The 230,686-nt window shown below is 52.3% G+C and carries 220 protein-coding genes, 5 tRNA genes, 1 other RNA gene and 1 riboswitch (2 of these 227 only partly in view); of the genes, 143 read left to right on the forward strand and 83 right to left on the reverse strand.

Going from position 1 to position 230,686, the window contains the following annotated elements; translation table 11 throughout:
• Window positions 1-1,733, reverse strand: partial view of a transglycosylase domain-containing protein gene (locus tag AUMI_RS00330; protein WP_096380068.1) — the 5' portion only. 853 nt of this gene lie to the left of the window's left edge; the window shows 1,733 of its 2,586 coding nt (coding positions 1-1,733); it begins with the start codon at window positions 1,731-1,733; the stop codon falls past the left edge of the window.
• Window positions 1,734-1,781: 48 nt separating this feature from the next.
• Here AUMI_RS00330 and sp36 point away from each other — a divergent pair, with 48 nt between their 5' ends.
• On the forward strand, window positions 1,782-1,943 hold the full coding sequence (sp36, locus tag AUMI_RS08130) for a Sp36 family protein (protein WP_172418207.1): 162 nt from the start codon (window positions 1,782-1,784) through the stop codon (window positions 1,941-1,943).
• Between the two features lie 32 nt (window positions 1,944-1,975).
• Entirely contained in the window at window positions 1,976-2,446 is a 471-nt protein-coding gene (locus tag AUMI_RS00335) for a RidA family protein (protein WP_096380070.1), read from the forward strand.
• 63 nt (window positions 2,447-2,509) lie between these two features.
• Here AUMI_RS00335 and acs read toward each other — a convergent pair whose 3' ends face one another.
• On the reverse strand, window positions 2,510-4,465 hold the full coding sequence (acs, locus tag AUMI_RS00340) for an acetate--CoA ligase (RefSeq protein WP_096380072.1): 1,956 nt from the start codon (window positions 4,463-4,465) through the stop codon (window positions 2,510-2,512).
• 359 nt (window positions 4,466-4,824) lie between these two features.
• Between acs and AUMI_RS00345 the strand changes: the two genes are divergently transcribed.
• The 9 genes from AUMI_RS00345 (at window position 4,825) to AUMI_RS00385 (ending at window position 13,718) form a co-directional block, all read left to right on the forward strand.
• A complete protein-coding gene (locus AUMI_RS00345; RefSeq protein WP_096380073.1) occupies window positions 4,825-5,748 on the forward strand; it encodes an ATPase, T2SS/T4P/T4SS family in 924 nt (307 codons plus the stop codon).
• A gap of 40 nt (window positions 5,749-5,788) precedes the next feature.
• Window positions 5,789-6,571, forward strand: a complete 783-nt coding sequence (locus AUMI_RS00350; RefSeq protein ID WP_096380076.1) for a type II secretion system F family protein — start codon at window positions 5,789-5,791, stop codon at window positions 6,569-6,571.
• A gap of 81 nt (window positions 6,572-6,652) precedes the next feature.
• Window positions 6,653-6,841: a DUF4244 domain-containing protein gene (locus AUMI_RS00355; RefSeq protein ID WP_096380077.1), complete on the forward strand. Its 189-nt coding sequence runs from the start codon at window positions 6,653-6,655 to the stop codon at window positions 6,839-6,841.
• Window positions 6,819-7,157, forward strand: a complete 339-nt coding sequence (locus AUMI_RS00360) for a TadE/TadG family type IV pilus assembly protein (RefSeq protein WP_172418209.1) — start codon at window positions 6,819-6,821, stop codon at window positions 7,155-7,157. Before AUMI_RS00355 ends, AUMI_RS00360 begins: the two co-directional genes overlap by 23 nt.
• Window positions 7,147-7,488 (forward strand): Rv3654c family TadE-like protein, encoded by a 342-nt coding sequence (locus AUMI_RS00365; RefSeq protein WP_096380083.1) that lies wholly within the window; start codon window positions 7,147-7,149, stop codon window positions 7,486-7,488. The genes AUMI_RS00360 and AUMI_RS00365 overlap by 11 nt, the downstream gene beginning before the upstream one ends.
• A gap of 62 nt (window positions 7,489-7,550) precedes the next feature.
• The gene (gene topA, locus AUMI_RS00370) at window positions 7,551-10,373 is read left to right on the forward strand and encodes a type I DNA topoisomerase (protein WP_096380085.1); all 2,823 of its coding nucleotides are present in this window, start codon (window positions 7,551-7,553) and stop codon (window positions 10,371-10,373) included.
• Window positions 10,374-10,377: 4 nt separating this feature from the next.
• Window positions 10,378-10,998, forward strand: a complete 621-nt coding sequence (gene tmk / locus AUMI_RS00375) for a dTMP kinase (protein ID WP_096380087.1) — start codon at window positions 10,378-10,380, stop codon at window positions 10,996-10,998.
• Between the two features lie 39 nt (window positions 10,999-11,037).
• Window positions 11,038-12,207 (forward strand): DNA polymerase III subunit delta', encoded by a 1,170-nt coding sequence (locus AUMI_RS00380; protein WP_096380089.1) that lies wholly within the window; start codon window positions 11,038-11,040, stop codon window positions 12,205-12,207.
• Window positions 12,204-13,718, forward strand: coding sequence for an alpha/beta hydrolase (locus AUMI_RS00385; RefSeq protein WP_096380091.1), 1,515 nt, complete (start codon window positions 12,204-12,206; stop codon window positions 13,716-13,718). The genes AUMI_RS00380 and AUMI_RS00385 overlap by 4 nt, the downstream gene beginning before the upstream one ends.
• On the opposite strand, the gene AUMI_RS00390 is transcribed toward AUMI_RS00385, so the two are convergent.
• Together AUMI_RS00390 and AUMI_RS00395 are read right to left on the reverse strand one after the other, a co-directional pair.
• Window positions 13,715-14,482, reverse strand: a complete 768-nt coding sequence (locus AUMI_RS00390; protein WP_096380094.1) for a M48 family metalloprotease — start codon at window positions 14,480-14,482, stop codon at window positions 13,715-13,717. The two genes, AUMI_RS00385 and AUMI_RS00390, sit on opposite strands and share 4 nt — an antisense overlap.
• Before the next feature lie 6 nt (window positions 14,483-14,488).
• The gene (locus AUMI_RS00395) at window positions 14,489-14,848 is read right to left on the reverse strand and encodes a BlaI/MecI/CopY family transcriptional regulator (protein WP_096380095.1); all 360 of its coding nucleotides are present in this window, start codon (window positions 14,846-14,848) and stop codon (window positions 14,489-14,491) included.
• Window positions 14,849-14,937: 89 nt separating this feature from the next.
• Here AUMI_RS00395 and AUMI_RS00400 point away from each other — a divergent pair, with 89 nt between their 5' ends.
• The 5 genes from AUMI_RS00400 (at window position 14,938) to AUMI_RS00420 (ending at window position 19,093) form a co-directional block, all read left to right on the forward strand.
• The gene (locus AUMI_RS00400) at window positions 14,938-15,492 is read left to right on the forward strand and encodes a copper chaperone PCu(A)C (RefSeq protein WP_172418213.1); all 555 of its coding nucleotides are present in this window, start codon (window positions 14,938-14,940) and stop codon (window positions 15,490-15,492) included.
• A gap of 29 nt (window positions 15,493-15,521) precedes the next feature.
• Window positions 15,522-16,760, forward strand: coding sequence for a Dyp-type peroxidase (locus AUMI_RS00405; protein WP_096380099.1), 1,239 nt, complete (start codon window positions 15,522-15,524; stop codon window positions 16,758-16,760).
• The gene (locus AUMI_RS00410; protein ID WP_172418215.1) at window positions 16,757-17,347 is read left to right on the forward strand and encodes a copper resistance CopC family protein; all 591 of its coding nucleotides are present in this window, start codon (window positions 16,757-16,759) and stop codon (window positions 17,345-17,347) included. The genes AUMI_RS00405 and AUMI_RS00410 overlap by 4 nt, the downstream gene beginning before the upstream one ends.
• A 44-nt stretch (window positions 17,348-17,391) precedes the next feature.
• Window positions 17,392-17,467, forward strand: a tRNA-Thr gene (locus AUMI_RS00415).
• Between the two features lie 153 nt (window positions 17,468-17,620).
• Window positions 17,621-19,093, forward strand: a complete 1,473-nt coding sequence (locus tag AUMI_RS00420) for an NAD-dependent succinate-semialdehyde dehydrogenase (RefSeq protein ID WP_096380103.1) — start codon at window positions 17,621-17,623, stop codon at window positions 19,091-19,093.
• 58 nt (window positions 19,094-19,151) lie between these two features.
• On the opposite strand, the gene AUMI_RS00425 is transcribed toward AUMI_RS00420, so the two are convergent.
• The 15 genes from AUMI_RS00425 to AUMI_RS00495 all read right to left on the reverse strand — a co-directional run bounded on the left by AUMI_RS00425 (window position 19,152) and on the right by AUMI_RS00495 (window position 32,162).
• Entirely contained in the window at window positions 19,152-21,092 is a 1,941-nt protein-coding gene (locus AUMI_RS00425; RefSeq protein WP_096380105.1) for an ABC transporter ATP-binding protein, read from the reverse strand.
• Between the two features lie 10 nt (window positions 21,093-21,102).
• Window positions 21,103-21,462, reverse strand: a complete 360-nt coding sequence (locus AUMI_RS00430) for a hypothetical protein (protein WP_096380107.1) — start codon at window positions 21,460-21,462, stop codon at window positions 21,103-21,105.
• Window positions 21,463-21,475: 13 nt separating this feature from the next.
• On the reverse strand, window positions 21,476-21,949 hold the full coding sequence (gene ribH / locus AUMI_RS00435; protein WP_096380109.1) for a 6,7-dimethyl-8-ribityllumazine synthase: 474 nt from the start codon (window positions 21,947-21,949) through the stop codon (window positions 21,476-21,478).
• Window positions 21,946-23,229: a GTP cyclohydrolase II gene (ribA, locus tag AUMI_RS00440; RefSeq protein ID WP_096380111.1), complete on the reverse strand. Its 1,284-nt coding sequence runs from the start codon at window positions 23,227-23,229 to the stop codon at window positions 21,946-21,948. Before ribA ends, ribH begins: the two co-directional genes overlap by 4 nt.
• 1 nt (window position 23,230) lies before the next feature.
• Complete coding sequence (locus tag AUMI_RS00445; protein WP_096380114.1) at window positions 23,231-23,857, reverse strand: riboflavin synthase; 627 nt, start codon at window positions 23,855-23,857, stop codon at window positions 23,231-23,233.
• A 3-nt stretch (window positions 23,858-23,860) separates the two neighbouring features.
• Window positions 23,861-24,898, reverse strand: a complete 1,038-nt coding sequence (ribD, locus tag AUMI_RS00450; RefSeq protein WP_231951756.1) for a bifunctional diaminohydroxyphosphoribosylaminopyrimidine deaminase/5-amino-6-(5-phosphoribosylamino)uracil reductase RibD — start codon at window positions 24,896-24,898, stop codon at window positions 23,861-23,863.
• Window positions 24,899-24,991: 93 nt separating this feature from the next.
• Window positions 24,992-25,133, reverse strand: a riboswitch (FMN riboswitch).
• A 14-nt stretch (window positions 25,134-25,147) separates the two neighbouring features.
• Window positions 25,148-26,221 (reverse strand): tryptophan--tRNA ligase, encoded by a 1,074-nt coding sequence (gene trpS / locus AUMI_RS00455; RefSeq protein WP_096380115.1) that lies wholly within the window; start codon window positions 26,219-26,221, stop codon window positions 25,148-25,150.
• Window positions 26,222-26,227: 6 nt separating this feature from the next.
• Entirely contained in the window at window positions 26,228-27,067 is an 840-nt protein-coding gene (locus AUMI_RS00460) for an exodeoxyribonuclease III (RefSeq protein ID WP_096380118.1), read from the reverse strand.
• A gap of 16 nt (window positions 27,068-27,083) precedes the next feature.
• On the reverse strand, window positions 27,084-27,989 hold the full coding sequence (locus AUMI_RS00465) for a YihY/virulence factor BrkB family protein (RefSeq protein ID WP_096380120.1): 906 nt from the start codon (window positions 27,987-27,989) through the stop codon (window positions 27,084-27,086).
• A 72-nt stretch (window positions 27,990-28,061) separates the two neighbouring features.
• Entirely contained in the window at window positions 28,062-28,337 is a 276-nt protein-coding gene (locus AUMI_RS00470; RefSeq protein WP_096380122.1) for an HPr family phosphocarrier protein, read from the reverse strand.
• Window positions 28,330-29,448 (reverse strand): PTS fructose transporter subunit IIC, encoded by a 1,119-nt coding sequence (locus AUMI_RS00475; protein WP_342411617.1) that lies wholly within the window; start codon window positions 29,446-29,448, stop codon window positions 28,330-28,332. The genes AUMI_RS00470 and AUMI_RS00475 overlap by 8 nt, the downstream gene beginning before the upstream one ends.
• An 80-nt stretch (window positions 29,449-29,528) precedes the next feature.
• The gene (locus AUMI_RS00480; protein ID WP_096380126.1) at window positions 29,529-29,960 is read right to left on the reverse strand and encodes a PTS fructose transporter subunit IIB; all 432 of its coding nucleotides are present in this window, start codon (window positions 29,958-29,960) and stop codon (window positions 29,529-29,531) included.
• Window positions 29,960-30,421: a PTS sugar transporter subunit IIA gene (locus AUMI_RS00485; protein ID WP_096380127.1), complete on the reverse strand. Its 462-nt coding sequence runs from the start codon at window positions 30,419-30,421 to the stop codon at window positions 29,960-29,962. The genes AUMI_RS00480 and AUMI_RS00485 overlap by 1 nt, the downstream gene beginning before the upstream one ends.
• A complete protein-coding gene (locus AUMI_RS00490) occupies window positions 30,418-31,404 on the reverse strand; it encodes a 1-phosphofructokinase family hexose kinase (protein ID WP_096380130.1) in 987 nt (328 codons plus the stop codon). The genes AUMI_RS00485 and AUMI_RS00490 overlap by 4 nt, the downstream gene beginning before the upstream one ends.
• Entirely contained in the window at window positions 31,401-32,162 is a 762-nt protein-coding gene (locus tag AUMI_RS00495; RefSeq protein WP_096380131.1) for a DeoR/GlpR family DNA-binding transcription regulator, read from the reverse strand. The genes AUMI_RS00490 and AUMI_RS00495 overlap by 4 nt, the downstream gene beginning before the upstream one ends.
• 227 nt (window positions 32,163-32,389) lie before the next feature.
• Between AUMI_RS00495 and ptsP the strand changes: the two genes are divergently transcribed.
• Window positions 32,390-34,033, forward strand: a complete 1,644-nt coding sequence (ptsP, locus tag AUMI_RS00500; protein WP_096380134.1) for a phosphoenolpyruvate--protein phosphotransferase — start codon at window positions 32,390-32,392, stop codon at window positions 34,031-34,033.
• A gap of 86 nt (window positions 34,034-34,119) precedes the next feature.
• Here the strand turns inward: ptsP and AUMI_RS00505 are convergent, their stop codons facing one another.
• The 7 genes from AUMI_RS00505 to sdhC all read right to left on the reverse strand — a co-directional run bounded on the left by AUMI_RS00505 (window position 34,120) and on the right by sdhC (window position 41,212).
• Window positions 34,120-35,526: a hypothetical protein gene (locus AUMI_RS00505; RefSeq protein WP_096380137.1), complete on the reverse strand. Its 1,407-nt coding sequence runs from the start codon at window positions 35,524-35,526 to the stop codon at window positions 34,120-34,122.
• Between the two features lie 11 nt (window positions 35,527-35,537).
• The gene (locus tag AUMI_RS00510; RefSeq protein WP_096380139.1) at window positions 35,538-37,061 is read right to left on the reverse strand and encodes a YncE family protein; all 1,524 of its coding nucleotides are present in this window, start codon (window positions 37,059-37,061) and stop codon (window positions 35,538-35,540) included.
• A gap of 76 nt (window positions 37,062-37,137) precedes the next feature.
• Window positions 37,138-37,734, reverse strand: coding sequence for a TetR/AcrR family transcriptional regulator (locus AUMI_RS00515; RefSeq protein ID WP_096380142.1), 597 nt, complete (start codon window positions 37,732-37,734; stop codon window positions 37,138-37,140).
• A 34-nt stretch (window positions 37,735-37,768) separates the two neighbouring features.
• A complete protein-coding gene (locus AUMI_RS00520; RefSeq protein WP_096380144.1) occupies window positions 37,769-38,524 on the reverse strand; it encodes a succinate dehydrogenase iron-sulfur subunit in 756 nt (251 codons plus the stop codon).
• A gap of 2 nt (window positions 38,525-38,526) precedes the next feature.
• Window positions 38,527-40,341, reverse strand: coding sequence for a succinate dehydrogenase flavoprotein subunit (sdhA, locus tag AUMI_RS00525; protein WP_096380147.1), 1,815 nt, complete (start codon window positions 40,339-40,341; stop codon window positions 38,527-38,529).
• Between the two features lie 35 nt (window positions 40,342-40,376).
• Window positions 40,377-40,829, reverse strand: coding sequence for a succinate dehydrogenase hydrophobic membrane anchor subunit (locus tag AUMI_RS00530; RefSeq protein WP_096380149.1), 453 nt, complete (start codon window positions 40,827-40,829; stop codon window positions 40,377-40,379).
• 2 nt (window positions 40,830-40,831) lie between these two features.
• The gene (gene sdhC / locus AUMI_RS00535; RefSeq protein WP_096383347.1) at window positions 40,832-41,212 is read right to left on the reverse strand and encodes a succinate dehydrogenase, cytochrome b556 subunit; all 381 of its coding nucleotides are present in this window, start codon (window positions 41,210-41,212) and stop codon (window positions 40,832-40,834) included.
• 96 nt (window positions 41,213-41,308) lie between these two features.
• On the opposite strand from sdhC, the gene AUMI_RS00540 reads away from it, so the two are divergent.
• Genes AUMI_RS00540 through AUMI_RS00555 form a run of 4 tightly spaced genes read left to right on the forward strand, consistent with a single transcriptional unit; the run spans window position 41,309 to window position 45,205 of the window.
• Window positions 41,309-42,433 carry a mannose-1-phosphate guanylyltransferase gene (locus AUMI_RS00540; RefSeq protein WP_096380151.1) on the forward strand — a complete coding sequence of 375 codons (1,125 nt, stop codon included), beginning with the start codon at window positions 41,309-41,311 and terminating at the stop codon, window positions 42,431-42,433.
• An 8-nt stretch (window positions 42,434-42,441) separates the two neighbouring features.
• Window positions 42,442-42,840: a cytidine deaminase gene (locus tag AUMI_RS00545; protein ID WP_096380153.1), complete on the forward strand. Its 399-nt coding sequence runs from the start codon at window positions 42,442-42,444 to the stop codon at window positions 42,838-42,840.
• The gene (locus tag AUMI_RS00550; protein ID WP_096380155.1) at window positions 42,840-44,087 is read left to right on the forward strand and encodes a thymidine phosphorylase; all 1,248 of its coding nucleotides are present in this window, start codon (window positions 42,840-42,842) and stop codon (window positions 44,085-44,087) included. The genes AUMI_RS00545 and AUMI_RS00550 overlap by 1 nt, the downstream gene beginning before the upstream one ends.
• Window positions 44,084-45,205 carry an adenosine deaminase gene (locus AUMI_RS00555; protein ID WP_096380157.1) on the forward strand — a complete coding sequence of 374 codons (1,122 nt, stop codon included), beginning with the start codon at window positions 44,084-44,086 and terminating at the stop codon, window positions 45,203-45,205. Before AUMI_RS00550 ends, AUMI_RS00555 begins: the two co-directional genes overlap by 4 nt.
• Here the strand turns inward: AUMI_RS00555 and AUMI_RS00560 are convergent.
• Window positions 45,202-46,056, reverse strand: coding sequence for a purine-nucleoside phosphorylase (locus tag AUMI_RS00560; RefSeq protein WP_096380159.1), 855 nt, complete (start codon window positions 46,054-46,056; stop codon window positions 45,202-45,204). The two genes, AUMI_RS00555 and AUMI_RS00560, sit on opposite strands and share 4 nt — an antisense overlap.
• A gap of 39 nt (window positions 46,057-46,095) precedes the next feature.
• Here AUMI_RS00560 and AUMI_RS00565 point away from each other — a divergent pair, with 39 nt between their 5' ends.
• Entirely contained in the window at window positions 46,096-47,532 is a 1,437-nt protein-coding gene (locus tag AUMI_RS00565) for an NAD(P)H-quinone dehydrogenase (RefSeq protein WP_096380162.1), read from the forward strand.
• 66 nt (window positions 47,533-47,598) lie between these two features.
• Here AUMI_RS00565 and AUMI_RS00570 read toward each other — a convergent pair whose 3' ends face one another.
• Both AUMI_RS00570 and AUMI_RS00575 read right to left on the reverse strand, forming a co-directional pair.
• The gene (locus AUMI_RS00570; RefSeq protein ID WP_096380163.1) at window positions 47,599-49,374 is read right to left on the reverse strand and encodes an acetyl/propionyl/methylcrotonyl-CoA carboxylase subunit alpha; all 1,776 of its coding nucleotides are present in this window, start codon (window positions 49,372-49,374) and stop codon (window positions 47,599-47,601) included.
• Between the two features lie 87 nt (window positions 49,375-49,461).
• Window positions 49,462-50,088 (reverse strand): Maf family protein, encoded by a 627-nt coding sequence (locus tag AUMI_RS00575; RefSeq protein ID WP_096380166.1) that lies wholly within the window; start codon window positions 50,086-50,088, stop codon window positions 49,462-49,464.
• Between the two features lie 34 nt (window positions 50,089-50,122).
• Here AUMI_RS00575 and AUMI_RS00580 point away from each other — a divergent pair, with 34 nt between their 5' ends.
• Complete coding sequence (locus AUMI_RS00580) at window positions 50,123-51,424, forward strand: class I SAM-dependent RNA methyltransferase (protein ID WP_096383350.1); 1,302 nt, start codon at window positions 50,123-50,125, stop codon at window positions 51,422-51,424.
• Here AUMI_RS00580 and AUMI_RS00585 read toward each other — a convergent pair whose 3' ends face one another.
• The gene (locus AUMI_RS00585; protein ID WP_096380167.1) at window positions 51,425-51,640 is read right to left on the reverse strand and encodes a hypothetical protein; all 216 of its coding nucleotides are present in this window, start codon (window positions 51,638-51,640) and stop codon (window positions 51,425-51,427) included.
• The gene (locus AUMI_RS00590) at window positions 51,637-53,235 is read right to left on the reverse strand and encodes an acyl-CoA carboxylase subunit beta (protein ID WP_371412353.1); all 1,599 of its coding nucleotides are present in this window, start codon (window positions 53,233-53,235) and stop codon (window positions 51,637-51,639) included. Before AUMI_RS00590 ends, AUMI_RS00585 begins: the two co-directional genes overlap by 4 nt.
• A 56-nt stretch (window positions 53,236-53,291) precedes the next feature.
• Here AUMI_RS00590 and AUMI_RS00595 point away from each other — a divergent pair, with 56 nt between their 5' ends.
• Window positions 53,292-54,122 carry a biotin--[acetyl-CoA-carboxylase] ligase gene (locus tag AUMI_RS00595; RefSeq protein WP_231951760.1) on the forward strand — a complete coding sequence of 277 codons (831 nt, stop codon included), beginning with the start codon at window positions 53,292-53,294 and terminating at the stop codon, window positions 54,120-54,122.
• 18 nt (window positions 54,123-54,140) lie between these two features.
• Window positions 54,141-54,680, forward strand: a complete 540-nt coding sequence (locus tag AUMI_RS00600; protein WP_096380171.1) for a PH domain-containing protein — start codon at window positions 54,141-54,143, stop codon at window positions 54,678-54,680.
• Here AUMI_RS00600 and AUMI_RS00605 read toward each other — a convergent pair.
• Window positions 54,677-55,429, reverse strand: coding sequence for a polyprenol monophosphomannose synthase (locus tag AUMI_RS00605; protein WP_096380174.1), 753 nt, complete (start codon window positions 55,427-55,429; stop codon window positions 54,677-54,679). The genes AUMI_RS00600 and AUMI_RS00605 overlap by 4 nt on opposite strands.
• Window positions 55,426-55,902, reverse strand: coding sequence for a GtrA family protein (locus AUMI_RS00610; protein ID WP_096380176.1), 477 nt, complete (start codon window positions 55,900-55,902; stop codon window positions 55,426-55,428). The genes AUMI_RS00605 and AUMI_RS00610 overlap by 4 nt, the downstream gene beginning before the upstream one ends.
• Before the next feature lie 57 nt (window positions 55,903-55,959).
• Here AUMI_RS00610 and AUMI_RS00615 point away from each other — a divergent pair, with 57 nt between their 5' ends.
• From AUMI_RS00615 to AUMI_RS00625, 3 genes are read left to right on the forward strand one after another with little or no spacing between them, the layout of a single operon-like run.
• Window positions 55,960-57,087, forward strand: a complete 1,128-nt coding sequence (locus AUMI_RS00615; protein ID WP_231951762.1) for a 5-(carboxyamino)imidazole ribonucleotide synthase — start codon at window positions 55,960-55,962, stop codon at window positions 57,085-57,087.
• 16 nt (window positions 57,088-57,103) lie between these two features.
• Window positions 57,104-57,604 (forward strand): 5-(carboxyamino)imidazole ribonucleotide mutase, encoded by a 501-nt coding sequence (purE, locus tag AUMI_RS00620; protein ID WP_096380180.1) that lies wholly within the window; start codon window positions 57,104-57,106, stop codon window positions 57,602-57,604.
• A complete protein-coding gene (locus AUMI_RS00625; RefSeq protein ID WP_096380182.1) occupies window positions 57,601-58,983 on the forward strand; it encodes an LCP family protein in 1,383 nt (460 codons plus the stop codon). Before purE ends, AUMI_RS00625 begins: the two co-directional genes overlap by 4 nt.
• Before the next feature lie 6 nt (window positions 58,984-58,989).
• Here the strand turns inward: AUMI_RS00625 and AUMI_RS00630 are convergent, their stop codons facing one another.
• Both AUMI_RS00630 and AUMI_RS00635 read right to left on the reverse strand, forming a co-directional pair.
• On the reverse strand, window positions 58,990-60,237 hold the full coding sequence (locus AUMI_RS00630; RefSeq protein ID WP_148664029.1) for an O-antigen ligase family protein: 1,248 nt from the start codon (window positions 60,235-60,237) through the stop codon (window positions 58,990-58,992).
• Between the two features lie 31 nt (window positions 60,238-60,268).
• On the reverse strand, window positions 60,269-61,573 hold the full coding sequence (locus tag AUMI_RS00635; protein ID WP_096380186.1) for an O-antigen ligase family protein: 1,305 nt from the start codon (window positions 61,571-61,573) through the stop codon (window positions 60,269-60,271).
• A 123-nt stretch (window positions 61,574-61,696) separates the two neighbouring features.
• On the opposite strand from AUMI_RS00635, the gene manA reads away from it, so the two are divergent.
• The 4 genes from manA (at window position 61,697) to AUMI_RS00655 (ending at window position 67,755) form a co-directional block, all read left to right on the forward strand.
• Entirely contained in the window at window positions 61,697-62,857 is a 1,161-nt protein-coding gene (manA, locus tag AUMI_RS00640) for a mannose-6-phosphate isomerase, class I (RefSeq protein ID WP_231951843.1), read from the forward strand.
• A gap of 145 nt (window positions 62,858-63,002) precedes the next feature.
• Window positions 63,003-63,326: a WhiB family transcriptional regulator gene (locus tag AUMI_RS00645; protein WP_096380190.1), complete on the forward strand. Its 324-nt coding sequence runs from the start codon at window positions 63,003-63,005 to the stop codon at window positions 63,324-63,326.
• A gap of 111 nt (window positions 63,327-63,437) precedes the next feature.
• A complete protein-coding gene (locus AUMI_RS00650; protein ID WP_231951763.1) occupies window positions 63,438-66,308 on the forward strand; it encodes a glycosyltransferase in 2,871 nt (956 codons plus the stop codon).
• Window positions 66,292-67,755, forward strand: a complete 1,464-nt coding sequence (locus tag AUMI_RS00655) for a DUF5719 family protein (RefSeq protein ID WP_096380195.1) — start codon at window positions 66,292-66,294, stop codon at window positions 67,753-67,755. Before AUMI_RS00650 ends, AUMI_RS00655 begins: the two co-directional genes overlap by 17 nt.
• A 10-nt stretch (window positions 67,756-67,765) precedes the next feature.
• Here AUMI_RS00655 and AUMI_RS00660 read toward each other — a convergent pair whose 3' ends face one another.
• Window positions 67,766-68,200, reverse strand: a complete 435-nt coding sequence (locus AUMI_RS00660) for a metallopeptidase family protein (protein ID WP_096380198.1) — start codon at window positions 68,198-68,200, stop codon at window positions 67,766-67,768.
• A gap of 33 nt (window positions 68,201-68,233) precedes the next feature.
• Here AUMI_RS00660 and AUMI_RS00665 point away from each other — a divergent pair, with 33 nt between their 5' ends.
• The 10 genes from AUMI_RS00665 (at window position 68,234) to AUMI_RS00710 (ending at window position 80,245) form a co-directional block, all read left to right on the forward strand.
• On the forward strand, window positions 68,234-68,440 hold the full coding sequence (locus AUMI_RS00665) for a DUF3499 family protein (RefSeq protein ID WP_096380199.1): 207 nt from the start codon (window positions 68,234-68,236) through the stop codon (window positions 68,438-68,440).
• Entirely contained in the window at window positions 68,433-69,857 is a 1,425-nt protein-coding gene (locus AUMI_RS00670) for a phosphomannomutase/phosphoglucomutase (RefSeq protein ID WP_096380202.1), read from the forward strand. The genes AUMI_RS00665 and AUMI_RS00670 overlap by 8 nt, the downstream gene beginning before the upstream one ends.
• A gap of 24 nt (window positions 69,858-69,881) precedes the next feature.
• Window positions 69,882-71,378, forward strand: coding sequence for an adenosylhomocysteinase (gene ahcY / locus AUMI_RS00675; protein ID WP_172418216.1), 1,497 nt, complete (start codon window positions 69,882-69,884; stop codon window positions 71,376-71,378).
• Window positions 71,379-71,402: 24 nt separating this feature from the next.
• Window positions 71,403-72,089, forward strand: coding sequence for an MtrAB system response regulator MtrA (mtrA, locus tag AUMI_RS00680; RefSeq protein ID WP_096380204.1), 687 nt, complete (start codon window positions 71,403-71,405; stop codon window positions 72,087-72,089).
• A 7-nt stretch (window positions 72,090-72,096) separates the two neighbouring features.
• Window positions 72,097-73,689, forward strand: coding sequence for an MtrAB system histidine kinase MtrB (gene mtrB / locus AUMI_RS00685; RefSeq protein WP_096380206.1), 1,593 nt, complete (start codon window positions 72,097-72,099; stop codon window positions 73,687-73,689).
• Window positions 73,686-75,383, forward strand: coding sequence for an LpqB family beta-propeller domain-containing protein (locus AUMI_RS00690; RefSeq protein ID WP_096380209.1), 1,698 nt, complete (start codon window positions 73,686-73,688; stop codon window positions 75,381-75,383). Before mtrB ends, AUMI_RS00690 begins: the two co-directional genes overlap by 4 nt.
• A 68-nt stretch (window positions 75,384-75,451) precedes the next feature.
• Complete coding sequence (locus AUMI_RS00695; protein ID WP_096380211.1) at window positions 75,452-76,168, forward strand: ComF family protein; 717 nt, start codon at window positions 75,452-75,454, stop codon at window positions 76,166-76,168.
• The gene (gene hpf / locus AUMI_RS00700; protein ID WP_231951765.1) at window positions 76,165-76,713 is read left to right on the forward strand and encodes a ribosome hibernation-promoting factor, HPF/YfiA family; all 549 of its coding nucleotides are present in this window, start codon (window positions 76,165-76,167) and stop codon (window positions 76,711-76,713) included. Before AUMI_RS00695 ends, hpf begins: the two co-directional genes overlap by 4 nt.
• 147 nt (window positions 76,714-76,860) lie before the next feature.
• Window positions 76,861-79,680, forward strand: a complete 2,820-nt coding sequence (gene secA / locus AUMI_RS00705) for a preprotein translocase subunit SecA (protein ID WP_096380215.1) — start codon at window positions 76,861-76,863, stop codon at window positions 79,678-79,680.
• A gap of 49 nt (window positions 79,681-79,729) precedes the next feature.
• The gene (locus AUMI_RS00710) at window positions 79,730-80,245 is read left to right on the forward strand and encodes a hypothetical protein (RefSeq protein ID WP_096380218.1); all 516 of its coding nucleotides are present in this window, start codon (window positions 79,730-79,732) and stop codon (window positions 80,243-80,245) included.
• Here the strand turns inward: AUMI_RS00710 and AUMI_RS00715 are convergent.
• Window positions 80,242-80,667, reverse strand: a complete 426-nt coding sequence (locus AUMI_RS00715) for an Rv3235 family protein (protein ID WP_096380219.1) — start codon at window positions 80,665-80,667, stop codon at window positions 80,242-80,244. The two genes, AUMI_RS00710 and AUMI_RS00715, sit on opposite strands and share 4 nt — an antisense overlap.
• Before the next feature lie 50 nt (window positions 80,668-80,717).
• Between AUMI_RS00715 and AUMI_RS00720 the strand changes: the two genes are divergently transcribed.
• Window positions 80,718-81,359 (forward strand): hypothetical protein, encoded by a 642-nt coding sequence (locus AUMI_RS00720; protein WP_148664030.1) that lies wholly within the window; start codon window positions 80,718-80,720, stop codon window positions 81,357-81,359.
• Between the two features lie 74 nt (window positions 81,360-81,433).
• Here AUMI_RS00720 and AUMI_RS00725 read toward each other — a convergent pair whose 3' ends face one another.
• Window positions 81,434-81,703, reverse strand: a complete 270-nt coding sequence (locus AUMI_RS00725; protein ID WP_096380223.1) for a helix-turn-helix domain-containing protein — start codon at window positions 81,701-81,703, stop codon at window positions 81,434-81,436.
• A 99-nt stretch (window positions 81,704-81,802) separates the two neighbouring features.
• Here AUMI_RS00725 and AUMI_RS00730 point away from each other — a divergent pair, with 99 nt between their 5' ends.
• Both AUMI_RS00730 and AUMI_RS00735 read left to right on the forward strand, forming a co-directional pair.
• Complete coding sequence (locus AUMI_RS00730; protein WP_172418218.1) at window positions 81,803-82,414, forward strand: SAF domain-containing protein; 612 nt, start codon at window positions 81,803-81,805, stop codon at window positions 82,412-82,414.
• Window positions 82,411-83,304 carry a CpaE/TadZ family protein gene (locus tag AUMI_RS00735; protein WP_096380227.1) on the forward strand — a complete coding sequence of 298 codons (894 nt, stop codon included), beginning with the start codon at window positions 82,411-82,413 and terminating at the stop codon, window positions 83,302-83,304. Before AUMI_RS00730 ends, AUMI_RS00735 begins: the two co-directional genes overlap by 4 nt.
• Here AUMI_RS00735 and AUMI_RS00740 read toward each other — a convergent pair.
• Window positions 83,216-84,256 carry an alpha/beta hydrolase gene (locus AUMI_RS00740; RefSeq protein ID WP_096380230.1) on the reverse strand — a complete coding sequence of 347 codons (1,041 nt, stop codon included), beginning with the start codon at window positions 84,254-84,256 and terminating at the stop codon, window positions 83,216-83,218. The two genes, AUMI_RS00735 and AUMI_RS00740, sit on opposite strands and share 89 nt — an antisense overlap.
• Before the next feature lie 17 nt (window positions 84,257-84,273).
• Here AUMI_RS00740 and AUMI_RS00745 point away from each other — a divergent pair, with 17 nt between their 5' ends.
• The 6 genes from AUMI_RS00745 to galU all read left to right on the forward strand — a co-directional run bounded on the left by AUMI_RS00745 (window position 84,274) and on the right by galU (window position 91,258).
• Window positions 84,274-85,770: a sensor histidine kinase gene (locus AUMI_RS00745; protein ID WP_096380231.1), complete on the forward strand. Its 1,497-nt coding sequence runs from the start codon at window positions 84,274-84,276 to the stop codon at window positions 85,768-85,770.
• A gap of 111 nt (window positions 85,771-85,881) precedes the next feature.
• Entirely contained in the window at window positions 85,882-87,213 is a 1,332-nt protein-coding gene (locus tag AUMI_RS00750; RefSeq protein ID WP_425338941.1) for a hemolysin family protein, read from the forward strand.
• Complete coding sequence (locus AUMI_RS00755) at window positions 87,206-88,258, forward strand: hemolysin family protein (protein WP_096380234.1); 1,053 nt, start codon at window positions 87,206-87,208, stop codon at window positions 88,256-88,258. Before AUMI_RS00750 ends, AUMI_RS00755 begins: the two co-directional genes overlap by 8 nt.
• Before the next feature lie 29 nt (window positions 88,259-88,287).
• Complete coding sequence (locus AUMI_RS00760; protein ID WP_096380236.1) at window positions 88,288-89,124, forward strand: ADP-dependent NAD(P)H-hydrate dehydratase; 837 nt, start codon at window positions 88,288-88,290, stop codon at window positions 89,122-89,124.
• Between the two features lie 32 nt (window positions 89,125-89,156).
• On the forward strand, window positions 89,157-90,377 hold the full coding sequence (locus AUMI_RS00765) for a glycosyltransferase 87 family protein (RefSeq protein ID WP_231951767.1): 1,221 nt from the start codon (window positions 89,157-89,159) through the stop codon (window positions 90,375-90,377).
• The gene (gene galU, locus AUMI_RS00770; protein ID WP_096380240.1) at window positions 90,371-91,258 is read left to right on the forward strand and encodes a UTP--glucose-1-phosphate uridylyltransferase GalU; all 888 of its coding nucleotides are present in this window, start codon (window positions 90,371-90,373) and stop codon (window positions 91,256-91,258) included. The genes AUMI_RS00765 and galU overlap by 7 nt, the downstream gene beginning before the upstream one ends.
• Before the next feature lie 8 nt (window positions 91,259-91,266).
• Here galU and metX read toward each other — a convergent pair whose 3' ends face one another.
• The 4 genes from metX to AUMI_RS00790 all read right to left on the reverse strand — a co-directional run bounded on the left by metX (window position 91,267) and on the right by AUMI_RS00790 (window position 95,746).
• Window positions 91,267-92,472, reverse strand: coding sequence for a homoserine O-acetyltransferase MetX (gene metX, locus AUMI_RS00775; protein WP_096380242.1), 1,206 nt, complete (start codon window positions 92,470-92,472; stop codon window positions 91,267-91,269).
• A 12-nt stretch (window positions 92,473-92,484) separates the two neighbouring features.
• Complete coding sequence (locus AUMI_RS00780; protein WP_096380244.1) at window positions 92,485-93,270, reverse strand: crotonase/enoyl-CoA hydratase family protein; 786 nt, start codon at window positions 93,268-93,270, stop codon at window positions 92,485-92,487.
• 70 nt (window positions 93,271-93,340) lie between these two features.
• Window positions 93,341-94,648, reverse strand: a complete 1,308-nt coding sequence (locus tag AUMI_RS00785; RefSeq protein WP_096380246.1) for a bifunctional o-acetylhomoserine/o-acetylserine sulfhydrylase — start codon at window positions 94,646-94,648, stop codon at window positions 93,341-93,343.
• A gap of 63 nt (window positions 94,649-94,711) precedes the next feature.
• On the reverse strand, window positions 94,712-95,746 hold the full coding sequence (locus tag AUMI_RS00790) for an acyltransferase family protein (protein ID WP_096380248.1): 1,035 nt from the start codon (window positions 95,744-95,746) through the stop codon (window positions 94,712-94,714).
• A gap of 18 nt (window positions 95,747-95,764) precedes the next feature.
• Between AUMI_RS00790 and AUMI_RS00795 the strand changes: the two genes are divergently transcribed.
• The 4 genes from AUMI_RS00795 to AUMI_RS00810 are packed head-to-tail and all read left to right on the forward strand — an operon-like array spanning window position 95,765 to window position 98,285.
• Entirely contained in the window at window positions 95,765-96,541 is a 777-nt protein-coding gene (locus AUMI_RS00795; protein WP_096380250.1) for a potassium channel family protein, read from the forward strand.
• Window positions 96,519-97,235: a uracil-DNA glycosylase gene (locus AUMI_RS00800; protein ID WP_096380252.1), complete on the forward strand. Its 717-nt coding sequence runs from the start codon at window positions 96,519-96,521 to the stop codon at window positions 97,233-97,235. The genes AUMI_RS00795 and AUMI_RS00800 overlap by 23 nt, the downstream gene beginning before the upstream one ends.
• 17 nt (window positions 97,236-97,252) lie before the next feature.
• A complete protein-coding gene (locus tag AUMI_RS00805) occupies window positions 97,253-97,831 on the forward strand; it encodes a GNAT family N-acetyltransferase (RefSeq protein ID WP_096380254.1) in 579 nt (192 codons plus the stop codon).
• Between the two features lie 55 nt (window positions 97,832-97,886).
• Window positions 97,887-98,285 carry an LptM family lipoprotein gene (locus AUMI_RS00810; RefSeq protein WP_148664032.1) on the forward strand — a complete coding sequence of 133 codons (399 nt, stop codon included), beginning with the start codon at window positions 97,887-97,889 and terminating at the stop codon, window positions 98,283-98,285.
• A gap of 55 nt (window positions 98,286-98,340) precedes the next feature.
• Here the strand turns inward: AUMI_RS00810 and AUMI_RS00815 are convergent, their stop codons facing one another.
• A complete protein-coding gene (locus AUMI_RS00815) occupies window positions 98,341-98,589 on the reverse strand; it encodes a WhiB family transcriptional regulator (protein WP_096380259.1) in 249 nt (82 codons plus the stop codon).
• A 207-nt stretch (window positions 98,590-98,796) separates the two neighbouring features.
• Here AUMI_RS00815 and AUMI_RS00820 point away from each other — a divergent pair, with 207 nt between their 5' ends.
• Window positions 98,797-99,237: a hypothetical protein gene (locus AUMI_RS00820; protein WP_096380261.1), complete on the forward strand. Its 441-nt coding sequence runs from the start codon at window positions 98,797-98,799 to the stop codon at window positions 99,235-99,237.
• Between the two features lie 391 nt (window positions 99,238-99,628).
• Here the strand turns inward: AUMI_RS00820 and AUMI_RS00830 are convergent, their stop codons facing one another.
• A complete protein-coding gene (locus AUMI_RS00830) occupies window positions 99,629-99,859 on the reverse strand; it encodes a helix-turn-helix transcriptional regulator (RefSeq protein WP_096380266.1) in 231 nt (76 codons plus the stop codon).
• Between the two features lie 57 nt (window positions 99,860-99,916).
• Window positions 99,917-100,384 (reverse strand): thioredoxin-dependent thiol peroxidase, encoded by a 468-nt coding sequence (gene bcp, locus AUMI_RS00835; RefSeq protein WP_096380268.1) that lies wholly within the window; start codon window positions 100,382-100,384, stop codon window positions 99,917-99,919.
• Window positions 100,385-100,478: 94 nt separating this feature from the next.
• On the opposite strand from bcp, the gene rfbB reads away from it, so the two are divergent.
• Window positions 100,479-101,477 carry a dTDP-glucose 4,6-dehydratase gene (gene rfbB / locus AUMI_RS00840; RefSeq protein WP_096380270.1) on the forward strand — a complete coding sequence of 333 codons (999 nt, stop codon included), beginning with the start codon at window positions 100,479-100,481 and terminating at the stop codon, window positions 101,475-101,477.
• On the forward strand, window positions 101,478-102,872 hold the full coding sequence (locus tag AUMI_RS00845; protein ID WP_096380272.1) for a sugar nucleotide-binding protein: 1,395 nt from the start codon (window positions 101,478-101,480) through the stop codon (window positions 102,870-102,872).
• Here AUMI_RS00845 and galE read toward each other — a convergent pair.
• From galE to aroA, 3 genes are read right to left on the reverse strand one after another with little or no spacing between them, the layout of a single operon-like run.
• Window positions 102,869-103,894 (reverse strand): UDP-glucose 4-epimerase GalE, encoded by a 1,026-nt coding sequence (gene galE, locus AUMI_RS00850; RefSeq protein ID WP_096380275.1) that lies wholly within the window; start codon window positions 103,892-103,894, stop codon window positions 102,869-102,871. The two genes, AUMI_RS00845 and galE, sit on opposite strands and share 4 nt — an antisense overlap.
• 13 nt (window positions 103,895-103,907) lie before the next feature.
• Window positions 103,908-104,942 (reverse strand): ribosome small subunit-dependent GTPase A, encoded by a 1,035-nt coding sequence (rsgA, locus tag AUMI_RS00855; RefSeq protein WP_096380276.1) that lies wholly within the window; start codon window positions 104,940-104,942, stop codon window positions 103,908-103,910.
• Window positions 104,939-106,318, reverse strand: coding sequence for a 3-phosphoshikimate 1-carboxyvinyltransferase (gene aroA, locus AUMI_RS00860; RefSeq protein ID WP_096380279.1), 1,380 nt, complete (start codon window positions 106,316-106,318; stop codon window positions 104,939-104,941). The genes rsgA and aroA overlap by 4 nt, the downstream gene beginning before the upstream one ends.
• Window positions 106,319-106,405: 87 nt before the next feature.
• Between aroA and AUMI_RS00865 the strand changes: the two genes are divergently transcribed.
• Entirely contained in the window at window positions 106,406-106,981 is a 576-nt protein-coding gene (locus AUMI_RS00865) for a sigma-70 family RNA polymerase sigma factor (RefSeq protein WP_231951845.1), read from the forward strand.
• Window positions 106,981-107,223: a zf-HC2 domain-containing protein gene (locus tag AUMI_RS00870; RefSeq protein ID WP_096380284.1), complete on the forward strand. Its 243-nt coding sequence runs from the start codon at window positions 106,981-106,983 to the stop codon at window positions 107,221-107,223. Before AUMI_RS00865 ends, AUMI_RS00870 begins: the two co-directional genes overlap by 1 nt.
• A gap of 32 nt (window positions 107,224-107,255) precedes the next feature.
• Here the strand turns inward: AUMI_RS00870 and AUMI_RS00875 are convergent, their stop codons facing one another.
• The 4 genes from AUMI_RS00875 to AUMI_RS00890 all read right to left on the reverse strand — a co-directional run bounded on the left by AUMI_RS00875 (window position 107,256) and on the right by AUMI_RS00890 (window position 114,052).
• Window positions 107,256-108,206 carry an acyltransferase family protein gene (locus tag AUMI_RS00875; RefSeq protein ID WP_231951769.1) on the reverse strand — a complete coding sequence of 317 codons (951 nt, stop codon included), beginning with the start codon at window positions 108,204-108,206 and terminating at the stop codon, window positions 107,256-107,258.
• A 112-nt stretch (window positions 108,207-108,318) separates the two neighbouring features.
• Window positions 108,319-112,011: a multifunctional oxoglutarate decarboxylase/oxoglutarate dehydrogenase thiamine pyrophosphate-binding subunit/dihydrolipoyllysine-residue succinyltransferase subunit gene (locus AUMI_RS00880; RefSeq protein WP_096380288.1), complete on the reverse strand. Its 3,693-nt coding sequence runs from the start codon at window positions 112,009-112,011 to the stop codon at window positions 108,319-108,321.
• Window positions 112,012-112,105: 94 nt separating this feature from the next.
• On the reverse strand, window positions 112,106-113,062 hold the full coding sequence (locus AUMI_RS00885; RefSeq protein ID WP_148664033.1) for a GDP-mannose 4,6-dehydratase: 957 nt from the start codon (window positions 113,060-113,062) through the stop codon (window positions 112,106-112,108).
• A gap of 6 nt (window positions 113,063-113,068) precedes the next feature.
• Window positions 113,069-114,052, reverse strand: coding sequence for a GDP-mannose 4,6-dehydratase (locus AUMI_RS00890; protein ID WP_096380292.1), 984 nt, complete (start codon window positions 114,050-114,052; stop codon window positions 113,069-113,071).
• Window positions 114,053-114,252: 200 nt separating this feature from the next.
• Here AUMI_RS00890 and AUMI_RS00895 point away from each other — a divergent pair, with 200 nt between their 5' ends.
• A complete protein-coding gene (locus tag AUMI_RS00895; protein ID WP_231951771.1) occupies window positions 114,253-115,092 on the forward strand; it encodes an ABC transporter permease in 840 nt (279 codons plus the stop codon).
• Window positions 115,092-115,823: an ABC transporter ATP-binding protein gene (locus AUMI_RS00900; RefSeq protein WP_231951773.1), complete on the forward strand. Its 732-nt coding sequence runs from the start codon at window positions 115,092-115,094 to the stop codon at window positions 115,821-115,823. The genes AUMI_RS00895 and AUMI_RS00900 overlap by 1 nt, the downstream gene beginning before the upstream one ends.
• A 22-nt stretch (window positions 115,824-115,845) precedes the next feature.
• Here AUMI_RS00900 and AUMI_RS00905 read toward each other — a convergent pair whose 3' ends face one another.
• The gene (locus tag AUMI_RS00905; RefSeq protein ID WP_096380294.1) at window positions 115,846-117,855 is read right to left on the reverse strand and encodes a hypothetical protein; all 2,010 of its coding nucleotides are present in this window, start codon (window positions 117,853-117,855) and stop codon (window positions 115,846-115,848) included.
• Window positions 117,856-117,980: 125 nt separating this feature from the next.
• On the opposite strand from AUMI_RS00905, the gene AUMI_RS00910 reads away from it, so the two are divergent.
• A tRNA-Arg gene (locus AUMI_RS00910) sits at window positions 117,981-118,053 on the forward strand.
• A 16-nt stretch (window positions 118,054-118,069) separates the two neighbouring features.
• On the opposite strand, the gene AUMI_RS00915 is transcribed toward AUMI_RS00910, so the two are convergent.
• Genes AUMI_RS00915 through AUMI_RS00930 form a run of 4 tightly spaced genes read right to left on the reverse strand, consistent with a single transcriptional unit; the run spans window position 118,070 to window position 122,881 of the window.
• Window positions 118,070-119,194: a glycosyltransferase gene (locus tag AUMI_RS00915; RefSeq protein WP_172418222.1), complete on the reverse strand. Its 1,125-nt coding sequence runs from the start codon at window positions 119,192-119,194 to the stop codon at window positions 118,070-118,072.
• 8 nt (window positions 119,195-119,202) lie between these two features.
• Window positions 119,203-120,063 carry a glycosyltransferase family 2 protein gene (locus AUMI_RS00920; protein WP_096380298.1) on the reverse strand — a complete coding sequence of 287 codons (861 nt, stop codon included), beginning with the start codon at window positions 120,061-120,063 and terminating at the stop codon, window positions 119,203-119,205.
• Window positions 120,053-121,381 (reverse strand): class I SAM-dependent methyltransferase, encoded by a 1,329-nt coding sequence (locus AUMI_RS00925; protein ID WP_096380300.1) that lies wholly within the window; start codon window positions 121,379-121,381, stop codon window positions 120,053-120,055. The genes AUMI_RS00920 and AUMI_RS00925 overlap by 11 nt, the downstream gene beginning before the upstream one ends.
• A 48-nt stretch (window positions 121,382-121,429) precedes the next feature.
• Window positions 121,430-122,881 carry a glycosyltransferase family 2 protein gene (locus AUMI_RS00930; RefSeq protein WP_096380302.1) on the reverse strand — a complete coding sequence of 484 codons (1,452 nt, stop codon included), beginning with the start codon at window positions 122,879-122,881 and terminating at the stop codon, window positions 121,430-121,432.
• A gap of 282 nt (window positions 122,882-123,163) precedes the next feature.
• Here AUMI_RS00930 and AUMI_RS00940 point away from each other — a divergent pair, with 282 nt between their 5' ends.
• Genes AUMI_RS00940 through AUMI_RS00960 form a run of 5 tightly spaced genes read left to right on the forward strand, consistent with a single transcriptional unit; the run spans window position 123,164 to window position 127,429 of the window.
• A complete protein-coding gene (locus tag AUMI_RS00940) occupies window positions 123,164-123,850 on the forward strand; it encodes a glycosyltransferase family 2 protein (protein ID WP_096380306.1) in 687 nt (228 codons plus the stop codon).
• A gap of 2 nt (window positions 123,851-123,852) precedes the next feature.
• On the forward strand, window positions 123,853-124,218 hold the full coding sequence (locus tag AUMI_RS08275; protein ID WP_096380308.1) for a DUF2304 domain-containing protein: 366 nt from the start codon (window positions 123,853-123,855) through the stop codon (window positions 124,216-124,218).
• 42 nt (window positions 124,219-124,260) lie between these two features.
• Window positions 124,261-125,199 carry a glycosyltransferase family 2 protein gene (locus tag AUMI_RS00950; protein WP_096380310.1) on the forward strand — a complete coding sequence of 313 codons (939 nt, stop codon included), beginning with the start codon at window positions 124,261-124,263 and terminating at the stop codon, window positions 125,197-125,199.
• Window positions 125,196-126,296, forward strand: coding sequence for a hypothetical protein (locus tag AUMI_RS00955; RefSeq protein WP_096380311.1), 1,101 nt, complete (start codon window positions 125,196-125,198; stop codon window positions 126,294-126,296). The genes AUMI_RS00950 and AUMI_RS00955 overlap by 4 nt, the downstream gene beginning before the upstream one ends.
• 47 nt (window positions 126,297-126,343) lie before the next feature.
• Window positions 126,344-127,429 (forward strand): glycosyltransferase family 4 protein, encoded by a 1,086-nt coding sequence (locus AUMI_RS00960; protein ID WP_096380314.1) that lies wholly within the window; start codon window positions 126,344-126,346, stop codon window positions 127,427-127,429.
• Here AUMI_RS00960 and AUMI_RS00965 read toward each other — a convergent pair.
• Window positions 127,365-128,531 (reverse strand): glycosyltransferase family 4 protein, encoded by a 1,167-nt coding sequence (locus tag AUMI_RS00965; RefSeq protein WP_172418223.1) that lies wholly within the window; start codon window positions 128,529-128,531, stop codon window positions 127,365-127,367. The genes AUMI_RS00960 and AUMI_RS00965 overlap by 65 nt on opposite strands.
• 72 nt (window positions 128,532-128,603) lie before the next feature.
• Here AUMI_RS00965 and AUMI_RS00970 point away from each other — a divergent pair, with 72 nt between their 5' ends.
• Window positions 128,604-130,082 carry a DUF2142 domain-containing protein gene (locus AUMI_RS00970; RefSeq protein WP_096380318.1) on the forward strand — a complete coding sequence of 493 codons (1,479 nt, stop codon included), beginning with the start codon at window positions 128,604-128,606 and terminating at the stop codon, window positions 130,080-130,082.
• Here AUMI_RS00970 and AUMI_RS00975 read toward each other — a convergent pair.
• Complete coding sequence (locus tag AUMI_RS00975) at window positions 130,079-131,461, reverse strand: glycosyltransferase family 4 protein (RefSeq protein WP_148664034.1); 1,383 nt, start codon at window positions 131,459-131,461, stop codon at window positions 130,079-130,081. The two genes, AUMI_RS00970 and AUMI_RS00975, sit on opposite strands and share 4 nt — an antisense overlap.
• A gap of 44 nt (window positions 131,462-131,505) precedes the next feature.
• Here AUMI_RS00975 and rfbA point away from each other — a divergent pair, with 44 nt between their 5' ends.
• The 6 genes from rfbA (at window position 131,506) to thrB (ending at window position 138,987) form a co-directional block, all read left to right on the forward strand.
• Window positions 131,506-132,366 (forward strand): glucose-1-phosphate thymidylyltransferase RfbA, encoded by an 861-nt coding sequence (gene rfbA / locus AUMI_RS00980; protein WP_096383363.1) that lies wholly within the window; start codon window positions 131,506-131,508, stop codon window positions 132,364-132,366.
• Between the two features lie 45 nt (window positions 132,367-132,411).
• Window positions 132,412-134,076: an arginine--tRNA ligase gene (argS, locus tag AUMI_RS00985; RefSeq protein ID WP_096380322.1), complete on the forward strand. Its 1,665-nt coding sequence runs from the start codon at window positions 132,412-132,414 to the stop codon at window positions 134,074-134,076.
• A gap of 118 nt (window positions 134,077-134,194) precedes the next feature.
• On the forward strand, window positions 134,195-135,625 hold the full coding sequence (gene lysA, locus AUMI_RS00990) for a diaminopimelate decarboxylase (RefSeq protein WP_096380325.1): 1,431 nt from the start codon (window positions 134,195-134,197) through the stop codon (window positions 135,623-135,625).
• Window positions 135,622-136,950, forward strand: a complete 1,329-nt coding sequence (locus tag AUMI_RS00995) for a homoserine dehydrogenase (RefSeq protein WP_096380326.1) — start codon at window positions 135,622-135,624, stop codon at window positions 136,948-136,950. Before lysA ends, AUMI_RS00995 begins: the two co-directional genes overlap by 4 nt.
• A gap of 1 nt (window position 136,951) precedes the next feature.
• Window positions 136,952-138,037, forward strand: coding sequence for a threonine synthase (gene thrC / locus AUMI_RS01000; RefSeq protein ID WP_096380329.1), 1,086 nt, complete (start codon window positions 136,952-136,954; stop codon window positions 138,035-138,037).
• Window positions 138,037-138,987, forward strand: a complete 951-nt coding sequence (thrB, locus tag AUMI_RS01005; RefSeq protein WP_096380332.1) for a homoserine kinase — start codon at window positions 138,037-138,039, stop codon at window positions 138,985-138,987. Before thrC ends, thrB begins: the two co-directional genes overlap by 1 nt.
• 3 nt (window positions 138,988-138,990) lie before the next feature.
• On the opposite strand, the gene AUMI_RS01010 is transcribed toward thrB, so the two are convergent.
• Window positions 138,991-139,863: a glycosyltransferase family 2 protein gene (locus tag AUMI_RS01010; RefSeq protein ID WP_096380333.1), complete on the reverse strand. Its 873-nt coding sequence runs from the start codon at window positions 139,861-139,863 to the stop codon at window positions 138,991-138,993.
• 244 nt (window positions 139,864-140,107) lie between these two features.
• Between AUMI_RS01010 and rho the strand changes: the two genes are divergently transcribed.
• The 5 genes from rho to AUMI_RS01035 all read left to right on the forward strand — a co-directional run bounded on the left by rho (window position 140,108) and on the right by AUMI_RS01035 (window position 146,436).
• Window positions 140,108-141,886, forward strand: a complete 1,779-nt coding sequence (rho, locus tag AUMI_RS01015; RefSeq protein ID WP_231951775.1) for a transcription termination factor Rho — start codon at window positions 140,108-140,110, stop codon at window positions 141,884-141,886.
• A gap of 3 nt (window positions 141,887-141,889) precedes the next feature.
• Complete coding sequence (gene prfA / locus AUMI_RS01020; protein ID WP_096380337.1) at window positions 141,890-142,969, forward strand: peptide chain release factor 1; 1,080 nt, start codon at window positions 141,890-141,892, stop codon at window positions 142,967-142,969.
• 73 nt (window positions 142,970-143,042) lie between these two features.
• The gene (gene rffA, locus AUMI_RS01025; RefSeq protein ID WP_096380340.1) at window positions 143,043-144,182 is read left to right on the forward strand and encodes a dTDP-4-amino-4,6-dideoxygalactose transaminase; all 1,140 of its coding nucleotides are present in this window, start codon (window positions 143,043-143,045) and stop codon (window positions 144,180-144,182) included.
• A gap of 8 nt (window positions 144,183-144,190) precedes the next feature.
• On the forward strand, window positions 144,191-145,444 hold the full coding sequence (locus tag AUMI_RS01030) for a rhamnosyltransferase WsaF family glycosyltransferase (RefSeq protein WP_096380341.1): 1,254 nt from the start codon (window positions 144,191-144,193) through the stop codon (window positions 145,442-145,444).
• Window positions 145,444-146,436, forward strand: coding sequence for a glycosyltransferase family 2 protein (locus tag AUMI_RS01035; RefSeq protein ID WP_096380344.1), 993 nt, complete (start codon window positions 145,444-145,446; stop codon window positions 146,434-146,436). Before AUMI_RS01030 ends, AUMI_RS01035 begins: the two co-directional genes overlap by 1 nt.
• Before the next feature lie 11 nt (window positions 146,437-146,447).
• Here AUMI_RS01035 and epsC read toward each other — a convergent pair whose 3' ends face one another.
• Window positions 146,448-147,032: a serine O-acetyltransferase EpsC gene (epsC, locus tag AUMI_RS01040; RefSeq protein ID WP_096380346.1), complete on the reverse strand. Its 585-nt coding sequence runs from the start codon at window positions 147,030-147,032 to the stop codon at window positions 146,448-146,450.
• 99 nt (window positions 147,033-147,131) lie between these two features.
• The gene (gene cysK, locus AUMI_RS01045) at window positions 147,132-148,067 is read right to left on the reverse strand and encodes a cysteine synthase A (protein ID WP_096380348.1); all 936 of its coding nucleotides are present in this window, start codon (window positions 148,065-148,067) and stop codon (window positions 147,132-147,134) included.
• Between the two features lie 98 nt (window positions 148,068-148,165).
• Between cysK and prmC the strand changes: the two genes are divergently transcribed.
• The 21 genes from prmC to AUMI_RS01150 all read left to right on the forward strand — a co-directional run bounded on the left by prmC (window position 148,166) and on the right by AUMI_RS01150 (window position 165,445).
• The gene (gene prmC / locus AUMI_RS01050) at window positions 148,166-149,065 is read left to right on the forward strand and encodes a peptide chain release factor N(5)-glutamine methyltransferase (protein ID WP_096380350.1); all 900 of its coding nucleotides are present in this window, start codon (window positions 148,166-148,168) and stop codon (window positions 149,063-149,065) included.
• Between the two features lie 40 nt (window positions 149,066-149,105).
• Window positions 149,106-150,092, forward strand: coding sequence for a glycosyltransferase family 2 protein (locus AUMI_RS01055; RefSeq protein ID WP_148664035.1), 987 nt, complete (start codon window positions 149,106-149,108; stop codon window positions 150,090-150,092).
• 38 nt (window positions 150,093-150,130) lie between these two features.
• Complete coding sequence (locus tag AUMI_RS01060; protein WP_096380355.1) at window positions 150,131-150,808, forward strand: L-threonylcarbamoyladenylate synthase; 678 nt, start codon at window positions 150,131-150,133, stop codon at window positions 150,806-150,808.
• A gap of 5 nt (window positions 150,809-150,813) precedes the next feature.
• Window positions 150,814-152,136, forward strand: a complete 1,323-nt coding sequence (locus AUMI_RS01065) for an MraY family glycosyltransferase (RefSeq protein ID WP_096380356.1) — start codon at window positions 150,814-150,816, stop codon at window positions 152,134-152,136.
• A 4-nt stretch (window positions 152,137-152,140) separates the two neighbouring features.
• A complete protein-coding gene (locus tag AUMI_RS01070; RefSeq protein ID WP_096380359.1) occupies window positions 152,141-152,596 on the forward strand; it encodes a Cg1360 family ATP-synthase-associated protein in 456 nt (151 codons plus the stop codon).
• A gap of 292 nt (window positions 152,597-152,888) precedes the next feature.
• Window positions 152,889-153,707 carry a F0F1 ATP synthase subunit A gene (gene atpB / locus AUMI_RS01075; protein WP_231951851.1) on the forward strand — a complete coding sequence of 273 codons (819 nt, stop codon included), beginning with the start codon at window positions 152,889-152,891 and terminating at the stop codon, window positions 153,705-153,707.
• 45 nt (window positions 153,708-153,752) lie between these two features.
• The gene (atpE, locus tag AUMI_RS01080) at window positions 153,753-153,989 is read left to right on the forward strand and encodes an ATP synthase F0 subunit C (protein WP_096380363.1); all 237 of its coding nucleotides are present in this window, start codon (window positions 153,753-153,755) and stop codon (window positions 153,987-153,989) included.
• A 31-nt stretch (window positions 153,990-154,020) separates the two neighbouring features.
• Window positions 154,021-154,566 (forward strand): F0F1 ATP synthase subunit B, encoded by a 546-nt coding sequence (locus tag AUMI_RS01085; RefSeq protein WP_096380365.1) that lies wholly within the window; start codon window positions 154,021-154,023, stop codon window positions 154,564-154,566.
• Entirely contained in the window at window positions 154,566-155,363 is a 798-nt protein-coding gene (locus tag AUMI_RS01090; RefSeq protein ID WP_096380367.1) for a F0F1 ATP synthase subunit delta, read from the forward strand. The genes AUMI_RS01085 and AUMI_RS01090 overlap by 1 nt, the downstream gene beginning before the upstream one ends.
• 61 nt (window positions 155,364-155,424) lie before the next feature.
• The gene (atpA, locus tag AUMI_RS01095) at window positions 155,425-157,065 is read left to right on the forward strand and encodes a F0F1 ATP synthase subunit alpha (protein ID WP_096380369.1); all 1,641 of its coding nucleotides are present in this window, start codon (window positions 155,425-155,427) and stop codon (window positions 157,063-157,065) included.
• A 48-nt stretch (window positions 157,066-157,113) separates the two neighbouring features.
• The gene (locus AUMI_RS01100) at window positions 157,114-158,013 is read left to right on the forward strand and encodes a F0F1 ATP synthase subunit gamma (protein WP_096380372.1); all 900 of its coding nucleotides are present in this window, start codon (window positions 157,114-157,116) and stop codon (window positions 158,011-158,013) included.
• A gap of 38 nt (window positions 158,014-158,051) precedes the next feature.
• Window positions 158,052-159,560, forward strand: coding sequence for a F0F1 ATP synthase subunit beta (gene atpD / locus AUMI_RS01105; RefSeq protein WP_172418224.1), 1,509 nt, complete (start codon window positions 158,052-158,054; stop codon window positions 159,558-159,560).
• Window positions 159,561-159,562: 2 nt separating this feature from the next.
• On the forward strand, window positions 159,563-159,835 hold the full coding sequence (locus AUMI_RS01110) for a F0F1 ATP synthase subunit epsilon (RefSeq protein ID WP_096380374.1): 273 nt from the start codon (window positions 159,563-159,565) through the stop codon (window positions 159,833-159,835).
• A gap of 77 nt (window positions 159,836-159,912) precedes the next feature.
• Entirely contained in the window at window positions 159,913-160,740 is an 828-nt protein-coding gene (locus tag AUMI_RS01115) for a YaaA family protein (RefSeq protein WP_096380377.1), read from the forward strand.
• A 163-nt stretch (window positions 160,741-160,903) separates the two neighbouring features.
• Entirely contained in the window at window positions 160,904-162,118 is a 1,215-nt protein-coding gene (locus AUMI_RS01120) for a TadA family conjugal transfer-associated ATPase (RefSeq protein ID WP_096380378.1), read from the forward strand.
• The gene (locus AUMI_RS01125; protein WP_096380381.1) at window positions 162,115-162,999 is read left to right on the forward strand and encodes a type II secretion system F family protein; all 885 of its coding nucleotides are present in this window, start codon (window positions 162,115-162,117) and stop codon (window positions 162,997-162,999) included. The genes AUMI_RS01120 and AUMI_RS01125 overlap by 4 nt, the downstream gene beginning before the upstream one ends.
• Complete coding sequence (locus tag AUMI_RS01130) at window positions 162,996-163,934, forward strand: type II secretion system F family protein (protein ID WP_096380383.1); 939 nt, start codon at window positions 162,996-162,998, stop codon at window positions 163,932-163,934. The genes AUMI_RS01125 and AUMI_RS01130 overlap by 4 nt, the downstream gene beginning before the upstream one ends.
• 27 nt (window positions 163,935-163,961) lie before the next feature.
• On the forward strand, window positions 163,962-164,150 hold the full coding sequence (locus AUMI_RS01135) for a hypothetical protein (protein ID WP_096380386.1): 189 nt from the start codon (window positions 163,962-163,964) through the stop codon (window positions 164,148-164,150).
• Window positions 164,151-164,158: 8 nt separating this feature from the next.
• Window positions 164,159-164,560 (forward strand): TadE/TadG family type IV pilus assembly protein, encoded by a 402-nt coding sequence (locus AUMI_RS01140; protein ID WP_096380388.1) that lies wholly within the window; start codon window positions 164,159-164,161, stop codon window positions 164,558-164,560.
• Window positions 164,535-164,996, forward strand: coding sequence for a hypothetical protein (locus AUMI_RS01145; RefSeq protein ID WP_096380391.1), 462 nt, complete (start codon window positions 164,535-164,537; stop codon window positions 164,994-164,996). Before AUMI_RS01140 ends, AUMI_RS01145 begins: the two co-directional genes overlap by 26 nt.
• A complete protein-coding gene (locus AUMI_RS01150) occupies window positions 164,993-165,445 on the forward strand; it encodes a pilus assembly protein TadG-related protein (RefSeq protein WP_096380394.1) in 453 nt (150 codons plus the stop codon). Before AUMI_RS01145 ends, AUMI_RS01150 begins: the two co-directional genes overlap by 4 nt.
• Here AUMI_RS01150 and AUMI_RS01155 read toward each other — a convergent pair whose 3' ends face one another.
• The 4 genes from AUMI_RS01155 to AUMI_RS01170 form a co-directional block, all read right to left on the reverse strand.
• Window positions 165,446-166,300: a PhzF family phenazine biosynthesis protein gene (locus tag AUMI_RS01155; protein ID WP_096380396.1), complete on the reverse strand. Its 855-nt coding sequence runs from the start codon at window positions 166,298-166,300 to the stop codon at window positions 165,446-165,448.
• Window positions 166,301-166,302: 2 nt separating this feature from the next.
• Entirely contained in the window at window positions 166,303-167,085 is a 783-nt protein-coding gene (locus AUMI_RS01160; RefSeq protein WP_096380398.1) for a DedA family protein, read from the reverse strand.
• 42 nt (window positions 167,086-167,127) lie between these two features.
• Complete coding sequence (locus tag AUMI_RS01165) at window positions 167,128-167,775, reverse strand: DedA family protein (RefSeq protein WP_096380400.1); 648 nt, start codon at window positions 167,773-167,775, stop codon at window positions 167,128-167,130.
• Window positions 167,776-167,815: 40 nt separating this feature from the next.
• Window positions 167,816-167,897, reverse strand: a tRNA-Leu gene (locus tag AUMI_RS01170).
• A 103-nt stretch (window positions 167,898-168,000) separates the two neighbouring features.
• On the opposite strand from AUMI_RS01170, the gene AUMI_RS01175 reads away from it, so the two are divergent.
• The 16 genes from AUMI_RS01175 (at window position 168,001) to AUMI_RS01250 (ending at window position 192,154) form a co-directional block, all read left to right on the forward strand.
• The gene (locus AUMI_RS01175; protein ID WP_231951777.1) at window positions 168,001-168,555 is read left to right on the forward strand and encodes a YceD family protein; all 555 of its coding nucleotides are present in this window, start codon (window positions 168,001-168,003) and stop codon (window positions 168,553-168,555) included.
• Between the two features lie 21 nt (window positions 168,556-168,576).
• Entirely contained in the window at window positions 168,577-168,783 is a 207-nt protein-coding gene (gene rpmF, locus AUMI_RS01180) for a 50S ribosomal protein L32 (RefSeq protein WP_096380403.1), read from the forward strand.
• Between the two features lie 23 nt (window positions 168,784-168,806).
• Window positions 168,807-169,517 (forward strand): ribonuclease III, encoded by a 711-nt coding sequence (gene rnc / locus AUMI_RS01185; protein WP_096380404.1) that lies wholly within the window; start codon window positions 168,807-168,809, stop codon window positions 169,515-169,517.
• A gap of 4 nt (window positions 169,518-169,521) precedes the next feature.
• Window positions 169,522-170,379 (forward strand): bifunctional DNA-formamidopyrimidine glycosylase/DNA-(apurinic or apyrimidinic site) lyase, encoded by an 858-nt coding sequence (gene mutM, locus AUMI_RS01190; protein ID WP_096380407.1) that lies wholly within the window; start codon window positions 169,522-169,524, stop codon window positions 170,377-170,379.
• A gap of 9 nt (window positions 170,380-170,388) precedes the next feature.
• The gene (locus AUMI_RS01195; RefSeq protein ID WP_096380409.1) at window positions 170,389-171,465 is read left to right on the forward strand and encodes an alanine racemase; all 1,077 of its coding nucleotides are present in this window, start codon (window positions 170,389-170,391) and stop codon (window positions 171,463-171,465) included.
• 93 nt (window positions 171,466-171,558) lie between these two features.
• Entirely contained in the window at window positions 171,559-172,323 is a 765-nt protein-coding gene (locus tag AUMI_RS01200) for an IclR family transcriptional regulator (RefSeq protein WP_096380411.1), read from the forward strand.
• A gap of 82 nt (window positions 172,324-172,405) precedes the next feature.
• A complete protein-coding gene (gene smc / locus AUMI_RS01205; protein ID WP_096380413.1) occupies window positions 172,406-175,951 on the forward strand; it encodes a chromosome segregation protein SMC in 3,546 nt (1,181 codons plus the stop codon).
• 24 nt (window positions 175,952-175,975) lie between these two features.
• Window positions 175,976-176,683, forward strand: coding sequence for an FHA domain-containing protein (locus AUMI_RS01210; protein ID WP_096380416.1), 708 nt, complete (start codon window positions 175,976-175,978; stop codon window positions 176,681-176,683).
• 43 nt (window positions 176,684-176,726) lie between these two features.
• On the forward strand, window positions 176,727-177,542 hold the full coding sequence (locus tag AUMI_RS01215; RefSeq protein WP_096380419.1) for a PP2C family protein-serine/threonine phosphatase: 816 nt from the start codon (window positions 176,727-176,729) through the stop codon (window positions 177,540-177,542).
• A 78-nt stretch (window positions 177,543-177,620) separates the two neighbouring features.
• Window positions 177,621-178,727: a serine/threonine-protein kinase gene (locus tag AUMI_RS01220; RefSeq protein ID WP_096380422.1), complete on the forward strand. Its 1,107-nt coding sequence runs from the start codon at window positions 177,621-177,623 to the stop codon at window positions 178,725-178,727.
• A 56-nt stretch (window positions 178,728-178,783) separates the two neighbouring features.
• Entirely contained in the window at window positions 178,784-184,456 is a 5,673-nt protein-coding gene (locus AUMI_RS01225) for an Ig-like domain-containing protein (RefSeq protein ID WP_096380424.1), read from the forward strand.
• A 29-nt stretch (window positions 184,457-184,485) separates the two neighbouring features.
• A complete protein-coding gene (locus AUMI_RS01230; protein ID WP_096380426.1) occupies window positions 184,486-185,448 on the forward strand; it encodes an AAA family ATPase in 963 nt (320 codons plus the stop codon).
• Entirely contained in the window at window positions 185,448-186,707 is a 1,260-nt protein-coding gene (locus AUMI_RS01235) for a DUF58 domain-containing protein (protein ID WP_096380428.1), read from the forward strand. The genes AUMI_RS01230 and AUMI_RS01235 overlap by 1 nt, the downstream gene beginning before the upstream one ends.
• Complete coding sequence (locus AUMI_RS01240; protein WP_096380431.1) at window positions 186,704-188,902, forward strand: transglutaminase-like domain-containing protein; 2,199 nt, start codon at window positions 186,704-186,706, stop codon at window positions 188,900-188,902. Before AUMI_RS01235 ends, AUMI_RS01240 begins: the two co-directional genes overlap by 4 nt.
• A 102-nt stretch (window positions 188,903-189,004) precedes the next feature.
• A complete protein-coding gene (locus AUMI_RS01245) occupies window positions 189,005-189,529 on the forward strand; it encodes an FHA domain-containing protein (RefSeq protein ID WP_096380433.1) in 525 nt (174 codons plus the stop codon).
• A 66-nt stretch (window positions 189,530-189,595) separates the two neighbouring features.
• Entirely contained in the window at window positions 189,596-192,154 is a 2,559-nt protein-coding gene (locus AUMI_RS01250; protein WP_096380435.1) for an FtsK/SpoIIIE domain-containing protein, read from the forward strand.
• Here the strand turns inward: AUMI_RS01250 and ald are convergent.
• Window positions 192,151-193,266, reverse strand: a complete 1,116-nt coding sequence (ald, locus tag AUMI_RS01255; RefSeq protein ID WP_096380437.1) for an alanine dehydrogenase — start codon at window positions 193,264-193,266, stop codon at window positions 192,151-192,153. The genes AUMI_RS01250 and ald overlap by 4 nt on opposite strands.
• A gap of 264 nt (window positions 193,267-193,530) precedes the next feature.
• On the opposite strand from ald, the gene AUMI_RS01260 reads away from it, so the two are divergent.
• Window positions 193,531-193,603: transfer RNA gene (locus tag AUMI_RS01260), tRNA-Lys, on the forward strand.
• 70 nt (window positions 193,604-193,673) lie between these two features.
• On the opposite strand, the gene AUMI_RS01265 is transcribed toward AUMI_RS01260, so the two are convergent.
• Window positions 193,674-194,408 carry an intradiol ring-cleavage dioxygenase gene (locus tag AUMI_RS01265; RefSeq protein ID WP_148664036.1) on the reverse strand — a complete coding sequence of 245 codons (735 nt, stop codon included), beginning with the start codon at window positions 194,406-194,408 and terminating at the stop codon, window positions 193,674-193,676.
• A 159-nt stretch (window positions 194,409-194,567) separates the two neighbouring features.
• Here AUMI_RS01265 and AUMI_RS08135 point away from each other — a divergent pair, with 159 nt between their 5' ends.
• Window positions 194,568-195,413, forward strand: a complete 846-nt coding sequence (locus AUMI_RS08135) for a hypothetical protein (protein WP_172418227.1) — start codon at window positions 194,568-194,570, stop codon at window positions 195,411-195,413.
• Here the strand turns inward: AUMI_RS08135 and AUMI_RS01280 are convergent.
• Both AUMI_RS01280 and AUMI_RS01285 read right to left on the reverse strand, forming a co-directional pair.
• Window positions 195,393-196,118: a VIT1/CCC1 transporter family protein gene (locus tag AUMI_RS01280; RefSeq protein WP_096380447.1), complete on the reverse strand. Its 726-nt coding sequence runs from the start codon at window positions 196,116-196,118 to the stop codon at window positions 195,393-195,395. The genes AUMI_RS08135 and AUMI_RS01280 overlap by 21 nt on opposite strands.
• A gap of 2 nt (window positions 196,119-196,120) precedes the next feature.
• Window positions 196,121-196,324: a hypothetical protein gene (locus tag AUMI_RS01285; RefSeq protein ID WP_096380449.1), complete on the reverse strand. Its 204-nt coding sequence runs from the start codon at window positions 196,322-196,324 to the stop codon at window positions 196,121-196,123.
• Window positions 196,325-196,403: 79 nt separating this feature from the next.
• On the opposite strand from AUMI_RS01285, the gene ftsE reads away from it, so the two are divergent.
• From ftsE to AUMI_RS01310, 5 genes are all read left to right on the forward strand, one after another.
• Complete coding sequence (ftsE, locus tag AUMI_RS01290; RefSeq protein ID WP_096380451.1) at window positions 196,404-197,558, forward strand: cell division ATP-binding protein FtsE; 1,155 nt, start codon at window positions 196,404-196,406, stop codon at window positions 197,556-197,558.
• Window positions 197,555-198,469: a permease-like cell division protein FtsX gene (gene ftsX, locus AUMI_RS01295; RefSeq protein ID WP_096380453.1), complete on the forward strand. Its 915-nt coding sequence runs from the start codon at window positions 197,555-197,557 to the stop codon at window positions 198,467-198,469. The genes ftsE and ftsX overlap by 4 nt, the downstream gene beginning before the upstream one ends.
• A 58-nt stretch (window positions 198,470-198,527) precedes the next feature.
• Entirely contained in the window at window positions 198,528-199,004 is a 477-nt protein-coding gene (smpB, locus tag AUMI_RS01300) for an SsrA-binding protein SmpB (RefSeq protein ID WP_096380455.1), read from the forward strand.
• A gap of 131 nt (window positions 199,005-199,135) precedes the next feature.
• Window positions 199,136-199,505, forward strand: a transfer-messenger RNA (tmRNA) gene (ssrA, locus tag AUMI_RS01305).
• A gap of 77 nt (window positions 199,506-199,582) precedes the next feature.
• Window positions 199,583-200,113, forward strand: coding sequence for a GNAT family N-acetyltransferase (locus AUMI_RS01310; protein ID WP_096380457.1), 531 nt, complete (start codon window positions 199,583-199,585; stop codon window positions 200,111-200,113).
• On the opposite strand, the gene AUMI_RS01315 is transcribed toward AUMI_RS01310, so the two are convergent.
• The 4 genes from AUMI_RS01315 to AUMI_RS01330 form a co-directional block, all read right to left on the reverse strand.
• Window positions 200,110-200,739 (reverse strand): YitT family protein, encoded by a 630-nt coding sequence (locus AUMI_RS01315; protein ID WP_096380459.1) that lies wholly within the window; start codon window positions 200,737-200,739, stop codon window positions 200,110-200,112. The genes AUMI_RS01310 and AUMI_RS01315 overlap by 4 nt on opposite strands.
• 79 nt (window positions 200,740-200,818) lie before the next feature.
• Window positions 200,819-202,351, reverse strand: a complete 1,533-nt coding sequence (locus AUMI_RS01320) for an ArnT family glycosyltransferase (RefSeq protein WP_096380462.1) — start codon at window positions 202,349-202,351, stop codon at window positions 200,819-200,821.
• A 30-nt stretch (window positions 202,352-202,381) separates the two neighbouring features.
• Window positions 202,382-202,786 carry a GtrA family protein gene (locus tag AUMI_RS01325; protein WP_096380463.1) on the reverse strand — a complete coding sequence of 135 codons (405 nt, stop codon included), beginning with the start codon at window positions 202,784-202,786 and terminating at the stop codon, window positions 202,382-202,384.
• Window positions 202,783-203,757: a glycosyltransferase family 2 protein gene (locus AUMI_RS01330; protein WP_096380466.1), complete on the reverse strand. Its 975-nt coding sequence runs from the start codon at window positions 203,755-203,757 to the stop codon at window positions 202,783-202,785. Before AUMI_RS01330 ends, AUMI_RS01325 begins: the two co-directional genes overlap by 4 nt.
• Before the next feature lie 165 nt (window positions 203,758-203,922).
• Here AUMI_RS01330 and AUMI_RS01335 point away from each other — a divergent pair, with 165 nt between their 5' ends.
• On the forward strand, window positions 203,923-204,708 hold the full coding sequence (locus AUMI_RS01335) for a cupin domain-containing protein (protein WP_096380468.1): 786 nt from the start codon (window positions 203,923-203,925) through the stop codon (window positions 204,706-204,708).
• Between the two features lie 70 nt (window positions 204,709-204,778).
• Here AUMI_RS01335 and AUMI_RS01340 read toward each other — a convergent pair whose 3' ends face one another.
• Window positions 204,779-205,261: a glutathione peroxidase gene (locus AUMI_RS01340; RefSeq protein ID WP_096380471.1), complete on the reverse strand. Its 483-nt coding sequence runs from the start codon at window positions 205,259-205,261 to the stop codon at window positions 204,779-204,781.
• 45 nt (window positions 205,262-205,306) lie between these two features.
• On the opposite strand from AUMI_RS01340, the gene AUMI_RS01345 reads away from it, so the two are divergent.
• Both AUMI_RS01345 and AUMI_RS01350 read left to right on the forward strand, forming a co-directional pair.
• A complete protein-coding gene (locus AUMI_RS01345) occupies window positions 205,307-205,903 on the forward strand; it encodes a flavin reductase family protein (protein ID WP_231951779.1) in 597 nt (198 codons plus the stop codon).
• A complete protein-coding gene (locus AUMI_RS01350; protein WP_096380473.1) occupies window positions 205,900-206,808 on the forward strand; it encodes an oxygenase MpaB family protein in 909 nt (302 codons plus the stop codon). Before AUMI_RS01345 ends, AUMI_RS01350 begins: the two co-directional genes overlap by 4 nt.
• Here the strand turns inward: AUMI_RS01350 and AUMI_RS01355 are convergent.
• Both AUMI_RS01355 and AUMI_RS01360 read right to left on the reverse strand, forming a co-directional pair.
• Window positions 206,797-207,696, reverse strand: a complete 900-nt coding sequence (locus AUMI_RS01355) for an inositol monophosphatase family protein (RefSeq protein WP_096380475.1) — start codon at window positions 207,694-207,696, stop codon at window positions 206,797-206,799. The genes AUMI_RS01350 and AUMI_RS01355 overlap by 12 nt on opposite strands.
• Before the next feature lie 67 nt (window positions 207,697-207,763).
• Window positions 207,764-207,837, reverse strand: a tRNA-Met gene (locus AUMI_RS01360).
• Between the two features lie 74 nt (window positions 207,838-207,911).
• On the opposite strand from AUMI_RS01360, the gene AUMI_RS01365 reads away from it, so the two are divergent.
• Genes AUMI_RS01365 through AUMI_RS01375 form a run of 3 tightly spaced genes read left to right on the forward strand, consistent with a single transcriptional unit; the run spans window position 207,912 to window position 210,623 of the window.
• On the forward strand, window positions 207,912-209,294 hold the full coding sequence (locus AUMI_RS01365; RefSeq protein ID WP_096380477.1) for an MBL fold metallo-hydrolase: 1,383 nt from the start codon (window positions 207,912-207,914) through the stop codon (window positions 209,292-209,294).
• 26 nt (window positions 209,295-209,320) lie between these two features.
• Complete coding sequence (locus AUMI_RS01370) at window positions 209,321-209,674, forward strand: SdpI family protein (protein WP_096380480.1); 354 nt, start codon at window positions 209,321-209,323, stop codon at window positions 209,672-209,674.
• Window positions 209,667-210,623 carry an arginase family protein gene (locus tag AUMI_RS01375; RefSeq protein ID WP_096380483.1) on the forward strand — a complete coding sequence of 319 codons (957 nt, stop codon included), beginning with the start codon at window positions 209,667-209,669 and terminating at the stop codon, window positions 210,621-210,623. Before AUMI_RS01370 ends, AUMI_RS01375 begins: the two co-directional genes overlap by 8 nt.
• On the opposite strand, the gene hutI is transcribed toward AUMI_RS01375, so the two are convergent.
• The 3 genes from hutI to hutH are packed head-to-tail and all read right to left on the reverse strand — an operon-like array spanning window position 210,610 to window position 215,069.
• Window positions 210,610-211,815 carry an imidazolonepropionase gene (gene hutI, locus AUMI_RS01380; protein WP_096380485.1) on the reverse strand — a complete coding sequence of 402 codons (1,206 nt, stop codon included), beginning with the start codon at window positions 211,813-211,815 and terminating at the stop codon, window positions 210,610-210,612. The two genes, AUMI_RS01375 and hutI, sit on opposite strands and share 14 nt — an antisense overlap.
• Before the next feature lie 21 nt (window positions 211,816-211,836).
• Complete coding sequence (gene hutU, locus AUMI_RS01385) at window positions 211,837-213,495, reverse strand: urocanate hydratase (RefSeq protein ID WP_096380487.1); 1,659 nt, start codon at window positions 213,493-213,495, stop codon at window positions 211,837-211,839.
• A 29-nt stretch (window positions 213,496-213,524) separates the two neighbouring features.
• On the reverse strand, window positions 213,525-215,069 hold the full coding sequence (gene hutH, locus AUMI_RS01390; RefSeq protein ID WP_096380489.1) for a histidine ammonia-lyase: 1,545 nt from the start codon (window positions 215,067-215,069) through the stop codon (window positions 213,525-213,527).
• Between the two features lie 86 nt (window positions 215,070-215,155).
• On the opposite strand from hutH, the gene AUMI_RS01395 reads away from it, so the two are divergent.
• Both AUMI_RS01395 and AUMI_RS01400 read left to right on the forward strand, forming a co-directional pair.
• On the forward strand, window positions 215,156-215,941 hold the full coding sequence (locus tag AUMI_RS01395) for an IclR family transcriptional regulator (protein WP_096380491.1): 786 nt from the start codon (window positions 215,156-215,158) through the stop codon (window positions 215,939-215,941).
• Window positions 215,942-215,950: 9 nt separating this feature from the next.
• On the forward strand, window positions 215,951-216,283 hold the full coding sequence (locus tag AUMI_RS01400) for a DMT family transporter (RefSeq protein WP_096380493.1): 333 nt from the start codon (window positions 215,951-215,953) through the stop codon (window positions 216,281-216,283).
• Window positions 216,284-216,563: 280 nt separating this feature from the next.
• Here the strand turns inward: AUMI_RS01400 and AUMI_RS01405 are convergent, their stop codons facing one another.
• Window positions 216,564-217,553 carry an excalibur calcium-binding domain-containing protein gene (locus tag AUMI_RS01405; protein ID WP_096380496.1) on the reverse strand — a complete coding sequence of 330 codons (990 nt, stop codon included), beginning with the start codon at window positions 217,551-217,553 and terminating at the stop codon, window positions 216,564-216,566.
• 52 nt (window positions 217,554-217,605) lie between these two features.
• On the opposite strand from AUMI_RS01405, the gene AUMI_RS01410 reads away from it, so the two are divergent.
• From AUMI_RS01410 to AUMI_RS01440, 7 genes are all read left to right on the forward strand, one after another.
• Complete coding sequence (locus AUMI_RS01410; protein WP_096380498.1) at window positions 217,606-219,093, forward strand: SDR family oxidoreductase; 1,488 nt, start codon at window positions 217,606-217,608, stop codon at window positions 219,091-219,093.
• Window positions 219,094-219,227: 134 nt separating this feature from the next.
• Window positions 219,228-219,731: a hypothetical protein gene (locus AUMI_RS01415; RefSeq protein ID WP_148664038.1), complete on the forward strand. Its 504-nt coding sequence runs from the start codon at window positions 219,228-219,230 to the stop codon at window positions 219,729-219,731.
• Between the two features lie 103 nt (window positions 219,732-219,834).
• Window positions 219,835-222,057 carry a heavy metal translocating P-type ATPase gene (locus AUMI_RS01420; RefSeq protein ID WP_096380502.1) on the forward strand — a complete coding sequence of 741 codons (2,223 nt, stop codon included), beginning with the start codon at window positions 219,835-219,837 and terminating at the stop codon, window positions 222,055-222,057.
• A gap of 68 nt (window positions 222,058-222,125) precedes the next feature.
• Window positions 222,126-223,220 carry a fatty acid desaturase family protein gene (locus tag AUMI_RS01425; protein ID WP_096380504.1) on the forward strand — a complete coding sequence of 365 codons (1,095 nt, stop codon included), beginning with the start codon at window positions 222,126-222,128 and terminating at the stop codon, window positions 223,218-223,220.
• A 10-nt stretch (window positions 223,221-223,230) separates the two neighbouring features.
• Window positions 223,231-223,587 (forward strand): DUF6804 family protein, encoded by a 357-nt coding sequence (locus AUMI_RS01430; protein ID WP_096380506.1) that lies wholly within the window; start codon window positions 223,231-223,233, stop codon window positions 223,585-223,587.
• 145 nt (window positions 223,588-223,732) lie between these two features.
• Window positions 223,733-225,850, forward strand: coding sequence for a DEAD/DEAH box helicase (locus AUMI_RS01435; RefSeq protein ID WP_231951781.1), 2,118 nt, complete (start codon window positions 223,733-223,735; stop codon window positions 225,848-225,850).
• Window positions 225,851-225,859: 9 nt separating this feature from the next.
• Window positions 225,860-226,591 carry a ZIP family metal transporter gene (locus AUMI_RS01440; protein WP_096380510.1) on the forward strand — a complete coding sequence of 244 codons (732 nt, stop codon included), beginning with the start codon at window positions 225,860-225,862 and terminating at the stop codon, window positions 226,589-226,591.
• 3 nt (window positions 226,592-226,594) lie between these two features.
• Here the strand turns inward: AUMI_RS01440 and AUMI_RS01445 are convergent, their stop codons facing one another.
• On the reverse strand, window positions 226,595-227,488 hold the full coding sequence (locus AUMI_RS01445) for an alpha/beta fold hydrolase (protein ID WP_096380512.1): 894 nt from the start codon (window positions 227,486-227,488) through the stop codon (window positions 226,595-226,597).
• Between the two features lie 169 nt (window positions 227,489-227,657).
• Between AUMI_RS01445 and AUMI_RS01450 the strand changes: the two genes are divergently transcribed.
• From AUMI_RS01450 to AUMI_RS01465, 4 genes are all read left to right on the forward strand, one after another.
• On the forward strand, window positions 227,658-229,154 hold the full coding sequence (locus AUMI_RS01450; protein WP_096380515.1) for an NCS2 family permease: 1,497 nt from the start codon (window positions 227,658-227,660) through the stop codon (window positions 229,152-229,154).
• A gap of 108 nt (window positions 229,155-229,262) precedes the next feature.
• Window positions 229,263-229,796: a hypothetical protein gene (locus AUMI_RS01455; protein ID WP_096380517.1), complete on the forward strand. Its 534-nt coding sequence runs from the start codon at window positions 229,263-229,265 to the stop codon at window positions 229,794-229,796.
• A 254-nt stretch (window positions 229,797-230,050) separates the two neighbouring features.
• Window positions 230,051-230,611, forward strand: coding sequence for a hypothetical protein (locus AUMI_RS01460; RefSeq protein ID WP_148664039.1), 561 nt, complete (start codon window positions 230,051-230,053; stop codon window positions 230,609-230,611).
• A gap of 22 nt (window positions 230,612-230,633) precedes the next feature.
• Window positions 230,634-230,686, forward strand: partial view of a DNA alkylation repair protein gene (locus AUMI_RS01465; RefSeq protein ID WP_096380522.1) — the 5' end (the start) only. Its footprint extends 688 nt past the window's final position; 53 of the gene's 741 nt are visible here — the first part of the coding sequence; it begins with the start codon at window positions 230,634-230,636; the stop codon falls past the right edge of the window.

The raw sequence follows: 230,686 nt of genomic DNA on the forward strand, positions 1-230,686 counted from the left end.
TTCTTACCATTGCGGTCAGTGATTTCATCAATCGCAATTGCTGAACACACCTTGCCCTGGTTTGCGAAGCCGGCAGCTGCCACAGCCATGGTCAGCGGCGCGATTTCATTTGAACCCAGCACAGCCATGGGGTTGCTGGTAAGAGTCTTCAGGTCAGCGCGGTGAACACCGAAGCTTTCTGCAGTTTTACGGATCTTGCAGAGGTCCAGCTTGGACGCCATCATCATGAAGTTGGTGTTCCACGAGTTGATCAGCGATTGCAGAGCAGACCAGACTCGACCAGTTCCACGACCGTCGAAGTTTTGCAGGTTCCAGTTGTTGAGGTCTCCAACACCTTCACAGCTGTTGGTGAATTCCCTACCGGTCCAAATACGGTTCTTACCGTCAACCATTTCGTTAAGGCCGTGACCGTTCTTAAGCCATTCAGTGAGAGTGAAGACCTTGTAGGTCGAACCCACAGGGAAACCGGTCGAGCTTCCGTAACGGGAATCTGTGCTGTAGTTCACGGAGGTGTAGTTGGCTCCGGTTGCAACCACCTCAGGATCAGCGGAGTAATCCTTGCTTTGGCCCATCGCCAAAATACGTCCGGTGCCCACCTCTACCGAGACAGAAGCTGCGGCGATGTTTCCTTCATCAACAACTTTGGCAACGCGCTCGTCAATAGCAGCGTTGGTTGCTGCCTGAACATCCAGGTTGAGGGTGGTCATGATTTTGTAACCACCACGTTGGAAGTTGTTCCAACGCTCATCCTCGGTTGCTCCGAAGGCTTTGTCGTTTTTGATGACCCAGGTGACGTAGTCACAGAAGAATGCGGCTCCACCAGCAGTCTGGCAACCAGTGCTGGGAGGGGTGATGACAGGTGTCACAGGTTCTGCAACAGCTGCCTTGTATTCCTTCTGAGTGATCTTGCCTTCAGCAAGCATGCGCTCAAGGACGTAGTTTCGACGGTCAGTGTTTGCTTGAATGTTTTCTTCGTAGTCAATACGGAGGTTGTTTGGGTTATTGACCGTGGCAATCAAGCTTGCTGCTTGGGCAAGTGTGAGGTCTTTCGCTTTCACGCCGAAGTAGTACTGAGCTGCAGCTTCGATTCCGTAGGTTCGACCACCGAAGGAAGCAATGTTCAGATAACCATTGAGAATTTCATCTTTCGAGTACTTCGACTCAATGCTGATGGCCAGCTTCATTTCTTTGAGCTTTCGCTCAATGCTTGTCTGGGTAGCAGCGATGTAGGCAGCCTTACGGGCATCAGGGTCTGCGAGCTCTTCAGCACGCTGAACGAGAATGTTCTTCACATACTGCTGGCTGATGGATGAACCACCCTGTACATCTCCACCGGACGCGTTCGACAGGATTGCGCGAGCGGTACCAATCAGGTCAACACCACCGTGCTCATAAAAGCGAGGATCCTCGGTAGCAATAGCTGCGTCAATGACGTAGGGAGAAATTTCGTCCAAAGGAACCGTGACACGGTTCTGAGCGTAGAAGGAGGCAAGAAGTACCTCAGTGCCATCTGATGCTTTGGCATAGATGCTGGTCTTTTCCGCGAGCTGGTTGATTTTCAGATATTCAGGCAACTCGTCAAAGACGCCCAAAGCGCTATTGGTGGTGAGGCCGGTAACCGCGATAGCGGGGGTCACAGCGGCTGCAATAAGTACTGACGCAACGGCGCTCATGCCGACAAATGCGAGCAGTCCTCCGACCAGTCCTGACTTCGAGGGCTTCTTGGCAAACATAGACTCTAATTTATCCCGGATTTCTGAGAAACTACCGAACGGAGAGCCATGAGCGCCACAAAATGGGAGTACACCACCACTCCACTACTGATTCACAACACCACTGCCATCCTCAACACCTGGGGAACTGAGGGCTGGGAACTGGTCCAAATCGTGACTGGGCCCGAAGGCGGACTTGTTGCCTATCTCAAACGACCACTGGCTGAATAGACTCAACTCGAGCCACGAACAAAGGACTAAACATGGCAAACATTGACGCTCGCCTTGCTGAACTCGGCATCGATATCCCTGACCTCGTCCCCCCTGTTGCCGCCTACACTCCAGCGGTTATTCACGGTGACCTGGTGTTCACGTCAGGTCAGTTGCCTATGGTCTCTGGTGCACTTCCTGCCACAGGCAAGGTCGGTGAAGGCCATGGACTCATTCCAGCCTCCGACGCTAAAGAGTATGCACGCACCTGTGCGCTCAATGCGCTCGCCGCTGTGAAATCAGTACTTGGCGACCTCAACCGTGTGACCCGTGTGGTCAAGGTAGTGGGCTTCGTTGCCAGCGACCCTGCTTTCACGGGACAGCCCGGTGTCATTAACGGGGCTTCCGAGGTTCTCGGAGAGATCTTCGGTGACGCAGGCGTTCACGCTCGCTCGGCAGTTGGTGTCGCTGTTTTGCCGCTTGATGCTCCGGTTGAAGTAGAAATCATCATTTCATTCAAGTAGCCCTCGACTAACAACACTGAACCCCAGGCCACAGGCCTGGGGTTCAGTGCGTTCGTGCTTCGTTTAGTGAACTTGAGCACTGATGATGCTGAGCACACCAGTGTCGGTCAGCGTGGTGGTGTCACCAATCTCGCGACCTTCAGCGACGTCCTGGAGGAGACGGCGCATGATCTTGCCAGAACGAGTCTTGGGAAGCTCTTCAACGATGTACACCTTTGAAGGGCGAGCAATCGCACCAATTTGGTCCGCAACGTGCTTGCGCAGGATGGCGCTTGCTTCCTCGGGAGTCTGGTCGTCAACGTGGCTCTTCTTCAGGATGACGAAGGCGACAACGGCCTGACCTGTTGTCTCGTCTGCGGCACCTACCACTGCTGCTTCAGCCACAATCTGGTTACCAACCAGCGCAGATTCAATCTCTGCTGTGGAGAGACGGTGACCTGAGACGTTCATCACGTCATCGACGCGGCCCAAGAGCCAGATGTCACCATCTGAGTCGTAACGAGCGCCATCGCCTGCGAAGTACTTATCTCCGAACTTCTCCCAGTAGGTCTCTTGGAAACGGGCTGGGTCTCCCCAAATGCCGCGAAGCATGGAGGGCCAAGGTTCGGAGATGACCAACAAACCACCGGAGTTCTTTTCCTGAGGAACACCTTGCTCGTCGAGAATGTCGATGACTACACCGGGGATGGGTACCTGTGCTGAACCTGGCTTCAGGGTGGTTACACCAGGGAGTGCCGCAATCATGATTGCGCCGGTCTCGGTCTGCCACCAGGTGTCTACAATCGGCGCGGTTCCGCCACCGATGATGTCGTGGTACCAAATCCATGCTTCGGGGTTGATGGGTTCACCCACGGATCCGAGTACACGGATGCTGGAGAGGTCAAACTTGGCAGGGATTTCGCGTCCGAGCTTCATGAAGGAACGAATTGCCGTGGGCGCGGTGTAGAGAATCGAGACCTTGTACTTCTCGATTATTTCCCACCAACGACCGGGGTGAGGCGCGTCTGGAGTTCCTTCATAGACCACCTGGGTTGCCCCGTTAGCGAGTGGACCATAAACAACGTAGGAGTGTCCGGTAATCCAGCCCACATCTGCGGTGCACCAGTAGACATCTTTTTCTTCGTGAAGATCGAAGATGTTTTTGTGGGTAAATGCTGCCTGGGTGAGGTAGCCACCTGTGGTGTGCAGAATTCCCTTGGGCTTACCGGTTGTTCCGGATGTATACAGAATGAACAGTGGGTGCTCTGCGGGGAATCCCTGAGCTTCGTGTTCTGCGTCAACACCGGCCATAGCCTCATGCAGCCAGATGTCGCGACCTGCAGTCCACGCAACCTCGTTCTCGCCACGCTTGACCACGAGAACATTTGTGACGGTGCTGCCGCCACCGTGTGCCTCGAGTGCTGCATCAACTGTGGGCTTGAGGGGGAATACTTTGCCCTTGCGCCATCCGCCATCGGCTGTCACCACAAGCTTTGCTTGGGCGTCATCGATACGGCTACGAAGGCTGTCGGAGCTAAATCCCCCGAAAACGACGGTGTGGACTGCGCCAATGCGGGCAGAAGCGAGCATGGCAATCACGGCTTCAGGAATCATCGGCATGTAAATCGCGATGCGGTCGCCAGCGGTGATACCCAGCGAGAGATACACATTTGCAACTCGCTTAACCTCTGCGGTTAATTCGCTGTATGTGTATACACGCTGATCGCCAGGCTCACCTTCGGCATAGAGTGCAACGCGGTCACCATTACCGGCGAGAACGTGTCGATCAAGACAGTTGTAAGCCACATTTAGTTCACCATCGTCGAACCATTTGGCCACAGGAGCGTCGCTCCAGTCGAGCACGCGAGTGTATGGTTTGTGCCAGTGAAGCAGTTCTTTGGCTTGCTTGTCCCAGAAACCAAGGCGATCTTTCTTCGCTGAGTCGTAAAGGTCAGCTTTTCCTACTGCCTGGGCAGCAAATTCTGCGCTGGGTGGAAAGCGACGTTCCTCGTGCATCAGGTTGTCAATGTTGTTGCTCATTTGAGCACCTCACTTCATTGGGTGGTGACAAAGTTCTATCAAAGTCTGATACGAGATTACCCCCAAAATCACACTTTGTATACAAAGTTACTTTTTGTACTCGGGGTACAGATAATTTTCAGAAATATGCCTTACACTCGTAATGTTCAGAGCTTCGTATCTGACTGGTGGCGCCGCCGATTCCCCCAATCTGGCGTCACGAAGGCGACACCGTTCCCCCCAACTGGTGTCGCCTTCCTCTGTGTGTGAGGTCTTTCGGGTACACATGACCTGTCCTCCACAGGGGCAAAAGGGGTACAAATACCCCCAATTTGGTCCAAAAATTCTCATCTGATGAATTTTTTCTCTAATTTGAGGCCATGTTCGCCCTGCTGGATACCCAGATTCGGAATCCCCTCGTCACTGACATTCTCATCTCGAGCAATGCCGGAATGTGGGTCGATCAAGGCTCGGGCCTCATTCCAGTACCTCGCTGGGAGGCAACAGAGAAAGAGGTCCGAGCGCTAGCTGTTGAACTGATAGACCGCGGTGGGCGTCATTTAGATATCGCCCACCCCTGTGTTGATGTCCGACTCGAGGGCGGTATTCGTGTGCATGCTGCACTAGCCCCGGTAGCAGCCCACGGGACAGCAATCTCCATCCGCATACCCCGTCACCACGACCTGACGTGGGAGAAACTTCAGGAGCAGGGCTATCTCAGCCCTCAGCAGCATGAGTACCTCCATGCAGCAGTGGCCTCTCAGCAGACAATTCTGGTGACGGGTGCAGCAGGAGCAGGGAAGACCTCATTATTGGCCCTTCTTTTATCTGATGCTGATCCACATCAACGAATTCTCGTGTTGGAAGATGTGGCTGAATTGCAGATACGGCACCCACACGTCATTACTTTGGAGGCGCGGCAAGCAAATAATGAAGGCGCGGGTGGACTTACTCTCGAACAGCTAGTGCCACAGGCCTTGCGAATGCGGGCAGACCGGCTCGTCCTTGGTGAATGTCGCGGGAGTGAACTCGGTGCCGTGCTCAGCGCCTTGAACACAGGCCACACCGGCGGCGGGATGACGTTACACGCCAACACATTGAGTGACGTACCTGCACGATTGCGAGCACTCGGATTCCTGTCTGGTTTGAGTGAAGCTTTGCTCACCACATTGGTTCACGGGGCAGTTGACCTTGTTGTTCATGTGGAGCGAGGTGAACATGGTCGACGTATTGCACAAATGGGGAAATTTGCTCAGAATTTTCGTTCGCTCGAGATTCATCCGCTCCGCTTCGGTAGCTCATGACGATTTAGGTGAGGTCTCTGCACTCTCACAACTGTTGGCCATGTTGCTCGCAGCGGGACTGAGCCCCCAACAAGCACTCATGCATGCTCGAGTGGAACGTGATGCCTTCTTTGACAACAAACCGCCCACACCTCTGGCTCTCCTGGCACAGGTGTGGCGCCTGGGCCTTGAACTGGGGGCCTCGATGAAAGATCTACTTGTGTCACTGTCTCATGCGCTTGCTCACGCATCCCAAAATTCTCGCGAAGCACGAAGCCAACTAGCAGGGCCTCAAGCTGCGACCAGGCTCGTCATGATATTGCCGGGCATTGCGATTCTGGGCGCGATGGCGGCCGGCTATAACCCGCTCGCATTTTTATTGCTTCAACCTGTGGGCTGGTTTTTGCTTGTTGTGGCTGCCGGCTTGATGTGGCTGGCTCATACCTGGTCCGCTTCGCTGGTTGCTGCAGCTGAACCCACCACGTGGGCTATTGGAATGCCGACTGAAGTGATGGCGATGTCTTTACGCTCTGGGGCCTCGTTGAGACACGCACGACATTGTGCTCAGGAGATAGCCGATAACTATCTCACTGACCACTCCGAGCTTGAACAGTGTGATGTGTTTATGGAGCTCTCCACGCGAACAGGGGTTGCATTGAGTGACTTGCTCCATGCTCATGCAGAACTGTTGCGCGATCGTGCGCGCAACAGTTCACGCGAATCTATAGAGCGTTTAGGTGTCAAACTCATGATCCCCCTCGGGGTGTGCGTTCTGCCCGCATTTATTGCTGTGGGAGTGCTTCCGTTGGTGGCAAGTGTGATCTCCTCCACAACGTTGAAATAGGGAGATTTTCCACCTCTTATATAGAGGTGTATTTCTTCAGCAACCCAGTGGGCTCTACTTGCTGTCGAAAGGAGAAATCTCATGAAGAAACAACTCAAGAAAATCTGGGCCAACCTCACGCTGGAAGAAGGTGCAGCAACAGCCGAATACGCCATCGCCACCATGGCTGCAGTGGGGTTTGCAGGTTTACTCGTGGCCATCCTTCGCGGGGATGAAGTCAAGGCCATATTGACTGACATGGTTCGACGTGCACTCACGTTCGGATGGTAGTGTCACCGCGGAGTTGGCCATGGTGCTCCCGGTCATCATTTTGATACTGGGAATCTGCTTGCAGGCAGTCTCAGCTCTGGGCACTCAGCTCAGTAATGCTTCGTTAGCCCGGCAAGCAGCTCAAGAACTCGCTCGCGGTGTTGACAGTGCTCTCGTGACGAGAGCACTGCATGCCGCAAATAGCAAAGTACTTTTTCGCCAGAGCGTTGAAAGCGATGTGATTTGTGTCACGCTGCAACAAAACGTTGGGCCAGGTCCACTGGAATGGATAGTTCCAGAGATACGTGTTCGAGAGTGTATTCTTGATGCGCACTGATCATGGCTCGAGCACTTCGGCCACCCTCATTTTGGTCAGCGGAGTGATTTCGGTGACAAGTTTTTTATTTTTATGCGGAAGTGCCCTCGCTACATTCGAAAGAGCACAGGCCGTTACCGACCGGGCAGCATTGGAAGCAGCAGATGCTGCCTCCGGGCGCATCCCCGGATATCCCTGTGATCGCGCGGAAAGACTGGCCGAGAAGCATCAACTCAATTTTGAAACCTGCAGCGTCGATAAGCTCATTGCGCGAGTGACCATGAAGGTCACTGTGTTGGGGTTTTTGATCGACACTCGGGCAAAAGCAGGACCTAAAAATATGCTTCGATGATTGACGAACCCGATTTGCCGTGTATCTTGACCTTTTGGAACGCCATAATTTCGGAGGAATGTTTGTCCAGCACCAAAAAGCTCGTCATCGTAGAGTCACCAGCTAAAGCCAAGACCATTGGTAAGTACCTGGGCGACGACTACGAAGTGCTCGCATCCGTCGGCCACATCCGTGACCTGCCCAAGCCCAGCGAGCTACCTGCGGACATGAAAAAGGGCCCCTTCGGCAAGTTTGCTGTCAACGTGGAAGATGGCTTCCAGCCTTATTACGTCGTGAGTGAAAACAGTAAGAAGACTGTTGCCGAGCTCAAGAAAGCACTCAAGAGCGCTGATGAGTTATATCTGGCAACAGATGAAGACCGTGAGGGTGAAGCCATCTCGTGGCACCTACTTGAAGTACTTAAGCCAAAGGTTCCTGTGCACCGCATGGTGTTCCACGAAATCACCAAGGAAGCCATTCAGGCTGCACAAGAAAACACTCGTGAGCTCGACACAGCACTCGTAGATGCCCAAGAAACCCGTCGAATCCTGGACCGTCTCTACGGCTGGGAAATGTCCGATGTGATGCGCCGCCGCGTGGGGCCCGGAACTTCTGCTGGTCGTGTACAAACAGTTGCACTGCGTTTGGTCGTAGACCGTGAACGTGAACGCATGGCGTTCACCTCAGCCAATTACTGGGACCTTCTGGCAACACTGGGAACCTCGACCGAGGCCAGCACGCAGTTTGAAGCCAAACTTGTGCGTATCGGTGGCAACACCATTGCCTCGGGTAAAGACTTCAACGACAACGGTGAACTCACCACCAAAGCCTCGCTGCTGAGTGAAGAAGCTGCTGTTGCACTTGCTGCTGCGTTGCGAGAGTCCACCACGGAAATCGTTGTCGCAGGCTTGGAAACTAAGCCATACACCCGTCGGCCCTCAGCACCGTTCACTACTTCGACGCTGCAGCAGGAAGCCTCGCGCAAACTGAAGTTCTCATCAAAGCAGACGATGAGCATTGCTCAGGGACTATATGAGAACGGGTACATCACGTACATGCGTACCGACTCTCCTTCACTCTCTGGGCAGGCTATTGCAGCTGCTCGCACCCAGGCAACCACCCTCTATGGCGCTGATCAGGTAGCAGATGCTCCTCGTCAGTACTCAGGCAAGAGCAAGAACGCTCAAGAAGCTCACGAAGCTATTCGTCCTGCTGGTGAAACCTTCAAAACCCCGGCAGAACTTGAAAACGTGTTGCGCGGTAACGAGTGGAAACTCTACGACCTGATCTGGAAGCGCACCGTGGCATCCCAAATGGCCGATGCCAAGGGGCAGACTGCAACCGTAACCGTGAAAGCAACACCCGCCTCCGGCGAGAGTGTTGAATTCACTGCCAGCGGAACCGTCATCACCTTCCGTGGATTCCTCAATGCGTATGAGGAAAGCACAGACGAAGAACGCAATGCTCAAGATGCTCAAGCAGAAGCCAAGCTTCCTGTCATGACCGAAGGGCAGAAGCTCATCCTCGCGGAGGTTGAAGCCAAAGGCCACGACACCACTCCGCCACCTCGCTACACCGAAGCAACCCTGGTCAAGAAGCTCGAAGAGCTGGGCATTGGCCGCCCTTCTACTTATGCTTCGATTTTGGGCCTGATCGTTGACCGTGGTTATGTCACTCCTAAGGGCTCCGCATTCGTTCCCGCCTGGGTTGCCTTCTCCATCGTTCGACTGATGCAAGAGCACTACACCGATCTAGTGGACTATGCATTCACAGCAGAAATGGAAGAGGACCTCGACAAGATCGCCGGCGGCGAAGGCACCGGATCACAGTGGTTGAAGAAGTTCTACTTTGGTGAGCCTGGCCACCACGGTCTTCGTGAAATTCTCGACAACATCGGAGATATTGATCCTCGCGAACTCAACACCTTCCCTGTGGGGGACACCGGTGCCGCAATTCGAGTGGGTAAATATGGTCCCTACATCGAAGTAACGAACCCTGATGCGGCAGAGGATGAAAAGCCTCGCATCGTCAACATTCCTCTGGACTTGGCACCCGATGAACTCACTCCTGAAAAGGTGCAAGAGCTCATTGATGCCCCCATCGTTACTGACCGAGTACTGGGAATCAACCCCGAAAATGGTAAAACTATTGTTTCCAAGGACGGTCGATTCGGCCCCTATGTCACCGAGCTTGAACCTGAACCAGAGGTCGCCCTCGATGAGGCAGAAATTGATCCTGCCACCGGTGAGGTTGTTGAGGTTAAGAAAAAGAAGCGCGTTGCTAAGGCCGAGGTAATCAAGCCTCGCACAGCGTCCCTGTTCAAGAGCATGGACCCTGCAACGGTTGATCTCGAGACTGCGCTGAAGTTGCTGAACCTTCCTCGCGAGGTTGGAGTTGATCCTGAATCTGGTGAGGTCATCACCTCACAAAATGGTCGTTACGGTGCGTACCTCAAGAAGGGTACCGATACCCGTTCTCTCGAAAACGAAGACCAAATCTTTGCCATCGATTTAGCTGGAGCACTCGAACTGTTTGCTCAGCCAAAGTACGGTGCCCGCAAGGCAGCTAGTGCCATAAAAGAATTTGATGCAGACCCTGAAAGTGGCAAACCCATCAAAATCAAAGACGGGCGTTTCGGCCCCTATGTCACTGATGGCACCACCAACGCCACCATTCCTCGTGGTGAGGTTCCCGAAGAAATTGACTTCGACCGAGCAGTCGAACTTCTAGCTATCAAGCGCGCCAAGGGGCCCGTTGTGCGCAAGAAGGCTGCTGCAAAGAAGCCTGCCGCCAAGAAAAAAGCCACAAAGAAGGTCGGCGACACCATCGTGGTGAAGAAGGCTGGAGCCAAGAAGGCCGCGACTACTTTGGGCAAATCAGGAATTTCCTCTAAGGCCAGCGAGTAGCTTCATGGCCGGGTTGTTCATCACCTTCGAAGGTGGAGACGGTTCGGGCAAGTCCACTCAGGCTGGCCTGTTAGCGCAGTGGTTGACCGAGCAAGGTCGCACTGTTGTTCGCACCCGTGAGCCAGGCGGCTCCGAGGTTGGTGTGGAGATTCGCAACCTCGTGTTGCACCACCGTGGACACATAGATCCTCGGGCTGAAGCCTTGCTCTATGCGGCAGATCGTGCCCAACACATTGCAACAGTGGTGCGGCCAGCGCTTGAGCGCGGTGACGTTGTGATCCAGGATCGCTATTTTGACTCCTCTGTTGCTTATCAGGGCGCCGGACGAGTCTTGGATGCCAAAGAGATTCGGGACCTCTCCTTGTGGGCAACAGAAAGTTTGCTTCCTGACGTGACTGTGCTTTTGGATCTGGACGAGAATGTTGCACGAACCCGCCTCGATGCTGCAGATAAGCCTTTTGATCGTTTGGAAAATGAGAAAGCAGAGTTTCACTCCCGAGTTCGAACGGGCTTCCTTGCTTTAGCCAAAGCTGAACCGAAGCGATTCCTCGTCCTCGATGCAACGCAGCCTATTGATGAGTTAGCGCAAGCTATTCGTTCTCGCGTCAGCCACGAGCTCAGCTAGCGCACAGGTGCTGACAGCTACTGCCGGTAGCCTTGAACTATGACGGTGTGGGATGACCTCGTTGGCCAGCAAGAGGCCATTGATGTTTTCCGTGCTGCATCACTTGCTGAACTTGCCAGTTCTACGTCACATGATTCTGCGATGACACACTCGTGGCTCGTGACGGGTCCGCCGGGTTCTGGGCGCTCCAATCTTGCCTATGCATTTGCTGCGTCTTTGCTGTGCCGTGAGGGCGGATGCGGAAATTGTTCTGATTGCACTCAAGTCGCTGCCCGCACCCACCCTGATCTTTCGTCTCTCACCACCGAACGTGTGATCATCTCCATTGATGAGGTTCGAGCACTGGTGCAAAGCTCACAGTATTCCCCCGCGGTCTCCAGGTATCGCGTCATCGTGATCGAGGATGCTGATCGAATGGCTGAGCGCACGTCAAATGTCCTGCTCAAGGCTTTGGAAGAGCCTCCTGAGCGCACAGTGTGGATTTTGTGCGCACCCAGTGAAGCTGACCTGATTCCCACCATTCGTTCTCGGGTTCGCTCCGTTCGTTTGCGTGTGCCCAGCGTCGAAGACGTGGCTGCACTTATTGCTTCACGTGATGGTGTTGATGCACACACTGCAGAGCGAGCTGCACGGCATGCACAATCTCACATTGGGATGGCTCACCGCCTTGCCACCAATCCTGAAGCTGCTGCCCGACGCGAAGAAACAGTCCGTCTGGCGTTGAATGTGATGACCGTTCGTGAAGCAGTGTTAGCTGCAGCGCGCATGATTGAGATCGCGACAGATGACGCTAAAGCAATCACCGAAGAACGTGATGCTCAGGAACTCGAACACTTGCGTAAATCTATGGGTATTGCCGAAGGCGATGCTGTTCCCGCGAATCTGCGCAGTCAAGTCAAAGGTTTAGAAGAGCAGCAAAAGCGCCGCGCTACACGAAGCTTGCGTGATGGATTGGATCGGATCCTGGTTGACCTGCTCTCGGTCTACCGGGATGTGTTGCGGATTCAACTAGGTGTCAACGAAGATCTCATCAATGTTGAGTTTGAAACTGAACTCCGCGCAGCGGCCGCAGCACGGCCCTCCGAGGACACCCTGGCAACTATGGAAGCAATTGCCCAAGCACGAGAACGCATTGACTCAAACGTTGCACCCGCGCTTGCTATGGAGGCGTTACTGATTCGTGCTTCACGATCTGAAGTATCGGCATGAGAGCCTTACTGCGACTAACAGCACTTGTTGCCACGCTGGCATTGACGTTGAGCGCGTGCTCAGCGCCGGTGGTTCCTGAACCTTCGTTACCTCCAGAGAGTATTCCTTCAGAATTAGCCCCGTTCTACAACCAGGACATCTCCTGGCAGGACTGCTACGAAGCGATGGAGTGTGCGGTCGCCAAGGCGCCTATTGACTGGAGTAACCCTCAAGGACAAACGCTTGAACTGGCTATGGTGCGGCATGTTGCCTCCAGCTCTGACCGCCTCGGTTCTCTGTTTGTGAACCCTGGGGGACCGGGCGCTTCCGGCGTTGATTTCATTGCAAATTCGTTGGACTATGCGGTGAGTAAAGACGTTCAAAAGAATTACGACGTCATTGGTTTTGATCCTCGAGGTGTCGGTCAATCAACCCCCGTGACGTGTGTTGATTCTGATGCTGAAATGGATGAATATCTTTACGGCTTCTTCGATGCTCCACGTGAATCTCCTGAATGGTTTGCAGAGCGGGCGGCAGCAACACAAGCTTTTGCTCAGGATTGTGCGGAAAAATCTGGGGCATTGTTAGAGCATGTGGACACCATCAGTGCTGCACGTGATCTCGACATGCTGAGGTATCTCGTTGGTGATCGTCAGCTGAACTATCTGGGATATTCCTACGGAACCCTTCTTGGCGCGATCTATGCAGAAACTTTTCCAGCTAATGCGGGGCGCATGGTTCTCGACGGTGCACTTAACCCGGCATCTTCCAGTTTTGATGTCACTGTGACACAGGCTCAAGGTTTTGAGAAGGCTTTACGGGCGTATCTTGCCGATTGTTTATCGCAATCATCCTGCCCTTTCCGTGGCAGCGTCGATCAGGCAATGCAGAGTATCTCTGAACTACTCTCACAGCTGGATAAAGACCCATTAGCAGCTTCTGATGGTCGGCTCTTAGGTGCTGATGCCATGGTCACTGCCATCATTGCTCCGCTGTATGACAAAGAAGCCTGGGGGTATCTCTCCGATATTTTCACCGCGGTCTTCGAAGGAGATGCAGACCCTGCATTTGCGGCTGCGGACTGGTACTACAACCGCTCTGAGGCGGGTGTTTATGGAGATAATTCCACGGAAGCATTCATCGCGATCAACTGTCTTGATTACCCCACAGAAACCGATCAAACACAGTGGGCACTGCACGCTGAAAAGTTGAAATCAGCTGCTCCAGTGATTGGCCCCTATTTGGCGTGGGGCGAGCAGTCGTGTGCCACCTGGCCGGCACCTGCGGTGCTGAGCCCCGGTGAAGTTTCTGCTTCAGGTTCTGGGGACATTCTTGTTATTGGGACAACAGGTGATCCAGCAACTCCGTATCGTTGGGCACAGGAGCTTGCTGCTCAGCTCGACCACGGTCACCTCATTACCTATGTGGGTGAGGGACACACGGCTTATAACAAGTCCAACTCGTGCGTGAAAGATGCCGTGGACACTTTCCTGCTCAGAGGAACAGTTCCTGCAAAAGACTTACGCTGCTAATTGCGTAGTCGGGCCACTCGTTCTTCAATAAGGGGTGATGTACCAAACGCTGCTTCGAGTGCGTATGCAACAACTTCAGGACCGTACAGCTTCACTGCTTCATCGTCGGCAATTAGCTCCGTTGCGATTCGAGTTGCCTGAGCCATTCGAGCGCTTGCTGAGAAACCAGGAGCAACTGCGACCGCTAAGACCCCTGCTTCACGGATGGCCCCATGATGTTCATTGATGTGTGTTTGTTCGTGAACGAGCGCAGCTCCTAATTCACTCGAAGATAGGGCCTGAATTAATCCCGTGCTCGCAACGATAGTGTGCGCTGAAGGGATAGCCATCAAAATATTTTCTGGTAAATCAATGACGTGAACGCTATGACCGTCGATTGTGTGATGTTGTGAACTTGTGGAAATCATCTGCCACTGTGACAACAGTTCTGCTCGAGAAGTACGTAAATCACCCACCGCAGCAATGAGCCGGAAGGCCAAGATACCGAGAGCAGCTAACGCAATCCATCCAAAGACCTGATCCAGGATGGGGAAAATGATTCGGGCATAGTCAGGATCTTCGACGTGTTGTTCGAGGGCGCGACTAACTAACCCGCTGAGAGCGAGGATGAGGGAAATACCTGCAATTCCCAGCGAAGCGAGCCAGGTAAACAGTACAAACCGGGGATGCTTGTTCATTAGCTGGGGTGCAACGAGAACTCTCGGAGCAACGAGCGTGACAATGGCGTATACGCCAAAGAGAATCACGATTGCCTGAAGTGACATCTTCAGTTATGAATTATCGATTGCTTTACGCAGGAACGCTCGATCATCCTCAGAGAGGGTCCCGGCGAAATGGAGTAATGCCGCCGCGTGGTCATCTGCACTGAGTAGAGCATTGTTCATCAGATCAGTGACGTGATCGACTTTGTTGGTTGTTGCAGAGAACACGAAACTGCGACCACCCGAAGCAGATTTGGTGACCTGACCTTTGGCGCACATTCTGTCGAGCACGGTTATCAATGTTGTAATTGCGGGAACATTCTCAGTAAATGTCGCCTGTACTTCTTTAGCAGTGAGTCCTGTTTCAGACGCCCAGAGGATGTCCATGATGGCTGCCTCAAGCTCTCCTCGATTGCGAGAAGGGGTCATTCTCTCTCCCACCTTGCTTGTTCTACGTTTTGTAGAATAATATGAATATTCTACGTTACGTAGAATACACCCATCACAAAGGAACTCGAGTGAGCACAACAACTTTCCCCATCAAGCGTGGTCTTTCTCTGACCAGCATTGTCGTTGCGGCTTTGGCTTTGGTGGGCTGCGCCCCAGCAACGCCTCAACCTGTCGCCCCAATGGCGACTGATGCATGGGTCAAAGCAGTACCTGAACTCATGGACGGTATGGCTATGACAGGTGTCTTTATGACCCTAGAAAACTCATCCGATGAAGACATCACGCTCCTAGGTGCCACAAACACCACCGATGGTCTAACACAGTCTCCACTTGAAATTCATGAAGTAGTCAAGAACGATGCCGGTGACATGGTGATGCAAGAGGCCAATGGTGGAATTGTTATTCCGGCAAAGGGCTCCGTTACCCTCAAGCCAGGTGGATATCACGTGATGTACTGGGATCTTCTCAAGCCAATTCCTGCTGGAAGCACCATCACTTTGACGTTGGAATTTTCCAACGGAACTTCTCTTCCTATCGAGGCAATAGCTCGTGAAATTGCAAACGCAAATGAAACCTACGACCCAGAGGCTGACGCCGAGGGTTCGATGGAAATGAGTCACTAACTCTTAGATAGTCCTGATAGGCAAATTACATGTCAGAGTTTTCTCAATCAGAAACACAGGAACCTCGCCCTGCCGTATCGCGGCGAGGTTTCCTCGTTTCTGCTGGGCTTGCCACCGGAGTTGCTGCAGTTGGGGTGGGAACGGGGTATGCCGTAGCTCAAGCTGAGGCTGCGCAGAAAGCCGCATCCGGGGATTTAGGCCAACAAAAAGTTCCGTTTTACGGAAAACACCAAGCTGGAATTGAGACACCCTCACAGGCGTATGGAACATTTCTGGGTTGGAAACTAAAGCCTTCGACGGATCGTGAAGGCGCTATTCGGATGATGCGTTTGCTCACCGATGACGCCGCGCGCCTGACGCAAGGCGTTCCGGCATTGCCAGATAACGATCCCTATCTCGCACTCAATCCAGCTCGCCTCACAGCAACTTTTGGTTTTGGCCCGAGCTTCTTTACCAAGCTGGGCTTGGAGTCCAAGATTCCTACTGGCTTTGCTGAACTTCCAACTTTCTCCATTGACAAGCTGAAGCCCGAATTCTCAGGCGGAGACCTGGTGATTCAGGTGGGGTCAGATGATCCTCTCTCGCTCTCACACGCTGTGCGTCAGCTCACGAGAACTGCGCGTAGTTTTGCCACGATCCTCTGGTCACAAAGTGGTTTTACCTCCACACCTGGGGCAAAACCAGAGGGTCAAACAGGACGAAATCTCTTCGGCCAAGTTGATGGCACTGTCAATCCCCGAACTGCTGAAGAATTTGACGCACAGGTTTGGGCACAGGGGTCACCTCGATGGTTTGACGGTGGAACATCTCTGGTGCTTCGACGGATCGCGATGAACTTGGATACCTGGGACAAGCTGGATGAGGGAAGTAAGGAACTCTCAGTGGGGCGAAAGCTGTCAAATGGTGCTCCGCTCACAGGAGTCAATGAATTCGACCCCCCAAACCTTGCCGCAAAATCAGACAATGGTTTGCCGGTCATTCCCTCTTTCGCACATATGCGCCGTGCTCGAACCGATGATGTAACTCAGAAGTTCCTTCGCCGACCACTGAACTATGACGAAGGAATCAACTCCGATGGCTCCCCAAATGTGGGGTTACTCTTTGCGGCGTATATGGCAAACGTCAGTCACCAATTTGTGCCGGTACAACAACGGCTTGCTGATTTAGACTTACTAAACACATGGACTACCCCCATTGGCTCAGCAGTGTTTGCATTACCTCCTGGCTGTCAGCCTGGTGGATTTATTGGAGAAGGATTACTGTCATGATTCGTCGTTTTCGCGCAGTGTTAGCAGCCATGCTGTTGAGTGTTGCTGCTGTTCTCGGTTTCTCAAGTGTGGCCAATGCACACAGCGATGAATTTCTCTCTGTCCCCGCAAACGGGGCCGTTGTGTCGGATGTCAGCGAATTACAGTTCACCTTTGTCGAGCCTGTGGAGCAAAGTTTTCCACCTGAGGTTGTGTTGACTGCATCAGACGGAACAGGCTTTGAACTCGGCGCTCCAACCTTTGACGCATCGGGTGCAACGATGACAGTTCCGATTGTTCAAGGTGCACTGCCCAACGGAAGCTATACCGCGGTCTATCGCATTGTTTCTATCGATGGCCACCCCGCCACGGGCCAGGTTGATTTCACGGTTGAGGGTTCTGCTGTTGAACCTGCACCGGTTGAAACCCCTATGCCCATTGAGGAGCCTGTGGTCACTGAAGACATGTTGCGCACTACTTCGGTTCACGATCCTGCCGTGCCTCAAATGCAACTCTTCCTTGGCATCTCCGCGGCAGTAGCCGGCTTGCTTGCTCTTGTCATTGTGATTATTGCGCTGCGCGGTCGACGCAACTCGCAGAGCAAATAAACAAGCTACTAAGCTAGGTACTTGTTCCGCCTGTGGCGGTTCACGCCGCCTTAGCTCAGTTGGTAGAGCGATTCCCTCGTAAAGAATAGGTCGCGGGTTCAATTCCCGCAGGCGGCCCCACCTAAAGTCAGATCTTCTCGTGCACTGCGTCTTTTTGTGGTTTGCGGGGGACAAAATCCGGTCGATTCTTGTATTATCGTTTGAGTCCTAACGACCTCTTTATTTCGTACCCAATTTGGGAATAGAATAAGGAATTCGTAGAAAAGGTGAAGAATGTCAACGATTTCCGAATCAGAACTGCTTGCACAGGTACCAACTCAGTTGTACATCAACGGTCAGTGGGTTGATGCTGAAGGAGGCAAGACGGTTGCCGTGCATGACCCTGCAACAGGTGCTGTGCTGAAAAACATTGCCGATGCATCTCCCGCAGACGGAATGAAAGCTCTGGATGCAGCCGTTGCTGCACAGGATGCATGGGCAGCAACTCCTCCACGTGTTCGCAGTGACATTCTCCGCAAAGCTTTTGATCGCGTTCAGGAACTTAAGAACGAGTTTGCACTTCTCATGACCCTCGAGATGGGCAAGCCCCTCGCTGAGGCGATCGGTGAAGTCAACTATGGCTCCGAGTTTCTTCGTTGGTTCAGTGAAGAAGCCGTCCGCATTACCGGTCGCTATGGAACTAACCCCGAAGGCACTGGTCGCACCATCGTGACCCACATGCCCGTTGGCCCGAGCTACCTCATCACGCCCTGGAATTTCCCACTGGCAATGGCTACGCGTAAGATTGCTCCAGCGTTAGCTGCCGGTTGCACGGTCGTCGTGAAGCCAGCAACTCTGACGCCACTGACCACGTTGTATTTCGTGAAAATCTTGGAAGAAGTCGGTGTTCCCGCAGGTGTGGTGAACGTCTTCACCACCTCCACCACCGCAGCTGTATCTGATCCCATTGTGACCGATAAGCGTCTGCGTAAGCTTTCCTTCACCGGTTCCACCGGTGTGGGCCAATCATTGATGAAGCTTGCAACTGAAAACATGCTGCGCACCTCCATGGAACTGGGCGGAAATGCACCATTCCTGGTCTTTGAAGATGCAGATCTTGATAAGGCCGTCGATGGCGTCATGATTGCAAAGTTCCGCAACATCGGTCAGGCCTGCACCGCAGCCAACCGCGTTATTGTTCACGAGGCAGTTGCCGAAGAATTTGCCAAGAAGGTTACCGAGCGCGTGAAGGCAATGAAGATTGGCCGCGGCACTGAAGAGGGCGTCAGCATTGGTCCCCTTATCGATGAAAAGGCTGTGGCGAAAGCAAACGAACTCGTTCAAGACGCTGTCGCTAAGGGCGCAACGGTGCTCACCGGTGGCAAAGCCATCGACGGTGCAGGAACCTTCTATGAGCCCACCGTTCTCACTGGTGTCAAGCCTGGCGCAGACATCATGACGGAAGAAATCTTTGGACCGGTTCTCTCGATTACTACTTTCTCCACCGAGGAAGAAGGCATCAAGATTGCTAACGACACCGAATACGGTCTGATTGGTTACGTCTACACCGAAGATTTCCAGCGCGGTCAGCGTCTGATTGAGAAACTTCAGACCGGCATGATGGGTCTCAACGCTGGAGTAATCTCCAACGCTTCAGCACCATTCGGTGGAGTCAAGATGTCCGGTTTGGGCCGTGAAGGCGGTTTCGAAGGCATCAATGAGTACCTGTCGGTGAAGTACACCATGACACCCAACCCCTTCGCCTAAGCTTCCCAACACAAGAAGAATCCCCCTCCGCTAGGAGGGGGATTCTGTGTTTGCGGGCTTAGACCAACAGCTGGTGTTTGGCCAAGTTTTTGTAAAGAGGCGTTGTCTTCACAAGTTCAGAATGTGTTCCCGTTCCCACAACAGCTCCGTTTTCCAGAACAATAATCTGATCACTATCAACGACGGTGGAGAGGCGGTGCGCGATGATGATGAGCGTGCGATCTTGTGCAACACGGTCAATTGCCTCACGCATGAGTTGCTCGTTCGCACCATCCAAACTCGAGGTGGATTCATCCAGCAACAAAATGGGTGGCGCAGCCAACAGCGCACGAGCGATAGCCAAACGTTGACGTTCACCACCGGAGAGCATGACACCCTCTTCACCAACGGGAGCATCCAAACCAAGCGGGCTGCGCTCAAGGACAGAAGTGAGGTTAACATCTGCCAATACGGCAATGCACTCCTCATCAGTTGAGTTGGGTGAACCCAGCAGGAGGTTATCTCGCAAGGAACCAGCAAGCACTGGAGCGTCTTGCTCGACGTAACCAATCTGCGCACGCAAATCTTCACGCTCGAGTGCCTTGATGTCAATACCGCCGACACGAATCTCGCCCGAGCTGGGGTCATAGAATCTTTCGATCAAGCCCAGGATGGTTGATTTACCAGCACCGGAAGGCCCTACGAGTGCGGCACGTGTTCCGTGCGCAACGCTAAATGACACTCCCTTGAGGATTTCTGGAGCTTCGGTCAGGGGCTGTGCTTCCTCAGCGAGAGCTTCACCTGCGGCGCCACCAGCCTTGATGCGTGCTTTCTCAGCACGAGACATTTTGGCAGTGGGATCGGTCGTACTCTCATCTTCCTCAACCGGAAGAACAAGCACTGGATAAGAGAAGCGAACGTCCACGAACTCCACAGCTACTGGGGAATTCTTTACAGCACCGCGGGCGCCGTTATCCAGCGTTGCCAGTGGGGCAAGTTCACGGTCGAACTCTCCTTCGCTGGGCAGGGCAATAATTTCTTGAATACGTCCAAGAGCACCGAGCGCTGAGTTCACCGAGGTAATCGCACCAAAGGCTTGTCCCAGCGGCATGATCATCATGAACAGGAACAAGATGAACGTCACCAAGTTAGCTACCGTGATGGCACCAGAGGCAACACGGAAACCACCCACACCTAAAACGGTGAGGAAGGCTACTTGCATGGCGATGCCAGCAACAGGGACAACCAAAGCAGAAATCTTGGCAACCTTGATGCCCATGCGCCAGGCGCCCTCGGCCTCGTCATCAACGACTTTGATTTCTCTATCTGTCGCATTAGCGGCACGCACGGTGCGCACGGCAGAAATGGCACGCTCAACTGAGGCAGCGAGCTCACCGACCTTGGCTTGAGCTTTCCTGCTTGCTACACGAATGCGGCGAGAGAGAACGGTAACGATGATGATGGCGCTAAAGACCACCAAGACAGTGAGTCCGAGCAGGACTGGGTCAATGATTGCCATCGCGATAATGGCACCAATGAAAGTCAGCGAACCACCGATGGCTTCAACCAAACCCTGCGTCAAGACGGCACGAAGCAAGGTCGTGTCACTGCCCACGCGGGAGACGAGGTCACCGGTCCGCCTGGTATCAAATTCGCTGATTGGCAGACGCAGAATTCGCGCCACGAGTCGACGCCTGGAGGAAAGAACTACACCTTCACCGGTGCGCTGGAGCAAGTAGTGCTGGTAGCCATTAATCAGCGCAGATGCCACCACGAGTCCGATAAGCAACCACACGAGGTTGCCCATGAGCTCACCAGCACTGACACGGTTGATGACCTGTCCAACCAGCAGTGGTTGAGCCAATGACGCGGCTGCGCCCAACACGCTGAGCACAATGACGAAGGAGAGAACCTTCTTGTGTTCAAGCAGGTAGGGCATCAACTGCCCAAAACTTGCCTTGGGCGCAGTTGAGGAATTTTCAGGGGCCGATGAACGACGACCCATACGGGGTGAGCTCATCAGATCCTAGTTACCAGGCGACAGCGAGAATAACGTTGAGCAAAGTTAGTCCACCAATGGACCACAGTGCCCACGAAGGTGCAACCTCGCGCTTGCGGAATACGAGGGCCAAGACAATAATCACGATGAGCACAGACAGCTTCACTGCAATCTTGGTGTTGTTGACCTCTTCGCCTTCAATAAGGCCGGCAGAGTAGATACCAGTCAGTGCGACACCGGTAACTAACTGAGTGTAAGCACCATCGAGCATGCCGCGAACAACGCGACCCTTACCCTTTGAAATGTCCTTGATTTGGAGCAGGAATGCACCCAAAAGATAAGACAGACCAATGAAGTGAAGGATGACGAGGATTGTGACTAAAAGTTCCATATCCTCAGCCTAGCTACTTGTTACGAATCTTTCGAAGGGTAACAGCTGTTTCTAAGGCAGCGAGTGCTGCTTCTTCACCCTTATCTTCTTTGGAATCGGGCAGTCCAGCACGGTCGAGACCCTGCTGTTCGTCATCTAGGGTGAGCACTCCAAAGCCAACAGGCTTTCCGGTGTCGAGCGCAACGCGGGTCAATCCTGAGGTGGCTGCATCTGAGACAAACTCAAAGTGTGGTGTGCCACCACGGATGATGACGCCGAGAGCAACAACGGCATCTGCGCCTGCTTCCAGGACAGCTTTGCACACCACCGGAAGTTCGAAACTTCCTGCCACGCGCACGAGTGAATGAGTTGCACCGCTGGCGTCGATGGTGCGCTGAGCGGAAGCAATCATCGCATCAGTGATGACATCGTGCCATTGCCCGGCAACAATAACGATGTTCAGTCCTGTTGCATCAACAGTGATTGTGGGAGAGCCTGCTCCACTCATGCGGTGACCTCCTTGGCCGTTACTGCGGGTTCAATTGCGGGGAGGATTCCAGGTAACTGGTGTCCCATGCGGTCACGCTTCACGTTGAGGTAACCGGTGTTGTATTCACCCAAGCCCACGACGAGGGGAACGAGATCATTGATTTTGATGCCATATTGCTCAAGCTGGCGCTTCTTTTCAGGGTTGTTGCTGAGCAATCGCACCGAGCGAATACCCATTTCATCAAGCATGCGGGCTGCTGCGGTGTAATCACGAGCATCGGCAGGGAAGCCCAGAGCGAGGTTGGCGTCGAGAGTGTCAAAGCCTTGCTCTTGCAGCTTGTAGGCCTTGAACTTGTTGACCAGGCCAATGCCACGACCCTCCTGACCGCGCAGGTAGAGAACAACACCCCCGTTGGGGTCAGCCTCAATCATGCGCAAAGCTTCATCGAGCTGGGGGCCACACTCACACTTGAGTGAGTGCAGAGCTTCACCGGTGAGACATTCGGAGTGCACGCGCACGAGGACATCTTCTCCGTCTGGGTTTCCGGCGATGATTGCCACGTGGTCGGTGCCTGTTGCGTGGTCACGGTAACCGCGCATACGGAACATTCCGAGATCTGTGGGAACAGTAGTCTCGACCTCGAATGCAACACGATGCTGATCGAGTTCACCTTCAATGCGAGCTGGCAGAGGGTGTGCTTCGAGGTAATCAACCAGCGCAGCAACTGTAGTCAACGGTAGGTTATCGCGTTCAGCTAGCTCTTCCAGGCCAGGCATGCGCATCATGTCACCGTCTTCAGCAACAATCTCAGCGATGACGCCGACAGGGTTCAACCCAGCCAAGCGGAGAAGATCTACTGTTGCTTCCGTGTGACCGGCGCGCTCAAGAACACCACCGTCGACAGCACGCAACGGCAGGATGTGTCCGGGACGAATCAAGTCCATGGGGCCTGCTGTGGGGTCAGCTAAAACCTTGACGGTGCGAGCACGGTCACTGGCGCTGATGCCGGTGGTCACACCAGAAGCTGCGTCTACCGAGATTGTGTAGGCCGTGGTACGGGTGTCTTGGCTGCGCTCAACCATGATGGGCAGGTTGAGACGGTCAGCCACATCACGAGGCATCGGAGCACACACCAGACCGGAGGAGTGCTTCACAATCCAGGCCATGGTTTCTTTGGTCGCGAACTCTGCCGCCATGATGGCGTCGCCCTCGTTCTCGCGACCTTCGTCATCGGCCACGAGCACGATGCGTCCAGCCTTGAGAGCTTCAAGAACTTCGGGGATAGGGGTGAGAGCCATGTTAGGCACCTGCATTCTGTTGGGGGAGGAAGGCCAGCATGCGTGCGACCTGTCGGGCAATAATGTCTGTTTCGAGGTTGACCTTGTCACCAACGACACGAAGGCCGAGCGTGGTCACCGTGAGTGTTTCTGGAATGAGAGAAACCTCAAACCACTGGGCAGATTCCGAAGGGTCACTGATGTTGCTCACGGTGAGCGAAACACCATCAACAGTGATGGAGCCCTTATCAACAAGAAGAGGGGCTAGTTCTCTACCTAGGCCAAAGCGAATGACTGTCCAGTCTTCACTGGGCGTAATCGACAAAACCTCGGCGGTCCCATCAACGTGACCTTGCACGATGTGTCCGCCTAGGCGGCTACCCAGCTCTGCTGCGCGTTCAAGATTTACCGCCAACCCGACCCGCGCATCGCTGAGGGTGGACATGTCTAAGGTTTGCTGCATCACATCTGCGGTGAATGAGGTGGCATCGTGTTCGATCACTGTCAGACACACTCCGCTGACGGCAATGGAATCACCTTGTTGTGCTCCGGAGAGTGCTTTGTGTCCGGAGACTGTCAGCCTCACGGCATCAGGCAAAGATTCAATTGCGGTGATTGTTCCGCGTTCTTCAATTAGGCCAGTGAACATGGATTAGGCCCCTTTCCTGATTGGTTTAGCGGTGATCAATATGTCGTCACCCAGGTTCTCGACTGAGCTCACCTCGAGATCAATACGTTCAGACAGGGTGGAAACACCAAGGTCTCCCAGGGCAAGTTTGTCTCCGCCTAACAAAACCGGAGCTTGGAAGATGTAGAGGCGGTCAGCCAAACCTTGAGCGATGAACGCACTGGCTAGGGTGGGACCACCTTCGACATACACAGTTCTAATTCCCCGATCAAACATCTCGCTCAGAGCCGCATGCAGGTCATTGTGACCAATCACGAGTGGCTCGAATGGGTGCTGATGAATCTGGGCATCACCAGGAATCTGACGTTTTCCAATGATGACGGGGATGGGCTGGTGATCGTGAAGATCGCCAGATGTGGTGCGCGCAGTCAGGGAAGGGTTATCTGCCAAAACAGTTCCTGTTCCCACGACGATGGCATCTGCTGCTGAACGCTGCACATGAACACGCTCACGCGATTGAGGGCCAGAAATCCACTGGCTTGTTCCGTCTGTTGCCGCAGCACGGCCATCAAAACTCGAGGCCCACTTCACGGTGACGTGGGGACGGTGTAGGCGGGCGGCAAGCATCCACTCTTCAAGGAGCTCTTCCGCCTCATCTTCGAGCAGGCCGCCAACAACCTCGATACCGGCATCGCGCAGACGCTGTGCTCCACCAGAGGAGGCGTGACCAGGGTCAGTAGCGGCGTAGACAACACGGCCAACCCCAGCCTCGATAAGAGCTTGTGCACAAGGACCCGTGCGGCCGGTGTGGTTACAGGGCTCCAAGGTGACCACAAAGGTTGAGCCTTGAGCTTGTTCAGGTGTGAGCTGAGACAACGCATCAACTTCAGCATGCGCTGTGCCTGCACCACGGTGCCAGCCTTCAGCGATAGTCGTTCCTTCTGCATTCAAAACGACACAACCCACCTGGGGGTTGACGCCATAGTGTGGGCCGTTACCGGCAAGCACGATGGCACGACGCATAGCGGCCTGTTCGGCCTGCGTGGTGTCTAACTCGTTCATCTACCGGTGCTCTCTGTTGTGGAGGCATGCTTCGGGTAGACGGGTGCCAAAAATGACAACCGAACTCGGCAGGCGTCACTAACTACACCTGCCGCGCGCGTTCTCCCATCCGGACTTTAACCGTCGGTTTCGGAATTTCACCGAATCAACCTCATCCTCCAGCCGGGTGGCTTTTGTATGAGGGTCGCGGACTTTCACCGCCGGCTCAGATTTTCACTGACCCCGAAGCGCGTTGCTCTAGATAACAGTCTACTGCCAGGAGTTATTCCCACCTAAGACCGGGGTGTGAATTCGCTGAGAGCGTGCGAGCTTAGCCGGGTGGCGGGGAAGCAGTCCTATGGCGTCATAAACCTTGGCCAGGGTCTTATCTGCCACTTCAGAGGCACGATCAGCCCCCTGACCCAGCAGCCGATCCAGCTCTGCTGGATCAGCCAAGAGTTCGTTCGTGCGCTCCCGGATGGGAGTAAAGCTTGCCGTCACCTGCTCGGCAAGGTCTTTCTTGAGAGCTCCGTAGCCACCGCCTGCATACTCATTGACAAGGTCATCAATACTGCGGCCGGAAAGCACAGAGAAAATGGTGAGCAGGTTTGCAACACCGGGCTTATTCTCCCGGTCGAAGAGGATCTCACCATCAGCATCGGTGACAGCACGCATGACCTTCTTTGCCGTGACAGCGGGATCATCCATGATCTTCAGAAGCCCCGCCTCTGTTTCAGCTGACTTGGACATCTTGGCTGTGGGGTTTTGCAGGTCAAAGATTTTCGCGGATTCTTTGAGGATGTAGCCTTCAGGAATCGTGAAGGTCTCACCAAAACGTCCATTGAAACGGGTAGCGAGGTCGCGGGTGAGTTCCAAATGTTGTCGCTGGTCTTCACCTACGGGAACGACATTTGCTTGGTAGGCGAGGATGTCGGCTGCCATCAGGATGGGGTACGTGAATAGACCAACCGAAGCTGCATCAGCCCCCTGCTTAGCGGACTTGTCCTTGAACTGCGTCATGCGGCTTGCTTCACCAAAACCGGTGATGGTGTTGAGCACCCAAGCGATTTGAGTGTGTGCCTGCACATGGGACTGAATGAACAGGGTTGATTTATCGGTGTCGATACCTGCAGCTATGTATTGCGCAGCGGTGGAGCGGGTGCGCTCGCGAAGTTCTGCAGGGTCCTGAGGAACCGTGATGGCGTGGAGGTCGACAACGCAGTAGAAGGCATCAAATTCATCCTGCATGGTGACCCAGTTACCCAACGCACCGATGTAGTTTCCCAAGTGCAATGAATCGCTCGAGGGCTGCATGCCAGAGAGAATGACGGGTTTGTTACTCATGATGTCCTAGAGGTTGTAGTCGACAACAACGGGGGTGTGATCTGACCAGCGAGTGTCGTAGGAGTCTGCGCGGTCAACACTGTAGTTCGAGGCAAGCGAAGCCAACGCTGGGGTTGCCAGGTGGTAATCAATACGCCAACCAGCATCGTTATCGAATGCTTGACCACGCCACGACCACCAGGTGTAGGGGCCAGGAACATCCCCAGCTGCCTGGCGTCCCACATCAACCCAACCTAGGCCAGTCCCGGTGGAACCGTCAGGTCCGGTGACGGGTTCGCCTTTGGCGCCCATAAAACGATAGAAGTAGGCGCGCTCTTCGGGCAGGAACCCTGCGCGCTTGACGTTGCCCTTCCAGTTCTTGATATCAAGCTCGGTGTGACCGACGTTGAGATCTCCCACGACCAGTGCGTAGGGAGTGTGTGCTTCGAGCTCAGGAAGTCGTTCTTGCATTGCTTTTAGGAACTTGAATTTCTCCACCTGCTTGGGGGTGTCTACTTCACCCGAGTGAACATAGGTGCTTACCACTGTAAGAATCTTGTCGCCAATTTTGTAGTCCGCTTCAAGCCAGCGACCTGCCGTATCAAAATCATCAGCACCGAGGCTAACGCGGTGAATCTCCGCACTGCTACGACTAGCCAAGGCAACTCCTGCACGACCCTTCGCCGTGGCAGCATCGTGCAGAATGTTCCACTCGGGACCCAGAAGCTCTTCCAAGTCTTCGGTGGATGCGCGGACTTCCTGCAGGGCAAGAATGTCAACGTTGCGCTGTGAAAGCCACTGGTCCATTCCCTTACGGAAGGCGGCACGAACGCCATTGACATTGACGGTGGCGATGCGAACGGACATGCCTTCAAGTCTAGGGCTAGTCATTGGGGTGACGGTGGGGAACAATCCAGCCCAAGTCACGAACTTCGACCTGGTCATCCTGCATGCTCAATGCAACCCAGCTGGTAGCAAACAAATAGATTCGTGAAGCGAAGTTGAAGTAGATCAGCAATCCGATAAAGACAGTAAAACTGGCTAAGAGGGGATTGCTTTCTGTGCGGGTCAGAATGTAGGACCCTGCAATTTTCAACAATGTCAAGGCGAGTGCTCCCAAAAGCACACCATCTCTGAGGTTCCGAAGTGGAATGGGAACACCGCTGAGAACATTCATCACCAGGGCAAGCATGATGGCGTCAAAAATGAAGACGATAACTAACCCAGCAATCTCAAAACCGATCTTGCCCCACCCACTCCTATCAATAATTCCTAAAGCAGGGACGATCACATTTGCCAGGTTTGTTGCCACAACCGTGAGTGCTGAGGTGAGGATGACGAACAGACCGTATCCCAACGCCAGAACCAGGTCATAGAGCTTGAGGAGAACAAAATTCAACCGAGATGGTGGCAGGGTGAAGATGGTGCGTACTGCAGTGCGGATGTAGTTCAGCCAATTAATTGCTGTGTACAGAACAACAACAACCGCGATCCCACCAGTCCACCCCAAGCTGGTGGTTGTGTCCAAAATTCCTGGATCAATCACACCACCCTTTTGGATGAGATCAGGAATCTGGGTATTGATGAAATCAATAATGGCATTTTTGAGTTCTGGACGTTCGCGAAGGTAGATGCCACTGAGGCTGAAGCCAAGCCACACTGCTGCGAAAGTGGCAAAGAGTGCTTGGAATGACATCCCTGCGGCCAGCAGGTTTCCACCTGCGGCACTGTAAATCTTGTAGACCCGATATGGGCGACGTTCTTGCGCCCACACCAATGCCTTTTTCATACCTGTCAGCTTAAAGGGAAAGGCCCGTGGATTCCGTAATGGAACCCACGGGCCAAAGAGCCCTGCTAACGATTAGTCAGCATCGAGGTCAGACGTGAGCAGGCTAGCCAACTCGTCTGCAATAGCCTCTGCGTTGTCACCTTCGACATCGAGCACGATTTCTTCACCGTGTCCGACAGCGAGAGCGAGTACCGAGAGGATACTTGCACCGTCTGCGTCGTCACCGTTTGTTTTGGTAATCGTTACGTTGTGACCTGTTGCTGCCACTGCCTGCACAAAGGTGCTGGCAGGGCGAGCGTGCAGTCCAACACGCGAACCAACGGTGACTGTTCTCTGAGCTTTAGGCAACTGCTTCCTCCAGCTCCTCGTCAGATACACCAGGCTTGATGTTCTTTGCGACGAGAACGAGGAGAGCGGTAACGACGGTACCGATAGCGATTGCTACCAAGTACAGAGGCCAGTTACCTACGAGGCCGAATACCCACAGACCACCGTGAGGTGCGCGGAGGGTGCAGCCAAATGCTCCAACGAGAGCACCTGCAGTTGCAGAACCGATCATGATCGAAGGAATCACACGGATGGGGTCAGCAGCAGCGAAGGGGATAGCACCTTCGGTGATGAAGGATGCACCAAGAACCCATGCAGCCTTACCGTTCTGACGCTCAGCGTTCGAGAATGCGCTCTTACGGAGAACAGTCGCGAGTGCGAGACCCAGAGGAGGTGTCATACCTGCAGCCATAACGATAGCCATGACGACGAAGCGTACGTCGTCGTCTGCAGCGGTTGCACCAGCCTCAGTAAGACCAGCTGCTGCGAAGGTGTATGCCACCTTGTTGACGGGACCACCCATGTCGAATGCCATCATGAGACCGAGAACGATACCCAGGAGGATAACGCTTCCACCGGAAAGACCGGTCAGCCATGCGTTCAGTGCGTCCATGAGAGCCTTCAGTGGACCACCGAGGATCACGAGCATCAGACCACCGGTGACGAAGGTTGCAATCAAAGGAATCACAACAACAGGCATCATGGGGCGGAACCAGCCAGCAACCTTGAGGCGGCTGAGCCAGAGTGCTACGAAACCTGCGAGGAAACCGGTGATCAAACCACCGAGGAATCCGGCGCCAACGGTACCAGCGATGGCACCACCAACGAAACCGGGAGCAAGACCTGGACGGTCAGCAATTGCGTACGCAATAAAACCTGACAGTACGGGTACGAGGAAGCCGAAGGTTGCTGCACCAACGGCGAACATTACGTAGGCCCAGTCGTGAGCCGACAGTGGGTTGAAGCCCGCTGCCAGGAACTCGCCCTGGTCCTGGTAAACGATGTCATAACCACCGATTGCGAACGACAGAGCGATAAGGATACCGCCGGCCGCCACGAAGGGGATCATGTAGGAAACACCGGTCATCAGCCATTGGCGGATGCGTGTTCCTGTTCCTGAATTACTAGACAATTGTGGCCTCCAATGCCTCATTGCATTTTTATTGGTGTTACTGAACCTGCCGTCTCAGCAGGAACTCTGTGGGGAATCTACTACTTGCTTCCAAAGAGGCGACCGAAGAACCCAGGCTTGTCGCCGGAGTCCTTTTTGGGTGCTTTTTCCGCTGCAGGAGCAGCTTTCGGTGCTGCGGGTGCAGCTCCGCCATCCTTGGGGAGGGTGGCGATGGATGACACAGCCTGAGCAACGACGTTGTCTGCGTCTGCAAGAGCCTTGCTCACGCCAATCTGAAGGAAAGGCTTGCCGTTGAAACGTGAACGGTCCTTGACCTCAAGATCGGTGGCGAAGATGACAACGTCAGCTTCGTCGATTGTGGACTGCTTCATGGGGGATGAACCTGCGGAACCCTGGGTCTCTACAGTGATCTCGTAGCCAGCCTTCTTGGCTGCCTGCTCGAGAGCCTCAGCTGCCATATAGGTGTGGGCAATACCGGTGATGCAGGATGTTACTGCGACAATTTTGGTCATTATTGCTGTACCTCTCGGGTGATAATCGCTGCGATCTCGGCGCCGGTGTTAGCGTCGCGCAATGATTGACGGAAGTCTTCGTGCACAAGCTTGCGAGCCAGTGCAGCGAGGATGTGGAGATGCTTGTCATCTGCACCATCTGGTGCAGCGATCAAGAAAATGAGGTGGGCGGGACCATCCGCTGCGCCGAAGTTCACACCTTCAACGCTGGTAGCTACAGCAACCGAAGGAACCGTGACGTGAGCTGAACGTGCGTGAGGAATACCAATGCCGCCAGGAAGACCGGTCGCCATCTGTTCTTCGCGTGCACGAACGTCGGCGAGGAAACCATCGAGGTCAGTAACACGACCGTCGTTAGCAAGCTTGACGGCGAGCTGACGGGTTGCGTCTTCCTTGGTCTCGGCTACTAGACCAACGATGACAATGTCTTCGGTGGTTAGTGCGACGGTTGCGTCAGTCATACGTGGAGCTCCTTAATTGCGGTGGTGTGGCTTGGGTTAACAACAGTGTGAACTGCCGTAATAGTAATGTCTTTTGGACCCGGAACAGTGGTGGCAGGCAATTGCACGGCGGCCGAGCCCCAGGCCACTGCTGTTGAGATGCGTGCAATATCGCCAGATTCTGAATCAGATTCTTCTTCCGAAAGTGAGACATCAGCACTGAGATATCCGGCGAGGGTGCTGTCTCCAGCACCGACTGTGCTCTCTGGAGTGACAGGTTCGTGACCTGCCCAGATGCTTCCTCGGCTGTTGACCAGAAGTGCTCCGTTCTCCCCGAGGCTCACCACAATGGCGGCACTGGGGTTACCGAGCATGGTCTGAGCAAAGTCAACAACATCCCCAACGGTGGGAAGTTCCCGGCCAGCTAATTCTTCTAACTCTTCGTGGTTAGGTTTCATCACATCAGCTACACCCGCGTGTGCAATTTCTTTGAATGCAGGGCCGGAACTGTCGACGGCGAAACGAACGCCGTGCTCGTGAGCGAGCTTGCCGAGAGCAACATAGAAGGATCCATCGAGACCCGGAGGCAAACTTCCTGCAGCAACGAGCCACTCGGGTTCAGTCTCGAGCAGGCCAGCTATTTGGGCTAGGAGTGAAGAGACTTCGTCTGCGCTCAGTGACGGGCCTGTCTCATTGATCTTGGTGGTGTCGCCCTGGGCATCAACGATGGTGATGTTCTGGCGAACCTCATCATTGATGCGAGTCGTGATGGTCTGGATTCCTGATTGCGTCAGGGCCTTTTCAATCCAGACACCCACAGAGGCATCTGCAGGGAAAACGGCGGCAGTGTCGACGCCGTTTTTGTGCAGCGCACGAGAAACGTTAATTCCCTTGCCTGCAGGGTCTTTGTGCTTGCTGGTTGATCGGTTGACTTCACCCTGCTCGAACTTCTCTACCTCGAGGGTGAGATCCAGACTGGGGTTAGCGGTCACAGTGATGATCATGCCACCACCACATCAGGGCCAGACATCTCAATTTCAAGCAAGTGCTCGTGGTCGATGTCGCTATCGGTGATGACCGTATCAATACGACTCATTGGTGCAACATGACCAAAGTCTTCACGACCAAACTTGGTGTGGTCAGCAAGCACGACGGTGCGTCGCGCTGCATCGACGAATGCACTCTTGATACGGGCTTCTTCCAAATCAGGAGTGGTGAGTCCGCGTTCTGGGGTGAGGCCATTGATGCCTAAGAAAGCAACATCAACGGAGAGGGACTTCAAAGCGTCTTCAGGCCAGGAGCCCACCATGGCCAACGTGATGGGGCGAACGTGTCCGCCAAGGAGATGAAGCTGAATGTTGGGGCGAGTGGCCAATACAGCAGCAATGGGGATGGAGTTGGTGACAACCGTGAGTTCAATGTCTTGGGGAAGTAGCGCAGCAAGGCGTGCTGTAGTTGTTCCGGCGTCCAAGATGATGGATCCGCCTGCGGGAACCTCGGAGAGCGCCATCCGAGCAATGCGTTCTTTCTCTGCGGAGAGAACACCTTCGCGATAGGTGACGTCAGGTTCGACACTGAGGCGATCGACGGGGATAGCTCCACCGTGTGCACGGTGCAAGAGGCCACGTCGTTCTAAAACGGTGAGATCACGACGAATAGTTTCGGGAGTGACATCGAGTTCTTCCGCGAGAGTGCGGACTTCCACACGACCTTCGTGACGCGCCTTGGCCAAAATGGCCTGGTGGCGTTCAGGTGCGTACATGGGACTCCGTCGTCGAATTATTTCTGTCAGAAAACCAACAGAAATGTTTGTTTATCTTTTTTTACTCCCGATTCCACTTGTTTGTCAACCCAAAACGGGGGTATCGTTGTGTTTGTGCCCGTTTTTGTGTGGGCCGGACAAATACTTAGGCACGAAGTGCCTCGTTATCCTTGATGCTTGAGGGTGACAACTAAGGTCTTTATCCCTCTTGATTAGTAGGAGCAGCAATGGAGCTCACCGGAATTGGCGTCGGACGCGGCATCGCCGCAGGCCCTATCAAACGGATGCCCGAGCCTCTGGCAGAGCCAGCTGATATCCAGCGCACAGCGGATGCTGAAACAGAAATTGCTGCCGCACAACACTCTCTTTCTGAAGTAGGCCAGTGGTTGCGTGAGCGCGGCGTCAAAGCCGGTGGCGAAGCCAAGGACGTTCTTGACGCACAAGCATTGATGGCTGGTGACCCAGCATTGGCAAAAGATATTGCCAAGCGGATCGAATCCGGCAAAACCGCAGAACGTGCCGTTTTCGATGCGTTCTCTTCTTTCCAGAAAATGCTCGAAAGCATGGGCGGCTACATGGGAGAACGTGCTGCCGATCTAGCTGATGTGGCTCAGCGAGTTATTGCTTCTTTGCGTGGAGTTCCAGCACCAGGTGTTCCCGAATCCGATGAGCCTTTCATTCTTGTCGCTCATGACCTCGCCCCTGCTGACACGGCACTGCTCGATTTCACCAAAGTGTATGCCCTCGTCACTCGTGATGGTGGCCCCACCTCACACACCGCCATTCTTGCGCGAGCAAAATCTATTCCCGCCATCGTGGGTGTGGGCGCCGGTGCTGAAGAACTTTCTGACGACACTCTCGTTGTCGTCAATGCGGGAACCTCCACCATCAGTGCGGGCGTGAGCCAGGCAGAGGTAGATGCTGCTCTGATCAAGCGTGCCGAATGGCTGGAGGCATCCAACGCTCCCATTACTGATGGAGCACTCAAGGATGGTCACAAAGTTCCCCTGCTGGCTAACTTGGGCTCACCTAAGGAAGCAGCTGGAGCAATTGCTCTGGGTGCTGAGGGTGTTGGTCTGTTTCGCACCGAGTTCCTCTTCCTTGATTCTCAAACAGCGCCCACCGTTGCAGAACAGGAAGCCCAATACACTGAACTTCTTGCAGCATTCCCAGGCAAGAAGGTCGTTGTTCGTGCACTGGATGCTGGAGCAGATAAGCCCTTGGCATTCCTCAACGCCGACAAAGAAGAAAACCCAGCACTGGGACTTCGTGGTCTTCGTGCCCTGCGTGTGAAAGAGAACATTCTTCGCGATCAACTCACTGCACTGGTCAACGCACAAAACAAAACAGAAGCAGATCTGTGGGTCATGGCACCCATGGTTGCCGATGCGGAAGAGACTGACTACTTCGTTGGGCTGTGCCGTGAACTGGGACTACGTGTTCCAGGTGTGATGGCTGAGGTTCCTTCCTTGGCCTTGGTCGCTGAACAGGTCTTGGAGTCTGCAGACTTCGTCAGCATTGGTACCAACGACCTCACGCAATACACCATGGCCGCTGATCGCATGCTCGGCACCGTCGGCTCCTACCAAGACCCATGGCACCCAGCAGTGTTGCGCCTGATCAAGGAGCTCGGTGTTGCTGGCAAGGCAACGGGCAAGCCCGTGGGTGTCTGTGGTGAAGCAGCAGCTGATCCCAACCTGGCCATCGTGCTCGTTGGTTTGGGTGTCACCACCTTAAGCATGACTCCAGCTGCACTTGCTGATGTTCGTGCAGCGCTGTTGACGGTGACCCTTGAAGAGGCACAGGCCCGTGCAGCAAGAGCACTCAATGGCCGGACAGCAGCACAGGCACGCAAGCTCGGCAGCGAATAAAGCTTCTGCAGGGGAGACGACCTGCAGAAATACAAAAGACCCGGCCTTCCTCGAAGGGCCGGGTCTTTTTAATGTGATTGTTCTAGCTATCGGGTTTTGAAGAATCTCTTCATCAACGATGCCCCAATGCCAAATAGGAATGCACCAATTGCCAAGCCGAGTGGACTCTTAAAATCAGTACCGGTTTGAGCCAGGGATGCAGAAGTTGAAGAGCTTGAACCTGTTTGCGTTGAATTGGTGGAATTGGAATTTCCTCCATTGTTTCCGTTGGGAGTCACTGCTGAACTCTCCACTACCGTCTGACCGGAACGTTGACCAATGACATAACGACCAGGAACGGTTGTGTTGAGCGACTGGCTAACGAGTGCGTTTGGTTGTCCATTTACTAACGTTGATAGGTCTACGTTTCGCTGAATCTCAGTCCAATCGATGACTCGGGTAGTCGAATTGAAAGTTCCCCAGCCTATTGCTGCACTACGAACTGCTTGTCCAAGGTCAGGCATAAGTTCTACATATGCAGCGCTGTCTTGCGAAACATCCTGCAGAGTTGTAACCGTCAGGGGTGAGGAACATGCGGAATCAGTCCAAAGCGATACCGTCGAATTCGATTCTTTCTTGAGATAGGCGATTGGGTCGTTGTTCGTGTCAAACGGATCCTGTACACCGCTGGTCAAATTTCCAAGCCACAAGCTGTTATTTGAGGCGCTGAGACATCCAGAGTTTAGGTACTTTGCGTCTAGGGACTGGGCGATATTGCTTCCTACCTCCACCCCATTAGCAAGATTGATGAATAACGCGGGGCCGGGATAACCCGAGTTTGCCGCTATTCCCGTGATCTGGTCGAAGTTAAAGTAAGCATTGAAATCACCACTGCCAAGGTCAATGAGGACAAGCTGGAAGCTCACGTTGCTTGAACTGTTGTTGGCATCTAAAAGATGTTCCCAAGCAAAAATAATTGCAGCATGGCTATCGATAACGGTTTGCGCTGTCCAGAAATTTGATATCGATGGGTCGAACTCTAAATCAGTTCCAAAGGGGAACATTGCTGATGAATTTGAACTTGAAATCAAGTTTGGCATCGTCTTCCCAGCCCAATTGTCAGGATTGGCAAAAAAGATTCCACCGTCTATTGATGGCCACGCAGACGAATAATTCTGACCAAAAAAGTTCACTGAGAAGCCGAAAGGGACAGCACTTGTACGAGAAGACCCATCTGGAGGTGTACCAGCTGAACATGTGAATGTCCCATCGTCGTAGCTTCGTTTGAGGAAAGGGCCATGTGCTGTAATGCCATGGTATGTACAGGTGGTGCCGGTAGGAACATAAAGCAAAGAAGAATCTCCGCCCATGTCCCCGAAAGTCTCGAGATAGGTCTTGTTAGGCGCGTCAACCCAAGAGGTGCCCTGAGGGGTGAACGAATTTACTGGGGTATTTGCCTGTGCGATTGTTGGGGTCGAAACCAACAACGCAGTGGCAAAAACCGCAGCCCACACGTGGGTTCTTTTCATTTCTTGCGTGCCAGACGTCGAGCACCAAAAGCTGCCAGAGCACCAATAATGAGCAAGGAAGCCGCGGAGAGAGTCAGAGGTGCCCCATGAATACCAGTGTTTGCGAGTGCTGCTGAGGAACAATCAGAACCGGTGACGGTCAAGCTGACCGTCGCCACAGCAGTAGATGTGCCGTCGCTACCGGAAATTGTGTATGACGAGGTCGGCAAGGCACATGTAACTGTTCCTGAAATGACCCCTGTCGCGGAGTTGAATGAAAGACCAGAAGGCAACCCAGGAGAAATCGAATATGTGACTGTGCCACTCAGACCAGATGCAGTAAGCGCCGCACTTGAGAAGGCAGTACCTGTGGTCTCATTGAGAACCTGGTTATTGGGTCCAAGATACTCACCTACGAGGTAGAAATTAGTAATGGTTGGTGAAGAGAACCACAGTGCTCCACCAGCGCCAACATATGCAAAGTGTGAACTCGTCTGTTTTGATGGAGCAATCATCGTCTCCCATTGGACGCCCGGGAGTGTCAGTACTGTCGGCGAACTCATCGTGCTAGTTGGGTAGACCATAAATTTGCTCCCAGCTGCTCGTGTGGTCACGAACAGTTGGGAGTTATCTGCCGATAGGGCGATATCTGCAGGGGTATTCGGCACATTCGCAGTCGTCGCCACAGAACCAAAAGAGCCATTGGGGTTGATTGCTATTTTCTTAATCCATGAGTTTGCAGTCGCACCTGACACGGTGCTGGAAACATAAAGAAACTGGCCGTCGCTCGTGATAGCGAGACCATAAGGTTGCGCTCCTGGAGAAGGATATAAACCAAATTCAGTTTGAGATACAACGGTATTGTCAGAAACTTTGAGGCTTGCATAGCCTGAGTAACCAGGGGCGAGGCCTGCATATGCACTGAACGCCACGAAATAGTATTGGCCGTTCGGTGAGACGGTGACTCGCCAAGGGCTCATGAGTTTCTTGGAGGGATCGGTTGTGGAAGTCACTTCGACGGTAGCCGTGACGGTGTTTGTAACGGTGTTAATAACGCTGATTGTGCCGCTTTTCTCGTTGGCTGCGTAAAGTGTTTGTCCATTTGGCGTAATCGCGAGGCCTGCGACTTGGCGCCCTGTTGTGATTGTCGACCTGATAACAGGGGTGCTTCCGGAAATGTCGATGACATAAATTGTCGAAGGTTGAGTTGTGTCAGTCGGCTCACCTGCGGCATATAGTTTTGTACCGTCAGGAGACAACACGATATATGTGATTCGCCTATCGGTAATACTCGAAAGAGTGTAAGTGGCAGTAACCGTGTTTGTTGAGGTATCGAAGTATTGAAGTTGCTTCGAGCTTTCGGACATCACGTAAAGCCTCGAACCATCACTAGACAGCGCAACGTTTGTTGGGTTATCGCCCGCGGGAATGGTCGAGACAAGCACAGGTGTAGCGGACGCCGAGATTGCGACGCCCGCGATAAGACCTAGTGTTGCAATGAGAACGGCGGTGACCTTGGACAGCCCGGACAGACGGCGCATTTTTACTCCAAAACATAAATAACTTATTTATGTATTTAGAATACATTACAGATTAAGTTCCAAGTAGCCAAAAGGATTATTTCTCAACGAGCATGAACTCAGTGACCATAGAAAAGATGAGTTCATACCATTTGCTGCCATCCATTTGTTTCCCAGCAAGATCATCGACAATCCTGCCTAACGCATAAGCCTGGATGAAGACGGCAAGGGCATAGGGATCACGCTGAGTATTTATAAGACCCTTTTGCTGCCCCGAAAGAATTACATCCGCAATTTTTTCTGTCATCTCAAGCTGGGCAGGACCAAGCTTTTGTTGCAAAGAAGGTTGAAAGGTTGCCTGCGCTGCAATCCATGCAACCGCTGCCCTAATTTTCGATTGGCTATCACTGTGCCTCACTTGAATAAGAGTCGCTAAAGCAACTTTGGCTTCTTCGACACTCGATGAGTTTGCGATGATTTCTGCTAAACCTGAAATTCCCGAGGTCGTATATGAGGAGTAGATATCGATTAAGGCGTGATCGATAAGGTCCGGGAAATCCTCAAAGTGGTAGTACAGCGCGCCGCTCGTCAACCCTGAGGTCGTGAGCACGTCCTGAAGAGTTACTGGAGTTGAAGGAATGCCGTCCATGAGCTGGAGGACGGTATCAATCAGGGCCCGCTTTGTTTTGTGCACAGAACAATTGTGCCCGTGACTCAGAGGAGAAGAGTTATGGCTTGCCGCGCAATACAGCCTGCTTCACATCGGCAATCGCCTGTGTGACCTGAATGCCACGAGGACATGCGTCGGTGCAGTTGAAGGTGGTGCGGCAACGCCACACGCCCTCTTTGTCGTTGAGGATGTCGAGACGAACTTCTGCAGCATCATCACGAGAGTCAAAGATGAAGCGGTGTGCATTTACGATGGCGGCAGGACCAAAGTACTGACCATCAGTCCAGAACACGGGGCAGCTTGTGGTGCAGGCTGCGCACAAGATGCACTTGGTGGTGTCATCGAAGCGCTCGCGGTCCTCAATACTCTGGCGACGTTCCTTACCAGCCTCAGGGGTGGTGTTAGAGATGAGGAAGGGCTTGACTTCGCGGTAGGCAGCGAAGAAAGGCTCCATGTCAACGATGAGGTCCTTCTCCAAGGGCAGACCCTTGATGGCCTCAACATAGATGGGCTGCGAAATGTCGAGATCCTTGATCAGGGTCTTGCAAGCCAGACGGTTGCGTCCGTTGATACGCATTGCATCAGAGCCACAAATACCGTGAGCGCAGGAACGACGGAACGAGAGTGAACCATCCTGATCCCACTTGATCTTGTGAAGAGCATCAAGAATACGGTCAGTTGAGTAGACCTCTACGTCGAATGATTCCCAACGAGCCTCTTCATCAACTTCGGGAAGGAAGCGACGAATGATCAAGGTGATGTTGAAGGCCTGTACCTCGGGTACTGCTGCCTGTGTTGCGACTGCGGTAGCCATTCTTAGTACTTCCTTTCCATGGGCTGGTAGTTGGTGATAACAACAGGCTTCCAATCAAGCTTGATGTGATCGCCAGCGTCATCACTGGTGGCGTCACCGGTGAGGTACGCCATGGTGTGCTTCATGAACTTCTTGTCGTCGCGGTTCGGGAAGTCGTCGCGCATGTGACCACCGCGGCTTTCCTTACGGTTACGAGCAGAGTAGACAACGACCTCGGCCAGATCGAGCAGGAAGCCCAGCTCAACAGCTTCGAGCAAGTCAGTGTTGTAACGCTTGCCCTTGTCGTGGATGGAGATGTTCTTGTATTCCTCGCGTAGCTTCTCAATGGTCTTGGTGACCGACTTGAGAGAGTCTTCGGTGCGGAATACCTGAGCGTTCTTGTCCATCTCTTCCTGCAGCTCTTTACGCAGTGCAGGAACACGCTGAGTGCCATTGGCGTTGCGGATGCTTTCGATCATCTCGCGCACAGGACCTGCAGGGTCCTTAGGAAGTGGAACAAAGTCTGCCTTCTTGGCGTATTCGACGGCGTACTTTCCAGCGCGCTTTCCGAAAACGTTGATATCCAGCAGAGAGTTGGTTCCCAAACGGTTTGATCCGTGCACAGAGACACACGCACATTCACCAGCAGCGTAGAGGCCAGGAATGACAGTGTCGTTGTCGGAGAGTACCTCTGCCTTGATGTTGGTGGGGATACCACCCATGGCGTAGTGAGCAGTTGGCATCACGGGCACGGGCTCAACAACGGGGTCAACACCGAGGTAGGTGCGAGCGAACTCGGTGATGTCAGGAAGCTTGGTTTCGAGAACCTCAGCACCCAGGTGGGTGCAGTCCAGGAGAACATAGTCCTTGTTGGGGCCAGCGCCGCGTCCTTCAGCCACTTCCTGAACCATGCACCGCGAGACGATGTCACGAGGAGCGAGGTCTTTGATGGTGGGAGCGTAACGCTCCATGAAGCGCTCACCAGATGCGTTGCGCAAGATCGCACCTTCGCCACGAGCACCCTCAGTTAGCAGGATGCCCAGGCCAGCAAGGCCGGTGGGATGGAACTGGAAGAACTCCATGTCCTCGAGAGGAATACCCTTGCGCCAAATGATGCCGACGCCATCACCGGTGAGGGTGTGAGCGTTGGAGGTGGTCTTGTAAATCTTTCCGAAACCACCGGTAGCAAAGACGATGGACTTGCCTTGGAACACGTGCAGGTCACCAGTTGCCAGTTCATAGGCAACGACACCGGCAGGAACCTGCTTGCCCTTCACCTTGGTCATGACCAGGTCGAGAACATAGAACTCGTTGAAGAATTCGATGCCGAGCTTGACGCAGTTCTGGAACAGGGTCTGCAAAATCATGTGACCGGTGCGGTCTGCTGCGTAGCAGGAGCGACGCACAGGAGCCTTACCGTGGTCACGAGTGTGGCCACCGAAACGACGTTGGTCGATCTTGCCATCTGGAGTTCTGTTAAATGGAAGCCCCATGTTTTCCAGGTCGATAACCGCATCAATAGCTTCTTTGGCAAGAATCTCTGCCGCATCCTGGTCAACCAAGTAGTCGCCACCCTTGACGGTGTCGAAGGTGTGCCATTCCCAGCTGTCCTCTTCCACGTTCGCCAGCGCAGCAGCCATACCGCCCTGTGCAGCACCGGTGTGCGAACGGGTGGGGTAGAGCTTACTGATCACTGCGGTGCGAGCGTTGGGGCCTGCCTCAATCGCTGCACGCATACCGGCTCCACCAGCGCCCACGATGACAACATCGTGCTGGTGGTAGTAGACGCCATCGATGAGTTTGGTTTCTTCGTATGTGTCGTTGCTCTTAGTTGCCACGAGTGAAACTCCGTATGTAGGTGTGATCTAAAGAATTACTGGGGTGGGCAGAACGAGGGCAGCAAGTCGAGCTGATCTGGACTGACCGAAGGGCAAGGATCGAAGGTGAAGATCACCAGCGTGCCCAAAACAATGAGAATGACGGCTGAGGCATAGATTGCTCCGCGGAGAATCTTGCCCAAGCGCACCGAGCTTGAGTAGTCATTGACGATGGTGCGCATACCGTTTGCGCCGTGGATCAGTGCCAGCCACAGCATGGCTAGGTCCCACCACTGCCAGAAGGGGGTGGCCCACTTTCCGGCAACGAAGGCAAAGTCAATGGCTTTGACACCTTCACCAACCATGAGGTTGACGAACAGGTGACCGAAGATGAGGACAACAAGAATCACGCCCGAGGCGCGCATGTAGACCCAGCCCCATTTTTCCCAGTTGGTGCCAGAGCGGGAAGAGCGTGCGTAAGGAGAACGAGGTTCAGCAATAGTCGTCATGATTAGTGCCCTTCGCTAAAGACGTTCATGAGGTGGCGGGGCAGGAACCCAGCCATGAGAACCACCCACACACCAATGACTCCCCAGAACATGTAGCGCTGGTACTTAACGCCCTTGCTCCAGAAGTCCACCAAGATGATGCGCAAACCGTTGAGAGCGTGGAAGACGATAGCTCCCACGAGAACTGCTTCGCCTAGACCCATGAGGGGATTCTTGTAGGTGCTCATCACAGCGTTGTAAGCCTCAGGGCTCACGCGGACAAGTGCAGTGTCCAGGATGTGGACGAGCAAGAAGAAGAAGATGGCAACACCGGTAATACGGTGCAAAACCCAAGACCACATGCCGGTGTAGCCGCGGTACAGCGTGCCACCTGGGCGGGGCATTTTTTCAGAGCGTGGTGCCGAGATCGTAGACACGAACAACCCTCCTTGGTTGTGGGCAATAACTGCTCATAACTTTACGCCCGATAGTCTGGTCTTATGGCACGACTATCGACCCCACTAAGCGACTTCTACGCGGTTATTCCGGCCGGTGGAATAGGTTCGCGCCTGTGGCCACTGTCTCGAGCAGATGCCCCCAAGTTCCTCCACGACCTCACCGGGTCAGGAAGCTCCCTCCTGAAAGACACATGGGACCGTTTGGCGCCGCTTGCGGGAGAACAGCGCGTCATGGTTGTTACTGGCCGTGCCCACCGTGCAGCTGTCGAAGAACAGCTCCCAGAACTAGCCGATCACAACGTGGTGCTCGAAAGTGAGCCCCGTGACTCCTCTGCCGCTATCGGTTTGGCAGCAGCCATATTGGAAAAGCGTGAGCCCGGCGTCATCATCGGATCGTTCGCTGCCGACCACGTCATCAAGGGAACACGATTTTTCAACATGGCCGTTGCCGAGGCTGTTGAAGCAGCCCGTGCCGGCTACATCGCCACGATCGGCATCGTTCCTACCGAGCCCGCCATTGGTTTTGGCTATATCCACGCAACGGAAGAAACTGAGCTCGAGGGTGCTCCGTCAGCGCTGAAAGTGGATTCCTTTGTAGAAAAGCCCAACGCCCACACCGCTGAGGAATACGTCAACAGTGGCGACTATCTGTGGAACGCAGGCATGTTCATTACCAAAGCCTCTGTGCTCTTGGAAGAACTCGCTAAGACCCAGCCCGAGCTTCACGCAGGCATCATTGCACTTGCCGAGGTGTGGGACGACCACGCCAAGCGTGGACCAGCCGTAGACAAGATTTGGCCCACGCTCAAAAAGATTGCCATCGATTACGCAGTTGCCGAACCAGCTGCTGCTGCCGGCAAGCTCGTCGTTATTCCCGGAGAGTTTGATTGGGATGACGTGGGAGACTTTGCCTCCATCGCCAAGCTCCACTCCAGTGGATACAAAAAAGACCTTGCCATCTTGGGTGAAGGAGCTCGTGTGCTCTCGGATGCTTCCTCGGGAATCCTGATCACAGACACAGGACGTACCATCGCGCTGGTGGGAGTCAAGGACATCGTGGTCGTGGACACCCCAGATGCTCTATTGGTCACCACCACAGCAAATGCTCAAAAAGTGAAGTCGGTCGTTGACGCGCTGCGCATCTCCGGTCGAGACGACGTCCTGTAGGCCAACTGATGAGTGCGCAGATTGACTGGCATGAGCTTCAACTCGAAGCTATCCGTGCCAGAGCATCTGCCTATGCCCCCTATTCAGAATTCCCTGTGGGAGCAGCAGCTGTGACAACCAGTGGTCGCGTCATTCGTGGTTGCAATGTTGAAAACGCCTCCTACGGCCATGCACTGTGTGCAGAGTGTGGAGTGGTGTCCGCCCTTCATGCTGAGGATGCAGGAGCAATCGTTGCGCTTGTAGTCGTGGATAAAGATGACCATCTGATTCCTCCCTGCGGCAGATGCCGGCAAATCTTGTTAGAGAACGCCACCAGCGATGCGGTGATCAAACTCCCCGCAGGTGAGGTGGCCCTGTCGAATTTGATGCCTTACCCATTCACCAGAGATAACCTGACGAACTCCTAGTGAAACCTCACACCCTCGCAGATGCAGTTGGCGCTTATGCTGCTGGAGATCTCAGCGACGAAGATGTGTTGCCTCTGCTTCGAGGCGTCTATGAAAAGGGACTCTCCCGGGAAGAAATCCGTGAACTCACCCACGCCATGATTGCCACAGGTTCCACCTTGAACTTTGACCAGGTGGGCAAACCTTTGGTGGACAAACATTCCACCGGTGGCGTGGGAGACAAAATAACTCTGATCCTCACACCCCTGATTGCCTCGTATGGGGTTGCGGTGCCACAGATTGCCGGCCGAGGCCTCGGGTTCACCGGCGGCACTATCGACAAACTCGAATCCATTCCAGGTTGGTCCGCAAAGCTTTCGCAAGCTCAGATGACATCACAGCTGGAAACAGTCGGGGCATTTATTGCCCGGGCTTCTTCAGACCTCGTCCCCGCTGATAAGAAGCTCTATGCGCTACGGGATGTTTCAGGGATGGTGGACTCTATTCCCCTGATTGCCTCCAGCATCATGAGCAAGAAAATTGCCTCGGGAGCACGCAACCTCGTCCTGGATGTGAAGTGGGGTCGTGGTGCGTTTATGCCAACTGTGGAGAAAGCTCGTGAACTGGCCGAGGTCATGGTTGCACTCGGGGAAGATGAGGGAGTTCACACAAGAGCACTCGTGACCAATATGAATGTTCCACTCGGGAATGCTGTGGGAAATTCGGTGGAGGTTCAAGAAGCCATTGGCGTACTTCGAGGTGGTGGCCCTGCTGAAGTCAGAGAGCTCACGGTTGTGCTCGCTCGAGAAATGTTGAGCATGGTTAACATCACGGATATTGATCCATCGCAGAATTTAGACAATGGCCTGGCTTGGGAAAAGTTTGAGCAACTCATAGCGGCACAGGGCGGAGATCTCCAAGCACACCTTCCCCAGGCACGTCATCAGCTCGAGATCGCAGCAGAACATGATGCTTACGTCACTGACATCAATGCTCGCACCGTGGCAGAAGCATCATGGATGCTCGGCTCAGGACGTAGCGCGGTGGGACAACAGATTGATTACGCCTCAGGAGTAGTGCTGCATGCCAAGCCTGGAGAACAGGTCCTGCCCGGTCAACCTCTGTTCACACTGCTCAGCAGTGATGAATCACGACTAAACCCCGCACGTGACAAACTTGTCACAGGTATTACCCTCGGCAACCACTCGGAAATAGTTGACTGGGGAAACCTCGTAACTTGCCGGATAACCTCAGAAGGAACCTCATGACTGACTCCTATTTCGTTGATGGAGTCGACGTGAGGATGCTTCCCAAAGTTTCGCTCCACGATCACCTCGATGGTTCGCTTCGACCAGAAACCATCATTGAACTGGCAGAAGCAGAAGGCATTGAGCTTCCCGTGCTCGATGCTGATGGACTCGGTTTGTGGTTTGCGGAGCAATCCAACTCTGGTTCCCTCGTGGAGTATTTGACGACCTTTGATCTGACCTGTGCTGTGATGCAAACTCGCGAAGGGCTTACACGCGTGGCACGAGAGTCTGTCATTGACCTGGCACGAGATGGTGTGATCTATGGAGAGCTCCGCTGGGCTCCTGAACAACACCTCACCGCTGGCCTCACGCTTGATCAGGTCGTCGAGTATGTCCAAGAGGGTATTGAGCAGGGCATCGTTGATGCCGCCGCTCAAGGCCAGATGATTCGCATTGGACAGTTGGTGACTGCCATGCGTCACGCAGATCGTTCGCTCGAGATTGCACAGTTAGCCGTGCGTCACCGCAACAACGGAGTTGTTGGTTTCGATATTGCTGGCGCAGAACTGGGATTCCCTGCATCTAAGCACAAAGCCGCCTTTGACTTTCTTGCTCAGGAACACTTCCCCGTCACCATCCACGCTGGCGAAGCAGATGGTCTGCCCAGTATTGAAAGCGCACTCTATGACGGTCGTGCACTGCGTCTTGGGCACGGCGTGCGCCTGGCAGAGGACATCACCATTGACGGATCGGATGCTGAGGCCACTTTCGTCACCCTGGGCACCCTGTCTCAATGGGTCAAAGATCGCGGCATCACACTAGAGCTCAGCCCCAGCTCAAACTTGCAAACCGGTGCTATCGCTGCCTGGGGAACAGACATTCTTGATCACCCCTTTGATCTTCTTTATCAGCTGGGTATGACCGTCACTGTCAACACCGACAACCGTCTCCAAAGTGGAACAACCTTGTCTAAAGAACTCTGGCTCGTTGCCGACGCGTTCTCTTATGGGCTCAGTGACCTGGAAGCATTCCAGCAGAATGCTGCTGCTTCTGCCTTCTTGCCGCTCGAGGACCGTGAGGCGCTCGCCGATGCCATAACTGAGGGTTTTATCGAAGCGGTGCAGAACTCTCGCTAGATTTTCTGCATAATCTGCGAAAGAAGCTTGCCAATGACGGGTTCTGCTGCCGCGCCGGTCTCGAGAACTTCCTTGTGAGACAGAGGGTGGTCGGAAATGCCGGCCGCAAGGTTTGTCACGAGAGAGAGCCCCAGGACATCCATTCCTGTTTGCCGTGCTGCGATTGCTTCTAAGGCAATAGACATTCCGACAAGGTCTGCGCCTAAACCACGCAGCATCTGCACCTCGGCGGGAGTCTCATATTGAGGTCCTGGAACCTGTGCAAGCACACCCTGGCCCAATGACGGGTCGACGCTGAGAGCAATATCGCGCAGGCGAGAACTGTAGACCTCAGTGAGGTCCAGATACTCGGCTCCCTCAACTGGGGTGGTTCCCGTCAGGTTGAGATGGTCTTTGATGAGCACTGGCGTTCCAGGTTTCCAGGCAGGGCGTATTCCACCCACACCACTGGTGAGAATCATGGTGGTGGCGCCTGTTGCTGCTGCGGTGCGAACGCTGTGCACAACACGGCGGACAAAACCGTGACGGCCTGTGCCCTCATACAAATGAGTTCTAGCGCCAATGACCAGCGCACGCTTGTTGTTCGGAAGGAGAACGCTGCGAATTGTTCCCAAGTGTCCAGGAATCCCTGAAGCACTGAAGCCGGTGATTTCTTCGGCGGGGATCTCCTCGGTTGTTTTGCCGATGAGGTCGACTACTGCGCCCCAACCAGAACCAAGTGTCAACGCGATATCGTGATGGCCAATACCGGTAGCGACCGCAATTTCGAACGCAGCCTGTTTCGCAATATCCGAAGGATTTTGCGTGGGATCTTCCAGTGGGTTGAAACCCCACTCACCAGAGCTGAGCATAACCAAAGCCTATTGCCCCTCTACTGGCAGAATGAGCGTATGTCTTTTGAGTTTGAACGTAAGCAGCGTATTGCGATTTTGGGTGGCGGCCCCGGAGGCTATGAGGCAGCGCTCGCTGCAGCTCAGCTGGGTGCTGAAGTCACCCTGATTGAACGCTCCGGTATTGGTGGCGCCGCCGTGCTCACCGATGTTGTTCCCTCGAAGACTCTCATCGCCACAGCTGAGTTCACCTCAACGCTGGAGCGCTCCTCTGAACTGGGTGTGACCTACTTCGTCACAGGTGAAGATAAGAAAGCTCAAAAGCCTGAGATTGCTATCAACCTCGCCACCGTCAACAAGCGTTTACTCAGCTTGGCTCACGACACTTCAGAAGACATGAAGCTAGCTCTCAAAGAAGCTGGAGTGAACGTTATTCCAGGCCATGGCCGTCTAGATGGCACCCATGCGGTTATTGCGTCAACCGGACCTGGCGGAACAGATTTTGATCGCGTTGAAGCAGACACCATCATCGTGTCGGTGGGGGCAAGCCCTCGCGTGCTGGAAACTGCGAAACCAGACGGTGAGCGCATTCTCACCTGGACGCAGCTCTACAACCTCACCGAACTTCCCGAACACATGATCGTGGTGGGTTCCGGTGTCACCGGTGCAGAGTTTGCTTCTGCCTACAGCTCATTGGGTTCTAAAGTCACCCTGGTCTCCAGCCGCGACACAGTGCTTCCTGGTGAAGACGCTGATGCAGCTGCGGTTTTGGAAGATGTGTTCGTCCGCCGCGGCATGACGCTGATGTCCAAGGCGCGCATGCAGAGTGTGGAGCGCACCGACACGGGCGTAATCGTGACTTTGGCTGATGGCAGAACAGTTGAAGGAAGCCACTGTTTGATTGCAGTGGGTTCCATTCCCAACACCGCAAACTTAGGGCTGGAAGATGCCGGGGTTGAACTCGATGACGCTGGGCGTATCGTGGTCAACCGTGTTGCTCGCTCGAGCGTGCCAAACATTTATGGCGTGGGGGACTGCTCTGCAGCACTGCCGCTAGCGTCTGTGGCCATGATGCAAGGACGCACCGCTGCCTTCCATGCTCTCGGAGATGCTGTCACCCCCTTTGACGAGCGCAACGTTGCCGCCAACATCTTTACTCAGCCTGAGGTTGCCTCGGTGGGGTGGAGCCAGGCAGAGATTGAACAGGGCATCATTCGAGGCACGATATATAAGCTTCCATTGACGGCCAACCCCCGCGCCAAGATGCAGGGTATTCGTGATGGTTTCGTCAAGCTCATCACCACCACAACTTCCCGCACGGTGATTGGTGGTGTGGTTGTTGCGCCCCGCGCATCAGAGCTGATCTTCCCTATCGCCCTGGCGGTAGAGCATCGCCTCACGGTCGACGATGTGGCGAAGTCCTTTGCTATCTATCCTTCGATCTCGGGAAGCATCGTTGATGCGGCTCGGGCACTCCACCAAGTGGAGCGCAAGTAGTAGCGACGAAAACATTAAACGTGTGAGGGCCCGCCAGATGGCGGGCCCTCACACGTTGTATGAAAGTTACTCGACGTCGTCGATGTTGAGCAGAAGGTGACCGCTGGAGACGGTCTGGCCCACTTCGGCGTTGACGCCAGAAATGATGCCGTCCTTGTGTGCTTCAACGGGCTGTTCCATCTTCATGGCCTCAAGAACCAAAATCAGATCACCCTTGACAACTTTCTGTCCTTCTTCGACGGCGATCTTCACAACAGTTGCCTGCATGGGGGCTTTCACGGCGGAACCGCTGGCGCCACCGACTGCGTGAGACGCAACCTTGCGCACGGGGGCAGGACCCTGTGTCGCCAAATCTGCTGCATTCGCGCGCAACAGTTTGGCAGGAAGGGAAACCTCGATACGACGGTCATCTACCTCGATGGTGACGTGTTGGCGCTTTGCCTGCGAGGGGGTTTCTTCCGCCTCACCACTCCACGGTTCGATGTCGTTGACGAATTCAGTTTCAATCCAGCGGGTGTACACCTGGAATGGCTTGTCACCCTCTGGAGCAAAAGCGGGATCACGCACAATCTTGCGGTGGAACGGAAGCACGGTGGGAAGACCGGCAACCTCGAACTCATCGAGTGCGCGACGTGAACGCTCGAGTGCTTCCTCGCGGGTGGCGCCGGTGACAATGAGCTTGGCCAGCAGAGAGTCGAAAGATCCAGAGATGACATCGCCTGCAGTAACACCAGAGTCAACGCGAACACCAGGACCGCCAGGGGCGCGGAAAACGTGCACAGGACCTGGTGCTGGAAGGAAGTTGCGCCCACCATCTTCACCGTTGATGCGGAATTCAAAGGAGTGGCCGGTCACTACGGGGTCTGGGTAATCCAGAACGCCACCTTCGGCGATACGGAACTGTTCACGAACGAGGTCAATTCCGGTGACCTCTTCAGAGACAGGGTGCTCAACCTGGAGTCGGGTGTTGACCTCGAGGAAGGAGACAGTGCCATCCTTACCAATCAAGAATTCACAGGTGCCGGCTCCGAGGTAGCCAACCTCTTTCAAGATGGCTTTGGATGCTCGGTATAGCTCATCGGTTTGTTCTTGAGTGAGGAATGGCGCGGGTGCTTCTTCCACGAGCTTTTGGTGGCGACGCTGGAGCGAGCAGTCTCGTGTGGAGACAACGACGACGTTGCCGTGAGCATCTGCAAGACACTGGGTTTCTACGTGACGTGGCTCATCGAGATATTTCTCCACGAAACATTCACCGCGGCCAAAGGCGGCGATGGCTTCACGGGTGGCGGAATCAAAGAGCTCCGCAACTTCTTCGCGGTTGCGTGCCACCTTGAGGCCGCGACCACCGCCACCAAAGGCAGCTTTGATGGCCACAGGGAGTCCATGGATGTCAACGAACTCGAGAACTTCTTCCGCGCCAGAAACGGGGTTGATAGTTCCTGGGGCAAGAGGAGCGCCCACTTTCTCTGCAACGTGACGAGCAGAAACTTTATCTCCCAATTGCTCAATAGCTTCGGGGCTGGGACCGATCCAGATCAGACCTGCATCCTGAACGCGGCGAGCAAAGTCTGCGTTTTCGGCAAGGAATCCATATCCGGGGTGAACAGCGTTAGCACCAGACTTGCGTGCAACGGCAAGCAGCTTGTCAATGACCAGGTAGGTTTCAGCGCTGGTGGTTCCATTGAGGGCGTATGCCTCGTCGGCAAGCTTGGCGTGTAACGCATCGCGATCCTGATCAGCGTAAACAGCGACGGAACCGATTCCATAGTCTCTGGCTGCTCGGATGATACGAACGGCAATTTCTCCACGGTTCGCAATGAGGACCTTTGTAATGCGCGACATAGCCTCCAGCCTAGTAAGGCATGGTGCAGTTCAGTTGGGCATCTTCAACAAAAAAGTGCGCGAGTCGTAGACGATGCCTACAACGACCTAGTTATTCCATAACTGGGGCCAGAACACTCCCAGTTGGTTTGCCATCCTGCGAACTGCAGGAACGGAGACACCGACCACGGTCGAGGGGTCTCCCTCAATGCGTTCAATGAAGGCAGCACCGAGGGAATCAATTGTGAATGCCCCCGCAACTTTCAGCGGTTCCCCCGAGGAAATATAGGCCTCAAGCTCCTGATCAGAAATATCTGCAGAGAATGTGACATCAGCAACGGTGACTTCGCCAATAGCTGAGCGTGTGCTGCCGCCGGTGTGGTCGATGAGCCAATGTCCGGAATACAACTTGCCAGTGCGACCACGTTGAAGCTGCCAGCGTTGCCAGGCAACATCGGGAGTGTGTGGCTTGCCATAGGTCACACCATCGAGAACAAAAGCAGAATCTCCGCCAAGAACCAGGCCATCCATTTCTGGTGTCAGAACAGCTTCAGCTTTAGCCCTCGCAAGTAAAAGCACCATGTCTTCGGGGGAGAGGGGGCCGCCGGCTTCTGCTTCCGCTGCAGCCACAGCGGCATCCTCGTCGACCTCGCTGGGGACAACCACCGGCTCAATACCCGAACTTCGCAAGGTGGCTAAGCGTGCCGGTGAGGTAGAAGCGAGGTACAAGCGCACGCGGAAGACCCTTCAGGTATGGAATGCTCGAATGATGGCACAGAGAACAACACCCAGAAATTCTTCCCCCCAGCGAGGTTCCGAGTTCGTGGGCACACTCTGTGAGCTCGACATTACCAACGTTGCTCATGGCGGTGTGTGTGTTGCCCGCCACGAGGGTCGTGTCATTTTTGTCGCAGATACGATTCCTGGCGAACGAGTTCTGGCACGCATCACGGATGCTTCGCAGAAAAGTTTCTGGCGTGCCGACACCGTCGAGGTACTCGAGGCTTCAGAACACCGCCAAGAACACATCTGGTCTGCTGCCAGTGTGCAGCGCGATCCTGCCCAGCGTGCCGGCGGTGCAGAGTTTGGCCACATGAACCTTGCGTTCCAACGCGAACTCAAAGCTTTTGTGCTGAAAGATTCACTCTCACGCATGGCCAAAATAGATCGTGATGTCGAAGTTGAGTCATTGCCTGGCGATAACGAATCACGGGGAACACAGTGGAGAACCCGCGTTCGGCTGCACGTCGATGCCGAGGGAAAAGTTGGACCCTATTCAGCTCGCAGCCACAACGTTATCGAAGTCGAAGATCTCCCTCTAGCAGCTCCACGCATTGCAGAGCTCGCTCCCTTCGGACAACGTGTTCAGGGCATTGACTTTATCGACCTCGTTGGGCCCACTGGTGATTCCGCGAGGGCAATTGCAGGCAATGTCGACACAGCAAAAAATAAGAAGCGTCCGGCGGCAGAACCCATCACCGAGATTGTGGGCACGCGCAGTTTTCAGGTAGACGTGCGCGGCTTTTGGCAAGTACACCGCCATGCTGCCTCCACACTCTCGGATGCTGTGAGCTCAATGGTTGACGAAGCACTCTTTGATCCTCGTGCAGCAAACCTTGATCTCTATGGCGGCGTGGGACTTTTTGCTGCCGCTGTAGGAGATCGTTTCGGGTCAACTACCCGCATCATCTCGGTTGAGTCTGATGAGATGGCAACCGAGTATGCCCTAGAAAATCTTGTCGATTGGGTTGGCGCACGAGCTGTTACCGCTCGCGTAGACCGTTATCTCCAGTCGGTACTACGAGATCTCAACGCAATCGAGAAGGCACGCTTCGAAGCAGCCACGATCATTCTGGATCCTCCGCGTGCAGGAGCAGGCAAGGATGTTGTGAACTCCTTAGCCGAACTCTCGCCTGCGCAGCTTGTCTATGTTGCGTGTGACCCCGTTGCGTTGGCTCGAGATGTATCTTTGCTGGCAGAACGCGGCTACCAACTCAAGGAACTGCGTGCCTTTGATTTGTTCCCGAACACGCACCACGTGGAAGCAATCGCCCACTTCATCAAGGGCTAATTAGCGACCGAAGTCCCAGCCAAAGCGACGGGAGCCACCCTTGATGTCTTCGCGGATTCCGCGTTGAGACTTTTGCCACGCGTTCATACCAGCGCCTTGAATCTCGTGCTCGATAGCGGACTCTTCTTCGATGTGTGCATCGAGAACAGCGAGCACGGCGGCTTTCTCCTCGGGGGTAACACCCCGAGTGAGGAAACGAACGTTGTCCAAGGTCATAGTGGGATGTTTCCGTGCTTCTTTGGAGGCAGTGAGGCACGCTTGCCGCGCAAAGCACGAAGAGCCTTGACCACAGCAACACGAGTTTGTGCCGGTTCAATCACACCATCGAGTTCACCGCGTTCAGCAGCCAAGAAGGGGCTAGCCACGTTGTAGGTGTATTCATTGGCCAGCTTGGTGCGCACGGCGTTGACATCCTGACCGGCTTCTTCAGCCTTCTTGATTTCACCGCGGTAAAGAATGTTCACAGCACCTTGACCACCCATGACAGCGATCTCAGCGGTGGGCCAGGCGAGGTTGATATCTGCACCCAGCTGCTTCGAGCCCATCACGATGTAGGCGCCACCGTAAGCCTTACGGGTAATCACCGTGACCAGAGGAACGGTTGCTTCGGAGTAAGCGTAAAGCAGCTTGGCTCCACGACGAATCACACCAGCCCACTCTTGGTCGGTTCCGGGAAGGTAACCAGGAACGTCAACCAACGTCAGGATGGGGATGGAGAACGCGTCACAGAAGCGAACGAAACGTGAAGCTTTTTCACCGGCCTCAATGTTGAGAGTTCCGGCCATCTGTGACGGCTGGTTTGCAACGACACCGACAGTGCGGCCTTCTACTCGAGCAAAACCGATAACGATATTGGGGGCAAAGAGTGCTTGAACTTCCAGGAAGTCTCCATTGTCAGCAATGCCACGAATCACTTCGTGAACGTCGTAAGGCTGGTTGGGGCTATCTGGGATCAGAGTGTTGAGCTTCTTGTCTTCGTCGGTGATCTCGAGTTCAACCTCGGACTCGTACACAGGAAGCTCGGCCATGTTGTTATCGGGCAGGAAGCCAACCAAGGTGCGGGCGTAGTCAAGAGCATCACTCTCGTCTGCTGCTAGGTAGTGAGAAACACCCGAGACAGTGTTGTGGGTCAGCGCACCACCGAGCTCCTCAAAGCCCACCTCTTCACCGGTGACCGTCTTGATCACGTCCGGGCCGGTCACGAACATGTGGCTGGTCTTGTCCACCATGATGACGAAGTCAGTTAGGGCTGGGGAGTACACAGCCCCGCCAGCAGCAGGGCCCATGATGATGGAGATCTGAGGAATCACACCCGATGCAGCGGTGTTGCGACGGAAGATTTCTCCGTACTTACCCAAGGCGACAACACCCTCTTGGATACGAGCTCCACCGGAGTCCAAGATGCCCAAGATAGGAACACCTGTCTTGATTGCCAGGTCCATCACCTTGATGATTTTTTCACCGGCTACTTCACCAAGAGATCCACCAAAAACGGTGAAGTCCTGCGAGTAGACCGCAACCTGACGGCCGTGGATAGTTCCGGTACCGGTCACAACAGCGTCACCGTATGGACGGTTCTTATCCATGCCGAAGGCGGTGGTGCGGTGACGCACGTATTCATCCAGCTCAACAAAGGAGCCGGGATCTAAAAGTTCTTCAATGCGTTCACGAGCAGTCATCTTGCCTTTGGCATGCTGCTTCTCTGCCGCTTTAGCACCGCTGTCAATAACCGCTTCGGTGTAGCGGGCCTTCAGATCGGCGAGCTTTCCAGCGGTAGTGAACGGGTCAATTGATTTCGCGTTTTCAGTCACGCTTTTCACTCTACTTGCCATAGGTATCGAAAAAGGGTTGGAGCTTCTCTACAAAAATGAAGTGGCAAACTGTTCTTATGGACCTTTCTTTGAGCACTCCTCTGACTTCACGCCTGATGTGGCTGGATGAAGTGGGCTCGACCAACTCTGATCTTGTTGCTCGAGTCAGTAGCGAGGAGGGCAGTTCGTGGCCGGACTTTTCCGTCATCGCCACCGATAACCAAGTTGCCGGCAAAGGACGCTTAGGTCGTGACTGGTCTGCACCTGCAGGAGCCTCACTCGCCGTGTCTGTGTTGTTGCGCCCACAAACTCCTGCAGGCAGACCACTGCCTCCAGAATCGTTGGGCTGGTTTGGCTTATTGGCTGGCTTGGCCCTGACCAGAGCGTGTAATTCTGTCCTTCCGACAGGGAAAAAGGCCATGATCAAGTGGCCCAACGATGTTTTGATTTCCGGCAGAAAAGTTTGTGGAGTTCTTAGTGAACTCGTCACTACGCCTGATGGCATGGCATTGGTTGTGGGTACCGGTGTCAACATTGCGCTCGCCGAAGACCAGCTGCCTGTCCCCACGGCAACCTCCCTGGCGATTGAAGGAGCCCACACATCCCTGGATGAACTTCTTGCCGCCTATCTCACCGAGTTTTCTCGCATCACCAAAGTCTTTGTTTCTGCTGCGGGTAATGTGCGCAATTCAGGATTGTTGGACCAGATTCGTGATGAATGCGACACGATAGGTCGCTCAGTTCGGGTGGAACTGCCCAGTGGCGAGAACCCGGTAGGCACCGCGATCGGCATCAACGAGGAAGGGTCACTGGTGGTGGAGATGGCCAACTGTGCCGAACCACTTGTGGTTTCTGCCGGCGATGTGACCCACCTGAGGGTGATCTAGCCTCCATAATTGCAAGTGATGTCCCAACCCACTGTTGCTTTTGACCCTGCCCCCACTGAGGCTGCCGAGCCTGTCGTCGTGCGCTTGCGCCGACACGGACGTGTTCTGTTCATGCCCACCATGGCATTGATTGGTATTGCCACCGCCTGGGGTTATTTCTCGATGGGGTTCCCCGAGTTTTGGATGACACTCACCTTCTGGCTTTTGAGTGCCCTCTTGCTCATTCTGTTGTGGGTTTTCCCACTGGTGACCTGGCTAGGTAACCGTGTCATCATCACCACCCGTCGCGTGATCATTTATCGAGGAATCTTCACCCGAACCCGCCAAGAAGTTCTCTTCGGTCGTATCCACGACGTGACGGTGAGACAAAACGCGGTGCAAGCAGTCTTCGGTGCCGGAGATTTACTGCTGAACACCGGAGCAGAAAAGCCCATTCGCCTCTACGATTTGCCCAAGGCAAACCTGGTGCTCTCAGCACTGACAGAGCTGGTTGATAAGCAATCCCCGCTGTCTGCGCAGCTGCGCCGTGATGATCAGCGCTTCACGCAGGACTACTAAACCGTCGAGGTTTTCTTCGCGCCAAAGCGGCGCTGCCAGCCCCAGCTGGTCACTCTGCGCATCGCCTCGAAAACGATGTGCTTGCTCATTTTCGACTGACCTACGGTGCGCTCGGTGAACTCAATTGGTAATTCCACCACGGTGTACCCGGCATCAAGCACCCGCAGCGTCAAATCAATTTGGAAGCAATATCCGTGAGAGTTCACTTCTTCCAGATGAATCCCTCGCAACACTTCTGCACGGAAAGCGCGAAAGCCTGCTGTGGAATCTTTGATCGAGATTCCTAAAGCCAGGCGGGCATAGGCGTTTGCTCCGCGGCTGAGAAGAAGCCGGTGAGCTGGCCAATTCACTACGGAACCACCTGTGACCCAGCGAGAGCCGATAGCAAGACCTGGGAAATGTGCACCCGGAACAGTCGGAGCAGACACCGCACCCAGTAAAGCTGGCAGGCGGTGTGCAGGGTGGGAACCGTCTGCATCCATTTCGACCAAAATCTCGAAACCACGCTCGAGCCCCCAGTCAAAACCAGCCAGGTAGGCATCACCTAAACCGGTTTTTTCACTGCGATGAAGCACGTGAACAAAAGGGTCAGCGCCGGCTAGAGCGTCAGCTTTGTGGCCCGTCCCGTCCGGAGAGTTATCGTCCACGATGAGAATGTTGGCCTCAGGGACTTCATGGCGAACAGCAGCAACGACCGTGGGCAGATTTTCAATCTCGTTGTAGGTGGGAATGATGACTAAGGCGCTCATCGCTTCACACTCCACACCCACCAACGATAAAGCGCAAAGCGCACAAGAGTGCCCAAGCCGAGGCCGATAATGTTGGCCGAAATATTGTCGGCTAGCAGCGAGTCAAAGCCGAGAACATAGTGCGTGAACCACAGCGTGGCCAGGGTGACCAACATCCCTGCGACGGAGGCTACGACGAATTCAACGAATTCCTTGGCAACATCTGAACGCTTATCACGGCGGAAGGTCCAGTAGCGGTTGCCCAGCCAGTTGACCACAATGGCGACCGAGGTGCTGATGAACTTTGCCACCAGGGGTTCCGACCACCAACCAGCACCGGAGAGGGAGAGTAGATTAAAGAGAGAAACGTCGACAACTAAGCCGACTAAACCGACCAGTCCGAACTTGACGAAGTAGCCCACCAGGCCCAGACGCAAGCGAGTAAACAGGCTCGGGGAAGCAGCGGGTGCAGATATCTGCTCCGATGTTGTCATGTTTCTCCCGGTGTATTGCACTTCACTAACCCGTTCAACCACGCGAAAGATGAGCTGTTGACAACTGTAGTTGGCGTTATAGGCGGCGGCCAATTGGCACGCATGATGGTGCCCCCAGCAATCAATCTTGGACTAGATATCCGGGTACTCGCTGAGAATGAGGGTTCTTCTGCGCAGATTGCTGCCACGCAGGTAGGCGACTACACCGATGTCGATACCGTCGTCTCTTTTGCCACTGACTGCGATGTCATCACCTTCGATCACGAACACGTTCCAGCTCACGTGTTGGCTGAGTTGATCTCGCGGGGAATAGCTGTACACCCCGGACCTCACGCGCTGCAATTTGCTCAAGACAAACTCCGCATGCGTGAACGGTTAGCAGAATTAGGCATCCCCGTTCCTGGCTGGATGCGTGCCTCGGAGGAAGCTCATGTGGATGCTTTCCTTCAGGAATGGGGCGGTAAAGCGGTGGCCAAAACTGCTCGCGGCGGATATGACGGCAAAGGTGTTCGCGTCATTACCTCTGCTGCCGATGTAAGCGATTGGCTAGAGAAACTCGGGCCGGGTGAATCCATCCTGCTGGAAGAGTTGGTTGATTTCCGTCGCGAACTTTCCCAGCTGATTGCCCGTCGCCCCAGCGGCGAGATGGCGTTGTGGCCTGTGGTGGAAAGCATCCAAACAGATGGTGTGTGCAGTGAAGTGATCGCTCCGGCGCCCCTGTCTCAGGGCAAGATTGCCGATATGGCCGGATCTATCGCTAGTCAGATTGCGGCAGAACTGGATGTCACCGGCGTCATGGCCGTGGAGCTGTTCGAAACAACCGACGATCGCATTCTGGTGAACGAACTTGCCATGCGACCGCATAATTCTGGGCACTGGACACAAGATGGCAGCACCACCAGTCAGTTTGAACAGCACTTGCGTGCAGTGTTGGATCTGCCTTTGGGTGCGACGGGTTTGACAGCACCTCATACGGTCATGGTCAACATTCTGGGGGGACCCTCCTCGGGAGATATGCTCGCTCCCTACCCTCGCGCTATGGCAGATCACCCCACCGTCAAAATCCACACCTATGGCAAGGAACCTCGGCCAGGACGCAAAGTTGGCCACGTGAACGCTAGTGGTGATGATTTGCCTGAGGTTGTGTATCAGGCGCGTGGCGCAGCAGGGTTCTTTCAGGTCTGAGCTCTACCCTTGAACAATGGCCGAAAAGCACGCACTAGTCGCCGTTGTAATGGGTTCTGACTCTGACTGGACAGTCATGAGTTCGGCCGCCAACGTTCTCAACGACTTTGGCATCCCCTTCGAAGTTGAGGTGCTTTCTGCGCACCGCACCCCCGAGAAGATGATTGCCTTCGGTAAGGCGGCAGCTGGTCGCGGTCTCAAAGTGATTATTGCTGGTGCCGGCGGTGCTGCCCACCTGCCTGGCATGCTCGCCAGTGTGACACCACTTCCTGTCGTGGGCGTTCCTGTCCCTCTGGCCAAACTTGATGGCATGGATTCACTGCTGTCTATCGTTCAGATGCCCGCTGGTGTCCCTGTTGCCACGGTGTCTATTGGCGGCGCAACGAATGCGGCACTTCTGGCCGTCAAGATTTTGGCAACCAGTAACCCAGAGCTCCTTAAGGCTGTTGAAGCATATGCTGCAGGCCTCGCTGATCTGGTCGAAGAAAAGAACGCGGCGCTCCAGTCTCAGCTATGAGTCAAACCAGTCCTCTGCGTTATCCCGACACCAGTTCGCAAAAGGTGATGACCACGCGTGCGTGGTGGTTAGTCATACTCAATTTCCTGATCCCCGGATCTGTTCAAGCTCTGGCAGGAAATAAGCGTCTAGGAAAGATTGGTCTGGGCGCCACCCTCACGCTAGTTGTTTTTGCCGCGCTGGTTCTTGTGTTGGGATTGCTCTGGCCAACGGCTGTGTTCTTTATCTTCACCTGGGGGCCGACCCTTTTTGTGGGACAGATTGCTCTGTTCTTTTATGCCATTTTGTGGCTGGTACTTACTTTGGACACCCTGCGGCTAATTCGCATCGTCAAAACGGGACCTCGTGCAAGATGGTGGGTTGCCAGTGTGACGGTCGTCATGATGGTTCTCGTTTCTGGTGGCGCTGCATATGCTGCTTCTCTGACTGGAAGCCTCAACAGTGCACTGGGCAAGATTTTCGTGGCGGGTCCAAGTGTCCCTCCCGTTGATGGTCAATACAACTTCCTCCTCCTCGGTGGCGACGCTGGTGAAGATCGTGACGGCTTGAGAACAGACACCGCACAAGTTGTCAGCATTAATGCTGAAACAGGGCAAGCAACCATCATCGGTATGCCACGTGATCTGCAGAACGTCCCCTTCAATCAAGACTCACCCATGTATTCGCTCTACCCTGGTGGCTACAGCCAGGAAACTGGCGAGTACTGCACCCGCTGGGCATGTTTGAACACGGTCTATGTTGCCGGTGAGCTCAATCACCCTGACCTATATCCCGACGCAGCTGCAAACGGTAGCTCACCCGGAATTGAAGCCATGCGTGATGCAGCGGAGGCCATCACTGGTCTAGATATTCAGTACTACGTCCTCATTGATATGCAAGGGTTGCAAAACCTCATTGACTCACTCGGTGGTGTCACTATCACCGTTGAGGAGCGCATCGCTATTGCTGAACCAGGAACACCTGAGGATCAGGTTCCTGAGTGGATTGAAATCGGTGAGCAACACATGGATGGCTACCACGCCATGATGTACATGCGTTCTCGCTGGTCTGGCACCGGTGACTATGACCGTATGAAGCGTCAGCAGCAGGTTCAAGAAGCATTGCTTCGCCAGATGAACCCCGCCAACGTGTTGGCAAAGTTCCAGGAGATTGCTGCCGCAGGAACGCAGGTTGTGAAAACGGATATTCCACAGTCCATGCTCGGTTACTTCGTTGATCTTGGTTTGAAGACCAAGGAACTTCCCGTGACACACATTGAACTCACTCCGTATTACGAGCCATTCCCTGTGGACACCGAATACCCTGACTACCCCGGTATCAGAACATACATTGACTCGGTAATCCACCCACCAACGCCAACAGCTACCCCGACTCCTTAGCTGGTGTTACTCAGTACGTCGCCAGCTCAGTTCCGCTGAGCTGCGGGCGACAATCAGTACAACAAGGAACCAACCCCACTCGGTGATTCCTGCACTTTCTGCCAGGCCGGACACCAGCAGTGCCGAGAGCACCAGTGGCGCCCAAATATAGAGTTCACTCTTCTTGGTCACAGCGAGCGTCCAACTGCGCACAAAAGCAAAGCCAATAAGAATGAGGAATAAGGCCAGGCCAACAATTCCTAGTTGGAGCCAAACGTCCAGGTAAATGTTCAAACCTGAATCATGAATGTCACCACTGCTGGAATTCATCACGGTGAACGGCTGTGTTTTGCGAGGCCATAACCCAACCCAACCCCAGCCTTCCAAGAGTTTCATCTTGGCCAGGCGTAATTCTTCAGACCAGAGCGAGAGGCGATATTGCAGCACGGGGGAGCCACTAAGCCACTCCAGTACTGAGTTCCGGATAGTCCACACCACAAGCATGAACACACCTAGAGCACTGACAGCAGCTATCTCGGTACCCCGGCGCAGGCCAGGTTCCATCTTGCGCAATAGGGAAATAAAACCTGCGAGCAGCACAACAATCAATGCTGTGACAAAACCAACAGGAGATGCCCCCAACACCACACACACTGCAGATCCTGCCAACGACCACAACGCAAGCTGTCGTGACACAGATTGGGTGCGCCACTCAATAAAGAACGTGATGGCGGCGATGAGCGAAATCATGATGAACGCATTGCGTGAACCAAAGATTCCTTGAATACCCGAACCTGAAACGAGGTTGCCTTTGATGCCTAAGAATGTGATGGGGCTATCAATGAGCACTCCGGCAATAATCTCTAAGACCAGCGAGGTCGCCAAAAATACTCTCAGCACATCCCCAACTGCACGAATGAGTTGGATCGTGTCACGGGAAGCAGAGATTCCTAATGCAAGGGCCGTGAAACTAATCTGAGATGCCAACCCAATTGCGCTGGCACGCGGATAGTAGGACCAGAACCAGCTGGCGATTGTCCAGGCAAGGAACACAGCCAAGGTGATCGGGACAAACACATTCCACCGCACCACTCGACGGCGTGCAATCAACATGAACGTCAGCAACACAAGCTCAGCTGCAATGAGAGCCGTCAGCCCAGCAGTTCCTAAAAGTGCCCGCAGTGCATGCGTGCCGAAGGCTGTTCCGATGAGGATCAGGCTGAGCGCTTGAGCAAAACGGGCGTGAGAAAAGAAAGCGTAGGCTGCTTCAGCCACAGGGGAGTGAGTTTCTTTCACAGTCCAGGCCTTAGCGCAAAGCTTTCGTGATGCGTGTGGGAACCATCACCGTCAGCGACAACGCCACCACTAGTGCCCAACCGGATTGAACAATGAGTTGGCTCTCAGCAAAGCTCTGCGTGAGCAAGGCGGCCGTGATCAATACGGGAACAAGAGAGTTAGCACTGTACGGGCGTTCTTCAACCAAATCCCAGCGGGGGCGGTCTACGGCAATAAACCAGGACCGCCACAACAGTCCAATCATGGCAAACGCCAGAGCAATCACACCGATATAGCCAACCTGAAGCCACACGTCTAACCACGTGTTGTGTGCTTGCAGGTAGTGAACTCCGTTGTGCACGGCCAAGTTGTTGAAGGGTTCAAGCCAGGGAACCCAGGGGCTAAGCCAACCCCAACCAAAGATGGGTCGTTGCTGAGCTAGCTCGGCCACCGCTGCCCAGGTGTCACTGCGGCCGGTCAGATCTTCACTCTTGCCCAGCAGGCTCAGAAGGAATCCTTGGGCGAAGGTGATGAAGGCCGCAGCGACGATCACTAATCCTGCGGCAGTGAAATACACGGGGCGACGTTTACTTTGCGGAACCGCTCGTGCCCACAGCGCAAACAAAGCGACAACCATCACCACAACGAGTGCAATGAGGTCCGTTGCTGATCGGGTGAATGCGATTGTGAACAGGGAGAGCCCAACCCAGATGAAACCCCAGCTTCGCCACACAGTTTTGTCTGCCAATTGGACAAAGAAGATGATGAGAGCGATAACTGCAATGAAACCGAGCTGGTTACGGTTTCCCACTATCCCTTGGATGGGCCCACCTTCAAACAGCAGGTTCCGACTCCATTGGTAGACAGCAGGGATTTTTCCTTCGCTGATATCTACCCACACCGGATAAATCGCGTGACCGACAAAAACGGCAACCCACAGCTCAAAGACCAGTGATAGACCGAGTATCCAACGCAGGGTTGTTCCTAGGGCACGGACAAAATCACCCCAGGGCAAGGTCAGGGCAATACCCACACCAGCAATCGTGACCTCAACAAAGGGCCACAACGTGAGAGCAGTGTTGGGTGGTGAATACGCCCACAGCATGGATGCCACCGCCCACAATGAGAAGAATGCCAGCCAGAACGGGATGCTTCTCCAGTGAATAAGGTGACGAGCACGGAAGATGACCACGATATAAATCAGCGTCAAAACGACGCTGAGGCCCATGAAGATATCCCAACCAACCAGGTTGCGAATAGCTTCCCCGGCAAAGAGCATGAACAGCGCAACGACGGCAAGGCCAGTCTTAGCTTTTCTATATTCTTTGGCGGGCATGTATCAAGGCTAGACGAAGTAACGAACGGATGCGCAGTGCTGTTCTAGGCAGGGACTCGCTTTGAGAATTGTCAGGAAGTCTCCAGCCCGAAATTCGGGCCAGAAACTAGGCTCACTTATGTGATGATTCGAGTCGATAACACTCCACGCGACTATGCCTGGGGCTCGTTGACCGATATTGCTGAGCTCAGGGGAGTAGAGCCCACCGGAAAGCCAGAAGCAGAATTGTGGCTGGGCACACATCCAGGCTCACCCACCCAGATTGTTGACATGGCAGAGGCCGATGGCGCAAGAACCATTGCAGATTTTCTTACCCAAAGAGGTGACGCACCGCTGCCATATCTGCTGAAGATACTGGCTGCAGCGCACCCACTGTCTATTCAGGCACACCCTTCACCAGATCAAGCACGTGAGGGATTTGCCCGCGAAAACACGGCAGGTATTGCCCTGAATTCACCGGTACGAAACTACAAAGACGACGCCCACAAACCTGAGTTAATCTTTGCCTTGAGCGAGAGATTTGAAGCTTTGTGCGGGTTCAGATCAATAAGTGACACTGTTGCTGAGCTGGAGCGTCTCGCTGCAGCGAATGCGCAAGCCTGTTCTCCCACCTCGGCACTGACCGATTTTTCACAGCAGCTACTTGATCGAGGTGATCAAGCACTTGCCTGGGCTATTGAGTGGGCATTGAGCGGGGAGAACGCACGCGCCCTGGTGTCCGAGATTTCTACCGCCGGTGCACTGACCAAAGACGAGCTGCTCATCGAGCTTGCTCGTGACTACCCCGGAGACCCCGGCATCGTGGTTGCTTTGCTTCTTAATCGTGTGACACTGCGCCGAGGCCAAGCACTGTATTTGCCCGCTGGAAATATGCACGCTTACATTCGAGGCCTGGGTATCGAGATCATGGCTGCCAGTGACAATGTCCTTCGTGGAGGTCTCACCTCAAAGCATGTTGATGTTCCGGAGTTGCTCTCTGTCGCCAAGACTGATGTGCTTCCTGTGCCCTTGCTTGAAGCAGTTCAGGTGAGCCCTGGTGTTGACATCTTTGAACCAGATGTTCCTGATTTTTCTCTGGCACACGTCCATCTCGAAGGCGACATCTCGCAGACGCAAGCCATTGTGTTACTCCGTCACGCAATTGTTACGTGCACCTCAGGAAAGCTCATCATCACCGGACATGAGTCCGATATTGAATTGTCTCAAGGGCAACATGCCTTTATTTCTGCGGAAGAACAGGCAATTACGGTCCGTGGCGTCGGCGAACTCTTCATCGCGCTTTAGGGGATATCCCCCGATTTTCACGCAAACTCTCCAGCGCGTCTTCAAAGTTTCAATATCTGGACTTGACGTTTACGAATGACAACGGTGTAATTACATAGACACGCCATGGTGGCGTGCGGAAGAGACACCGGGGTGGGAGTTCTTTATGGCACCGGAATATCGCGCAAGCGTTCCAGAGAATTGGTTTGTTGATCCAGTTCGTTTGGGAGTTCCAGGAACCCCTTCTTCTCGCAACATCGACCTCGATGACAACCCTCTCGCGTGGCAGGCTGACGCACTGTGTGCACAGACTGACCCAGAATCTTTCTTCCCTGAAAAGGGTGGTTCGACCCGGGATGCAAAGAAGATTTGCACCTCGTGCGAAGTTCGCAGTGAATGCCTCGAATATGCGCTGTCTAACGATGAGCGATTCGGCATTTGGGGCGGCCTGAGTGAGCGTGAGCGTCGCAAGCTGCGTCGCCGCGCATAACGCGTTCGAAGAAGTAGTTCTTTCCAAGCCACGCCCACCCATTTGGGTGGGTTTTTGGCATCCCCTGCCTAGGCTGTGGGGAGGATGAAAACGAGAGTTACAGCGGTAATCGTGGCGCGCCAAGGAGGCGAGCATCTTGCGCGAACCCTCGATGCACTCTCGAAGCAAACTCGTCAGCCAGATGTCATTCTTGCGGTGGATAATTCCCCCAAACAAAATGCGTCAGCACAGTTTCAAGCCTTCGGGGTAAGCCAAGTTCTTGCGGGTAAAGGACGCCTGAGTTTTGGGGAAGCACTCGATGTTGCTGCCCGAGCATTTCCAGCTGTAACTGGGCCAGATGATCTGCTGTGGTTCTTAGCCCAAGACAGCGCTCCAGAGCCCACAGCCCTGGCTGAACTGATTGGTGCTCTTGAAGTAGCCCCCTCGGTAGCTGTTGTTGGTCCGAAGCAAATGGATTGGGATCGTCCCGACTACATCCGTGAATACGGTTTGACGTTGGCTCAAGGCGGCCGAACCATTTCTTTAGTCACCGATGAACTTGACCAGGCACAACATGACCAGATGAGTGATGTCATGGGTGTTGGGGGCAACGGCATGCTCGTTCGTCAGCAGGTCTGGAGTGAACTGGGCGGATTCGATCACCAGCTGCGCGTTGTTGATGACGCCCTCGATTTTTGTGTTCGCGCCCGTCTAGCAGGACACCGCGTTTCGGTCGTCCCCACAGCACGCGTGCTCAACGCCGGAGATGGCGTTATTGGTGCTGTGGGAACTGACAGCTACCGCGCTCGCAAAAAGCGTGCACGTCAGTACCGCTCCGCAGAGCTTTATCGTCGCCTGGTTTACTCCGGTTCTGGAATGTTGATGTGGCACTGGCTGGCGTTGATGCCGGCTGCAGTAATTCGCTCCCTCGGTCAACTATTGGCAAAGCGTCCTGGTGCTGTTTCCGGCGAATTCCGCGCCGCTCTCTTTGCTGCATTCTCGGGAGGAGCAGTCGGTCGGGCACGCAAGAACATCAAGCGCATCCGACAAGCGCCCTGGTCTGCTTTAGCACCCTTACGCATTTCCCGCGCTGATGTTCGTCGCCGGGAATCTCTTGCGCGAGAAGCAATACAGATCCGCATGCACGGTGAAAAGAAGCCACTGCATTTCTTCTCTGGGGGTGGAGCCTGGGTCACCCTCATCTTGACGATTGTGTCCATTGGTGCTTTCTCCACCCTGGTGGGGGCCAACGCTATTTCAGGTGGCGCACTTCTTCCTTTGGGTGCGCAGGTCTCAGATCTCTGGGCACAAACACTATGGGGTTGGCGCGAAGGCGCATTTAGTATCGTCGGTCCAGCTGACGGCTTCTCGGTTGTGGTTGCCCTTCTCGGAACTCTTACCTTCTGGCAGCCTTCGTTCTCGTTAGTGTTGCTGTGGTTCTTAGCCATGCCCCTGGCAGGTCTCGGTGCTTGGCTTCTTGCCGCAAGACTCACACAGCGGGCAGGCATTCGCGCTTTTATCGCTGTCGGTTATGGGCTGAGCCCCGCACTTTTGGGAGCACTTCATGATGGCCGCCCTGCCGCCGTGATGACGCACATTCTGCTGCCCTTCCTCTTTTTTGCTGGTATTCGTGCCGCCCGCTCGTGGTCTGCTTCTGCAACAACGGCACTGTTGTTTGCCGCAGTGGTGGCATGCTCACCCTCCTTGGCTCCAGCTCTGCTGGTGGTCTGGATCGGAACTTTGTTATTGACCGGTAGGTATGTGCCACGGTTCTTGGCCCTCCCCATTCCTGCAGCAGCGCTAGTTGCACCCATCGTGGTGATTCAAGTTTTTGGCCTGAATCTCTTTGGGCTTGCTGCAGATCCAGGACCAGCTGCAGCCAGTGCTGTTGCGCCCCACTGGCAGCTCGCTCTCGGCTTCCCCACCGAAGGCCTTGGAGGTTGGTTGCAAGCTGCCAGTTTCCTTCCTTGGGCTAATCCGGTTGCCAGCGTCTGGGTCGCCATCTTGGTGGGCGTCCTTGTCGCGTTGGCTTTCGTGGGCCTGTTCTCGCAGTACCCCATCCGGGCGCAGCTTGCTGTTGCTGTGATGGTGCTGGGTATTGTCACTGCTGTATTCGCTTCAGGCTTGCAGGTGTCTTTCAACGGGTCAGTGCCGGTCAATGTGTGGCCAGGCAGTGGTTTGAGCCTGGCGTGGCTGGGATTGATTGTGGCAGCAGGTACAGGCGCCTCTATCCTTCGGCGCTTCTCCTACTTCCCTGCCCTGGCCGGTATCGCTGCCGTGTCCCTTTTGGCTCTGCCCGCGTTGGCTGCATCGAGCCTGGGTAACTCTCGTGTGGCCCCCAGCAACGGACAAACACTTCCTGCCTATGTTGTTGCCCAAGCAGCCATATCTCCTCAGGTGGGAACCCTCGTCCTCACGCCACAACCTGACGGTGGTCTGGGCTCGGTGTTGGTGCGCGGGACCGGCATGACCTTGGAAGCTACTTCCACCTTTGTCACCACGGGTGCCGGTTTTGCTGCCCAGGAGAAGCTTCTTGCCGAGACCGTGAGCAACCTCGCATCGGTCAGCGGCAATGATTCAGCCAAAGAACTCACTGCGCTGGGTGTGGGCTTTGTTGTTCTCACTGATCCTCTTGCCGAACTAGGGGAACAGCCCACACCTCAGTCCCAAGCGATGTCTGCTCGAGTGAAAGCAACCTTGGATGCCAATGCGGGTATTGAGATTGTGGGAAATACAGATGCAGGTTTGCTCTGGCGTTACCCCGGTTATTCCCCCGACGCAGTTGCTCCTCTGCAATCGGTTCTCCCGGTTGAACCATGGCGCATCATCATCGGTTCCGTTCAGGGCCTCATTATTCTTTTGACGCTCCTGCTCGCCATTCCCACCGGAAGCGTCATGCTCGATGCACGCCCCAAGCGCTATCTGCCCGGCTTGATTGAAAGCGAAGAGGAACTTGCCTCGATAGACCCGTTGGCAGGTGATCAAGATGACGAACAAAACTAAACTCGTCCGCGCTGGTGTAACCGGTGTCACCGGAATTGTGAGCGCTGGGGCTGTAGCTCTGGGAATTGTTGCCCTCGTGACGGTGCCGATTCCAGGCTTTGTGGGAACACCACCAGCGTTGAGCATTGCCCCTGTTCCTGCTGTGCAGCAGAGAGTGTGTCCTGGTCCTCTCGTAGATGTTCTCTCGCGAGGAACTGCAGCCATTACGTTCATTTCAAATGGTCAGCCTGAATATGCACAAGCCTCGAGTGTAGACAATTTTGATAATTCGTGGCTAAACGCACCAGATAACCAAAGCGGTGTTGTTTATGGCGCACCACAGGTTATCTCTGTGCCGCCTGCCGCTAGCGCAGAGCAGGCGCCTCTGCTTGCAGGAAACCAGGAACAACTCCTGGTAACAGAATCTCTTTCTGGTTTGGCTGCTGCGGCGTGTACAGAGCCAGCTAATGATTTGTGGCTTGTGGGTGGTTCGACGGAGGTTGGTCGCACAACACTGGTGATGTTAGCTAACCCCACGGATGTCACAGCCACTGTCACTCTGGAAGTGTTTACCGAGAATGGCTATGTTGAGGCGGCCAACTCTGACGGAATCATAGTTGAACCTGGGGAGCAACGTATCGTCTCACTTGCAGGGTATGCGCCCGATGTGTATTCACCTGTTGTGCGGGTGATGAGTAATGGAGGCCAAGTCCTCGCCAGCTTGCAGCAATCGGTTACACGCACCCTCGTTCCTTCCGGTGTTGAATGGGTTGTTCCCGGAGCTGGACTTGCAACACAGCAAATCATCACGGGAGTGTTTGTCACCGGTCAGGCTGATCACGAACGATCAGAGATTGGTGACGTGATCAGCGACCTTGATCCGGGTATCCGCGTTGTTGCTCCCGGTGACAAAGACAGCAAAGTCACGGTCACTCTGCTTTCTAGCACAGGAGAAAAAACAGAATACTCAGCCCAGCTCAAAGCAAAGAAAGCAGTCCAGCTGCCTCTCACCGGCATTGAAGATGGCACCTACACCGTGATTGTCACCAGTGAGCAGCCCATCGCAGCTGGTGTTCGAACAGTCCAGGATTCCCTCACGGATGCCACTGCTGCCCCAGGCACCCCCATTACTGGCGGTGACTTCGCGTGGATGAGTTCCAGTTCTTTCCTCACTGATGAAATCTTGATTCCTATCCCACAAGGAACCGCTCCGACGGTGACCTTCTACAACCCAGGACGCGACACAGCTGAGGTAACCCTGTCTACTCAAGGTCAAAAAGACATCGTGCTGAGCGTGAAAAAAGGTCAGATGGTGACTACTCCTTTGATGGCAGCCACCAACTACACCGTGACCGGCGCCACAGGCTTGCTGGGTGGACTCAGCTTCAGTGGTCCTGGCCTTGGTTCAGCCATCGCATTGAACCCAGCTAACGTGCTCGGTTCTCCCATCACGGTTTATCCTCGCTAATAAGATCTGCTTAGGGGCGTAAGCGTTCTGGGCCTAAATCCCAGGGGTCTTTGCCTAACAACTCGGCCACGGCCCGAAAGACAACACTTTCGACCATCATCTGGCGGTGGAGTGCATCGTCTTTGTGCAGTTTGCTCATGCGTTGAATCGGCACGCGATAGAGCACTATTCGCCGGCGCTCGTGATCAACCTTCCAGCGCTCCACGACACCGTTAACGGATACACGAGGGGGTGTGGGCGCCACATCGAAATGTACATCTGCTAATTCTTCCGCCCACATACTGCGTAAATAATCAACCGTGTGTGCCACGGTCATCATGAATGTTTCATACCGCCCCCGCAGTTGGGGAAGGTGGGGGCCCGTCACCGGGCCGCGCATTCCGCGGCCATGACGGTCACGACTAAGTCCCCTGTTGGGCACTGAGGTCGCAAACGGGCTATCCATGCGCCCATGTTAGCTCTTCGGTAACCTGAACGCATGGAACGTCTGTGTACGAAGGGTCGCTGCAAGCAGCCAGCAGAGTATTCACTCACCTATGACTACGAAGACAAACTGGCCGTCTTGGGACCACTCTCGCCCCAGCCAGAGTCCCTCGCGCATGATTTATGCCGTAAACATGCAGTGGGCTTTGTCTCGCCTCAAGGGTGGCAGCAACTGCGTCACATAGACTTAACCAATGACTAAAAACGCAGTGGAGAGCCTCCGTTCTATCGTGAAGGCCTATGACGTTCGAGGCCTTGTGGGGGAGCAGCTCACCGAAGAAATGGTGGAAGCGCTCGCCGCTGGTTTTGTTGATGAGATTAACGGTGCAGGGGCAGATATTGTCGTCGGTCACGACATGCGTGACTCTTCGCCCGGTTTTGCTCAGGCTTTTGCTCGTGGTGCCCAGGCCCGTGGCGCAAACGTAGTGAATCTTGGTTTGTGCTCTACAGACGAGACGTATTTTGCATCTGGTTCGTGGAATGCTCCAGCTGCGATGTTTACTGCCAGCCACAACCCAGCTGCTTATAACGGTATTAAGTTCTCTCGTGCAGGTGCTCAAGGAATCAGCTTGGATACTGGCTTGGCCGCCATTCGCGACCGAGCCTGTGACTACCTCGAAAACGGAATTCCTAGCGTTGCAACTCCAGGAACCTATCGTGAGGTTGATGTCCTGGCGGAATACGCCGGATACCTGCGTTCCCTCGTTGCTCTTTCAGGTATTCGCCCCATCCGTGTAGTTGTTGACGCAGGTAATGGAATGGGCGGAATGACAGTTCCTGCAGTATTGGGAACTGCAGCAGGTTTATCTGCTTTGCCTATTGAGATCATTCCGATGTATTTCGAACTGGATGGGAACTTCCCCAACCACGAAGCCAACCCGCTGGAGCCTAAGAATTTGGTTGACCTACAAAAAGCAGTTGTTGAGCATGGTGCAGATCTAGGTCTCGCATTTGATGGGGATGCTGACCGGTGCTTCGTCGTGGATGAAAAGGGTGCCCCTGTCACTCCTTCTGCTGTTTCTGCCATCGTTGCCCTGCGAGAAATTGCACGAGCTAAAGCCGCAACCCCCGATGAAGAAATCTTTGTCATTCACAATCTCATCTCCTCGAACATTGTGAAAGAAACAATTATTGGTGCTGGAGCAACTCCAGTTCGCACCCGAGTTGGCCACTCCTTGATCAAGGATCAAATGGCAGCCACCGGTGCCGTCTTTGGTGGTGAACACTCGGCTCACTATTACTTCAGTAACTTCTGGGGTGCAGACAACGGCATGCTGGCAGCAATGCATGTCCTGGCAGAGTTTGGCCACCAGGACAAGCCACTATCTGAGTTCGCAGCTAAGTTCATGCCCTATGCCATCAGTGGAGAAATTAATTCCACTGTGAGCGACGTGGCAGAGGCAACTCAGCGCGTTCGCAATGCGTTTGCAGCACGTGGCACCGAAGACTCCTTGGATGGCATGACCATCACTGGTACCACTGCCGAAGGCGAAACGTTCTGGTGGTTCTCTGTGCGTCCCTCCAACACGGAGCCCTTATTGCGCTTGAACGTTGAGGCAGGGGATGAGGCAACCATGGTTGCGATCCGTGATGAAGTTCTTGCGCTGATTCGCGCCTAGCATTCCACGCCTAAACTGTTAGGCATGAGCTCATCAACTTCTTCTGCCATTTCTGCTGCCATGAATCTTGAATTCAAAGTCGCAGACATCTCCCTTGCTGAAGCAGGACGTCACCAGATTCGTCTGGCAGAAAATGAGATGCCCGGTTTGATGGCACTGCGTGAAGAGTTTGGGCCCACCCAGCCCCTCAAGGGTGCTCGCATTGCAGGAAGCCTGCACATGACCGTGCAGACAGCTGTGTTGATTGAAACGCTGGTGTCCTTGGGTGCACAGGTTCGTTGGGCTAGCTGCAACATTTTCTCCACCCAGGATGAAGCCGCTGCAGCAATTGCTGTGGGTCCCACCGGAACGCCCCAATCTCCAGCAGGTGTCCCTGTGTTTGCCTGGAAGGGCGAGACCCTCGAGGAATACTGGTGGTGCACCGAGCGCATCTTTGACTGGTCGGCAGAAGCCCAGGCCGCGGGAGAATCTTGGATTGGCCCGAACCTCATCCTGGATGACGGCGGGGATGCAACCCTTCTCGTTCACAAAGGTCGCCAATTCGAACTAGCAGGGGCAGTCCCCGCAACCTCCTCCCAGGACAGCGCTGAATACGCTGTGATTCTTGACCTCCTGCGTAAGACACTGAGCGAAACCCCAACCAGGTGGCAAACCACTGCAGCTGAGATTATTGGCGTCACTGAAGAAACCACTACCGGTGTTCACCGTCTCTATGAGCTCTTCGCACAGCAAGAACTTCTGTTCCCCGCCATCAACGTCAACGACTCGGTCACCAAGAGTAAGTTCGATAACAAGTACGGCATCCGCCACTCATTGCCTGACGGTTTGAACCGTGCCACCGATGTTCTCATCGGCGGCAAGGTTGCCTTCGTCGCCGGTTATGGCGATGTGGGCAAGGGATCTGCTGAAGCATTACGTGGTCAAGGTGCCCGCGTGATTGTCAGCGAGATTGACCCCATTTGTGCCCTGCAGGCAGCCATGGATGGCTACCAGGTGGACACGTTGGAGAACGTCGTTGACCAGGTAGATATCTTCGTCACCACCACCGGAAACAAAGATGTCATTCGTCTTGAACACCTGCTCGAGATGAAGCACCAAGCCATTGTGGCCAATGTTGGTCACTTCGATAACGAAATCGACATGGTTGCCCTGGAAAATCTTCCGGGGGCCGAGAAGGTCGAAATCAAACCCCAGGTGCACGAATGGCGCATGCCTTCCGGGCGAAGCATTCTTGTTCTGTCTGAAGGTCGCCTGATGAACCTCGGCAATGCCACAGGCCACCCCTCATTTGTCATGAGCAACTCTTTTGCCAACCAGGTGCTGGCGCAAATGGAACTCTATGTTCGCCGCGAAAACTATCCCGTAGGAGTTTTTGTTCTGCCCAAGCATCTTGATGAAAAGGTGGCACGACTTCACTTGGACGCACTCGGGGTCACGCTCACCTCCCTCACTCCAGAGCAGGCTGCCTATATTGGTGTGCCAGTAGAGGGTCCCTACAAAGTTGACCATTACCGCTACTAAGCAACGAAGACTAGGCTCTAACCCATGAGTGCACGCATTCTGGTAGTCGATGACGACGCCGCACTAGCTGAAATGGTCGGCATCGTGTTAGAAGGTGAAGGTTTCACGCCCACCTTCTGTGCAGATGGTGCTGAAGCGCTCGCCGCTTTCCGGGAAAGTAAGCCCGACCTCGTGCTACTGGATTTGATGCTCCCAGGCTTTGACGGGATTGAAGTCTGTGGTCAGATTCGTCAAGAATCGGGCATTCCCATCATCATGCTCACCGCTAAGGGGGACGCTACGGACGTGGTTGCTGGTTTAGAAGCCGGCGCAGATGACTACATGGTCAAGCCTTTCAACCCGGGTGAACTAGTGGCACGTATTCGCACGCGTCTTCGCTCCATGGCGCCTGCAGCTGCCACAGCGCAGACTTTGCGTATTGGTGATCTCACCATTGATGTCGATGGTCACGAGGTCAAGCGTGAGGGCAAAGCCATCAACCTCACGCCTTTGGAGTTTGACTTGTTGGTAGCTTTGGCGTCCAAGCCACAGCAGGTTTTCACTCGCGAGATGCTCTTAGAAAAAGTGTGGGGATACCAATACAAGGCAGATACACGTTTGGTGAATGTTCACGTGCAGCGCCTGCGCAGCAAAGTGGAATTTGATGCAGATAACCCCACCATCGTCACGACCGTGCGCGGCATTGGTTACCGTGCCGGAGCTGTGATCTAACGGTGCGATGAAGGTTCGACGTTTCGACTTCTTTGGACTGCCTTCGCGAATAGCGCGATTGTGGCGACGTTCACTGCAGCTACGAACCGTCGTGGTTTCGATGGCTCTCTCCGGTCTTGCCATTGTTTTGGTGGGAATTTACATGTCCTTCTCCATCAGCAACGACCTTTTTGCCTCCCGCCTCGACCAGGTGCTTTCAGAGTCTCAACGTGCACAAGTTGCAGCTCAACGCATCTTTGACTCAGCTGATGCAACCGATCAGGCCTCGATGCAATCGGTCATGAATGCGGCCAGAACCGCCATTCGTGATGCATCATCGAGTGGTTTGGTGGCGGTTTATCGAGTTCCCGACCAAGAACCTAACCCGCTTGCTCCGCAGAACTTTTCCAGCACGGAACTCACCGGTGGTGTGATCAGTCAGGAACTGCAGGAGAAAGTGATCTCCAATGCGGACCAACAGTTTTGGCAGTCTGTCGAATTACCTGTGGCGGGAACGAAAGTTCCCGGCGTTGTCGTTGGCTCGCAGCTCGATATTCCTGGTGCTGGCCTCTATGAACTCTTTATCGGCTATGACTTTGCCCAGTCTGAACAAACCCTTCAATTCATCCAGCAGGTTCTGTGGTTTTCTGGACTAGGTCTGTTGATCATGGTCGGTGCTATCGCCTGGGTGGTCTCGCGCATGGTGGTTACACCCTTGCAAAACGCTGCTGAGACCAGTCAGAGACTTGCTGCCGGTGATTTGGAAGTGCGCATTCCTGTTCAGGGCGAAGATGTTGTGGCAACGTTGGCAACTTCCTTCAATGACATGGCTAGCAGTATGCAACGTCAGCTCACAGAGCTCGCTGACCTGTCGGTTATGCAACAGCGGTTCGTCTCTGATGTTTCTCACGAACTTCGCACCCCGCTGACCACCATAAAACTTGCAGGCGATGTTCTCTTCCAGGAGCGAGAGAACTTCGACGATAAAACTCGGCGCAGTACTGAACTTCTCAATGCGCAGGTGAACCGCTTCGAGAAGTTGCTGTCGGACCTGCTTGAAATCAGCCGTTACGACGCAGGAAGTGTCAACCTCGAGCCAGAACCCACCAACGTTGCAGGTCTTGTTCAAGATGTGGTGGGAACGATGACCACTCTCGCTGAGCAGCACGGCTGCGATCTGTCGCTGATGGCACCCGGTGGTCACTTCGATGCCGACATTGATCCTCGTCGTGTTCGTCGCATCCTGATGAACCTCATTGGTAATGCCATTGAGCATGGTGAGAGCAAACCTATTGAAGTTGCCGTGGACAGCAATGCCACCGCGGTTGCAATTAGCGTGCGCGATCACGGTGTGGGTATGACCACCGAGCAGTTAGAGAATGTGTTCAGTCGCTTCTGGCGCGCAGATCCGTCCCGCCAAAGAACACTAGGTGGAACAGGCCTTGGATTAGCAATCTCACTCGAGGACACTCGCATTCACAACGGTCAACTGGATGTGTGGGCAGCCCCTGGCGAGGGTGCAATCTTCCGCCTAACGCTGCCTCGAGATGTTGATGTGCCCATTGCGGTCTCGCCACTGCCTTTGAACCCCGATGAGCGCCACGACGGGGAGGAGCAATGATGTCTTCCTCGCTCAAGCGTTCATTAGCGGCGCTGTTGTCGTTGTTGTGTGTTGTTGTACTCGCTGCCTGTTCGGGCATTCCTCGCTCGAGTGGAGTCAATCAAGGCTCTGCTGTGGTTCCTGTCGAAAACGACGCCATCGAATTCCTTCCAGCAGGTCCCATCCAGAACGGCAGCATTGAGCAAATTCTGCGCGGATTCATTGAGGCATCCTCGTCACCAGTGAGTGACTACGCGATTGCTCGACAATTCCTTACCCCGGAGTTTGCATCAGCCTGGGATGCCACCACCGCGGTGAATGTTGACTCAGGGCTGCGCACCGTTTCACAAACCGGAGAAAACACAGGTCGACTGGTCTTCGCCCTGACAGCACAAGTTGGTGCTCAAGGTAACTACGCCGAAATCAATCCTGCTGTTTCCACCACCTTTGAGTACACCTTCCAGCAGGTTGATGGTCAATGGCGTATTAGTGCAGCTCCCAACGGAGTGGTCATTGACCGTTTCACTTTTGATCAGGTGTACCAATCACACCCGCTCTACTTCTTTGATTCCACCAACACCATGCTGGTGCCAGATGTGCGATTCTTCCCTGCCGGTGCTTCGGCCAGCACGCGCATCACGAAAGCTCTGCTTGCGGGGCCCTCACAGTGGTTAGCGGCCAATGGTGCCGTGCAGACTTCCTTTCCTGAAGGAACGGCCCTCGTTGCCGACACAGTTCCGGTCACACGCGGCGTGGCCAAGGTTGATTTGAATGCTGCTGCATTGTCAGCGGATCCTGCGGTGATTCGCCGGATGAAGCAGCAAACCTCAGCAAGCCTGCAATCAGTTGCCACCATCAACTCGGTTGATCTACTTGTTGATGGAGCGGTATTGAATAACTCCATCAGTGACTCTGCTAGTGATGTCATGCCACCACCTATTGATTCACGGCCATTGGTACTGACAGCCAAAGATTTTGGATACTGGGATGGTACAAAGATTGACACCTATGGCGCTTTCGCGAACGTCATGATACAGAGCCAACCCAGTGCCATTTCCATTGGCACAATGACAAACATTGCGGCCACGCTAACTTCCCAAGGTGTTTCCCTCGTTCGCAACGGAACTGCTCAACTCGTGGATTCTCGCCCCGGCTTGATTGCCCCCACCGTTGATAACTTCGGTTACGTCTGGTCTGTTCCTGCCGATCAACCCAGCAAACTGCAAGCCATCAGTACTGATGGAAAGATTCAACAGGTCGACACATCCTGGGCATCCGCTGACCGAATTCTGTCATTATCTCTTTCCCATGACGGAACTCAGGTTGTTGCTCTCTTGGAGACCAATGGCAGTTATCAACTAGTTGCTAGCGCCCTAGTCAGGGGTGAAAGATCAATACCTGTGGCCCTAGGTCCACTCTTTACACAAACCCTTTCAGATGGGACTCCTGTTAGCGTGGCTTGGGTGGATGCCACCACCATTGCGACGGTCACCGTCAACTCTGCCGGGATAGGACTTGTCCGTGCCCAAGAAATTGGTGGTCAGAGTAAAGAGCTCAGCTCCATCACTGAAGGGACCCCACAGTCCATGGCTGGGGCCAACACAATTTCTGGTTTACGCGTTCTCACCTCAAGCGGAATACTGCTTTCATTGCGTGGTGGAACCCAGTGGCAAACCGCTGTGAGCGGTGTCACTACCCTCGCTGTTCAGCAGTAGCCACAACTTATCCACCGGCCTGTGTCCTCGGCGCTGTGGTGCATCGCCACAATCTCATACTCGAGGGTATGAGCAGTGAAACAATCCGTGAATGGGTAGCTAACGCGTGCAGAGAGGCACTCTCGTTAGTTCTGCCGGTAAGTTGCGCGGGATGCGGTGAACTCGATTACAACTTGTGCCCTGCGTGCCAAGCTGTGTTGGTTCCTGAACTTCAATACCGTGAACTCTTTGACCCAGTTGCGAAGCTCAGGCTTCCTCTGTGGTATTCCATGGAGCTTACGCAAGTGTCCAGTTCTGTCCTGCATGAATTCAAAGAGCAAGGCAGAACCTCTGTGGCTAAACACCTAGCTAGGCCTTTCGTGTCAGCACTGCAGGCTGCCTATGCAGCTGGCAGTGCTGAAAGTTCAAGCACTTCTGTGCACATCACCTGGGTGGTTCCGCCCAGCAGCAGGGCAAACTTCAGGCAACGTGGGTATGTCCCCATCACGGTCTTGGCGCAGGCAGCTGGTGTGAGACCTCAGCGTTTGCTGGTGAACACTCGACGACGCGTCGATCAATCCGTCTTGGGCAGGATGGAACGTTTTGAGAATATGCGTGGTTCATTTCGAACAAACAAGAACCTTGACGGACGCTCCGTCATCATCCTCGATGATGTTTTGACCACGGGGGCAACCTTGCAGGAATGTGCACGGGCTCTGCGTGCCGAGGGCGCCAACGTCATTGGTGCAGCGGTGTTGGCTTACACGCCAAAAAACTTTCAGGACACTCGCAGAAAAAATGCGTGACATTTTTATCTAAACAGGACTACATTTCAAACAACATCGATTGGCGTGAAAGGACTCGCCCAAAAGTTGGGCGTAAACGCCAACTACGGGAGGTCATCATGGAACTGAACTTCATCGCTCGTCACACCGAAATCACCGACCGATTCCGTAACTACGTCACCGAGAAGGTCGACAAGATTGAGAAGCTGGCAGATCGCCCCCTCGAACTCGATGTAACCGTCAGTAAACATCACGGCGGAAAAGGCCTGGTAGGTGGTGATCATGTGGAGCTCACCCTCGTAGAAGCCGGACCAGTCGTTCGTGCTGCTTCAGACGGCGAGGACAAATATGCCGCCTTTGATCTGGCCATGGGCCGCATGATGGAACAGCTGCGCCGTGCCAGGGATAAGAAGAAGGTCCACCACAACGGCCACCAAAAGCCACTGTCGATTCATGAAGCAAGCGCTGACGCCTTTGCTCAGGTCGATGTCGTTCCTGCCACTCCAGAAGATATTGAGCGGATAGCCAAAGAAGTGCAGGCCACGAAGCCGTCTGCAGCTGCTTAACAGCTGATTCTTGCCCCGCCTCCAGCATCTGTACAGGCGGGGCAAGCTCATTCCCGGTAGCATTGAGGGCGGTCTGCACTTCATGTGCGACCGCCCTTATGCGCATGTCGTTCGTAAGCAGTGCGCACCAGTATTTGGAGAGTTTCAGTGGCAAACATTCTTGACAAGGTCCTTCGCGTTGGTGAAGGCCGAACCCTACGCAAACTAGAAAACCTTGCGAAGGCAGTCAACGAACTCGAAGAGGGATTCATCAACCTCACCGATGAAGAGCTTCGTGCCGAAACCACAGATTTCCGTAAGCGCTATATCGAGGGTGAATCTCTCGACCACATGCTGCCTGAAGCCTTTGCTGCTGTTCGTGAAGCAGCACGACGCACCATTGGTCTGCGCCACTTCGATGTTCAGCTCATGGGTGGTGCTGCACTGCACATGGGCAACATTGCTGAAATGAAGACCGGTGAAGGTAAGACGCTTGTTGCAACCCTTCCTGCCTACCTCAACGCGATTGCTGGTCGCGGTGTTCACGTTGTTACCGTGAACGACTACCTAGCTAGCTACCAGTCTGAACTCATGGGTCGCGTATTCCGTGCCCTGGGCATGACCACCGGTGTGATCACCGCAGGTCAGCAGCCAGCTGTTCGTCGTGAACAGTACCTGTGCGACATTACGTATGGCACCAACAACGAGTTTGGTTTTGATTACCTGCGCGACAACATGGCCTGGAGTGCTGCTGACAAGGTTCAGCGCGGACATTTCTTTGCCATCGTCGATGAGGTGGACTCCATCCTCATCGATGAGGCTCGTACACCTCTGATTATTTCTGGACCTGCCTCTGGTGAAGCCAACCGCTGGTTCACCGAGTTTGCCAAGATTGCCACCACACTCGAGCCCGGTGTTGACTACGAAGTTGACGAAAAGAAGCGCACCGTTGGTGTTCTTGAGCCAGGTATTGAAAAGGTTGAGGACTACCTCGGAATTGACAACCTCTACGAGTCTGCAAACACCCCACTTATTTCGTTCTTGAACAACTCCATCAAGGCGGTTGCCCTGTTCAAGCGGGACAAAGACTATGTCGTCATGAACGGTGAAGTTCTCATCGTTGATGAGCACACCGGTCGTATTCTTGCTGGTCGCCGATACAACGAAGGTATTCACCAGGCCATCGAAGCCAAGGAAGGCGTCGAGGTCAAGGCAGAAAACCAGACCTTGGCTACAGTGACCTTGCAGAACTACTTCCGTATGTACGAGAAGATCTCCGGTATGACCGGTACGGCTGAAACTGAAGCCGGCGAATTCATGAGCACCTACAAGATTGGTGTGGTTCCTATCCCCACCAACAAGCCCATGCAGCGCATTGACCAGCCTGACCTGGTTTACAAAAACGAAGTCATCAAGTTTGAACAGGTCGCTAACGACATCGCTGAGCGTCACGCCAAAGGCCAGCCAGTCCTGGTTGGAACCACCTCGGTTGAAAAGAGCGAATACCTCTCTAAGCTTCTAGCCAAGAAGGGCATTCGTCACGAGGTCCTCAACGCCAAGAACCACGCCCGTGAAGCAGCAATCGTTGCTCAGGCAGGTCGTTTGGGTGCAGTCACCGTGGCAACCAACATGGCTGGTCGTGGTACCGACATCATGCTCGGTGGTAACGCTGAGCACCTCACCGTATCGGAACTGGCATCTCAGGGACTGAACCCTTTAGAAACACCAGAAGAATACGAAGCCGCCTGGGAAGCAGCCTTCTCCAAGGTCAAAGCACGTGTTCAGGAAGAAGCTGACAAGGTTGTTGCCGTTGGTGGCCTCTACGTTCTTGGAACCGAACGCCACGAATCTCGTCGAATCGACAACCAGCTTCGTGGACGTTCAGGTCGTCAGGGTGACCCTGGTGAAAGCCGCTTCTATCTCTCCCTGACTGATGACCTGATGCGCATGTTCAATTCGGGTGCTGCAGAAGCCATCATGACCCGTAGCAACATCCCAGATGACACCGCCATTGAGTCCTCGATTGTGAGTCGTGCTATTCGCTCTGCTCAGTCTCAGGTGGAAGCTCGTAATGCTGAAATGCGTAAGAACGTTCTCAAATACGATGACGTTCTCAACCGCCAGCGTGAAGCAATCTATGCTGACCGTGCTCACATCCTCGAAGGCGATGACCTCCAGGATCGTGTTCACAAGTTCCTTGAAGATGTCATCGACGAGGTTCTGGCTGCTCACACCAGCGAAGGTAACGGTGATGACTGGGACTTCGACGCTCTCTGGGCAGAGCTGAAGACCATCTACCCTGTCTCGATCACGATCGACGAAGTAATCCAGGAAGCTGGCAACAAGGGTCGTGTGAACAAGGAGTTCATGCGTCGCGAAATCCAGTCAGATGCTCTCCTGGCATACAAGCGCCGTGAAGAATCTCTCGGCTCCACCGCAATGCGTGAACTGGAGCGCCGTGTTGTTCTTTCCGTGGTGGACCGCCGTTGGCGTGACCACCTCTACGAGATGGACTACCTCAAGGACGGTATTGGTCTTCGCGCCATGGCTCAGCGTGACCCACTGGTCGAGTACCAGCGTGAAGGCTTTGCCCTTTACCAGGGAATGATGGCGTCCATCAAGGCTGAATCTGTCGGCTTCTTGTTCAATCTCGAAGTTCAGGTCAACGCTGCTGAAGGCGATCCAGAACACCCCAGCATTGCCGCTAAGGGCCTGGGCCAAGCTGACGACGCAAACACTCAGCTGAGCTACACCGCACCGTCAGAAGACGGTCACGTGGAGGTTCGTGACGAGCGTGGACGTGTTGAGCAGGCAGAAACTGCTCGTGCCCAGCAGGCAGCTGACAACGGACGCCAGATTGTTCCCGAAAATAATCGTCCAACCGGTCCAACCGGTCCAACCGTCGGATCTCGTGGTGCGTTCGGTCAGCAGACCGGTGGAGCGCCAGCCGGTAACCGGGCTGAACGTCGCAAGAAGAAGAAAAAGTAACACCTTTTTCTTTCTCCTTGGCAAGTAACTCCAGGGCTAAGCTTCTGCCATGGAGAATGATTGGCTGTTGCTTCTGTGGTTGTCGCCACTGATAGTCGTGATGATCATTTTCGATCTCAAAGCTCGCAATTATGGCAAGAAGGTTCTCCACCTTCCCAAACGTGAATATGTCAGTCTTCTCTGGCTGGCCATTTTTGACCCTGTTTTTGAAGTGCTCTTTATTGGAATCGTGCTCTGGGATGACCTCACCAAAGACCCGCTTCACTGGGCTGCTGGAGGAATCGGTGTTGTTTGTGGCTACATCTTTGCTCGCTATCGAACACGAATTATGTGGGTTCGCCCACTCCCAGAGAAAAAAGCTGTGGTCGTGCGAAACAGCGGAGCCGAGTACCTGGCCTTAGTTTTCCTTGTTGTCGTAAAAACGGTGTCGGAGAACAGCACCTTTTCCAACTATGCGGTGAGCCTCTTAATCACGGCTGGTCTGTTGTTGATCGTGAGCGAATCAGCATTTCGCGTTGGCATGCTCTTTGTTCGATACAACAAAGAAAAACCCGTACTGGTTTAGAGAACGTGGATTGCGGTCGCACGCCACCTTCCATCAATACCTTCGAGCCTGATCGCTATTGAACGTGTGCGGGCTTTGCCATGGACAATTACAACTGATTCCACCACACCATCGGTGGGGTTAGTAATCATGGTGCGGCCAAGACCAAAGGTCGGGCGCACCGCAGGCATCTTCTTTACGGCTCGCGCACGGCGGGAAATATGCACCCGCTTGAGAAGGGTGCGATACACCTCATCGCTGACCCAGCGAGCTATCTGGTCCAGCTCGCGGCAGCCGGCGAGAATTTCCATGACGGAGCGTGCAAGGTTTTCAACCATGGGCTGCGGGTCGGGAAGTGCGCACGTAGCGGTCGGCTGGTACCCAAAGTAGTCATCCTGGTCGAAGAGGGAACTGCGTGTGTTGAGAGCTTGTGCTGGAGTCATGGAAACACTTTGTCACAGTAAATAGACCAAAAGTCTATTTCTCAGGAAAGATGTGGATAACTCCAGCAGATTCTCAGCTTCGGTTCCTACCTTCGCTCACTATGACCTTAGATAACCTCTTTCATGATTTAGAAAGTCAGCTCGAGCGAGAACTGGATGCAGAAGTGCTCAACCGCCTCGAAGATGAGGAGCGCGAGAGACGTTCTAAGCTGACGCTTCGAGACCGCCTGATCGCACTCCAAGGCACTCAAGAGAAAATTACGATTTCACTCAATATGAAGGACGGTCGTGAAATATCTGGCTCAATCAAGAACGTGGGCAAAGACTGGACCGCGCTCGAGGTTGAATACCCACAGGAACTCCAGGGAGCACTCATCATTGCCTTGCAGGCAGTGAGATCACTTCGAATTCCTAACGAACTTGAAAGATTCAGCCTAGGTAATCAGGTTGGCGAGGTCACAGATAGCGCTTTGGAAGCTCTTTCCTCACGCCCCCGACTTGCTCAGAAAGTCAACCTGGCATTCGTAATGCGAGACATTGGCCGCAGACGCAAGCCTGTTTATCTCTACACAGTTGCAGAAACATTCCGAGGAACAATCGATCATGTGGGGCATGACCACCTTGATCTGCGCACATCACAGGGAATGATCATCTGCGCCATGAATGAGGTTCTCTACGTCCGTATCGAATGAGCACTATGAACTTCAGGAAAAAAAGAAGAAGGGCTTCCCGACAAATTCGGGAAGCCTTTCTTGAACGGGAAGCTTTAGAAATCAGTGATGTTGTTAGCTGAGGCCAAAGATGAGTTGTTCCACATCGCGCTGCGACGAGAATTCTCGTATTGCTCAGCAATAAACAGCTCAAGTATGTCGTGTTCTATTCGCCAAGGACCGCGGCTCCCCACTTGGAAAGCTTGAAGCTCACCAGAGTTGATGAGTTCATGCACATCGGTAAGAGAAACTCTCAAGAGTTCTGCTGCTTCGGTCGCGGTAAGAAAACGGTCAGTATTCAAGTCAGTAGAGCCATAATCATTCATGTTCCCAGACTAGGAAAATACGACGCTCAAAAACCTGGCAGAGAACAATCTGTGGATAACTTTCTCGAGCACTTGAACGCTTTCGAGAAGATTCTTCTCATGACTCACACAAAGACACGTCGCCTCGACATGCGACTCTTCATCGGATTAGCGCTCGTTGTGGGCGCAGCACTGGGGGGCTTTGCTCTCGTCACGGCAACAGAGAGCACCACTGCAGTCTATGTTGCCTCAAAAACGCTCACACCAGGCCACGTCCTCGACAAGAACGACCTCGTTCTCACAGATGTAAAGCTTGGTAGCTCTGGAACCTCCTACCTCACCGCAAACGCCTTCACCCCTGGATCTGTGGTCACCAAAGCCGTTGGTGCTGGGGAGCTTGTTCCGGTCAGCGCAGTGGGAACAGCCAAGCATGTTGCCACCACGAATGTGGTGGTCCAGCTTGACGTTCCACTTGCGTCAGAAGCAGTGGTTGGCTCTTCAGTGGATGTCTGGGCATCGATGGCTGTAGGGCAGGGCGTCTTTGGCCCACCATCTGTCATCATCTCTGGTGCTCAGATTGCACACATCACCGAGGCAACCGGTTTGGCAGCATCTAACGGGGGAGTGCGGGTCGAACTCGTGGTCCCACAAAACAAGGTTGCTGCTCTCCTAGAGTCTCAAGCCAATGGTGATGCTCTTTCCCTCGTCCCAACCCGCGGGAAGAGCTCATGAGCCTGCTCATTGCTGTGTGGGGGCCAACGGGAGCACCAGGTCGAACCACCGTTGCCATCAATCTGGCAGCTGAGCTAGCTGAATTGCGGCAATCAGTGCTACTGATTGATGCTGATACCTATGGCGGAGCCATTGCTCCCACACTCGGCATCATCGATGAAGCTGCAGGTTTTGCTGCAGCATGCCGCTTGGCAGAGTCAGGGACACTCACAGCACAGGACATAGAAAACCTCACTCACCCCGTGTCAACCTCAGTAGGAGACTTACGTGTTCTCTCTGGGATAACCAGAACAGACAGGTGGCCTGAGCTCACAGCAGAGCGGGTGAAGCTGGTGTTGACCTGCGCTACAGAAACTTTTGATGCGGTGGTTGTTGATGTGGGGTTCAATCTGGAAACAGATGAAGAGATCACAAGTGATCTCTTTGCGCCCCGGCGCAACGCGGCAACACTCACAGTGTTGAAACACGCTGATTGCATTGTGGAGGTTGCAAGTGCTGATGCACTGGGTATTGCCAGGTTTATCCGTGCCCACGATGTCCTCGTTGACTTGTTTCCGCAGTCACTGCGTTTGATTGTGGTCAATAAGGTCAGACCTGGATTAGATCCCAGAGGTAGTTCTCACGCGGCAGAAACACTGAGCCGTTTTGCTGGTCTGCATGACGTTTACGAGCTCCCTCTGGATGAGAAAGCACTAAATGCGAGTTATGCAAGTGGAAAACTGTTGAGTATGTCGGCTCACACGAGCAAGCTACGCAAGAGGTTTGTTGAGATTGCTGGCGTGCTTTCACACAGCGCGCCTGTTACTGGGCAGAAGAAGAACCGATTCTCTCGTCCAAGAAAGCAAGCGTTTGCGTCAATGCCGTTTGAGCAGCATCAAGATTCAGCCTGAATTGATATTCATGCGGAAGTGGCGGTGTGTAGTCATCCGGCCAGAACAGCTCCGTGACGTTCACGCCTAGTGACTGTAGCTTTGCAGCGAAAGGCTTAGAGTTATCCGCCGTGAGTGGATCAGCATTACCGCCAGAGATATAGGTTGCCGGGAACTTTCCATCCACGTGGTGAATGGTGGACATTTCAGCAACAGCTGCGGAGTTAGCCAGATCTCGGTCTCCTGTGTAGGCCCACAGCGATGCGTCATCACCCCAGCCCAAGATTCCCTTTTGTCCCAGAAGTGACGTCACTTCATATACGCCACAGTTAAGAACAACACCTTGGAGTTGCTCCGGTGAGAGAGCAGGAGTGATCTTCATTCCAGCGGCATAGGAAGCTTTAGTGATGATTGTGGCCAGTTGGCTGGTGAGCTGTGCACCGGCAGAGTCACCAGCGAGCACAATTGCATCAGGATTGATGTGGAATTTGTCTGCGTTCTCCAGCAAAAACTTGTGTGCTTGGTTGAGTTCAAAAACTGCAGTGGGATACTGCGCTTCAGGCCCATAGGTGTAGTTGAGCCCGACAACTGTGTAACCCTTAGAAGCCAATATTTCAAAGTAACTGCGGTCATTGGACTTGTTACCTGAAATCCATGCGCCACCGTGAGTCCAAATCACGGTTCCGAGCGGTTCCGTTGTCCCAGTGGGATAAAACACGTCTAGTTGCGTAAAGCTCGATGGTGTGACGTAAGGCTCAGTTGAGCCTTCGGCATATTGCACATCAAGCACTGAATCAACACCGCTGGTGGGCGCATAGGGTTCCATGATGGCCGCTACTTTTTTCGCGCCATCTTGGAACACCTGGCGAATAATCAAAGCACTGGGCCAAGGGCTTACCGTAAATGCCACAACAGTCACCACCACAATCCCGGCGAGAACAGCTAGTGTCCGCCACAACCACTTCTTACGCATGACTCTAGGCTAGAGGTATGTCGACTCTCAGCAACATCATGGAAGCCCAAGGAATTGGCTCAGCCGCCGATATTGAATGGCTTCACATGCTTATTGGTGACTGGCAGCTCATCGCTGACCTCGCCTTTGCCGACATTGTGTTGTGGGCACCAACCTCTGACGGATCTTTCGTTGCAGTCTCACATGCCCGCCCCTCTAGCTCGGCAACACTGTTTTATCGCGACTTTGTGGGCCAAAAAATTAAAGCGGAGTGGCGTGCTCAGGTCAGTGAAGCCTATGAAACTTCTGCCATTATCGAATCTTCTTCACCTGCGTGGTACGAAGAAACCCCGACACGAGTTCGTGCCGTTCCGGTCGTGCGACGTGTCCGCCAGGGATCAAGCGACCCGGCACCAACAAGCCCTATTGCTGTCATCTCCCTTCACACAAATCTGTCCGAGAGTCGCTCTCCCAGTAGGCAGGAATTGACTTTCAATTCCTGCGCCAATGATCTCTTCGACATGATTGCCACAGGTGATTTCCCAGACTTAGATGCAGCACCCTCACCGAGGCGTGGTGCACCGCGTGCCACAGATGGTTTGATCCGTCTGGATGTCGACGGTGTGGTCACCTTCGCCAGCCCCAACGCACTTTCTGCTTTCAACCGCATCGGCTTTAATGATGAGCTCGAGGGTGAAACCCTCGCAGAGGTCACTACTCGTGTTTTGACCGGAAAAATCAACGTCGATGAGTCATTACCCGTCGTTGTCACCGGTCGTGCACCGTGGCGGGCAGATATTGAAGCCAGGGGAGTAACCATCTCTCTTCGCACAATCCCTATTCGCCACCTCGGTGAGCGAACCGGAGCGATTGTGCTCTGCCGTGATGTCACGGAGCTTCGAAATCAAGAGATGGAACTCATCACCAAAGATGCAACCATCCGCGAGATTCACCATCGTGTGAAGAACAACCTACAAACGGTGGCATCGCTGTTGCGTATCCAAGCACGCAGAACACAGTCTGACGAAGCACGTGAAGCACTTACCCAGGCAATGCGACGCGTTGCCTCGATCGCAGTGGTCCACGACACGTTGTCTGAGGGCCTGAGTCAAAATGTGGACTTCGATGATGTCTTCAACCGAGTGCTGATGCTCAGCGCTGAAGTTGCCGCCATTCATGGCACCACCGTTCACCCCAGACTTTCTGGAAGCTTCGGTGTTCTGCCAAGTGAATATGCCACCCCGCTGGCACTTGCTCTTACAGAGCTAGTGACCAATGCAGTTGAGCACGGCCTTGCAGGCCGTGAGGGAACAGTCATCATTGAAGCCAACCGCACTGATGAAGCTCTCAGCGTTCACATCGTTGATAACGGAACGGGCCTACCAGAAGGTGAAATCGGTGATGGCCTGGGTACACAGATTGTGAAAACACTCATCCAAGGCGAGCTCAGTGGCAGTATCGAATGGGGCCCAGCTCCTGAGGGTGGTACTGATGTGTCTATTGAAGTTCCTCTGAGGTTTGTAAACCTGTCTTAGCAACGTTGAGAGGCTTTACTCAGCATCTTCGCTAAACTACAAGTGCAATGGATGACCCCCCGCGAGCCCGAAACCACGACATAATTCTGTCTCACTCACGCCGAGAGCGTGGTGGTCTTGGTGGCTAGCGAATGGATTGCATTCGGTTTTGGTCTTTTGCTGACAGTGGGAACCGGTTTCTTTGTTGCAGCAGAGTTTGCCCTGGTCAATCTCGATCGTCCTGAACTTGAGGCGCAGAGGGAGCGAGGCGTCAAAGGTCTCAGCATGACGATCAAGGCGCTGACAATCACGTCAACGCATCTTTCCAGTGCTCAACTAGGTATCACCCTCACCACGCTGCTCACTGGTTTCTTGATGGAACCAGCACTCTCTGCATTGTTGTTCCAGCCACTTTCAGCACTGGGCTGGAATGAGGCAGTCATTAGAACCGTTGCAGGTGTGAGTGCTGTGGTTATTGCCACAGTGCTCTCCATGATTATTGGTGAACTCGTCCCGAAGAACTTTGCCTTGGCAATTCCTCAAGCAACTGCCAAAGTAGTTATCCCTTTTCAAACCGCGTTCACGTTTCTATTCAAACCTGTTATTGCTTTCCTCAACGGATTATCCAATTCGGTATTGCGAGGATTCGGTTTAGAACCCAAGGAGGAGCTCTCCGGGGCTCGTTCTGCTGAGGAACTCTCTTCACTTCTGCGACGGTCAGCTAGTGAGGGTGCTCTGGAAGCTGATACGGCAACCCTGCTGGGCAAGACTCTTGCATTCAGCGAGCTCTCCGCCAGTGACGTCATGACCCCGCGCTTGCGCATTGAATCTTTAGAACCAGGAGATTCAGCTCGAGCAGTTCTTGAGTTGGCCCGGAAAACGGGATTCTCCCGTTTTCCCGTGGCCGAAGACAGTCTCGATGATGTCGTTGGCGTTGTTCACGTCAAGAACGCTATCTCAGTGCCCCGAGAACGACGCAGCGAGGTTCCCGTCTCCGCACTCATGAGTGAGCCATTACGTGTTCCAGACACGATGTCTCTTGATGCACTCTTGGCCGAATTACGTGGCAAGGGCCTTCAAATGGCCATGGTTGTCGATGAATACGGTGGCACGGCAGGAATTGCCACACTCGAAGACCTCGTTGAAGAGCTCGTGGGAGAAGTCGCCGATGAGCACGACCGTTCTCGTGCAGGAGTAGTCTCCACCGCTGAATATCTCTCTTTCCCAGGATCACTGAGACCAGATGAACTCGAAGAGCGCGCTGGGATTACCGTTCCTGAAAACGATAATTACGAAACCGTAGCCGGTTTCGTCATGAGTGAATTAGGTCGTATCCCCGAACAAGGAGACACGGTCCAAGTTCCCGAAGGAGAGTTCAAGGTTGTTCGCATGGACGGACGCCGCATTGATCGTCTTCGTTTCACACCACTACCTCCCAAGGAGGGCGGTGAGAGCGATGAGTGATTGGGCTGGACTGATTTGGCTAGTTGTTCTTCTAGCCGTCAATGCCTTCTTCGTTGCTGCAGAGTTTGCAGTGATCTCTGCGAGGCGCTCTCAAATTGAACCACTTGCTCAAAAGGGCAAAGCTTCGGCAAAGACAGCTCTTTATGCTATGGAGCACGTCAGCCTGATGTTGGCAACCAGCCAATTGGGTATCACGGTTGCTTCGCTGCTTATTTTGAACGTGTCAGAACCTGCTATTCACCACCTCATGGAGTTGGCACTTTCTGGAACTGGTATGGCGCCAGGCTGGATTTCCGCCATTAGCTTCACTATCGCCCTGGTGTTGGTGACGTTCCTGCACGTGATCTTCGGTGAAATGGTTCCCAAGAACGCCTCGTTCTCAGTTCCAGACAAAGCCATCTTGTTATTGGCCCCGCCCTTGGTGTTTATTGCTCGGGTTGTGAAGCCCGTTATCTGGGTGATGAACGAAATAGCCAACGGAGTTCTCCGCCTGTTCAAAGTGCAACCCAGGGAAGAAGCAAACAGTGTGTTTACCCTCAACGAGGTGGCAACCATTGTTTCCCACTCCACTCGTGAGGGAACCATCGACGACAGTTCAGGAACTCTCTCTGCAGCTTTTGAATTCACCACCAAAAAAGCCGGAGACATTAAAGTTTCACTGGACAATCTCGTCACTCTGAGCGAAAGTTCCACGGTCAGTGAGCTTGAACAAGCAGTGGCAAAATATGGCTTCTCTCGCTACGTCATCAGTGATGCACAACACGAACCAATTGGGTATATCCACCTCAAAGACGTGCTCACCTATGACGATGACGTTTCTGAAGCAGGAACACACACTGGTCCCATCAAAACCAAGCGGATTCGACAGCTCGCTTCGGTCAGTGAATCCACTGACCTCGAAGATGTCTTGGCTCAACTGCAGCGCACGGGGATCCACATTGCTCGCGTTGTTGATGCCAATGGAGAAACAACAGGTGTGCTGTTCCTCGAGGACATCATTGAAGAACTTGTGGGCGAAGTAAACGACGCTACGCGTCGTTGGTAGTTCTTCCCCAAATGAACAAGACTGAGAACATGGAACATATCGGCGAATGGGGAGCGGCTGACGCAGCTGCTCACATTCGTATTCCCACGCCACAAGACAACAAGTACTCACATGGGGTTCTCGGAGTTGTCACAGGTTCGGCGACCTATCCAGGTGCTGCTGTTCTGGGTGTAGAGGCAGCCCACCGCACAGGCATTGGCATGGTGAGATTCCTCGGCGAAAAAGAACCTGCATCGTTGGTTTTGTCCAGGCGGCCTGAAACAGTGACTGTTTCTGGGGCCGTCGACGCGTGGCTCGTCGGCTCTGGCATGGAGTCAGACCCATATTTCAATCCCGAGCTGCCAGATCTTGCTCGTGCGTGTTTAGGGTTGCAACCCGTGGTCATGGATGCTGGCGGACTGGCTTTATTGGACAAAGTATCTGCGCCAGCTGTCATTACTCCACACGAGGGCGAACTGGAGCGACTCGTTCCTCAAGGTGAAGACTCCAATGAAGACTGGGCAGCACGGGCAGCTGATGAACTCGGTGTCGTGGTCGTTCTCAAAGGGTTCGAAACAATCATTGCTTCGCCAGAACTTGAATCCGGTGGCAGGTTTATCACTCGGGTGACATCACCAACAACGTGGTTAGCCACAGCGGGAACAGGCGATGTTCTAGCTGGAATCATTGCCGCCATTGTTGCTACGCATAGCCACAATCGAGTTCCGCATCTCACGGAGCTAGCTGAGTACGCAGCTACGGGTGTTTATCTTCATAGTCAAGCAGGACTTCGTGCTGCACAGCAGGGTCCATTTCCTGCGCTAGAAATTGCTGATCAGGTATCACATGTTGTTCACGAACTCATAGCACAGGGCAGTACTTCGTAGTTATGAAGCCAAGAATCTGGGGGAGCTCACCCTTGTTGTGGGCGGTTTTTGTTTTGGTCAGTGTGTGGCTGGGGTGGCAAGGCTATGTTGCTGAAGCAGTCCCATATGGAGATGTCTCTTTCGTCTATGAGATGTGGGCTGCTCAGGCAGCTCAAGGCGCAGGAACCATTGGCGTCGACACTGTGTGGGTTTACCCAGTCTTTGCGTTAGTTCCCATAATGTTGCCCCTACTTGCTGGTCAGGGCGCATACGCTTTGGGCTGGATAGTTCTCGTAACAGTTCTGAATGCTGCTGCCTTCGCGTATTTGCTTTATTCATCAAGGGGGACAACCCGTAACCAGGTAAAACGCGTGGCTGCGTGGTGGTGGCTTGCCTTTTTGCTGCTGTTAGGGCCTATCGCAGTCGCGCGGTTAGATTCAGTCATCACACCCTTTGCAATTGTTGGTTTGCTTGCTGCTTTACAACGTCCGGCTTTAGCTGGGGCATTACTCACTATTGCTACATGGATTAAAGTTTCTCCTGCGGCTCTCATCGCGGCAGTTTTGGTTGCCGTTGATCGTCGGAGAACAGTCTTTATCTCTGTCTTGGTCACCTCTGGCGTGATTGTTGCCATTGCGGTGATCCTGGGTGGGGCAAGTAACCTGTTCAGTTTTCTTGGACAACAAACCACACGGGGCCTACAAATAGAAGCTCCTCTCGCAACTCCTTTTCTCTGGCTTGCTGCGCTGGGGCAGGAAGGTTATGCCGTTTACTACGACAACGCGATTTTGACTTTCCAAGTAATGGGGGAAGGGACAAACATTGCCGCAGATCTTTCCTCGGTCCTTATTGCTCTGGGTTTCGTGGGCATATTGGGCTGGGGAATGCTGCTTCATCGAAAGGGCTCACGTCCTAGCCATGTTTTGCCCGCGGTTGCACTTGCACTCACAATGGTCCTCATCGTCTTCAATAAGGTTGGTTCACCCCAATACATTGGGTGGCTTGCTGCTCCCATCATTGCCGGGCTAGTGATGGAGCGCACACGCTTCGTCGCCCCTGCAGTTATTGCACTCGTACTGGCAGCACTAACGCAAAGCTTTTACCCTTACCTCTATGCGGGTCTGCTCAATGTTCAACCTCTTGAATTGAGCTTGCTTACGCTACGAAATATTGGGGAAGTAGTACTTCTGGCAGTTTCGGTGTGGATTCTTTATGAATCAAAGCCAAAAGCCACGTCCTTGCCTCACATACACGCAGGTAGTGTGGAATTGTGAGCAACATAACCAAGGCAGTTATTCCTGCAGCAGGCTTAGGTACTAGGTTCCTTCCCGCAACAAAAGCTTTGCCTAAAGAGATGCTGCCTGTAGTTGATAAGCCAGCAATTCAATACGTTGTTGAAGAAGCTGTTGGCGCAGGTCTTGCACATGTCCTCATGATTACAGGACGTCATAAAAACGCATTAGAAAACCATTTTGACCGCGCCGTCGAACTTGAAAACCTGCTTATTGAAAAAGGTGACAAAGACCGCTTAGGTGTTGTTGCAGAGGCAACAGGTCTTGCTGATTTGCACTACGTGCGTCAGGGAGATCCGTTAGGCCTTGGCCACGCTATTTCTAAAGCTGAAACTTTTGTCGGCAATGAACCATTTGCTGTCCTACTCGGTGATGATCTCATTGAAGCAAACAGCACTCTCCTCACAGACATGATTGAGATTGCCAACAATCAGCAAGCAAATGTTGTTGCATTGATGGAAGTACCGGAAAGCGACGTTCACAAGTACGGAATTGTTCGGCCAGGAAATCGTCACGACAACGTCGTAGAAGTCTCGGAGCTCGTTGAAAAACCATCAGCAGAAGCAGCGCCCTCGAACTTTGCCGTGATCGGTCGTTATGTATTACAACCAGGCGTTTTTGAGGTGCTCAGGAACCTTAAGCCCGGTCTGGGCGGGGAATACCAGCTAACCGATGCATTGAATGAGATGGCAGCTCACCCAGAATTAGCTGGACCAGTTATTGGCTTGGTCTTTGAAGGCCGCCGTTTTGATACCGGTGACCGACTGTCTTATCTCAAGACAATTGTCGAGCTCGCAAGTGAGCGAGATGACCTAGGCGGCGAGTTCACAGCATGGCTCAGGGGCTTTACCTCGAAGCTGTAATCCCGCACTTAGGCGGCAAGTAACCTGCTGAGTTGTTCTCCAACAAAATCAGACTCGATCAAGAATGCATCGTGACCAAAGTCTGATTTCAAAAGCGCAGGCTCATCGCCGTTGATGTTTCCTGGGATATGAGCAGCAAGTCGTTGTTGGCCAGCCAAAGGGAAGAAGCGGTCACTGTCAATACCAATAATCAGTGTGGGAATCGTGATCGATTCCAGCACTGATTCAATGCTTTCTCGATTACGACCCAAATCGTGGGAGTTCATGGCTTCAACTAGGGTGACGTAGCTGTTGGCATCAAAGCGGCGAGTGAATTTGTTGCCATGGAAGTCTAGATAGCTTGCCACAGCAAAACGGCCACCCTTGCCTAAAGGACTGATATCGCTTTGTGATGAACGATCAAAACGTTCATTGAGCTCAGCGGGTGTGCGGAAGTTCTGGAAAGAAATTCTGCGTGCCAGTGCCAGGCCCCGATACGGGCCCACGCCATCGGCTGCTTCGTAGTAGTGCCCTGCCCGGAAAGCGGGATCGAGCATGATTGCTTCAATCTGAACGGTGTTGAGAGCTATTTCATCAGCACTTGTGGCTGGTGGTGCGGCAAGCACCGCTAAACGCTCTACACGCTCGGGGAACATCGCACCCCATTCGAGTGCATGCATTCCCCCCATGGAACCACCTATAACAGCAGCCCACTTGTCTATGCCAATCACGTCAGAGAACAGAGCTTGGGCACGTGCTTGGTCACGGATTGTTGTGTAGGGGAAACGAGAGCCCCATTCGTATCCGTCCGGTGCAAGTGATGCTGGACCGGTAGAACCTTGGCAGCCTCCCAAAACATTGGGTGCAACAACAAACCACTTGTCAGTGTCTATGGCAAGACCTGGGCCAACAACTTCATTCCACCAGCCAGCTGTGGTGTGACCGCCTCCGGCGGGCCCCACAACATGGCTGTCTCCGGTGAGAGCATGGAGAACCAGGACTGCATTGTCTTTATCTTCGTTGAGGGTTCCCCATGTTTCGTAGGCAATACGAACGTGAGGAAGAGAGCCCCCACATTCAAAATCAAACGGGCCTAGATTGGCAAACTGTCGGTTTCCAGGTGCATCGCCATCGCGCCAAGCACCTGTGACGGGAGGTTTTCCGGCAACAGAACGAACCTGCTCGTCAGTGATGAATCCTGAGGGCAGGTTATCGGCGGAATCTTGCCAATCCATAGTTCATTAAGCCTACTTGCCTGAGAACGTGGGCTTTGACCTCGTCGCAAAGGAGGCAACACCCGCTTTGAAATCCTCGCTAGAGAGAAGTCCTGCTAATTCCTGGGGCAATGCACCCAAAGCTTCTATTTCAATTGCTGCTCGCGCCATTCGCGCATTCCTCAGTGTTGCTTGAACAGCAAGGGGAGCCTGATCGGCAATCAGTCCAGCAAGCTCCATTGCTCGCTCGACCTGTGTTCCGCGAGGGACTACTTCATTGATGAGGCCAATACGAAGTGCTTCCTCTGCGTTGAACGTTTCACCAGTTAGCAAATATCGAGACGCGTTGGCCCACCCAACACGAGCTGGGAAGCGGGTAGTGGCGCCACCAAAAGGCATGATTCCGCGCGTGACTTCCAACTGACCAAAGATCGTTGTCTCATCAGCAACAGAAAGTTCAGATGCCAAAATGAGCTCAACACCGAGAGTGAGACAGGTTCCTTGAACTGCCACAACAACAGGCTTGGAAATAGGCTGAGTGGTGATGCCCCAGGGATCTAGCCCGCCAGCAGGTGTGAGCTGAAGACCTGACTCATTTGCAGTTCCGAGAACGTCTGCGAGATCCAGACCTGCTGTGAAATGTTCACCTGCGGCAGAGACAACTACGACGCGGATATTGTCGTCGCGGTCTGCTTCTGCGTAGGCGAGAGAAAGCTCGGAGAGCATTTGTCGATTGGCGGCATTCATTTTTTCGGCACGGTTAAGTTGCAAATGCCTAACGTGGCCAGTGGTGGATTCAATAACAAGAGGCTCAGCCATGCAGTAGACGCTACTGCATGGCTGAGCCAAGTGATATGCGAAACCCAATGAGTTTCAAGTTGTTGTTTCTTTAGAGTGCTGCCGCAGCGGCCAGACCCTTCTCGAGGTCTGCCTTGAGGTCGTCGATGTTCTCGAGTCCAACAGAAAGGCGAACCAATCCAGGAGTCACACCAGTGGTGAGCTGCTGATCTGGAGTGAGCTGAGAGTGAGTAGTTGAAGCTGGGTGGATCACCAGTGAGCGGACATCACCGATGTTTGCAAGGTGGCTAAAGAGATCCAAGTTGTCAACAAATGCCTTACCTGCTTCAACTCCTCCCTTGAGTTCAAAGGAGAGCACTGCCCCAACGCCCTTTGGGGCATATCGGTTTGCTGCGGTGTACCACGGGCTTGAAGGCAATGCTGCGTAGTTGACGGATGCAACCTGGGGGTGTGCTTCTAACCACTGAGCAATAGCGGTCGCATTTTCAACGTGACGTTCAATACGCAGGCTCAAGGTTTCAATTCCTTGAATAATCTGCCATGCACTTGCAGGAGCGATAGAAGAACCAAGGTCACGCAGCAACTGCACACGTGCCTTGATGATGTACGCAATCGAATCGCCAAGAACGGTTGTGTAACTTGCACCGTGGTAAGAGGGGTCAGGTTCTGTCAGGCCAGGGAACTTCTCAACGTTCTTAGACCATTCAAACTTTCCGCCGTCAACAATGATTCCGCCGATGACTGTTCCGTGACCGCCTAGGAACTTGGTTGCGGAGTGAACAACAATGTCAGCTCCGTGCTCGAGAGGACGGATCAGGTAGGGGGTAGCAATGGTGTTGTCCACGATGAGTGGAACACCAGCTTCGTGAGCAACTTTGGAAACAAGTCCAATGTCCAAGATGTTGATACGGGGGTTACCAATAGTTTCACCAAAGAAAAGCTTGGTGTTGGGGCGAACGGCTGCACGCCACTCGTCAGCATCATCTTGGTTTTCTACGAAGGTAACTTCGATACCGAGTTTGGCCAGGGTGTACTTGAACAAGTTGTAAGTACCACCGTAAATAGAGCTCGAAGAAACAATGTGGTCACCTGCCTCGGCAATGTTAAGCACAGCGAAGGTCTCTGCTGCTTGTCCTGAAGAAACGAGCAGTGCTGCAGTTCCACCTTCGAGAGCAGCTACACGCTGCTCAACGACGTCCTGAGTGGGGTTCTGGATGCGGGTGTAGATATTTCCGAACTCTGCCAGAGCAAAGAGGTTCTTAGCGTGCTCGGCGTTGTTGAACACGTAAGAGGTTGTTTGGTAAATCGGGGTAGCACGAGCGTTAGTTACTGGGTCTGGCTGTGCGCCCGAGTGAATCTGCTTGGTCTCAAACTTCCAGTTGGCTTGGTTGTCACTCATGGTGTGCTCCTTATTTGGGGTAATCAAAACTTGCTTTGACGTTACGCCCAGAAAGAGAGCTACTCAACGGGAAGCGTCACGGGATGTAACAAAGAGCCAATTGAGGTTGGGCTGAACCAGAGGCTTGAACAGTTTGACCACCGGTTTTGTCGACAACGCAACGGTCAACCCAAACGAAAGAATGACTGCAAGCAAGATGTACCAGAAGGGACGTTCTCCATCGAGAACACCGTATTCACGTGAGGGGTAGAGCACGAAGGTGTGAAGTAAGTACACGTACATCGTCGCTTGCCCAAACTGCGTAAACCAGGTTTGTTCTCGAGGAATCAGAATAAGGAAAGCAATGATCATTCCTGCAGCTACAACCATGGCGGCAAGGCGCACAGCGCCGGACCACCATTGGTCGTAGCCAAATGACGCATAGCCTGCGTCATAGGTGATGAAGCTTCTGATTTGCACTTCCCGCCAAAAAGGAACGCTTAACGAAATAGCAACGGCAACGGCCAACATGAAAGCTGTTGCTGCCAAGCGCCAGCGAATGACGGACTGGGAACATATTGCCATCCAGCGCTCGCCAAGATTCCATTGACGCAGCTGCCAGCCGAATACGAAGAAGGGCAAGAAACCTAACACACGTGCAGCGGAGAAAGTTTGATCAATGGGGAAGTAACCTGCTGCGATGGAAATCACGATGCTAATCAGCAGGGGATATTTCAATGCAACCAGGTAGGGCAGAATAATGCGCCAAATAGCTAATGCAAGCAAAAACCATAATGTCCATGACGCTCGAGTCACGTCGAGCCGGAAGTTGCCGTTGTAGAGAAACAGGACTACTGACCAAATGACTTCAAAGATGAGATACGGAACAAGAATGTCTGTGAAGACTGATCTGATTCTGTTGTCATCTGGTGCTGTTCCCTTCGTGAAGTAACCAGAAACAGCAACAAACACAGGGACATGGAAGGCGTAGATAAAGACGTAAAGAGTAAATGCGGCATCATTTTCTCCCACCATCTTGGTGAGAGTGTGGCCAGCAACCATCAAAGCAATGGCACCAAAACGGGCGTTATCCCATAACGCGACCCGTTGTGTGCTCATATTTACTAGCCTAGAACTATGGAAAAGAGTCCCAAGCCACTGGTAATGAACGCAGACGGCATGTTGGTGGAAGACACACGAAGCCCTAAAGAGATCACGTGGGAGAAATACACCACGCTTCCCTTCATCTTCCTGTCCTTTATCTTTCTTCTTGGTTACTCCGTGCTCATTCTTAACGATGAGGTCTTTACTCAGGGAATAGACAAGTACATCCTTGTGATGCTCGGAATTATCTGGGTTACCTTCATCATTGACTATTTCGTTCGTCTCACACTGTCGAACGACAAGCGGGTCTTCTTCAAGCGCAACGTCATTGACCTCATTTCTATGGCAATCCCATTCACAAGACCTTTCCTTCTTTTGATGTATTTATCGCGACTGCGTTGGTTTAGAGGAAAGCAGGGTTCTTCTGTTCGAGCTCGTTTGGTCGCCTATGCTGCATCGTTTGCCTTGATGTATATCTACGTCTTGTCCCTCGCTGTGTATGGTGCAGAACGTAGAGCACCAGGGGCAAGCATCACCAGCTATGGTGATGCAGTCTGGTGGGCAATCGAAACCATTACGACTGTGGGTTATGGTGACATGGTCCCGGTCACCATCTTTGGCCGCATTTACGCCTCATTGCTCATGCTTGGTGGCATGATCATCGTTGGTGCTACGACGGCCACCGTAATTTCCTATCTCACAGAGAAAGTTCAGAGCGTTCACAAGCGAAGTCTTGATCACCAAGCTCACCAAAATTCCCACTCAGGGCATTCAACAGAACACAAAGATGACTCTCAGCCTCAATCTTGAGGAATTAGCCCAATCAGGGGATATTCATCAGAGTTGGGTTGAGCCACTTCAGTCTGTCCAACCAGTTCTACTTGAGATCCAATCACGACTTACAGGTGACCTAGATCAAGGTAGAACGTTCTTTCCTAAGCAACACAACGTAATGCGAGCGTTCACAATTCCTATTTATTTAGTCAAGGTTGTGATCCTGGGTCAAGATCCTTACCCCACGCCAGAAGATGCGGTTGGGTTGTCTTTCTCGGTTTCACCAGAACAAAGCCAACTGCCTCGTAGCTTGAGGAACATATTCACAGAGCTTCAGACAGATATTGGGTGCCCCCAGCCATCCAATGGTGACCTCACCCCTTGGTTTGAGCAGGGCGTCATGCTCTTGAACAGAGTCCTCACGGTTGAATCCGGTACAGCCGGGTCTCATCGCGGAATTGGGTGGGAAGAAGTCACGGCACAAGCTTTATCTACTCTCAACAACAGAAAAGATAAGTCGCTCGTCGCAGTCTTATGGGGCAACGACGCGATATCTGCAAAGCATTATCTGGACAAATCAGTACTTATTGAATCTGTTCACCCCAGCCCGTTGTCTGCTTCGCGAGGATTCTTCGGATCTCGGCCATTCAGCAAAGTCAACAAAGCTCTTGAAGAGCTTGGCCAGACGCCCATCGATTGGGCGTTGCCAAGCTATTCAGCGTTGTTCTAGTCGGTTAGGCTGGGCTCGTGCTTCCAGAGGAATATCTCAAACCGCGGCAGTTGCCACGGCATCTTCAAAAGAAGCCGGAGCCTGAGGCGCCTTTCTCTTTTGAAATCAGAGAAGCCCGAGAGTCCGACCTTCCTGACATTCAGGAAATCTATAACTACTACGTCATGAACTCCGTGGTGACTTTCGATGAAAACAAAATGAGCTTGACTGCGTGGAAGAAAAAGTTTGCCTATCTTCAGAAGCTCAATATGCCTTTCATTGTTGCTGTGTCCCCGGGGCACCAAGTCCTTGGTTACGCACTCGTGACTCCTTGGAAGCAAAAACGTGCCTACAGATTCACCGTGGAGAACTCTGTTTACCTCAGGGCGGCGTCTACAGGAAAAGGTTTAGGCAAAGCACTCATGAAAGAACTGATTTCACGTTCTGAACAGGTTGGCCTCAAAGAAATGATTGCCGTCATCGCGGACGGTGGGGCTGAAGCCTCCCTCAAACTGCATGAAGACTTTGGATTCAAAGAAATTGGGCGCATGGGGCGCGTTGGTTTCAAGTTTGATAGGTGGCTTGGAACAGTAATGCTCCAAAAGTCGTTGAAGTGATGTTTTCGGTAGGTCACACAGCGTGTTTTCAGGGCAATACTGTTAGTTTTCAGATGTGAAAAAGATTTTTTCAATCATTCTTGCTTTACCACTCTTATTTGCTTTAAGCGGTTGCGGAGTAAAGCCCGGCAGCTCAGGTGTGGAGCAAAATCCGACAAAGACTATTTCTGCAGAAGAAGCTGCAGTGACTTCACCAACTCCGATTCCAAGTAGTTCCGGAGGCACAGGAAGTTCCACGCCAGAAACTAGAACCGAGGTTATCTGGGCCGACTATAGTCCTGGTCTCCAATCTGAAATTGATCAAATGACCCAGAGCGGAGACTGTCGGGGTATAGAAACCTTCTTTGGAATGGCTGTTGCAACGGAAGAAAAAATGAAAGCAACCGCTGGTCACGGTAATGAAGCATTTACTGCCTATCTCAATGAAGCCTTAGTCCTTGCAAAGTGCGGGTAGTTGATTAAATAAGAATGTCTCCTGTAAACAGGATCCATTCTTTGTTAAACTTGAGTTAGCTTGCCCGACGTGCGCGTGCTGCTCGGCGCTTGAGGGCGCGACGCTCGTCTTCGCTGAGTCCACCCCACACACCAGAGTCCTGACCGGTCTCAAGGGCATACTGGAGGCACATTTCAGTGACGGTGCAGCGTGAGCAGACGACCTTGGCCTTGTCGATCTGGTCGACGGCTGGGCCGGTGTTGCCTACGGGAAAGAACAGCTCTGGGTCAACCGTGAGGCAAGCTGCGTCGTTACGCCAATCCATGATGGTACTCCTTGTTTGTGGGCATGCTAAAAAAAGACAAAAGAACATTCGGACTAGATTCGAATGACTGCCGATAGTCAGTCCCAAGGTCATTTCCAGAGCGAAAATGCCTTGCCCACCTCGACGTGGGGGCTTATCGACTTAGATAATGGTTACACGCCTTCAAGTTAAGGTCAAGACTTTTTTCACAGAAAATAGGCGATTCAGATGAATTCGGAAGAAAAACCCCTAGAAATAGGTCCTCGTAGTCAAAAAAATCGTCCGGGAAGCGCGCTAGTTGTTTTTCTGGCTGCTTTGGTTGGATGTGAGTCTTTGATTGTATTTGCAGGCGGTTTTTACTTCTTTTCACAACTATTCGTCCAAAAAACCACAAACCTAGCAGGGGCAATCGTCATTATTGTCATTACTTTGCTGATCGCCTTCTGGTTAGCGTTTGTAGGTATTGGAACGCTAAAAGATCAAGCATGGACTAAAGGCGCGATCATTACCTGGCAGATTCTCCAATTTGCTCTGGCAACATCGTTCATCGCAGGATTATCTGCATGGCAGCCGATTGGATGGTTACTCGCTTTTATTGCAACCGTGACAACAGCAACATTTGTGGCTGTTATTGTCCGTTCGGCCCCCGAAAAAAAATCTAGCTCTTAAGCACTCCAACACCACTTGCAACAAGGTGTTCACCTTGGCAAAGGTGCGGTTGAAAAGGGCATTCGCTCACTCTTCCATGCGAATTGCTGAGACCCATTTCGAGCCCATGGCTTTCAGGAAGTTCTTCGAGTACAGAAGCAATAGGCGGCCAGGTTGGTTCTTCTCCCGGGAGGACAGGACGAGCCGCCACCCACTGTATTGCCCGGTCCTGATTAGGGCCAACTTTGAAGGAGTCGATTGTATAACCGCACCCTGCGTGGTCTAGTTTTTCCAAAATGGACGTGATGCCCACCGATTCCCCCATTATTTGTACCATGACTGTCTCTCAAATATAGCGTCCCTGAGTGCGTAAAGTGCACACAATTGGCTTAGGAAGGGAAACTAGTCTGAACTACAGACATTTTGAGGCAAGGAGATCTTGGGGATCTACTTCTAAGGCCTGAGAAATGCTGAAGAAGTTAGACATTGTCGGAGAATAATGCCCGTTTTCAATTCGGTTTATGGTTTTTCTGTCCAAACCAGCTTTGAGCGCAAGATCTGCTTGTGATAGTCCTCTTGACTTGCGAAAAGCGCGAATTGAAGTCGCGAGTTTGTGTTCATAACTTTCGATGTCTTGTGACATCTTTATCAGACTTTCGAGCAGAGGAAATGGGCTGTTATCAGTATGGCGGATAGTTGTTCACATACCTAGTTTCAACATAAGCGAGGCTACGTGACCGGTTGCTTTGACGTTATACAGAGCAAGCTCAATTTTTCCTGACTCATCGATCACGAACGTCGAGCGGACGACTCCCATAACGGTCTTTCCATACATCGATTTCTCGCCATAGGTTCCGTATGCATTGTGAACAGTGAGCTCTGGATCACTCAGGAGGGGAAAGGTCAAGCTTTCAGTAGTTTCAAACTTCTTGAGCTTGGAGAGTGGGTCTTTGGAAACTCCGAGTACGACATACCCCTTGTTTGCAAGTTGACTTAGGTTGTCACGGAAATCACATGCCTGCTTGGTGCAGCCTGGAGTGGAAGCGGCAGGGTAGAAGTAGAGGATAACTTTCTTCCCAGCAAAGTCGCTCAGACTGACAGATTTGCCATCCTGATCGGGAAGGGTAAAGGAGGGTGCAGTTTGTCCAGCTTCAAGTCGTGTGCTCATGCACCAAGCGTATTAGCCATGTGTAATCTCCGCTACCGCTAACAAGCCAGATAAACTGGTCTTCACATTGAAATTAGTTTGTTGAGGTGTTTTTGTGAGCAAGATTCTGGTCACTGGTGGTGCAGGTTTTATTGGTTCAAACTTTGTGCACTATCTCATGGACAACACCGACCATGAGGTTACTGTTCTAGACGCCCTCACCTACGCAGGCAACAAGGCATCCTTGGAGCACCTTCCTTCCAACAGATTCAACTTTGTACACGGAGACATCCGCGACGCTGAGTTAGTTGACGAACTTTTCAGCAAGAACGACACAGTAGTCCACTACGCGGCAGAGTCTCACAATGACAACTCCCTAGATAATCCACGTCCTTTCCTTGAGACCAACATCATTGGTACTTACACGCTGCTAGAAGCAGCACGTAAGTTCGACACCAGACTTCACCACATCTCCACAGATGAGGTTTATGGCGATTTAGAACTCGATGACCCCGAACGGTTCAGCGAATCAACTCCTTACAACCCCTCCAGCCCCTACTCTTCAACTAAGGCAGGAAGTGACCTTCTTGTCCGTGCATGGGTTCGCTCTTTTGGCGTTCGCGCAACAATCTCCAACTGTTCCAACAACTATGGTCCCTACCAACACGTTGAGAAGTTCATTCCTCGTCAAATTACAAACGTCATCCGTGGAATCCGACCAAAGCTTTATGGCGCAGGGGAGAACGTCCGCGACTGGATCCACGCCGATGATCATTCCAGTGCTGTCATGACAATTGTTGATAAAGGTGTAATCGGAGAGACCTATCTCATCGGTGCAGATGGGGAAAAGAACAACAAAGAAGTTGTTGAACTTATTCTCACCACAATGGGACAGCCTGCTGACGCCTATGACCACGTAACCGATCGAGCAGGTCACGACCTTCGTTACGCCATTGACTCAACCAAGCTACGCACTCAGCTGGGGTGGAAGCCCTCACATGCTGACTTTGAATCAGGTCTAGCTTCAACTATTGAGTGGTACAAAAACAACGAAGCATGGTGGGCGCCAACCAAGGACGCAACAGAAGCGTTCTATGCCACTAAGGGTCAGTAAATGACTGAGTTTGGTAAATCACTCTCGATTCAAGAGACCAGCATCCCCGGTCTCTTGATACTCGATTTACCTGTTCACGGTGACTCTCGAGGCTGGTTTAAAGAAAACTGGCAACGCGAGAAAATGCTCGCACTAGGCCTTCCGGATCTAGGACCGGTTCAAAACAACATCTCGTTCAATGACGAGATCGGAACAACTCGCGGAATTCACGCTGAGCCTTGGGACAAATATGTTTCGGTTGCAACTGGAAAAATATTTGGGGCTTGGGTTGACCTTCGTGAAGGTGAAACTTTTGGAGCGGTGTTTACTGCTGAATTAGATCCCTCCAAAGCAATCTTTGTGCCAAGAGGCGTGGCCAACTCCTACCAAACTCTTGAGGCTGACACCGCATATGTTTATCTTGTCAATGATCACTGGAGCCCCACAGCTGAATACACATTCTTAAACCTGGCTGATGAAACGGCTGCTATTCAGTGGCCTATTCCGCTGGAGAACGCACTGCTTTCTGAGAAGGATCAAGCGCATCCTCGCCTTGCAGATGTTGTCCCTATGAAACCTAAGAAAACACTCATTCTCGGGGCAAATGGACAACTTGGTCTTGCATTGAGGAAAGAATTTCCCGATGCGGAATTCGCTAGCAGAACTGAAATTGATGTTTCAGATCCTGCGTCTCTGTCAGCGGTGGATTGGAATTCTTTTGAAACAGTCATCAATGCCTCTGCGTTCACTGCTGTTGATGCTGCGGAGACACCTGAAGGTCGGCAGAATGCGTGGGCAACAAACGTCAGCTGTGTTTCAGAACTCGTCAAGTATTGCAGTGCTCATTCGGTCACTCTTGTTCACGTCTCTAGCGACTATGTCTTTGATGGTACAAAGCAAGGGGAGTACACCGAAACTGATGCACTTTGCCCGTTGGGTGTTTATGGGCAAACGAAGGCTGCAGGTGATGCTGCTGTGGCAACCACACCTCGCCACTACATCCTCAGAACAAGCTGGGTTATCGGAGAAGGTAACAACTTCGTTCGCACCATGGCTTCCCTAGCTGAAAAAGGAATAAACCCCAGTGTGGTCAATGACCAAATAGGTCGACTCACTTTCACAGCTGATCTCGCATCTGCTAGCAGACACTTACTTGAATCTAAAGCTCCTTTTGGTGTCTACAACATGACGAACTCAGGTGAACCAGTAAGCTGGGCAGACATTGCTCAGAAGGTATTTGAGCTAACAGGGCATGACGCTAATCGCGTCACTGGAGTCACAACGGCTGAATACTATGCAGGAAAAGAAGGAATTGCCCCTCGTCCTCTAAATAGTGTTCTTTCGCTCTCGAAACTAGAGCAAACAGGATTTTCCCCAGCTTCCTGGGGCGAAAGACTAACGGAGTACTTGGCTTAATTCTTTCCGTATCCATCAGGATTATGTGATTGCCATCTCCATGCGTCAGCGCAACCGTCTGAAACTGTTCGTTTTGATTTCCAATTAAGCAGTTGGTGTGCCTTTGCCACATCTGCATAGCTGGACTCAATATCCCCTTCTCTTCTTTGGGCGAATTTATAGGGAATTGTTAGTTCAGCAGCCTTTTCAAAAGCGCTATGAAGTTCCAAAACAGACGTCCCAGTACCTGTGCCGAGATTTATGGCTTCGAAGCCTTTCGAATTGAAATTCAGCGCTGCGACATGGCCTTCAGCCAAATCCATAACATGAATGTAATCTCGAATTCCAGTTCCATCAGGAGTGTCATAGTCATCACCGAAAATTGAGAATTCGCTCAATTTTCCTGCAGCAACCTGGCAAATATACGGCGCAACATTGTTTGGTGTTTCTTGAGAATCCTCTCCAATTATTCCGCTGGGGTGAGCGCCAATGGGATTGAAATACCTCAAAGCTATTGCTTGGAATTCAGGATTTGAAACGCAAACCTCTTTGAGAATCTGTTCACAAAAGAACTTTGTATATCCATAGGGATTGGTAATCCCCTCCCCGGTTTTTGCGATTTCACTTACGGGCAATACTTCAGGGTTGCCATATACATTTGCGGATGAGCTGAAAATAAATTTAGGTGCTTTCGGGTCAGAATCCGCATAAATTACTTCAAGTAAGGAAAGAGTTGAATTAAGGTTGTTATCGAAATATGCGAGTGGTTTCGCAATCGATTCACCGACAGATTTATATCCTGCGAAGTGAATGATTGCGTCAATTTTTTCCTTTGAAAAAAGAGACTTCAAAGCTTGTTTATCACAAACATCATTTTCGTGAAATTCAATAGACGTTTCAGTTATTTGTTCAACACGCTTTATCGACTCGAAGCTGCTATTGCTGAGGTTATCAACGACAACAGGTATATGGCCTGCTTCAATAAGCGCCAATACAGTATGTGAACCTATGTAACCAGCGCCACCTGTAACTAAAACTTTCATATTTCCCCGATGACTAATTTGCTTTGAACGTCAACAATAGACGTTGTAGTGAATCAATTCTTTGAGCGCCATTCTTTCCAAGTATTCCACTTGATAGTGACTCGTTGAGATAACAATCCGGCGCATCCTCCAGATGTGAACAACCTCGCGGGCAATCTTCGGCAATTTCTGCCAAATCAGCAAATGATCCCAAAATTTTGTCTGGATTAACGTGCCCTAACCCAAAAGACCTCACACCAGGGGTATCAATGATCCATCCGTCACCAAACGGTGTCTCAAGTTTGAAACATATGCTTGAACTGGACGTGTGGCGACCTCTGCCAGTCACCTCGTTGACGTGACCGGTCGCTCTTTTGGCATCGGGGACTAAAACATTGACCAATGTTGACTTTCCAACACCTGAGTGCCCAACGGCAACAGTGGTGTGTCCAGCTAGTGCTTTCTGGAGATCTTCAACTGGAACTTGGTCAGTTCCACTCCGGAAGATGGGGATATTCAAGCTTTCAAAGTTAGCGAGGAATTCGCTGGGGTCGTTTGTGTCACACTTTGTGACGACCAATAGAGGCGTAATTCCTGCATCGAAGGCAGCAACGAGATACCTATCAACCAAGCGAACCCGTGGCTCTGGGTTCGCGGCTGCGATAACTATGAGTAATTGATCTGCATTAGCAACAATGACACGTTCAACCTCGTCTGTGTCATCAGCACTTCGTCGAAGAACAGTTGTTCTGGGCTCAACACGAACAATGCGTGCAAGGGAACCATGAACTCCTGTTATATCTCCGACAACATTGACGATGTCGCCGACCACAATGGCGTTTTTACTCAGCTCACGGGCTCGAGAACAGGTGACGGGTACTTCATTTATTAGTACGGTGTAACGCCCGCGATCAACACCAGTCACCATGCCTTGGACAGCATCCGCATGGTCTGGACGAGTCTTAGTACGAGGTTTGTTTGCTTTGGGGTTGGGACGTATCCGAATATCGGATTCGTCATATTGCTCACTCAGCGAGCTTTCATCAGAGTCGGAGCTCCACCAACTCATGGCCGTTGTGGCTCCACAAGACTCGACCATAACTCAGGGAACTCAGGGAGGGTCTTTGACGTTGTAGCGATGTTTTCTACCTCAACACCTGAAACCACGAGGCCAATAATGGCTCCCGAGGTTGCCATGCGGTGGTCCTCATAGCTGTGCCACACCCCACCATGGAGATGCGCAGGTTCAATGTGAAGGCCATCTTCTAGCTCAGAGACTTTGCCACCAAGTTTGGTTATCTCTGTTGCCAAGGCTGCTAAACGGTCCGTCTCATGGTGGCGAATGTGGCCAATGCCGGTAATCGTGCTGGGGCTTGAGGCTAATGCAGCTATTGAGACAATAGCTGGCGCTAATTCACCGCCTGTTGTGAGATCGAGAGTGATGCCCGAAATGACCGGTTTGCCAGATGCATCAACACCTCCTGTGACAGTAACTTTCTCACCCTCCCGTGTAACTTGTGCACCAAAAAGTGGCAGGATTTCCAGCAGGTCATTACCCACCTGCGTAGTGTGCTCAGGCCAGCCAGAGATGGTGACACTTCCCCCGGTCACAACAGCGGCAGCAAGAAATGGTGCAGCGTTGGATAAGTCGGGCTCGATCTGAACATCAACAGCAGAGATAGGGCCAGGCTTCACCATCCAGTGGCCAACCTCGGGGTTCTCTACCTGAACACCGCGCTTCCGAAGAACCTCGAGAGTCATCTCGATGTGGGGAAGACTTGGCAGGCGCTCACCAGAATGGGAGAGGTCTATGCCCTGCTCAAAGCGCGCTGCGGAGAGAAGCAAACCCGAGACAAATTGGCTGGAACTGGAAGCATCTATGGTGAGTTTTCCACCCGTAACCGAACCAGTTCCGTGCACAGTAAAGGGCAAAGAGCCACGACCCTCATCGGCAACATCAACGCCTAGCGCTTTGAGAGAGGAGATGGTGGTTGCCATGGGGCGTCTGCGCGCACCCTCATCACCATCAAAAGTTGTGGGACCGAGTGCGAGGGAAGCCACCGGAGGCAAAAACCTCATGACAGTTCCGGCTAGACCGCAATCAATCGTTGTTGAGCCGGTGAGTTCTCCTGGGGTGACTTTCCAATCTGAGCCGAAAGCACCGTCGCCAGGAACCTCTTCAATAGTTGTTCCAAGTGACCTGAGAGCTTCAATCATGAGTCTGCTGTCGCGTGAATGCAGCGGGCGATGAATAATCGAAGGCCCATTTGCTAGAGCGGCAAGCACAAGCTCACGGTTTGTCAGTGACTTCGAACCTGGGATTTGCAGTGACCCAACTACTGGTGACCTAGCTTGAGGAGCTTTCCAGTGCGCGGTTGTGTCCTCGGGAACATCGTTTGACCCATATGGGTCAAATTCTGGCCGGGAATAAGGAGTTGTCTGCATCTGTTCTAGGTTATCGAGGATTACAAAGGAGTGCTCACTATGGCAACTGCGCTGTTAGAAGAACGGGCAGGCGTAGGCTTGTCAGTAATGACTTCTGCAGCCTCTGCCCGTAGCCAACTCTTTGAAGAGCAGGCAATGGAGCACATTGATAAGCTTTATGCGCATGCCATGCGCAAGACTGGCAATTCAGCAGACGCCAATGACTTAGTGCAAGAAACCTATCTCAAGGCATTTGCCGCTTTTGATCAGTTCCAGCAGGGAACAAATATCAAAGCATGGTTGCATCGCATTCTTGAAAATACCTACATCAACCAATACCGCAAGCAACAGAATCAGCCTTACTATTCCCCGCTCGAAGAATTAGAAGATTGGCAACTTGGGGATGCAGAAAGCAGAACGGCCACATCAAGCCGTTCTGCTGAAGCAGAAGCAATTGATCACTTGCCTGCAAGTGCCATCAAAGATGCCCTGCAGGCACTCCCCGAGGACTTCAGAGCTGCGGTGTATTTGGTGGATGTTGAAGGATATTCCTATCAAGAAGTTGCAGACATCATGGAGTCACCAACTGGAACTGTGATGAGCAGACTTCACCGAGGAAGAAAGCTCCTCAGGGAGCAATTAGCTGACTATGCGCGAGAACAAGGTTTTGGAAAGGACAAATAATGGGTGATTGCGGTTGCGAGAAGGCCAAAAAGGACCTTGAAGAATACCTCCACAATGAACTTTGCAGTGAAGAGGCAGCAGATATCCGTGAGCACATGGAAAACTGCCCTGATTGTGCTGATGAACACCGTGTTGGTGTTGTCCTTACTGAAGCAGTTAAACGTGCATGTAAAGAAACAGCTCCCGAGGAACTAAAAAAAGAAGTTTTGAAAAAGTTTCGAAACATGCAGATTCATCAGTAATTGCGGTAGACAGAAATAATTCACTGATTGAATTATTTGTTTTGGAATCTGCAGAGGTCAGCTGACTTGAGTTTGAGAATCTTTTTTTCCAACAAATGCCAACTCAAGAAAGCAAGAAGGTAAGTTGTCGTAGCACAGATAGCAAAATATGGAAGAATTCCGAGGGCTGTTACACCAAAGAATGTTGCTGTTTGTTGAACCGGCCAGCCAAATAGATATACCCCGTATGAGTAATCGTTTCCGCCAAAATTGGGAAGAAATCGGACATTAAGTCCCACCCAAAGAACAAATAATCCAAGGGTAAGGATTCCTAATTGTTCAAACCCAAAGAAAAAATATGTCACCGCTGAGGCTATGAGGGCGGACGTTGGGATCCACCATTTTTTCAAGTCAAGTAAGTAACTTCTTAGGAAAAAAACCAACGATCCCACAGCAAACATGAGGATAAATTTTGCTGACCGGTCATCAACCTGTCCCACCAATGCGGGAATGTTAACAATCTGTAGATAAATCCAGGAAATACCTGTAATCAAACCAAGAATTTTCAGATTCAACAATCTCGTGGCTGCAAGTAACGCGATTCCGACATAGCAGAGGAATTCCCAGTAGAGAGTGTAAAGCGGCCCATTCCACATACTCGGGAAGGGATTGTCAGATAAGGTTCCACCGATACCGATTTGCCCCTGAACCAAGAAGAAATTGTTGAGGATAAATCCAAGAGCAGGAGGATTTGCTGAAGTTAAATAACTAGAGAGCCCTTGTGTTGTCCTCCACACAACCGGGGCAAACACACCTGTAACGACAAGCAAAGAAAACCAATATGCAGGGAATATTCTGATAATACGGTGCCAAATGAATCTTGCACTATCAACATTAAGAGCGCTTTTTGTAATCAGATACCCAGATATAGCGAAGAAACATTCGACCGCTAGAATTCCTAAATTATTGAAATCTCTACCAGGGTCAGTTCCAAATCCGCCCAAAGGCCAAGTGTGAGAAACAAGAACTGTGAAAGCCAGCAGAAGCCTCAAGAATCCAATACTGTTAGTTTTCAACTTTTTCTTTTTTTGAGAAACCAAATATGGTTTCGGATGATTACAATTGCAGCGAAAGAACTCTACTGAGAATTTCAGCAGCTTCTACCGCATGACGCTTTGCAGAACCTACTGCGGGTGATGCCGAGGCGTGGCGTGAAACGTTTCGTAGAACGCGACCTTCAAGCTGTGGAGATACTTCCATCAACATGAACGGCCAAGCACCCTGGTTTGCAGGCTCATCCTGGAACCACACCAACTCAGCGTTGGGGTAGGTGGCAAGAACTGCGTTGAGCTGCTGCATCGGTGCAGGATAGAACTGCTCGAGGCGAACCACTGCAATTTCTGGGTTTGGTGCTTTCTCCAGCTCAGCAACAAGGTCGTGGTATGGCTTGCCTGCAGTCAGGATCACGCGTTTGACTGCATTGCGGTCAAGCTGGCGGGGGTCGTCAATGACAGGTTCGAAGACTCCTGTTGTGAAGTCTTCAACGTTGCTTGATGCACCACGTAAGCGGAGCATTGCCTTGGGCGTGAACACAATCAGCGGCTTGCGAGGTTGTGAGTATGCCTGGCGACGAAGCAGATGGAAGTAGGAAGCAGGTGTCGATGGGCGTGCAACAATCATGTTGTCTTCAGCACAGAGTTGCAGGAAGCGCTCAATGCGTGCAGATGAGTGGTCAGGTCCCTGCCCTTCATAACCGTGAGGAAGAAGCATTACAACTGAGGAACGCTGTCCCCACTTCTGTTCTGACGAGGAGATGTATTCGTCGATGACGGTTTGCGCACCGTCTGCGAAGTCACCAAACTGTGCCTCCCACAGAACCAGTGCATCTTCACGCTGAACGGAGTAACCATACTCATATCCGAGAACGGCGTATTCGCTCAAAAGTGAGTCATAAATCCAGAAGCGTCCCTGGTTTTCGCTGAGGTTCAGAAGGGGCAGCCATTCCTGTCCATTTTCACGGTCATGGAATACTGCGTGACGTTGAACGAAGGTTCCACGGCGAACATCCTGGCCGGTCAATCGAACTGGCTTACCTTCAAGCAAGATCGAACCGAAAGCAAGAAGCTCTCCAAAGCCCCAGTCGATGTCGCCGTTACGGCTCATCTCAAGGCGCTTAGCGAGCAACTGCTGAAGCTTGCTGTGGACAGTGAATCCTTCAGGGACATTGTTGAATGCATCACCGATACGGTGAATGACGGAAATGTCGACACCTGTTGTTGCTGGGGTGAGCACTTCGTTGCTGAGCAAAGCTCCACCAGTGACGGTGTCGTTTGCCCCCACGGTTGTGTGGGTTCCGGTCTGAGCAGCGTGAGTTTCAGCAAATGCGGTTTCCAGCTGTGCCTGGAAGTCAGCTTGTGCTTTGTCGAACTCTTCTTGAGTGATGTCACCACGACCAACCAAAGCCTCGGTGTATAGACGACGAACCGAGCGCTTAGCCTCGATGAGGTTGTACATCAGTGGCTGAGTCATCGAAGGATCGTCACCTTCGTTGTGACCGCGGCGGCGGTAGCAGACGAGGTCGATAACGACGTCTTTGTTGAATCGCTGGCGGAATTCGAATGCCAAGCGGCCTACACGAGCAACTGCTTCAGGGTCATCGCCATTGACGTGCCAAATGGGAGCCTGGATTGTCTTCGCAACGTCTGTTGCATAGACAGAAGTACGAGATGCTTCAGGAAGTGTGGTGAAACCAACCTGGTTATTGATCACAATGTGAACTGTTCCACCGATCCGGTATCCGCGCAGCTGGGACATTTGGAGGCCCTCAAGAACCACGCCTTGACCGGCCATAGCGGCGTCACCGTGAATAAGGATAGGCAAGGTGGTGAATGTTCCGATGGGCTTGAGGTCCTGCTTTGCACGGACGATGCCCTGGAGAACGGTGTTGACAGTCTCCAAGTGAGATGGGTTGGCTGCGAGGGAGACGGGGATGGTCTTACCTTCGGCAGAGGTGAAGATTCCTTCTGTACCAAGGTGGTACTTCACATCTCCAGAGCCTTGAACACTCTTGGGGTCTTGAGTTCCCTCGAACTCACGGAAGATCTGGCCATAGGTCTTTCCAGCAATGTTGGTGAGAACGTTGAGGCGACCACGGTGGGCCATACCGATACCAACACCATCGAGTTCTGCAGTTGCAGCATCCTGGAGGATTTCATCCAAAAGAGGAATAACAGACTCGCCACCTTCTAGGCTGAAACGCTTCTGTCCTACGTATTTGGTCTGAAGGAAGGTTTCAAAGGCTTCTGCCTCGTTGAGCTTGCCAAGAATACGCATTTGCTCATCGTGGCCTGGCTTTTCGTAGGGGCGCTCTACCTTTTCCTGAATCCACTTGCGCTGTTCTGGGTCCTGGATGTGCATGTATTCCAGACCTACTGTGCGGCAGTAGGAGTCGCGAAGGATTCCGAGAATCTTGCGCAGGGGAGCGGTACGTGTTCCACCAATCCCGCCGGTGACAAATTCACGGTCAAGATCCCAGAAAGTGAGCCCGTGAGTTTCAATTTCAAGATCGGGGTGAGTGCGCTGCTTGTACTCGAGCGGATCAATGTCTGCCATGAGGTGGCCACGGACACGGTATGCGTTAATCAGCTCTTGAACGCGTGCAGTCTTGTCGATTGCAGAACCGAGGTTCACGCTGACATCTGTGCTCCAGTGAATGGGTACATAAGGAATACGCAGAGCAGCAAAGATGTCTTCGTAGAAATTCCGTTGACCGATAAGCAACTCGTGCACAATCTTCAAGAATTCACCGGAACCAGCACCTTGGATGACCCTGTGGTCGTAGGTGCTGGTCAGGGTCAATACCTTGCTTACAGCAAGGTCAATGAGTGTTTCTTCACTCGCGCCTTGGAACTCAGCGGGGTAATCCAGAGCACCTGCACCAATGATGCAGCCTTGTCCCTTCATGAGGCGAGGAACAGAGTGAACAGTTCCAATTCCGCCTGGGTTAGTCAGGGATACAGTGATTCCCTTGAAGTCATCTGCAGCCAGCTTGTTGGTGCGAGCTTTGACAACGAGATCTTCATAAGCAGCAAGAAATTCACCGAAAGTCATCGTGTCTGCACGCTTGATGCCAGGAACCATGAGTGCACGTGTGCCGTCAGGCTTGGGAACGTCAACAGCAAGGCCAAGGGTTACGTGAGCAGGGGAAACCAGCGCTGGCTTGCCATCTACCTCGTCGTAGTAGACGTTCTGGCTGGGGAAGGACTTGAGAGCTTGAACCAAAGCCCAGCCAATGATGTGGGTGAAAGAAACCTTACCACCGCGGGTGCGCTTGAGATGGTTGTTGATAACAATGCGGTTATCAATAAGAAGCTTGGCGGGTATTGCACGGACGCTTGTTGCTGTGGGAACAGTCAAAGACTGGTCCATGTTCGCTGCCAAAGTCTTTGGCATGCCCTTGAGGATTGTGACAACGTCCTCTTCCTCAGATTCTGCGGCGGAGAAGTCTTGTGCAATAACAGGCGCGTCTGCAGGAATAGGGGCGGATTGTGCCGGGCGTGAGGTTGTGGTCGCTACTGGTTGAGTCTCAGTGCCTGTTGTTGGGGCGGGTGCAGGTGCTTGAGTTTGCGTTGGTGCTGGAGTAGCGAGGGAGGTGAAACCAGACTTAGCCGCGTATTTCTCAAGGGTCGGCCACCATGTCGGGTCAACTGAATTTTTGTCTACGACGAAGCGCTCGTAGAGCTCCTCGACCATCCATTCATTAGCGCCGAATTCATCGGCTGCACCGCCATTTTCAGTCTGGTTCGACACAGCTAAAGTCGCCCACTCTCCATTGATGTATTTTGTCAATCTTCACAGGATTGATCCGCTAGTAAATCTTAACGCGAAATTTGCAGGCAGATTTTCATTCCTGATTTATTTGTTCTAAATCAGCAAGGACCATCCGCTTTATCATTTCTGGGAATAAAACTCTTGGTTTCCAGCCAAGATCATTACGAATTAACTCTGCATTACCAACAACAATTTTGCTTTCAGTTTTTCTGATTAATGTGGGATCAATTTCTACATATTTATTCCAATCAGAAATTCCGATGCACCCGAATGCAATTTGAACAAATTCTTCAATTGTGTGTGCTTCGCCAGTTGCAATTACATAATCTCTTGGATTGGGGCTCTCAGCCATAAGCCGAAGTGCGTGTGCGTAATCGGGCGCCCAACCCCAGTCACGAGAAACAGTTATGTCTCCGAGCATTATTTTGTCTTGAAGGCCTTTTGAAATTCTTGCTACGCCCTTAGTGATTTTTCTTGTTACGAAGGTTTCAGGTCGTCTGGGCGATTCGTGATTGAACAAAATAGCGTTTGACGCGTTTATTCCACTTGCCTTGTATGAATTCGTGATGACATGTGCTGCAGCTTTAGAGGCACCGTATGGGTTCGAGGGGCTAAGTTTGGATTGTTCTACAATCGGAACACAAGTGGATAATCCAAAAATTTCAGAACTTGAAGCCTGAATAAATGAAATTTTGTGAAAACGTTCAATTTCTATTTTGGAAATTGTGTCGAGGATATTCACCACAGGCATCACGTTTGTATCGAAGGTGAGTAGTGGATTTTCCCAAGAAGTTGAAACAGAACTCACCGCAGCAAGGTTGATAACAACATCTGGAAGTATCTCGTGTATTTTTTTTTGTGTTGCTGCCCTATCCAGCAAGTCAAGTTCATGGAGATAGACACCAGGCATTTTTCCGTGAGGTAACGCTCCGGTTGACAATCCGTGTACTTCCCAGCCGATTTCTGAGAACTCCTGAGCTAGGTAGCTTCCTGTTTGTCCGGTAATTCCAGTAATAAGTGCTTTGTGCATGAGCACTCAAGTTTTCAAATCTTGTTGCTGAGCCACATCGCTCTCAACCATCATTTGTACAAGCTCGGAGAAGGACACCTTAGGCTCCCAGCCTAGAACCTCTTTGGCTTTTGTAGCGTTACCAATCAGAAGATCCACTTCAGCGGGGCGCATGAATTTGGAATCCTGTTTGACGTATTTACTCCAGTCCGATATGCCCACCACAGCAAATGCTTCGTTGAGGAATTCTTTGATCGAATGAGCCTCTCCAGTTGAAACTACGTAGTCATCTCCTTGTGGCTGTTGAAGCATTCTCCACATAGCGTCGACGTAGTCACCCGCGAAGCCCCAATCTCGCTTTGCATCTAGGTTGCCAAGGATAATTTCTGATTGAAGACCGAGATGAATTCTAGCCACGGATTGAGAAATTTTACGGGTTACGAATTCAGGTCCCCTTCTTGGAGATTCATGATTGAACAGAATCCCACTTGACGCATGCATGCCGTAAGATTCCCTGTAGTTGATGGTCATGTAGTGTCCAAAAGTTTTTGCTACACCATAGGGCGAGCGTGGCCACAGAAGAGTGGACTCTGTTTGAGGAACTGCTTGAACTTTGCCAAACATTTCTGAGCTCGAAGCTTGGTAGAAACGCACTTTTTCAATGTCATCACCGGCGAATAAGCGTGTCGCCTCAAGAATGTTTAGAACACCTTTGCCAGTAACGTCAGAGGTAAGGCTTGCATTTTCCCAGGAGTAAGCAACAAAAGAAATAGCACCTAAGTTATAAATTTCATCAGGATTTGAGATTTCTAGGACTCTAACCAAAGATGCCACGTCTGTGAGATCGCCAGTAATTAACTTAACTTCAGGAAGGGTATTCCTTACTAAATCAAGTTTGGGATTGTTCTGACCCCGGATTAGACCGTAAACCTCATACTTTTTGGAGAGAAGAAGCTCTGCAAGGTAAAGGCCATCCTGACCAGTTATTCCGGTAATAAGTGCGGTTGGCATAATTGTGTGTCCTTATAGTTGTAGGTTTCTATACTTTCAGAGCTAGGAATGAAAAATAGGCATTTGAGATTAATGTTTGGATTTTTGTCGGATTCCAGGGACTTAAGCTTTTGATTCGTAGTGGAGTAGAGTCTTAGAGAAGTTGCCGATAGAGTCATGCAATTTCGGCTGCGGATTAATTGAAAGAGGAAAAGTTTTTTATGAAAATGTTCTTCCTCGACATGGTCAATGCACGTGAACTTCTGCTAAATCTGACGCTTCGCGAGGTACGAGGAAAATACAAACGAACTGTCTTTGGTCAATTGTGGTCATTTGCAAATCCACTGGCACTAATGCTCGTTTACACTTTTGTTTTCTCAATTGTTTTTAAAATTCAACCCGCGCCCGGCGATCCAAGTGGATTATCAGCATTTCCGCTATGGCTTTTGTGCGGTCTTTTGCCTTGGCTATTTTTTGCAACTTCCGTCACCACAGGAACAGCTTCGCTAGTAGCAAATGCGGGTTTGATTCAAAAAGTTTACTTTTTCAGAGCTGTTCTTCCGGTTTCTTCAATTCTGGCAGCCGGGTATAACTGGCTTTTTGAAATGGGAATCTTGATTATTGTGCTTTTGCTTTTTGGGGCAAAACTATGGATATGGCTCCCACTAATCATTTTGACAATGGTGCTGCTTGCCATTTTTGCTGCAGGCATCGCAATGATGTTGTCAATTGCAAATGCATATTTCAGAGACGTAGAGCATTTTTTGGTACTGATTCTCCAAATTTGGTTTTTCTTAAATCCCATAATGTACCCAATGAGCCTGGTGCAAACCCAGTCAGATAAAGTTGGACCTCTACTGGGCACAAACATAACCATTTATGATTTGTATCAATGGAACCCTATGGAGCGGTTTATCGTTGTTTTTAGAGAGTTGTTATACGACAACAGGATGCCTTCAGCCGACAGCCTCATCTTTATCCTTTTGGCTTCGTTGATTTCTTTCGCGGCTGGACTGTTAATTTTCAGGAAAAACGAACCCAAATTAGCTGAGGTGCTCTAGTGGCGGCAATCGAGGTCAATAACGTCTCTAAAAAGTTCAAACTTTTTCATGAAAGAAACCAAACAATCAAATCTGCATTAATGAGGGGGAGGATTTCTAAACATGACGAATTTTGGGCACTTCAAAACGTTAGTTTTGAGATTCCAACTGGCTCTACTTTTGGCCTTATAGGTAGTAATGGGTCTGGTAAGTCAACTTTGTTGAAGATTCTCTCAAGAATCTACACACCTACCTCAGGCCGGATAACGTACTCCGGTAAAATGTCAGCCTTGTTAGAAGTGGGCTCAGGATTCCACCATGAACTTTCAGGGAGAGAGAACATTTACCTAAACGGCTCAATTTTAGGAATGTCACGAAAAGAAATCGATAGAAAGTTTGATGAAATCGTCGATTTTTCGGGAGTCGAAGCATTCCTCGATCAACCGGTAAAAAATTATTCTTCAGGTATGTATGTGCGTCTTGGGTTTTCTGTAGCAATTAGTGTCCAGCCAGAAATTTTAATTGTTGATGAAGTTTTGGCGGTTGGGGATGCCGAATTTCAGGAAAAGTGCTTACTTAAGTTCTCTCAGTTGAAGCATGACGGCAAAACCGTTGTGCTTGTTACACACTCGATGGCTTCTGTTGTTGAAATGTGCGACCAGGCGGCATGGCTTGAAAAGGGCGTTCTCCAAACGGTTGGACCTGCAAAGCAAACAGTGAAGAAATACCTTAAATCAATCAAAACTGCCTGATTGATGCGGTTCTAAGACCCACTCAATTTTCAAACCAACCTGCTATGTCAACTACGACATCCGCTGATCCGCCAATTGCTTTATTATCAATGACAATTGTCCCGTCAGAACCAACACGTAAAATCACCATATTTGGGACTATGACATCAGGTACAAAGTTAAGGTTTGAGGTGTTTGGCGGAAATTCTCCTCCAGGATAAGCAGTCAAATTACCGCCGAAAGTTGGTCGTACCACTGTTACATTCACAGCAACTGCAGTAACCCCTGTAGTTGGAATTCCTCCGCGTCCGAGGACTTTTACCTTAAACGCTGAACCTCCAGAAACCCGTCCAGTGTTTTGGTATTGGCCATCAATGGTTGTGTAGTTTGGTCGAGAATCAGCAATTCTCACAGGAGACACAGGGTGATAGTCACCATTGCTTGGTAACCAAGCGCTTACGTCTACCACAATGTCTGTAGCGCCCGATACGGCACCATTTCTAAGAGTTACTGAACCATCCGCTCCAACTTTTACCACAACCATGTTTGGAACAGTTTGACCTGCGACAAAATTCAAATTTGACGCATTTGGAACGTTCTCACCGGTCGGATATGCGGTCAGGTGACCATTTGAGGTTGAGTTAACAGAAGTTACGTTCAGGACAACCGAACCAACTCCGGAAGCTGGAATTCCTGCCCGCCCAAGAACGGGAATTCTTAGGTCTCCCCCGGCAGCTAGTGGCCCAGTTTGTTGTAGTTGGCCATCAACTGTTTGATAACTAGTTCTGGTATCAACAATTCGTGAAGGCGAAAACGATGTAATTGTCCCTGTTGGTGGCAACCAACCAGCTACGTCAACAATTAAATGAGTCTGCCCATTCAGTGCTCCATTGAGGATTGAGATTGTTCCGTCTGAGCCAACCTTTGTGATAACGAGGTTTGGAACAATCTGTCCTGCCACAAAATTAACATTTGAAGAGTTGGGCAAAGTCTCCCCCGTTGGATAAACGGTTAAGTGACCATTTCCACCGGGGTTCACGGCTGTTACATTGACAACTACAGATCCAACTCCTGCTGAAGGCACTCCACCTCTACCCAAGACGGGAATCTTAATTGTCGAGCCAGCTGCTACAGGTCCAACATTCTGTACTCTTCCATCTAATGTTGAGTACCCGGGCCTGGTGTCTGCAATTCTTTCGGGAGTAAACCAGTGAACTGGGGGTGGTGCGTCAAGTGTATTTCCGAACCAGTCATTGAAGAGTCTCCAGAAATTTCTGTTTCCATAAGCTGAGCAAGCATCACCTGTTCCATATAAGTTGTTCAGTGCTGCAGCGTTTGGCTGGTAAGGAGTGTAGTAGTACAGAGCAGCGGTCGCTCTATTTCTGATGAACACGGGCGAAGAGCCGCATGATCCACCCACCTGATAGAGAATGTTTGACCATGCTCCGACGGGGTACCAATTGAAGACACCGGTGCCGTATACCTGCATTTGCCTAGCCGCTGAATAAACCTGCTTAAAAAAACCGGCACTAGCTGTGCTACACGGAGCAGTGTCTGGGCAATTGAACCCAGTAGCACGTTCGTATTGAAGCAAATCCGGGAACGCATCAGTAATTAAAGATTGTTCTTTTTGAATAATTACAATCAAGACTTTTTGGCTGACATTACAAGCATTTCCGACTAACTGGATCATCTGTGCAGCAGTCATTCTTCCAGCAGGAATTGCCTTGCAAATCGAATCAGCAGCTGTACCAGGAACAAAATCTACGTAGTCTTTGAGGCAATTATCTGCATAACGAGTTCGAGTTCCGTTTGAGTAGATGAATATGCCACCTTTGGGTTTACCTGGGTCACCTAATGCGCACCTCGGAACTTTCGAATTTAAGAAATTTTGAATTTCTCCAGCAGACATTGCGTATCCGTTATAAAAAACAGAATCGCTCATGATGAATCCAGGAATAAAGTCTGATCCGACTACTGCTTCTGCTTTTGAAGGTGGAGATAAGAATGAAAGTGCAGTAATCAGGGACAGGGTGGCAGCAATAATTCTCATGTACCGTTTTTTGGGCAATGCTATGCACCTCCAACCTTTCCCTTAACTCTCAACCATATATTGAAAGTCTCAAAATTTGCTGTAAACATGCAGCCTTTTGATTTCATGTAGCCTGAAGTTAACAGGCCCTCGTAGCTCAGGGGATAGAGCGTTGGTTTCCGGTACCAGAGGTCGGAGGTTCGAATCCTCTCGAGGGCACAACAACTCAAAATAGCTAGTGGACAATAACTTCCTCTAAGCAATATCCCAATAACGCAATTTCGGTTTCAGTGCTGGAACAAACCAGATAATCAAAATAGCTATTGTTCCATCGGTAGTAGTCAATCATTCTTGACGTCACAAATGCCCCTATCAAAGGCCGTTTTGGTCGGACTTTCCATAAAGATTTGAGCACTTGCGGAGAGATCGGAAAAGAACTTACGAGGAATAATTCCACGATTTCAATCTCTGGGCCTTCGTCAAAATAAATACTGTTTAGGGGCAAGAGTTTCCAGGAATTGTGGGAGTCTTTACAAAACATCCATGAGCTAAGCGAAAGTTCTGCCGCAAAACTGGGAAGTGTTTCACATATTCCTCTCCACATTTGCTTTCCAGTGGGGTTGTGCTCTGGAACTACGGATGTAAAACGCCTTGTTTGTGCATTCCGCCTTACTTGATTTGTTTTATATATATTTGCAACTTTATTTGAAATTGTGTCTTGGTTTGGATGGAGGCTATGGAAGTAAAGAGGCTGAGGAAGATAGGCCAATTCAAAAACCTCGGAGACCTTGAGAGCTAGATCCCAATCTTGAACTCCAGATGTGCCTTCCTCGAACATTCCCACTGATTCAATAGCTTTTTTGGAGACTATTTTCAAATGAGATGCAATCATGTGATCGAGAAGAATTTCACTATGAGCTTCTCTACCTTTTCTGTGAAATTGGCCACCATATTGAACTAAATTCTCAATTTTGAGCTCATCTTTTTCAGAAACTTCAATTCGATCTGTAAAAACGTATTCTGAGGGGTTTTGTTTGAGGAATTGGAGCACAGTTTGGATAGCGTTTCCCGCCAGCCAATCATCACAATCTAGGAAGGCAATATATTCAGATTTGGAAGCACTTACTCCTGAATTCTGTGCTCCAACAATGCCAGTGTTTTCCTCGTGAAAAATCAGGGTAATAAACGGGTACTTTTCTGAAAACTCTGTAAGTAAAGATTTGATTTCTGGATCACTCGATGCATCGTCGACAATAATTAAGCCATCGGGGAGAACTGACTGGCTAAGTACACTTTGGATAGCTCGCCTAGTTTCATTTGGCCTGTTGAAGACTGGAATGAGTACGTCAATGCTTGCCATTTTGTAATTCAATTCCATATGTTTAGAATTTTTGATAATGTCTCATGACTCAAGTTCTGAGACTTTTCTTGTAATTGTCGTGCATAAAAATCATTGAAATGTGACTGCAGCCTCAAGATGTCTTCAATAGGAATGTCGATCTCCCTTTTCCTCGCATTTTTTAGGATTATCTGGAAAGCCTCTAACCAATAAAAAGCCATTTTTGTTTTGTCTTTTGTCATATTGGAGCCATGAACACGGTAAACACAACCGGTCAAGCCCGTGTAATGCATTGAAAGACTATTTGCTGCTAAATCGCACCAAAATACCCAGTCCTCTTTGGCCTTAATGCCTTCATGAAATGGTATTTTTTCTATCGCGTTTTTTCTAAACAGTGCAGCGTGAATAGGAATGGTTAGTCCTGATTCCCAAAATGAAAAAAAATCTTCCCATTTAAAATCGAAGTTGGCTACCGTTGAAGGTTCTTCACGCCAAAAGTGACTTCTGAAAATATCTGTGTATTCGAAATCATCAATTACAACATCCAGGGCAGGGAATTCTTGAAAAAATTCGAGTTGCTTATCTATGCTTCCGCTAACCAGGAGGTCATCAGCGTCTAGAAATTTGATAAACGAACCGCTGGATTGAATTACGCCTGTGTTTCTTGCAGAAGAGAGGCCTTTATTTGTTTGATTCACTACTCTGATGTTGTTCTGTTGGAGTGAAACTATCTCGTCTAATTTCCTCAAGGTAACAGCGTCTGTTGAGCCATCGTTGACAATGATTATTTCCAAGTCTTGCTTAGAGGAAATAGATGCCGATTTCAGGGAATCACCAAGAAAGTGGCCTTGGTTGTAACAAGGAATAATGACAGATACTTCAGGATTCATATTCAATTTCCGCCAGTATCTTTATCAATTCAACAGTTTCAGATATTTTCTGAGTCAAATTTTTCTGTGGAGCCACTAAAGACATTGTTCCTAAATCAAAATGTAACGACGATTGGAACGATTGGCCTTTTGCTTGTATATCTTGAGTTTTGGTGTCAATTCTGACAATGGGGCTAGCTACTCGCCCCTCCAAAATTCCATAGAGTATGTAGTGAACTAATGGGTTGATTCCCGATAATGAGACATCAGGATTTTGGTAGCAATAAAACTTAGTGTCGAAGTAAGGAGAAGGATTCCTTCCCTCCGTAGCCCCATGTTCCAGAAAATGAGTAGCAGGATCGACATCAGAGCGTTCGATATCCGAGTATGCCCATCTGTACCACTCGGCATCGAAAAAGATAGAATTTTGAATTAATTCTTTGTGTTTCTTTAGTTTCCACGAATGAATTAACCCAAATCTTGTAACTATTTTGTTTTTCAATGTTCGTGTAACTTTCAATTGATTGAAAGAATGCCATTCTCCCTCCTTCCCTGAAAGTAAAGACGAAAAAGATAGAGGAGAGCAGATTACATCTTCATTGAAATTAAACTGCCCACTTCCATATGGTTTTTGTTGACTTTGAAGATGGTCAATCAAATTTGTTGATTCCGTGAGGGCGGTAGTTAAGTCTTCTACCTGTTTTTCAAGTTCGGAATTTCTAACTTTTGTTCTAATAGAATCTCTTTCAACTCGTGATTCCCAAACGAGGAATGAATAGTTGTCTCTAAATCTTGGCTGACCACGTTTTATTCCCCAAAAATATAGGTCATGAGTTGAATGATTGACCGAAAATTGATACTCAGAAAAAACAGACTTTAAGTTTACTACTTTTTCAATATCGGCTTCAGTTAGATTCTTGTAATAATCTGGCCAACCGGCATCCTCTAGAAAAGGGGCATCCTGGATTGTTGTAGCCTTTGTTCCATGTTCTGGCCTGCCAGTTGTGGCGCAAGTAAAAAGAAATAACCCTCCTGGCTTCAACATTCTAATTATGTTTTGGATAGTTTCGGGATAGTGGATGTCATGCTCGAAAACCTCGGTTGAGATGATGACATCCACAGATTCGTCGGGGAGCCCCAATTCGTGACCCTTACAAATTAAGTCAACATTTTTCCCAATCGATAAATCGACGCCAAGATAAAGGCAGTCACTGAAGAGCTCTCGATTACTTCCATTTATGTCGAGTGATCCAATGTCAACAACGAATGTGTTGTAGAAGTAACGGGGATGTAAATTTCTGACTTGCTCACAAAAGTAAGCTTGCTCCTTGTGCGCCATTCGACCTTCCCCCTAAAGTACATTTTATTGTACACACAGAGGTAAACACTATGTAACGTCACTGGGATGGTTGGACCAAAATCTGTTATCTTCCAGCCTTGGCCCCCATCGTTCTGCAATGATATCTAGTTCGTAATAATGCACATGTGCATCTCTGGTTTTGCTTTCGAAATGGAATAGTTCAGCAAACGGGGTCCAATAAACGTCGTATCCCGCCCAACCAACTTTCAAGCACAAATCCACGTCATTGAAGTTTCCGGGTAGAAGCGCCGAAAATCCCCCAACGCGCTTAAACACTTCTCTTGGCATCATTGCGCATGCTGCCGTAACTCCTGAAAGTTCACGTTCTACCAATAGAGCACCTCGTGGACCTTTAGAACCTCGAGGCGCGTTGAGGCCAATGTGCGTTGGCGATCCATGGTAATAGGCATGACCAGCATGTTGGATGGTGCCATCCTCGTAGTACAACATGGCCCCAACCATCCCGGCGTTGGGCAATTGTGCCAATGATAGGAGCGCCTCTAACCAACCTTTTGAAATAACTTCTATGTCATCGTTGAGTAGAAGTATGAATTCACCTTGAGAATGCACGAAACCTAAATTCATTTTCTTAGAAAAATTGAATGCTTCGTTCCACAGAACAAGACTTAATCTGGGCCCTGTAATTTCCTCCAACTCCTGGATTACAGAGGAGTCGTATCCCTCATCAACGACTACTACATATTCAATATTTAGGTGTTTTGTTGTACTTTCAACACTTTCTATTGTTCTAATCAGAAGTGGTTTTTGGTCGTGGGGATCTTTTGTTCCTCGAGTAGGAATAATGATGGAAATAAGTGTGTCTGTCTGTGCAAAACGCCTTGACGGAAATAATTCCGCACTAATTACTTCAACACACTCTCCGCCGTTTGGTTGATCGAGGAAATCATGAATTGTGTTGCGAATGTATTCAGATTCTTGAAGAGTAACTTCCCGTGGCTCCAAGAAAGCCTCGTGAAAAATTTGTGTTTTCCCATGAGATATCACTTTTTTTTGAAGGAATAAACTTAGAGTCAAACTCCACAAACTTGTTGTCCCGAACTTGAAACTTAAACCAGGAATTTCATTGATAGTTTCACGCTTAAATATGACAAAAGGGCCCAAGTAGTTTTGCCCTCGGAGCCTTTCCGGTGAGAACTCTGGTCGTTGCACTTCTCGAGAATCAAAATAAATTACATCTGAATCTTTATTTTGGGAAAGTTCGTCAACAAACTTAGACGTAAATCTAGTTCTTGGGGTAATGGGTTCAAAAATGAAGACAATTCTGTCGCAATCACTTCTTGAAATAGCAGCTTTAATTTCGCTGTTATTTTCATTCCCCAACATTTTCAGCTCTTCGATGTTGACACCACCAACGGTCTTGGACAGCGCCGCAGCCCAATTGTGTATCTTTTTTTTGCTATTTTTCGGAAGAGTATCTTCTATTAGGAAGGTTATTTTTTCTTGGAAAATTGGTTTCATCTACGAACCTTTTTCACGACCCAAGCTGCAGGGGAAAGAACTAATTTGCCTACCTTGTAGGGCCTAGAGTTCTTGATAATGCGAAGATCTTTAACCCCCGCATCAATACTTAGCCGTGCCACTTCTGCTTCGAGCCCAATGATTCGATCCACCAATGCCAGCACTCTTAACTCATCGCTGTGATCCGCATTTATGAAAACCGGGCTCTCTGGCATGATTTACTCCTGATTATTTATCGCGTTTTGACTCTTCGGTTTAATCTTCTATGACAAACTTACCTGTGTGGATACCCTTAACGCCGTAGATACCAGTTCCTGGATTGTTATCCCCTTGTATAACGAAGAAACCGTAATTGGTGAAGTCGTCAAGGAGCTTAGGGCTCAATTCAAGTATGTAGTTTGCATTGATGATGGTAGTGCGGACAATTCAGCAACAATTGCGGAAGAAGCTGGCGCTATCGTCATCAAACATCCAATAAATCTTGGTCAGGGGGCAGCACTTCAGACCGGTATCGAATACGCTCTGCAAAACAAAGAATGCGAATACATTGTTACCTTCGATGCAGACGGGCAACATCAGCTCATCGACGCACAGAATATGCTTTCTCTTGCCCGTGAAAAGAAACTTGGAATGGTATTTGGTTCTCGTTTTTTAGACAGCAGAACGAAACCCGGATTTGCCAAAAAAATAATACTTAAGACAGCAGTTTGGGTTTCAAATCTCATGAGCCCAATCAAACTTACAGATGCGCACAATGGATTGCGGGTCCTAAGTCGGCAAGCTGCCGAGAATCTAGATTTGAAGCAAGATCGAATGGCTCATGCAAGTGAAATAGTCGTTCAGCTTGGAAAGACTCAGTTACCGTGGGCAGAGTATCCAGTGGAAGTGTTGTATACGGAATATTCAAAATCAAAAGGCCAGCCCATCATTAACGCAGTGAATATACTCGTCGAACTGATTGTGAAATGACAATGTGGGTACAAATTGCTCTAATTCTCGCTCTGATTTTTGTACTTGTTTACCTTGTACGATCCAAACCGAGTGCTAAACAGCTAGCAATTGGGCGTCTTGTAATAATTTTTGCAGTCATTTGCGGAGTTGTAGTCATAATCGCTCCTGGCGTTTTGACCAGTTTTGCTAATTTCCTAGGTGTTGGTCGTGGAACTGACTTACTCGTTTACGTACTGATAATCGCTTTTTTGATTAATGCTGTCTCAAATTACAAAAAAAATATTGAAACATCACGAAAAATAACAAAACTTGCAAGGGCGGTGTGCCTTGAGAATCAACATCTTAGGGATGAAATCTCGAAACATACTGCTTCCAAGAGCGACTAGTATCGTTTTTGCCCAGCTTGGAATAACCAAAGTCGCGAATTGATGAAATCTGTTGACGTTGTAATCCCCGTTTATGGAAATTGGGAGACTGTTCGCCAATGTTTGATGTCACTAAATTCTCAATCAACCGAAGTAAGTATCATCGTTGTTGATGATTGCAGTCCTGATGACACGGCCGAGAATATAGTCTCCAGTTTTCCTAATATTCGCCTAATCCAGAATTCGAAAAATCTAGGTTTCGCAAAAACTTGCAACAGGGGAATTGCCTCCGGGGATTCAGACTTAGTTGTTTTAGTTAACAGCGATGTAGTTGCTGATAGATACATGGTTGAAAATCTTCAAAAAACTTTTGAGGAAAATCCTGAAGTCGGCAGCGCTACCCCGTTACTTCTCAAGCCAAATGGTCTTGTTGATGGTTTTGGAATAACAGTTGATTCGACACTTTCAGGTTTTGTTCGTTATTCAGGCAGAACGGTGGAACAATTACGTGAATACTTCCCTCCGGTTTTAGCTGCTTACGGAGCTGTTGCTGCCTTCAGGAGAAAAGCGCTTGACCAGGTTGGATTACTTGATGAAAACATATTTATGTATGGCGAAGAGCTAGATCTGGGTTTACGCCTTATTGCAAGTGGTTGGAAGAGTGAAGCTGTTATAAGCGCAACTGGGGTCCACATTGGAGGGGCAAGTATAGGGCTAGGGTCTCCAGGACAAAGAGAAAAATCTGGTTTTGGTCGCGGGTATATCCTCAAATCTTACGGTGTGCTAAAAACCAGATTTGCTGCTAGGGCTTTGGTTACAGAGGTGCTTGTCTGTATCGCAGACACGATAATTCACCGAGACCTCGCTGCAATACGAGGAAGAATCCTCGGTTGGAAAGTTGGTCGATATGCTCCCGAGAAACCAAAAATCAAGGACATTAAACTTGCCGATATCTCATTCCTGAAAAGTATGAGGTTACGAAGTTCAAAGGTGATGTTTTGAAAAAAACTCTCTTAGCCCTCGCAACGTTGGGCGGCGGAATTTCCTTAGCGATTGTTCCTGCAATTTCCCTTATTGGAGTAACTAAACTATTTACAATACAAGAACAAGGTTTTCTTTCTGTAGCAATCATGTTTGCCACTTACGTTGGTCAAACCGCAACAGCTGCATTGATTGAAGCAAAACTTGCTACTCCAGGTCAGACGGAAGGCATCCGACTTCCTAATCTATTGATTTGGGCTTGCGGTGCTATCGTTTTGCTTCTTTTCATCTGGCCGACAAGTATTTGGTTAATTGCGTGTAGCTTGCCTTTCCTCTTCACAGCTATGGAAGCAGGTAGGGCATCTGCAGTCGCCGCAAGAAGAGATAAAAGAGAGCTTTATGCGTCTTTGACGATTGCGCTTACATCGTTGGTGTCATTGCTGCTGGCATTTTCTGAAATTTCTCAAACTTTTGGAGTTTTAGCGCTTGGGGTATTTCTTGCGACAGTCATACGGAATGCAGGTTTAGGAAACAATAAAATCCAAAGTTCAAAACCAATTTTGGTTTGGGTGGTGGCTGATGTAGGACTGACAGGAGCAGTCTTCCCCGTCATAAATTTCGTTATTATTTCCCAGCTTGGGCCTGAAGCAGCCGTCGCTTTTGCCGCTATTTCAACAGCTTCAGGTGCAATAGGAATTCCTTTGACGTATTTGCGAATGAGGTTGTTGAGCCAACACTCTAAGTTTGAAGTTCTGATTTCTTCGTTCGCAGTATTTCTGGCAGTATTTGCCATTTTCATCGCAAATTGGTGCGGGCTCTTTGAATTGTTCTTTGGTGAAAGCTGGACGGAAGCTGCATCAGTTTCAGCCATATTTTTTGCATGTTTATGGCGAGCAACTGCAATTCTCACGACAATCCCGTTCGCTAAATTTAGGAGGGAAGGTAAAGCTCAGCTCGTCACTCTGGTTCGCCTTTTTTCCAGTTTGGTTATTTTCTTGCTAGCAATTTCAGTTTTACCTTTTAACAATCTTGCATTGGTATTTGTGGCGTTGTTTGCTGGAGAACTTTTTCAATGGCTTTTATTTGAATACTTTGGCAGAAAGGCCCGGACAAAGTGACAACGGTTTTAGTTGATCTCCTTTTTTTCACTGGAACTAGAGGAGGTATGGAGTCATACGTTAGGCAGTTGTACCCAGAGATTGCGAAGCAGAGGCCAAACTGGAGACTTGTTGCTCTTGTTTCTCAAGAGACCAATCTAGACCTTATTTCCTGGTTCCCAGGGGAAATAGTTCAAATGAAGATTCAAAATAAGTCTCCATTTAGATGGGCATTTGGGGAAATCATAAGTGTGAATCGTTTTGCCAAAAAAATTGAAGCCAACTTGATTCATTCCCCTGCAAACATTGGTCCAATATGGGGAAGAACTGCCGTAGTTTTGACTTTGCAAGATTTACTTTCTTTTGAAAAGCCTCAATTGTTTGGCCAACTCACCGGGGTTTTTTTGAGAACCTTAATTCGCATGAGCGCAAATCATGCCAAATCTATTTTGACTATTTCTCAGTTTTCAAAATTAAGCATTGAGAAACACTTATCACCAACAAAGAAAAAAATTAAAGTTTCTGAATTAGCCGGCGGTAGAGTCTCAAATACCCCAAAGAAAGATAATTTCTCTAACCAAAACAGGGCTAAAGCTCAACTTTTGTCGGGAGGGAACAGGCTCCCCCATAAAAACTTTGAAAAACTTATTCAAAGTCTCGCGCTGATACCAGAGCCGGAGCGTCCCCTTCTCGTTATCACTGGAGGCTCGGATAATGACCCCTTGGCGAAGCTAGTTACTGAATTAGCGTTAGAAAGTTACGTCGAATTGAAAAGTTGGATTCCACAAGAGCAAATTGAAGAACTTTACGCAGACTCCACGATTTATGTTTTTCCTACGCTTTTTGAGGGATTTGGTCTACCAATTCTTGAGGCTATGAGCCGAGGATGCCCAGTTATCTGTTCAGACATTCCTGTTCTTCGTGAAGTCGGTGGAGAGGCAGCAATTTATGTGGACACCAACAGCCCAGCCGAACTCGCCAAAGTAATCACTCAGACCCTTAGAGACACCTCAACCCTTGATGTTTTGGCTTCACGTGGAATACAGCGGGCAAGTGAATTCACCTGGGAGCGAACTGCTGAGAAAACCATTACGGTTTTCGAAGAATGTTTACCAAATCAAGAATTTGGTTTACTGAGGAATGAAGGCCACTAGATTTACTGTTGTCAATAAACCACAACCTTGTACTATTTCGTAACTCTTCCTCGTTATCTAGAGCCTTTCTAATTACTGAGGCCAAAGAATCCGCTCTACTTTCCTGAGCCACATATCCGTTTTTTCCAGGAATTATTAATTCTTTAGATGCATTGTCGGGCTCGTCAATAACTACAGATGGTGTTCCCCATCTCGCCGCTTCAGAAACCACTAGCCCAAAGCCTTCGCGCTTTGATGGGTTTACATTTACAGAAGCTGACTGCATTAATTTATGGAGTTCTGAATCGGAAACTTTCCCAAGGAAACGAACCCGCTCTGGATGGCTCAACTTTTTCGATTCTGTGATTAATCCTTCTGTTTCTGGACCAGTACCGACAATATAAAGGTCAATATTTGTTTCAATGAGTTCCGGTTGATCCATTGCTCTGATAAGAATTTTTATTTGCTTGTCTTCGATGTGTCTTCCGACAAAAAGTAAGTATTTCTTATTTGGAGTATGTGGTTCCCAATCTTCGTCATCATGCGAATTCAGATCAACTAAGCCCAACTTAATGAGCCGTTGGCTTTTTCTGTATTTCTTTAACCTTCGAGCTGTGAAATTACTGTTGACTGTAATAATGTCCCCAAATCGAGTGGCAAATGTTTGTAGTCCAAAAGCTATTGCTCCCATTGTGAAACCACTATATTTTTTCCACTGAGAGAGCGTCCAAACTTCAAGCCAATCAGCAATTACTAGAGCTTTTGTGCCCAGGAGTGCAGTTGACCCTGCGATGAGGTTTAACACCGGTGTGGAACTCAAGAACACAACATCATATTTGTTGCGGTTTTTGACAAAAAACCAAAACACTCTCCAGCTAAATGCAAATGCGTTTCTTGGAATTCTTGTTCCTTCATTGTCATAAAGTTCGCCTGACCAAATGCCCTTTACGGCAAATGGGTGCGTATCCTTAGGGACATTAAGGATCCTTGTTATGTAATCTACGGAGTGTCCTTTTTCGACAAGTAGCTCTGAGATTCGTCCATATACACGTTCTGCCCCACCCGTCTGCGCAGGAAAAAGACAATCGAAAACAACTGCAATCTTGAGTGGTTCTGTGGCCATATGACTCATATCCGAAATCATTCTTCAACCCTAATCTGATAATCAGCTCTATAGCCCTCATAGACTCAATGCATGAGGACTTTGTTTTTGTCTCGTTGGAACGCTATTTCGTTAGCCCTTGCAATCGTTGCATCAGCATTAAGTTTGACTGCGTGGAGTTTTGCCTCACCTGTTGGGGCTGGCCCCGACGATGACTATCATTTGGCAAGCATTTGGTGTGGAGGGGGTACAAATGAAACCCTCTGTCAACCCGGAAGAGACCCAGGTGAACGCTATCTGCCTACAGCATTTAGCCAGTCAAATTGTTTTGCCCTACATCCAGAAATAAGCGCTTCTTGCCAGGGGAAAAATTTTGGAATTGACCAAACACAATTCGGGTTCACAACCAGAGGAAACTTTACCGGCGACTATCCTCCATTTTTTTATTTCGCAATGTCTCAACTTGCTGGTGATCACATTGATGTCTCCGTGTTACTCATGAGAGTGTTAAATTGCCTTCTGTTTGTATTCCTTACAACAATTTCATTTTTTGTAATCAACAAAAACCTTCGAATTCCGCTTTTAGTTGGAATGTTGTCTACCATCATTCCTCTAGGCGTTTTTGTAATTGCTTCCATTAATCCAAGTTCTTGGGTCCTAATCTCTGCATGCCTTCTTTGGCCGTTATTGGTGACTTTTTTTTCCGCTTCAGGTAAACGACGTATTTTGGCACTTACACTTTCGTTACTATTAGTCGCTATGGCGTCAGGCGCCAGAGCAGACGGCGGGATCTTTGCAGTTTTAGCATGTGTGGTCGCAATGACGTTGACGTTCTCTAAGACAGGATCTTGGTGGAAGTCTGTTTGGATTTTTGTTGCAATCATCGGTATTTCATTGTTGTCAATTTGGTTTTCACATCAATCAAATGCTGCAATTAATGGTGTCGCTTCTGGTGACGAAAATGTAGATTTGTCTGTTTTGATTACTGCGAACCTCATTCAACTTCCAAGCCTGCTTGTGGGCATTTTCGGAACATGGGGGCTTGGATGGCTCGATACGGAAATGCCAGGTAGTGTGTGGGTCAGCACTTTATTTATTTTTAGTGCTCTTGTGTTTTGGGGTATGGGCTACTTTGACAAGAAAAAAGCCCTAGCTGCGACCTTTTTATTTTCGGCACTGATTGCTTATCCTCTGGCATTGTTAGTTTCGAGTAGTTCTTTCGTTGGTTCTAATGTCCAACCGAGGTATGTACTTCCTCTAATTATCATGTTTGCCGGGGTTGTATTCTTTGGTGCGACAGAAAACATCTCAGCGTTTTCGCATACTCAGGGGATTATTGGCGGTGCCTTAATCTGGATTGCGTTTACAGTCTCACTCCAGGTAAACATAAGAAGGTACGTTACAGGTGTAGACGTAAAGGGTTGGAATCTGAGCAAAGATGCAGAATGGTGGTGGACCTTCGGGCCAACACCGATGGCAATTTGGATTCTTGGTTCTCTCAGCTTTGCTTTACTGGTTTCCGTCCTAGTTGCTAGCTATTTCAGAGAAATAAAAACCGCAAAAGCATACTAATTTTTTCTGTTAACAAATCTGGAAATCTTGCTGAAGAGTCCAGTAAGTCCCTCTTTTTTATATGTGTGTATGGCTGCTGTAACTAGGTACTTGAACCCTACAGGTTGTTTTAATTGTTCTGCCTGGAATTCGAAATTTCTGCCTTCCTTAATCCAAATTTCATTGTCTGAGGCGTGACATGCGTTATTTACAAAATCGACTAGAGGTGAAAAAACTGTATTCCAATAAAATTCTGCTCTTACTTTTTCAATATTTGACCGAAATTTTGAATGTAGTTCCTTGTCAAACAGAATTTTTTCAAGTGCGATTGTCAGGTCAGAGGTGTCTTTGTCTTCGACTGTAATTCCGAGTTGTTTGAGTTCAACTAAATTTGCAAAAAAATCTCCCCTTGTAACAACCATGGGTAATCTGGCCCAGAGGTAGTCGAGAATTCTAGTTCTGAAGGAGAAAGCGGTTTCAACATGTAAGTGATGAGTACTAACTCCTATGTCTGCTTCCAATAAGAAATTAGATCTTTCAGAAAACGGAACCCACGAGTCGTTGAAAAAAACATTAGTGTCCAAAACTCCTAAGCTTCCCGCTAGCTCTTTGGAAGTTTTGACGATATCCATTTCCGTTACGTGAGGGTTGGGATGTTTCGTTCCTTGAAAAAATAATTTGACTGTCGGGTACTTTTTTGAAAGCTGAGCAACAGATTTAATTAATGTTTGTGGATCAAACCAGTCATACAATCCTCCACTCCAAAGAATCACTTGGTCGTTTATGCCGATACCGGGAATAACACCCTTCATAACATTCCGTGTATGAATTGGTTCAACTTCAGATAAACCAAAAGGGACTACAGCAATTAATGAATCGAGAGAGTTGTCCTTTTTGTAAACGTAGGGATTGAGTCGACCGAGCGCAGCTAGCTGGCCAAGCCAGAAATCTCGCTGCCTTTCTGAAGCACAAATGAAAAAGTCTCCGCGAAGCAGCTGGTCATTTAGCACATCTGTTTCACTTTTGACCCTTTCAACCCATTTTTCTGTTGGCAGATTCTTGGCTTGCTCAAGTTGTTCTAGGTGCATGGGGTCGTAGATGTCTGCAACTAATATTTTGTTACTTTTTCTAAGCACTTCGAAAACGAGAAGAGCGTGCCCTTGAAAAATGATTACTTCTGCCCATTGCTCGTGTACCTTGAAGCTTTCATCATCGCCGAACGCGACGTATTCCAACCCAAATGGCACCTCAATTTTTTCAACACTTGTGCATGAAAGAAGTCGAACTGAATTTCCTGCTTGTGTGAGTGAATACGCCATATGCCAGGCACGAATGGCAGGGCCAGCCATACTGGCCCCTATGGGGTCTCCTGTGATGATGAGCACCCGTTTTTTTCCCATGTTTGAAACCCTATCAAGTGGAATGAATTGGCTAGTATTGGATGATGCGCGGAATAATTCTTGCTGGGGGAACCGGCAGTAGACTTTGGCCGATTACCAGGGCAATTTCAAAACAACTCATGCCTGTATATGACAAGCCAATGATTTATTACCCCTTGTCAACACTAATGATGGCTGGTTTGAGGGAAGTCCTCTTAATCACAACACCCGACCACAGATCCCAGTTTGAAGAACTACTCGGAGATGGATCGCAACTTGGGATGCGCTTGGAATACATCACTCAAGATGCCCCAGAAGGTCTTGCCCAAGCATTCACCCTAGGGGAAAATTTTCTTGATGGAGATAAGGCCGCGCTCATTTTGGGCGACAACATATTTCATGGCTCAGGTCTGGGGACATCCCTGAGTAAGCTACAAGATTTAGATGGGGCGAAGGTTTTTGCTTATCAAGTATCTGACCCCTCTTCTTATGGGGTTGTTGAGTTTGATGACAATATGCAAGCTATTTCTATTGAAGAAAAACCGGAACACCCCAAAAGTCATTTTGCAGTTCCTGGGTTATATTTTTATGACGAGAACGTAGTCGAAATCGCAAAACAGGTTCAGCCAAGTGCAAGGGGTGAACTTGAAATTAGTTCCATAAATGCTGTTTATCTTGAGAGTTCTAAATTGTCTGTTCAAGTTCTTGACAGGGGAACTGCATGGCTTGACACCGGAACGTTTGAATCAATGATGCAAGCTTCTGAATATGTCCGTGTTATCGAAGACCGCCAGGGTCTAAAGATTGGTTGTATAGAAGAAATCGCTTGGAGAAACGGTTGGATAACAGATAACGAACTGGTTAATTTAGCCAATCCATTGGTGAAAAGTGGATATGGTAGCTACCTTCTCGGCCTGGTAAATTAACCGCCTTAACCGCATTGTTGCGTTTCTATTTGAAAGAATCCCTTTTTGACACCCTCAGACTTAGCTAGTGAAATTTTAGGAAGTATTTTTCGTTTCCTTGAGCGGTCTGGTCTTGAAAAACCAAGTGTTACCGCTGATGACGTAGTTCTTGAACGCCCCAAGAATCGCGATCACGGTGACTGGGCGTCGAGCATTTCTCTCAAGCTAGCAAAACCCTGGGGTGTCAACCCTCGAGATTTGGCGATTGCCATTGCCTCAGAACTTGAGTCAGTCTCTGGTATCGCCAGCGTCGAGGTAGCCGGCCCAGGATTTATCAATATCCGCCTCAGTGCTGCTTCTGCCGGGGCTTTGGCTAAAACAATCGTTGAACAAGCAGCTGAGTATGGACGTGGTGATTTGTACAGAGGGGTCAAACTCAATCTTGAGTTTGTCTCCGCTAACCCAACAGGCCCCATACATATGGGTGGGACTCGTTGGGCAGCAGTTGGGGACTCTCTTGCCCGTGTTCTTGAGGCTGTTGGTGGTGAAGTCACGCGTGAGTATTACTTCAATGATCATGGTGCACAGATTGACCGGTTCTCACGAAGCTTGATTGCCGCATACCTCGGAGAACCAGCTCCTGAAGATGGCTACGGTGGTGCATACATTCATGACATTGCTTCCAGAGTGGTTGCAGCGTACGGGAACGATCTGACGGTCCTCCCTCGAGAAGAAATGCAAGAGGTCTTCCGCTCCATTGGCGTGGAACTTATGTTCGGAGAAATCAAAGCCAGCCTGCATGAATTTGGCGTGGACTTTGATGTCTACTTCCACGAAGACTCTTTACACGAATCACGTGCGGTAGAACGAGCTGTTGCACGACTTCGTGAACTAGGACACATCTTTGAACAAGATGGAGCAACGTGGCTGCGAACCACAGAATTTGGTGACGACAAAGATCGCGTCATTATCAAGAGCGATGGTCAAGCCGCCTATATTGCTGGTGATCTTGCTTACTACCTCGATAAGCGCGAGCGCGGCTTTGATCGAAACATCATCATGTTGGGTGCTGACCACCATGGTTATGTTGCCCGCATGATGGCAATGTGTGCTGCATTTGGGGACGAACCAGGTGTGAACCTGGAAATCATGATTGGCCAAATGGTCAATCTGGTTCGTGATGGTCAGCCCATGCGCATGAGTAAGCGGGCTGGAACCATCGTGACCCTCGAAGACTTAGTCGAAGCAGTTGGTGTTGACGCCGGTCGCTATGCACTTGTTCGTAGCTCCAGCGATTCCCAATTAGATATTGACCTTGATCTTCTGGGAAAAAAGACCAACGATAATCCTGTGTTTTATGTCCAATATGCTCATGCTCGGACGTGTGCAGTTGGACGTAACGCAAAGGCTTCGGGAGTTCGCAGAGAAGATGGCTTTGCTCCTGAACTTCTCGACCATGAAGCAGAGTCTCAACTTTTGGGTGTTCTTCAAGAGTTCCCACGGATCGTGACTCAAGCAGCCGAATTACGTGAACCACACCGTGTTGCCCGCTATATCGAAGAAGTAGCTGGGTATTACCACCGTTGGTATGACAAGTGCCGCGTGATTCCTCAAGCTGATGAGGAAGTAACCGATTTACACAGAACCAGATTGTGGCTCAACGATGCAACAGGCCAAGTGATTCGAAATGGACTTGGGCTTCTGGGTGTTTCCGCCCCGGAGAGAATGTAATAAGTTCGCCAACTTTCCAGGCCACGCCTAGAATTGAAGCTCACAAGTAATTGCACCGAGTTTCTCTCAATCAAAGTGTTTTTGCTGATCCAGGCACCATTTCTTGATAGGTATTTCTGTGGCTTCTCACCCGCTTGCACCAACGTGGCTCACGGCAGACGTCGATGCCAACGAGCTGGTTGATGGTGTTTGGGCTTCTTCGGTTACTCGGAACAGTGCTGGTGAAGTGCTTGTTGCTGGAGCACATGTTTCTGCATTGGCTCAAGAATTTGGAACACCACTTTTTGTTATTGATGAATCACATGCTCGAAATAGAGCTGTTGAAGTAAGAAACGCCTTTGAATCAGCTTTTTCTGCAGTTGGCACACACGCCAAGGCCTATTACGCAGGTAAAGCATTCCTGTGCACTGAAGTAGTTCGCTGGGTTACCGAGGCTGGTCTCAACGTCGATGTTGCCAGTGGGGGAGAACTTGCTGTTGCGCTCGCTGCTGGAATAGATGCTTCCCGCGTTGGTCTTCACGGAAACAACAAATCCCAAGCAGAAATTGAACGAGCTGTTGACGTCGGTGTGGGGACTATAGTTATCGACTCCTTCATTGAAATCGGTCGCGTTGAAGATGCTGCACGTCGTGCGGGCAAGAAGCAACGAGTACGCCTTCGTGTCAACAGCGGTGTTCACGCACACACCCACAGCTTCCTAGCCACTGCACATGAAGATCAAAAGTTTGGTGTCACCATCGCTGATGCCCCAGATTTGGTTTCAGAGATTCGTTCACACGAGTCGTTGGAATTTGTCGGCCTGCACTGCCACATAGGTTCACAAATCTTTGGGACAGACGGTTTTGCTGAGTCAGCAGCACGTTTGCTCGCACTTCATGCAGAACTGCTCAAGGAAGGCCCTGTTCCAGAGCTCAACCTTGGTGGTGGTTTTGGTATTGCCTATACCCCGGCAGAAAAGCCAACCCCCATCGAAGAAATTGCCTACGAAATTGCTTCTGTGGTCTCTACTCAGTGTTCTCGCTTAGGTATTGATATTCCAGTTATCTGTGTTGAACCAGGACGGGCAGTAATCGGAACATCCACATTCACATTGTATGAAGTCGGCACAGTCAAAGATGTTTCTGTTGACGTCGTAGATGACAACGGTGCTCCCACCGGCGAGTCCGCGATCCGTAAATATGTCAGCGTTGACGGTGGCATGAGTGACAATGCACGCCCAGCTCTTTATGGAGCTGATTACTCGGTTCGCATCGCGAATCGAGTATCTGATGCAGAACCTGCCCTGGTCCGTGTGGCTGGTAAGCATTGTGAATCCGGAGACATTCTTGTTTACGCGGACTATCTTCCTGGGGATGTTAAGCCCGGTGATTTACTTGCAATACCTGCAACCGGTGCTTATTGCTGGTCACTTTCTAGTAACTACAACTATTTGACGAGGCCACCTGTTGTTGCTGTCAAAGATGGTGTTGCCCGCGTTATAGTGCGCGGTGAAACTGAAGAAGATTTGTTAGCGCGCGATATGGGCGTTATCCGAAAGGTAAACACATGATCGAATACCGCAACGTACGTGTGGCATTGCTCGGCGGTGGAACTGTTGGTGCTCAGGTAGCCAGGCTACTGCTAGAACATAAAGAGGAGTTTGCTTCTCGAGTTGGTGCAAGCCTGGAGTTAACCGGTATCGCTGTGCGTAAACTCGATGCCCCTCGTTCAGCAGATCTACCTAAAGAACTCTTCACTACTGATGCAGAATCCCTGATTCTGGGAGCTGACATTGTGATTGAAGTCATGGGTGGCCTTGAGCCTGCCCGCAGTTACATTCTGCAGGCCATAAACTCAGGTGCTGACGTCGTTACTGCCAACAAAGCACTGCTTGCAACTCACGGAACTGAATTATTCGAAGCAGCAGAGCGCGTAGGCGCTCAGCTCTACTTCGAAGCAGCTGTTGCAGGTGCAATCCCCATTATTCGTCCGCTTCGCGAAAGTCTTGCAGGAGATCGTGTCAAGCGCATTATGGGAATTGTTAACGGAACTACTAACTACATCTTGGACAAGATGGATACCGAAGGTGCATCTTTCGAGGACGCGCTTGCAGTTGCTACTGAACTAGGTTATGCCGAGGCAGACCCCACTGCAGATATAGATGCATTCGATGCAGCACAAAAAGCTTCTATTCTTGCTAGCTTGGCTTTCCACACCACAATTCCTTTGGAAAAGGTTCACCGCGAAGGTATTCGTGAGGTCACGGGTAAGACTGTCGAACTGGCCAAAAAAGCTGGATATGTGGTTAAACTGCTGGCTATTTGTGAACGTTTGACCAATCCCAATACGGGTGAAGAAGCAGTTTCAGCACGTGTTTATCCTGCTCTGATCTCTCGTGAGCACCCCCTCGCTTCGGTCCACAAAGCAAACAATGCTGTCTTTGTTGAAGCAGAAGCAGCCGGCTCATTGATGTTCTATGGCGCTGGTGCTGGTGGGCCCGAGACTGCTTCAGCGGTTTTGGGAGACCTGGTCTCCGCTGCGCGTCGTCACATCATCGGTGGCCCTGGCTTGGGTGCGTCCACAAACGCCAATTTGCCCGTGTTGCCTATCAGTGCCATTACTACGCGTTATCACGTGACACTTTCTGTCTTTGACCGTCCAGGTGTTCTTGCTTCTGTTGCTGATGTCTTTGGGCAGCACGGTGTTTCTGTTGAATTGGTTGAGCAGGGAACCTTTGGCAGCGAGGCGGTGTCTGGTGAGGCTGCTCCGACGGCTACGCTAGTTATTGGCACGCACGCAGCTCTTGAGTCTGATTTAGCGGCCACCGTTTCCGCTCTTGCGCAGTTGGACGCCGTGAGCTCAGTGGTTTCGGTTCTACGAGTTGAAGGAGCCTAAGTTGGCACATCAGTGGCGCGGAGTTCTGCCAGAGTATGCAGACCGCCTCAACATTTCTGACGCAACCCCCATCATTACCCTGGGGGAGGGTGGCACTCCACTGATTGAAGCTAAGGCTCTCTCTGCTCGCACAGGTGCTCGTGTCTTTGTGAAGTATGAAGGAATGAACCCCACGGGTTCATTCAAGGACCGTGGAATGACCATGGCCATTTCTAAGGCTGTTGAACACGGTGCTAAAGCTGTTATTTGTGCTTCTACTGGTAACACCAGTGCATCTGCAGCCGCTTATGCAACCCACGCAGGAATCTCGGCAGCTGTGCTCATTCCTGAGGGCAAAATCTCGATGGGTAAGCTCAGCCAGGCTGTGGCCCATAACGCAGAGATTATTCAGATCGAAGGCAACTTCGATGACTGCCTCGATATTGCTCGTGACCTCGCAGAGAACTACCCCGTTCACCTCGTAAACTCGGTGAACCCTGACCGAATCGAGGGCCAGAAGACAGCAGCCTTTGAGGTTGTTGAAGTCCTCGGAGATGCACCAGACTTCCACTTTGTTCCCGTAGGAAACGCAGGAAACTACACGGCTTACTTCCGAGGTTACAGCGAAGAACTCGAACGCGGTGCTTCAACCAAGCTTCCTCGCATGTTTGGTTTCCAAGCAGCAGGTTCTGCTCCGATTGTTCTTGGCCACCCCGTAAAGAACCCAGAAACTATTGCCAGCGCTATTCGTATCGGTAACCCTGCATCGTGGGAGTTTGCGCTTGGCGCTCGCGACACCAGCAAGGGCTACTTTGGCGCCATTGATGACGCGGGAATTCTTGCTGCGCAGCGCATTCTTTCTGCAGAAGTAGGAATCTTCGTTGAACCAGCATCTGCAATCTCGGTTGCCGGTTTGCTCGAGCGTGCTGAGAATGGCCATATTCCAGCTGGTTCCACCGTGGTCCTGACCGTGACTGGTCACGGTCTGAAGGACCCACTATGGGCACTGAAGAAGGCGGATGGTACTGAGGTCACTCCTACCGTTGTTCCTGTGAGCACCGAAGAGGTCGCTGGTGTCCTCGGACTGGTCAAGGGCGCCGCACACTAATGTCTTCTGGGTCTATGCAGGTGCCGGTAGGCAGGGCAGTAACTGTCCGCGTACCGGCTACATCTGCAAACCTAGGTCCAGGTTTTGACACGCTTGGTCTTGCCCTTGGCTACTACGATCAGCTAGACGTTACTGTTCGTCCAGAAGCCGGCGCAACGGTTGAGGTTATCGGCGAAGGTTCTGCTGACTCCGCAGCTCCTGTAGCTACCGATTCTTCTAATCTTGTTGTGCAGTCCATTGCCCATGCTTTCGCGCATGCGGGCGTGGCAATGCCGGGTCTGAACCTCGTTGCCCACAACAATATTGCCCACTCACGAGGCATGGGCTCCTCAAGCGCGGCTATTGTATCTGGTCTTCTCGCAGCAAAAGGTTTACTTCAGGGAATCGCCGAATTCGATGAAGACACACTGTTGCGTCTTGCCACAGAGCTTGAAGGCCATCCCGATAACGTTGCTCCTGCACTTTTTGGTGGTCTGACGATTGCATGGACCACAGAAGAGGGCCCTCGTTGTAAGCGTTTGCTTGTTCACCGTGGTGTTTCTCCACTGGTGTTAGTGCCTTCGTTCACAATGTCGACTAAGCACGCACGCTCACTGCAACCAGAAAGCGTTCCTCACGAGGATGCCATTTTCAATGTGTCTCGCTCATCACTATTAGTTGCAGCACTCACTCAAAGTCCTGAACTACTTTTCGAGGCGACCGAAGACAAACTGCACCAGGACTACCGTGCTGAAGCGATGCCTCAAACAAGTGCACTGGTTAAAGTGTTGCGCGATAACGGGTTCGCTGCAGTAGTTTCTGGAGCTGGCCCATCCATTTTGGTGCTGTGTTCAGATCCAGCTCAACGTGTTGAAGCAGCACAGTTAGTTTCACAGCACGAAGAAACACCCTGGAAAGCACTCATGCTGGCAGTTGATTTTGCCGGAGCAACAGTCGTTACTGCGAAGTAATTTTTAGGTCGTTGCCTTACGTGCTTGGAACCAGAACCGCAACTTCAAGCCAATTCTGATTATTCCTCGCACAGGTGCCCACAAGATTCCTTTGTATTTCACCTGAATAAATCGCATAGCGCTTTCATGGTGAATGCGCAGCATTGTCTTCTTTGTGGCTTTGGTGCTTTCTCCGCCAATGTGCTTGATGGAGACTTCAGGGACATACAGGTTGGTAAACCCTAGCTTTCCTAGACGATAGCCCAGATCTACGTCCTCGAAGTACATGAAGTAGTGGTCATCGAAGCCACCGACTTGTTCAAAAAGCTCCCTGCGAGTAGCTAAACACGCTCCAGAAACCCATCCGGTCGGAACCGTTGAATCTTGCAGGTGTGCTTCGGAGAGGTAATTCTTTGTCCAGGGGTTACCGAGCCAAATATTGGCAAATAATGCATGGCCTACGCCGTTACGGATGGACGGAATGTTTCTGGCTGAGGGGTAAACGCTGCCATCCTCATTGAAAATGCGTGGCCCAGCCACTCCAACTTTCTCCTCGGTTACTGCTTCAGAGAGTCTATGGACTGCAGCTACGTTGAGCTCACTGTCTGGGTTGCACACCAGCAAGGTTGTGAGTTGTGCTTCAAGCCCGGGAACTGCCTTGTTGACTGCTGCTCCGTAGCCCACATTCTTCTCTAGTTTGAGGAGATTAACACCCAATCTGGTTGTCAGCTTCTGCGTGATGTCAATGTCTGCAGAGTTGTTATCAACCACTGTGATCTGGCTGGGGGAGGCAACCGATCGGATAGCACTTGCCAAGAAATCCGCCAACTGCGCACTGGAGTTGTAGCTCACAGTAATGATGGCTACATCAGCGGGGGCAGTAGGTTTCGGGCTCATAAGATTTATCCGCTGTCCAGACTACAAGGGCACACAGAGTCTTTTCGTGAGAACTGGCACAGCAAGCCCTGCTAGACTTCTGATGCACCGGTTGAAGCTACGTCATCACGTAACACACTTCCCGGAGCATTCCCCAGTTCGGTTTCGAACTTCACACATTCAGCACCATTACTTACCTGCATCTCTGTTCAGAGTTGTGGGGCAAAAAACTGGGTGCTTGATACATATAAACAAAGGAGAGCTCATGTCTGAGAACTCATTCGAAGAAACCCCCGCAGCAGAAGCTGCACCCCGCAAGCGCACCTCACGCCGCGCAACCGTAACTGCCCCCGTGTCATCTGCTGATGCAGTTTCAGGCGCTGTATCTGTCAGTGCTTCACAGCACGTCAACTCGGGCGACGCTGGTGTTCCTGCGCTTGCCCCTGCGTTGCAGGCAAGCGCTGAGGAAGCACCACGTCGCGGTCGCGGACGACCCTCCAAGAAGGCAGCCGAGGTAGCTGAAACGTCAGCACCTGAATCAGATTCACCCGCAGAAGCCAGCGAGGCTGGCCCACGTCGTGGACGTGGCCGTGGACGCAACGCTGAAGTAACCGAGAACACAGGTGATGCCGAGCAGAACTCTGGTTCCGCTGAGGGACCTGGCGACAGCGACAACGCTGATGGCGAGCGACCTAACCGTAACCGCAACCGTAACCGCAACCGTCGCGATCGTAACGACCGTGTTGAGGGAGATAATAACCGCAACAATGGCCCCGAGTCTGAGGGCGAAGAACGTAACGATCGTTACGACCGCAACGGTCGTAACAACCGTCAGCGTGACCGCCGCCGCGGTGGCCGCATGGGCGACGAGGTAGAACCAGAAATCCTCGAAGACGATGTCTTGATTCCTATTGCAGGCATTTTGGACGTACTGGACAACTACGCATTCGTGCGCACGTCCGGTTACCTCCCCGGCAACAACGACGTCTATGTTTCTCTTGGACAGGTCAAGAAGTACAACCTGCGCAAGGGTGACGCCATTATTGGTGCAATCAAGCAGCCTCGCGAAGGTGAAGGCTTTGGGCGTCAGAAGTACAACGCACTTGTCAAGATTGATTCCATCAATGGCCAGACCATTGAAGAAGCAGCCGCTCGCGTTGACTTCCAGTCCTTGACTCCTCTTTACCCACAGGAGCGCCTGCGTCTGGAGACCGAATCTGCCAAGATCACTGGCCGCATCATCGACTTGGTGTCTCCCATTGGTAAGGGACAACGTGGTCTGATTGTTGCCCCGCCTAAGGCGGGCAAGACCATTGTGATGCAACAGATTGCTAACGCAATCGCTCAGAACAACCCTGAGGTTCACCTCATGGTTGTTCTTGTCGACGAGCGTCCAGAAGAAGTAACCGACATGGAACGCAGCGTCAAGGGTGAAGTCATTGCCTCAACCTTTGACCGTCCGGCTGAAGACCACACCATGGTGGCAGAGCTCGCTATCGAGCGCGCGAAGCGCCTCGTCGAGCTCGGCCAGGATGTTGTAGTTCTGCTTGACTCGATTACCCGCCTGGGACGCGCCTACAACCTGGCGGCTCCTGCGTCTGGTCGTATTCTCTCAGGTGGTGTTGATGCAGCTGCGTTATACCCACCCAAGAAGTTCTTCGGTGCAGCACGCAACATTGAAAACGGTGGATCCTTGACCATCATTGCTTCAGCACTAGTCGAAACCGGTTCAAAGATGGACGAAGTCATCTTCGAAGAGTTCAAGGGCACCGGCAACATGGAGCTGCGTCTCTCACGTGCACTTGCAGACAAGCGCATTTTCCCAGCAGTTGATGTCAACGCTTCTGGAACCCGCCGTGAAGAAATGCTCATGGGTGCTGACGAGGTCAAGGTCACCTGGAAGCTTCGCCGCGCCCTTGCTGGTCTTGACCAGCAGCAGGCGCTTGAAAGCGTTGTGGGTAAGCTCAAGGAAACAGCAACCAACGTTGAGTTCTTGATGCTGATGCAGAAGTCCAACGCAGGTTCTGCTTCCAAGGAGGACTAATCCATGCTGTCTTCAGTACAAGGCCTTCTCGCCGAGTACGAAGAGCTGCAGGTTCAGCTCTCCGACCCGGCCGTGCACGCTGACGCTGCACGTTCGAAGAAGCTCAACCGCCGTTATGCAGAACTGAGTCAAATCAAGGCTGCCTATGAACAGCTCAACGCGTTAGAAGACGACCTTGCTGCCGCTAAGGAATTAGCCAAGGAAGACGAAGCTTTCGCCGCGGAAATCCCTGCACTCGAGGAAGCTATTCCTGGAGCACAGGAAAAGCTACGTCGTTTGCTCATTCCCCGTGACCCCGATGACGGCCGAGACGTCATCATGGAAATCAAGGGTGGTGAAGGTGGTGCAGAAAGCCAGCTCTTTGTTGCTGACCTTTTACGCATGTACCTGCACTATGCCGAGTCCAAAGGCTGGAAGACCGAAGTCCTCGATAAGACCGAGTCTGACCTTGGCGGCTACAAGGACGTTCAAGTTGCCATCAAAGGCAACTCGAACGACCCAGCGCAGGGCGTCTGGGCTCACCTCAAGTTTGAAGGTGGCGTTCACCGCGTACAGCGCGTCCCCGCAACAGAGTCTCAAGGCCGTATTCACACCTCTGCTGCCGGTGTTCTCGTCTTCCCTGAAGTAGATGAACCTGAGGAAGTGCAGATCAACCAGAACGATCTGAAGATCGATGTGTATCGCTCTTCAGGTCCTGGTGGTCAGTCTGTGAACACCACTGACTCTGCTGTGCGCATTACCCACCTTCCCACTGGAATTGTGGTCTCCATGCAAAACGAGAAGAGCCAGCTGCAGAACCGTGAAGCAGGTATGCGTGTGTTGCGTGCACGTATTCTTGCTCGCCAGCAGGAGGAAGCAGCTGCAGAAGCTAGTGCGGCACGTAAAGAGCAGATTCGTACCGTGGACCGCTCAGAACGTATTCGCACCTACAACTTCCCTGAGAACCGTATTGCAGACCACCGCACCGGGTACAAGTCCTATGACTTGGACCGGGTGATGGATGGGGCTCTTGAGCCTGTGATTCAGTCCTGCATTACGGCGGATGAAGAATCGCGCCTGGCAGCTTTGGGCGACCAAAACTAAAGACTTCTAAGAGCTTGCTATGAAGCTCTAAACTGGACGTCTAGCCTGTGGGTCTTACAAACGAGGTGAAGTAATGAGCGGTTCTGTAGAGCCCATTCTTTTTTCTGTGCCTTGTCGCGCCCCACGGGCACCTGAAAATCTTGCTCGGGTAATTAACTCTGACCATGTTCATGGTGACGGACCGTTTACGAAGTCTGCTTCAACAAAGCTTGTGGAACTGACTGGTTCTCAGACGGTTCTGTTGACCACCTCGGGAACTGCCGCATTAGAGATGGCTGTTCGATTGTTGGGAATCACTGAAGGCGACGAGGTCATCCTTCCCAGCTTTACGTTTTCCTCGGGAGCAACGTCTATCGTCGCAGCGGGTGGAACACCAGTTTTTGTCGATATTGAAGGAAATTCTGGAAATATTGACCCTGCGTTGGTGGAAGCAGCAATTACCCCCAAAACTAAAGCCATCTCTGTGATGCATTACGGGGGTGTGCCTGTTGACATGGATGCAATCATGGATCTTTCACGTCAACACAACATCCCTGTCATTGAGGACAATGCTCACGGTTTAGCCGTGTCGTCCAAATATGGCCGATTGGGAACTATCGGTTCTGTTGCTATTCAGAGTTTTCACGACACCAAGAATGTGCACTGCGGTGAAGGTGGTGCACTACTTATCAATAACCCTGCTCTCGTTGAAGCCGCAGAAATCATGCGTGAAAAGGGAACAAACCGTTCCAAGTTCTTACGCGGGCAGGTAGATAAATACACCTGGGTGGAATGGGGCTCCAGCTTCTTGCCCTCCGAGCTCAACGCTGCTGTTCTTGATGCTCAACTGGATGAGTTTGACACCATTCAAGAGCGCCGTTTTGCAATCTGGAATACCTACAAAAACGAATTGGAATCCTGGGCTAACGACAATTCTGCGATGTTGATGTCTCCAGCAGATGGCGTTCATGCAGCCCACGTTTTCTTTGTTGTCATGCAATCTCTAGAAAAACGTGATGCATTACTTGAGCATCTGCGTTCAAACGGGGTTATTGGAACATTCCACTACGTTCCTTTACACTCCAGCCCAGCAGGAATCAAATATGGACGCACTCATGGATCCATGGAAAAAACCAATGCTTTCTCGGAACGTTTAGTTCGTTTGCCGTTGTGGCCCGGGATGTCAGACGAGCAGGTGAACCGCGTCCTCGATACGATGAAATCTTTCCAGTAAGGATTTTTATGTCGGTTTTCACACGAGCGAAAGACATGCTCAAATATGAGGGTGTGCGCTCAACAGCGTGGCGTGGTGCTAAATGGCTCAACACGCGTTCCAACCGCTTTACTGAAAAACCTTTGGCCCAAGTTTTTCCGCAGGATGTTATTGCAGTTGACTGGACTCAAAAGCGTCACTTTGCTCCAGAGCCTCTTGTTTCCTCAACTGGCCGTCCACAACTCGCTTGGGTGATTTCCCCTCCCGGCAGATCGTCCGGCGGACACCAAAACGCATACCGATTTATGAAATATCTCGAAGATGCCGGTTATGACATCACATTGTTTATTTATTCAGCATCCAAATATCCCAAAGTGAGTCTTGAAGGCATCAAGGCGACACTCAAGACCAACAGCGGATATCCCGAACTGAAGGCGAGCTATCGTCTTTATGATCCTCAAGAAGGAATCACTGGGGATTTTGATGCAATTGTTGCGTCAGACTGGCCAACCGCTTATGCGGCATGGAGATACGACCGAAACGTGCCTCGGTTGTATTGGGTTCAAGATTTTGAACCATTTTTCTTTCCTGCAGGGCCAGATTATGTGGTCGCTGAAAACTCTTACCGACTGGGGTATCAAGGTATTGCGTGTGGCCCTTGGCTAGCTGGAAAGGTCACCGAGGCCGGAGGCATGCCGTGTGCCTTTTACGACTACCAGGTGGACTCGTCGAGGTACACCAGGACCAACGATGCAAAGCGCAATGAAATTCTGTTCTATGCCCGCCCCACAACACCTCGCCGTGGCACAGAATTTGGCCTTTTAGTTTTAGAAGAAGTCCACCGCCGCCGTCCAGAACTTGTGATTAACATTGCCGGATGGGACATGTCCAATGCAGGGCTGAACTTCCCCTTTGTAAATCACGGAACACTCGATATTTCTGAATTACCAGCTCTGTATAACCGCTGTGCTTCTGCCTTGCTTATTTCGCTGACATCGGTCTCTTTACTTCCATTAGAAGTGATGGCTTGCGGCGTTGTCCCCGTGGTCAACGATGCTGATAACACCAGAATTTCTCTCAACAACAATCCAGGCATTGACTTCGTGGCAATGTCACCTGGGCGCATGGCAGAACATCTGATTGCTGCTGTTGACAATAAAAATCAGGTGTCTCACTCTCGCAAAATTGCCAAGGCTATGGAGGGTGGAAGCTGGGCTGGTCCCGGTGAGGTCGTCGTGTCAGTTTTCAATGCAACCTTGGGCTTGAAGAAGAAAAAGAAGTAATGCCCCTCGTTGGTCCTGAAAGCACGCAAGCGGTCGACGCAACCGTGTTCATTCCCACATTCAACGGGGAGAAGTATCTTGACCAGCTTCTCAACTCTGTTGAAAAGCAAAACTTTGAGGGCACATTCGAGATTCTCATTATTGACTCTGGCTCAAGCGATGCCACTTTGGACATCATTGCAGCCCATCCTTTGGTGAGATTAGTCGAGATTCCAGGCTCAGAGTTTGGCCACGGCAAAACACGGAACTTAGCAGCCAAACTGGCTCGCGGCACCTACATCGCCTATCTCAGCCATGACGCCATTCCCACAGATTCAGATTGGCTCACTAACATCACTGCCCCCTTGGATCCTTCCGGGCTCAACTGCGTTGGTGTTGTGGGAAAGCACATCGCTCGCTCTAACTGCTCGCCTTTGCTCAAGTATGAAATTGAGGGAGTGTTCAGGGCCTGTGGCCCTGACGGTGAAACCACCATTATTGATGGTTCTCTCAAAAAGACTCATGAACTCACCCCTGGAGAATTGTTTTATTCTGATGTGAATTCAGCAACACGGCGAGAATTTCTGCTCAACGTCATTGCTTACCGTGATGTGAACTACTCCGAAGACATGGCTTTCGCAAAGGACCTCCTAGAGGCCGGCTATCGCAAAGCGTATGCAGCAACAGCAATCGTTGAGCACTCGAACGACGTGACTTTTTCCGAATACGGCAAGCGTATTTTTGACGAAAATCTAGGCATGCGCAGAGTGGGACAGGGCCGCCAATCACTTTCGTGGGTGCAAGCCAAACTTCGTACGGTGAGAGACATACTTGTTTCGACTTCACGTATCGTGCGAGATCGCGATTACAACTTTGGGCAGAAGCTGAAGTGGTTGCTTGTTAACCCTGCTTATGCCTGGACTAAGTGGGTAAACATACACCGAGCACTGAACATCTCACTCGATGATGAGAAAAAGATTGAGAAGTACTCTCTGGAAGCTTCTAGGGCCTAGTTAACCCGGGCCTAGATAAACATCGCTGGGTCAACCCAGGAGCGTCCGCTGTCATCGACGGCTTCTCCAGGAACAGCAATCATGCCGTTGCGTGGACGTGCAACACCTGGAATACCGACAACCTGCGAATCCGCGGGCACATCTTTGACAACGACAGCATTAGCGCCAATTGCGCTGTTGTGGCCAACTGTAATAGGGCCCAGAATCTTTGCACCAGCACCAATGGTGACGTTGTTTTCAATGGTGGGGTGGCGCTTACCGTGCTCCAGTGAACGCCCACCAAGGGTGACACCGTGATACATCATGACGTCGTCACCGATTTCAGCCGTCTCACCAATGACAACACCCATACCGTGATCAATAAAGAAACGGCGACCAATAGTGGCGCCTGGGTGAATCTCAATACCTGTCCAGAACCTCATCCATTGAGATCCCACTCGGGCAATGAACTTGAAACCGTGATTCCATAACCAGTGGTGCCAGCGGTGTGCCCAGACGGCGTGAAGACCAGAGGCGACCACCCATGTTTCAAACGCTGAACGTGCAGCGGGGTCATGGGATCGCGCATTAGCGATGTCTTCACCGATGTTGAGCATAAGAATTACAAGGCTACCGAAGTTCTCTGTATTCCCTCGACCACGAACAATGCCCACCTGAATTCGCCAAAGGTGGGCATTGTTGTTGCGTTCTGGGAATTAGTCCTTGAAAGGCTCCCACAGTGCAGTGGAAACATAGCGCTCGCCGTAGTCGCACACGATCGCCACGATGGTCTTGCCAACGTTTTCTGGACGGCGTGCAACCTCGTTAGCTGCATAGAAGATGGCACCGGTGGAGATGCCAGCAAGGATGCCTTCTTCAGCTGCGAGACGACGTGCAGTCTCGATGGACTGGTCGAAGTTCACATCAAAGACCTCGTCATAGACGGTGGTGTCCAGGATGGGAGGAACGAAGTTTGCACCAATTCCCTGAATCTTGTGTGGTCCTGGTGCTCCGCCGTTGAGGATGGGGGACTCTTCAGGCTCAACAGCAATGATCTGAATGTCAGGGTTGAGTTCCTTCAAGCGCTGACCGGTTCCAGTGATCGTTCCACCGGTACCGACACCTGCCATGAAGATGTCAACCTTGCCGTCGGTGTCAGCCCAGACTTCTTCAGCTGTGGTGGCACGGTGAATGGCAGGGTTTGCCTCGTTCTCGAACTGGCGAGCAAGAATGGCACCAGGCGTGTTGGCAACGATTTCTTCAGCGCGAGATACCGCACCGCGCATACCCTCAGAACCGGGTGTGAGGACAACCTCAGCGCCGTAGGCGCGAACGAGCACGCGGCGCTCGATGCTCATGGTCTCAGGCATGGTCAAGATGACCTTGTAGCCGCGAGCGGCACCGACGAGGGCAAGAGCAATGCCGGTGTTACCGGAGGTTCCCTCCACGATGGTTCCACCGGGCTTGAGCGCACCAGACTTTTCAGCTGCGTCAATGATTGCCTTACCCAGGCGGTCCTTGACGGAGTTGCCGGGGTTGTAGAACTCGAGCTTGGCGTAAACCGTGGCACCAGCGCCTTCGGTCAAACGGTTGATACGTACCAGTGGGGTGTTACCGGTAACGTCAGTGATGTTGTCATATAGACGAGCCACGATGAACCTGTTTCTCTTGTTGGGGTAGTACTAAAGCGTTCTCTGATTATGTGGCACGTCCACGCAATCTTCCTAGTTCTGTTACGTTCGAAGACAATATGAATTCTTCTGCACACGCCGACGATATTGCTGTCACTGACCTTCGTCAGTGGGCAATATCGACCCTAAGCGCTGAAGGAGTGCCCGATGCAGAGGTTGATGCAGAACTGCTTATCGCCCATGTTCTGGGATTCAGCCGTGGGGAACTTGCCTCCAAAGTGGTGACCGGGTTCACTGTTCCTGGTGAATCAACGCTGCTTATTCGCCAGCTCGTTCAGCGTCGCGCCGGCCGCGAACCGTTGCAGCACATTTTGGGTGTGGCCTGGTTTAGATCCCTCACACTCTCCGTGGGCCCTGGAGTATTTGTGCCCAGGCCTGAAACAGAACAACTGGCCGGGATGGCCATCGATGCTTTGCGTTCCTTAGCGGAACCTTCTCCCACAGCTGTTGATTTAGGGACAGGTTCTGGTGCTATCGCGCTAGCCATGGCAACGGAAGTTCCTCATGCCCACATTTATGCCGTGGAGAAAAGTCCTGAAGCACTGCCCTGGACAAGTAAGAACTTCTCAGCGCTCGGTGGAGCTAATGCTCATTTGGTTCCTGGAGACTTAGCCGGGGATGAACTCTTGGCTACCTACCCCGAGCTAGAGGGAACTGTCGCTGTCGTTGTGTCGAACCCTCCCTATATTCCTGTGGACGCAATCCCTAGAGATCCTGAAGTTCGCCTCTTTGACCCTTCACTAGCGCTTTATGGCGGGGAAGACGGGCTTGATGTGGTGCGAGAAGTCTCTCGAGTAGGCCTCATTCTTGGCCGTCCTGGTGCTCAGCTCATGCTCGAGCATGGCGAGCTCCAGGGGGCAGATATTCGCGGCATTCTCAGTGCCGATGGCTGGCGTGCTACTGCGACACATCGAGATTTGGTTGGCCGTGACCGCTATACAACGGCTACTCGCCCGTAAACTGGCCTTTCTGGGCTAGCTCAAGCAAGAGGAGTTCACTGTGGCAATATCACCGAATATCTCGGTGGCGATGTGCACCTACAACGGTGCCCACTACATCGCAGCCCAGTTAGAAACCATGGCTGCCCAAACCTTGCTCCCTGCAGAAATCGTCGTCTCTGATGATGGGTCAACAGATGGCACTGTTGCACTGCTGAAGAAAACGTGGGAAAAGCTCGTTGAGCACAAAACCATTCTGGGCAGAATCAAACTCACCGTCCTGCAGAACAAAACCTCGCTGGGCGTGACGAAGAACTTTGAGCAGGCCATAGCGGCAACGAGCAAGCAATATATTTTCCTAGCGGATCAAGATGATCTGTGGTTTCCGCAGCGGCTAGAAACCGGCGCAGCACATCTGGAATCTGGTGCAGGTTTTGTTTTTGGGGATGCGGACCTCATCGATGGTGAAGGTGCACCTCTCGGTCACACCCTGTTCGAGGCATTAGCGCTGAAGACTTCAGAACGAGAAGGCATCACTACTGACCCTGTGAACGTGTTGATCAAGCGCAATATTGTCACCGGTGCCACTGCAGCATTCCCACGAACGGTGTTCGAGAAGGCTGCTCCTTTCCCCGAGGGCTGGGTGCATGACGAATGGTTAGCCATGGTGGCAGCTCTGGGCGGAGAAAAGTTTGCCGTGACAGGGCCTCTGATTTCCTATCGGCAACATTCGTCGAATCAAATCGGTGTGAAAAAGAACACCATGGGAACGCGCATGGCCAAACTGCGGGCCGAAGGCACCCAGCGCAACGCACGTCTTCTCAGCCGCATGACGAGCTTGGCTCAGCGTGCATCAGAGCTGGGTGCAGACGCAAGCGCGGTGAAGCTCATTAGCTCAGCACAGAAGTTCCAAGAAGCTCGTTCTGCATACCCCAAGAATCGTGTCATTCGCTGGGTCCCCGTTTTGGGACAGGTGTTTACCGGACGTTACTTCCGAGTCAGTAATGGTCCACGAGATGTGTTGCGAGATCTCGTACAGCCACTCTAAGGAAGTGCGGAGCTCTTCACCCGTAAACTGGGTGAGTTATGTCACGCATCTACGATTGCTCAGATAATGCTGAGCTCTTGACCGGAACGCGGCTTGCCAGGCAAGCCGTTGCCAAAGGTCAACTCGTTGTGTTGCCTACGGACACCGTTTACGGTGTCGGGGCAAATGCGTTCAGTCCCGAAGCAGTGCAATTACTGCTCGAGGCAAAAGGGCGTGGCCGTCAATCTCCACCACCGGTGTTGATGCCTTCCGTGGCAACTATGGATGGCTTGGCGCAAAACATTCCCGATGAAGTGCGTGCTCTAGCGGATGCGTTTTGGCCAGGTGGGTTGACGATCATCTTGGAGGCGCAGCCTTCATTGGCCTGGGACTTAGGAGACACCAACGGCACTGTTGCTGTTCGTGTTCCTTCCCACCCGGTTGCTTTGGAACTTCTTGCCGAGACTGGTCCATTGGCAGTGTCCTCCGCGAACCTGACTGGACAGCCCGCTGCGGTAACCGCACAGGGTGCTCATGACCAGTTGGGTGCACGCGTTGAGGTGTATTTGGACGGGGGAGAAGCGTCCGCCGGTTTAGCATCCACGATTGTGGATGCAACAGCGCTTTCTCGAGGCGAAGGCGGAATTCGTATTCTTCGCGACGGCGTGATTTCTGCTGCGCAATTACGCGAGGTCATCGGTGATGTTCTCGAACCGTCGACAGACGTGGTGGGCTAACTCTCATGGTGATGCTTGCACTGATGGCTTTGGCCACCGCCCTGGTGACGTTTGGGTTCTCTTTCGCCATTAGGCGCCTCAGTCTGAAATACAAGCTGTATCCCAAGATTCGTGAGCGCGATGTTCACACCACTCCCACTCCTCGTTTGGGTGGCGTGGCCATGTTCCTAGGAATTTTGGTTGCCTTCATCGTGGCAAGCCAGATTGACTTCTTCCACGTCATCTTTGCCCAGCCAGGACCCGTTCTGGCCATCATGGGCGCAGCATTTTTGATTGTTCTGGTGGGAGTGCTCGATGATCTGTGGGATTTGGACTGGACCATCAAGCTTGCGGCCCAGTTAGGTATCGCAGCACTGGTTGCCTGGCAAGGTGTGCAAATTCTGTCCTTGCCAATCGGCGGCATCACAGTGGGGTCTCCCACGATGTCTTTCCTGCTCACCATCTTCGTGATCGTGCTTGTCATGAACGCCGTCAACTTCATTGACGGACTTGATGGTTTAGTGGCCGGTGTCTCGTTGATTTCCAACGGGGTGTTCTTGATCTATAGCTACTTGTTAGCTCGCGAGACAAGCCCCTCCAACTACTTCAACCTCGCTTCTCTTATCGCAGCAGTTCTTGTCGGAGCGTGTGCAGGGTTCTTGCCTTTCAACTGGCATAAGGCTCGTTTGTTTATGGGGGATGCTGGCTCTATGCTCGTAGGGCTCCTCATGGCCGTGGCTGCTATTGCCGTCACAGGACAAATTGATCCCAGTGCTTTTACTGAAACTGGTTTGGGTAAGTCTCAGCTACTACCTGCGTTTTTGCCCATCATGCTTCCCTTTGCCATCTTGCTCCTGCCACTGGTTGATTTCTCTTTGGCTGTGTTGCGGCGCGTAAGTGCTGGAAAGTCTCCCTTTACGGCAGACCGTAAGCACCTTCACCATCGCCTTCTCGACATGGGGCACTCCCACCTCCAAGCAGTGCTCATTCTGTACACCTGGACTGCCGTGGTCTCTATTGGCTTCCTGTTGTTCTTTATTGTCAAGCCCTATGCCATAGCCATTGTGTTTTTGATTGCGGGAACAATCATCAGCACCGTGTTGACGGTGCTGCCGCTGACCAGACGCCAAAAAGCGGAAGTGGCAATTCAGTCGCTCAAAAACGATGCTGTCTTGGCGGAGTATGACCCACTGGATGCCGCCAGTAACAAGTTTGGTGATGATATTCCTGTCCCCGCAGAAGACGTTATTGCCGGTGCAACAGGCCAGATCAACTTAGGCGAGGGAATCGTCAAGCGCGGGAAGAGTGCTTTGCCGAAATTTGCTGATGAGAACGAGAACAAAGGCTAAAACCATGACTAATCCTGATGTAGCGGCTTCCTTTCCCAGTGGTGGTCGGGCTGTACCCAGCTCTGTTCCCGTTCTCAAGCGGACACTGGCCTATGGCTTCGCTTTCGCCGCAACGATAGCTGTGGTGGGCGGAGTCATTGGCCTTCTGGTTGCTGGACCAACAGCTGCGTGGAGCGCCGTCATTGGTGCGGCCATGGCAGGGGTGTTCCTCGGAATTACTGCACTGAGCATCCTTATCGCCGTGCGCTATGACATCGTGGCGTTCTTTGCGATTGTGCTCGGCGCATGGCTTCTGAAGTTTGTGGCATTTATCGTCGCGGCCATCGCGCTACGCGATCAGCCATGGATTAATCCCACAGCATTGTTCTTGTCGTTGATTGCTGGAGTGATCTCCTCGCTCGTGGTGGATGTGGTGGTCGTGATGAAGACCCGCATGCCGTACGTCTCCGATTTGAAATAACCGTCTTTTTCACTGCTTTTGTGCCAAACCCCAGACATTGTCTGGGGTTTGTTCTTGCCCGTCTTTGCGGGGGAGTTGGGGAGGTCACAAAGAAAGTCTTTCCGCTGACCGGTAAGTGTCGTGGGGATTGGCTCAGCAGCCGATTTTGCCTGTAAAGTCTTGAGTAATCCCTCGCACCAACTGCGGAACAATCAGTCACGTTTCGACAACGAAGCCAAACGAGATTGCACTGCTGGGGGAAACCGCATGTTCGTCGACGCGAGAGCAGAAGCTCCACGCCCCGAAACAGGAGATAGCGCTGCTAGTAAACGCTGTAACCAAGCTCTTCGCCTCCACAGAGGACGCTCCGAGCTTTCACGGGCCATCGATCTACGAATTCTTCCCGCCCGTCATTCTCTTCGACGGCACCCCCTTCGAGATCAACCGCATCATTCTCGTCAAGTTCTTTATGGCGGCGATTCTCATCACCTTCTTTGCTTTAGCAACCCGCAACCTGAAGATTGTTCCCTCCAAGGGTCAGTCACTTGCGGAAATGGCGCTCGATGTTGTTCGCGTCAACATCGCTGAAGACCTGCTGGGTAAGAAAGACGCGAAGCGCTTCCTACCTCTGCTCACCGGTATTTTCTTCACCGTTCTAGCCATGAACATCCCGGGCATCATCCCCGGATTCAACATCGCGGGAACCTCAACCATTGGTTTGCCGCTGGTGTTGGCACTGGTTGCCTATGTTGCCTTCGTTTATGCAGGTCTCAAAAAGCACCCCCTGACATTCCTCAAGGCCTCCTTGTTCCCACCAGGGGTTCCTTGGCCTATCTACGTGATCGTGACTCCGATTGAGTTCTTCTCAATCTTCATCCTGCGTCCGATCACCCTCGCTCTTCGTCTTCTGATGAACATGGTTGCCGGCCACCTCCTGCTTGTGCTGGCCTTCTCCGCAACCTGGTTCTTCTTCTTCGAAATGGACGGCTTCTGGAAGCTGTTCGGAATCGGAACGTTTGCTTTCGGCTTCATCTTCACTCTCTTTGAGATGTTGGTGGCTGTGCTTCAGGCATACGTATTCACCCTGCTTACAACGGTCTACATCCAGCTCGCGCTGGCTGAGGAACACTAACGGCTGAAGCATCCGCTTCAGACGACAACACGGAAGGAAACACTCGTGGACGCAACATCGGTTCTCGCCGAAATCAACGGCAACATTGCCACCGTCGGCTACGGTCTCGCAGCCATTGGCCCCGCTATCGGCGTAGGTATCGTCGTAGGAAAGACCATCGAGTCGGTTGCTCGCCAGCCTGAGCTCGCAGGTCGTCTTCAGGTTCTGATGTACCTGGGTATCGCATTTACCGAGGCACTTGCCTTCATCGGTATTGCTACCTACTTCATCTTCACCAACTAGTCACATTCCGCTCTTTCGACACGGAGACAACATGCTTCAGGCACTCATCGTTGCAGCAGAAGAGGCACCAAACCCTCTTCTACCTGCAACCTACGACCTCGTTTGGTCGTCGATTATCTTTGCCGTCATCCTTATCTTCTTCTGGAAGAAGATTCTGCCCAACGTTTCAGCCATCCTGGAAGCACGCAGTGCTGCCATTGAAGGCAACATTGAAAAGGCAGATGCTGCACAGAAGGAAGCTGAAGAGGCACTGGCAAAGTACACTGCTCAGCTCGCTGATGCACGTGTAGAGGCTGGCAAGATCCGTGACGCTGCTCGCGCAGATGGCGTCAAGATCGTTGCAGAAGCTAAGGAAAACGCCACTGTAGAGGCAGCTCGCGTCACCGCGACTGCCAAAGCTCAGATTGAGGCAGAGCGTCAAACCGCTCTGGTCTCACTTAAGAGCGAAGTGGGCACCCTCGCAATTGACTTGGCTTCTGGTGTTATCGGTGAAGCACTCACTGACGACAAGAAGTCCAAGGCTCTCGTGGACCGTTTCCTGGCAGATCTGGAAAAGTCGGAGAAGGCAGCTAAGTAATGGGTAGCGCAAGCAGACACGCAATCGAAAGCTCTAAGGCAGCACTTGCTGGCTTGGGAGCAAAGGCAAACCTGGCATTGGGCGAACAGCTCTTTGCTGCAGGTCGTGCCCTCGCTGAGTCTGCCCAATTGCGCGCCGTTCTTGCTGACCCAGCCGTTCCCACCGCTGACAAGACCGCCCTGCTGGGCAAGGTCTTCGGCAAGGGACTGGATGCAACATCCTCCAAACTGCTCGGACAGATCGTCTCCTACCGCTGGTCCAACCAGGACGACCTGTTGGCCGGTGTCGAAGAAATCGCTATCCGCGCTGCTGTGTCGGGTGCTAAGAAGAATGAATCCGTCGACGCTGAGCTGTTCGCGTTCTCTCGTGCCGTGTCGAGCGACGCAGAACTCGAGCTTGGCCTCGGATCCAAACTGGGCGACCCCAAGGCGAAGGCAGCGCTTGTTGTGAAACTGCTCAAGGGCAAGGCCTCGGCAGCAACCATTGCTATCGTTTCCTCGCTTGTTCAGCAGCCTCGTGGTCGCCGGATTGGTGCCCTGCTTTCCTATGCAGCAGATATTGTTGCTGACCAGGCAGGTGCCACCATTGCAACCGTGACCAGTGCACAACCTATTGCGCCAGCGCAGTTGACCAGCCTGAGCAAGACTCTGGCCAAGGTTTACGGACGCGAGCTCAACATCAACCTCGTCATTGACCCCGCAATCATTGGTGGCCTGCGCGTGCAGGTTGGCGATGACGTGATCGATGGCTCCGTTTCGTCCCGTATTCAAGAACTGCGACTCCAGCTCGCTGGATAGCTCAAGGAAAGACTTCACAAACCCCTTCAGTCACCCGACTGAGTCAGACAAGGAAAACACAATGGCAGAACTCACGATCAGCCCCAACGAGATCCGCGACGCTCTCAAGGACTTCGTTTCTTCCTACAAGCCCACCAAGGCTTCGAAGACCGAGGTTGGCCACGTTATTGACGCAGCCGACGGTATTGCCCACGTTGAGGGTCTGCCCGGTGTGATGGCGAACGAGCTCATCCGCTTCGAAGATGGCACCCTCGGCCTGGCACTGAACCTCGACGAGAACGAGATCGGTGTCGTTGTCCTTGGTGAATTCACCGGCATCGTTGAAGGTATGGAAGTAACCCGCACTGGCGAGGTTCTCTCCGTTCCTGTTGGTGAAGGCTACCTCGGTCGTGTGGTTGACCCACTGGGTAACCCCATCGATGGTCTCGGTGACATCAAGAAGATTGAGGGACGTCGTGCTCTTGAGCTTCAGGCTCCTGGTGTTATGCAGCGTAAGTCGGTGCACGAGCCCATGCAGACCGGTATCAAGGCTATTGACGCCATGATCCCCGTTGGTCGTGGACAGCGTCAGCTCATCATTGGTGACCGTCAGACTGGTAAGACCGCTATCGCGATCGACACCATCATCAACCAGAAGGCTAACTGGGAGTCCGGCGACGTCAACAAGCAGGTTCGCTGCATCTACGTTGCTATCGGTCAGAAGGGTTCCACCATTGCTGCTGTAAAGGGCGCTTTGGAAGACGCTGGCGCAATGGAGTACACCACCATCGTGGCTGCTCCTGCATCTGACCCCGCAGGTTTCAAGTACCTCGCTCCGTACACCGGTTCTGCTATCGGTCAGCACTGGATGTACGGCGGCAAGCACGTACTCATCATTTTCGATGACCTCTCCAAGCAGGCTGAGGCGTACCGTGCAGTATCACTGCTGCTTCGCCGCCCACCAGGACGTGAAGCATACCCCGGTGACGTTTTCTACCTACACTCCCGTTTGCTGGAGCGTTGTGCAAAGCTCTCTGACGAGCTCGGTGCAGGTTCGATGACCGGTCTTCCCATCATCGAGACCAAGGCAAATGACGTCTCGGCATACATCCCCACCAACGTGATTTCGATCACCGACGGCCAGATCTTCCTGCAGTCCGACCTGTTCAACGCGAACCAGCGTCCAGCTGTTGACGTAGGTATCTCGGTTTCCCGTGTGGGTGGTGACGCTCAGGTCAAGTCGATCAAGAAGGTCTCCGGTACCTTGAAGCTCGAATTGGCTCAGTACCGCTCCCTTGAAGCATTCGCGATGTTCGCATCCGACCTTGACGCCGCTAGCCGTCGTCAGCTGGCTCGTGGTGCACGTCTGACCGAGCTTCTCAAGCAGCCTCAGTACACCCCATACCCCGTTGAAGACCAGGTTGTCTCCATTTGGGCTGGTACCACTGGCAAGCTCGATGAGGTTCCCGTTGAGGACATCCTGCGCTTTGAGCGTGAATTCCTCGACTACCTCGGTCGCAAGACCAAGGTTCTGACCACTCTGCGCGAGACCAACGTGCTCGATGACAAGACTGTGGAAGACCTCGAGAAGGCAGTTGTTGCCTTCAAGAAGGAATTCCAGGTCGGTGACGGTTCTTCACTGTCCTCCGTGGGCAACGAAGAGTTCACCGCTATCGATGAAGACGACGTCAACCAGGAAAAGATCGTCAAGAAGAAGCGCTAAGCGCCCTTCATAGACATCAACCACCTTTAGAGAAACCTCAGGAGAGACATGGGAGCGCAACTTCGGGTCTATAGGCAGAAAATTCGTTCTGCCCAGACGACCAAGAAGATCACGCGTGCAATGGAGCTGATCTCTGCCTCGCGTATTCAAAAAGCGCAGGCGCGAGTAATGCAATCCACGCCATACTCACGTGCGATTACTCGTGCGGTATCTGCTGTGGCCACGTACTCCAACGTGTCACACGTGCTCACCACTGAGCCTGAGCAGATTCGTCGCGCCGCGATTGTGATCCTCACCTCTGACCGTGGTCTTGCTGGTGCTTTCAGCTCTCAGGTTCTGCGTGAATCTGAGCAGTTGGCAGAACTGCTGCGCGAACAGGGCAAAGAGGTTGTCTACTTCCTTGTTGGTCGTAAAGCAAATGCCTACTTCTCCTTCCGCCAGCGTCCTGCTGAGCGCGTTTGGACCGGCGGCACTGACCAGCCTGTATTCGAAACCGCTCAGGAAATCGCGAACACTGTTCTCGAAAGCTTCTTGCGCGACTACACCGATGGTGGTGTGGACGAGATTCACGTCGTTTACAACCGTTTCGTCTCCATGGTTTCTCAGGTTCCCCACGTGGTTCGCATGCTTCCATTGGAAGTTGTTGAAGGCGTGGACGAGCCCGGAGAAAATGAGGTTTTGCCTCTCTACGAATTCGAGCCTGAAGCAGACAAGGTGTTGGATGCACTCCTCCCGGTTTACATCGAGAGCCGCATCTTCAACGCCATGCTTCAGTCGGCTGCGTCTGAGCACGCGAGCCGTCAGCGCGCGATGAAGTCTGCCAGCGACAACGCTGACAAACTCATCCGCGACTACACCCGTCTGGCGAACAACGCTCGTCAGTCCGAGATCACGCAGCAAATTTCCGAAATCGTTGGTGGCGCCGACGCCTTGTCGTCCGCCAAGTAACACAGACTTCCCAAACCAGGTAAGAGAGAAGAAGAGCAATGGCAGCAGCACCAGCTACTAAGGCTAAGACCACCGCAAAGGCAGCACCTGCTAAAAAGGCAGCAGCTCCTAAGGCAACCAAGGCGAAGACCGCAGTCGGTCGCATCGCCCGCGTTACCGGTCCCGTTGTCGACATCGAGTTCCCACACGACTCGATTCCCGGCATCTACAACGCCCTTGAGACCACCGTCACCATCGGCTCCGAGTCGACCAAGCTTGTGCTTGAGGTTGCTCAGCACCTCGGTGACGACCTGGTTCGCGCTATTGCGCTCAAGCCAACTGACGGCCTCGTGCGCGGTCAGGAAGTCACCGACACCGGTGCTCCTATCTCCGTGCCTGTTGGTGACGTCACCAAGGGTAAGGTTTTCAACGTCACCGGTGACATCCTCAACGCTGCACCTGGCGAAAAGATTGAAATCAAGGAGCGCTGGCCCATCCACCGCACCCCACCTGCATTCGACCAGCTCGAGTCCAAGACTCAGCTGTTCGAAACCGGTATCAAGGTTATCGACCTCCTGACCCCCTACGTTCAGGGTGGAAAGATCGGTCTGTTCGGTGGTGCCGGTGTGGGTAAGACCGTTCTGATTCAGGAAATGATTCAGCGTGTAGCTCAAGACCACGGTGGTGTATCGGTATTCGCCGGTGTTGGTGAGCGTACCCGTGAAGGTAACGACCTTATCCACGAAATGGAAGAAGCAGGCGTCTTCGACAAGACCGCCCTCGTCTTCGGCCAGATGGATGAGCCCCCAGGAACTCGTCTTCGTGTAGCACTGTCTGCTCTGACCATGGCGGAATACTTCCGTGACGTTCAGAAGCAGGACGTTCTGCTCTTCATTGACAACATCTTCCGTTTCACCCAGGCAGGTTCTGAAGTGTCGACCCTTCTCGGTCGTATGCCTTCTGCTGTGGGTTACCAGCCCAACCTGGCTGACGAAATGGGTATCCTCCAGGAGCGCATTACCTCGACCCGTGGTCACTCGATTACCTCGCTGCAGGCTATCTACGTTCCTGCGGATGACTACACCGACCCCGCTCCAGCGACCACCTTCGCTCACCTGGATGCAACCACCGAGCTTTCTCGTGAAATCGCATCGAAGGGTCTCTACCCTGCTGTGGACCCACTGACCTCGACCAGCCGCATCATGGACCCTCGCTACTTAGGTGAAGACCACTACCGCGTTGCGACCACCGTCAAGGCCATTCTGCAGAAGAACAAGGAACTCCAGGAAATCATCGCGATTTTGGGTGTTGACGAGCTCTCTGAAGAAGACAAGATTACTGTTGCCCGCGCACGTCGCATCCAGCAGTTCCTGTCTCAGAACACCTACATGGCGAAGAAGTTCACCGGTGTTGAAGGTTCGACCGTTCCACTCAAGGACACCATTGAGTCCTTCGACGCTATTGCTCGTGGTGACTTTGACCACGTTGCAGAGCAGGCCTTCTTCAACGTGGGTGCAATCTCCGATGTTGAAGAGCAGTGGGCAAAGATCCAGAAGGAAAACAGCTAATCATGGCTACTACTTCTCTCCTCCAGGTCAGCGTTGTAGCTGCCGACCAGGAAGTCTGGTCTGGCGCAGCCTCTATGGTTGTTGCCAAGACCAGCGAAGGCGAGATCGGTATTCTTCCCGGTCACGAACCCATGTTGGCATTCCTTGCCGGCGGTGAAGTTCGTGTTACCACTGAAGATGGCTCGAAGATCACCGCTAACGCTGAGGGTGGTTTCCTTTCGGTTGAAAACAACAATGTTTCTGTTGTTGCCTCTGCCGCAGAATTGGTTGGCTAACGCTCAACCTTGCACACGCTGATGCCCGCGGTTGAAGATTCGCTCTTCCTGTGGGCGTTTGCACTTAAGGGATTGTTATGTTGATTCTGTTGCCACCTTCGGAAACGAAGCGTGATGGGGGAGAAGGCGCTCCCTTGGAGCAGCTGCTTGTCGAATCTGCCCTGGCATTCCCTGAACTCAATGCCATTCGTAAGCGTGTGGTAGCGGCTACAGTGTCTCTGGCCCGTCAACCCAAGGTGTGTGCCGAGGTTCTCAAGCTCAGCCCCAAGCAAATGGGCGAGGTTGACCGCAATAAGGCCGTCAAGACCTCACCAACCATGCCCGCTATTGATCGTTACACCGGCGTGCTCTATGACGGCCTGGGGGCGATTAATCTCCCTGCCGAGGCTCGTACTTTCCTCGGCGAACATGTTCTTATCCAGTCTGCTCTCCTTGGGCCCGTGAGAGCTCTTGATCTCATTCCTGCATATCGGCTCTCTTTCGACTCCAAATTGCCTTCCTTAGCCGCTGGAACTCTCAAGAAAGCATGGGCTGAGGCAAGTAGCAAAGCGCTAGCAAAGAAGCTGAATGAAAAGCCTCAAATGGTGCTTGATTTGCGCTCTGAAGGCTATTCAGCTCTCACACCTCTTGCTCCTGCAGAGAACACCGTTTATTTGCGCGTGGTGACCAAGGGGGAAAACGGTCAGTTGCGTGCGCTGAACCACTTCAACAAGAAGGGTAAAGGCGAGTTTGTTCGCGCCCTTGCAAAGGATACTGCGGTCACGTCTTCGCTCGAGAACGTTGAGCAACTCATTTCTTGGGCAGCCACAAAGAATTTCATTCTGGAACCGGGGGAACCTGCCACCCAAGATTGGCCTGCAGAGCTCAACCTGGTGGTTTCTGGGGTTGTTCAGAAACTCTGTTGATTCAACTTTTGGTATTTGCCTGCTCCATGCACAGTTTTGGAATAAACAACCGTTGTTTATGTAAGGCTGCTCAGTCGCCCCAATAAACAGTGCGTGTTCTGGTTTATAGCAGAGATGTGGATAACTCCTGCGGAAGAAAAACTGGAACGGGCATGCTATCTGAATGTCCGATTCCATTTCCCGCATTGTTGGTGCAGTTCGTGCCAAGGCACATGACTCAGCTGCCGCCGGGGCGACCTCTACTGACGATCTTGAAAAGCTGTTACGTAACGAGATAGTTCGTGACGGAGTTCACAATTCAGGGGAGCCACTCACTGATACTGAGCTCCACAGCTTGGCTATGGCAGAACTGGCCGGATTTGGCCCCTTGCAACCCTTCCTTGATGATCCGTCGATCGAAGAGATCTGGATCAACTCGCCTACACAGGTGTTCGTCGCTCGTTATGGAGTTGCTGAACTCACAGATTTGAGCATGACCAATGTCCAGGTTCGCGATCTCGTTGAGCGAATGCTGCAAACGTCAGGACGCCGCGTGGATATGTCGTCTCCATTCGTGGACGCATCACTTCCTGATGGTTCCCGTTTGCACGTGACCATCCCAGATATCACCTCCCAGCATTGGGCTGTGAACATTCGAAAGTTCTCTCATAGTGTCAGGGATCTGAGCGATCTTGTTGAGGGTGGTTCACTCACGCGTCAAGCTGCGGAATTCTTGCGAATGAGTGTTCTTGCGCGGCAAAACATTCTTGTGTGCGGAGCCACCCAAGCAGGCAAGACGACAATGCTCAATGCTCTTTTGCGCAGCTCGCGCGAAAACGAGCGCATCATTACGGTCGAAGAGACTTTTGAGCTCAACTTCGGTGCTCGTGACAGTGTTGCCATGCAGTGTCGACAGGCCAGTTTGGAGGGCACCGGAGAGATTACTCTGCGCCGGTTAATCAAAGAGGCACTGCGTATGCGTCCTGATCGTCTTGTGGTGGGTGAGGTGCGCGAAGCAGAGAGTTTAGATCTGCTCATTGCTCTCAACAGTGGATTACCTGGTGCATGTTCTCTTCACGCCAACAGTGCACACGACGCACTGACAAAGCTCTGCACGCTTCCGTTGCTTGCTGGTCGCAATATTGATGCCAGTTTCGTCGTTCCCACTGTCGCCAGCTGCATTGATGTTGTTGTGCACTGTGAGCTCGACAGATTCGGCCGTCGCCGCGTGAGTGAAATCATCGCTCCAACGGGGCGCATAATTGGCGGGGAGATTGAAACGACAACAATCTTTGAAATCCGTGAAGATGTCCTAGTTGCAACCGGAGAAGCTCCCGCTCGTCTCGACAAGTTCGAATTGACGAATCTCAACCCACGAATAGTCTTGGATGCCGCATGAGACTCTCTTCGCTAGAAATTCTGGGAATATTCTTAGGCGCCACAGCAGGCATCGGAATCTTTCTCATGATCTCAGGCCTGTTATGGCCCAGAAAAGAACGCCCCACTTCCGGCTCGCACACATCGCGGTTGAGTATTTCTCTCAATGAAATTGCTTTGCAGCTGGGGATGAAACCCTCCGTCACCGTTGCGCTAGCTACCGTTTTAGCTGTCATCGCAGGAGCAATGGCTTGGGCAGTAACCGGTGTTTCTGCCCTCAGCGTGGTGATTGCGTTCACGGCAGCATCTCTTCCGTGGATGTTTGCCGCCAGCAGGAGAGCACGTGCAAAAAGGACGTTGCGTAATCAGTGGCCTGATGTTGTGGATGCACTGATTTCTGCCATTCGCTCCGGATCAAACATTCCGGATGCTGTCATCTCGCTGGCAGGGTTTTCATCAAAGGCAGTAAGCGTTCCAGCAGCATTGTTCGCACAGGACTACAAGGTTTCTGGCAACTTCGAGCTCGCAGCCCTTGATCTGAAGGCCCGGTGGGCCAATCCCAACGGTGATCGAATTATTGAAACGTTGAGATTAGGTCGTGAACTCGGTGGCACCGAGATCACGACAGTCCTCGGCTCACTTGGATCGCACCTGCGAGCCGAATCTGCCCTGCGCCAGGAAGTAGAGGCACGACAAGGATGGATTAGGTTGGCTGCACGAATTGGCGTGATGGCGCCGTGGATTGTGTTGTTGCTCTTGTCCACCAGGCCCGAGGCAGCCCAAGCATATAACTCTGCTTCCGGGGTGGTTGTAATTCTTGTCGGCTTAGCCGTCAGTTTGTTGGCATACAAAATCATGACTGCTGTGGGGTATTTGCCAGACGAAAAGCGGTGGTTGGCATGAGTTCATTAGATGCGTGGGGGATTGCCCTCGGTGCTATTGCCGGATTGGGAGTGTGGATTATTCTCACTACTCTGCCCAGCTTTCGCAGTCCCTCACTACAACGTCGAGTAGCTCACCTGGTGGCAGACATTTCTCCCCAGGCATACGCAGACGTCACTGCGCACAGTGCTGCACCGCTTCCACGCTTTGATTTTGGTTTACGTGAAGTACGTCGAACACTGGAAAAGTTCACCGAGCGCTTTGCCGGCCCGGTTGATGGGCTCGAATGTGATCTTGCCCGGGCGGGTTCACTCCTGAGCGTCTCCGAATTTCGTGCCCGTCAAATCACGTGGGGACTGTGGGGTGCAGCTGCTGGTCTCCTGCTCGATGCAGGAGTTGCACTGTGGGTTCAACCGGTCGCTATTGCCTATGTGCTCGTTCCCATCCTGGGCGCGATGGTGGGGTTCTTAGGCGTACGCTATCTGCTTGGCTATGCAGCAAAATCTCGTGTGAAGCGAATCGAAGCTCAGCTTCCTGCAGTCTGGGAATTTTTATCTTTGAGTTTGTCTGCCGGTGAAGGTTTACCTGATGCTCTTTTACGCATGGCCACCATTGGCCATGGTGATGTCACGGATGAATTCCGTGTAGTTGTCTTGGATGTTCAATTGGGCATTCCCTTGGCAACAGCACTTCAGAATCTGAGCCGTAAACTGCGCATCCCCGCGTTATCTCGGGGAATTGAACAGATTTTGGGAGCGCTCAACCGGGGAACACCGGTGTCGGCAGTCCTGCAAGCCCATGCTGTTGATGCGCGTGAAGATGCCAAGCGACGTTTGCTCGAAAGTGCTGGGCAAAAAGAGGTTGCCATGCTCGTTCCGCTCGTGTTTTTGATCTTGCCGGTGACCATCATCTTTGCGGTGTTCCCTGGTTTCCTCGTCATCCAATCCGGTTTCTAATCCGGCACATAGAGAAAGAAGAAAGAAATGAAAAAAGTACTGAACAAAATTGCTCACAACGTGAATGCACGTCTGCATGACGAACAAGGCGATGTTCCCGGTTGGGTTCTCATCACCCTGATGACTGCTGGTCTGGTTGTTGCTATCTGGGCCATTGCTGCCCCTGCATTAGGAACAGTTTTTGATCAAGCTATTTCTCGCGTGGTGAGTTTCTAGGTTTCATCATGAGTGCGTCTCTTCGTCAGGTTGTCAGTGATGACAGTGGTTCGGCTGTTGTCGAATTTGTCTTTGTCGGTATTTTGCTGACCTTTGTGACGCTGGGCGTGCTTCAACTCGGTCTGGCTTTGCATGTGAAAAACACGTTGCAAGATGCGGCCTCTGAAGGCGCTAGATGGGGTGCACTCATTGATTCCACTCCCGCAGAGGGAGTGCAACGCACCAAAGAACTCATCACTACAGCTGTCGGAAAACAATATGCCACCAACGTCAGCGCTCGTGAAGAAAACTGGCTGGGGGCTCCGGCAACAGTCATCACTGTAGAAGCCCCTTTGCCCATGATTGGGCTCTGGGGCCCGGCAACATCGCTGGAAGTGACGGGACATGCTGCAAAAGAAGTTCTTAACTAGTTTGCGCCGCGAGGATGGCTCAGCTTCACTCGAGTTCATCACCGCGGGGATGTTGTTGCTGATTCCTCTGGTGTATCTCGTGCTTGCTGTCTCTGCAGTCCAGGGAGCAACCCTCGCTACCGAGGGTGCTGCCAGACAGGCAGCGAGGGTCTATGTGGAATCCCCCAACCAAGATGTGGCTGTGGCTCGGGCACAACAAGCAATAGATTTTGCCCTTGCGGATTACGGTCTAGATTCCTCACAAGCCAATGTCTCAATAACGTGCTCGCAAACAAACGGTGGCTGTCTCACTCCGGGCTCACTGGTCAGCATTGGCGTGAATGTGAATGTTCCACTGCCGATGGTTCCTGCCGTGTTGAATTTGGATCAGGCAGCCGTCGTGCCAATAAGTTCACAAGCCAGCCAGGTTGTCTCGCGTTTCCATGGAGTGCGATGATGCGACAGATTGAAAACAGAAAGCTGTCCTCAGACGAAGGCTCAAGCCTCATCTTGATTATCTTCGCCGGATTGATTGGTTTAGCTGTGATTGTGGCAACGATGGCAGCAACGAGCTTGTACATCGAGCGCAAGAGACTCTTCACTGTTGCGGACAGTGCTGCACTTATCTCTGCTGAAGCTTTCAACCTCGATGATGTGCAAATGGTTGATGGTGTCGCTCTGATTTCCCTAACGGATACTGCAGTGAAGGCTCAGGCGCAGAACTATCTCACCATTATTGCCGCGGCTGATAGTGCTGGCGTACAGCTGGTTTCAGCGCGAACTCCCGATGGCGTCAGCTCAGAGGTGACGCTGCGTAAAACCTGGCATCCGCCCGTGGTGTCCATGTTTATGCCTGACGGTATCGTCATTTCTGTCACCGCAACAGCACGAACGGTGCTGGGCTAGCTAGAGAATATCTGTGGCGGTGCCAGAAATTTTCATGCGTGAACCACCGATGGTGAGCATGATGGAACTGGGTCGCCCCATATCGTCGCCTTGAAAAATGGTGACGTGGTCACCAACCCCATAAACACCGGTTTCCCGGAAATAGGCGCCGAGGGCCGCTGCTGCCGATCCTGTTGCAGGATCCTCGTAGATTCCCACTGAGGGTGCAGGATTGCGCGAATGCCAACGCCGGCCGTGCGGATCGCCTTCTTCTGGGTACACCAATTGGATCGTTGTCCAGTGATGTTCTTTCATGAGTTCGGCTAGAACATCGAAGTCATAATCCATCGATGCGAGGGTTTCACGGCTGTCGAGCACCAAAATGGGGTGGTGGTTTCCACTAAATCCCACAGCAGGTGTGAACCGAGAATCGAGGGCCGTCTCATCCCAATCGAGGGCATCGAGTAAGTCATAAACAAGGTCTGGGTCTAGAGGTGCCAGCGTGGTGGGGGGAGAGGTTAGTGTTGCCACCACGCTCTCTCCGGCAACGGTTACATCAACCTCAACCGGGCCAGCTTGTGTGCTCAGTTCATAGACGCCATCACCGTATTCACGCCCCAGAACTACACCAGAGGCAATAGTGGCATGACCACAAAAGGCAACCTCCGCTGCAGGGGTGAAGTAACGAATCTGGTAGCTGTTCTCCACATCAGTGTGGGGGATAAGAAACGCAGTTTCGGAATATCCCACGTCTGCAGCAATGCTCTGCATCTGCTCTGTAGAGAGCTCTGTCGCATCGAGAACGACTCCTGCTGGGTTTCCACCCTCGGGGTCGTCTGAGAAAGCAGTTAGCCGAAGTACTGCAGTATCAGCCATGACTACTTCGTGGGATCAGCTTCATGCTGACCGTCGTGCTTTTGGTTGAAAACCTCAGGCTTGAGGGCTAGCTTCTCAGCCTCTTCGTGAGAGACGGTGTGTGTCTCTGGGTTGTGCTTGTGAGCTGCCTCAGCCTTTGCACGACGAGCTTTCACAACGGCTTGGATGTAGTGGTAGATGCTGGGAATCAGAACGATGACGACAACACCAATAAGTACAACGTCGATGTAGTTGGTAACGAATACAGCAACAGGTGGGATGAGGGTGGCAACAAGCCAACCTGCAAAGGTCAGACCAGTTCCCCAGATGATGGCGCCAATGAAGTTATAGAGCGTGTATTTTTTGTAGTTCATTTTGCCCACACCGGCGGCAACCGGGGCAAAGGTTCGAACCACAGGTACAAAGCGAGCCATGATGACGGCTAGCCCGCCGTAGCGAGTAAAGAATGCGTTAGTTCGCTCGACGTTTTTCGTGCTGAAGAAGCCACTTTCTTTCTTTTCAAAAATGCTCGGCCCAAACTTATGGCCTATAAAGTAGCCCACTTCACCACCGACGAACGCGGCTAGAGAAATCGCGGCACACACCCAGAAGATGTTCACACCAAAGAAGGATTCATTGACGGCGAGCACTCCTGTCATGAAAAGCAGTGTGTCGCCAGGAAGTAAGAAGCCAACGAGCAGACCTGTCTCGGCGAAGACGATAAAGGCCACGCCCAGCAGTGCATAGGCACCGAATCCGGCAATGAGGTTTTCAGGGTCCAAGAAGGGAATCAGCGCGGTATGCATAGTGGGTTAAGCCTATAGGTAGTGCTTAAGGCCGGCTCTCAGCTAATTCGAAGATTCCTCGAGGCGATCACGACGTTCAATTATCCAAGTACGAATACTGAAAATGATGGAGGCAAGAATAAAGAATCCAGCAATAACGTACGCTGCAGCCTTGACGCCAGGGATACTTGCCGCGTAGTAGCCGACGAGTGTGAGTCCAACACCCCACGCAACAGCGCCCACAAAGTTGCTCGTTAAGAATTTGAAGTAGTTCATGTTGCCAATGCCAGCAACCCAGGGAACAAAAACGCGAGCCCAGGGGATAAAGCGTGCAATGACGACTGACCACCAGCCGTAGGCATAGTAAAACTTTTCAACCCGAGCGATGATGCGTTTCATGCGCGGCCCGCTCTTTTTATCCAGGTAGGGACGACCCAAGTGTCGGCCCAAAATGAAACCCACCTGATCGCCGATAAATGCAGCAATACCGACACCCAGAGCAAGAATCCAAATGTTGAGATTCTCATTCGCAGCTGTGATCAGCCCTGCCGCGAAAAGGAGAGAGTCTCCAGTGATGAAGGGGATGAATGCCCCGACGAACAGGCCAGTACCTGCAAAAACGAGACCCCACACAACCAGGTAAAAGATGACCACACCGACGTGACTGAGCAGGTCGCTCATTTGGCTATCTAAAGCAGCAGCGTGGAGCATGGATACCCTTTCTGGCACAGCGTCAGGGATGTTGCATTTGTACGGGAGAAGGGACTTGAACCCTCACGCCTCTCGGCACCAGAACCTAAATCTGGCGTGTATACCAATTTCACCACTCCCGCGAGTGTTACCTCATTAGTTTATGGGGGATTGAAACAGTGTGCGAACCGAGGTGGAAATGCTTCGAGGCGAGGCAGAAGCGGTGCTCAGCGTAGAATCTTTCTCGTGAGCAAATTCGTCAAAACCCCATTCACCATCGAGGTTCATGACCTCATGCACCGCCCAGGTGAGCACCGTGAGCGAGAGCTTGATGTTGTCGCTCCCGAGAAAATGGGCGAAGGAATCATTTGCGTTCCCGCGGGTGAAAATATCCACCTTGACCTGCGTTTGGAATCCCTTGGGGACGGCATTTTGGTCTCGGCAGAGATTGAAACAACAGCTTTTGGTGAGTGTGGAAGATGCCTCGAGCCCATCGAGGAAGACCTCGAACTCGAATTTCAGGAACTTTTCGCGTATTCTGTAGACGAAGCATTTGATTATGAGGTTCACGACGACCACGTGGATCTTGAACCTCTAGTCAGGGAAGCGGTCGTGCTCGCACTTCCGTTCCAGCCGGTATGTCGCCCAGACTGTGCTGGTCTCGATCCTGAGACTGGTGAACGTCTGGCTGAACCGTTGGATACCACGCTGACCAAGACGATTGACCCGAGATGGGCAGCGCTTAGCCAGTTGACTGCTTCCGAAGACAACGGTGACACAAGCACCGGTTCACAGAATTAAGCAAGAAGAGAAGAGATAGCCATGGCTGTTCCCAAGCGGAAAATGTCGCGAGCAAGCACTCGCATGCGCCGTTCACAGTGGAAGGCTGAAGCCGCCACCCTCGTCAAGAGCGTTGACGCTTCGGGCAAGGTAACCTACAGCCTGCCTCACCGCGCAAAGGTTGTTGAAGACTCTGCTGGCACCCCACTCTTCATGGAGTACAAGGGCCGCAAGGTAGCTGACGTTTAGTCACACTCTTTAGGCGAGTGAGCATGAGCTCTCCTGCTTCTGGTCATCTGACCGATATCTCGGGTCTCTCGAGTTCACTTGGCATACCCCTGGATGGGGAGCTCTATGAGCTTGCTTTGACGCATCGTTCTTATGCGTACGAGCACGGGGGCATCGCCCACAACGAACGATTAGAGTTCCTTGGCGATGCCGTATTGGGCCAAGCAGTAACCGTGATGCTGTATCGCAACCACCCTGATTTAGTTGAGGGAGAGTTGGCAAAGCGACGAGCATCACTGGTCTCAACGATCGCGCTCGCAGAAGTTGCCCGCAGTATTGATCTCGGTAGCTACATTCGACTGGGCAATGGTGAAGAACTCACCGGCGGTCGCAACAAGGATTCCATCCTGGCAGACACCGTTGAAGCACTATTTGGTGCCGCCTATCTGACCGAAGGCCCCGAAGTTGCCAACGATCTTGTGCTGAGATTGATCGAACCTTTTCTGAAGAATCCTGAACGTTTTGGTGCGGCAATGGATCCCAAAACAAGTTTGCAAGAAATTGCTGCCAAGCTCGGTTCCGATGTTCCCGTCTATTCCGTGCAGGCGGACGGACCAGATCATGCTCGTATCTTTACGGCAACCGTAATGGTCGGAACACTTGTTGAGGCAACCGGGACGGGATCGAGCAAGAAACACGCAGAGATGGCGGCAGCGTTGAGTGCATGGGCCACTCTGAGCGGGAACGTTTCCTAGCTTCATGCCTGAACTTCCCGAAGTTGAGGTTGTGCGTGCTGGTTTAGAACCAGCTCTTGTGGGCGCACGCATTGATTCCGTTCACGTTTTCGACCCACGTTCTTTGAAGCGTCATGATGCCCGGCGTGGAGATTTCGTTGGCATGCTGCAGGGGTCAACTGTTCTCTCTGCAGAGCGTCGGGGAAAGTTCATGTGGTTCCCCTTAGATTCTGGCGATGCGCTCGTTACTCACCTGGGAATGAGTGGACAAGTTTTACTCAGGGACTCTGGTGCGGAACCTGATCGGCATTTGCGCATTCAATACGGAATCACACATCCTGAGCACGGAAAGCGGCTGGTCAACTTTGTTGACCAGCGCATCTTTGGGTCAATGGCCGTGGATGAACTCGTGGAACAATCTTCCGGGCTTGTCCCGGCTCAGGCAGCACACATTGCCTTGGACCCTCTCGATTCTTTCTTTGATGACGAGATGTTCATCACTCGGCTGCGAAAAAAGAGCACGGGTGTCAAGCGTGCTCTTCTAGATCAGACGCTGATCAGCGGTGTGGGAAATATCTATGCTGATGAGTCGTTGTGGGCTGCGAAGATTCATGGTGAACGAAGCGCTGACTCATTGAGCAAAGCTAAAGCGCAAGAACTGTTGCTTGAATTGCGACAAGTTCTGAATAAAGCCTTGGCTGAGGGTGGCACAAGTTTTGACGCCCAATATGTCAATGTCAACGGTCAATCTGGCTACTTTGCTCACAGCTTGAACGCCTATGGACAGCAGGGGAAACCGTGCCCTCGATGTGGTACTTCAATTAGAAAAGTTTCCTTCATGAACCGGGGGTCACACTTCTGTCCCCGCTGCCAGAAAAAGTAGGCTCATGATATGAGTCCTGCGATGCCTGAGACACCATTTATTTCTATTGAGCTGGGCACACTGCAGGCAAATATCTCACGAGCAGCAGAATCAGCACGTTCTTCAGGTTATGCGCTGCGCCCCCATGTGAAAACACACAAAATTATTGAGATTGCCCGAATGCAGGAAGCCGCGGGTGTTCTGGGTATTACTGTTGCCACATTGGGTGAAGCTGAGGTGTTTGTCGCGGCGGGATTTACCGATGTCTTTATCGCCTATCCACTGTGGCTGACAGAAGCTAAAGCTCAGCGACTAGATGCATTGTTAGATCAGGCCACAATTCGACTCGGCGTTGACTCAGCAGAGGCTGGCACCCAATTAGTCAAGATGCTCGGTGGGCGCGCACCGTTGCTGGAACTACTTATTGAACTAGACAGCGGTCACCACCGAAGTGGTATTGAGCCAGAGAAGGTGGGTGAGCTTGGTGCGTACCTCGCAAGCCTTGGCCTTGAGGTTTCAGGTGTCTTTACTTTCCCCGGGCACAGCTACGCTCCTGGAGCGCTGAGCACCGCGGCAGAGGATGAAGCCAATGCGCTGGCCACCGCCCGTGACCAGCTCATAGCTGTTGGCCAAACGGCTGCAATTATCTGCAGCGGGGGATCGACCCCGTCTCTTGCGTCGGCCAATGTTCAGGTCATCACAGAGCAGCGGCCAGGTGTCTATGTTTTCAACGATGCTCAACAGCTTGAGCTGGGCAGTTGCGACTGGGCTGATGTTGCCCTGACCGTGCAGGCAACCGTGGTGAGTATTCGAGGAAATAGAGTCATCGTGGATGCGGGTAGTAAAGCATTGGGCGCGGATCGTGCCGGGTACGCATCTGGCTATGGACGTATTCTGGAGTTTCACGATGCTCGCATCGTTGCTCTATCTGAACATCACGCAACGATTGAATTCCCGGAGGGCGAGCTCCCCAACCGAGGGGATGTTCTGTCGGTCATTCCTAACCACGTCTGTAATACCGTGAACCTCGCAGATCAGGTCTACGTTTTCGATCGCGGGGAACTGGTGGACACCTGGATGGTCGCTGCGCGGGGAAGAAATTCATAATTAATCTCCAATATCTTGATATCGAGATAAATGAGGAGTAGAGTTCCGGTCATTGGAACCTTCTTTTTCATAGCCTGAAAGGGCAGATATTTCATGAGTCCAGCACGTACTACTGCCGGTGCACCAATCTCCTCTATTGGTCGCGGTATCGCTGTTCTGGGGTGTTTCAACGAGCGTCGTCGCGCGCTGACACTTTCAGAACTGTCCGAAAAATCTCTCCTTCCTATGTCCTCCACCCACCGTGTGGTTGCGGAACTCGTCGCAGGAGGCTTCCTCGTTCGAGGTTCAGACCGCCGCTACCGCATTGGCACACGCGTATGGTCCATTGGGCAGCTTGCACCTGTGAGCGATCAGCTGCGTCATCGCGCACTTCCCACGCTGGCTCGTCTCTACGAGGAAACGGGAGAAAACATTACGTTGGCTGTGCTTGACCGTGGTCAAGCACTTTATGTTGACCGCATCGGTGGTGAGCGCTCAGTACACACCGCCTCACGAGCTGGTGGTCACCTTCCTCTTCACACCACCGGCGTAGGCAAAGTTCTGTTGGCGTGGCAAAGCAATGAAGCTATTGAGAAATACCTCAGCAGGCCACTCACGCGCACCACTCCTTATTCGATTGTGGATCCGGTCAAACTCAAGGCCGAACTGGTTGAAACCAAAACCCGTGGCTATGCCATTGCGCGTCAAGAAAGCACCGCAGGCAATGGCTCGGTAGCTGTTCCCATCCTGCGCGGAGGCCGTTGCGTCGCAGCCTTGGGTATCGTTGCGCACCTGACCCATATGGATATTCCACGTTTAGTTGAGGTGCTGCAACAGGCTTCTGATTCGATTCGTAAAGAACTCGAAGACGACCACTAAACCTGTGGTTTTTTCTGGCTTTTATATCCAGTAAATTTGTTAGCTAGTGCGTGTGCACTGCTGATATTGGGAGCCAAACGACGTGTATCTAAAAAGCCTGACGCTCAAAGGCTTTAAGTCGTTTGCCCAACCCACCACTTTTGCCTTTGAACCCGGTGTCACCTGTGTCGTTGGTCCCAACGGTTCAGGAAAGTCCAACGTCGTCGACGCACTGGCCTGGGTTATGGGTGAGCAGGGAGCAAAGACCCTGCGTGGCGGCAAGATGGAAGACGTCATTTTCGCGGGAACCTCCACACGCGGCCCACTCGGCCGCGCAGAGGTTCTGCTCACCATCGACAACTCTGATGGTGCTCTGCCCATCGAATACACCGAAGTCACCATTAGCCGAACCCTGTTCCGTAACGGTTCGAGTGAATATGCCATCAATGGCGAAAACTGCCGACTGCTCGATGTTCAAGAACTGCTCTCTGACTCTGGTCTGGGCCGCGAGATGCACGTCATCGTCGGCCAGGGGCGCCTCGACAACGTGCTCCAAGCTAGTCCTGAAGATCGCCGTGGCTTCATTGAGGAAGCTGCCGGAATTCTCAAGCACCGTCGCCGCAAAGAAAAGACGGTGCGCAAGCTTGAAGCGATGCAGGCCAACCTCACACGTTTGACCGACCTTGCTACCGAGGTTCGTCGCCAACTCAAGCCATTAGGACACCAGGCAGAAATTGCCCGCGAAGCACAGAGCATTCAGGCAGAAGTTCGTGATGCACGAGCACGTATTCTTGCCGACGATGTTGTTCAGTTGCGCACCACATTAGATGCACACAACAAGACCGAGTCAGAACGTCACAGCGAACGCATCGTGCTGCAAGAACAGCTTGAGCGCACCATGTTGCGAGTGCGACGTCTCGAAGCAGACCAGAGTGCTGATGATGTTGAGTCCGCCCGCAAAACAGTCTTTGCTTTGGAATCCATTCAAGAACGTCTACGTGGTCTCTATAACCTGGCTAACCAGCGCTTAGCTTTGCTAGGTGCGGACACCGACCAGCAACCATTGGGTTCTGGCGTCAACCAGGCCATGATTGAGGGCGCAGAATCTGAAGTTGACGTCATGCGAGGCATCGTCATTGCTGCCGAAGCAGCTTGGCAAGCATCCCAGCAGGCGACTGTGGTCGCGCGCGAGAAGCTCGACTCCATTGATGAGCAAATTTCGGCACAGTCGGCGTTGGTCTCTCAGCACGATCTGGAACTAACCAGCCTGCGGGGAAAGAAAGAGGCTGCAGATTCTGCACTAGCTGCCGTTCGTGGTGAAGTGTTGCGTCAGCAAAATGCTCTCGATGCTGCCACGGAACGTCGCGCTACTGCCGAGCAAAACCTTGCACAGGTTGAAGCAGATTCTGCAGACACCACTGCTGGAGAAACCGGGCTCAATGAAGCCTATGAAGCAGCCCAAGCTGCAGTTGTTGATGCAGAGAGCACCATTGACCGTTTGCGTGATGAGCTCCACACTCTGGAGCGTGAACGCGATGCGTTACAAGCTCGCACTGGTGCCCTCTCCATGGCGTTGGATCAAAAAGATGGTTCATCTGCTCTGGTGAAAGCCAAGCTGTCAGGTATTCAAGGATTAGTTGCTGAACACATCCAGGTGAAATCAGGTTACGAAGCGGCTATTGCTGCCGGACTGGGTTCTCTTTCGGATGCCGTTCTTGCAGATGACATGGATGCTGCAATCTCAGCACTGGCCAATGTTGATCGGGATGATCTCGGCCGAGTTGAAATTGTCGTTGCCGCAAAGCCAGGCACAACCCCCGTCGCACTTCCACAGATTTCTGGTGTTGTTCCAGCCAGCGAGGTTGTTTCGGGTCCTGCTGGTGTGCTCGCACTTCTGGCATCAACTGTCATCGCCGATGATCTTGAAACAGCGCAACAAGCCTGGAAGCAGGGTTTGGACGCAGCCGATTCCAACATCACCATCATTACAAAAGCCGGTGAAGTTCTCACTCGCTTTGTATTGCGCGGTGGATCAGGCTCGAAGCAAAGCCGTATCGAACTTGTTTCTGAGCGTGATTCAGCGCAAAAGCGCCTCGACGAGGTCATTGGCTTGATTGATCAAGCTCGCCTTGAGCTCGCTGATCAGCGTGGAGTTGCCCAGGTGGCCAAGGAACGCTCCACAGCTGCACTGGCTGCACTGCGCGAATACGATTCACAACTTGCCGCCCGTTCCGAAGCACTCAACCGTGCTCGCGTGCAGGTGGAAGCGGCAACAGCCGAATCCGAACGTCTGAGCGCTTCACTTGCGCTTGCTGCCGCCTCCGTTGAGGAAGCAGAACACAATGCACACCGTGCCAGTACCGAGTTGGATGCTGTGGAGTCCAGACCCAGACCCATCTTGGATGTTTCTGCTCGTGATGAACTCTTCGCAGAACTTGAACAGGTTCGCGAACAAGAAGTTCAAGCCCGCTTGGAACTCGAAACTGCTCGTGAGCGCGTTCGTGCAGAAGAACTGCGTGTGGAAGGGTTGCGTCAGCAGCTCGAAGCAGACCGTGCCGCAGCTGAAGAAGCAGCGCGCCGTGCCGTCATTCGCAAGCGCCAAATTGATGCTGCAGCAGGGGTTGCCGAGTCTCTTCCCGCCGTACTGGATTCTGTGGACCGCTCCGTTTCTGAAGCCCGTGTTGTTCTCGCTCAGCGTGAAGCTGACCGTGCTGCCCAAAACCAGGAACTCATTTCCTTGCGTCAGGAAGAATCTCAATTGCGTGAGCGCCTGCACTCGATAACCGAAAACGTGCATGGTCTTGAACTGCAGATCTATGAAAAGAAAATGCAGCTTTCTGCGCTCCTCGAGCGTGCAGGAAACGAACTTGGCCTAGTCGAAGATGTTCTCATCGCTGAATACGGCCCCGACGTTCCCATCGTGGTTGCTCTTGAGGCTGATGCCCCTGCTGATGCTGAACCAGAAACAAAGCCCTATAACCGTGCTGAACAACAAACTCGCTTGGAGAAGGCAGAGCGTAAGCTTGGCCAGCTTGGCCGAGTGAACCCACTCGCATTAGAAGAGTTTGCCGCCCTCGAACAGCGCCACACCTTCCTTACAGAGCAGCTCACAGACCTCACCAATACGCGTAAAGACTTGATGACCATCATCGAAGAAGTCGACAACACGATGCAGACGGTCTTCCAAACAGCGTTTGAGGACACCCAGGCTGCCTTTGCTGAAGTATTCCCCATCCTCTTCCCCGGAGGTTCTGGAAGCATCAACCTCACCAACCCAGATGACCTGTTGACCACCGGTATCGAGGTCATGGTCAAACCCGCGGGTAAGAAGATTGACCGGTTGAGCCTGCTCTCCGGTGGTGAACGATCTCTGGCAGCTGTGGCTTTGCTGGTTGCAATTTTCAAGGCTCGCCCTTCGCCGTTCTACATCATGGATGAGGTCGAGGCAGCTTTGGACGATGCCAACTTAGGTCGCCTATTGGCCATCTTTGAAGATTTGCGCAACTCCAGCCAGCTCATCGTGATTACACACCAAAAGCGCACCATGGAAATTGCGGATGCGCTCTATGGTGTGTCCATGCGCCAAGATGGGGTCTCTGCTGTGGTGGGTCAGCGTGTGTCAGCTCCGGAGAACGCACAAGCGTCCTAACGCGAGTGAGGGATATTACAGAAGATGAATAACCCTGACGAGAACACCCACCTCACCCCTGATGATGAAACTGTCATCGGAGTCAATCCCGATGATGACACCATTATTCGGGTTCCTATTGACGAAACTATTGTGGGCTCGGTTGAGATTATCGAGAGCACGGTCATCGACGCGGCAACCGTGGATGATGCCACCATCGTTGGTGCCGTCATTCCGGTTGAAGATGACACCATCATCACTGTTGATGAAACCGAGATTCCCGATTCCACCACTGGGCAATACAACACCCTCATTGGTTCCATGCTCGATACGTCCCTGGGTGTGAAGCAATTGTTGGGAGATCTCGAGAACATCGAAGAAGAACCTGAAGCCAAGCCTGAACCACAGGAAGAAGTTGTTTCGCAGTTCACCCTGCGCCATATCAATGGAACAAAGTGGTCGCTGACGAAGCCTGTGATTTTTGGAAGGCTTCCCGCGGTGCCTGTGCGATCAGAGCAGAGCGTGACCTTGGCTGTTCTTTATTCACCGGACGGAATTGTTTCCTCCACCCATGCCCGCCTGGAAATGCAAGGTGAGGTTGTGGTCGTGACGGATTTACGCTCCACAAATGGAACCCGCATCATCATTCCGTCTAAGCCAACTGTCTTGCTTGCGCCAGGGGATTCCATGGCCTTGAGTGTTGGCGCAATCGTGGACCTCGGAGACGGTAATAGAATTGAAGTTCTTGGCTAACCGTTTAATGAACCGGTAACGCCCCAATCTTGGAGAACTTCCTGTGACTGCCCTTGGCCAGAACTCAACTGGGACGACTGTTGTCGACCTGAGTACCGGGGCATCTGTCACGCTTGCCTGGGCTGCAGGAACAGATGTGGGAAACCACCGAGCCAACAATGAAGACTCCTATGCGATTGCCTGCCCCGTCTTTGCTGTCGCTGACGGCATGGGCGGCCACAGCGCAGGCGATGTGGCCAGTGATGCTGTTGTGCAGCGTATTGCCGGGCTAGAAAAGCCCGGCTTTGCCGATCTGGACGCTCTCGAAATGGCTTTAGCGCTCTCCGTGTCAGATCTTCGCTCACGCTTGACTGAAGAACAGCAGGGCGCTGGAACAACTGTCACAGGTGCTGCGTTGGTGCAGGAAGCCGATCAACTGCAGTGGGCAATCTTCAACATTGGTGACTCTCGTGTGTATGTGAAGATGGGCGAGACCTTTGAACAGGTCACTGTCGATCACTCGGTGGTGCAGCAGCTCGTTGATGCTGGCACCATCACCAAAGAAGAAGCCGACTACCACCCTCATGCCAATGTGATCACACGCGCTGTGGGCATTATTGACGAACCAATTCCCGATTACGTCGCACTGCCCGTTGTTCCAGGCATGCGTTTATTGCTGTGTTCTGATGGCCTCACTAAAGAGTTGACCGATGTGGGTATCGAGCATTTTCTCTCAGCTGCACCGACTGTTGAAGACGCGGTAACCGAGCTTATGAACGCCGCACTGACTAATAGCGGTCGCGATAACGTCACCCTCATCGTTATTGACGTTATGGCTGTCACGGTGGGGCACACCGAATCCACAGTTTCACCTGCTTAAACTTCAAGTGCGCTGAATTTACGGCGTTATTTGCGTTGAGCACACCAACACTGACCGTGTTGGGGGAAGGTGGACCAGATGGCTAGACGTCTACCCTCAACCCCACCCGTGCTTTCTGGCTTCACATTTGTTCGAGTATTGGGCTCAGGTGGATTCGCTGACGTCTTTTTGTATGAACAGCAATTGCCCAGGCGCAATGTGGCCATCAAGGTTTTGCTCCCCGAAGTAGTCAACCCTCGTGTTCGTGACATGTTCCAATCGGAGGCTCAGCTCATGTCACAACTGAGTACTCACCCAGCCATTTTGAGTGTCTTTGAAGCAGGCGTGAGCTCAGATGGCAGGCCTTATCTGGTCACCGAGGTGTGTAATTCTGGATATGGCGAACGCTTTCGTGCCGAAACTCTCCCGGTAGCAGAAGCACTACGTACCGGAATCAAGATCGCCGCAGCGTTAGAAACCGCACACCGAGCAAACGTCCTGCATCGAGATATCAAACCAGGAAACATACTCATCACCGCATATGGTCACCCTGTCTTGAGCGACTTTGGTATCGCTTCCTCGGTCTACCAAGGAGATAACACAACGGCTGTAGGCCTTTCTGTTCCCTGGTCTGCACCAGAGGTCATCAGAGAAACCACCACCGGCACCACAGCTTCAGAAATCTGGGCTCTGGGTGCAACTGTCTACTCGTTGTTGGCCGGACGCAGTCCCTTCGAAGTGCCCGGGAAAGACAATTCACCAGGACACTTAGCCGGCCGCATTCTCAAATCCAAACCACAACCCATCGGACGCGACGATGTTCCACCCCAACTCGAGGCTCTCCTGCTCAAAGCATTGAGTAAAAACCCCATCGACAGACAACACTCTGCGGTGGAATTTGCGCGCGAACTCCAACAGGTTGAAACCAGTATGGGATTAGCTCAAACACCCCTGGATGTCGTCGGAGACGAATGGGGATCAAACGCCATCGTCATCAACGACAATGACCGCACCATGCTTGCCCCGCTTGATGCCCACGCCAGCCCAAGCTGGCGTCGTGCTGGATATAGCGGAACACCCGCGCAACGCGATGAACTGGCCCTTGTTGCCAGTAAGCGTCGACGCCGACTGCTGTGGAGCGTGCTCGGTTCGGCAGCTGCGCTGATAGCTGTCATCACCACTGTCGTGATCGTGGTGGCGCAATAACCATGCTTCGTCGCTGGTTCGCCACACTGCGGGGAATAAGTCCCCGCAGGCGAACTGTGCTCAAATGGACCGCTTCTCTTGCGGCGCTAGCCATGTTGGTTGTCGGTTCAATCCTGGCAACTGGATACCAAGCACAGCGCGTCAATCTCGATGACGGTGCTGTGTGGGTGACCAACGGGGATAAACAAGCAATCGGTAGAGCCAACACAAAAGTGTTCGAACTCAACACCGTGCTCACGACCGACTCCGCACAAATGGATCTGGTTCAAAACAGTTCACACGTGTTCCTCATCAACGATGCAACCAGGTCACTGGATATTGTCGATCAGGCCACCGGTGACGTCGCTGAAAGCATTCCACTTCCGCAAGATGTCACCTATGCCGCGCTCGCCGGAGACAACGTCATCTTGCATGCACCAGCAACCGGAGATGTGTGGGTGTTGCCTGCGGCAACCCTGTCGAATTTCGATGCGAAAACTCAGCCAGCAAACTTCACCGTCGGAGCGGATTCTGTTGTGGCAGTTTCCAGCACCGGCTACCTTGTTGGGGTCAGTGCCTCGTTGGGTACGTTGTCCACAATCAACACCACCAGCTCAGTTACCCCAGAAATCCAGCAACTCGATGCTGAGCTCACCGCGGGGAAACTCCAGATCACCCTGATTGGGGAACGCTGGGCGGTGTTGGATCAACAAACCGCAACCCTTTACACCCAAGGCCGCATTATTGACCTGAGCTCTGCCTCTTTCGATGTGGGGCAGGCAGTTTTGCAACAGCCCAGCACACGCGGTGTAGAAGCATCAGGAAACAGCATCACCTCAGTTTCTGGTTCCTCCTCGATACTGGTTTCTCACACAGCAGGCCTCGCCGTTATCAATTTAGATAGCGCAGAAATCTTCAGCTCTGTTGCTACAGCTCAGGGCCGTCCCGCATCGGCGGTCATCCACGGTGAGTGTGCCTTTGCTGCCTGGTCAGGTGGAACGGTGTGGTCCAAATGCGGTGCTGCAGAAGAATCCACTGACAATGCGGAATCTATGGCCGGCAGTGCAGAGTTGGTCTTTCGTGTCAGCGACCAGGTCATTGCCCTCAATGATGCGCTGAACGGACTGGTCTGGGCTGTCCAAGGCGGGGTCAGGCTGATCGATAACTGGGATACTTTGCTCGAACAGCAAGCACTAGAGCAACAGGTTGTTCAAACAAATAATGCTGATGCCCCAGAGTTCGCTAAGGATCCGCAACCACCGGTTGCAGTTGATGATGATTTAGGTGCGCGCCCGGGCCGAGTGACCTCGCTTCCGGTTTTGCTCAATGACTATGACCCCAACGGGGATGCTCTGGTTATTGATACTGTTACCTCCATTCCAGCAGCGCTGGGGGAGATCTTTATCAATGCGGACCGCAGCCAAGTCATGGTGCGCCTGGCGCCAGATGCTTCTGGAACCACACAGTTTGACTACAGCATCTCTGATGGTCGCGGTGGACAGGCCTCTGCCACCGTCACACTCAACATCCGTCCAGAGAGCGAGAACTCACCGCCTGTTCAAGCACGTCCAACCCGAACCAACGTGGCAACAGGTGGCCAGGTTATCGTCAACGTGTTGGAGGACTGGATTGATCCCGACGGGGATGCCATCTTTGTGGCCTCGGCAACCGTGGACGCCCCCGATTCCCTCTCTTACACCCCAGCAGGCCGCGTAGCCTTCACCGACTCTGGCCGCGGTGGCGGTGGACTCAAGCAGGTAGCCCTCGAGGTCTCTGATGGCCGAGCCACTGGCTTTGGTGCTGTGCAAATCAATGTTCGAGCACCAGGACAAGTCCCCATCGTCGCTGATGCCTTCGCTGTTATTGCCATCGCTGGACAACCCATCACCATCAACCCGTCACCTCATGTGCGCGGTGGATCTGGAGTGTTGAGTCTGACGGGTGTTCCTGCAGTTCCAGGATTGGATATTGTTCCCGACTTTGCTGACTTCTCCTTCTCGGTCACTGCGTCACGGACTGGTTCCAGTTATGTCACCTATGCCGTCACCGATGGAGACGTCACCGGTTCTGGATTAGTGCGTATTGACGTGATTGACCCGCCGGAAGTTTCTGCTCAACCGATAACTGCTGCGCATGCTGTGTATGTTCCGTTGCAACAGACCCGCACAGTCGATGTCACTGCAACCGACCGTGATCCATCAGGTGGTGTTCTTGTTGTCACGGGTGTGACCAATATTCCTTTTGATTCAGGCATTCAGGTTGAAGTTGTGGATCATCGCATTCTTCGCGTCACCTTGACCAAACCCCTCGATGCGGCAGTGGCATTCGGATACCGCATCAGCAACGGAGTTTCACAAAGCGAGGGCACCGTCACGGTGGTGCAAACACCTGCCCCCACCATCGCGCAAGCGCCGGTTGCAGTCCCCGATGTTGTTGCCGTGCGCGTTGGAGATGTCATCAGTATCCCTGTTCTCGCGAACGATATTCACCCGGACGGCGGCCAGCTCACCCTGGCGGCCAAGCTAGACCAGGATGTTCCTTCTGGTGCTGGTCTGCTCTTTACCTCGGGCAATCAGTTGAGATTCTTAGCAGGCAGCAACCCTGGAACCTACTCGGCGGTGTATCGAGTCAATGCAGATAATGGTCAATGGGCCAGCGGCACGGTAACAATCTCAGTGCGCGCGATAGACCAAGACACTAACCAGGCGCCCACCCCACGCACCGTGACAGCCCGTGCCATGTCGGGGCAAACAGTGAGAATTCCTATACCGCTGGTGGGCATTGACCCCGATGGTGACTCTGTTCAATTTGTCGGCTTAGATACCAACCCCGAAAAGGGCTCAATTGCTGCTGTGGGCAGTGATTGGATTGAGTACGAGGCATCCGCCTATGCCACCGGAACCGACACGTTCAGTTACTCCGTTGTCGATGCATTGGGTGCTCAAGCCAGTGCATCAATCCGTGTGGGTATTGCAGAACCTTTGGCTGGTGGGCGCAATCCTGTCGCGATAGCCGATACGGTCACGGCACGCCCTGGATACACCGTCTATGTTCGTGCACTACAAAACGACAGTGATCCTGACGGACGTCCGCTCACTCTTGTTTCTGTGACCCCACAGGATGACTCTGTTTCCGCAGAGATCGTGGGAGATCTCGTCAAGATCACTGCACCGATGACACCGGGACGCTATGGCCTGGTCTATGAGATCGAAAATGATCTTGCAGGTACTGCTTCCAACTTCATCACTGTTGATGTTCAAACGCAGGCTCCGCTCTCACGCCCTGTGATCTCGGATGCTGTGGTGAGTCTGTCAGATATTTTGGATCAAACTTCAGTAGATGTGAACGTGCTCAAGGGAGCATTCTTCGCAGATGGCCCCGTTTCTTCACTGCGGCCCACAATCGTGAGCGGTTACGGATCCACTGCTCGAGTTATCTCCAGCAACACGGTTCGTGTTCAGGTTCAAGAAACCTCTCAAATCATTCCCTTCACGGTTGCACATCCTGAAGACCCCACCGTGAGCTCCACCGCCTTCATTTGGGTTCCAGGAACCGATGATGCTCTGCCACAGCGCAAGAAAGGTGTCAAACCACTGACTGTCGTCAGTGAACAAACACTGCGCATTGACATCAATGACTACGTCATCGCAGCCTTAGGAAAGACCGTCAAGCTGACCGATAGCAACACCGTGCGTGCCACACATGCTGACGGTTCACGCTTGGTGGTCAACGACACCACCCTGACGTACACCAGTAAAGACCGCTATTTTGGTCCGGCCTCAATTTCCTTCGAAGTCACCGACGGCGACTCGGCAACTTCCCCGGGAGCACACACCGCCACCATCGTGTTGCCGATTACAGTGACACCTCGAGAAAATATGCCACCGGTTATGCTCGGTGCCAACATTGATTTAGAACCTGGTCAAGAGAAAACCCTTGATCTCGTCCGTGTCACGAGATACCCCTACGTCGATGATCAGGATGAACTCGAATACACCGTCAGCGGAGATGGCTCCGGCGTCACTGCCACGCTTAGTGGTCAAACCCTCACTCTCAAAGCAAGCGATGATGCCGTCAAGGGAAAAACTGTTTCCCTCACTGTCACCGTCAAAGACAAGGTGGCTGAGGGTTCACCTGGACAAATTATCGTCAGAATTGTGCCCTCAACCAGACCCCTTGCCATTCCTGTCACGGACAGCATTGTTGCCAAGCGTGGAGAAACCCAAACTGTTGATGTCTTGGCTAACGATCAAGCAACCAACCCCTTCCCAGGGCAGCCGCTCAAAGTTCTTGCCGTGCGAGGCCTTAACAACGGCAACATTCCACCGGGTGTAACGGTGACACCCTCAGCGGATAAATCCACGCTGACGGTCACCGTCTCTGCCAACGCTGACCCCAGCGACACCACGCTGGAATATGAGGTTGCTGATGCCACCAACGATCCAGACCGCTATGTTTGGGGTGTCATCAACATTTCAGTTCAAGACGTTCCCTCCGCGCCTCAAGCACCAACGCGCGCTGCTGGATTTGTTTCAGGAAATCTCACCCTGTCCTGGCAAGCACCGGCAGCCAATAATTCTCCAATAACGAAGTACACCGTCGAAAGCGATGCGGGTTATCGCAAAGAATGCACCTCAACCGTCTGTTCGCTCGATGGTTTGCCCACCGGACAGCGCTTCCGCTTTACGGTGAGTGCAACGAACGCCATCGGCACCTCACTGGTAAGCAGCTGGAGTGAGCCACTGAGTGCCGATGTTATTCCGGCAGGACCTGCACAAGTCAACATCACAACCGCAGGATTTGACCCCGCGCACCCCGAAGGTGGTGGCATCAACGTTTCTTGGAGTGCTGTGGGAACACCCGCAGGAGGCAGCCCCGTCAGCGTCTATGTTGTGACCATCATTGAAGACGGAACAACAGTTCGAGCCACCTATGAACAGCCTGCAAGCGTCACAAGCCTGCCCACGCTGTGGCTATCTCCAGGACACTCCTATGTTGCTCGCGTAACCGCGAAAAACAATGCCGATACCGACACTTGGAACTCCACAACCTCTGGTTCAGTTGTTGCTATCGGTGCACCACAACCTGCAGGTGGATTAGTTGCCACACAAACAGGCGCCCAGGGACAAACAACTCTGAGTTGGAACCCCGTAGGCCCTAACGGAGCGAGTTCGCTCACCTACTACGTCAAGGGAGGCCCCACGAGTTTCAGCGACGGAGCCTGCCCAGCCAACCCAGCAAGTGGCACACAGAATGTGGGAAGTGCAACCAGTTGGGATGACTCCTCCACGAAACCTCTGGGCACCTACTATTACGTTGTTTACGCCACCAACGGCTTCAGTTGTGTTGCACAAACCACTAGCGTCACCATCACTCAGCGCATTCCGGGAGCGGCAAGCTACCTCAGCGCAGAATGTATTGTTGACGGCTCGGGAACCCCCGGCACCGTCTGTAGCTCGAGCAACAACGGCCAACCCTTCACGCTTCGCATCACGTCACCAACAGTGGCATCCATGCAGGGAGCCATCACACTCTGGCAAATCAAAGTCGGAACGACCTGGGTTGATCTCACCTCAGCAAGTGCAACCGAATACCAATTGCCCAGTACTGCGTATTTCCAAGCGGGAGGAACAGGTGGTTCAGGCCAGACTGTTCTTATTCGCGGATGTACAGCAGCAGGGGAGTGTGGTGCTGAAGGCTCCACCTCCAGCGGCACCCCAGCCCCCATCTACATTCCAACCCAGAACTAAACACAGCACCACCCACTGAAAGGCACACCATGAGCATGAAACCCGAACAAGCAGCCGGGTTCCAGAAAGTCTTCGACAAACTGGTCGAAAACGTGGAACAGGTACTCCTGGGCAAGAACCGAACAGTTCGCCTCGCCTTCACCGCCATGCTCAGCGGTGGGCACCTCCTCCTGGAGGACTACCCCGGCACAGGAAAGACCTCCCTAGCTCGGGCCATGGCACAAAGTGTCCAGGGATCCCATTCTCGTATTCAGTTCACCCCGGACCTTCTCCCCGGTGACATCACCGGTGTGAGCATCTTTGACCAGAAAAAAGGCGCCTTTGAATTCCACAAAGGCCCGATTTTCTCCAACATCGTCCTCGCTGACGAAATTAACCGCGCCAGCCCCAAAACTCAGTCAGCACTGCTCGAAGTGATGGAAGAACACCACGTCACCGTTGATGGCGTGACACACCCCACGGGCGAACCTTTCATGGTTATTGCCACCCAGAACCCGATTGAACAAGCAGGAACCTACCGACTACCTGAGGCACAGCTCGACCGCTTCTTGATGAAAGCCTCGTTGGGATACCCTGACCACGCCTCAACTATGCAAATTCTGGAAGGCTCAGCAAAGAAAAAAAACGGAGAACTCGACGGAGTCGTTCCTGCAGAGATGGTGGTCAAGCTCATCGAGTTGGCCAAGACCGTTCACGTGGATGCTGAAATCAATGACTACGTTTCGCGCATTGTCGAAGCAACCCGCTTTGCCCCCGAGGTCCGCCTGGGTGCTTCAGTTCGTGGAGCACTCGCACTGATTGCCGCCTCACGTGTCCACGCTGCATCACAGGGACGACACTTCGTCATACCTGATGATGTTAAAGCGCTTGCCGACTCTGTTCTCTCACACCGCCTCGTGCTCGATCCTGAAGCAGAGTTTGATGGTGTTACTGCGAACAATGTTGTGGGCAAGATTTTGATTGATCTTCCCGTGGGAGCACCTGCCGCCTAATGTTTCTTCGCGTAGTCACCTTCAGAGGGTGGGGTTGGGCTGTTGCAGCCCTACTCTGCCTTATTGTTGGTGCTTCGCTGGGCTGGATTGAACTCATTGGCTTAGGTGTTGCAGGGGTCGTTACTTTCGGGTTCGCATCGCTGTATGCACTCTTCCGCCATGCCCACGAGGTTTCTTTCCATCTTGCGCATGAACGCGTCGTCGTCGGCGATGAAGCGCAACTCATCGTCAGTGTTCGCAACCCCACTTCGCACTCCCTCATGGGATTAGATGTTTTTGTTCCAGTGGGGGACTCTCAGGTTGAAACGCAGGTGGGGCGTCTTCGTAAGAGTGCTCATGAAGACATATCGTTACCTATTCCGACTGAACACCGTGGCATGGTGCAGGTAGGTCCTGCTCGTGTTGTGCGTCAAGACCCACTGGGGTTGGTATCTCGCGAGGTCGTGCATGGCGAACCGCGCACGCTATTCATTCACCCACGCACTATCGGATTACTGAGTATGAGCACAGGTTTCGTTCGAGATCTTGAAGGAAATCCCACGAAAGACCTCACCGATAGTGACCTGTCCTTTCACGCCTTGCGTGAATATGTTCCAGGGGACGATCGCCGCAATATTCACTGGAAATCCACCGCAAAAACCGGGGAGTTCATGGTCCGACAGTTTGAGCAAACTCGTCGCTCCCACCTGATGATTGCCTTGGATACTGACCCAGCTGCCTATGCAGGGGATGATGATTTTGAACTCGCTGTCAGCACGGCAGCGTCCTTGGGCGTTCGGGCGATTCGTGACACCCGAGATCTTTCCGTGTTGGTGAGCGCTGATGCCAGGCCTCAACCAACGGGGCGGCTCAGTGCATTGCGTGAAGCTGCACGCGAGTTAGCTTCCCGCCGCCGCGCTGAAAGGCCGGCAGTCAATCGTGTCCGAGGGCTCTCAACTGTCTCAAAGGATCGTCTGCTCGATGAGCTCTCAGGCATTCATCTCCAGGAGGGAAGCCCCAACATTGTTGAGCTTTCACGTCTAGCTTCTGTACAAGCCGCGGATGTCTCAATTGCTTTTGTGGTGACTGGCCCAACTGTTGAGTCCAAGACGCTTCACTCAGCCTCGATTGCTTTCCCTGCGGGTGTTGAGGTTGTGATTTTGAGCTGTGCACCGGAAGCTTCCCCGCAAACTCGTCGCATGGGGCGCCTCACTGTGGCCACTATCGGACGTCTCGATGACGTTCAGCAGTTGCTGGGTAAAAGGATGACACTGGCATGAGAGCACTCTTTCTCGCTCTCGCAGTAGTGGTCTCACTGGTTCCGTTATGGCCGGTGTACCAAACACCTGCGTTTATTGTCGCTGTGGTCGTTGGTGGGCTACTCGGTGCTCTAATTGCATTAGTTTCTGCCCGCAGATCATGGTCGGTTCTCGCAACCGTCTTGGCAACTGTGGGGGCATATTTACTCGTTGGAGTTCCTGTAGCCATTCCCAGCCAGGCACTTTTTGGCATTCTTCCCACGCTTCAGGGTGAGCTTTCTCTCATTACCGCGGTGGTGCTTTCCTGGAAGCAGCTCGTCACGGTTATGCCTCCCGTGGGATCCTATGAGGCGCTTCTGGTTCCAGCGTTTATTTTGTCGCTCTGTGGTGTTCTGCTCGCCACGGTGTTATCGCTTCGTCTCCCACGTAACCGGGCACGTTCGAACTGGGCAGCAGTGGTCCCGTTGCTCACGCTTGGAACCTCTATTTGGTTAGGTCCTAGCAGAAGCTTTGCCAGCATTGTGGTCACCGTTGGCGTCTTTGTTCTCATTGCGCTGTGGTTTGCTGCAGGGCGGAGCACAAACACCCGGGCAGGATTCAGGTCTTTAGGTGTTGTTGTTCTGGCAGCGGTTGTGGCATCAGCCATTGTTGTTGTAGTTCCTATTACGAACCGCAGTGTGTGGCGCACCGAAATTGAACAGCCTTTTGTTCTTCAAGATGACACGAGCCCACTCTCGGAGTATCGAAACTACGTCACCGGAAATCAGCAATCTGCAGAACTGTTGACTGTGACAGGTTTGGAAGCTGGTCAACGTCTTTCTCTGGCCACGCTCGATAACTACACCGGAGTGCTCTATTCGGTCGGTGGTGTGGCCGCGGACTTCACCAAAATTCCAGGTTCGCTACCAGTTGATTCTTCCTCGGGACAAAAAGTTTCTGCTGAGATCACCATTGATCAACTCACGGGACCCTGGGTTCCACTTCCCGGTGCTCTGGGTTCGCTGTCCTTTACAGGATCCAATGCTCGAAGTTTGACAGATAGTTTTTACTACAGTCGTCCATCTCAAACAGGAGCTCTTATAACAGGTTTGGCCTCTGGCGACAGTTACACCACTGTTGCTCACGAGGGTGAGATGGTCAATGTTGATGCGTTGGCTTCGCTGACACCTGGAGAGGCCATCGTTCCTGCCCCAGCGGTGATTCCAGATGGACTCGATGCTTTCGTTGCCACCACTGCCAAGGGGAAAACCTCAGCAGGTGAGCGGTTACAAGCCTCCCTGACAGCTCTGATGACTGAAGGGTATATCAGCCACGGCGGTCCTGGTGAAGTCCCTAGTGCGTCAGGTCACGGCGCCAACCGCATCGCAGCCTTATTTGCGGCAACTCCCATGGTTGGCGATGCTGAGCAATATTCCACCGCCGCAGCGTTGATTGCAACCCAACTTGGTTTCCCGGCACGGGTCGTGATGGGCTTCATTGCTCCGGAAGGATCCAGTGCACAGTCAGCACTGACCTTCACTGGGGCAGATATGACCGCGTGGATTGAAGTTTCTACAAGCCAGGGATGGGTTGCCATCAACACCAATCCGGCTGAGCGTCCCATTCCGGACGAGCAACCACAAGACCCAACTGAGGTGGCATTCCCACAAACTGCTGCTGACCCTCCTGCCCAGGAAGAACCTCAACTCAACGACAGTGCCTCTGCCGAGGCGGCGCAAGAAGAACAGCCCAACACAGTAGACCCTGTGTTGCAGACTGTTCTGGCCATCATCTCTGGCGTTGCCTGGACACTGCTGTGGCTGGGCATTCTTGCCTCGCCGCTCCTTTCCATCGTGTTCCTCAAGCGCAGACGACGAAACAAGAGGTTCACAGCTGCCACAAGCCAGGAGCAAGTCTTGGGAGCCTGGGAAGAACTCCGGGATGTGCTCGTTGATAACGGCACGGCAGCCCCAGCATCAAATACTCGCCGCGAGATTGCAGAAGAAACAGGAATACACGCAGCAACAGCTGTTGCTGTCCTTGCAGACACGGCACAGTATTCAGGTGAAAAAGTGAGTGAGAGTGAAGTACTGCGTGCGTGGACTGACGTTGATCAGCTCAGCGATGAAATAGCTCGAGAACGCACTAGATGGCAACGTATCCGGGCACGAATCTCCCTGCGTTCTTTCAACATTCCCTGGGCCCGCTTGACCAGCTGGCTTCCCAAGCGCCGGTAACATCGCAGTATGGAGTGTGAGGTTTGTCACAGTGCGTTGCCAGCCGGTGCGCTGTTTTGTGGTGAATGTGGAAGTTCGTTAGCGAGAACACAGAGTGTTCCTGTGGTGCAACCTCGTGAACCTGAGGCATCCATCCCGCCGGCAGAGTCTTTCATTCCTGCCGCAGAACCAGATTCGGTCACCACATCCACCAATATCGTGGAAAGAATTGACGGTAATGACCTGTCAGAACTTTTTGATGCGCCACCTGTAGCAGTTGTTGAACCGCCCCGTTTTGCCACCGAGGCTGAGCTGGCAACCGTGAGTTCTTTCACCATTACTTTGGCAACCGGTGAAAGTGTCGACATCACCCAGAGCGCCCTTCTTGGACGCATGCCCCAACCTGGTGAGGGTGAAGAATTTGAGCACCTCATTGTTGTGACTGATCCGGGCCGGTCCGTCTCAAAAACACATCTTGAGTTTGGTGTTGAGGGTGCTGAACTGTGGATCAGCGACCGTAACAGTGGCAATGGTTCCATCATTCGTGAACCCGGTGTTGTTCCCCGTCGCGCACAGCCTGGAACTCGTTACACGGTCGTTCGCGGAACACGCGTGGATATTGGAGATCTCCACCTCACTATCACCTAGGGCGAGTTATCCCCACACGAGGGTGAATGGAACATCGAGCCAGTATGAATGTGGTGAAGTGCTCGAATGCGTTTCCCTATCTTTGCCCTCCTTGCACCCATCGTCACAAGTGTCATTCTCTGGTTGGTAACAGGCTCTGCCTACACCCTGTTATTTGCTCTGCTGGGGCCCATCATGGCGCTGGCCCAGTTTGCCGATGGCAAACTGCAGGCCAGAAAGTCAGAAAAACTCAAACAAGAAAACGACGACGAGGAAGAAATAACTCAGCGTGCTCGAGAGCTCGAACAGCGCCAAGCTGAGCGTGATGAACTCATTCTGAAATATCCGGCAGCTAGCCAGTGGGCTTTACCCACCAACAATCTCAGACCTGCCTGGGCTGCATCAGCACAGCCAGAGGGAACCCAGCGCCTGATTCGAATTGGGCTTGCGCTTCGTGAGGGAAAACCAGTCGTGGTTGATGCGCATTCAGGGATTGCCGTGTGTGGCGATGAGGTCGAGGCGCGCTCAGCCTTAAGGGCAATGGGTTTCCAGTTGTTGTGGACGTGGGGGCTCTCCGAAGCATCCAAGATGGGGTGGAGCGTTGGTGGAGAGCCGGAACTCGACCAGTTCGCAAGTTCGAATCACCAGCCTGCTGACGTAATCCTTCATCGCGTGGATGCTTCTGAGGTGTTGCCCAGTGGCGTTCGATACCTCCTCACCATTAACAGAGGCAGAGCCGTCCTTCGTGATGTTGTGGACCCACTTATTCGTGATGTGGAGCTTCAGGTTGATTTGCTCACCCGAGCAGAGTCAAACAGAATCATCACACTGCTGAATGCCGAAAGTGTTGCGGCTCAGGCGCGACATACTCCTGTATCAACTATTCCGAGTTCAGTTCCTGCCGTCATCAATAGGTCGTCAGAATGGGAGCATTCTCGGGATTCTTTGCTGGCCTGCCTGGGGAGGAAACATGAACATCCGCTGTTACTGGATCAAGTTCAGGCAGGGCCTCACGCTGTTATTGCAGGAATGACAGGCTCTGGCAAAACAGAGTTCTTGCTGTCATGGGTGCTCAGCCTTGCCTCGATGTATTCGCCACAGCGGCTTTCCCTTCTTCTCATTGATTACAAAGGGGGAGCAGGTTTTTCTCGTGTGAAAGACCTACCGCACGTCGCTGGCGTTCTCACTGACCTCACTCCGCATCAAACCCGTCGAGCAATCTCTTCACTACAGGCAGAGATTCGTTACCGGGAGCACGTCCTCGCCGAGGCGGGTGTTGCAGATATTTCAGAATTACCCGAGAAGGTGGAGCTTGCTCGCTTGCTCATTGTGGTGGACGAGTATCGAGTGCTCGCGGAATCTTTCGCCGAGTGTGCAGCTTTGTTTGTAGATGTGGCAGCGAGAGGGCGTTCCCTCGGGATGCATCTCATCCTCTCAAGCCAGCGAACCGGTGGAGTCATCACTGACGCAATATTGGCAAACTGTTCGCTCAGGGTTAGTTTCCGTGTTTCTGACAAGGCAGATTCGCATACGTTACTTGGTGTTGAGGATGCCTACAATCTGCCCCATATTCCAGGTCGCGCCCTCATCCAAGGAACTGAGGTCCCGCTCACTGAATTCCAGGCAGCTAGAACCACTGATGAAGACCTCCATGCAGTCTTGAAAAAGTCTCAACGCTGGCTTGATGAGAAACCGTTATGGGAACAGCATGTGCCGTGGAAGCCAGAACTACCGCGAGAGATTGCATCCTCTGAGATGCCACCACCTCTTGAAAACTCAGCCTGGCTGGGGATACTCGATATCCCAGAAAATCAAGCTCAGGACTGGACCCCGTACATCCCACACCAAGACGGAAACCTCCTCGTTACTGGTCCTGCACGTTCAGGAGTGAGTTGCGCAGTGGCCTCACTGCACTCCCAATTAGGTGGCTTGGTGCTGCGAGATAGTGAGATTGCGTGGGACGCTGTCGTCGAGGAGCCAGAGTCTCTCCTTCGAGAAGGATCAAAGGTTTTCATTGAAGATCTTGATCATCTCCTCGATTGTTTTGGCCTGGAACATCGTGAGCAATTTCTTGCTTCACTGATGAAATGTGTACGGCTTGCGCCCCAACGCAACACAGTTTTCGTTATTGGGAGTAAAGAAAACCCGCGCGGCACTCAAGCACTGGTGGATTTGTTCCCGATGCGACTGCAGCTTCTCAGCGCATCTGAGCCAGGTCGGGGCCTCTGGCGGGGCCATCAGATTCAACTCGTCCATGGTGGTGACCTCCAGCCTGAGTCAGGTCAGTGGGGAGAAATGATCTGTGAAGAAGAATGTTCGTATGCGGTGATTACTCACCGCAAAACTTCCCTCATCAGTAGTTTGACCAAGGCATACGGGGATCGGGTGAGTGCGCTGAAATCAGCGTTGAACGTCTCTCCTTCTGTCAACTTTCCTATAGTTATTGGCACACCGGATGAGTGGATGCTCAACCACGCTCAACTCGCCGAAATGAGAGAAGCAGGACTTCTCATTCTTGACAGATGTTCACCAAGCGAGATACGCGGATTACGTCTGAAATCAGGGTTATTCCCTCACTCCGAGAACGACACAGCCCTCGTGGTTGAACCTGATGGCTCCACCACGAGGGCTGTGTTGAGAACTTAGGCGAAGATAGCGTCCAAGTCGCTGTATTCCATGCCTACAGCAGTTGCTACAGGAGCGTTGGTGACAGCACCAGCGTGGGTGTTGAGACCTAGGCGGAGTGAGAGGTCTGCCTTGAGTGCTGCGTGCCATCCGTTGTTTGCAATGGAGCGCAGGTAAGGCAGGGTAGCGTTCGTCAATGCGTAGGTGGAGGTGTTGGGCACCGCACCAGGCATGTTGGCTACGCAGTAGAACAGAGAGTTGTGCACCTGGAAGGTGGGCTCTGCGTGAGTGGTTGGGTGGGTGTCTGCGAAGCAACCACCCTGGTCAACAGCGATGTCAACGAGAACACTGCCTGGCTTCATGCGTTTGACCAAGTCGTTGCTGACGAGCTTGGGTGCCTTTGCACCGGGTATGAGGACAGAACCAATGACCATGTCAGCTTCAAGACAGGCCTTCTCGATTTCGAAGGAGTTCGAAGCGATGGTCTTGATGCGGCCGTCATACAGGGCGTCGAGCTCGCGCAGGCGGAAGAGGTTGGTGTCCAAAACAGTTACTTCTGCGCCCATACCTGCTGCAACCTGAACAGCGTTGGTGCCAGCAACACCGCCACCGAGAACAACAACCTTTGCAGGGTGGGTTCCAGGAACGCCGGGAACCAGGAGGCCAGGACCGCCGTTGGGCTTGAGCATGACGTTCGCCCCCAAGATGGGTGCAAGACGACCTGCAACCTCACTCATCGGAGCAAGCAGAGGTAGCTGGCGGGTGGGAAGCTGAACGGTTTCGTATGCAATAGCGGTGACTTTGGAGTCAACCAGTGCCTTGGTGAGCTCTGGCTCAGCAGCAAGGTGGAGGTAGGTGAAAAGTACGAGCCCCTCACGGAAGTACTTGTATTCGCTGGCAATGGGTTCTTTAACCTTGAGCAGAACGTCTGCTGCTGCCCAAACTTCCTCAGCAGTTGCAACAATCTTTGCGCCAGCTGCTTTGTATGCCTCATCGGTGATCGAGGAGCCGACACCAGCTCCAGACTGAACGAGGACTTCGTGTCCGTTACCAACAAGTTCGTGAACGCCTGCGGGGGTAATTGCAACGCGGAACTCGTTGTTCTTGATTTCGGTTGGTACTGCGACCTTCATGGGATCTCCTGAATCGAGCTCACCCCTCGTTGGGTGAGTACTCAACTACTTTATCTTTTCCAATGACGAAATCGAAAGTATTTTTATGAAAATCATACGGATTTCGTAATTTCATTGGTTGAAACCGATGGTTTCCACGTAATGGCAAACAAAACACTCTGTGGGGTTGTGCGCCGAATAAAAAGCATCAAATACTCAATTCGACCAGCGCGCTTAGTGCTGATAATGTTGTCTTTCGGTTCGGAACACAATTTCGAACCAACTGCACCTCTAGCTCAATTGGCAGAGCAACTGACTCTTAATCAGTGGGTTCCGGGTTCAAGTCCCGGGGGGTGCACAAACATTCAGACCACCTCTCGCCAGGTGGTCTTTTTGTTTCCCTGGAAGAGATGGTCTGAATGATTGGACTAGGGGAGCACTATCTGAGCTTGTGAGCTCACAGTGCTGCCAGTGAAATTGTTAGTCAACATCAGGTTTGAAATCTGTGAACCCAGCTGCTGAGCAATTCTGTCCTGCTCATTAGTTGTGTTTTGCTCACCCTTGTATCCGGCAGTTGCAAAAGCAGTATCAGCATCAGATTTGGTCACAAAAAGCTGTGTCGTCAGTACTTCGGAACCGTTTTCCCAAATTTTGACGTGGATGTGCACGGTTCGCCCCGGATACCATCCAGGAAAAATCGTCTGGAATGTGACTTGCCCTTTTTCATTCGTTGTTTTAGTGCCTCGAAGGAATGTTTTATCGCCGCAATCAGCACAACCTTCCTTGGGATCAGTTACTCCTGAATATTGACCTTGGGCATTGGCATGCCAGATATCTACACGTGCATTGGGAATTGGCTGGCAATTCGTGTCTACCACGGTCAATGTCAACGTCATTGGAAGTCCAGCTTGTCCTTCTGTGATGTCTGAACGAACGAAGTCACCAGATTTGTAATAGGGACCTTCTGTGACAGATGGAGATGCGGGGACACTTCCTTCACAGTTCACAGCGTTGCCGGAGGTATCAACCGTTGTGGTTGATTTAGTGGAGGCCGAGACAGCAATGGTTGCAGGGCTTGTGTCCATTGATGCCGTTGTTGAGCATCCTGCCAAGGCAAGGACAGTCAGGAGGGAGCCGGTAGTGGCGAGGGTAATTTTCTTCATGCTGCCCACGCTAAGAGGATTTCCTATGTCTGGGCTATGAAAATCTGATGGGGAAATTATGAGTTTTCCCAATACGGAATTCAAACAGCAACTAAGGTGTTTTATAACGAGGATTTGTTTTGTGCACCTAATAGAACCTCAAAGGATAGGCGTCTTCACGTGCTGAAAATCACTAGAAATTCAATCTCAGTTGCCGCGATTTGTGCGAGCTTCGTGATGACTTTCACCGCTACGCCCAGCGTTGCTGCACCCGCACAACCCTGTTCGGTTCAAGTAATCAGCTCGGGTTCATTGACTTGCACTCTCGATGCTGGGCAGACCATCTCTTTTGTGATGAAAGCAGGAAATGGTGGAGCCGGTGGAAACGGCGGGGTCGGTGGTAGTGGCTCAGGAGCGATGGGCGGAATTGGCGGCCAAGGCGGGACTGGAGGTGTTGGTGGATCAGGAGCCAAGTCTGATTTCACCTACACGAATAATTCTGGTTCTGTTCAGTCTTTGAGATTCGTTGTTGGAACTAGTGGCTCAACTGGCGTAAACGGCACCAATGGTGCTCCAGGTGTTGCTGGTACTAGCGGAACTTCTGGTGGTGACGGCTTATCTTCTGTGTTGAGCATTAGCTCGGTCACGATCTACGAAGTCTTGCCCGGCCTTGGCGGAACTGGTGGAACTGGAGGTGCTCCAGGCGGTCCTGAAATGAACATGGGATTCACTGTACCTGGCGCGCCTGGCATCCCCGGAGTCAACGGCATTGCTGGCTCCAACGGTACTGGCGGAACATTGACTACGACTTGGCAGGAAGCCTCTTTCATTTCAATCACTGCTATCAATAGCCCACAGCCAACTGCTTCAGCGACGCCTGCACCAGCCACAGAAAACAATTCTGGTTTGGCAACCACGGGAGCTGATTCAGCTCCGGAAATATTCCTATTCGCCACTGGCGGTCTTGGCCTCATCGGAATTGGAATTTTGTTGGTTCGAAAAAAACTAAGCGGCACCAACGCCTAGTAGTGAACCAACTAGATACGTTGCAGTTACTGCAATCGCTCCAAAGAAAAGTTGGCGCAGAGCACTCTTCCACCAAGACTTCCGGGTAAACCGAGCAGCGATACCTCCCGCAACCAGTAGGCCGACACCTCCTGTTGCGAGACCAAGCCACAAAGATTCAAATCCGAGAGCATAGGGAATCAAAGGAATAAATGCCCCGGCTGCAAACATCGCGAAGGAGGACATCGCTGCAATCCACGGAGAAGGTTTGGAGTCGGGATCAACACCCAGCTCCTGCGTGATGTGAATGCGCGCAGCTTGTTCGGAGTTTTGGTGAACCTCTGAAGCGGCGAACTGCGCGGTCTTCTCGGTCATACCCATTTCGATGAAGTTAAGCACCAACTCGTTTTCTTCACCTTGCGGGTTTCGAGCGTGAGCTTGACGCTCAATCTCTAACTCTGAATCGACCTGTTCATTTGCTGTCTTGACCGAGGCATATTCGCCCAAAGCCATCGAGAACGCACCGGCAACTAGACCAGCAGCGCCGGTGAGGACAACTGTTTGAGGGCTTGCTCCTGCGGCGCCGATACCCGCAATGAGGGCAATGTTGGAGACAAGTCCGTCCATGGCGCCGAATACTGAAGCACGCAGCCATCCACCTGAGAGATCAGGGTGAGAGTGATCGTACTCGTGGGGGTCAGCACCCTTAAGGGGAGTCGAAATCATGGTTAGAAGTCGTAAGGCTCGTTCTCGAGCTCGTCCTGCTGGCTTTCCTTCACCACATCAGCGACGGCTAGGGCAACAGAAATTCCCCATCCCAGCCACACAAGAATCAAACGCCAGTCGCGAGGGCCACGCAATGTGGCACGCAGTGCCGTAAAGCCGCCGAAGAGGGCACCGAGCACACTGGCATTGAATAAAAACTTGCGCATGTCTCAAGGTTACCGGTTCGTCGGCACGCCCGCGCCTTTCGGCTGTTTTCCCAGGTGCCCCGCCTAGGCTCAATACGTCATGATTCGTTTTAATTCGGTCACCAAGAAATACGCAGGTTCTTCTCGTCCTGCCCTCAACGGGGTTGATTTCGAGATTCAGCGTGGCGAGTTTGTCTTCCTCGTTGGTGCCTCAGGTTCAGGTAAGTCTTCCTGCCTGCGTTTGATGATTAAAGAAGACAAGCCCAATGCAGGATCTATCCACGTTCTCGGTCAGGACCTTGGGTCGATTTCCAGTCGCAAGGTTCCCTATTTCCGCCGAAACTTGGGCGTGGTTTTTCAGGACTTCCGTCTGCTTCCCAACAAGACAGTTTTTGACAACGTCGCATTCACCTTGCAGGTGATTGGTAAGTCTCGAGGTTTCATTCAAGAGGCTGTTCCCGACGTTCTTAAAATGGTTGGTCTCGCCGGTAAAGCTCAGCGTTACCCTCACGAACTTTCTGGTGGTGAGCAGCAGCGCGTAGCGATTGCGCGCGCCATTGTGAACAAACCCGCACTTCTTCTAGCTGATGAGCCAACAGGTAACCTTGACCCTGCCACCAGTGCAGGAATTATGGCTCTGTTGGAGCGCATTAATGCTGGTGGAACCACCATTGTGATGGCGACGCACGCGGCAGACTTCGTTGACCGCATGCAAAAACGCGTGATTGAACTTGTTGCTGGTCAGATTGTTCGTGATGAGCGTGAATCTGGCTATGGAAACACGGCAGCCCTTCCCATTGTGGGCGCTGACGCCACCATCAACTCCACTGGCGATCACACAGCTGCTGCCGCAGCTGCGATGGCGGCAACGACGCGTCCACAAGGTATCATCACTGAGTCGCAACAGCCTCAAATTATTGAGACAACTGACATTGTTGTTCCCACTCCAGTATTTGATCCGGTCGATGAAATCACCATGGATGCTGTTCCTGAGATCCCTAGCGCCTATGACACCGGTGAGATTGATGACTTGGGTGATTTGAACGAACTCTTTGGCATGAATGATTCGCGCCCTGTTCCTCGTCTTGACCCTCCTGCGTTTGCCGATACTCCGGCAACGGAGCAAACAGAATCACTAACGAAGCCTGGTGTTGATCTCAATGCTTTGCCGCTGACAGAGCGTTTGCGTATTCAGGCGCAACAACGTGCAAAGAAATCTGGCAATGATGACCAGAATGTGGGGCCTGTTCGATGAGGTTTGCACTGGTCTGGGCAGAGGTTGCTAATGGTCTCCGCCGGAACTTCTCCATGGTTGTTTCGGTTATTTTGGTGACCTTTATTTCGCTGACCTTTGTTGGTACAGCAATCCTGATGCAGATGCAGATTGGCCAGATGAAGAACTATTGGTACGACAAAGCACAGGTTGCTGTGTACCTCTGTACTGAAGTCTCAGCCGGCGAGAACTGTATTGATGGGGCAGCTACTGAAGCTGAAGTCCAAGCAGTAGAAGAAACTCTCTCTTCAGAAACGTTGTCCCCATTTATTGACAAGTACTACTTCGAAGATCACGAACAGGCTTACGCGAACTTCCAAGAACAGTTCAAAGACAACCCTGTTGCTGAATATGTCACTCCGGAACAGCTCAACGAAACCTTTTGGGTAAACCTCAAAGACCCTTCGCAATCTGCAGTCCTTGTTGAGGCGTTATCGGCACAAAAGGGCGTAGAAGCTGTCACAGATCAACGCAGTTACCTGGATCAGATTTTCTCCATTCTCAACTCTGCGAGCTACACCGCCATTGGTGTTGCTGGGTTGATGCTGATCGCAGCTGTGCTTCTGATCGCAACAACTATTCGTCTTTCTGCTTTCTCGCGGCGTCGTGAACTGGGCATTATGCGTCTAGTGGGTGCCTCCAACCGCTTTATTCAAACCCCGTTCATTTTGGAAGGTGTGTTTGCTGCATTGGTGGGGTCGATTATGGCCGGTGGCGCAATCATTGCTCTCGTTCATTTCTTCGTACAGGGTTACCTGGCAGTCAACATCCCACTGACCTCCTTTGTGGGACTGAGCGAGGCATTCTTTGTCGTGCCAATCTTGGTGGTCGTGGGATCACTGCTGGCAGCGATCTCAGCCAACTTCGCTATCACGCGATACCTCAAGATTTAGACCCAGCATGGGGCGCGTAAACTAGGACTTTGCGCATGAAGCTTGAAGGAGGTGTGCAATGCCGAAAGAAAAAGGTCAAAAGGTTGTTGCCACCAACCGTAAGGCTCGCCACGACTACAACATCATTGACACCTATGAGTGCGGCTTGGTGTTGTGGGGGACAGAAGTAAAGTCTCTGCGCCAAGGCCGGGCATCGCTGACAGATGGTTACGCCTTTATTGAAAATGGGGAAGCGTGGCTTGATGCCGTGCACATCCCTGAATATCACCAGGGAACCTGGAACAACCACACACCCAGGCGTAAGCGTAAGCTGCTGATGCACAAGCAGGAGATCACCAAGCTCGCTAACAAAGTGAAGGAGGGCGGTTACACCCTCATTCCCTTATCGCTCTATTTCAACGATGGTCGGGCAAAAGTTGAACTTGCCCTGGCTAAGGGTAAAAAGGAATACGACAAGCGCCAGGCCCTGCGCGAACGCCAAGACAAGCGCGAAGCAGACCGAGCTATCTCTGCACGCAAACACTTGGGCGAGTAAACTCACAGCTCACGGGAATAATTATTGTCAGGTGCGCGTTGTACACTTCAACTGCGCAATAAATACGCGCCAGAGCGAGCTTGACTCGTTTTCACAACTCAACAGCGCATGATGTGACAACGCACTCTCATGGGGATGATCGGATTCGACATTGCCTGCGAGCGAGAGAGAAGCGGGTCGAGGATGCACAGTTATCTCGTAAACGCTCTGTGCAAAATATAGGTGCCAAATCTAAGCGCGCCGACTTCGCCCTCGCTGCCTAAGCGAGCCTGAAGTCCGTCAGACCGGACTAGATCCCGATCCGTGCTCTGGCGTCATCTAGGGAACTAGCTGCAGTGTTATGCCTGAGGGCACTGTGGGACTCTTACTCAGACTGGGCTCGTCGACTTAGATGCTGGTAACAAAGGTCGGAGCCAAGTAGAACGCCTCTAATCAGCTACACCCGTAGAAGACTCACAATCCCAGCAGTGGACGGGGGTTCAATTCCCCCCATCTCCACCACTTGTGAATGTCACATCATGCGCTGTGAGTAGTGAAGAAGCCCTGCAGTGCAGGGCTTTTTCTGTTTCAATAGGGCTATGTCTTCACCGCAGGTTGTTCAGTGCACGTTAGAAGAACACGGTGAGGCAATTCGTGAGATTCTCAATGATGCAATTGTGAACTCAACTGCCCTGTTCGATTATGAACCGCGCACACAGGCAAACATGGTTACCTGGTTTGAGGCGAAAAGGGTAGGTAACTATCCCGTCATCGGTTTGATCAATGACGAGGGTGTGCTGATGGGCTTTGGCAGTTTGGGAAGCTTCCGGCCGTTCCCCGCCAATAAATACACTGTGGAACACTCGGTGTACGTTCACAAAGACTTTCGTGGGCAAGGCTTCGGTAAACAACTCTTGGAGCTGCTCATTGATGCCGCGACAAAGCTGGAATTCCACGTCATGCTCGGAGGCATTGACGCTTCGAACACGGCTAGCATTCACCTGCACACCCAACTAGGGTTTGTGCACGTGGGAACCCTTCCTGAAGTGGGATACAAGTTTGGTCGTTGGTTAGATTTGGCGTTTTATCAGCTCACGCTTCCCACGCCAGGCAACCCCAGCGATAGCTAGCCGTTATAGCGCCCTTCACGGTGGTTCAGCGCGAGGATGAAGTTGAACACAAATGCTCCCACAGCCGAGTAGAGCACAATCACAGGCGAGGCGACAAAGAAGGCACCTGCCACAATGGCTAGATCAATGACCAACTGAACATACCCTGCACGCCAACCATATTGCTCCTGAGCGATGAGGGCCACAACGTTGAAGCCGCCCAAGGATGAGCGGTGACGGAATAGTCCCAACACACCAATACTGGCCACTACGTTGCCGACAACTGCACCGAATAGCGGATCAATATCCAGGGGGCCTAAGTTCATTGCTGTGAGTTGAGTAAACAGTGAAACTAAGACAATTGCGACGAGACTGCGCAACGTGAAGTTCCATCCCTTTTTCCAGACAGCTAAGGGAAGAAAAGGGATGCTGGCTAAAATCCACACCACACTAAACGACAGAGGTGTGGCATAGCTGATGAGTAGGGCCAGACCCGCGATACCGCCTGTAACAACGTGGCCACTGTCCATGAGGAATACCCCGACGGAGGCGAGGAGGGCGGAGGCAGAAATGCCGACAATATCGTCTAAAAGTGAGTGACTCTGGGCATTTGTGGTGCGGGAGTCATCAACAGATGTGTTGTGCACACGTCAATTTCAACACAGCGTTTTTGCTCTTACTATTCGCTCACTTCAGGAAGTATCCGAAGGACCAGATTGTCTCTGTTTACTTTCGCTGCAGAACTTCAATCTGACCAAACTTCTTCACCGGTTCGTAGTTTTCGGTGATGTAATTCGCCACAGGTTCGTTCGTGAAATACAGGTCTGTAGAGCGGTCATTCAGAACAATGTAGGGAGGCTGATTTTCTTCCAGCTCTGCGAGGAAAATGTCGTTGAAGCCGAACCCAAAGTTGTCGCGGTAATCAAGCAGGAGATGGCTTGCAGAAATGAATCTGCTGGCCGATTGACGGCCCGCTAATTCGTAGAAGGTCGCACCGTAGTCATAGGCAAAGACTTTGTCACCTGGCTGTGTGTGCTCGTATACATACTGAGCTGCCTCAGTGTATTCAATGGCTTCCTGCTTTGTCACACCGGTGTAGTTGTTGACCAAGAAACGCAAAGAAATCAGGCCATTGACCACAATCGTGCCAATGAATATCAGGGTCAGAAGGACTTTGGTGACCTTCTTGAACGAGGTCATTCTAAATAATCCGTACATCATCACGATGGTGATGAAGGGCATGATGATGAGGAGGTAGTAGCTATAGAACGAGCCAACCGCTGCAATTAAAGCCAGGCCGACCAGCATGGACAGTACGGTTACTTGGTATGCCTGTGTTCGGTACTGGGTTTTGACATCTCGTAAAAACACCGCAAAGAAAATCAGTGCGGGCACGAGCATTGCTGCGGTAATCACAATCAGCAGAATGTTGGCGCTGACTTTTCCAGCCCAGGCACTTGAAGCGTATTTCGCCGAGAAGGAGAAGGACGCCACCATGAAGTCTTGGAAGGTTCCTTGGGCAGCAAAGTATCCCAGCCAGAGCGCTGACACGACGAGGATTGGCGCGATGAAGGCAATGACATGCCACACCAGGTGTGGTTTCTTCCAACCATGAATGAGGAGAAGTAGCCCAACTACTCCGCCAAGCAAAATGAGGTTGCCTTTGACCCAGAACAGGTTTGCGGCAAAGAAACCGGCGAGCGCAATCCAACCCCAGGAGCGGTTGTCTGAGAACTTGAGGTAACACAGGATCATGGCCAGAAGGAAAATTAGGCCGAGGTTTTCGGTGGTGTTCCCATTCGAGGCAAACTGTGACAGGTTGCGAATGAAGACATAGAGCAACAGGGTGAGCTGGATAGCACGTTGGGGATCAACGGTGGAGCGAATAGTTGCCAGTAGCTGTGGCATAAAGCGTTTGGTGACGAAGTAGAACAGCACTGTGTCCACTATGGCAAAAAGTGTGAACCAGATGCGGTGCAGAACGATGTTGTCGCCCAAGAGGGCTGCCATGACGCCGTTGTAGAGGAAAATCAGCGGTGGTTTGTGATCCCACGCATCAACATAAAGTTGCCCACCATCAACTATCCAGTTGTGTCCGACGTAGTAGAAAATCCAGTGGTCACTATCGAAGGGGTAGCCCCAGGTAGCTAGGCGCCCTAAGGCAAAAACAATGATGAGTGTGATCCAAAAACGCAGAGGAGAGCGCGTAAAAAACTCAACAAACTTAGATGTTGTCCAGTTGGGAGTTGAGATGCTCACGAGGTCCTTACATTCCTAAGGGAGCCAGCGCTAACGCTGAGACTTTCTAAAGACAAGCGAATCATAGAGAAGGTAATTCCAGACCATCGAAACGACGGTGGCAATCAATTTGGCCACCACGATGCTCGCTTCGCGAGAGAGCATGCCTTCCAAAACGGGTACAGCCAGAACCAACACGATGGGTTGTAAAACCCACAACCCCACCAAGGTGACGAGTAAGAAGCGCACGGCCTGGGAACGCTTTTTGCCGGTGGAACCGAAGGTGAAGTTTCGGTTGGCGAAGAAGCTAAATGTGAGGGCAACGCTAGTGGAGATAAAGTTGGCCACCACCAGAGGCAAGCCAAACGTAGTCAAGCTGAGGAGAACGATGAAATCAATTGCCGTGTTGGCTATGCCAACGAGAATAAACCTCAGCGGTTTTGTGGACTTCTTCACTTTTTACGCGAACCGCGAGAAGGATCAGTGTTCAGGTTGTTCTCTCCCACTAGGTAGGTGGGACGGTTCTTGGTTTCGTTGAAAATCTTGCCAATGTATTCGCCAATGATTCCCAAAGACATCAGTTGAACACCACCTAAGAACAGGATGGTTGCCATAGTCGAGGGGTAACCCGACACATCAGGGCCGTAGATGATGTTTTTGATAATCACTTGCAGCAAGTAAATAAATGCAATCAGTGAGACCAAGAATCCGAGCACGCCTGCCACACGTAATGGTGTGGTCGTGAAGGAGGTAAGTCCGTCAATAGCAAGGTTGAACAAGCGGAAATAGTTGAACTTAGTTTTTCCCGCAGCTCGCGGAGCGCGGTCGTATTCGATGGCGTATTTGCGGAAACCAATCCAGGAGAAGAGCGCTTTGGTGTTCCGTTCAGTTTCCCTAAATTGCTTGAGAGCATCGATGCACGCTCGGTCAAGCAGGCGGAAGTCACCGGTATTGGGCTGGATCTCAATGCGCGTCGTTGTTTGAAGTAGGCGGTAGTACATGGTCGAGGTGACCTTTTTTAGCCACGTCTCGCCACGACGGTTTATGCGTTTGGCATAGACGTCTTGGTAGCCCTGTTTCCACAGCGCGATCATTTCAGGGATGAGTTCTGGAGGATCCTGTAGGTCGGCATCGATGACGATCACGGCATCAGAGTCGACATGGTCAAATCCTGCCAGCAGAGCCTTTTCCTTACCGAAGTTTCTACTCAGGGCGAGATAGCGAACACGGGAATCCTGTGAGGCGTAGTTTTTCACGATGCTGACGGAGGCATCTTTGGATCCGTCATCAACAAAAAGGTAAACGAAATCACAGTCTTTGATGCCGCCGGTTACCCTGTTGAGCTCGTCGAAAAGAAGTGGAAGAACCAGTTCCTCGTTGTACATGGGAACCAGGATGGTGACAACTGGTTTCTTCTTCGGAGGCATAAGCCAAGGTTACCGGAGGTCACCTTCTTCGCTCGTGAAGCCCGGGGCCTCATTTCGCTAAAAATACGCCGGTGTGGGGCTACATTTCACGGCTTTCCAAGTGGTACTTTGGGCGTAGTTGAGCGTATAAAAACGTGTGCGCTCGTTACGAAAGGGACCCACCTCATGGGATACAACCGCCTCAAGGCATTCGAAGAAACTGGTTATGTCGTTCTCGACAGCTATGACCAGGCCGCTGACCCGAAGGAATGGCTCGACATTGAGTATGTCGATTGGAAGTCCTCCGGTGTTACTCGTTTCGCTCCACTGGCTTCTGCCTTTGGTGAAATTGAGTGCAATGGTTTCTGGAACCACACCCCTCCCCGCACCGATAAAGACGGTGTGTGGATTGATTCCCAGGTAGCGAAGGCGCCTATCCTCACCAAGCGTGCGCAGGAGCCCGGAGCTAACGTTGGCCGTTGCCGCGTGATTGAGCTGCAGCCCAACAAGTACTCTGACGCCCTGTACAACATGCACCAGGACGACAACAACCGTCTCAACCCAGACGGAACCGGCTGGATTGTTCGTGGATTCTTCAACCTCTCTGACAACCCAGACTCGATGATGATTTTGCGCGAAGACCGTATGGACCCTTCGACCGAGATTCGTATTCCTCTTCCTGCAGGTGCCCAGCTGATTGTAGACACTCAGCGCTTCTGGCATGCCGTATGGCACCAGGGTGACGAGCCACGTTACTGCCTGATCACCTCATGGGAATCTGGTCCAGAACTTGACGCTTACGTCTCCAAGTACCACGGTAAGCCTCGAGTTGAGAACTACCCACTGGATGCAGACTTCATTGCTGCTGGCCAGAAGGAGTTCGAACGTCGTCTCGAAGAGCGTCGTTTGGCACTTCTTGCCCAGGGCATTGTCGAAGAAGGCGTGAAAGACCCTGAAGCGGAGAAGATGTAATTCTTCGCCCGTAACATTAGTGAGCCCCCGAGCAATGCTCGGGGGCTCACGTGTTGAGAAAAGGTTTTCTTTACTGCGGTAGAGCAGCTTCGATGGCCGCGATGATGGCAGGATCATCTGGTTTGGTCGTGGGGCGGAAGCGCTTAATCTCGCCTGAAGGAAGAACAAGGAACTTTTCAAAGTTCCACATCACCGGTCCAGCCTTACCTGATGCGTCCTTGGCTTTGACCAGCTCAACATATAGCGGGTGGCGTTTGCGTCCGTTGACACTGACCTTCTCAGTCATGGGGAAGGTCACACCCCAGGTGGTGGAGCAGTATTCGGCGATGTCATCGCTCGTCTTGAGCTCTTGCAAAAACTGGTTAGAAGGCACTCCCAGCACGGTGAAACCGCGAGAACCATACTTCTCTTGAAGTTCCTCGAGCTGCTGGTATTGGGGTGAAAGTCCACAGCGGGAAGCTACGTTCACCACCAAAACAACTTTGTCGGAATAAGCTCCGAACGTTGTGGGTTTTCCATCAAGAGTGGTCAAGGCTATGTCGTTGAGGCTCATATTCACAGGCTAGCTCTGTGTGAACAGTGAAACAATGGAGAAACTATGACTCACAGTATGCCCTCAGAGAACTTGCCGATAATTCACGACGGCATTATTGACCCACCCCATGATGTTGAGGTGCTCTCTGCTGATGAGTTCAAGCTTGCTTTCCGCAACCACCCAGCTGGTGTTGCTATCGTGACCGCTGATGCGGGCAACGGGCCCGTGGCGATGACTGTCACCAGTGTGTTTTCCGTCAGTGCAGAACCACCCCTGTTGGTCTTCTCTGCCTCAGCGCAATCTTCTGCAACACCAACCATCACCGAAGCAAAGACTGTCGTGGTTCATCTCCTTGGAGCGGATCAACTCCACCTGGCCAAACTGGCAGCAACCAGCGGGGCCAATCGCTTCCCAGAAGACATTCCCTTGGAAAAGCTTCCTACCGGTGAAACCGTCTATTCCGAAGCTCATGCGTGGATTCGAGGCCGGACAGTCAATAAACTCAAGGCGGGAAATTCCACCGTGTTTTTGATTGAAGCTCTTGAAGCGAAAACCCCAGAAGCAGGAAGTGCAGAACTGGACGCCAGCTCTGCTCACCCTCTGGTCTACCACAACCGCACTTGGCACAAACTCGACAGCAATTCGAAGCTCGAGGCATGAGTCGGTTTAGCGAAAGTATCCGTTCGCATCTACTGGAAACTTTCTCCGGGGATACGCAGGGCACGCCCTATTGGGTGAAGAACATCGAAGAGGGCGACAATGTCGGTTTCTTTGGCCCAGGATCAGCATCGTGGGCAGTGCACGGTGGCATGCCTACCATGGTTGCCGGTATCCGGGCCCTGCTGATGCAAACATTGCACCCGGGCGCCATGGCTGGAGTTCACGACTGGTCACGTTACAAAGAAGACCCCTTGGGGCGTCTGGCTGGGACAATTCAGTGGCTCATCACGGTCACCTTTGGCGACACTCAGCTCGCTGAACACGAATCTTCCCGGGTGGCTAAGTTCCACGATCGTGTGAAGGGCACCTATATCGATGCGCAGGGAATAGAGCGCACTTACTCCGCTGGAGATCCAGAGCTGTTGTATTGGGTGCATGTGGTGTTTACGGACGCCTTCTTGGGCTGTCACCAAGCATGGGGAGACCCTATCCCGGGTGGTGCTGACCAGTATGTTTCTGAATGGTCCATCGCAGGAGAGCTCGTTGGCGTAGCAAATCCACCGCGCTCGGAGAAAGAACTCATTGCCGCATTGCACAAGTTCAACACCGATGGTGTACTCAAGCATGACGAACGCGTTGAGGAAACAATTGCTTTCTTGCGTAAGCCACCACTGCGTCGCAGCATGATGCCTTTTTATCGCATCATGTTTGCTGGGGCAGTGGAAAGCATCCCTGACGAATATCGACAGATTTTGGGCCTGAAGAAACCCTGGTGGCCAGCATCCTGGCTCACCGGAGTCATTCTGAAAATGCTGAGGTCCCTCTTAGGGCCCTCCTCAACCTCAGAGGATGCAGCTCGTACCCGAATTGCCCGTTTGGAAGCTGAAGGAAAACTAGCGAGCTAGTTCAGCAAGCACGGCAGCGTGAAGAGCACCATTGGTAGCAAGAGCACTCCCGTGCCACACATCCGCGTGGCCGTCGATAGACGTGAAAGTTCCACCTGCTTCAGTCACGATCGGCATCAAGGCAGCCATGTCATAGGGCTTGAGATCAAACTCTCCCGCCACATCCAAGATGCCCTCGGCAACCATCATGTAAGACCACATGTCACCGTAGGCACGTGTGCGCCACACTTTCCGGCTGAGCCCAACGAGCTCATCCAGGTAGCCTGCCTGGTCCCATTGCTGCAACGAGTTGTAGCTGATGCTGGCATCAGCGAGCTTAGATACTCCGGAAACTTCGAGACGGCGAGGTTCTGCCACGGCAACCATGGGTTGCTCGAGAACATTCGCAAGATCATCGGGGAGGGGAATGTTTGCCAGGGGGTCGTGAGATTCATCAACCCACGCACCATTACCCTTTGAGCCCCACCATCGTTTGCCCAAAGCTGGTGCGCTCACCACGCCCAGCACAGGTTCGCCATCTATGGCAAGGGCAATCAGAGTTGCCCAGACAGGAACACCGCGTAAAAAGTTCGACGTGCCATCTATAGGGTCAATGATCCACTGGCGGTGAGGATGATCTGCCGTTGCAGTGGGGTGTTCAGAAACGGTTCCTTCTTGTTCACCAAACTCTTCACCCAGCATGTAGTCCGAGCCGCGCTCGCGAGCAAGAATGTCGATAATGGCTTGCTCAACAGCGCGATCTGCATCAGTGACAGGAGTCTTATCTGGCTTAGTCGTCACCTCGAGATCGAGGGCGAGATAGCGTGCGCGAGAAATCTCATCAGCGGCATCAGCTAGTTGCAATGCGAGCTGGAGGTCTTCATTGAGGGTGTAGTGGCTTCTGGTCACGCTTCCACGATACCCGGCTTGAAAAATAAGAAAGCCCTTCCGGTGAAGGAAGGGCTTTCTCTTTTTGTTGCGGGGACAGGATTTGAACCTGCGACCTCTGGGTTATGAGCCCAGCGAGCTACCGAGCTGCTCCACCCCGCGTCGGTAAATCAACTTTACCACGGTCCGGAAGGTCCACAGACCACGGTCAACATCACAGGCGTAGTGTGAAAGGTATGACAAAGCCTGAACACACACTGCGCTTTCTCGGGGGAACTGAGACGGTTACGGGAAGTAAGTACCTGATTGAAACCGGTGGCAAACGCATTCTGGTTGATTGTGGCCTGTTTCAGGGATACAAGTCTTTACGCGAACGCAACCGCGAGCCCTTCCCAGTGCCGCCTGACACTATTGATGCGGTCTTGCTCACCCATGCACACTTGGACCATTCAGGATATGTTCCCGCGCTCGTGCGTGATGGTTTCCGCGGCAACATCATCGCCACGACAGGAACTGCAGAGCTGTGTTCCATTTTGCTTCCAGACAGTGCCCACCTCTTGGAGGAAGAGGCTAACCATGCTGCGCGGAAGGGGTTTTCCAAGCACAACCCACCCAAGCCCCTCTATACGGTGCAAGATGTGGAACAAGCCCTGTCGCAGTTCCGGACTGCAGAGTTTGATGAAGTGCTCGAGGTTGTCCCAGGTGTGAAGGCCACTTTCCTTCCCGCCGGCCATATCTTGGGTGCATCCCAATTGCACATCGAGGTTGCTGGAACCAGCCTGCACTTCACGGGAGATATGGGACGGCAGCATGACCCGCTGATGAAACCTCCTCGAGCTTTTGAGGGTGCAGACATTCTCATTACTGAATCCACGTACGGCAATCGCAGTCACCCCAATATCGATCCCGAGAAAGAACTTGGCCCTGCACTCAAGCCCACGCTTGATCGTGGCGGTGTCGTTGTCATTCCCGCCTTTGCCGTGGGAAGAACTCAGGGACTGATGCTTCATATCTGGCGTTTGATGGATCGTGGCGAGATTCCTAGCGTACCTATCTATGTCAACAGCCCCATGGCGGCGAGTGCAACACGGATGTATCACAAGCATCAAGATGAGCACACGATTCCTGCTGACGAATTTGAAGCCGTCTATGACGTCGCCCATATGGTCGGCACCGTTGAAGAATCGAAGAAGCTCAATGAACGTCACGGCCCCATGATCATCATTGCTGCCTCCGGCATGATGACCGGTGGTCGAGTGCTTCATCACCTGGTTGCTTTTGGGGATGATCCCAACAACCTCATACTTATCTCTGGCTATCAGGCAGGGGGAACCCGAGGGGCTCTCTTAGCTGGAGGAGCAACCTCACTAAGAATTCACGGTCGAGATGTGCCTATTCGCGCGCAGGTGATTCAGCTTGAGAGCATGTCAGGCCACGCAGACGCGGATGAGCTTGTGCAATGGATGCACACTGCCCCACGCGCACCCAAAATGACCTATGTCACCCACGGTGAAATGGATGCGGCTGACCGCATGCGTTTTCGGATTGCGTCCGAGTTGAAATGGAATGTTCGGGCACCCGAACATGGCGAAACCATCGACCTTTCGAACCCGCAATAAAGGTGAAGACAAAGTAGCCTAGAGCTATGGATTCCGGCACTCTGTACCTCGTCGTTGCGCTCTCGCTAGTGGCGGATGTGATTCTTTATGTTGTGGTTGCTCGAGCCGCATCGGGCAAAGTAGGGCCCAACGCGTGGGCGGGTATCCGAACAAAAGCTACCCGTAAGAATGAAAAAACATGGTTGGCTGCTCACGTGGTGGCGTACCCCATCATGCGGGATACCGCTTTGGCCAATGCAACCTTGATGATTGTTGCCCTTTTCTTGCCCACGCAATTTCAGACGTATCTCGTCCAGGTTGCACTGGGAGCATTGCTGGTGGGTGTGATTTTTGCCGGTGTTCAAGGCCAGAAAGCCGCGAAAGCTGCCGACAATGACTAAACCTTCCGGCTTGTCACACGATGCCCTCTGGCCCCGAGCTGGCGGATGGCCAGCGCCTTCTGAATTGCCCGCGGGAACTCGGATTGATGTTTCCTTAGTCGGTGTTCCCGCTTCACAAACTTCATTGAGCGCAACTAATGCTCACGAAACTCCAGATGCGATTCGTTCTGCACTGTTTCGTTACTCTCCTGCACTCATGCAGGATCGCCGCCTGCCTGAGAAGGGTGTGCGCAATAATCCAGACATTGTGAATCTGGATGAGCTCACCGTGGCAGATTTTGGCAATGTTTCCGAGCCTGATTCTCCGGCAGGTGAAGCACGAACTATTGCAGTGATGGCGGATGCCGCCAAAGCCTCAGAGCTGGTCATTGCTCTCGGTGGCGATAACTCTGTCACAGTAGCTGCTGCGCTGGGGGCATGGGGGAGCGACCTCTCGACTGCAGGTTTGATTACTTTAGATGCCCACTATGACCTGCGTGATGGGGTGAGCAATGGCTCACCCGTGCGCAGGCTGATTGAGGCAGGCCTGAATCCTCAACGCATTGTGCAAATCGGCATTCAAGACTTTGCAAACTCAGTTGCCTATGCTCGCAGGGCTCACGAGTTAGGTATCACGGTGATTCACCGTGATGAACTTGCCCGACGACCTCTCGCTGAGATTATGAGCGAGGCACTCGCTATTGCCGGTGCTGCAGGCGGCCCTGTCCATGTTGATCTGGATGTGGACGTGTGCGATAGATCTGTTGCCCCGGCATGCCCAGCTAGTGTTCCCGGCGGTATCAGTGCCTACGAACTGCGGCAAGTTGCCCGCATTGCTGCGGCTCACCCTCAGGTTCGCTCGCTCGATCTGACCGAGATTGATGCCACCACGGATACGCCAGACGGCAGAACTGTTCGCCTCGCGGCACTGTGTGTACTGGAAGCACTCGCAGGCGTTAGCCAGCGATAAGTTCACCGTCTTTCCAGACCCGGCCAATCAAGGGGACACCGGGACGATAGGCAAGGTGAATGTAGCTGGGTGCATTGATCTCGGCTATGTCTGCGCGCATTCCTACCGAGAGCCTGCCTACATCATTGCGGCGCAGAGCCTGTGCTCCTCCAGCAGTGGAGGCCCACAGGGCTTCTGCTGGGCTCATGCCCATTTCCCGCACCGCAACGGCAATACAAAACGGCATGGAGGAGGTGAAACTAGAACCTGGGTTACAGTCCGTGGACAGGGCAACGGTCACCCCTGCATCGATGAGGGCACGGCCCGAAGGGTAAGGCTGTTTGGTTGAAAACTCCACACCAGGAAGTAAAGTGGCAACTGTGCTGGAACCTGCCAGGGCTGCGATATCTTCCTCGGTGAGATAGGTGCAGTGATCTACAGAGGCAGCACCAAGCTCAACTGCCAAGGCAACACCTTCACCGGGGCCAAGTTGTGACGCGTGGACACGAGGTTGGAGCCCGGCATCTATTCCGGCAGTCAAGATACGCCTGGTTTCTTCCACCGTGAAAGCGCCTTTTTCGCAGAAGACATCAATCCACTTGGAATGTGGCGCACACGCAGAAAGCATGTCCCCGGTGATGAGCTCAACATACTCATCACGGGAGTCGGCAAACTCTGCAGGAACAACATGTGCACCTAAGAAGGTCACTTCCTCAGTGACTTCACTGGCCAGGCGCACCAATCGTTCTTCAGTTGCAACGTCTAGTCCATATCCGGACTTGATTTCGATAGTCGTGGTGCCCTGAGAGTGCATTTCTTTGACCAAGGCGGCAACGTGCTCGCGCAAACTTTCTTCGGAAGCAGCACGTGTTGCCGCAACGGTTGAACGTATGCCGCCTGCGGCATATGGTGTTCCTTCCATGCGTGCAGCAAACTCTGCAGAGCGATCCCCGGCAAAAACGAGGTGAGAGTGAGAATCGACAAACCCTGGAATGAGCGTGTTTCCATGCACATTGACCACAGCGTCAATGTCGAAACCGCCACCGGTTTCTGCATCCGCTGCCTTGCCGACCCAGGCCACAACACCGTTGTCAACGATCATTGCGGCGTCAGGGATCTCCCCGGTGGGGGAGTCCGTTCCGCCGGCACGTGCCGCTTCTTTCGGATTGTTCGTCACGAGCAAACCGATGTTGGTAAAAAGCGTACGAGACATGATGGTGAGCTTACTTACCTGTTAGTTTTCCCACATTGGAACACGCAGACCGCGCTCACGAGCGACCTCTTCGGCACGCTCGTAACCAGCATCGACGTGACGCATCACACCAGTACCGGGGTCATTGGTGAGAACGCGTTCGAGTTTCTGGGCCGCCAGTTCGGTTCCATCGGCAACAGTGACCTGACCACAGTGGATGGAGCGGCCAATACCAACACCACCACCATGGTGTAAAGAAACCCAGGTAGCGCCGGAGGCTGTGTTGAGCAGGGCGTTAAGCAAAGGCCAGTCAGCGATGGCGTCCGAACCATCTTTCATGGCCTCGGTTTCGCGGTAGGGGGAAGCAACCGAACCTGAGTCGAGGTGGTCACGACCAATCACGATCGGTGCCGAGAGCTCACCAGAGGCGACCATTTCGTTGAACTTCAGGCCTGCCAGGTGGCGTTCCTTGTAACCCAGCCAGCAGATGCGGGCAGGTAGCCCCTCGAAGTGAACCTTTTCGCCTGCCTTGGTGATCCATCGCTTGAGGTGCTCATTCTCGGGGAAGAGTTCCATGATGGCTTTGTCGGTCTTGGCAATGTCTTCGGGGTCGCCGGAGAGAGCAGCCCAGCGGAACGGTCCGTTACCCTCGCAGAAAAGTGGGCGAATATAGGCGGGCACGAAGCCGGGGAAGTCAAAAGCGCGGTCATAACCACCGAGCTTGGCTTCGGCACGAATGGAGTTTCCGTAGTCGAAGACGATGGCACCAGCATCCTGGAACTCAACCATGGCCTTGACCTGCTTCGCCATTGCTGCACGAGAGTGCTCAGTGAACCACGCAGCATCCTGTTCTGCTTTCTTGTGCCATTCCTCTACAGAGACACCTTCAGGAAGGTACGAGAGGGGGTCGTGTGCACTAGTTTGGTCCGTCACGATGTCGATTGGAACTTTGCGTTCTAGCAACTCAGTGAAGACATCAGCTGCATTGCCAACAATTCCCACAGACAAGGGAGTCTTGGATTCCTTAGCTGCCAACACACGAGCAATCGCGTCGTCGAGGTCGTGGGTCATCTCATCGAGGTAACCGTGTTCGACACGACGCTGGAGACGTGTTGCGTCCACGTCTACGATGAGCACAACGCCATCGTTCATGGTGACGGCCAGGGGCTGTGCGCCACCCATGCCACCGCAGCCACCAGTCAGGGTGAGAGTTCCAGCGAGAGTTCCACCGAAGTGTTGGCGTGCAACAGCGCCGAAGGTTTCGTAGGTTCCTTGCAGAATTCCTTGGGTTCCGATGTAGATCCAGGAACCTGCGGTCATCTGGCCGTACATGGTGAGGCCTTCGGCCTCGAGGCGGCGAAATTCTGGCCAGTTTGCCCAGTCACCCACGAGGTTGGAGTTGGCAATGAGCACACGAGGAGCCCACTCGTTGGTGCGGAATACACCCACAGGCTTACCGGACTGAACCAAGAGGGTTTCATCAGAGTCGAGTGTCTCGAGCGTGCGCACGATGGCGTCATAGGCTTCCCAGGTACGGGCAGCTTTACCGGTACCTCCATACACAACAAGCTTTTCAGGGTGTTCAGCAACCTCAGGGTCAAGGTTGTTCATGAGCATGCGCATGGGCGCTTCGGTCTGCCAGCTCTTGGCGGTGAGTGTGTTTCCGCGTGCGGCACGAACGGTGCGTGGTCCTGAGGTCATGAGGGTCTCCTTGGGCTTATTGATGGTGCTTAGATCAGTGGGGTAGTTGCGGCAGCCTGAGCTACGGCGGTGACACGGCCAGAAAGGGTGAGCTCGGCAGCAGTTTCAATCTCGGGGGAGAGGAAACGGTCTGCGCCGGGGCCAGCAACACCGTTCTTACGCAGTTCTGTGATGACAGCGCCGGTAACGGGACTGGGTTGCAACGGAGCACGCAGGTCAATACCTCGTGAGGCTGTCATGAGTTCAATGGCAATGACGCGTGATAGTGCATCAACTGCTTTACGAAGTTTGCGTCCGGCATGCCACCCCATTGAGACGTGGTCTTCTTGCATGGCGCTTGAAGGGATGGAGTCTGCCGAGGCGGGAACTGCCAACCTCTTCATTTCTGAAACCAAACCAGCAGCTGTGTATTGAGCAATCATCAGACCTGAGTCCACACCCACTTCGTGAGCGAGGAAGGGAGGCAATCCTTGATTGCGTGAGCGATCGAGGAAGCGGTCGGTGCGGCGCTCACTCATTGATGCAACATCAGCGGCGACGATGGCGAGGAAGTCCAATACATAGGCAACCGGTGCCCCGTGGAAGTTTCCATTGCTTTCCACCCGGCCATCAACTGTCAGCACGGGGTTGTCTACTGCTGAGGCGAGTTCTCTATTGGCTACGAGTTCTGCGTGAGCGATAGTGTCCCGAGCTCCACCGTGAACCTGGGGCGAACAACGTAGTGAATAGGCATCCTGCACTCGACCATCTTCAGGCCCTGCATGCGAGTGCACGATGGGTGAGTCAGCCAAGATGTTGCGCAGGTTGGTCGCAGATTGTCCCTGGCCTACCTGGGGGCGCAGGGCGTGCAAATCGGCAGCAAAGACCTTGTCGGTTCCCATCAATCCTTCGATGCTCATCGCTGCAGAAATATCAACAGCGGTCATCAGCATCTTGAGATCTGTAATGGCCAGTGCCAGCATGCCGAGCATGCCATCCGTGCCATTGATGAGGGCCAAGCCTTCTTTTTCTTCCAGCTTGAGGGGAGTGATTCCTGCCTCTGAGAGCGCTTGGGATGCAGGCATCAGAATGCCCTCAGCGTTGCGCACGTCACCTTCGCCCATCGTTGCTAAAGCACAGTGGGACAGTGGAGCAAGATCACCCGAACAGCCGAGGGAACCGTATTCGCGAACCACGGGTGTAATTCCGGCGTTTATGAGGGCTGCATACGTTTGAGCAACGATAGGGCGCACACCGGTGCGGCCGGTCATTAGGGTCGACAAGCGCAAAAGCATCAGTGCGCGAATAACTTCACGTTCAACTTCCGCCCCAGAGCCTGCTGCATGAGAGCGCACGAGTGAAGCCTGGAGTTGTGCTCGGCGGTCGGACTCAATAAAGGTAGTTGCCAGGGCACCAAAACCGGTGGAGATGCCATAGTGCGGGTTGGGGTCTGAAGCCAATGCATCGATGACGGCGCGAGATTGTGCAACCCCCTCGAGTGCCTTTTCATCGAGCACAATGTGTGCGTCGTAACGCGCAACAGCAACGACGTCGTCAATGGAAATGGCACCAGTACCTACAGTTACAGAACTCATGTACTGATTTCACACTGAAAAGATTGCGATAAATACGGCTAAAACACCCCTTGTGTCTGATATCACAGACAAGGCATACTGGGGTCGTGAGTAAAGTTCCCGCAGCCGATTCGACACTGCGTATTTTGGAGTTCCTTGCCCACCAGCGAGGACCCGTTCCCGCACAAACTATAGCGACGGCTTTATCTTTACCGCGGTCATCGGTGTATCAAATCTTGACCGTGCTCACCGAGCGTGGCTTTGCACTCCACATCCCAGAAGAGCGCCGTTATGGTTTAGGGCCAGCAGCTTTTGAGCTCTCCTCCTCTTACTCAAGGCAGCAACCTTTGACCCGACTGGGTGCACCACTGCTGGCCAAACTGGTCGACCACATTGGAGAGTCTGCACACCTGGCTGTTCTGCACGGAACCGATGTTCTCTATGTCGTCGAAGAGCGAGCTGCCAGACGCCCTTCACTCATCACAGACGTGGGAGTGAGACTACCTGCACACCTCACGGCCTCTGGCCGTGCTTTGCTTTCGGCTTTACCACCAGCACAATTACGAGCACTTTATTCAGATCCAGTTGTTTTTACCCAACGAGAAGAACTGGGATTGGCAGGACCGCAAAGCTATCGAGAACTCAAAGCTCTGGTGACCCAGGTGGCCCAACAGGGCTATTCCACTGAACGCAGCGAAATCACCGATGGTCTTGCCTCCATTGGTGTGGTGGTCAAAGACCACCTCGGCTGGCCTGCAGCAGCTATTGCGGTGACCTACCCCGTTCCTGTTTCCGCAACCGAAGAAGATCTCCAGATGCGAGTTGAACAACTCCTTCCCGAAATCAAGACAACAGCTCAGGAACTGAGCCGCCGTATTCACGGAGCGAGTTAAGCTACACACATGGTTGTTGCGTATCTTTTGCTAGCCGTGGCCATCGTCAGTGAAGTTATCGGGACTATTTCACTGAAAATGAGTGACGGCTTTACCAAGCTTGTGCCCACCATTTTCGTGATTGTGGGATACCTGGGCGCATTTACTGCGCTGGGTTTAGGGCTCTCAAAAGGTCTCAGCATGGGTGTGGCATACGGTATCTGGGCAGGATGTGGCACTGCTCTTGTTGCCATCATGGGAATCTTCCTCTTCAGGGAAACCATCAACGTCTGGGGTTTCATTGGACTTGCACTCATCATCGTCGGAGTGGTCATGTTGGAAATGGGAAGCTCGCACAGCTAATTACGCTCTGGGCGACATGCCCCGCTCCCACATTGACCTGACAGCAAAACAGGCGCACACTTAATACAGACCTCGACCGGTCAGGCTCGAAAGCCCCGACGGTCGCCCTTCAACAAAGGAGACCATATGGCAACCGCGAACATCAAGCTTGAGACCCCTTCCGCAACCGTAGGTGGCGGCGAAGAGGGCGGCTGCTGCGGCGGCGCGTGCTGCGGCGGCAAGTAAGCATCAACACAGCGCAAAGAGCTCGACCTCGATTGAGGTCGAGCTCTTTTCTTGTCTACTCGCAGACCACGCCGTCTTTGTCCCTGTCGCGATACCACTCATATTCGGGGTCAACGCCCTGAACATAGGGGCCTGCACCGTTTGCTTGTGCGAGAGAGCAGGTTCCATAATTCGGGTCAAGAACTCCGTCAGAGACGGGAGCAACCTGCTCAGGGGCAGCACCTGCCGTAATGGTGGCTTTCTGTGGAATCTCCACGGCAACAGAAGCGCATTCGTTCAAAACAGATTGCAACGCCATGCGTTCTAGGGAGTCCACGCTCAAACTCCAACGCCACTTCACTGCAACCCAAGTGGCGGCATAATCACAAAAGTATCCTCGTGCCGGCGGCATCCACCTTGCAGGATCTTGATCACTTTTTGATCTGTTAGAACTTGCCGTTACAGCAACCAGTGAAGGACCGTAGCCCAGGTCATTACCAAATTGGACCCGTGTGGCACCATCCCAGGCATAGGCGCCAGAGACCCATGCCTCATTCAAGGGCACAAAGTGGTCGATATCCAGACTGCCCGCGTCGGTCAACTGAGCTCCGTCATAGACCGAGACCCAAGAACCAGTGGTGACGGTGCAGCGCCCGCGGGTGGAGACAGTTGTTTGCGACTCCATCAGCAACACTTCAGCGCGGGTGTTGCAGCCATCTCCATCAGCATCAATCCAGGCATTGAAGTAATCGCGGTCATATCCGGTGTGTGAACCCGGTGAATCGTCTTGAGGAAGTTCAGCAAGCATCGCGACAAAAACTGACGTGGTAGCCGAAGCAGACTGAGTCAGGTCAGGGGAAGCGGTTGCCGCTGACGAGGGAGTTTCCGTGGGAACGGCAATACCTAAGGGTGTGGGAGTGGCGTCTAATGCTTGCTCAAGAGAATCCACAGTGACCGCAGTTTGCATAGAACGCACAGCATTGACAGAGGAAGCAATGGAGCCCACGACTAAAACAAACAAGCAAACGAGGCCAATGACAAGCCAGATACGTTTGTTCTTCTGCACGCGCACTCCCTCCCTCTATGACGGTACCAATACTCAGGCGTAGAGTCAGCACATGGCAAAAAAACGCGCGCTCGTTACTGGTGCAACCGGATACATCGGTGGACGTTTGGTTCCCAGGCTCCTCGAGGCAGGTTTCACTGTTCGTGTTCTGGTGCGTAATGCGGACAAGCTCAAAGATGTTCCCTGGCGCTCACAGGTAGACATTGTCGAAGGTAACCTCCTTGATCCTGAGATTGTCACCGAGGCATGCAAGAACATTGAAGTTCTCTACTACCTCGTTCATGCCATGGGCGAGAAGGGTGATTTTGAGTCGAAAGAAATCACCGGAGCACACAACGTGGCCCGCGCAGCCAAAGAGTGTGGCGTCAAAAGAATTGTTTACTTGGGTGGGTTACACCCCTCCAAAGGCGAACTGTCTAAGCATCTACGTTCGCGAGCTGAGGTCGGAGAAATACTCCTCGAATCAGGTGTTCCCACGGTTGCACTTCAAGCCGGTGTGATTATTGGTTCGGGTTCCACCAGTTTTGAAATGATTCGTCACCTCACTGATGTTCTCCCCGTTATGACTGCACCGAAGTGGGTGGGGAATCTCATTCAGCCAATCGCTGTCCGAGATGTCATGTACTACCTCATCAAGGCAGCTGATTTGCCACCGAGTGTGAACAGGACACTGGATATTGGTGGTCCAGATGTTTTGAAGTATTCGGACATGATGAATGGTTATGCCCTCGAAGCTGGCATGAAAGAACGCGCTATTTTGCGTCTTCCTGTGCTCACTCCCTACCTAGCTAGCCAATGGGTCAACCTAGTTACCCCCATCCCCAGAGCGCTCGCAGTGCCCATCATTGCGTCACTGCAGCATGACTGCATCATGAATGAGCATGATGTCGACCAGATCATTCCGCCCCCAGCTGAGGGCCTCGTGCCCTACCGTCGCGCTGTGCATCTTGCCCTGGGCAAGATGCAAGAAGGTGACATTGAGACGAGCTGGCAAAACGCCAGTGTCTACGGTGCCCCCAGTGACCCTTTACCCTCTGACCCTGAGTGGGCCGGTCACCGGGTCTACCTGGATATCAAAGAGCGCGACTGTGCGGCACCAGCAGAGGACTTGTGGGCAATCATCGAGGGCATCGGTGGTGAGAACGGCTGGTATTCCTTACCTATCGCGTGGGCTGCTCGAGGTTTTGCCGACAAGCTTGTCGGCGGTGTGGGTTTGCGCCGCGGACGCAGCAACCCAGAAAAACTTCGCGTAGGGGAGTCGGTCGACTGGTGGCGTGTGGAGCGCATCGACCACGGGCGCTTCTTGCGTTTGCGTGCAGAAATGAAAGTTCCCGGTTTGGCCTGGCTGGAACTCAGTGCAGAACCGCAACCAGATGGAACTTCCCGCTATCTCCAACGCGCTATTTTCTTCCCTCGCGGTTTGGGTGGCCGGTTGTATTGGCTGTCGATTCTGCCCGCACACGGAATCATTTTCAACGGTATGGCAGACAAAATCACCGCAGCTGCCGTCAAAAGGTATCAAGAGCGAACAGCACAATAAAACTCTGTGCTCATCCTTAACTGTTTCATAGCGTCCTCATAGGGAGCGCGTGCAGTGTGTACTTATCGGCCCCAAGGCCAGAGGATCCCAACCCCTCAGCAGAACACACAACACGAAACGAAGGAGGCATGCAGATGCCCAAGAACGACAACAACGACAACGTAGAAATTCCCGCAGAATTCACCCCCGCTGCGCCCGAAGCAACTGCAGAGCAGGCTGAGAACGTGTCTCCCATTGAAGAAGGACGCAAGCGTCGTCTTGGTACGGGTGCCATCGTGGGCATCTCGGCAGCAGGACTTGTCCTTCTTGCTGGTGTATTTGGTGGCGGAATGGCTGTAGCTAATGTGATTGATCACAACAACCGCCCACCAGCTGGCATGGCTGAAGGTCTAACCGGCCAGCTTCCTGGAGATGGCGGTCACATGGATGGCGACCACGACGGTGACGGCCCTCGCGGCGGTCACGAAGGTAAGCGCGGCCACGGTCCGCAGGCTGGTATGGCCGGCGGAGCACAGGGTGGACTTGAAGCCGATGGCTCAATGCCTGGAAATGTTCCTCACGAGCATGATGCAAACGGTAACGACATCATTCCTGAGGGTTACCCCACCACTACTCCAGCACCCACAACAACGAACTAGGAGTTCCCATCAGATGGCCACCTCAACTGAGGCGGCCATCTTGGTTTAAACAGGAATATTCTGAAACTACAGAGCGTTGAAGGTTGTGAGGAAAGAAGAAGCTATGGCTGAGAAGACCACCTCCACCGTCGTTCTGGGTATTGAGGGAATGACCTGTTCCAGCTGTGTTTCTCGTGTTGAAAAAAGCTTGGGCGAACTTCCCGGAGTTCACGCCGCCGTCAATTTGGCAACAAACAGCGCCAAAGTGGAATATCCAGAAGGTGTAAGCGCGGAAGATTTAGTCAAGCAGGTAAGCAAAATTGGCTACACCGCCACCCTTCCAGCCGCAGATCAGCACAGCCATATTCACCACGAACATGGCAGTAAGCCGGGGAAGATTTCACTGCTGGAAAGACTGGTCATCGCCATAGTTCTGTCGGTTGCCGTCATTATTTTGGCAATGGTTCCCGCGTGGCAATTTAGTTACTGGCAATGGATTTCTCTGTTGCTGACCACGCCGGTGGTTTTTTTCTGTGGCTGGCCATTCCACCGCTCAACTTTTTTGAACCTGCGTCATGGCATCCTCACGATGGACACACTCATCACGATGGGAACCTTCGCCGCTTACTTCTGGTCGGTTTATGCGCTCTTTTTTGGTGCGGCGGGCATGGTGGGGATGCATCACACTCTGGAGCTCTTTGCCTGGCAGTCAGACCCCACACACAACATCTACTTTGAAGCAGCAGCTGGCGTCACCACGTTCTTGCTTCTGGGACGATTCCTTGAGGAGCGCTCGCAGCGCAGCGCCAGCGCTGCACTGCGCGCATTGAGTGAGCTCAAAGCTACTGAAGCTACCATCCTGGTTGACGGTGTTGAGAAAAGAATTCCTGCAGACAAGCTAGCTGTTGGTGACATATTCATCGTCAAGCCAGGTGAGATTATTGCCACCGACGGCGAGGTCATTAATGGGCAAGCTGCCGTTGATGAGAGCTCACTCACCGGTGAGTCTCTTCCGGTGGATAAAAGTCCAGAAAGCGCCGTCACGGGCTCCACTATTGTCTTGGATGGTCGACTCACCGTCAGAGCGACCCACGTCGGACAAAACACTCGCATGGCTCAGCTTGCGACACTTGTTGAGGATGCACAGCTGCATAAGGCCGCAGTCCAAAAGCTTGCTAATCGAATTTCTGCAGTCTTTGTCCCCATCGTGATTGGTTTGGCTGTGATCACCATCTTGGGTTGGTGGATTGCAGGGGCCCCAGTGACCGTGGGATTCACGGCAGCCATTGCTGTCTTAGTTATTGCCTGTCCCTGTGCCCTTGGTTTGGCTACCCCCGTGGCTCTGATGGTGGGAACCGGTCGAGCCGCCCAAATGGGAATCATCATTTCTGGCCCTGACGCGATAGAGAGCTCAGCCCGAATCAAGACCGTGGTCTTGGATAAGACAGGGACTGTCACCACTGGCCAGATGAGCGTCACAAGTATTCACACCACAGGTGCACACCATGATGTGCTCAGAATCATTGCAGCCCTCGAAACCCATTCGGAACACCCCATTGCTCATGCCATCGTGTCCAAAGCAGAAGGGCTCAAGCTTCCTGCAGTCTCAGAATTCTCCTCTGTGGCTGGTCAGGGTGTCACCGGTGTTGTTGAGGGAGTAATAGTTTTTGTGGGAACACAAGACTGGATGGAACAACACCAGCTGGTTCTCTCAGACACTCAAGCCGTTCAGCTCGAGACCGCTCGGCACACTGGAGCAACCACAGTGTTAGCTGGCTGGGACGGAAAAGTGCAGGCCATTGTGGCAGTTGCAGACACCATCAAAGACGATTCTGCTGCAGCGATTACCCGCATCAATCAGATGGGGCTTGAAACAATCCTGTTGACAGGCGATCACGAAGACGCCGCCCATCACATAGCAGCACAGGTCGGTATTTCACGTGTCATCGCAGGAGCGACCCCAGAGAGCAAGTTGCAGGTCATCGCTGATTTACAGAAGCGTGGCGGAGCAGTGGCCATGATTGGTGACGGCGTCAACGACGCCGCTGCGCTAGCTCAGTCAGATCTGGGAATTGCTATGGGCACGGGAACTGATGTCGCCATTGCAGCCAGCGACATCACGTTGATTCGTGGAACGCTCACTGCTGCCGCAGATGCGCTTTCGCTCTCGCGCAAAACACTGCGGATCATTTACGGAAATCTCTTTTGGGCATTCGCCTATAACGTCGCAGCAATACCGCTTGCAATGCTGGGATTCCTCAATCCCATGCTTGCGGGAGCAGCAATGGCGTTCTCAAGTTTGTTCGTTGTGCTCAATTCACTGCGACTTCGCAGGTTTGCACGTTAGATTGAACTAACTGCTCAACGCAATACCTCGCCGACTGTGAAGTCGACCTGACTTACAGAAGTGGCGATATGACACTTAGTTCTATCCTCGGACCTATTCGTTCAACGAAAACCCGTGATCCCAACTCTCAGCCGATAACCAACAGTTACGCCTCGCTGATGAAGGCGGTCACCGCCGCAGGGCTCATGGAGCGTTCGAGAACGTTCTATATGTGGCTTGCTGCCGGGCTCACTCTGGCCATGGCTGGACTCATCACGGGCTTCGTGTTGATTGGCCAATCGTGGTTCCAGCTCCTTATTGCAGCAGGGTTGGGCATTCTGCTGACACAAATAGCTTTCATTACGCATGAAGCGTCACACCGTCAAGTTTTCAAATCAGGTAAAGCTAATGACTGGACCGGACGCATATTGGCTTCTGGTGTGGTGGGAATCTCCTATGCCTGGTGGATGAACAAACACACCAAACACCACATCAACCCCAACACGGTGGGTAAAGACCCCGACATTGAGTGGGACACCATCTCGTTTCAGGAAACAGATGCAGCTAAGCAAAAGGGTTTGCTGAAGTGGATTACGCAGCGCCAGGGATACCTATTCTTTCCACTGCTCACCCTTGAAGGCATCAACTTACATGTGCGCTCAATTGGCACCTTGTTTAGCAAGGGTCGCCTTGAAGGCCGTGCTGTAGAACTTTCTTTGATTGCCCTGCGCCTCACCGCGTATGTAGCGGTCGTGTTCTGGTTCCTCCCCCTCGGGATGGCTTTTGCTTTCCTCGGAGTTCAACTCGCCGTTTTTGGCGTCTACATGGGAGCATCGTTTGCCCCTAACCACAAGGGAATGCCCCAGATTCCAAAAGAAAACAAGGTTGACTTCATGACCAAACAGGTCATGACCTCGCGCAACATTAAAGGTTTCGGTGCGACTGCCTTCATGGGTGGCCTGAACTACCAAATTGAACACCACCTTTTCCCCAGCATGGCCCGACCTCACTTGAAAAAGGCGCGCATGATTGTGCGTGAGCACTGCGCTCGCGAGGGAGTTCCCTACGCTGAAACTTCGCTCATGCGTTCGTACGCAATTGTGGTGGCTTACCTCAACAAGGTTGGTTTGGCTGCCCGGGATCCCTTCGACTGCCCCGAAGCAAGCCGGTTTAGACGTCGATAAACTGCTGTACATGGCAAAAAAGTCTGCTGAACCTGAGCTCATTCGCCCGGGAATTGTTCCCGGTCTAGCCGGAGTCATCGCCATGTTTGTTGGCATGGGGGTCTACGGAACAGATTGGTACATCACCGTACTTTTCGTGGTGAGCATCTTGGCGGCAATATTGGCAGTATTCTCTTGGCAGTCCATTAACAGCAAACGCTGGCTATTCACGCCTCTCTTTGTTGCCATCGCTATCTACTGGAATCCGATCTACCGCCTCACAGACGGCATCACTCCAGGAATTCAGTGGTGGATGCTTCTCCAGGTCGCTGCGGCTGCCGTGTTCTTCCTCGGTGGCTTCATGATTAAGACACCTGCGGGGAAGTAGTAGACTAAATCCCGCACCACCAGACTTCTCTCGTCGCCGGCGCTAACGCGTGATGCGTGACGAAATCTCTGACAGGCGCAGTTTGGGGCAATACACCAGCGAAATCTCGCCGTATTGCTGTCGTTTCTTAAGTCATGGAGACCATGTGGCCCGCACAGGCACTCGTCGTAACACCCTGGATAACTCTGGGTTAATCCCTATCCTCGCTCGCAAGGTTCGCGAAGTTGAGGCCAAGGCACAAACAGGTAAGAAGGTTGGCCCAACCAACCGCACCAAGTTTCAGGTCATCGCATTTCTCGTCCGTGAGGAGCGTGCACGTGTCAAAGCTGACACTAGCCTCACTGATTCAGCACGTGCAGAACAGCTCAAACGCCTTGATGGTGTGGCGACCATATTGGCAAAGACTGCTGCGCGCGACACCTCGCTGATTCAACTTCTCGAAGTAGACCACGCCACCAGTCCTGTGGCGCAGAAAATGCGCCGGGACTGGCTTGTCGAATCTGGTGCGGAAATCAACCCCGAAGATCTCATCATCACCACTGAGGTTGCCAAGCCTGTTGAAGAGTTTGCGCCAGAACTGGCAGAGAAGCAGGTCCTTCCGCAGTCAGTGAAGGCTCGTTTGAAATCAAACCCTTTCCTTGAACCAGATTTCAGCAAGGTTTCCACCGGATCTATCCCTGTTCTTCGTTTATCGAACTGGGAACTGTTGGGTCCCCTGTTCAAGTCATTTGAGACAGGTGCTGGTGGGGGATCTGCCTGCATGGAAATGCCCAAGGTTCCCAAATTTGACCGCTACTCGCCTCCCGGGCGAGAACTCATGCCCCACCAGATTCGTTTTATCGAGAGCGTTCGTGAAGGCCACCGTACGTTCCTGCTCGCCGATGAACCTGGTTTGGGTAAGACTGCACAAAGTTTGATCGCAGCCTCCATGGCAAATGCTTTCCCCCTGTTGGCCATCGTGCCCAACGTGGTGAAAATGAACTGGGCTCGTGAAGTTGAGCGGTGGATTCCTGGCCGCAAAGCCACCGTTATTCACGGTGATGGCACCGATGTTGATGCTTTCGCTGATGTGTTTATCGTCAACTATGAAGTACTTGATCGCCACCTATCGTGGATTGGCCAGATGGGCTTCAAGGGAATGGTTGTTGATGAGGCGCACTTCATTAAGAACCTTTCTTCACAACGTTCCAAGCACGTGTTGGCACTTTCTGAGCGGATCGTGGCGCGCACTCCTGGCCACAACCCACTGCGTATCGCGCTGACAGGAACGCCTCTGATCAATGACATTGATGACTTCCGAGCTATCTGGAAGTTCCTCGGCTGGATTGAGGGAGAGAAGCCTTCGGCTGAACTCACCGCCAAACTTGAAGCAACAGGCCTCACCCCAGCAGACCAAGGCTTCTATGCTGCAGCGCGAGAGACTGTCATCTCCATGGGGATTGTTCGCCGTCGCAAGATTGACGTGGCGAAAGATCTACCGGCCAAGCGTGTGGTCGATCTTCCTGTTGAACTCGATGATGAGCTGGGTAACTCCATCAAGGCTGCAGAGGCAGAACTGGCTCACCGTTTGCTCGAGCGTTACAAGCGCTTGACCGTCTCCGGAAACTTCCGCGGCTCCACCGCAGAACTGATCCGTATGGTGGCGCAGCAAGAACTTGACGAGTCTAAAGGCCAGAAGACCGGAGATAACGTCTTCACCATGGTTCGCAAGATTGGTCAGGCCAAGGCAGGACTTGCTTCCGACTATGCCGCCCAGCTTGCTCGCTCAGTCGGCAAGGTGGTCTTCTTTGCCAAGCACATTGACGTCATGGACACGGCAGAACGCGCGTTTGCAGCTCAGGGAATCAAATCTGTTTCTATCCGTGGTGACCAGTCCACTGCTGCACGCCAAGAAGCAATTGATGCTTTCAACAAGGATGATTCTGTCCAGGTTGCCGTGTGTTCGCTCACCGCTGCTGGTGTTGGCTTGAACTTGCAGGCCTCCTCGAACGTGGTCTTGGCTGAACTGTCCTGGACTGCTGCAGAGCAGACCCAGGCTATTGACCGTGTACACCGTATTGGTCAAGAAATGCCGGTTACGGCTTGGCGTATCATCGCAGCTCAAACCATCGACGCGAAGATCGCAGAGCTCATCGATAGTAAGCGTGGCCTTGCGGCCCGTGCACTTGAGGGCGAAGAGCTTGAGCCTGGTTCACAAGACTCGATTCAGCTTGATGCTCTCGTTCACATTTTGACCCGTGCAATCGAATCTCAATACGCATAGCCTGTAGTCATGTTTGATTGGCTGGCCGCTGTCGGAGCGGGCCTTCTTGCTGGAGGTGCCCTCTTTGTAGGCGCGCTCGTTGCGTGGTTTATCAACGTTCCATTCAAATATGTTGCCAGCGTCATGGCCTTTGGTGCCGGCGTGCTGATTTCTGCATTGGCCTTTGATCTTGTTGGTGAGGCAGTTACAGAGGTGGGGCTGTGGCCAAGCATTTCTGGCTTTGCTGTCGGTGCTGTGATTTATGTCTTCGTGAATATCTTCCTTGATTACAGAAATGCACGTAATCGCCGTGGAACCGGTGAGCAACCGGGAACCGGAGTAGGTATTGCCGTGGGAGCGCTCTTGGATGGCGTTCCCGAGTCGCTCGTTTTGGGATTATCTATGGTGGGTGGTCAGGGCGTGAGCATTCCCATCTTGATCGCTGTTGTTATTTCGAACTTTCCCGAGGGTCTCTCCAGTACTGCTGAACTCAAAAAAGCTGGCCGTTCACCCCGTTTTGTGTTCATCCTTTGGGGCGGAATTGCCCTGGCCGCGGCCTTGTCTAGCCTCGCTGGTTACACGATTCTTTCGGATATGCCTGCAGAAACCACCGGCTTCATTACCTCGTTAGCTGCCGGAGCAATGTTGGCCATGGTTGCTGACACCATGATTCCTGAAGCATTCCGTAAAGCTCACAACTACACAGGACTTCTGGTGACTTTCGGTTTCCTCACCAGCCTGGTAATTCACACCATTGCCTAGCTGTTAGTGCTCGTCCCAGAAAGTGGCGAGTAACTCGGCTGATGTGTGGGAACGATCTGCGTGAGCAGAATGTCCGGCATGTGCAATAACCCAGTAGTCGGCCTCAAGTTCTTCAGCCATTTCCCGTTGCATCGGGATTGGCCACGCGTCATCGTTGGCGCCGTGGGAGACCAGAACGGGAACGCCGGTGGCCTTGAGCTGTGCAGTTTTGTTGACCTGGTTGGCCAGGATAGTGATTCCTGCCTCAAGTTGTGCTGGGTTAGTTCCCATCAAACGGTCGTAGTAGTACTGCTCAACCAGGTTTAGTTCACCCTTGATATCTGCATCAGGATCCAATCCGGCTGCAATGCGGGTGGAGAGATAAAAAGCACGGGGGCCATATTCCAGCAGGGCGTGGCGCTGGGATTCTATATCACCACCCATACATTCAGGGCCGGAGTTCCACATTGTTAGGGATGCAAAAGCTTCGGGTTTCTGAAGCACTGCCTCAATAGAAACAACTCCACCGAAACTGTGGCCCAAGAGGTGAACGCGCGGCCCCAAGTTCATTGTGGTGATGAGTTCGTGAACATCAGCGCCAAGTCTTTCCAGTGAATACTCACTGACATCGCTTGGTCCTTGAGAAAGTTGTTGTCCACGTTGCGAAAAAGACACCACGTTGTATCCGCGACGGGCAAGAGGTTCGAGGATGCAGTTGAAGGTGTCTGCCGAGCTGGTGTATCCAGGAACGAGGAGAGCGGTTCCTCGAGCTGGCCCAATAGCGTCGATGCGGATAGTGGCCAGTTCGTATCCGTCGATTGTGACGTGTCCTCGCTGGGCTTGCTCGGGGAGCTGCTTATCTGGAGTGATTCCCTGTAATTCAAGGTCAATACCGTTTGCGGGACTCGAAAAACTCATGGAACCAGACTACGTTAGGCCGACAATCACCACATGTAGGGGTTGAGTTGCAAGAAATTCACTTCAAGTAGTGGTTAAGACTTTCCGGCAAAAAACTCTAGGCAAATTCTCAGCCACGATATTGTGAAAGCTGTAGTTCCCTCATCCCTACTTCAAAAAGGAGAACGGTTTGTCGTCGTCGACCACCGAGAAGCCGAAGTCTGGCTTCGCAGCAACACTCGATCGCTATTTCGAAATCACCAAGCGTGGATCCACAATTGGTACCGAATTCCGTGGCGGTCTCGTCATCTTCATGACGATGGTTTACATCATCATCCTGAACCCCATCATCTTGGCATTCAGCCCCGACGTTAACGGCAACGTTATCGGTGGCGGATCCGCAGAAGCTTTTGAGTTCGCACCACAAGCCGTAGCTAGTGCAACAGCTCTGGCTGCTGGTCTGATGACCATTGCATTTGGTTTCGTCGCGCGTTTGCCATTCGCAATCGCAGCCGGACTGGGTATCAACTCATTCCTCGCGGTCACCATCGTGAAGGATGTCACCTGGCAGGAAGCCATGGGTCTGGTCGTCATCGACGGTATCATCATCCTGATTCTCGCCGTGACAGGTCTTCGAACCATGATCTTCACCGCAGTTCCTCCTGCATTGAAGACCGCAATCACCGTTGGTATCGGTCTGTTCATTGCATTCATCGGTCTTGTTGACGGTGGTCTTGTTCGTCGCACCGACGCAGGTCCAGTTCCCGTCGGACTCGGTGTTGGAACTGATCACGGAATTGGTCTTCCCACCACCATCTTCATCATTGGTGTGCTCACCATTGCCGTGCTGATGGCTCTGCGTGTTCGTGCAGCAATCCTGATTGGTCTGATCTCAACCACCGTCATCGCAATCATTGCGGAGTCAATCTTCAAAGTTGGTGGAAAGTTCGTCAACGGTGAGTTCGTCACCCCCTTCGGTTGGGACACCACCATTCCAGGTCTGCCAACCAGCATCTTTGCTGTTCCCGACTTCTCCACAATCGGTGAAGTAGACCTGTTCGGATCGTTTGAGCGCATTGGTGCACTTGCTGCAATGATGCTCATCTTCACCCTTGTGTTCTCGAACTTCTTCGACGCCATGGGCACCATGACCGGTCTGTCCAAGCAGGCTGGCCTTGCTGACAAGGATGGAAACTTCCCACGCCTGAAGTCCGCACTGGTTGTTGAAGGTGCTGGTGCCGTTGTTGGTGGTTTCACCTCAACCTCTTCCAACACCGTCTACATCGAGTCTGCTTCCGGTATTGCCGGTGGTGCTCGCACGGGTCTAGCTAACATCGTCACCGGTGTGCTGTTCCTGGTTGCAATGTTCTTTGCACCTCTGACTTCTGTTGTCCCCATCGAGGTTGGCGCTGCTGCACTGGTTATCGTGGGTGCACTCATGATGTCTCAGGTTGTTGACATTGACTGGAAGGACTGGAGCATTTCGTTCCCTGCCTTCTTGACCATCATCATGATGCCTTTCACCTACTCCATCGCAAACGGTATTGGTATTGGCTTCATCACCTGGGTTGTCGTCCGCGCATTCGCAGGTAAGGGTAAAGAAATTCACCCCATCCTCTGGATCGTTGCAGCAGGATTCGTGCTGTACTTCCTCTCAGCACCATTGACTGCAGCTTTCGGCGGCTAGTCAAGAGAAACCAGAAGTGGGGAGAGCCAGTGGCTCTCCCCACTTTGGTTTAACTTCTGATGTGGATAACTCAGGAACCACCTGAATCTTAATCAGTAGGTTCTCAGAATGCGTTTATTACCTGTCCTTGCGATATCTATTGCATCACTCACTCTTGTTGGATGTTCGACCACAACACCTGAGGCAATCCCAACTTCCTCCGCAGTTGAACAAGCTCCGGCTTTTGCATCGGATGAAGAAGCACTCGCAGCGGCACAGGCCGCGTATGCGGAGTATCTGTCAGTCTCTGATCAGATAGCTCGAGATGGAGGGGCTAACCCTGAAAGGTTGAAGCCTTATGTAACGAATGACCAGTTTCAACTAGACCAGCAAAACATCGCAAAATTCAGAGATTTAGGTTTTCATTCTGAAGGCGTCTCGACCTTCGACAACTTCCATGTAGCAAATTCAGATGTGAACACATACAGCGCTTATCTGTGCGTTGATGTATCAAATTCAAAATTGATTGATTCTAGCGGGAACACAGTTACACCTGAAGGCAGAGAAGACCGTTGGCCTTTGCTGGTAAGTTTTGATTTTTCAAACCCCGGTAGCGTCCTAATTAAAGGCAGTGAGACATGGGCCGGAAAAAATTTCTGCTGATTTCAGTTTTGATATTCAATTCAATCGCATTTCCACAATCAGCTCTAGCTTCGAGTAGTTGTTCTCTCGCAGCAATTCAAACTGGCTCTTGCTCAGGCGCTCAAACTAACAACAACTCTGTTGACGTTTGGTCACGGTCGACAACTCCTGGTGGAAGTTCAGAGGTTGTGACTCCTGCGGGTAGGACAAATACAGCCACTCGAAGTGGAAAGCAGGTTCCGTACTATCCCAACGGAACTATTACTTTCAACTGCATGGCTCGTTTAGCGACGGTAGCTAGTTGTAGGTCTCAGCCGAAACCTCCTGCAGTCACTCCTTCGAGCTATAACCCCATCACATTGCAAGACCTGGCCAACTTTCTCCCTCAGCAGGCTTCACTTGCTTCTCAACCTCGCGGATGGACTGTTGTGAATCTTGATACCAACTTCATTGCTGGGGCATCTACGCACGTGGTGGGAGGAAGTTTATTTGGCCGCAGTGCTGAGGTGAGGTTCACTCCGCATGCGTATGACTGGAACTACGGCGATGGTTCAACAAACAGCTCAGCTGTTCCTGGCGCTAGATGGGATGTACTGGGAGTGAGGGAGTTTTCTCCCACAGCGACTAGTCATGTCTATCGTCAGGAGGGAAGTTTCACCACCACTGTTATAGTTCGATATGGAGCTGAATATCGAATTGCTGGGGGAGCGTGGATTCCGGTTTCTGGTGAAGTGTCGAGCGCTGCCACTGCAGTGGTGACCACTGTGAAAAGTGCGGATACGGTCCTTGCCGCACGGGACTGCAGTAATGCTCGTGGTTCTCAAACCTGTCCATAGTTGGGTGCAGTAGCGTGAGGGTGTGACGAGCTTCAGCCCTCAGGTTCTCTCCCTTATTGAAGAAATACAAAGCCA

This window comes from Aurantimicrobium minutum, assembly GCF_002355535.1.
Lineage (GTDB): Bacteria > Actinomycetota > Actinomycetes > Actinomycetales > Microbacteriaceae > Aurantimicrobium > Aurantimicrobium minutum.

Bases quoted from the DNA above. Each gene is read 5' to 3' on its own strand.
- sp36 (WP_172418207.1), top strand. From the start codon at position 1,782: ATGAGCGCCACAAAATGGGAGTACACCACCACTCCACTACTGATTCAC.
- AUMI_RS00335 (WP_096380070.1), top strand. From the start codon at position 1,976: ATGGCAAACATTGACGCTCGCCTTGCTGAACTCGGCATCGATATCCCT.
- acs (WP_096380072.1), bottom strand. From the start codon at position 4,465: ATGAGCAACAACATTGACAACCTGATGCACGAGGAACGTCGCTTTCCA.
- AUMI_RS00345 (WP_096380073.1), top strand. From the start codon at position 4,825: ATGTTCGCCCTGCTGGATACCCAGATTCGGAATCCCCTCGTCACTGAC.
- AUMI_RS00350 (WP_096380076.1), top strand. From the start codon at position 5,789: ATGTTGCTCGCAGCGGGACTGAGCCCCCAACAAGCACTCATGCATGCT.
- AUMI_RS00355 (WP_096380077.1), top strand. From the start codon at position 6,653: ATGAAGAAACAACTCAAGAAAATCTGGGCCAACCTCACGCTGGAAGAA.
- AUMI_RS00365 (WP_096380083.1), top strand. From the start codon at position 7,147: ATGCGCACTGATCATGGCTCGAGCACTTCGGCCACCCTCATTTTGGTC.
- tmk (WP_096380087.1), top strand. From the start codon at position 10,378: ATGGCCGGGTTGTTCATCACCTTCGAAGGTGGAGACGGTTCGGGCAAG.
- AUMI_RS00380 (WP_096380089.1), top strand. From the start codon at position 11,038: ATGACGGTGTGGGATGACCTCGTTGGCCAGCAAGAGGCCATTGATGTT.
- AUMI_RS00385 (WP_096380091.1), top strand. From the start codon at position 12,204: ATGAGAGCCTTACTGCGACTAACAGCACTTGTTGCCACGCTGGCATTG.
- AUMI_RS00390 (WP_096380094.1), bottom strand. From the start codon at position 14,482: ATGTCACTTCAGGCAATCGTGATTCTCTTTGGCGTATACGCCATTGTC.
- AUMI_RS00395 (WP_096380095.1), bottom strand. From the start codon at position 14,848: ATGACCCCTTCTCGCAATCGAGGAGAGCTTGAGGCAGCCATCATGGAC.
- AUMI_RS00405 (WP_096380099.1), top strand. From the start codon at position 15,522: ATGTCAGAGTTTTCTCAATCAGAAACACAGGAACCTCGCCCTGCCGTA.
- AUMI_RS00410 (WP_172418215.1), top strand. From the start codon at position 16,757: ATGATTCGTCGTTTTCGCGCAGTGTTAGCAGCCATGCTGTTGAGTGTT.
- AUMI_RS00420 (WP_096380103.1), top strand. From the start codon at position 17,621: ATGTCAACGATTTCCGAATCAGAACTGCTTGCACAGGTACCAACTCAG.
- AUMI_RS00425 (WP_096380105.1), bottom strand. From the start codon at position 21,092: ATGAGCTCACCCCGTATGGGTCGTCGTTCATCGGCCCCTGAAAATTCC.
- AUMI_RS00430 (WP_096380107.1), bottom strand. From the start codon at position 21,462: ATGGAACTTTTAGTCACAATCCTCGTCATCCTTCACTTCATTGGTCTG.
- ribH (WP_096380109.1), bottom strand. From the start codon at position 21,949: ATGAGTGGAGCAGGCTCTCCCACAATCACTGTTGATGCAACAGGACTG.
- ribA (WP_096380111.1), bottom strand. From the start codon at position 23,229: ATGGCTCTCACCCCTATCCCCGAAGTTCTTGAAGCTCTCAAGGCTGGA.
- AUMI_RS00445 (WP_096380114.1), bottom strand. From the start codon at position 23,857: ATGTTCACTGGCCTAATTGAAGAACGCGGAACAATCACCGCAATTGAA.
- ribD (WP_231951756.1), bottom strand. From the start codon at position 24,898: ATGAACGAGTTAGACACCACGCAGGCCGAACAGGCCGCTATGCGTCGT.
- trpS (WP_096380115.1), bottom strand. From the start codon at position 26,221: ATGAGTAACAAACCCGTCATTCTCTCTGGCATGCAGCCCTCGAGCGAT.
- AUMI_RS00460 (WP_096380118.1), bottom strand. From the start codon at position 27,067: ATGTCCGTTCGCATCGCCACCGTCAATGTCAATGGCGTTCGTGCCGCC.
- AUMI_RS00465 (WP_096380120.1), bottom strand. From the start codon at position 27,989: ATGAAAAAGGCATTGGTGTGGGCGCAAGAACGTCGCCCATATCGGGTC.
- AUMI_RS00480 (WP_096380126.1), bottom strand. From the start codon at position 29,960: ATGACCAAAATTGTCGCAGTAACATCCTGCATCACCGGTATTGCCCAC.
- AUMI_RS00485 (WP_096380127.1), bottom strand. From the start codon at position 30,421: ATGACTGACGCAACCGTCGCACTAACCACCGAAGACATTGTCATCGTT.
- AUMI_RS00490 (WP_096380130.1), bottom strand. From the start codon at position 31,404: ATGATCATCACTGTGACCGCTAACCCCAGTCTGGATCTCACCCTCGAG.
- AUMI_RS00495 (WP_096380131.1), bottom strand. From the start codon at position 32,162: ATGTACGCACCTGAACGCCACCAGGCCATTTTGGCCAAGGCGCGTCAC.
- ptsP (WP_096380134.1), top strand. From the start codon at position 32,390: ATGGAGCTCACCGGAATTGGCGTCGGACGCGGCATCGCCGCAGGCCCT.
- AUMI_RS00510 (WP_096380139.1), bottom strand. From the start codon at position 37,061: ATGCGCCGTCTGTCCGGGCTGTCCAAGGTCACCGCCGTTCTCATTGCA.
- AUMI_RS00520 (WP_096380144.1), bottom strand. From the start codon at position 38,524: ATGGCTACCGCAGTCGCAACACAGGCAGCAGTACCCGAGGTACAGGCC.
- AUMI_RS00530 (WP_096380149.1), bottom strand. From the start codon at position 40,829: ATGACGACTATTGCTGAACCTCGTTCTCCTTACGCACGCTCTTCCCGC.
- sdhC (WP_096383347.1), bottom strand. From the start codon at position 41,212: ATGCCCCGCCCAGGTGGCACGCTGTACCGCGGCTACACCGGCATGTGG.
- AUMI_RS00540 (WP_096380151.1), top strand. From the start codon at position 41,309: ATGGCACGACTATCGACCCCACTAAGCGACTTCTACGCGGTTATTCCG.
- AUMI_RS00545 (WP_096380153.1), top strand. From the start codon at position 42,442: ATGAGTGCGCAGATTGACTGGCATGAGCTTCAACTCGAAGCTATCCGT.
- AUMI_RS00555 (WP_096380157.1), top strand. From the start codon at position 44,084: ATGACTGACTCCTATTTCGTTGATGGAGTCGACGTGAGGATGCTTCCC.
- AUMI_RS00560 (WP_096380159.1), bottom strand. From the start codon at position 46,056: ATGCTCAGCTCTGGTGAGTGGGGTTTCAACCCACTGGAAGATCCCACG.
- AUMI_RS00565 (WP_096380162.1), top strand. From the start codon at position 46,096: ATGTCTTTTGAGTTTGAACGTAAGCAGCGTATTGCGATTTTGGGTGGC.
- AUMI_RS00570 (WP_096380163.1), bottom strand. From the start codon at position 49,374: ATGTCGCGCATTACAAAGGTCCTCATTGCGAACCGTGGAGAAATTGCC.
- AUMI_RS00580 (WP_096383350.1), top strand. From the start codon at position 50,123: ATGGCACAGAGAACAACACCCAGAAATTCTTCCCCCCAGCGAGGTTCC.
- AUMI_RS00585 (WP_096380167.1), bottom strand. From the start codon at position 51,640: ATGACCTTGGACAACGTTCGTTTCCTCACTCGGGGTGTTACCCCCGAG.
- AUMI_RS00595 (WP_231951760.1), top strand. From the start codon at position 53,292: ATGAAGTGGCAAACTGTTCTTATGGACCTTTCTTTGAGCACTCCTCTG.
- AUMI_RS00600 (WP_096380171.1), top strand. From the start codon at position 54,141: ATGTCCCAACCCACTGTTGCTTTTGACCCTGCCCCCACTGAGGCTGCC.
- AUMI_RS00605 (WP_096380174.1), bottom strand. From the start codon at position 55,429: ATGAGCGCCTTAGTCATCATTCCCACCTACAACGAGATTGAAAATCTG.
- AUMI_RS00610 (WP_096380176.1), bottom strand. From the start codon at position 55,902: ATGACAACATCGGAGCAGATATCTGCACCCGCTGCTTCCCCGAGCCTG.
- purE (WP_096380180.1), top strand. From the start codon at position 57,104: ATGGCCGAAAAGCACGCACTAGTCGCCGTTGTAATGGGTTCTGACTCT.
- AUMI_RS00625 (WP_096380182.1), top strand. From the start codon at position 57,601: ATGAGTCAAACCAGTCCTCTGCGTTATCCCGACACCAGTTCGCAAAAG.
- AUMI_RS00635 (WP_096380186.1), bottom strand. From the start codon at position 61,573: ATGCCCGCCAAAGAATATAGAAAAGCTAAGACTGGCCTTGCCGTCGTT.
- manA (WP_231951843.1), top strand. From the start codon at position 61,697: ATGATTCGAGTCGATAACACTCCACGCGACTATGCCTGGGGCTCGTTG.
- AUMI_RS00645 (WP_096380190.1), top strand. From the start codon at position 63,003: ATGGCACCGGAATATCGCGCAAGCGTTCCAGAGAATTGGTTTGTTGAT.
- AUMI_RS00655 (WP_096380195.1), top strand. From the start codon at position 66,292: ATGACGAACAAAACTAAACTCGTCCGCGCTGGTGTAACCGGTGTCACC.
- AUMI_RS00660 (WP_096380198.1), bottom strand. From the start codon at position 68,200: ATGGATAGCCCGTTTGCGACCTCAGTGCCCAACAGGGGACTTAGTCGT.
- AUMI_RS00665 (WP_096380199.1), top strand. From the start codon at position 68,234: ATGGAACGTCTGTGTACGAAGGGTCGCTGCAAGCAGCCAGCAGAGTAT.
- AUMI_RS00670 (WP_096380202.1), top strand. From the start codon at position 68,433: ATGACTAAAAACGCAGTGGAGAGCCTCCGTTCTATCGTGAAGGCCTAT.
- ahcY (WP_172418216.1), top strand. From the start codon at position 69,882: ATGAGCTCATCAACTTCTTCTGCCATTTCTGCTGCCATGAATCTTGAA.
- mtrA (WP_096380204.1), top strand. From the start codon at position 71,403: ATGAGTGCACGCATTCTGGTAGTCGATGACGACGCCGCACTAGCTGAA.
- mtrB (WP_096380206.1), top strand. From the start codon at position 72,097: ATGAAGGTTCGACGTTTCGACTTCTTTGGACTGCCTTCGCGAATAGCG.
- AUMI_RS00690 (WP_096380209.1), top strand. From the start codon at position 73,686: ATGATGTCTTCCTCGCTCAAGCGTTCATTAGCGGCGCTGTTGTCGTTG.
- AUMI_RS00695 (WP_096380211.1), top strand. From the start codon at position 75,452: ATGAGCAGTGAAACAATCCGTGAATGGGTAGCTAACGCGTGCAGAGAG.
- AUMI_RS00710 (WP_096380218.1), top strand. From the start codon at position 79,730: ATGGAGAATGATTGGCTGTTGCTTCTGTGGTTGTCGCCACTGATAGTC.
- AUMI_RS00715 (WP_096380219.1), bottom strand. From the start codon at position 80,667: ATGACTCCAGCACAAGCTCTCAACACACGCAGTTCCCTCTTCGACCAG.
- AUMI_RS00720 (WP_148664030.1), top strand. From the start codon at position 80,718: ATGTGGATAACTCCAGCAGATTCTCAGCTTCGGTTCCTACCTTCGCTC.
- AUMI_RS00725 (WP_096380223.1), bottom strand. From the start codon at position 81,703: ATGAATGATTATGGCTCTACTGACTTGAATACTGACCGTTTTCTTACC.
- AUMI_RS00730 (WP_172418218.1), top strand. From the start codon at position 81,803: ATGACTCACACAAAGACACGTCGCCTCGACATGCGACTCTTCATCGGA.
- AUMI_RS00735 (WP_096380227.1), top strand. From the start codon at position 82,411: ATGAGCCTGCTCATTGCTGTGTGGGGGCCAACGGGAGCACCAGGTCGA.
- AUMI_RS00740 (WP_096380230.1), bottom strand. From the start codon at position 84,256: ATGCGTAAGAAGTGGTTGTGGCGGACACTAGCTGTTCTCGCCGGGATT.
- AUMI_RS00745 (WP_096380231.1), top strand. From the start codon at position 84,274: ATGTCGACTCTCAGCAACATCATGGAAGCCCAAGGAATTGGCTCAGCC.
- AUMI_RS00755 (WP_096380234.1), top strand. From the start codon at position 87,206: ATGAGTGATTGGGCTGGACTGATTTGGCTAGTTGTTCTTCTAGCCGTC.
- AUMI_RS00760 (WP_096380236.1), top strand. From the start codon at position 88,288: ATGGAACATATCGGCGAATGGGGAGCGGCTGACGCAGCTGCTCACATT.
- metX (WP_096380242.1), bottom strand. From the start codon at position 92,472: ATGGATTGGCAAGATTCCGCCGATAACCTGCCCTCAGGATTCATCACT.
- AUMI_RS00780 (WP_096380244.1), bottom strand. From the start codon at position 93,270: ATGGCTGAGCCTCTTGTTATTGAATCCACCACTGGCCACGTTAGGCAT.
- AUMI_RS00785 (WP_096380246.1), bottom strand. From the start codon at position 94,648: ATGAGTGACAACCAAGCCAACTGGAAGTTTGAGACCAAGCAGATTCAC.
- AUMI_RS00790 (WP_096380248.1), bottom strand. From the start codon at position 95,746: ATGAGCACACAACGGGTCGCGTTATGGGATAACGCCCGTTTTGGTGCC.
- AUMI_RS00795 (WP_096380250.1), top strand. From the start codon at position 95,765: ATGGAAAAGAGTCCCAAGCCACTGGTAATGAACGCAGACGGCATGTTG.
- AUMI_RS00800 (WP_096380252.1), top strand. From the start codon at position 96,519: ATGACTCTCAGCCTCAATCTTGAGGAATTAGCCCAATCAGGGGATATT.
- AUMI_RS00815 (WP_096380259.1), bottom strand. From the start codon at position 98,589: ATGGATTGGCGTAACGACGCAGCTTGCCTCACGGTTGACCCAGAGCTG.
- AUMI_RS00820 (WP_096380261.1), top strand. From the start codon at position 98,797: ATGAATTCGGAAGAAAAACCCCTAGAAATAGGTCCTCGTAGTCAAAAA.
- AUMI_RS00830 (WP_096380266.1), bottom strand. From the start codon at position 99,859: ATGTCACAAGACATCGAAAGTTATGAACACAAACTCGCGACTTCAATT.
- bcp (WP_096380268.1), bottom strand. From the start codon at position 100,384: ATGAGCACACGACTTGAAGCTGGACAAACTGCACCCTCCTTTACCCTT.
- AUMI_RS00845 (WP_096380272.1), top strand. From the start codon at position 101,478: ATGACTGAGTTTGGTAAATCACTCTCGATTCAAGAGACCAGCATCCCC.
- galE (WP_096380275.1), bottom strand. From the start codon at position 103,894: ATGAAAGTTTTAGTTACAGGTGGCGCTGGTTACATAGGTTCACATACT.
- rsgA (WP_096380276.1), bottom strand. From the start codon at position 104,942: ATGAGTTGGTGGAGCTCCGACTCTGATGAAAGCTCGCTGAGTGAGCAA.
- aroA (WP_096380279.1), bottom strand. From the start codon at position 106,318: ATGCAGACAACTCCTTATTCCCGGCCAGAATTTGACCCATATGGGTCA.
- AUMI_RS00865 (WP_231951845.1), top strand. From the start codon at position 106,406: ATGACTTCTGCAGCCTCTGCCCGTAGCCAACTCTTTGAAGAGCAGGCA.
- AUMI_RS00870 (WP_096380284.1), top strand. From the start codon at position 106,981: ATGGGTGATTGCGGTTGCGAGAAGGCCAAAAAGGACCTTGAAGAATAC.
- AUMI_RS00885 (WP_148664033.1), bottom strand. From the start codon at position 113,062: ATGCACAAAGCACTTATTACTGGAATTACCGGACAAACAGGAAGCTAC.
- AUMI_RS00890 (WP_096380292.1), bottom strand. From the start codon at position 114,052: ATGCCAACCGCACTTATTACCGGAATAACTGGTCAGGATGGCCTTTAC.
- AUMI_RS00895 (WP_231951771.1), top strand. From the start codon at position 114,253: ATGAAAATGTTCTTCCTCGACATGGTCAATGCACGTGAACTTCTGCTA.
- AUMI_RS00905 (WP_096380294.1), bottom strand. From the start codon at position 117,855: ATGAGAATTATTGCTGCCACCCTGTCCCTGATTACTGCACTTTCATTC.
- AUMI_RS00915 (WP_172418222.1), bottom strand. From the start codon at position 119,194: ATGGCAAGCATTGACGTACTCATTCCAGTCTTCAACAGGCCAAATGAA.
- AUMI_RS00920 (WP_096380298.1), bottom strand. From the start codon at position 120,063: ATGAATCCTGAAGTATCTGTCATTATTCCTTGTTACAACCAAGGCCAC.
- AUMI_RS00925 (WP_096380300.1), bottom strand. From the start codon at position 121,381: ATGGCGCACAAGGAGCAAGCTTACTTTTGTGAGCAAGTCAGAAATTTA.
- AUMI_RS00930 (WP_096380302.1), bottom strand. From the start codon at position 122,881: ATGAAACCAATTTTCCAAGAAAAAATAACCTTCCTAATAGAAGATACT.
- AUMI_RS08275 (WP_096380308.1), top strand. From the start codon at position 123,853: ATGTGGGTACAAATTGCTCTAATTCTCGCTCTGATTTTTGTACTTGTT.
- AUMI_RS00950 (WP_096380310.1), top strand. From the start codon at position 124,261: ATGAAATCTGTTGACGTTGTAATCCCCGTTTATGGAAATTGGGAGACT.
- AUMI_RS00960 (WP_096380314.1), top strand. From the start codon at position 126,344: ATGGAGTCATACGTTAGGCAGTTGTACCCAGAGATTGCGAAGCAGAGG.
- AUMI_RS00965 (WP_172418223.1), bottom strand. From the start codon at position 128,531: ATGGCCACAGAACCACTCAAGATTGCAGTTGTTTTCGATTGTCTTTTT.
- AUMI_RS00970 (WP_096380318.1), top strand. From the start codon at position 128,604: ATGAGGACTTTGTTTTTGTCTCGTTGGAACGCTATTTCGTTAGCCCTT.
- AUMI_RS00975 (WP_148664034.1), bottom strand. From the start codon at position 131,461: ATGGGAAAAAAACGGGTGCTCATCATCACAGGAGACCCCATAGGGGCC.
- rfbA (WP_096383363.1), top strand. From the start codon at position 131,506: ATGCGCGGAATAATTCTTGCTGGGGGAACCGGCAGTAGACTTTGGCCG.
- AUMI_RS00995 (WP_096380326.1), top strand. From the start codon at position 135,622: ATGATCGAATACCGCAACGTACGTGTGGCATTGCTCGGCGGTGGAACT.
- thrB (WP_096380332.1), top strand. From the start codon at position 138,037: ATGTCTTCTGGGTCTATGCAGGTGCCGGTAGGCAGGGCAGTAACTGTC.
- AUMI_RS01010 (WP_096380333.1), bottom strand. From the start codon at position 139,863: ATGAGCCCGAAACCTACTGCCCCCGCTGATGTAGCCATCATTACTGTG.
- rho (WP_231951775.1), top strand. From the start codon at position 140,108: ATGTCTGAGAACTCATTCGAAGAAACCCCCGCAGCAGAAGCTGCACCC.
- prfA (WP_096380337.1), top strand. From the start codon at position 141,890: ATGCTGTCTTCAGTACAAGGCCTTCTCGCCGAGTACGAAGAGCTGCAG.
- rffA (WP_096380340.1), top strand. From the start codon at position 143,043: ATGAGCGGTTCTGTAGAGCCCATTCTTTTTTCTGTGCCTTGTCGCGCC.
- AUMI_RS01030 (WP_096380341.1), top strand. From the start codon at position 144,191: ATGTCGGTTTTCACACGAGCGAAAGACATGCTCAAATATGAGGGTGTG.
- AUMI_RS01035 (WP_096380344.1), top strand. From the start codon at position 145,444: ATGCCCCTCGTTGGTCCTGAAAGCACGCAAGCGGTCGACGCAACCGTG.
- epsC (WP_096380346.1), bottom strand. From the start codon at position 147,032: ATGCTCAACATCGGTGAAGACATCGCTAATGCGCGATCCCATGACCCC.
- prmC (WP_096380350.1), top strand. From the start codon at position 148,166: ATGAATTCTTCTGCACACGCCGACGATATTGCTGTCACTGACCTTCGT.
- AUMI_RS01060 (WP_096380355.1), top strand. From the start codon at position 150,131: ATGTCACGCATCTACGATTGCTCAGATAATGCTGAGCTCTTGACCGGA.
- AUMI_RS01065 (WP_096380356.1), top strand. From the start codon at position 150,814: ATGGTGATGCTTGCACTGATGGCTTTGGCCACCGCCCTGGTGACGTTT.
- AUMI_RS01070 (WP_096380359.1), top strand. From the start codon at position 152,141: ATGACTAATCCTGATGTAGCGGCTTCCTTTCCCAGTGGTGGTCGGGCT.
- AUMI_RS01085 (WP_096380365.1), top strand. From the start codon at position 154,021: ATGCTTCAGGCACTCATCGTTGCAGCAGAAGAGGCACCAAACCCTCTT.
- AUMI_RS01090 (WP_096380367.1), top strand. From the start codon at position 154,566: ATGGGTAGCGCAAGCAGACACGCAATCGAAAGCTCTAAGGCAGCACTT.
- atpA (WP_096380369.1), top strand. From the start codon at position 155,425: ATGGCAGAACTCACGATCAGCCCCAACGAGATCCGCGACGCTCTCAAG.
- AUMI_RS01100 (WP_096380372.1), top strand. From the start codon at position 157,114: ATGGGAGCGCAACTTCGGGTCTATAGGCAGAAAATTCGTTCTGCCCAG.
- atpD (WP_172418224.1), top strand. From the start codon at position 158,052: ATGGCAGCAGCACCAGCTACTAAGGCTAAGACCACCGCAAAGGCAGCA.
- AUMI_RS01110 (WP_096380374.1), top strand. From the start codon at position 159,563: ATGGCTACTACTTCTCTCCTCCAGGTCAGCGTTGTAGCTGCCGACCAG.
- AUMI_RS01115 (WP_096380377.1), top strand. From the start codon at position 159,913: ATGTTGATTCTGTTGCCACCTTCGGAAACGAAGCGTGATGGGGGAGAA.
- AUMI_RS01120 (WP_096380378.1), top strand. From the start codon at position 160,904: ATGTCCGATTCCATTTCCCGCATTGTTGGTGCAGTTCGTGCCAAGGCA.
- AUMI_RS01125 (WP_096380381.1), top strand. From the start codon at position 162,115: ATGAGACTCTCTTCGCTAGAAATTCTGGGAATATTCTTAGGCGCCACA.
- AUMI_RS01130 (WP_096380383.1), top strand. From the start codon at position 162,996: ATGAGTTCATTAGATGCGTGGGGGATTGCCCTCGGTGCTATTGCCGGA.
- AUMI_RS01135 (WP_096380386.1), top strand. From the start codon at position 163,962: ATGAAAAAAGTACTGAACAAAATTGCTCACAACGTGAATGCACGTCTG.
- AUMI_RS01140 (WP_096380388.1), top strand. From the start codon at position 164,159: ATGAGTGCGTCTCTTCGTCAGGTTGTCAGTGATGACAGTGGTTCGGCT.
- AUMI_RS01145 (WP_096380391.1), top strand. From the start codon at position 164,535: ATGCTGCAAAAGAAGTTCTTAACTAGTTTGCGCCGCGAGGATGGCTCA.
- AUMI_RS01150 (WP_096380394.1), top strand. From the start codon at position 164,993: ATGATGCGACAGATTGAAAACAGAAAGCTGTCCTCAGACGAAGGCTCA.
- AUMI_RS01155 (WP_096380396.1), bottom strand. From the start codon at position 166,300: ATGGCTGATACTGCAGTACTTCGGCTAACTGCTTTCTCAGACGACCCC.
- AUMI_RS01160 (WP_096380398.1), bottom strand. From the start codon at position 167,085: ATGCATACCGCGCTGATTCCCTTCTTGGACCCTGAAAACCTCATTGCC.
- AUMI_RS01165 (WP_096380400.1), bottom strand. From the start codon at position 167,775: ATGCTCCACGCTGCTGCTTTAGATAGCCAAATGAGCGACCTGCTCAGT.
- rpmF (WP_096380403.1), top strand. From the start codon at position 168,577: ATGGCTGTTCCCAAGCGGAAAATGTCGCGAGCAAGCACTCGCATGCGC.
- rnc (WP_096380404.1), top strand. From the start codon at position 168,807: ATGAGCTCTCCTGCTTCTGGTCATCTGACCGATATCTCGGGTCTCTCG.
- mutM (WP_096380407.1), top strand. From the start codon at position 169,522: ATGCCTGAACTTCCCGAAGTTGAGGTTGTGCGTGCTGGTTTAGAACCA.
- AUMI_RS01195 (WP_096380409.1), top strand. From the start codon at position 170,389: ATGAGTCCTGCGATGCCTGAGACACCATTTATTTCTATTGAGCTGGGC.
- AUMI_RS01200 (WP_096380411.1), top strand. From the start codon at position 171,559: ATGAGTCCAGCACGTACTACTGCCGGTGCACCAATCTCCTCTATTGGT.
- AUMI_RS01210 (WP_096380416.1), top strand. From the start codon at position 175,976: ATGAATAACCCTGACGAGAACACCCACCTCACCCCTGATGATGAAACT.
- AUMI_RS01220 (WP_096380422.1), top strand. From the start codon at position 177,621: ATGGCTAGACGTCTACCCTCAACCCCACCCGTGCTTTCTGGCTTCACA.
- AUMI_RS01230 (WP_096380426.1), top strand. From the start codon at position 184,486: ATGAGCATGAAACCCGAACAAGCAGCCGGGTTCCAGAAAGTCTTCGAC.
- AUMI_RS01235 (WP_096380428.1), top strand. From the start codon at position 185,448: ATGTTTCTTCGCGTAGTCACCTTCAGAGGGTGGGGTTGGGCTGTTGCA.
- AUMI_RS01240 (WP_096380431.1), top strand. From the start codon at position 186,704: ATGAGAGCACTCTTTCTCGCTCTCGCAGTAGTGGTCTCACTGGTTCCG.
- AUMI_RS01250 (WP_096380435.1), top strand. From the start codon at position 189,596: ATGCGTTTCCCTATCTTTGCCCTCCTTGCACCCATCGTCACAAGTGTC.
- ald (WP_096380437.1), bottom strand. From the start codon at position 193,266: ATGAAGGTCGCAGTACCAACCGAAATCAAGAACAACGAGTTCCGCGTT.
- AUMI_RS01265 (WP_148664036.1), bottom strand. From the start codon at position 194,408: ATGAAGAAAATTACCCTCGCCACTACCGGCTCCCTCCTGACTGTCCTT.
- AUMI_RS01280 (WP_096380447.1), bottom strand. From the start codon at position 196,118: ATGATTTCGACTCCCCTTAAGGGTGCTGACCCCCACGAGTACGATCAC.
- AUMI_RS01285 (WP_096380449.1), bottom strand. From the start codon at position 196,324: ATGCGCAAGTTTTTATTCAATGCCAGTGTGCTCGGTGCCCTCTTCGGC.
- ftsE (WP_096380451.1), top strand. From the start codon at position 196,404: ATGATTCGTTTTAATTCGGTCACCAAGAAATACGCAGGTTCTTCTCGT.
- ftsX (WP_096380453.1), top strand. From the start codon at position 197,555: ATGAGGTTTGCACTGGTCTGGGCAGAGGTTGCTAATGGTCTCCGCCGG.
- smpB (WP_096380455.1), top strand. From the start codon at position 198,528: ATGCCGAAAGAAAAAGGTCAAAAGGTTGTTGCCACCAACCGTAAGGCT.
- AUMI_RS01310 (WP_096380457.1), top strand. From the start codon at position 199,583: ATGTCTTCACCGCAGGTTGTTCAGTGCACGTTAGAAGAACACGGTGAG.
- AUMI_RS01330 (WP_096380466.1), bottom strand. From the start codon at position 203,757: ATGCCTCCGAAGAAGAAACCAGTTGTCACCATCCTGGTTCCCATGTAC.
- AUMI_RS01335 (WP_096380468.1), top strand. From the start codon at position 203,923: ATGGGATACAACCGCCTCAAGGCATTCGAAGAAACTGGTTATGTCGTT.
- AUMI_RS01340 (WP_096380471.1), bottom strand. From the start codon at position 205,261: ATGAGCCTCAACGACATAGCCTTGACCACTCTTGATGGAAAACCCACA.
- AUMI_RS01345 (WP_231951779.1), top strand. From the start codon at position 205,307: ATGACTCACAGTATGCCCTCAGAGAACTTGCCGATAATTCACGACGGC.
- AUMI_RS01350 (WP_096380473.1), top strand. From the start codon at position 205,900: ATGAGTCGGTTTAGCGAAAGTATCCGTTCGCATCTACTGGAAACTTTC.
- AUMI_RS01365 (WP_096380477.1), top strand. From the start codon at position 207,912: ATGACAAAGCCTGAACACACACTGCGCTTTCTCGGGGGAACTGAGACG.
- AUMI_RS01370 (WP_096380480.1), top strand. From the start codon at position 209,321: ATGGATTCCGGCACTCTGTACCTCGTCGTTGCGCTCTCGCTAGTGGCG.
- AUMI_RS01375 (WP_096380483.1), top strand. From the start codon at position 209,667: ATGACTAAACCTTCCGGCTTGTCACACGATGCCCTCTGGCCCCGAGCT.
- hutI (WP_096380485.1), bottom strand. From the start codon at position 211,815: ATGTCTCGTACGCTTTTTACCAACATCGGTTTGCTCGTGACGAACAAT.
- hutU (WP_096380487.1), bottom strand. From the start codon at position 213,495: ATGACCTCAGGACCACGCACCGTTCGTGCCGCACGCGGAAACACACTC.
- hutH (WP_096380489.1), bottom strand. From the start codon at position 215,069: ATGAGTTCTGTAACTGTAGGTACTGGTGCCATTTCCATTGACGACGTC.
- AUMI_RS01400 (WP_096380493.1), top strand. From the start codon at position 215,951: ATGGTTGTTGCGTATCTTTTGCTAGCCGTGGCCATCGTCAGTGAAGTT.
- AUMI_RS01410 (WP_096380498.1), top strand. From the start codon at position 217,606: ATGGCAAAAAAACGCGCGCTCGTTACTGGTGCAACCGGATACATCGGT.
- AUMI_RS01415 (WP_148664038.1), top strand. From the start codon at position 219,228: ATGCCCAAGAACGACAACAACGACAACGTAGAAATTCCCGCAGAATTC.
- AUMI_RS01420 (WP_096380502.1), top strand. From the start codon at position 219,835: ATGGCTGAGAAGACCACCTCCACCGTCGTTCTGGGTATTGAGGGAATG.
- AUMI_RS01425 (WP_096380504.1), top strand. From the start codon at position 222,126: ATGACACTTAGTTCTATCCTCGGACCTATTCGTTCAACGAAAACCCGT.
- AUMI_RS01430 (WP_096380506.1), top strand. From the start codon at position 223,231: ATGGCAAAAAAGTCTGCTGAACCTGAGCTCATTCGCCCGGGAATTGTT.
- AUMI_RS01440 (WP_096380510.1), top strand. From the start codon at position 225,860: ATGTTTGATTGGCTGGCCGCTGTCGGAGCGGGCCTTCTTGCTGGAGGT.
- AUMI_RS01445 (WP_096380512.1), bottom strand. From the start codon at position 227,488: ATGAGTTTTTCGAGTCCCGCAAACGGTATTGACCTTGAATTACAGGGA.
- AUMI_RS01455 (WP_096380517.1), top strand. From the start codon at position 229,263: ATGCGTTTATTACCTGTCCTTGCGATATCTATTGCATCACTCACTCTT.
- AUMI_RS01460 (WP_148664039.1), top strand. From the start codon at position 230,051: ATGGCTCGTTTAGCGACGGTAGCTAGTTGTAGGTCTCAGCCGAAACCT.